This is a genomic window from Bradyrhizobium sp. HKCCYLS3070 (assembly GCF_051167575.1).
Taxonomy (GTDB): Bacteria; Pseudomonadota; Alphaproteobacteria; order Rhizobiales; family Xanthobacteraceae; genus Bradyrhizobium.
Genome location: NZ_JBNPTI010000009.1, coordinates 57,672 through 258,482, shown reverse-complemented (window position 1 = coordinate 258,482; position 200,811 = coordinate 57,672). Strand labels below are relative to the sequence as shown.

The 200,811-nt window shown below is 65.4% G+C and carries 147 protein-coding genes and 2 pseudogenes (1 of these 149 cut by a window edge); 48 read left to right on the top strand and 101 right to left on the bottom strand.

What is annotated here, in order from left to right; translation table 11 throughout:
• The 23 genes and pseudogenes from ACQR03_RS25120 to ACQR03_RS25010 form a co-directional block, all read right to left on the bottom strand.
• A pseudogene (locus ACQR03_RS25120) lies at window positions 1-468 on the bottom strand (transposase); the annotation flags it as partial.
• A 426-nt stretch (window positions 469-894) separates the two neighbouring features.
• Window positions 895-2,808, bottom strand: coding sequence for an HAD-IIIC family phosphatase (locus tag ACQR03_RS25115; RefSeq protein ID WP_315754926.1), 1,914 nt, complete (start codon window positions 2,806-2,808; stop codon window positions 895-897).
• Window positions 2,809-3,016: 208 nt separating this feature from the next.
• Window positions 3,017-4,573, bottom strand: a complete 1,557-nt coding sequence (locus tag ACQR03_RS25110) for a radical SAM protein (RefSeq protein WP_315754924.1) — start codon at window positions 4,571-4,573, stop codon at window positions 3,017-3,019.
• 110 nt (window positions 4,574-4,683) lie between these two features.
• Window positions 4,684-5,142 carry a MaoC/PaaZ C-terminal domain-containing protein gene (locus tag ACQR03_RS25105; protein ID WP_315754922.1) on the bottom strand — a complete coding sequence of 153 codons (459 nt, stop codon included), beginning with the start codon at window positions 5,140-5,142 and terminating at the stop codon, window positions 4,684-4,686.
• 304 nt (window positions 5,143-5,446) lie between these two features.
• Window positions 5,447-5,689 carry an acyl carrier protein gene (locus ACQR03_RS25100; RefSeq protein ID WP_315754920.1) on the bottom strand — a complete coding sequence of 81 codons (243 nt, stop codon included), beginning with the start codon at window positions 5,687-5,689 and terminating at the stop codon, window positions 5,447-5,449.
• 24 nt (window positions 5,690-5,713) lie between these two features.
• Window positions 5,714-6,916, bottom strand: coding sequence for a hypothetical protein (locus tag ACQR03_RS25095; RefSeq protein WP_315754918.1), 1,203 nt, complete (start codon window positions 6,914-6,916; stop codon window positions 5,714-5,716).
• A 54-nt stretch (window positions 6,917-6,970) separates the two neighbouring features.
• A complete protein-coding gene (locus tag ACQR03_RS25090) occupies window positions 6,971-8,533 on the bottom strand; it encodes an MBOAT family O-acyltransferase (RefSeq protein ID WP_315754916.1) in 1,563 nt (520 codons plus the stop codon).
• Window positions 8,534-8,873: 340 nt separating this feature from the next.
• Window positions 8,874-9,344 (bottom strand): hypothetical protein, encoded by a 471-nt coding sequence (locus ACQR03_RS25085; RefSeq protein WP_315754913.1) that lies wholly within the window; start codon window positions 9,342-9,344, stop codon window positions 8,874-8,876.
• Window positions 9,345-9,382: 38 nt separating this feature from the next.
• Entirely contained in the window at window positions 9,383-9,952 is a 570-nt protein-coding gene (gspM, locus tag ACQR03_RS25080; protein WP_315754911.1) for a type II secretion system protein GspM, read from the bottom strand.
• Complete coding sequence (locus ACQR03_RS25075; protein ID WP_315754909.1) at window positions 9,949-11,073, bottom strand: PilN domain-containing protein; 1,125 nt, start codon at window positions 11,071-11,073, stop codon at window positions 9,949-9,951. The genes gspM (ACQR03_RS25080) and ACQR03_RS25075 overlap by 4 nt, the downstream gene beginning before the upstream one ends.
• Window positions 11,074-11,108: 35 nt before the next feature.
• Window positions 11,109-12,884, bottom strand: a complete 1,776-nt coding sequence (locus ACQR03_RS25070) for a GspE/PulE family protein (RefSeq protein WP_315754907.1) — start codon at window positions 12,882-12,884, stop codon at window positions 11,109-11,111.
• A 10-nt stretch (window positions 12,885-12,894) separates the two neighbouring features.
• The gene (locus tag ACQR03_RS25065; protein WP_315754906.1) at window positions 12,895-13,698 is read right to left on the bottom strand and encodes a general secretion pathway protein GspK; all 804 of its coding nucleotides are present in this window, start codon (window positions 13,696-13,698) and stop codon (window positions 12,895-12,897) included.
• Between the two features lie 46 nt (window positions 13,699-13,744).
• Window positions 13,745-14,419 (bottom strand): prepilin-type N-terminal cleavage/methylation domain-containing protein, encoded by a 675-nt coding sequence (locus tag ACQR03_RS25060; RefSeq protein ID WP_315754904.1) that lies wholly within the window; start codon window positions 14,417-14,419, stop codon window positions 13,745-13,747.
• Between the two features lie 9 nt (window positions 14,420-14,428).
• Window positions 14,429-14,860, bottom strand: coding sequence for a type IV pilus modification PilV family protein (locus tag ACQR03_RS25055; RefSeq protein ID WP_315754902.1), 432 nt, complete (start codon window positions 14,858-14,860; stop codon window positions 14,429-14,431).
• Window positions 14,857-15,330, bottom strand: coding sequence for a type II secretion system major pseudopilin GspG (gspG, locus tag ACQR03_RS25050; protein ID WP_315754899.1), 474 nt, complete (start codon window positions 15,328-15,330; stop codon window positions 14,857-14,859). The genes ACQR03_RS25055 and gspG (ACQR03_RS25050) overlap by 4 nt, the downstream gene beginning before the upstream one ends.
• Before the next feature lie 46 nt (window positions 15,331-15,376).
• Window positions 15,377-15,847, bottom strand: a complete 471-nt coding sequence (locus ACQR03_RS25045; protein WP_316194030.1) for a GspH/FimT family pseudopilin — start codon at window positions 15,845-15,847, stop codon at window positions 15,377-15,379.
• Window positions 15,844-17,064: a type II secretion system F family protein gene (locus tag ACQR03_RS25040; protein ID WP_315754895.1), complete on the bottom strand. Its 1,221-nt coding sequence runs from the start codon at window positions 17,062-17,064 to the stop codon at window positions 15,844-15,846. The genes ACQR03_RS25045 and ACQR03_RS25040 overlap by 4 nt, the downstream gene beginning before the upstream one ends.
• Window positions 17,064-19,316, bottom strand: a complete 2,253-nt coding sequence (gene gspD / locus ACQR03_RS25035; RefSeq protein WP_434842002.1) for a type II secretion system secretin GspD — start codon at window positions 19,314-19,316, stop codon at window positions 17,064-17,066. The genes ACQR03_RS25040 and gspD (ACQR03_RS25035) overlap by 1 nt, the downstream gene beginning before the upstream one ends.
• A 396-nt stretch (window positions 19,317-19,712) precedes the next feature.
• On the bottom strand, window positions 19,713-20,102 hold the full coding sequence (locus ACQR03_RS25030) for a hypothetical protein (protein ID WP_434841970.1): 390 nt from the start codon (window positions 20,100-20,102) through the stop codon (window positions 19,713-19,715).
• A gap of 36 nt (window positions 20,103-20,138) precedes the next feature.
• Window positions 20,139-23,711 carry an RHS repeat-associated core domain-containing protein gene (locus ACQR03_RS25025; protein ID WP_434842003.1) on the bottom strand — a complete coding sequence of 1,191 codons (3,573 nt, stop codon included), beginning with the start codon at window positions 23,709-23,711 and terminating at the stop codon, window positions 20,139-20,141.
• A gap of 133 nt (window positions 23,712-23,844) precedes the next feature.
• Entirely contained in the window at window positions 23,845-26,580 is a 2,736-nt protein-coding gene (locus tag ACQR03_RS25020) for an FG-GAP-like repeat-containing protein (protein WP_434841971.1), read from the bottom strand.
• A 459-nt stretch (window positions 26,581-27,039) separates the two neighbouring features.
• Entirely contained in the window at window positions 27,040-27,903 is an 864-nt protein-coding gene (locus ACQR03_RS25015) for a hypothetical protein (RefSeq protein ID WP_434841972.1), read from the bottom strand.
• A 1,539-nt stretch (window positions 27,904-29,442) separates the two neighbouring features.
• Window positions 29,443-29,826 carry a winged helix-turn-helix transcriptional regulator gene (locus ACQR03_RS25010; RefSeq protein WP_315752600.1) on the bottom strand — a complete coding sequence of 128 codons (384 nt, stop codon included), beginning with the start codon at window positions 29,824-29,826 and terminating at the stop codon, window positions 29,443-29,445.
• Between the two features lie 69 nt (window positions 29,827-29,895).
• Here ACQR03_RS25010 and ACQR03_RS25005 point away from each other — a divergent pair, with 69 nt between their 5' ends.
• Window positions 29,896-30,255 (top strand): hypothetical protein, encoded by a 360-nt coding sequence (locus tag ACQR03_RS25005; RefSeq protein ID WP_315752599.1) that lies wholly within the window; start codon window positions 29,896-29,898, stop codon window positions 30,253-30,255.
• A gap of 431 nt (window positions 30,256-30,686) precedes the next feature.
• Here the strand turns inward: ACQR03_RS25005 and ACQR03_RS25000 are convergent, their stop codons facing one another.
• The 5 genes from ACQR03_RS25000 to ACQR03_RS24980 form a co-directional block, all read right to left on the bottom strand.
• Window positions 30,687-41,228: a LysM peptidoglycan-binding domain-containing protein gene (locus tag ACQR03_RS25000; protein ID WP_434841973.1), complete on the bottom strand. Its 10,542-nt coding sequence runs from the start codon at window positions 41,226-41,228 to the stop codon at window positions 30,687-30,689.
• Window positions 41,229-41,242: 14 nt separating this feature from the next.
• Window positions 41,243-42,658, bottom strand: a complete 1,416-nt coding sequence (locus ACQR03_RS24995) for a hypothetical protein (protein ID WP_316165040.1) — start codon at window positions 42,656-42,658, stop codon at window positions 41,243-41,245.
• Window positions 42,655-46,278, bottom strand: a complete 3,624-nt coding sequence (locus ACQR03_RS24990; protein ID WP_316194028.1) for a hypothetical protein — start codon at window positions 46,276-46,278, stop codon at window positions 42,655-42,657. The genes ACQR03_RS24995 and ACQR03_RS24990 overlap by 4 nt, the downstream gene beginning before the upstream one ends.
• Before the next feature lie 7 nt (window positions 46,279-46,285).
• Window positions 46,286-47,038 (bottom strand): hypothetical protein, encoded by a 753-nt coding sequence (locus ACQR03_RS24985; protein ID WP_315717680.1) that lies wholly within the window; start codon window positions 47,036-47,038, stop codon window positions 46,286-46,288.
• A gap of 222 nt (window positions 47,039-47,260) precedes the next feature.
• A complete protein-coding gene (locus ACQR03_RS24980) occupies window positions 47,261-47,656 on the bottom strand; it encodes a hypothetical protein (RefSeq protein ID WP_315717679.1) in 396 nt (131 codons plus the stop codon).
• 556 nt (window positions 47,657-48,212) lie between these two features.
• Between ACQR03_RS24980 and ACQR03_RS24975 the strand changes: the two genes are divergently transcribed.
• On the top strand, window positions 48,213-49,400 hold the full coding sequence (locus ACQR03_RS24975; RefSeq protein ID WP_315752595.1) for an acyltransferase family protein: 1,188 nt from the start codon (window positions 48,213-48,215) through the stop codon (window positions 49,398-49,400).
• 129 nt (window positions 49,401-49,529) lie between these two features.
• Complete coding sequence (locus ACQR03_RS24970; RefSeq protein ID WP_315717677.1) at window positions 49,530-49,742, top strand: hypothetical protein; 213 nt, start codon at window positions 49,530-49,532, stop codon at window positions 49,740-49,742.
• 75 nt (window positions 49,743-49,817) lie between these two features.
• Here the strand turns inward: ACQR03_RS24970 and ACQR03_RS24965 are convergent, their stop codons facing one another.
• Entirely contained in the window at window positions 49,818-50,057 is a 240-nt protein-coding gene (locus ACQR03_RS24965) for a hypothetical protein (RefSeq protein WP_409999270.1), read from the bottom strand.
• Between the two features lie 456 nt (window positions 50,058-50,513).
• Here ACQR03_RS24965 and ACQR03_RS24960 point away from each other — a divergent pair, with 456 nt between their 5' ends.
• The gene (locus tag ACQR03_RS24960; protein ID WP_315752594.1) at window positions 50,514-50,699 is read left to right on the top strand and encodes a hypothetical protein; all 186 of its coding nucleotides are present in this window, start codon (window positions 50,514-50,516) and stop codon (window positions 50,697-50,699) included.
• A 158-nt stretch (window positions 50,700-50,857) separates the two neighbouring features.
• A complete protein-coding gene (locus ACQR03_RS24955) occupies window positions 50,858-51,052 on the top strand; it encodes a hypothetical protein (protein ID WP_315827831.1) in 195 nt (64 codons plus the stop codon).
• 66 nt (window positions 51,053-51,118) lie between these two features.
• On the opposite strand, the gene ACQR03_RS24950 is transcribed toward ACQR03_RS24955, so the two are convergent.
• The 4 genes from ACQR03_RS24950 to ACQR03_RS24935 all read right to left on the bottom strand — a co-directional run bounded on the left by ACQR03_RS24950 (window position 51,119) and on the right by ACQR03_RS24935 (window position 53,541).
• Window positions 51,119-51,565, bottom strand: coding sequence for a host attachment protein (locus tag ACQR03_RS24950; RefSeq protein WP_315827830.1), 447 nt, complete (start codon window positions 51,563-51,565; stop codon window positions 51,119-51,121).
• 70 nt (window positions 51,566-51,635) lie between these two features.
• Complete coding sequence (locus ACQR03_RS24945; RefSeq protein WP_315752592.1) at window positions 51,636-52,049, bottom strand: DUF3775 domain-containing protein; 414 nt, start codon at window positions 52,047-52,049, stop codon at window positions 51,636-51,638.
• Between the two features lie 202 nt (window positions 52,050-52,251).
• Window positions 52,252-52,716, bottom strand: coding sequence for a hypothetical protein (locus tag ACQR03_RS24940; protein WP_315752591.1), 465 nt, complete (start codon window positions 52,714-52,716; stop codon window positions 52,252-52,254).
• Window positions 52,717-52,830: 114 nt separating this feature from the next.
• Window positions 52,831-53,541: a hypothetical protein gene (locus tag ACQR03_RS24935; RefSeq protein ID WP_316194027.1), complete on the bottom strand. Its 711-nt coding sequence runs from the start codon at window positions 53,539-53,541 to the stop codon at window positions 52,831-52,833.
• A gap of 223 nt (window positions 53,542-53,764) precedes the next feature.
• Between ACQR03_RS24935 and ACQR03_RS24930 the strand changes: the two genes are divergently transcribed.
• Window positions 53,765-54,148, top strand: coding sequence for a VOC family protein (locus ACQR03_RS24930; RefSeq protein ID WP_316165033.1), 384 nt, complete (start codon window positions 53,765-53,767; stop codon window positions 54,146-54,148).
• Window positions 54,149-54,164: 16 nt separating this feature from the next.
• On the opposite strand, the gene ACQR03_RS24925 is transcribed toward ACQR03_RS24930, so the two are convergent.
• The 9 genes from ACQR03_RS24925 to ACQR03_RS24885 all read right to left on the bottom strand — a co-directional run bounded on the left by ACQR03_RS24925 (window position 54,165) and on the right by ACQR03_RS24885 (window position 64,815).
• A complete protein-coding gene (locus tag ACQR03_RS24925; RefSeq protein WP_410051861.1) occupies window positions 54,165-54,620 on the bottom strand; it encodes a hypothetical protein in 456 nt (151 codons plus the stop codon).
• Between the two features lie 117 nt (window positions 54,621-54,737).
• Window positions 54,738-57,419, bottom strand: coding sequence for a PAS domain S-box protein (locus ACQR03_RS24920; RefSeq protein ID WP_316165437.1), 2,682 nt, complete (start codon window positions 57,417-57,419; stop codon window positions 54,738-54,740).
• A gap of 113 nt (window positions 57,420-57,532) precedes the next feature.
• Window positions 57,533-58,336 (bottom strand): NUDIX hydrolase, encoded by an 804-nt coding sequence (locus ACQR03_RS24915; RefSeq protein ID WP_316165031.1) that lies wholly within the window; start codon window positions 58,334-58,336, stop codon window positions 57,533-57,535.
• 2 nt (window positions 58,337-58,338) lie between these two features.
• Window positions 58,339-59,292, bottom strand: coding sequence for a dihydrodipicolinate synthase family protein (locus ACQR03_RS24910; RefSeq protein WP_315827824.1), 954 nt, complete (start codon window positions 59,290-59,292; stop codon window positions 58,339-58,341).
• A 75-nt stretch (window positions 59,293-59,367) separates the two neighbouring features.
• Complete coding sequence (locus ACQR03_RS24905; RefSeq protein ID WP_316165029.1) at window positions 59,368-60,246, bottom strand: SDR family oxidoreductase; 879 nt, start codon at window positions 60,244-60,246, stop codon at window positions 59,368-59,370.
• Window positions 60,247-60,332: 86 nt separating this feature from the next.
• Window positions 60,333-61,193, bottom strand: a complete 861-nt coding sequence (locus ACQR03_RS24900) for a MaoC family dehydratase (RefSeq protein ID WP_316165028.1) — start codon at window positions 61,191-61,193, stop codon at window positions 60,333-60,335.
• A 249-nt stretch (window positions 61,194-61,442) separates the two neighbouring features.
• Complete coding sequence (locus tag ACQR03_RS24895; RefSeq protein ID WP_316165026.1) at window positions 61,443-61,832, bottom strand: Zn-ribbon domain-containing OB-fold protein; 390 nt, start codon at window positions 61,830-61,832, stop codon at window positions 61,443-61,445.
• The gene (locus ACQR03_RS24890; protein ID WP_316165024.1) at window positions 61,832-62,980 is read right to left on the bottom strand and encodes a thiolase domain-containing protein; all 1,149 of its coding nucleotides are present in this window, start codon (window positions 62,978-62,980) and stop codon (window positions 61,832-61,834) included. The genes ACQR03_RS24895 and ACQR03_RS24890 overlap by 1 nt, the downstream gene beginning before the upstream one ends.
• A gap of 458 nt (window positions 62,981-63,438) precedes the next feature.
• Window positions 63,439-64,815, bottom strand: coding sequence for an IS30 family transposase (locus ACQR03_RS24885; protein ID WP_315715219.1), 1,377 nt, complete (start codon window positions 64,813-64,815; stop codon window positions 63,439-63,441).
• Window positions 64,816-65,476: 661 nt separating this feature from the next.
• Here ACQR03_RS24885 and ACQR03_RS24880 point away from each other — a divergent pair.
• Window positions 65,477-66,211, top strand: a complete 735-nt coding sequence (locus ACQR03_RS24880) for a metallophosphoesterase family protein (RefSeq protein ID WP_316165023.1) — start codon at window positions 65,477-65,479, stop codon at window positions 66,209-66,211.
• 62 nt (window positions 66,212-66,273) lie between these two features.
• On the opposite strand, the gene ACQR03_RS24875 is transcribed toward ACQR03_RS24880, so the two are convergent.
• Window positions 66,274-67,002, bottom strand: coding sequence for a sulfite exporter TauE/SafE family protein (locus tag ACQR03_RS24875; protein ID WP_315752581.1), 729 nt, complete (start codon window positions 67,000-67,002; stop codon window positions 66,274-66,276).
• A 38-nt stretch (window positions 67,003-67,040) separates the two neighbouring features.
• Window positions 67,041-67,223 carry a hypothetical protein gene (locus ACQR03_RS24870; RefSeq protein ID WP_316165022.1) on the bottom strand — a complete coding sequence of 61 codons (183 nt, stop codon included), beginning with the start codon at window positions 67,221-67,223 and terminating at the stop codon, window positions 67,041-67,043.
• A 119-nt stretch (window positions 67,224-67,342) separates the two neighbouring features.
• Here ACQR03_RS24870 and ACQR03_RS24865 point away from each other — a divergent pair.
• The 5 genes and pseudogenes from ACQR03_RS24865 to ACQR03_RS24845 form a co-directional block, all read left to right on the top strand.
• Window positions 67,343-67,456 (top strand): annotated as a pseudogene (locus tag ACQR03_RS24865) (LysR family transcriptional regulator); the annotation flags it as partial.
• 134 nt (window positions 67,457-67,590) lie between these two features.
• Entirely contained in the window at window positions 67,591-67,914 is a 324-nt protein-coding gene (locus ACQR03_RS24860; protein WP_315717658.1) for an ArsR/SmtB family transcription factor, read from the top strand.
• Window positions 67,911-68,321: an SRPBCC family protein gene (locus ACQR03_RS24855; protein WP_315717657.1), complete on the top strand. Its 411-nt coding sequence runs from the start codon at window positions 67,911-67,913 to the stop codon at window positions 68,319-68,321. The genes ACQR03_RS24860 and ACQR03_RS24855 overlap by 4 nt, the downstream gene beginning before the upstream one ends.
• 36 nt (window positions 68,322-68,357) lie before the next feature.
• Window positions 68,358-68,579, top strand: a complete 222-nt coding sequence (locus ACQR03_RS24850) for a hypothetical protein (protein ID WP_315717656.1) — start codon at window positions 68,358-68,360, stop codon at window positions 68,577-68,579.
• Between the two features lie 173 nt (window positions 68,580-68,752).
• A complete protein-coding gene (locus ACQR03_RS24845; protein ID WP_315739638.1) occupies window positions 68,753-69,388 on the top strand; it encodes a LysE family translocator in 636 nt (211 codons plus the stop codon).
• Window positions 69,389-69,587: 199 nt separating this feature from the next.
• On the opposite strand, the gene ACQR03_RS24840 is transcribed toward ACQR03_RS24845, so the two are convergent.
• The 4 genes from ACQR03_RS24840 to rpiA all read right to left on the bottom strand — a co-directional run bounded on the left by ACQR03_RS24840 (window position 69,588) and on the right by rpiA (window position 73,175).
• Window positions 69,588-70,346 (bottom strand): DUF4336 domain-containing protein, encoded by a 759-nt coding sequence (locus tag ACQR03_RS24840; RefSeq protein WP_434841974.1) that lies wholly within the window; start codon window positions 70,344-70,346, stop codon window positions 69,588-69,590.
• Between the two features lie 147 nt (window positions 70,347-70,493).
• Window positions 70,494-71,879, bottom strand: a complete 1,386-nt coding sequence (gene gorA, locus ACQR03_RS24835) for a glutathione-disulfide reductase (RefSeq protein ID WP_434841975.1) — start codon at window positions 71,877-71,879, stop codon at window positions 70,494-70,496.
• A gap of 33 nt (window positions 71,880-71,912) precedes the next feature.
• Window positions 71,913-72,434, bottom strand: a complete 522-nt coding sequence (locus tag ACQR03_RS24830) for a DUF2059 domain-containing protein (RefSeq protein WP_315717652.1) — start codon at window positions 72,432-72,434, stop codon at window positions 71,913-71,915.
• A gap of 48 nt (window positions 72,435-72,482) precedes the next feature.
• The gene (gene rpiA / locus ACQR03_RS24825) at window positions 72,483-73,175 is read right to left on the bottom strand and encodes a ribose-5-phosphate isomerase RpiA (RefSeq protein ID WP_315752604.1); all 693 of its coding nucleotides are present in this window, start codon (window positions 73,173-73,175) and stop codon (window positions 72,483-72,485) included.
• 173 nt (window positions 73,176-73,348) lie between these two features.
• Here rpiA and ACQR03_RS24820 point away from each other — a divergent pair, with 173 nt between their 5' ends.
• The 12 genes from ACQR03_RS24820 to ACQR03_RS24765 all read left to right on the top strand — a co-directional run bounded on the left by ACQR03_RS24820 (window position 73,349) and on the right by ACQR03_RS24765 (window position 85,836).
• Complete coding sequence (locus ACQR03_RS24820; protein ID WP_315717650.1) at window positions 73,349-74,035, top strand: HAD family hydrolase; 687 nt, start codon at window positions 73,349-73,351, stop codon at window positions 74,033-74,035.
• Window positions 74,036-74,301: 266 nt separating this feature from the next.
• A complete protein-coding gene (locus ACQR03_RS24815) occupies window positions 74,302-74,694 on the top strand; it encodes a hypothetical protein (RefSeq protein ID WP_315717649.1) in 393 nt (130 codons plus the stop codon).
• 185 nt (window positions 74,695-74,879) lie between these two features.
• The gene (gene moaA / locus ACQR03_RS24810; RefSeq protein WP_434841976.1) at window positions 74,880-75,911 is read left to right on the top strand and encodes a GTP 3',8-cyclase MoaA; all 1,032 of its coding nucleotides are present in this window, start codon (window positions 74,880-74,882) and stop codon (window positions 75,909-75,911) included.
• A 232-nt stretch (window positions 75,912-76,143) separates the two neighbouring features.
• Window positions 76,144-76,776: a DUF1326 domain-containing protein gene (locus ACQR03_RS24805; RefSeq protein ID WP_316184340.1), complete on the top strand. Its 633-nt coding sequence runs from the start codon at window positions 76,144-76,146 to the stop codon at window positions 76,774-76,776.
• 36 nt (window positions 76,777-76,812) lie between these two features.
• The gene (locus tag ACQR03_RS24800; RefSeq protein ID WP_434841977.1) at window positions 76,813-77,634 is read left to right on the top strand and encodes a DUF2182 domain-containing protein; all 822 of its coding nucleotides are present in this window, start codon (window positions 76,813-76,815) and stop codon (window positions 77,632-77,634) included.
• Window positions 77,635-77,771: 137 nt separating this feature from the next.
• Window positions 77,772-78,449 carry a spermidine synthase gene (locus tag ACQR03_RS24795; RefSeq protein ID WP_316193705.1) on the top strand — a complete coding sequence of 226 codons (678 nt, stop codon included), beginning with the start codon at window positions 77,772-77,774 and terminating at the stop codon, window positions 78,447-78,449.
• A 227-nt stretch (window positions 78,450-78,676) separates the two neighbouring features.
• Entirely contained in the window at window positions 78,677-79,063 is a 387-nt protein-coding gene (locus ACQR03_RS24790; RefSeq protein WP_316165007.1) for a nuclear transport factor 2 family protein, read from the top strand.
• A gap of 219 nt (window positions 79,064-79,282) precedes the next feature.
• Window positions 79,283-81,544 carry a DUF2235 domain-containing protein gene (locus ACQR03_RS24785; RefSeq protein WP_316195191.1) on the top strand — a complete coding sequence of 754 codons (2,262 nt, stop codon included), beginning with the start codon at window positions 79,283-79,285 and terminating at the stop codon, window positions 81,542-81,544.
• Window positions 81,545-81,836: 292 nt separating this feature from the next.
• Window positions 81,837-82,109 carry a hypothetical protein gene (locus ACQR03_RS24780; RefSeq protein WP_315717640.1) on the top strand — a complete coding sequence of 91 codons (273 nt, stop codon included), beginning with the start codon at window positions 81,837-81,839 and terminating at the stop codon, window positions 82,107-82,109.
• Window positions 82,110-82,346: 237 nt separating this feature from the next.
• Window positions 82,347-83,237 (top strand): cation diffusion facilitator family transporter, encoded by an 891-nt coding sequence (locus ACQR03_RS24775; protein WP_434841978.1) that lies wholly within the window; start codon window positions 82,347-82,349, stop codon window positions 83,235-83,237.
• A 317-nt stretch (window positions 83,238-83,554) separates the two neighbouring features.
• On the top strand, window positions 83,555-84,136 hold the full coding sequence (locus tag ACQR03_RS24770) for a TRAP transporter small permease subunit (RefSeq protein ID WP_315752570.1): 582 nt from the start codon (window positions 83,555-83,557) through the stop codon (window positions 84,134-84,136).
• A gap of 23 nt (window positions 84,137-84,159) precedes the next feature.
• Window positions 84,160-85,836 carry a TRAP transporter large permease gene (locus tag ACQR03_RS24765; RefSeq protein ID WP_315752569.1) on the top strand — a complete coding sequence of 559 codons (1,677 nt, stop codon included), beginning with the start codon at window positions 84,160-84,162 and terminating at the stop codon, window positions 85,834-85,836.
• A gap of 98 nt (window positions 85,837-85,934) precedes the next feature.
• Here ACQR03_RS24765 and ACQR03_RS24760 read toward each other — a convergent pair whose 3' ends face one another.
• The 4 genes from ACQR03_RS24760 to ACQR03_RS24745 all read right to left on the bottom strand — a co-directional run bounded on the left by ACQR03_RS24760 (window position 85,935) and on the right by ACQR03_RS24745 (window position 90,186).
• Complete coding sequence (locus ACQR03_RS24760) at window positions 85,935-87,023, bottom strand: TRAP transporter substrate-binding protein (RefSeq protein WP_315752568.1); 1,089 nt, start codon at window positions 87,021-87,023, stop codon at window positions 85,935-85,937.
• 178 nt (window positions 87,024-87,201) lie between these two features.
• Entirely contained in the window at window positions 87,202-88,296 is a 1,095-nt protein-coding gene (locus ACQR03_RS24755) for a TRAP transporter substrate-binding protein (RefSeq protein WP_316165001.1), read from the bottom strand.
• Window positions 88,297-88,476: 180 nt separating this feature from the next.
• Window positions 88,477-89,607, bottom strand: coding sequence for an Mrp/NBP35 family ATP-binding protein (locus ACQR03_RS24750; RefSeq protein ID WP_316164999.1), 1,131 nt, complete (start codon window positions 89,605-89,607; stop codon window positions 88,477-88,479).
• 132 nt (window positions 89,608-89,739) lie between these two features.
• Complete coding sequence (locus tag ACQR03_RS24745) at window positions 89,740-90,186, bottom strand: VOC family protein (protein WP_315827817.1); 447 nt, start codon at window positions 90,184-90,186, stop codon at window positions 89,740-89,742.
• A 261-nt stretch (window positions 90,187-90,447) separates the two neighbouring features.
• On the opposite strand from ACQR03_RS24745, the gene ACQR03_RS24740 reads away from it, so the two are divergent.
• From ACQR03_RS24740 to ACQR03_RS24715, 6 genes are all read left to right on the top strand, one after another.
• Window positions 90,448-91,317: an NAD(P)-dependent oxidoreductase gene (locus ACQR03_RS24740; RefSeq protein WP_315717630.1), complete on the top strand. Its 870-nt coding sequence runs from the start codon at window positions 90,448-90,450 to the stop codon at window positions 91,315-91,317.
• A gap of 362 nt (window positions 91,318-91,679) precedes the next feature.
• The gene (locus tag ACQR03_RS24735) at window positions 91,680-94,079 is read left to right on the top strand and encodes a TonB-dependent receptor domain-containing protein (RefSeq protein ID WP_434841979.1); all 2,400 of its coding nucleotides are present in this window, start codon (window positions 91,680-91,682) and stop codon (window positions 94,077-94,079) included.
• A 7-nt stretch (window positions 94,080-94,086) separates the two neighbouring features.
• On the top strand, window positions 94,087-95,517 hold the full coding sequence (locus tag ACQR03_RS24730; RefSeq protein ID WP_434841980.1) for a PepSY domain-containing protein: 1,431 nt from the start codon (window positions 94,087-94,089) through the stop codon (window positions 95,515-95,517).
• A 137-nt stretch (window positions 95,518-95,654) separates the two neighbouring features.
• Window positions 95,655-97,250: a sensor histidine kinase gene (locus tag ACQR03_RS24725; RefSeq protein ID WP_315717627.1), complete on the top strand. Its 1,596-nt coding sequence runs from the start codon at window positions 95,655-95,657 to the stop codon at window positions 97,248-97,250.
• Window positions 97,251-97,297: 47 nt separating this feature from the next.
• Window positions 97,298-97,495 (top strand): DUF1289 domain-containing protein, encoded by a 198-nt coding sequence (locus ACQR03_RS24720; RefSeq protein ID WP_316184352.1) that lies wholly within the window; start codon window positions 97,298-97,300, stop codon window positions 97,493-97,495.
• Window positions 97,496-97,523: 28 nt separating this feature from the next.
• Window positions 97,524-98,060 carry a TIGR02281 family clan AA aspartic protease gene (locus ACQR03_RS24715; RefSeq protein WP_315717625.1) on the top strand — a complete coding sequence of 179 codons (537 nt, stop codon included), beginning with the start codon at window positions 97,524-97,526 and terminating at the stop codon, window positions 98,058-98,060.
• Between the two features lie 78 nt (window positions 98,061-98,138).
• Here ACQR03_RS24715 and dusA read toward each other — a convergent pair whose 3' ends face one another.
• On the bottom strand, window positions 98,139-99,158 hold the full coding sequence (dusA, locus tag ACQR03_RS24710) for a tRNA dihydrouridine(20/20a) synthase DusA (protein ID WP_434841981.1): 1,020 nt from the start codon (window positions 99,156-99,158) through the stop codon (window positions 98,139-98,141).
• Between the two features lie 370 nt (window positions 99,159-99,528).
• On the opposite strand from dusA, the gene ACQR03_RS24705 reads away from it, so the two are divergent.
• Window positions 99,529-102,156 carry a spermidine synthase gene (locus ACQR03_RS24705; protein ID WP_434841982.1) on the top strand — a complete coding sequence of 876 codons (2,628 nt, stop codon included), beginning with the start codon at window positions 99,529-99,531 and terminating at the stop codon, window positions 102,154-102,156.
• A gap of 4 nt (window positions 102,157-102,160) precedes the next feature.
• Here ACQR03_RS24705 and ACQR03_RS24700 read toward each other — a convergent pair whose 3' ends face one another.
• The 3 genes from ACQR03_RS24700 to ACQR03_RS24690 all read right to left on the bottom strand — a co-directional run bounded on the left by ACQR03_RS24700 (window position 102,161) and on the right by ACQR03_RS24690 (window position 105,352).
• Window positions 102,161-102,784, bottom strand: a complete 624-nt coding sequence (locus ACQR03_RS24700; RefSeq protein WP_315752560.1) for a 2OG-Fe(II) oxygenase family protein — start codon at window positions 102,782-102,784, stop codon at window positions 102,161-102,163.
• 93 nt (window positions 102,785-102,877) lie between these two features.
• On the bottom strand, window positions 102,878-103,207 hold the full coding sequence (locus tag ACQR03_RS24695; RefSeq protein WP_315752603.1) for a hypothetical protein: 330 nt from the start codon (window positions 103,205-103,207) through the stop codon (window positions 102,878-102,880).
• 120 nt (window positions 103,208-103,327) lie between these two features.
• On the bottom strand, window positions 103,328-105,352 hold the full coding sequence (locus ACQR03_RS24690; protein WP_315752559.1) for a hypothetical protein: 2,025 nt from the start codon (window positions 105,350-105,352) through the stop codon (window positions 103,328-103,330).
• A 281-nt stretch (window positions 105,353-105,633) separates the two neighbouring features.
• Here ACQR03_RS24690 and ACQR03_RS24685 point away from each other — a divergent pair, with 281 nt between their 5' ends.
• From ACQR03_RS24685 to ACQR03_RS24665, 5 genes are read left to right on the top strand one after another with little or no spacing between them, the layout of a single operon-like run.
• The gene (locus ACQR03_RS24685; protein WP_315717486.1) at window positions 105,634-106,518 is read left to right on the top strand and encodes a peptidylprolyl isomerase; all 885 of its coding nucleotides are present in this window, start codon (window positions 105,634-105,636) and stop codon (window positions 106,516-106,518) included.
• Window positions 106,515-107,495 (top strand): HupE/UreJ family protein, encoded by a 981-nt coding sequence (locus ACQR03_RS24680; RefSeq protein ID WP_315752558.1) that lies wholly within the window; start codon window positions 106,515-106,517, stop codon window positions 107,493-107,495. Before ACQR03_RS24685 ends, ACQR03_RS24680 begins: the two co-directional genes overlap by 4 nt.
• 17 nt (window positions 107,496-107,512) lie before the next feature.
• The gene (locus tag ACQR03_RS24675; protein WP_315752557.1) at window positions 107,513-108,124 is read left to right on the top strand and encodes a HupE/UreJ family protein; all 612 of its coding nucleotides are present in this window, start codon (window positions 107,513-107,515) and stop codon (window positions 108,122-108,124) included.
• On the top strand, window positions 108,121-108,741 hold the full coding sequence (locus tag ACQR03_RS24670) for a HupE/UreJ family protein (protein WP_315752556.1): 621 nt from the start codon (window positions 108,121-108,123) through the stop codon (window positions 108,739-108,741). Before ACQR03_RS24675 ends, ACQR03_RS24670 begins: the two co-directional genes overlap by 4 nt.
• A 46-nt stretch (window positions 108,742-108,787) precedes the next feature.
• On the top strand, window positions 108,788-109,279 hold the full coding sequence (locus ACQR03_RS24665) for a prepilin peptidase (RefSeq protein ID WP_315717476.1): 492 nt from the start codon (window positions 108,788-108,790) through the stop codon (window positions 109,277-109,279).
• An 18-nt stretch (window positions 109,280-109,297) separates the two neighbouring features.
• Here ACQR03_RS24665 and ACQR03_RS24660 read toward each other — a convergent pair whose 3' ends face one another.
• From ACQR03_RS24660 to ACQR03_RS24615, 10 genes are read right to left on the bottom strand one after another with little or no spacing between them, the layout of a single operon-like run.
• Complete coding sequence (locus ACQR03_RS24660; RefSeq protein WP_315717475.1) at window positions 109,298-109,927, bottom strand: hypothetical protein; 630 nt, start codon at window positions 109,925-109,927, stop codon at window positions 109,298-109,300.
• Window positions 109,927-110,490 (bottom strand): type II secretion system protein GspM, encoded by a 564-nt coding sequence (gene gspM / locus ACQR03_RS24655; RefSeq protein ID WP_315827809.1) that lies wholly within the window; start codon window positions 110,488-110,490, stop codon window positions 109,927-109,929. Before gspM (ACQR03_RS24655) ends, ACQR03_RS24660 begins: the two co-directional genes overlap by 1 nt.
• Window positions 110,487-111,557: a PilN domain-containing protein gene (locus ACQR03_RS24650; protein WP_316193698.1), complete on the bottom strand. Its 1,071-nt coding sequence runs from the start codon at window positions 111,555-111,557 to the stop codon at window positions 110,487-110,489. Before ACQR03_RS24650 ends, gspM (ACQR03_RS24655) begins: the two co-directional genes overlap by 4 nt.
• The gene (locus tag ACQR03_RS24645) at window positions 111,554-112,498 is read right to left on the bottom strand and encodes a general secretion pathway protein GspK (protein ID WP_315717472.1); all 945 of its coding nucleotides are present in this window, start codon (window positions 112,496-112,498) and stop codon (window positions 111,554-111,556) included. The genes ACQR03_RS24650 and ACQR03_RS24645 overlap by 4 nt, the downstream gene beginning before the upstream one ends.
• Window positions 112,498-113,217 carry a PulJ/GspJ family protein gene (locus tag ACQR03_RS24640; protein WP_315717471.1) on the bottom strand — a complete coding sequence of 240 codons (720 nt, stop codon included), beginning with the start codon at window positions 113,215-113,217 and terminating at the stop codon, window positions 112,498-112,500. The genes ACQR03_RS24645 and ACQR03_RS24640 overlap by 1 nt, the downstream gene beginning before the upstream one ends.
• Window positions 113,217-113,615, bottom strand: a complete 399-nt coding sequence (locus tag ACQR03_RS24635; RefSeq protein WP_315717470.1) for a PulJ/GspJ family protein — start codon at window positions 113,613-113,615, stop codon at window positions 113,217-113,219. Before ACQR03_RS24635 ends, ACQR03_RS24640 begins: the two co-directional genes overlap by 1 nt.
• A complete protein-coding gene (locus ACQR03_RS24630; RefSeq protein WP_315827806.1) occupies window positions 113,608-114,072 on the bottom strand; it encodes a prepilin-type N-terminal cleavage/methylation domain-containing protein in 465 nt (154 codons plus the stop codon). Before ACQR03_RS24630 ends, ACQR03_RS24635 begins: the two co-directional genes overlap by 8 nt.
• Entirely contained in the window at window positions 114,065-114,547 is a 483-nt protein-coding gene (gene gspG, locus ACQR03_RS24625; protein ID WP_315717468.1) for a type II secretion system major pseudopilin GspG, read from the bottom strand. The genes ACQR03_RS24630 and gspG (ACQR03_RS24625) overlap by 8 nt, the downstream gene beginning before the upstream one ends.
• 20 nt (window positions 114,548-114,567) lie before the next feature.
• Window positions 114,568-115,779: a type II secretion system F family protein gene (locus ACQR03_RS24620; protein WP_315827804.1), complete on the bottom strand. Its 1,212-nt coding sequence runs from the start codon at window positions 115,777-115,779 to the stop codon at window positions 114,568-114,570.
• Between the two features lie 8 nt (window positions 115,780-115,787).
• Window positions 115,788-117,443 (bottom strand): GspE/PulE family protein, encoded by a 1,656-nt coding sequence (locus ACQR03_RS24615; protein WP_434841983.1) that lies wholly within the window; start codon window positions 117,441-117,443, stop codon window positions 115,788-115,790.
• Between the two features lie 256 nt (window positions 117,444-117,699).
• Here ACQR03_RS24615 and gspD (ACQR03_RS24610) point away from each other — a divergent pair, with 256 nt between their 5' ends.
• From gspD (ACQR03_RS24610) to ACQR03_RS24590, 5 genes are all read left to right on the top strand, one after another.
• The gene (gene gspD, locus ACQR03_RS24610) at window positions 117,700-120,003 is read left to right on the top strand and encodes a type II secretion system secretin GspD (RefSeq protein WP_434841984.1); all 2,304 of its coding nucleotides are present in this window, start codon (window positions 117,700-117,702) and stop codon (window positions 120,001-120,003) included.
• Window positions 119,975-120,523, top strand: a complete 549-nt coding sequence (locus ACQR03_RS24605; protein WP_315827801.1) for a tetratricopeptide repeat protein — start codon at window positions 119,975-119,977, stop codon at window positions 120,521-120,523. Before gspD (ACQR03_RS24610) ends, ACQR03_RS24605 begins: the two co-directional genes overlap by 29 nt.
• A gap of 246 nt (window positions 120,524-120,769) precedes the next feature.
• Entirely contained in the window at window positions 120,770-122,647 is a 1,878-nt protein-coding gene (locus tag ACQR03_RS24600) for an alkaline phosphatase family protein (protein WP_315827800.1), read from the top strand.
• Window positions 122,574-122,915, top strand: a complete 342-nt coding sequence (locus tag ACQR03_RS24595; RefSeq protein WP_315827896.1) for a hypothetical protein — start codon at window positions 122,574-122,576, stop codon at window positions 122,913-122,915. The genes ACQR03_RS24600 and ACQR03_RS24595 overlap by 74 nt, the downstream gene beginning before the upstream one ends.
• Window positions 122,878-123,996, top strand: a complete 1,119-nt coding sequence (locus tag ACQR03_RS24590) for a hypothetical protein (protein ID WP_434841985.1) — start codon at window positions 122,878-122,880, stop codon at window positions 123,994-123,996. The genes ACQR03_RS24595 and ACQR03_RS24590 overlap by 38 nt, the downstream gene beginning before the upstream one ends.
• Before the next feature lie 79 nt (window positions 123,997-124,075).
• Here ACQR03_RS24590 and ACQR03_RS24585 read toward each other — a convergent pair whose 3' ends face one another.
• Entirely contained in the window at window positions 124,076-124,945 is an 870-nt protein-coding gene (locus tag ACQR03_RS24585; RefSeq protein WP_315717461.1) for a ferritin family protein, read from the bottom strand.
• A gap of 209 nt (window positions 124,946-125,154) precedes the next feature.
• Between ACQR03_RS24585 and ACQR03_RS24580 the strand changes: the two genes are divergently transcribed.
• Genes ACQR03_RS24580 through ACQR03_RS24550 form a run of 7 tightly spaced genes read left to right on the top strand, consistent with a single transcriptional unit; the run spans window position 125,155 to window position 134,079 of the window.
• Complete coding sequence (locus tag ACQR03_RS24580; RefSeq protein WP_434841986.1) at window positions 125,155-127,455, top strand: 4Fe-4S binding protein; 2,301 nt, start codon at window positions 125,155-125,157, stop codon at window positions 127,453-127,455.
• 10 nt (window positions 127,456-127,465) lie between these two features.
• Window positions 127,466-129,391, top strand: coding sequence for a TAT-dependent nitrous-oxide reductase (gene nosZ, locus ACQR03_RS24575; protein ID WP_315717460.1), 1,926 nt, complete (start codon window positions 127,466-127,468; stop codon window positions 129,389-129,391).
• Window positions 129,392-129,394: 3 nt separating this feature from the next.
• The gene (locus ACQR03_RS24570) at window positions 129,395-130,786 is read left to right on the top strand and encodes a nitrous oxide reductase family maturation protein NosD (RefSeq protein WP_434841987.1); all 1,392 of its coding nucleotides are present in this window, start codon (window positions 129,395-129,397) and stop codon (window positions 130,784-130,786) included.
• Entirely contained in the window at window positions 130,783-131,703 is a 921-nt protein-coding gene (locus ACQR03_RS24565) for an ABC transporter ATP-binding protein (protein WP_315827796.1), read from the top strand. Before ACQR03_RS24570 ends, ACQR03_RS24565 begins: the two co-directional genes overlap by 4 nt.
• Window positions 131,700-132,530 carry an ABC transporter permease gene (locus ACQR03_RS24560; RefSeq protein WP_316170908.1) on the top strand — a complete coding sequence of 277 codons (831 nt, stop codon included), beginning with the start codon at window positions 131,700-131,702 and terminating at the stop codon, window positions 132,528-132,530. Before ACQR03_RS24565 ends, ACQR03_RS24560 begins: the two co-directional genes overlap by 4 nt.
• The gene (locus tag ACQR03_RS24555; protein WP_315717454.1) at window positions 132,527-133,084 is read left to right on the top strand and encodes a nitrous oxide reductase accessory protein NosL; all 558 of its coding nucleotides are present in this window, start codon (window positions 132,527-132,529) and stop codon (window positions 133,082-133,084) included. The genes ACQR03_RS24560 and ACQR03_RS24555 overlap by 4 nt, the downstream gene beginning before the upstream one ends.
• Entirely contained in the window at window positions 133,081-134,079 is a 999-nt protein-coding gene (locus tag ACQR03_RS24550; protein ID WP_316184408.1) for an FAD:protein FMN transferase, read from the top strand. Before ACQR03_RS24555 ends, ACQR03_RS24550 begins: the two co-directional genes overlap by 4 nt.
• 105 nt (window positions 134,080-134,184) lie before the next feature.
• On the opposite strand, the gene ACQR03_RS24545 is transcribed toward ACQR03_RS24550, so the two are convergent.
• The 34 genes from ACQR03_RS24545 to ACQR03_RS24380 all read right to left on the bottom strand — a co-directional run.
• A complete protein-coding gene (locus ACQR03_RS24545; RefSeq protein WP_315752539.1) occupies window positions 134,185-134,811 on the bottom strand; it encodes an FMN-dependent NADH-azoreductase in 627 nt (208 codons plus the stop codon).
• Window positions 134,812-134,814: 3 nt separating this feature from the next.
• Window positions 134,815-136,410 carry an isochorismatase family protein gene (locus ACQR03_RS24540; protein ID WP_434841988.1) on the bottom strand — a complete coding sequence of 532 codons (1,596 nt, stop codon included), beginning with the start codon at window positions 136,408-136,410 and terminating at the stop codon, window positions 134,815-134,817.
• 18 nt (window positions 136,411-136,428) lie between these two features.
• Window positions 136,429-137,277: an MBL fold metallo-hydrolase gene (locus ACQR03_RS24535; RefSeq protein ID WP_315717450.1), complete on the bottom strand. Its 849-nt coding sequence runs from the start codon at window positions 137,275-137,277 to the stop codon at window positions 136,429-136,431.
• Between the two features lie 39 nt (window positions 137,278-137,316).
• Window positions 137,317-138,204 (bottom strand): amidohydrolase family protein, encoded by an 888-nt coding sequence (locus ACQR03_RS24530; protein ID WP_315827794.1) that lies wholly within the window; start codon window positions 138,202-138,204, stop codon window positions 137,317-137,319.
• The gene (locus tag ACQR03_RS24525) at window positions 138,201-139,319 is read right to left on the bottom strand and encodes a VWA domain-containing protein (protein WP_315717448.1); all 1,119 of its coding nucleotides are present in this window, start codon (window positions 139,317-139,319) and stop codon (window positions 138,201-138,203) included. Before ACQR03_RS24525 ends, ACQR03_RS24530 begins: the two co-directional genes overlap by 4 nt.
• A complete protein-coding gene (locus tag ACQR03_RS24520; RefSeq protein ID WP_315717447.1) occupies window positions 139,316-140,197 on the bottom strand; it encodes an AAA family ATPase in 882 nt (293 codons plus the stop codon). The genes ACQR03_RS24525 and ACQR03_RS24520 overlap by 4 nt, the downstream gene beginning before the upstream one ends.
• A gap of 6 nt (window positions 140,198-140,203) precedes the next feature.
• Window positions 140,204-141,226, bottom strand: a complete 1,023-nt coding sequence (locus tag ACQR03_RS24515; protein WP_315717446.1) for a xanthine dehydrogenase family protein molybdopterin-binding subunit — start codon at window positions 141,224-141,226, stop codon at window positions 140,204-140,206.
• 1 nt (window position 141,227) lies between these two features.
• Window positions 141,228-142,802, bottom strand: coding sequence for a xanthine dehydrogenase family protein molybdopterin-binding subunit (locus ACQR03_RS24510; protein WP_316184413.1), 1,575 nt, complete (start codon window positions 142,800-142,802; stop codon window positions 141,228-141,230).
• A 12-nt stretch (window positions 142,803-142,814) separates the two neighbouring features.
• Complete coding sequence (locus ACQR03_RS24505; RefSeq protein WP_315717444.1) at window positions 142,815-143,294, bottom strand: (2Fe-2S)-binding protein; 480 nt, start codon at window positions 143,292-143,294, stop codon at window positions 142,815-142,817.
• A 3-nt stretch (window positions 143,295-143,297) separates the two neighbouring features.
• On the bottom strand, window positions 143,298-144,119 hold the full coding sequence (locus ACQR03_RS24500; protein WP_316226541.1) for an FAD binding domain-containing protein: 822 nt from the start codon (window positions 144,117-144,119) through the stop codon (window positions 143,298-143,300).
• Window positions 144,120-144,134: 15 nt separating this feature from the next.
• Window positions 144,135-144,578, bottom strand: a complete 444-nt coding sequence (locus ACQR03_RS24495; RefSeq protein ID WP_315827789.1) for an SRPBCC family protein — start codon at window positions 144,576-144,578, stop codon at window positions 144,135-144,137.
• 4 nt (window positions 144,579-144,582) lie between these two features.
• Window positions 144,583-145,020 carry an SRPBCC family protein gene (locus ACQR03_RS24490; RefSeq protein WP_315717441.1) on the bottom strand — a complete coding sequence of 146 codons (438 nt, stop codon included), beginning with the start codon at window positions 145,018-145,020 and terminating at the stop codon, window positions 144,583-144,585.
• A gap of 6 nt (window positions 145,021-145,026) precedes the next feature.
• A complete protein-coding gene (locus tag ACQR03_RS24485; RefSeq protein WP_316226543.1) occupies window positions 145,027-147,924 on the bottom strand; it encodes a flotillin family protein in 2,898 nt (965 codons plus the stop codon).
• Between the two features lie 76 nt (window positions 147,925-148,000).
• The gene (locus ACQR03_RS24480) at window positions 148,001-148,846 is read right to left on the bottom strand and encodes a phosphoenolpyruvate hydrolase family protein (RefSeq protein WP_316226544.1); all 846 of its coding nucleotides are present in this window, start codon (window positions 148,844-148,846) and stop codon (window positions 148,001-148,003) included.
• 5 nt (window positions 148,847-148,851) lie between these two features.
• Window positions 148,852-151,071 carry an ABC transporter permease gene (locus ACQR03_RS24475; protein ID WP_316193688.1) on the bottom strand — a complete coding sequence of 740 codons (2,220 nt, stop codon included), beginning with the start codon at window positions 151,069-151,071 and terminating at the stop codon, window positions 148,852-148,854.
• Complete coding sequence (locus ACQR03_RS24470) at window positions 151,064-151,846, bottom strand: ABC transporter ATP-binding protein (protein ID WP_315717437.1); 783 nt, start codon at window positions 151,844-151,846, stop codon at window positions 151,064-151,066. Before ACQR03_RS24470 ends, ACQR03_RS24475 begins: the two co-directional genes overlap by 8 nt.
• Window positions 151,839-152,927 (bottom strand): branched-chain amino acid ABC transporter permease, encoded by a 1,089-nt coding sequence (locus ACQR03_RS24465; RefSeq protein ID WP_316193687.1) that lies wholly within the window; start codon window positions 152,925-152,927, stop codon window positions 151,839-151,841. The genes ACQR03_RS24470 and ACQR03_RS24465 overlap by 8 nt, the downstream gene beginning before the upstream one ends.
• A gap of 1 nt (window position 152,928) precedes the next feature.
• Window positions 152,929-153,939, bottom strand: coding sequence for a branched-chain amino acid ABC transporter permease (locus tag ACQR03_RS24460; protein WP_315752526.1), 1,011 nt, complete (start codon window positions 153,937-153,939; stop codon window positions 152,929-152,931).
• Between the two features lie 199 nt (window positions 153,940-154,138).
• The gene (locus ACQR03_RS24455; protein ID WP_315752525.1) at window positions 154,139-154,963 is read right to left on the bottom strand and encodes an AraC family transcriptional regulator; all 825 of its coding nucleotides are present in this window, start codon (window positions 154,961-154,963) and stop codon (window positions 154,139-154,141) included.
• A 119-nt stretch (window positions 154,964-155,082) separates the two neighbouring features.
• Window positions 155,083-156,333, bottom strand: coding sequence for an ABC transporter substrate-binding protein (locus tag ACQR03_RS24450; RefSeq protein ID WP_315752524.1), 1,251 nt, complete (start codon window positions 156,331-156,333; stop codon window positions 155,083-155,085).
• Window positions 156,334-156,647: 314 nt separating this feature from the next.
• A complete protein-coding gene (locus tag ACQR03_RS24445) occupies window positions 156,648-157,001 on the bottom strand; it encodes a hypothetical protein (protein ID WP_315752523.1) in 354 nt (117 codons plus the stop codon).
• 197 nt (window positions 157,002-157,198) lie between these two features.
• Complete coding sequence (locus ACQR03_RS24440) at window positions 157,199-158,530, bottom strand: lysine N(6)-hydroxylase/L-ornithine N(5)-oxygenase family protein (protein WP_315752522.1); 1,332 nt, start codon at window positions 158,528-158,530, stop codon at window positions 157,199-157,201.
• Between the two features lie 18 nt (window positions 158,531-158,548).
• The gene (locus ACQR03_RS24435; protein ID WP_316193685.1) at window positions 158,549-159,547 is read right to left on the bottom strand and encodes a GNAT family N-acetyltransferase; all 999 of its coding nucleotides are present in this window, start codon (window positions 159,545-159,547) and stop codon (window positions 158,549-158,551) included.
• Between the two features lie 196 nt (window positions 159,548-159,743).
• Window positions 159,744-161,477, bottom strand: a complete 1,734-nt coding sequence (locus ACQR03_RS24430) for a cyclic peptide export ABC transporter (protein ID WP_316193684.1) — start codon at window positions 161,475-161,477, stop codon at window positions 159,744-159,746.
• A complete protein-coding gene (locus ACQR03_RS24425) occupies window positions 161,474-162,457 on the bottom strand; it encodes an alpha/beta hydrolase (RefSeq protein ID WP_316164880.1) in 984 nt (327 codons plus the stop codon). Before ACQR03_RS24425 ends, ACQR03_RS24430 begins: the two co-directional genes overlap by 4 nt.
• A 7-nt stretch (window positions 162,458-162,464) precedes the next feature.
• Window positions 162,465-178,871, bottom strand: coding sequence for a non-ribosomal peptide synthase/polyketide synthase (locus ACQR03_RS24420; RefSeq protein WP_434841989.1), 16,407 nt, complete (start codon window positions 178,869-178,871; stop codon window positions 162,465-162,467).
• Window positions 178,864-185,454, bottom strand: a complete 6,591-nt coding sequence (locus ACQR03_RS24415; protein ID WP_434841990.1) for an amino acid adenylation domain-containing protein — start codon at window positions 185,452-185,454, stop codon at window positions 178,864-178,866. Before ACQR03_RS24415 ends, ACQR03_RS24420 begins: the two co-directional genes overlap by 8 nt.
• Window positions 185,451-195,176 carry an amino acid adenylation domain-containing protein gene (locus tag ACQR03_RS24410; RefSeq protein WP_434841991.1) on the bottom strand — a complete coding sequence of 3,242 codons (9,726 nt, stop codon included), beginning with the start codon at window positions 195,174-195,176 and terminating at the stop codon, window positions 185,451-185,453. The genes ACQR03_RS24415 and ACQR03_RS24410 overlap by 4 nt, the downstream gene beginning before the upstream one ends.
• A 42-nt stretch (window positions 195,177-195,218) precedes the next feature.
• Window positions 195,219-196,103, bottom strand: a complete 885-nt coding sequence (locus tag ACQR03_RS24405; protein WP_434841992.1) for a TauD/TfdA family dioxygenase — start codon at window positions 196,101-196,103, stop codon at window positions 195,219-195,221.
• A gap of 165 nt (window positions 196,104-196,268) precedes the next feature.
• Window positions 196,269-196,997, bottom strand: coding sequence for a thioesterase II family protein (locus tag ACQR03_RS24400; protein ID WP_315752515.1), 729 nt, complete (start codon window positions 196,995-196,997; stop codon window positions 196,269-196,271).
• 20 nt (window positions 196,998-197,017) lie between these two features.
• Complete coding sequence (locus ACQR03_RS24395) at window positions 197,018-197,248, bottom strand: MbtH family protein (RefSeq protein WP_315752514.1); 231 nt, start codon at window positions 197,246-197,248, stop codon at window positions 197,018-197,020.
• Between the two features lie 332 nt (window positions 197,249-197,580).
• Window positions 197,581-199,860, bottom strand: a complete 2,280-nt coding sequence (locus ACQR03_RS24390; RefSeq protein ID WP_434841993.1) for a TonB-dependent receptor — start codon at window positions 199,858-199,860, stop codon at window positions 197,581-197,583.
• A 664-nt stretch (window positions 199,861-200,524) separates the two neighbouring features.
• Complete coding sequence (locus tag ACQR03_RS24385; protein ID WP_315717420.1) at window positions 200,525-200,794, bottom strand: hypothetical protein; 270 nt, start codon at window positions 200,792-200,794, stop codon at window positions 200,525-200,527.
• Window positions 200,791-200,811, bottom strand: partial view of a PepSY-associated TM helix domain-containing protein gene (locus tag ACQR03_RS24380; RefSeq protein ID WP_316175874.1) — the 3' end only. The gene runs 1,110 nt beyond the window's last position; only the last 21 of its 1,131 coding nucleotides appear in the window; the start codon falls outside the window, past its right edge; its stop codon occupies window positions 200,791-200,793. Before ACQR03_RS24380 ends, ACQR03_RS24385 begins: the two co-directional genes overlap by 4 nt.

Here is a 200,811-nt window from a genome sequence, read left to right as displayed (position 1 = left end):
GGACGTGCAGGCGACGATAGCCGAAGCGGCGACGCTCATGGGCGATCGCCCTCATGCGCTCCCGCAGCCCGGCATCACCGGCCCGGCTCGTCCGATATCTGACCGTCATGCGGCAACAGCCGATGGCTTTACACGCCCGCCGTTCGCTCATCCCGTGAACGCGCACGAGATGTGCGACAGCTCTCCGCTTCGCCGCAGGCGTCACCACTTCTTTCCCAGGAGATCCTTCAGGGCGGCATTGTCCAGCATGGCGTCCGCCAGCAGCCGCTTGAGCCGCGTGTTCTCGTCCTCCAGCGTCTTCAGACGCTTGGCCTCCGAGACGTCCATTCCGCCGAACTTGGCCTTCCACTTGTAAATGCTGGCGTCGCTCACGCCATGCTTGCGGCAGAGATCGGCGACCGGAACGCCAGCCTCGTGCTCCTTCAAAATCCCAATGATCTGCTCTTCCGTAAAGCGGCTGCGCTTCATGCTCTGGTCCTCGTTGGGCCAGAACGAACTTCAAACTGGATTAAGCCCCAGGGGCAAGGTCAGCCCAGCTGACCGACGGTTCAACCGTTCGGAAGACAGAGCCGTGCTCGCCCAGGCTCTTCGTAGCCTCGTCGAGCGCATCTTGCTCCGCCGAGCGGCAAGCGCGGCTCAATCGAGCCCGCTTCATGAAGAGCAGGGTACCGTGCCGGACAACGTAACGCCGGGGCAAAGGAAGCACGCCGCGAAACTCCCAGAGCCCTTCGGCGATAGTTGTCGCGGCGACGAGCAGCCACCTTAATTGCTGCTCTAAGCGGCCGCTGAGCGGCTCACTTAGCTAGCCGCGAATGAGCTTTCGTCGCCTAGAGTCAGAGACCTGTGCTTCCCTGGATACAATTGATCGTTCAGGCGTCTCGACCTCACAGCCCGCTATTGATCGAGCTTCTGCGCAAAATGCAATGCCTGCAAGCAACTATCGGGGTGCGCATCTGCGACCCGCTTGATCGTTGTCTCAAGATAAATTGGCGGATCGGCCGAACGAACCCAATCAGTCGCGCCCTCCACATCGCCAACCTTCTCGAAACCGAGTCGCTGGTAGAGTTGCGCCACGAGCTTGTTCTTCTTGCTCGGCACGTAACGCCCGCGGATCACCTCGCAGCCGCGCGCGAGGGCGACGCGTGCGATCTCGTTGGCAATAAACTCCTCCATCGCCCGGCCCAGCACGCGGCAGCTCATGACCCATGTATCAATGACGAGCGCAAGGCCGTCTTGCCGCATCAGCACCACCGAGATCAGGCCGTTGTCGCCGAAACGGTCGCGCAGGGTGAAATGACGGCAGGTCCAGTTGCTGTCGGCCTGAAACGCCCTCACCTCGGCTTCGCTGTAGCGCGTGCCGGTCAGATGGAATTGGTTGCTCTTGTTGATCAATTGCGTCGAGCGCGCGAGATACATTCCGTCGGCACAACCGACTTCGGCCTCCATCAGCAGGCTCTTCTGGAATTGGGCCTGGTCGGTGAACGATCCCTGAAGTTCGCGACGTTGCGCGTTGGCGCGATAATAGTCGGTGCGCACCGCGTCCTCCTGCGAATAGGCGACCGTCTCGAAATAGCGTTGCCGATGCACGAGCCCGACATATTCCGCAGGGTCGTCCGACAATTCGGGGACGGTGACCATCGGCAGATACTGGCGCACCAAGTCACGCTCCACCGGATTATCGTCCACGAACACCATCGAATCGAGGCCGATATTCAAGTTCTCGGCGATTGTGCGGATGTTGTCAGCCTTGTTGCTCCAATTGGCCATGAACTCCGCGACGTCGTCGAGTCTCAGGCGCATATCTGGATGCTGCTCGAACGGCTCTCTGGCATTGGCGACATCGTTCTTGCTACAGACGGCGAGGATAACACCGCGCTGCTTGAGGCTCTTGAAGTAGTTCTGAATTTGGCTGAACGCCTCGCCGGTCGCGCCGTTGCCAAGTTTGATCCCCCCCAGCCCGTCGTCACCGATCACCCCACCCCACAACGTATTATCGAGGTCTAGTACGACGCATTTCTTGGCCTGGCCCTTGATCGCCGCAACCAGCCGCGCAAAAGTAAAGCCGACCAGACCCATAGCATCAAACGTCATCGGCTGCTTGGAGTGATGCCAGTGCCGATATTCGAACCAACGCGCCTGGCCGTAGAGTGCCGACAGGTGATCATAATCGAAAATGACGACGCCCCCTGAGGCGCGGTCGGCGAGCCGGCTGTTGAACTTGCGAATGACCGAGCGCCGGCTCCACCCGACCGATCCCTCGAAATTGCCGAAGATATCGATGGCGGGCGTGTCAGCGTTGTTCTGGATGACAAGGGCCGGGCAATTCTTACGCACCTCCGCCCAGAGGCCCTCCACCATGTCTACCTCAGCGGCCACCGCGTCCTCGACGAGGTCGACGGCGCTACCGGGTGGCATGTCGATCCGCAAATCGCGACCGGTCGTGAAGATCCAGACGATCTCGGGCTCAAACGCGTACAGCTCGCCATCCTTGTCAAGGATGGTCGGAACGATGGTATCGAACGGAGCGATGTAGAACTGTGCGGCAAAGCCTTCGCTTGCCAGCCACAGGCGGACCATCTCCGAGACATGGTCGACCGTGGCGCTCGATAGAATCGCGATTCTGATCGGCTTCAGGCCGAGCGCGTCGCGATCCATCGTGTCGAACACCTTGAGATATTTGCGCAAGGTGACAAAGCTGTCATTTGGATCAATGGCGCTTCGCAAGGTCGCAAAGGCCTCGTGGATATCCCCACGCCGCGCCTGCGCACAGAAGCTGGCGAAACGGTCGTTCGATCGCGTGCTGTTCATTTCAGATCCGCTCATCGCAAACGTCTGGTCTCATGTCCCAGTTCGCCGCCATGTCGCGGTAGCGCTTCCGCGGCAAGCCCCGAAACTTGGCAATTCATTGGACCAGTAAGCCGGTTGATCCCAACGCCAAATCTGGCGCCGCTCCCTTAGATCCGGCGCTCCCGCAACGGATCCGCGACCAAGGCCGCTGCACCGTCCGATCGGGTCCTCACGGCCCGAAGACGCTGCTGACGAGTTCGGGGCGGTTGATCACCTGTACCCGTCCCGGCGACCGGTTCTCATGAAGCCGCTTCAGCGAGGCGATGACGTCGTAGTTGTCGCCAAAGTCGCCTGCCAATTGCCTCTTCATGATGGTGTTGATGCCTTCCTGCAATTGCCTGATCTCGCGGAAGTCGTAGCCCTGATCGTACAGATAGGCCATGTACCAGAGGCTGGTGTCGGGATCGACGAAGCAGGCGTTCTTGATCGATTGGAACATTTCGAGCTTGATGCGACCGGCGTCCTCAGAAGACATCGTGTTGTGCTTCCAATTGGCGCCCATTCCAGTCAGCCCGAACTCCTCTCGCCTGTTGTGAATATCGGTGTGCTCCATGTAATAGAATTCCTTCAGCGAGTAGAACTGGACGCCGCAATTCTCGATGAAGTCCATGTTGTCACGAATGGTCTCATCGGTCTCGCCGGGGAAGCCAAGTACGAAGGCGGATAGCGAGTTGATATCGTATTTGTTCAACAGCTCGATCCCACGCCGGAAATCGGCGCGCCGCGCCTTCTTGTTCATGTTTTCGAGCACGGTGTCATTGGCGGATTCAACGCCGAGATAGACCCCCTTGCATCCCGAGTCCTTCATCGCGCGTACGATCTCTTCGTCGACATACTGCACACGCAGGAACGAAAACCACTCGAAATCATACTCCTGGAATATCTTGAGCAGCGCCTTGAAACGGTGCGGCGGCACGTTGAAGGTGTCGTCGATGAAGATGATCCGGTCTATGCCGCCAATGCGCTTCACCGCGTCGAGATGCATCCTGACCTTGTCGCCCGCGAGTGTCTTCCAGCCACCAGCCGTCGTCGGATAGGAGCAGAAGGCGCAGGAGAATGGGCATCCCGACGCCGTCCTGATCTGGACGGTGCGGTTCAGGAACGGCGCGTCCAGCTGGTCCCACAAGGCCGGGCAGTCGTCGAGAAGTGGCGTGTTCCATTGCACCGGACCGGCAGAAAAGCTGCCGCGTTCTAAGGTGCAGAGGTTCTTGACCTCGTCAAATCCCCCGCCCTTGCCTCGGGCCAGGAGCAGATCCCTCAGGTCGAACTCCGAATTGAAGGCATGCAACATGTGCTTGATGCCGTACTTGCGCATCGGCTCCGCGAGATCGGCCGGCGAACCGTTGATGATGTAGGAATTCGCGAATGCGCCACCGACGATGATCTCCATGTCGGGATCGAGCTTCTTGAGGCGTTTGCAGATGCGCCCGATCTCCTTGAAGGTCAGAAAGAAGGTCGATGAGATACCGACGGGGATCTTGCCGCCGCTGCTCCGATAGGCCTCCTCGAACAGATCCCAGTCGCTGTCGATGTTGTTGATGATCTTGGTACGAATGCCGAACGACAGTAGGTAATTCGCAACATGCAGTCCGCTTGCGGATGGGAGGTTCCAGATATTCAGCGACTGCCGGCGGCCGGGATAGTCGGACTCGAAATAGTTCGGGCGTCCCGAGATCGCGTTGATGAAATCAAGATGGCCAACGAACTTGCCCTCGTGCCGAACCATTCGTGGGTAGACCAGTGACCGGAACAGATCCAGCCGATCGATTGGCAGAGCCGAATACGCGTCGTACTCAACGACGTTCGATTGGCAGATCAATATAAAATCCCAATCCGTCATGGTCGGCTCCTGGTAAATCCAACTTGGACCTTGCCCTTGGCAACGCTCATCTGAGTACGCTGGCGAATGACATCAACATTGGCAACGAAAACCTCGGCTGCGCTCGACCATTGCGCAACCGTCGCCTGAACACGGATCGTGTCACCGATATAGAGCGGCTCAATCCATCGAAGGTTGATCGATTGCAGGATGCAGTCGAGACCCGGCAGCCGAAGCCCGAACAGCCGTGAGACGAAACCGGCGATCAGCATGCCGTGGACGACACGCGCTTCGAAACCACGCTCCCTGGCCACACCATCGTCCATGTGGATCGGGGACACGTCGCCGGTAAGCGCGGCAAACTGGTCGACATGATGGCGTTCGACGAGCTGTTCGATCTCCGCCGTCAAGCCGACGAAGATATCCTCCGGTCTCAGGCACAGAACCGCGCTCGCGCCGCCGGCAAATTGAGCCATCCCCTGTCCTGTCCATCAGCAGTATCAAAGTGCTCGGCACGGCTTAGAATGGGGCCGAGCACACCCCTAACGTTTGCCAAATTACCTGCTTCCGACCAGCCGGTCGAGAAGAAACGAACGCCACTTACTCGCAGGGGTCGCGGACTGTGGCGCCATCGACACCCAGACAGCCGCCGATGACAACCCCCGCCCCCAATCGCGTTCAGCCAATGCACTCAAAAAGACATAGCCGCCCGGCCGCAATTCGAAACGCAAACCGTTCGATCCCGGCTTCTTCCAATGATAGACAGACTTGCGCCAGCAACTAGCGTGCCATCTTCCTCTCGAGCAACGACACCATCGCCGCGACATTCTCGAGATTGCCGATTTCCGAAGCGTTGAGGCGTTGGCCAAACTCTTCCTCGACCGCCAGCACCAGCGAGATGTGAGTCACGGAATCCCACTCATCGAGGTCGTCGGCCGTCATCTCGGGGAAGATCCTGATGGTCTCATCGCCGAAGGTCTCGATGAAAACCTTGTTCAAGCGCTCGTAGATCTCAGCCGTCATTTCTGCACTCCGCCCTAAAGGCAATTACTTCACGAAAGTCGATCTGTAGAGATGATAGTGATTGACATAGTCGCTGGCACGCTTGAGGTCACCCCGCAGACCGGTGATATCCAGCCGCGGCAGCGCGGCATTGAAAGCGGCATTGCCGCTCGCCTCGATCAGGGCGGCAACCATTCCGGCCTCTGATGGATGAGACGTGTCGACGAAATTTTCGGGATCCTTCGACATGGCCGCACGGCTCAGATCGACGTGGATGATTCCCATCTCGGTGAATCTTCTTTTCATTGTCTCGCTCTCGAAATCGCGCCAAGCGCCCGCGTAGGGTCGGTATTCTTCGTTGTGATCCAGGAAATCGACTGTCGGCGCAAAGATTGGAAACTGGATTCCGACCAGCAGGATCCCCTTGGCCTCGGCATCCGCGGCCATTCCCGCCAATTGAGCGAGTTGCTCCTCGTCGGCTTTGGGAGCGCCAGGAATGGCATTAACCAAGCCGTTTCTGAAATCAAGCATGACCTGCTTGGCGGCGTCATATTGCGCTAGCTGATAGATCAACGATCCATCCCAACGAAAGCCGGCGCCGGTTCGTGCAGCCGTGACTCCAACCATGGTCAGATCCTCCCGCGGATGCTTCGGATAGCGGCCCGCAAGACACTCCCATGCTGCTTCTAAACCGCGACCGCTGGAATCAATCGTCTGCCCAATCAAGGAGCCGATGCCTCCGATATGTTCCTCGACACCGTAGCGGAACGTCCCCGCCCGCTTACCCTCCATCCTCTGGTAGGAGTTTGAGAGCTGGAAGTAATCCATCGAGAAGATGACCACGCGGGGATACGAGACCTCGGTGATCCTGTTGAGGAAGTCGCGCAACTGCGATACCGTCCAGGCTGTCAGACAGGCGTTATAGAACTTGTAAGGCATGAACATCGCCGACCGCAGCTGACTGCAGCGCGAATTTCCGATAGCGATGATCTCAGGCTGTTCGTCGGCGATCCGCTGCAGCTTGAAGGAGGCCCAGTTGCGCGCGTCGGTCGGAAAAAACACCACGGGCATGTTGCCCTGCTGCAGGCGAGCAGCGGCCGCGGGTGGACGTCCCTCAAGTGTAGCCCACCCCAGATACTCCATCAGCGCGATCTGGATTAGCGCGCACACCACCACCCAAGCCACGAAACGACGGCCCCGGACCCCCGCCGTCCGCTCTTCCGAGTTGGGCGAAACGGACAATTGCATGGCTGATTCTGCTGAGCTCATCGGTTGGACGGACATGGCCAATGTTCACTCGGGTCAGAAATGGAAATAGAGCAGCGCGGCGCGATCATTGCTCAGATACGCCAGGGCCGACCAGACGAGTAGGCAGGACACCGAGACTGCCCAGACCGGAGAAAAAGACAATTTGAGCGCATCAGCCGAAGGAGCGATCTTGGGGTAGCCGCCGCCTTCGAGGACTGGATTGAAACGGGACAGGATTTGGTTGCTGTTCGGCAGCCCCCAGACGATCAAGAAGAGCAGGAGCAGAATCGCTAGGTCGGCGACCGTGAGTGGCATCGTGCCACCTGTGGAGAGAACAGGGTCCGCCAGCCGGGTTGGCCACGCGCCGGTCAGCAGCGTGGCGCCGGTCCACTCGGAGCGTCCCAGCAGCGTACCTAGCATTGCGAACGCCCCACCAGGATTGCTCGCGCGGAAGATCGCCCACCCCGCTGCAACCGACAAGAAGGTCAGTCCCAACGCCACCATAGGCCACCAACTGGTAGCAAGGGCCACCTTGCGATAGTACCCGCCAAAGCTCCGCCAAAGGTGATTCACTACCAGCAAGGCACCATGATACAAGCCAAACATGGCGAATGTCAGATGATTGCCATGCCAGATTCCCATCAGAAACATCACCAGCGTGGTGGGGTAGGCAATGCGCCAGACGAACTGCCTGGCTGCGCTCGCCTTGGCGCCGATCCGGCGCGCCATGTCGAGCGTGACTGTGTTGTAGACGTAGATCGTCAGGAAACGAGTCAAGGAAACATGCCAGCGCTGCCAGAAATCCACCATACTGCGCGCCTTGAAGGGCGAGTGGAAATTAGCCGGCAGTTCCACTCCGAGCAATCGTGCGACACCGATGGCCGCATCACTGTAGCCCGAGAAGTCGAAATAGACCTGAAATCCATAGGCAATCATGCCGACCCAGGCGGCGGCGGTTGGGATCGGCTGCTTGGCGAGCCACGGAATCATGACCTTATCCGCCACGAGCGCCACCGCCGGCGAGATCACGAGGTTCTTGAACATCCCGGCTCCGATCAGCGCCAAGCCGACGGACCAGTCAACGCTGGTCGTGCGGCCAAGCCGATCCTGGCTCGTCATCGCGTCATAGCGGATCAGTGGACCACAAAGAATTGCAGGGAAGAACAAGACATAGCTCAGTAAGTCCACCGGAGAGTGCGCGACCTTGCCGCCACCGTGGGCGTCGATGAGATACGACACCAGACGGAAGACGATGAAGGAAAGTCCGATCGGGAAGCCGAGCCCAAGCTCGACAGAATAGGTCGGGCCCAACCCGGCGACGAGCGTACCGAGATATTTGTAGGCGGCAAGCAGACCAAGATTGAGCGTCAGTCCAAAGACCAAGATTGTCGTCTTGCGATGATTTGGCGACAGAACGAACGCCCGCCCCAGTCCCCAATTGATAGCGACGAGACCGAGACAGACTGGCAGCCCTTGCGGGTCCAGTTCGTAGTAAATAACCGTTGATCCGAACGCAACGATCGCGCGGCGTGTCTCAAGGCTCCTTGTTAGCCTGAGTGCGATCGCAATCGCCGCGAGAGCTGCAAGAAAAAGGACAAAATAGTCCGAGTTGTGCATCGTGCGTTCATTCCCCCCTGAGGCGCACTTTACAGTGACTTATCCTCTAGCCGTCTTGAACGTCAGACACAACCATTCGATTGTGGGCCTTGGGAGGACTTAACTCGCTTGCGGGGGCCATAGTCGTGGTCGCTGCCGTTTGGCTTTTTGCGATGGATTTATGTCGTGGCACGAGTTGCCGACGCCTCCACTCTTTGCGTGAGTGGGCACATGTCCGCAGTTGGGCCTTTTGATCGCCATCGCTTCGCAAGAGAACGGGCGGCCCGATTGAGCAGGCTAATCTATCCTGTTCTGCAGGCGGCTACCTAACCGCCGTCGATCTCGGGGCCTCGATCGTTATTCAATTCCGCGGATAGAGCTGTAGCTCGATCACACGGCCGACCTGCTCGATCCGGACACCTGACGCATCAATGGTTTTCACCTTCCAGCCCTGGAACATCCCTTCTTCATCAACCCAGGAGCCGACTCCGCCACCAGCCTTGTTCAGCAGGTAGGCCTTACTCTCCCGAGTCGTTATCATAATACCACCAACAATGAGGCCGGGGTCCGCGGTCACTGCCTGCTGGGGAGCGACAGGGAGAGGCGGTGCGGGTGGAGGCGGAACGAAGGGCTCGCGCGACTTGGAGAAGACCGGGCGAGCGACGATCTCTGTGTAGGCATCCGCGCGCGGTCGTTCCGCATAGCCCGCCATCGAGCGCGGTAGCTCAGCGTTCCATGCTACGCGCTGCGAGCCCACCGTTTCTTCTCCCAATCCCAGTATCGCCAATTTCGCTCCGAGCACCAGATTGATCGTGCCCAGAACCGCCAGCACTCCGACCGGCGAAGTTACGCGCCATCTCGCCGGTAGCCTCATTGGATCGCACCATAGACATCGAGCTGCGCCTGAAGCATCGGCTCTTCGGCCGCACCCTGCCGCAGGGCGGGTCCACTCTTCAGCGTCGCGCTGAATATGAACAAGTAGGGCTTCGCGCTCTCGACGGCATGGACCACGTGCATCACCGATCGCAACGCCCCCGAAAGATCGACCCGCACTCCACTATACCTGATCCGATCCACCGTCCGGCTGGGCAAGGATTGGATGGCGCGGGACTGGGCACCCGAACTACCCAAGATCGTCTTCAACTTCGTCTGCAGATCGGCCGAGATCACGTTGTCATTGGCGCCCGTCAGAAACTCCCCGCCCTGAAACTGCAACTCCGTTTCGGCTGAGAGCGCCTCGACAGCCGATGCCTGCGCCGCGATCGCCCTCAGCCTTCCCAGCAAAAGCCGTTGATCCTCAATGCGGCCCTCGCGCTCGGCAAACATCTTATCGATCGGCACGACGATCACCCAAATCGCAAGGCTCAGCATGGCAAAATTTCCGAGGACGAACAGGCTGCGACGTGCGAGCTGAGCATCGAACTTAAAAGAGACCTTCATCGTGTCGCCTCCTTGATTGCGTCAGGCAGCCGAATCTTGACCTGAAGCGAAAAGCGCTCCCGGCCTTCGATTGGATCCATTGCGACCGGTGATGTCAGCGTGGCGTTGATGAAGAATTTCGACCTGTCGAGAATGCTGACGAGGCTAGGCGCGGCAGCGGAGAACCCCGTCAATGCGACCGTCGCGCTGCGGGAGCCGCCCCCCTCGATAAGCCGCAACTCGGTCAGCCAGGAGTGTTTTGGCAGAAGCCGTGTGGTTTCGTCCCAGACGTCGATCAGCCCCGGCGACTCGCTCCGCTGCAGGCGAAGCCGCACCAGCGCTGTTTGCCGCTCCCGCAATTGATCGACCACCGAACGGACGCGCTCTGCGTTCCGGCGCGCGATCGCGATATCGGTCTCTAACCGATCCAGCGCAGTCTGTTGCCGGTCATAGGTCATGCCCGCGAGGCCCGCCCCGAGTAGAATGGTCGTGCAACAGAGCGCCGCGATTGCGATCCGGTACGAATTGCGAACGTCAGCCTTGTGGGCCAGGCGGATCGAAGGTGCCCCTTCATCGTCGCCGAAGACGACGAACGTGATCTGCTCGAGCGGAAGCCCGAGCTCATCGGCGGCCTGCTGGACACGCCCTCGTCGGGTGACCCATTGCCGAACGGCAATGCGGCCGTCCGGAGATGCGCCCGCTACATGGTCGGAATAGATGTCCTGTACCTTGAAGGGAGTCCGGCGCAGCAGATCCTGCGGCACGATGGTATTGATCGAATCGCGGGCTTCGGCCGGGAGCACGAGGTCGCGGCGAAAGACGTCCTGTTCAGGCAATCGCAAGCCGAGATCGACGTCGCGCCGGTCAAAGCCGTAACGCTTCATGATGGCCTCCATCGCAGCCATCACCCCTTCTTCATCCGAGGTCTCCGAGACGTCGATCCCAGATCCCGGATCGATCAGCCGAAGCGTGACACCCGAAGCGCAGCCGTCGACCACGATCCTCGGTCTGCCGCCGGAGGTCAGCGAGGCCGCCATCCGTTGCGGCAGCAGATTGACGAATTCCCCGCACCACCAATTGACAGCCAACCGCGCCAGCTCGCGCGGACCAGCCGCACGGACCGTCGTTAGCAGCGTTCCCATGTCCCTGCCCTCCAGCATTGCCGCACTCGCTGTCCTCATCCCATACGGGTCGCGCGCAGGACGTCGTCGATCGTGGTTTCGCCGCGCCAGACCTTTCGAACGCCCATCTCGTACATGCTCTGCATCCCCCGCTCGCGGGCCGCGCGCTCGATCGCCGTATCCGCGGCCTTGGCCAGGATCAGACTTTGACATTCGTCATCGACAACCAGCATCTCTGCGATCGTCGAACGGCCGGAGAATCCGACTTGGCCGCAATCCGCACAGCCCTGCGGCTGGCGGATATCTGGTTCACCAAGCGCACGAACCTGCGTAACGGACCGTTCGAAGCTCTCGGCCCAATAGCTCACTTGCGGATGACCACAAGAACAGCACCGGCAGAGCTTGCGCACGAGACGTTGCGCGATCACGCCCTTCAGCGTCGACGCCAGCAGATAGTTCTCGACGCCGATATCGATAAGGCGCGTGATCGCGGATGCCGCGTTGTTGGTATGCAGCGTCGAAAGGACGAGATGCCCCGTCAGCGAGGCCTGAATGGCGATGCGTGCCGTTTCGAGATCGCGGATCTCGCCGATCATGATGATGTCCGGATCCTGCCGGAGCATCGATCGCAGCGCGTGCGGGAACGTCAGTCCGATGTCCGATTGGACCTGCACCTGGTTGATACCAGACATCTGGTACTCGATCGGATCCTCCACCGAGAAGATCTTACGCTCGCTGTTGTTCAGCGCTTTCAGCGCGGTATACAAAGTCGTCGTCTTGCCGCTGCCGGTCGGCCCCGTGACCAGGATGATGCCGTTGGGTTGTTGCAGGAGCGCATGGAGCGTGGCGATATGCTCGTCTGAGAATCCGAGCTCGGCAAAGTCCAGGCTCACGCGATTGCGGTCCAGCACGCGCAGCACCACGCTTTCGCCGAAGGCCGTCGGTATCGTCGAGACGCGGAAATCGATGTCGATGCCGCGAACCGCGATCTTGATGCGTCCGTCCTGAGGTAGCCGGCGCTCCGCAATGTCAAGTTTCGACATGATCTTTACGCGCGACGTGATCGCCGCGCGAAGATCCGCTGAGAGAACCTGCGCCGAGCGCAACACGCCGTCGATCCGATAGCGGACGAGCACCTGGTCGACGTTCGGCTCGATGTGGATGTCCGATGCGCGCGCCTCGACGGCGTTGGCAATGATCTGGTTCACCAAACGGATGATCGGCGCCTCGCTCGCCAGGTCACGCAGCCGCTGAACGTCTGCTTCATTGGCCTCGACACCGACGACCACATGCGTAGCGTCGTGGCTCGAACGGATCGGATAGAGCGCGCCGCAGACCTGGTCGAAATCAGCAGCCGTAAACAGGCGCATATCGACAGACAGTCCCGTCAGGAATGCGAGCGCCCTGACAGGATCGTGGTTGAACGGATCCGTCACGCCAAGTATTAGCCGGCCGTCTGTGCTCTGGAGCGGCAGCACCCGATTGTGCCACACGAACTCCGCTTCGACCAGCTCTGGCAAGACAGGCTCGATCGGAACCTCGTCTGGACGTACCAGACCAAGAGCCAGGAACTTCGCGAGCGCTGCAACCAAGCCCATCTCCGACACGAGACCGAGCTTGGTCAGCACCGTGTCGAGCCGGTCGCCGGTCGTCTGCGCCGCCCGAACCGCACGATCGAGGCTCATGCGGTCAACGACGTTTTCCGCTAGCAGAAAGGCGCCGAACCGTTGCAGTAGCTCGGCCCTGTCGATTTCATGCACGGAGTGCAGGTGCACAGCGCGCGGCGCGCGAGCACATTCAGCCGAAGCACCACTCTGGAGCGTCACGATCATCCTACATCCGTCATTTCGTTTTCCAGCTCAGCACCCAATACGGCTGCCGCGGGTTCTCCGTCAGGCGAACCGCGACATCGGCCGAGACCGTGCGCGAGGCGTAAGAGAATTCGGTCCTTATCGCGAAGGCGCGACCGCGCAATACGATCGCGGGATCATCTGCGAACAGCACGGATCTGGCTTCGGCGGTCTCGCGCGCAGCCACAGTCGCCTCGGCGCTCTCTGTGCTCATGTTGGGCAAAGCGCGCAGCACCTCGCGGGGCGCAAGCTGCGGATCGACAAATTGCCGCCCCGAATAGACCGTGAGCGCAGGCGCAATCCGCGCAAAGATCGCGGGCGTCATATCCATGACCAACAGCAGCTCATCGACGCTCTGGAACGGACCGTTGCGGGGATGATAAGCGGCGCTGCGCGAGGCATAGTCCCGGTCCTTGGCGCCGTTCAGGTGCTTCAGCGCGGTCGTCGTCCGCCAATCGACGATCTTGTCGGTCAGGCTACTCGCGACCTGTGCGTCCAGCCCTACGGATTGCAGTAGGTTGTTCAGCATGGCCTCGTCGGTCTGGTTGAGGTCGATCCTCCCCAGTTCGTCCTGAACCCTGATGCCGATCAGCGTCCCGTTGAAATCGAGCTTGTAAAGCCTGCCGTCGGCGCGCCAGCGGCGCTCTGCCTTTGGATCGAGCAGCCCGTCGATCGCCGCGTTGACGCCGGCTTCGACGAGCGCATTCAGACCGGCCTGCTCGATGCCGTTATGAGCCAGACTGTACGACACGCTGCTCGACCATGATAGCGACAGCGACACCGCCGTCAGCAGCATGAGTCCCCAGAGAACGGATATGACCGGCATGGCGCTATCCTCCCCGCTACCGCCCGCGACAGCGCATCGTGAGCGCGTCATAGACGCAACTCACATCTGCCTGCACGCGCGGCGCGATCACGAGCTCAGGCCAGGTTTGTCCGTCGCCGGGACGCATGAGGACCCGAAGACGGATAAGAGCCGGGATGTCGGTCTGCTCCTGCCAGCTGGTGCGCCAGCCCGCGTTGTCGGCCCCTGTCCCTCGTCCGGCATAGCTGAACTCCACCCGATCGATATTGGAGACCAGCAGCGTCCGCTCGGAGTCCTGCTTCAACGCCAGTTCGGGGCGTGATTGCAGGACGAGATCGACCCGGTCCGGCTTGCGGTCGGCGAAAAGCTTGAACCGGAAGTGGCCCGCGCCGCCGGCCACAGCCGGCGCGTCGCCGAGAAATTCGAGGCTCTCAGCCTGGCCGTCGAAATCGATCCGGCGCTGTGCGGCATCTTCTCCGAGCATCATCGGATAGAGATTCCCGATCAGCCGCCGCATAACATCCTGGGCCGCAAGTTCGCGCTGGAACGCTTCCGCTCGAGCGCTGCCGCTGCGCCAAGCCTGCAGGCCGAACTTGACGTTGTCGAACAGCAGAACGGCGAGCAGGCTGAACAGCGCGAGCGCGACCAGGACTTCGACCAGGGTGAAGCCTGCGTCACAATCATCCAGTCCTGCGGCTTCCGACGACGTCATCAGCATGGCTCACGGGGACTTGGTGGCTCTGGGTCCGAGACGCAGCGTCGAGAGCGCGAAAGAGCGCGGGTCCTGCCCTTCCAGCCAGCCGACCTGGACGGAGACCTGATACAGTTCGACTGTGCGCACGTCTCCGCCCTGCACCGGACGATAGGGCTGCATTTCGAGGCGCCACTGATAGCCATTCGCCTTCGTGCCGGCGAGCGCCTCGGTGCGCAGCGGAATCACGGGGCCGACCTGTGCCAACATGGATTGCGCCAGCGACACAGCCCCTGCCAGACGTTCGGCCATTCCCGTTCGCAAAAGCCCAGTCGAGAATAGGCTCATCACCAGGGTCAGGCCGAGCGACAGCATGGCGAGCGCTACGATGACCTCCACCAGAGTGAAGCCGGCCTCGCCGTCGTCAACCGCTGATGTCATCGCTGTCCCGATGGACGTCATGGCTGCCAGCTCGTCACATTGGCATTGGCGGAGGTCTCGTCCTCGCGGCCGTCGGGCCCGAGCGAGACGATGTCGTAGGCACCGTGCTGCCCTGGGAATTTGTAGACATAGGGCCGCCCCCACGGATCGTTCGGAACCAAGGTGCCACTGAGATAGGGCCCGTTCCAGGTGGCCGCGGTGGCCGGCTTCTGCACGAGCGCGCCGAGCCCTTCGGCCGAGGTCGGATAGCGGCCATTGTCGAGATGATAGAGATCGAGCGCCGACGACAGGCTGCGGATCTGGATCCGCGCCGTCTTGAGCTTGGAGTCGGAGAGATAGCTCAGCACCCGCGGTCCCACCAACCCCATGATGAGGCCAATGATCGTGATGACGACCAGCATTTCGACCAGGGTGAACCCCGCCTCGCTCTCGGCGCCCCTGCGCGAGCGGGCCTGGCGGAGACCGCGCCACGCCACAACACGCCGCCTCATGACGTCACTCATTGCCTGACATTTCAGCATCAATGCCTCCCTCCCCTCAACATGCGGCCGCCGTGCGCACCGTCCCCGTCAGCCACCCGACGCAGAGCCGCACCTCGCGTCCGCCAAGCTCCAGGCTGAGATCGCCGCCGGTCGACGAGCCGTCCGGAAAGAAGCGGAAGCCGCCCACCGCCGGCTCCGATTGCGTGGCGGCCGCATAGGTCAGCTTCGCCTGGATCTGCGGCGCAAACGAGCGCGACGAGACCACCTCGGAGCCGAACGTGCGGCGGTCGACATCCACGCTGAGCGTCATCACCCGGTTCTGCACGATCGCTGCGGCGCGCGTGGCGCGCAGTGCTGACGCAAGTTCGCCGGTCGCGGCGTCGAGGCTCACAGTGCCGGTACCGCGCGACAGCATCGGCACCGCGGCGACCGCAGCCAGCGCGAGGATGACCAGCACGGCCAGCATCTCGACCAGCGTGAAGCCCGCGCTCGTTCCGTCCTGCCACTCGCTCGTCAGCGCGCTCATCGGCCGGCCAGATCGTTGATGCTGAGGACGGCCGTCATGACGGGCGTGATCAGCGCGCCGATAATGAGCGCGATGCCGACCGTCATTGCCGGCGTCAACGCCGCCATGAAGCGATCGACATTCGTCTGGAGCTGCTTCTCTAGCATCTGCGCGACGCGCAGCAGCATGCGGTCGAGCTTGCCCGCCTCCTCGCCGACCGCGATCATCTGCAGCGCGACCGCAGGCAGCACGACCTCGGTGCGCAGCGCGCGGTGCAGCGCCGTGCCCTGCTGAACCTTCTCGATCGCCTGGTCCATGCCCGCGCGGAGATGGCGGTTGCCGACGACGTCGCTCGCCGATTTCGTGGCGGATATTAGCGGCACGCCGGCCATCAGCATCGTGCCGAGGGTGCGCGCAAAGCGTGCCGTGTCCTGCTGCAGCAGGAAGCCGCCGAGCAGCGGCAGCCGCAGCACGAGCCGGTCGAGGCGCCGGCGGCGGCCGGCATCGGCCATGGTGAATGCCACGACGGCGACGAGGAGCACAACGGCCGCAAGGCCGCCGACCACGATCTCGAGCCAGTGCTCGTTGAGCGCCAGCATCAGCTGGATGGTCAGCGGCACCGGCTTGCCGCTCTGGGTGAAGATCGGCGCCATCGACGGGATCACGCCGCCGATGATGATTGCCAGCGTGACGAGGCTCAGCACGATCAGCATCGACGGATAGATCAGCGCCGACTGGACGCGGGCACGGATCTCCGCCCGCCGCTCCAGCAGCTCGGCGAGTTCGGTCAGCACCTGCGCCAACCGGCCGCCGGACTCGCCGGCTCTGATGACCGCGACATAGTCGGCGGGAAACACACGCGGCTGCGCCTGCATTGCCTCCGACAGCGGCCGGCCGTTGAGGATTTCGGCGAGCAGCGCCTCGATCAGGCTGCGCAGCCGTTGCGCGGACGCCTGCGTCTGCACGATGCGCAAGGCATCGTCCATCGGGATGTCGGCCGCGCACAGCGTCGAGAATTCGCGGGTGAACGCCAGCAGATCGCCGCGGTCGGAGCCACCGCCGAGCGTGATCTCGCGATTCCACCATGTCGTGCCGCCGCTGTCAGCAACCGTCATCTGGAACGGCGACAATCCCTGCGCCCATAGCGCGGCATCCGCGGCCGCGGCTGACACAGCGTCGATCGTGCCCTCCGCAAAGGAGCCGTCGGTGCCGTAGGCGCGGTAGCGGAAGCGCGGCATCAGTCGAGGATCCTGCGTCCGGTGTCCTCGACGCGGCGCCGCGCCGGCGGACGGCGATGCGGGCCCTCGATCGCCATGAAGTGGCGGTACTCCTCGGTCACGCTGCGCGCCTCGTCGAGGCTGCGCATCACATGCGGCCGGATCAGGATGATCAGCTCGGTCTTGCCGATGACGTTGTCGCGGCTGCCGGCGAAATTGCCGATGAACGGGATGTCGCCGATGATCGGCAGCTGGCTCCGACCGCTGGTGCGGCCCTCCTGGATCAGCCCGCCCAGCACCAGCGCGTCGTTGTCGTTCACGACCACCGATGTCCTGATCTTGCGCTGCCGGATGGTCGGCGAATCGATGTTCGACGACGTGGTCGGCGCCACACTCGACACCTCCTGCTCGATGTCGAGCAGCACGCGGCCACTTTCATTGATGCGCGGGATGATCGACAGGATCACGCCGGTGTCCTTGTAGCTCACGGAATTGACGATCGGCGCGCCGGGCGTCAACGTGCCGGTCGCCGACTGCGTCGTGATCGGCACCTGGTCACCGATCTGCAGCACCGCCGGCCTGTTGTCCATCACGGTCAACGACGGCGAGGACACGATGTTGACGTTGGTGATCTGGTTCAGCGTGTCGATCGTGGCGGCGATGTTGGCCGCGGTCAGCGCGTAGGAAAAGCCGGGAAACACCGAGCTGACGGCGCCGGAGGCCGCTTCCGTCAGGGTGAATTTTGAGCTGTGCTTCCGCATGTACCATTGCACGCCGAAGCGCAGCTCGTCGTTGAGCGTGACCTCGGCGATCGTGGCCTCGATCAGCACCTGGTTCGGCATCTGGTCGAGCCGCTCGATCACCTGCAGCACGCGCTTGTAGTCGGCATCCGCTGCCTCAATCAGGATCGCGTTCTTGGCCTCGTCGGCGACGATGCGCAACCGCGGCCCATCGGCATCGCTATCACGGCCCGACGGCGCGGCCGCTGCCGCCGCCGGAGTGACGCTGGGCGCGGACGTGGCCGGCGCCGAGGTCCGCAATCCCCCCATCCCGCCGCTGGACGAGCCGAGGCCGCCGGTGAAGCCCGATGACGATGATCCGGAGAAGCCGCCGCTGGACGACGACGGCTGCGACTGCACCGTCGCCTCCTGATAGTTCGGCGCTACCGTGCGCCGCGCCGATGTCGTCTGCGTGTCCGTCGGAAACATCGACTGCAGCACGTCGACCAGCTCCTGCGCGCGCCGGTTCTGCACCGCGTAGGTGAAGAGCTGCTTCTCGCTGCCTTGGGCCTGCGCGTCGAGCTTGCGGATCCAACTCTCGGCGCGGCGCAGATACTGGACCTGCGGCGAGATCACCAGGATCGAGCGCAGCCGCTTGTTGGGCACGAACTGCACCATGCCGGCCATCGGCCCGTCGCGATCGGACGCGAATACGCTTCTGAGCTCGGTGGCGATGGCGTCCGGCGCCGAGGTCTTGACCGGAATCAGCGCGAACGACATGCCCTTCATGGTGTCGACGTCGAACAGCGCGATCGCATCCATCATCGCCGCGATCTCCTGGCGATTGCCGGACAGCGTGATCAGGTTGCGCGCATCGTCGACCCGCACCACCCCGCCGCGCGGCGCGATCGGCTCGACCACGCGCCGGATCTCGGACGCCGAAACATATTTCAGCTGCACCACCTGCAGCCCGTTGCCGACCATCTCGCCGCTGTCCGGCACGTCGTCGGTGCGATACGCGCCCGAGACCGCGGTCTGGTCCGCCGCAACGATGCGATAGATACCCCTGTTGTTGACGACCGCCGCATTGTTGGCCCGCAGCGCCGCCTGGAACAGGTCGATGACCGCCGCCCGCGCCACCGGCTTTGGCGTCTGGATCGTGATCCGCCCCTCGATTCCGGGATCGACCGTGTATTTGACCCCGAGAATGTCCCCCAGCACCGTCTTCGCCGCCTGCGGCGCCGGCACGTTGACGAGGTTGATGGTCACGCCGTCGGTTACGTCCTCCGAGTCTCGCGACACCGCTCCTGTCGGCGGCTCACCGACGAAGCGCCCGGTGCCCTCGACCATCGTCGTCAGCCCGCCTCTGTTGTCGTCAAGCAGCGGTGAGCCCGAGATCCTGCTCGCGCGCGGTGCCCCCGGCGGCGATCGCATCGCCGCCTGCGCTTGCGCAGCGGATCCAGCCTCCGCACCATTCGTGGTCCAGGCGAACGACGACGTGCCCTCCTCCACCGTCTGGCACGCCGACAGCGCCAGCGCGACGGGCAGCGCAATCAACTGAATTCTGCGAACTCCGCCGCGCAACGCCATCACCCCGACTTCGAGCAGCTCAGCCGCTCAACGACTAACAACTTCAGTCTAAGGGGTCTCGGTCGCGAGGGACAATGAATGCTGGATGTACTGCCGAGTCATACACACCCTTTGCTGCAACACTTTGCAACGACGTCAGACAGACACAACCATAAATTGCGCCGCATGAGCCCGGCTCGCCCCCCGGCTCCGCCATCACTTTCCTGCCACACGGGGCGCACGAACGATCGTCATCCCTCGTGAGACGCCTTAACCGCTTTAACTTTAAGCCAACTAACTAATTCTGTGGACTGTCACCGCAATCAGAATTCCTGAGAACAATAACCAGTCAGGTGAACTTTCATCACAACGTCTAACATCTTAAGGTGCCAGCACACGTCTTAACCGGAAGGTCCTTCCTTTTGGACCAGAACCAACTAGCACATCGTTCTGCACCTTAAGCCGCCATTCCCCAGCAAAGTCATAGTCGCTGGGAACCGATACTTTGAAAGCATCCCCGTCCTTCACAAGCTCAAGCAGAATCGGTCGATTAAAACGACCGCTGGCTTCTCTCCAGACAACCTTCTCGCCGTCTCCTGACGGAACAACAATAATCTGCAAGCCATTGAAGTCACCTTCCGACGCGGAATACGTCAGGTCTGCGTAGATGCTCAATCCGCCCAATTGAACCGAGCGACTTGCTGCCTGAGATAGGTCGGCTAGACTCAAAATGACGGCCACAGCTGAAGCAATTTTTAGCACATATGGCATAAACGCGCACCCCTACTTGCCTGCATCGCATCCTGATCATGGAGTTGTTCCCTCCATCTTCCACCTATTGTACAGCGACTGCTGTATAGCGATATAGCTCGTTCGATTTTGAAGGTTGCCCTGCCACGGATCAATAAAGAAATGAACGGGATCGGCCGGATTTTTGAACGAGCCGCCCCAGCTCAGGCCATTTTTCTTGGCGACCTGTAAAGCAGTTGTCTTATCTGCATCATCTAGCTGGTTCCAATTCACATCGAAAGCAAGCCCAGCCGAGTGCAGGCCGCAACATACTTTGGCGCCGCCATACTTGTTTCCAGTCAAACCCTCCTGTTCCTCAGCGGACCGGAACCCGTCAGACAGCTTGATGTCAACCCCCTGAGCGAGCAAGTCTCGGAAGAAGCCGGAGACCTTTTCTGCGATCATCGGGTCGAAAAGCGGATGCACATTGCGGCCCCTCTCTGGAAGTCCATCGACCCGAACAAGGTAGTTGAACAGGTAGCCGAAAGCTGAGGTAATAGCTCCATTTGCAAACTTCCCTCCCCCGGCTACAGAGGCAATCCCCCCTGCGGTCGCCTCCAAAACTGTTCCGCCCAAACGCTGGCCCAAATCGGTATCAGCGTGCGGAAATACTTTTGTCGTCAGTGGAGACAGCGCGGAGCCGACAGCTCCCGACAGCGCGCCTGACTTACAGTCGCCGCCGGACGCCACCGATGACCCACAGCCGACCAACGCATGTCCGGCGACGTTTTCGAAGTACTTGTCGGTGCCAAAATCGGGTTGATGTCCAGTCAGATTGCCGACTTCGAAGAACGCGGCAGCTGTGACGCCTGCTATGAGCCCAGCCTTTAGCACCTGGCCTAGATTGCCTCCGGACAGCCCAGTCGCAATCATGGCACCGCCAGCGGCAGAGGCGACGGCAAGCGACATGCCCGCGAAGCCGAGCCCAGGAAGCGCGAGGTTAAGCAGAATTGTCGCGCCTATCTGCAGGATCGACCTGGCGAGGGCGTTGGTCTGGAAGAAGTGCGTGACCGATTTCCAGGCACCGCTCACCGCCTTGCCGATCGCGTTCCAGAAGCAGCCGAGGAAGCAGTGGCCGGACGGATCCGTGAAGGTCAGCGGGTCGTTGCCGACATAGGAGTAGCGGTTCCAGCCCTGGGTGCTGAACGGACTCTCCGTCATGGTGTCGGGACTGGTGAAGCGCGCCAGCAGCGGATCGTAGACGCGGCCGTTCATGTGGACCAGGCCGGCGACCGACAGCTCCTCGTGGTCGGTGAAGCCCCGCGTCGTCTGGCTGGTGATGCTGCCGGTGGTGTCGTCGGTGCCGTTGATATTGCGGCGCTTGCCCCAGGCGTCGTAGCTGAGACGCTCGACCAGCAGGCCGTTCTGATCCGAGATTGCCGAGATCGAGCCGAGATGGTCGGTGTGGAAGTAGCGCGTGGTGAGCGTCGTGCCACTGCCCGACGTCTGCGCCACCCGCATGCCGACCCTGGCGTTGCCGACCAGAAGATAGTCGGTCCATTTCTGCGTCACGGTACCGGGGTTCTGCACCTCGGCCGCAACCCCGAACGCGGCGATATAGAGCGTCGTGCCCTCCGGGGTCACCTGCTTGAAGCGTTGGTGGTCGGTGTCGTCGACGAAGGAGATCGTCCGCGCGCCCTGCGTGATGCTCGCCGGCTTGTTGTAGGAGGTGTAGACGATGCTGCGGCCGAGGCCGGAGGTCTGGTTGCCGTTGGCGTCATAGGTGAACGTAGCGCTGATCGTGCCGGAGACGCCGGTCACGGCATGCGGCAGCGGCTGACCGGCCGCAGGATAGGTGTAGGTGCCGACATCCGACTTCGACAGGATGTTGCCGATCGGGCTGTACGAGAACGTCTTGACCAGCGGCGTCGTGTCGACATTGGTGGTCGAGGTCGTCAGCCGGCTGAGCGCGTCATAGGCGAAGGTCTCGCTGACACTTGTGTTGGCGTCGCTGCGCGAAGTCAGATTGCCGAGGCGGTCATAGCCGAAACTCTGGTTTTGCACGGCATTGTTGACGCCGGTGGCGATGCTGGTCAGGCGGCCCGTGAGCGGGTCGAAGCCTCTGATGGTGCTGAGGCCATTGCCGGCGGTCTGCTGGGTGATGTGCCCTTCGGCATCCATCGCATAGGCCGCCCAGTAGGACTGACTGCTGGCATCGTCCTGGAGCTGGTTGGCGAAGCCGAGGCTGTTGTAGCCATAGCGGGCGGTGAAGCCGGAGGGGTAGCTGACCTTGGTCAGCCGGCTGTTGGCGTCATAGGTCGCTCCCATCGCATAGGTCGCGCCATCGACCGTGGTCGCGACCTGCAACGGGCGGCCGAGGCTGTCATAGCTGACGCTGCGGACAAAGCCGTTGCCCGAGCCCGAAGTGATGCCGGTCGAGGCCAGCTTGCCGACGCCATTGGCGGCGGTGTCGTAGACCCAGACCGAGGTCATGTCCGGCTCGACCCGCTGCACCATGCGGCCGAGCTTGTCGTAGCCCAGGCTGACGACCTGCCCCTTGGCGTCGGTCTGCGTCGTCAGCTGCCCTAGCGTGTTGTAGCTGTAGCTCCAGTTACCGAGATCCGGATCGGCGCTGGCGATCTTGCGGCCGCGCAGGTCGTAGGTCGCAGTGACGACGTTGCCGACGGGATCGGTGGTCTGCACCATGTTGCCGACCGCGTCATAGGCGGCGGTCAGCGTCTTGCCCATCGCGTCGGTCACGGACACGATCTGGCTCTGGCTGTTCTTGGTCGTCGTCCGCGTCTGGCCCAGCGGGTTAGTCTCGACCGTGGTCAGGCCGTGATAGGCCATCTGCGACACGCTGCCGTCCGGCTGCGTGGTCGTTACTGCACGTCCCAACGTATCGTAAGTGAAGGTCGTGTAGCGCGGCGTGCCGCCGTTCAGGAAGTATGGCCGGCTGGTCTGCGTCACCCGCCCGAGCGCGTCATAGGATTTCGTCGCCTGGATGACGCTGCCATCAAAGCCCTGGGTCTGGCGCCCGATCTCGCGCTCGAGCGAATCATAGAACAGCGTCGCCGGAGGCGCGATTACCGTGGTGCCGTCGGCGGCATATGATGTCTCCTGGACCAGGTAGCTCGCGCCCGAGAGGCAGGTGGCTGGGCCGCCGTTGACGCCGCTGCAGAACTGATACAGCCAGCGCGTGATCGTGCCATCGGGCCGCACCTCCTGGATCTTTCGGCCGAACGAATCGTAGCTCCAGGTCGTGGTCAGCCCGTTCGGTCCGGTGTGGCTAGTCGGCTGGCCGAAGCGTGCGTCATATTGGAAGCTCTCGCTCTGCCCCAGCGCGTTGCTGTTGGAGGTCGCGAACTCTCCCCGCGCGTCATAGGTGCTTGAGCTCGAGCGGCTGATGATGTCGGCGCCACTCACGGTCACTGACTGCTTATGCCCGAACGCATCATAGACATAGTCGGTCTGCAGCCGCAGCGCCGGCGTATCCGGCTCCACCACCTCTTGGGTGAGAAGGCCTGAAGCGGCGTCGTAAGCGAACGACGAGGTTCGCGTGATGCTGCTCGAGGCCCAGGCTGGCCCCGCCAGCGCCAGAGCAATCACCGCCGCGACCTGCGGCAACACAGTTCTGATCGAGATCGTCATGGCGCCAAGCCCCCAAGTCGCCGAATGAAGCTGCTGAGACTGACCGGTCAGCCCCTGACCGGCGCAACGCAGGACACAGTTTCCCCGGTGGCGTGGGCCAACCCACGCCACGAACCTTCGTGATGCCGTGCCGCTATGGCGCGACGCTCGTGACGGAAGCTCTCGTGAGACGGCCGAGATACCAGAGCGACGGATCGTTGCTGTAGGTGTTGACCGTCGTCTTGCTGTAGCCGTCAGGTGTGGACACGGTGACCCGCGTCGCATTGCCGTAGGCGTCATACTGGTTCGCGGTGGTCACCGTCGGCAGCACCGAACCGTCGAGGTCCGACCCGCTCGCCACGTTCTGCGCTAGCGATACCCGATAGGGCGCGCTCGACGGACTGATCGTCGTCGTGCCGGTTGCGTTGGTGAACTGGTAGGTGTTGGTCGACTGCCCCAACGTCTGGCTGCCCAGCGTCCGCACCGTCGACGCGACCATGCCGATATAGGGAAAGTCCTGCCGGAAGGTCGTGACGTCCGATATCCCGGTCTGCAGATCATTGACCGTCATCTGGCGGAAACCCAACATCCCGCGCCCGGTGATGTCTGCCTTGGCTCCCGCATACGCATACGTCGAGCTGTACGTCCCGCCCACCCCGTTCGACACGTCGACACGCGAGACGACAAATGAGGCAGACTGCAGATCAACGTAAGGATAGGTGGCGGTGGTGTCCTTGGTGTAGACCGCACTGCTCGTGATCGGCTTGTACGTCACCGCCGTCGTCACGCCCAGACCGGTCGTGAAACCGACGATATAGTCGCCCGCTCCTCCGTTGGCCATGACCGAATACACATGCGTCGCGTCAAGCAGAGTAAATCCTGCTTTGCCATCGCCCTTGAAGTCACCGCCAAACAACCAGTAGCTGGCAGTCACTGGCGCGCCGAAGTTCCAATTGTTGGGCATCGGAAGCAAATGGTAGCTGAACGTCGCATCGCCGTTGCTTATGAATTGATAGATGAAGGGACTGTTGCCGCCAATGAACGCAAAGTCCGATTTTCCATCCGCATTGAAATCACCGGACAGAGGACTGAACAATGCAGCCGGTTGCGCTCCGAAATTCCATCCCACCGAGCTTGGGATTGGAATGGTGATATAGTTGAAAGTCCCATCACCTTTGCTCTGAAATTGATAGAGATAGGTGCCCTGCAGCATCACCCAGTCGGTCTTGCCATCACCATTGAAGTCGCCACTGATGGGCACGAAAGAGTTGTCAGGCGGACTGCCGAAGTTCCAGCCGTTCGAGATCTGCAGCGCGCTGTACGCGAACGTGCCATCTCCATTGCCGAAAAACTCGTACAGATAGGCGCCACCCATCATGATGAAATCGGCTTTCCTATCTCCGTTGAAGTCACCTGAGATCGGCGTATAGTTATCTGAGGGACGATTTCCAAAATTGGTGGGACCGATGTTGATCGTGTTGCCACTGAACGTGCCATCTCCGTTGCTGAGAAACTCGTACATGAACTGGCCGCTCATCAGCAGAAAATCTGACCTACCGTCGGAATTGAAGTCACCGGCGATCGTTGTATAGGTCGCCTGCGGCGGAGCACCGAAGTTCCAGCCGTTAGGACACGGCGTCGCCACACCCCGGAACGTTCCGTCCCCATTGCTCAGAAATGTGTACACGACGCCTCCGCTCAGCATCGCAAATTCGGACTTGCCGTCACCGTTGAAATCGCCAGAAATCAGGGCGTAGCTAGAGAACGGGTCGTTGCCGAAATTCCAGCCGTTCGGCGCACTCGAATTGACGAACGTGTAGGTCCCGTCCCCCTTGCTAAGGAAGGCGAAGAGATTCGGGCCATACAGCATCAGGAAGTCAGTCCTTCCGTCGCCATCGAAGTCACTATAGATCGGCGTAAACCCGATTGCGCCTTGCAAGACATGGCCTCGGCCGGCACCGCTGGTGGTCGAGGATGGCGAGCCAAAATTCGCACCATTCGGAACCGCCATCACCGCCGCCGAAAAAGAGTCTCCCCCTCCGCTGGCCCACTGGAACGTCGACGCCGGAAGGCACGATCCGTCACCCCCACAGGCGGCAATGGATGTCACCTCGGAGACGCCGCTCGTCGGACTCTGTTGATAGGAAAGACGATAATCAGCGACCAGCGTCGCCCCGGCGAAGGTCTTGATGTTTGTTAGCCGATCGGTCGTCTGGACCAGCGAACCAGCGTGATAGTGCTGAATGACGTCCGGCCGCTGGGCATACACAAACGCCACAGAGTTATAGGGCGCCACACCGGCGGAAGCATTGCCGGTATAGACAATCCAACTTGGGACGGACTGGCCAGTCGATGCATTGGTTACGTAGGTGACCGAGAAATAGTTACCCTTGGTGTCGCTGACCTTGTTTACTCCCCAAGCCCGCGCCATGGCTTTTCCGACGACCAACATCTGAGAATCGGCCGTGTGACCAAACTCCATGACTTGGCCCGCCTTGGTGCGCACCTCGAACCACGCAGGCCCGTTACCAGCCGTTCCGTGAGAAACAATTTTCGAGTAGACGTCGATCTCGGTGCGATACTCGGCTCCATCAGCGCCATATGACCCGCTCACCAGAATAAGCCGCTGGCCATCGAGGCAGAACCGATCGTTGCCGTCGAAATTCACAGTCCCGATGACGCCGTCCTGCACCATGGTTCGCGGACACCGACCAACGGAGGGCAGTCCACCGAGGGACCAACCAACCCCCATGACGCCGTTGGCGCCGGAGCTACTGTAATCGAGCGAGAGCGAGGGCACGACGCCAGCCGTTCCGGGAGGAACGGCAATCGGAATCGAATAGGCTGCCGCGCCACCCTGGTTGACCGAGAAGCTCCCAGGCAGCGACATCCCACCTGCACTACTTAAAGTTGAATTCAACGCACAAAAAATAACGGCAAGACCGACACTTGCAGCCCCTCTTATGCCGCGCCGTGCGAAGCCCCCTCGACAGGCCCGAGTCGAAATAGCCAACATCCCTGCCCCCGCAGCATGTGTAAAGCACTGGACACAGCAAAAGGTATTTGCGTCCGACGATCAATATGCTTCAAAACTTATCCACAACAGCAGAGCGATTAGTTATCAAAGCGCACTCTGAAATTGATTCTTCCATCACGCCGCTCAATGGAAGAATGACAGCGCGCCCCGACTCCTGTTCCGGTCAGATACTTTTGTGAGGAGCCATGATTGAAAGCGTACCGCATCAACCGCACTCTTCATACGGAGGGAAAGCGCGCGCAATAAGCCGGTAGCGCGCCGCTTCATTTGTCGATGAGCCAGGAGCTCCGCCCTCGATCAACGGCAGATCAACTACCTGATGCTACAGGACGCCGAACCCGCGGGAAGTCCGCCCGGCGGGGTCAGGCCGTTCATAACGAGCACCGCGTAGCTGTCGCAAAGGCCGCCGCGGCCGCCTCCCGGAACATTGAGGAATCCACCCGTGAAGTTTGCGTATCCGCCATGAAGCTCCATGAACTGCAAGGAGGGCGAGACGCCATTCATGTCGATAAATGTGCCCACTGAAAACTTGCTAAAGGAATTAGTAAAAACAAGTTCGCCGATCTGCCCACCGAGAGTTATTCCCGGATTGCTCGCGCCGACAGCTCCGTACTGTGCGATGTTGTATGCGCCGAGGGCATCAGCCATAAAGACGTATCTGAACGCGCCAACACGCACACTGTTGACATCGAGCACACTGAACTGAGCGGCGTAGAAAGCGGTATCCGTCCCTGGATTGATGGTGTCCACGGTGAGACACTGCAATACGCCAATGCCGAGGTCACGAGACTGAATCAACGTTCCACCAGGTGCCCCTGTGTAGCGCAAGACTACGTTCACTTCTGTGGCAGGCACGTTGGAGCAATCGCCCTGCAGAATGTACAACCAGCTTCCAACCGGCGAACCGAAGAAGTTCTGCGTGCTATCGATTGAGTAGTAACCATTACACAACTGTATCGTCGGTTGATTACCTGCCAGGTCAATATTGGCTGCGATGTATCGGATCGCTCCATACGGCGTCGCAAATTCGGTCCCACTACCGCACCCTCCCTGGCCGGTACGCCCCGTATCGGAGCCGTTTGTTGCCACGTACCAGGTAAATGAAGTTGCCGTGGTGCGGGCATCTGCCCTAACCGGAAGCAACCAAAGCGCAAGAAGACAAGCAAGAAGACGCATCTGAACTCTACCCCTGATAGAGATTACCGCTCGGGAGAGCGCCACCGGCCGCAGATGAAATGCAAGAGAAGCACAACAACTACTTAAAGTAGCAAATGAGGCCCAAAGAGAGCGCCTGGGTCGATCCTCCCAGCTCTTTTTATTGATCCGCGCGCGACATTGCCCCGGCCAGCCTGAGTCGAAATACGGATCATTCCTGTCCCCGCAGTCTCTGTACATTCCGAAGCATAAACAGACGTCATTCGTATCTGGCGATCAACGAACATTGCAATCTATTCACAACATAAAGATGACAAATCGGATAGCACAACTCCTGATTATGCGCTCCAAATCTGACTCCACATTTGCGAGCAGAGACCGTCCACATATTGCAGTAATGAATGATAGCGCCGCGGTTGCACTGGGGCCGATTTTGATCCGCACGAACCTTAACCGGCTTCGTGCGCTACGCGGACGATTGCAACATCAATGTGAGCCGTCGGAAAAAGGGCGAGTTCAGCTTGGCGGTCTAGGCGCGGACGGAAAGTCGAGCTTGAGGAGTCTCCGTGCTCACCGCCGGCCGGGCACCGCGTGAACTTGCCCAAGAAAGATCCCGCCGAACATGTCGCCTCAATATGCTCGCCACGAGGCCAGTCTGTTCGATCGAGGCGATCGAAGACCTGCCGACGAATGGCGCCGGTGCCGCACTGTCGTTTATCGCGATCCTTTCGATCGGCAACGGCGAAAGGTAGGATCGAAACCCGTCGCTGGCGAACGGCTATTCCATAGCGATCGTTACGGCGGGACCACCGAGCGCCACGACACACTATGACGGCGGCCGAACGGCCTGGCTCGGTCTGCACGTGATCGCGATCTCATGGATCGGCGTAGTGCTCTAGATTGGTGACGGGCTGTCTCGTTTAGGAGGGGGCCTTTGCATACCACCCCTCCCCTTTGGCAGCTAACTCCTCCGGGAACAGTCTGTTCTCGATTGGTCCAGCGGCCGCTCCTTGCAGCCGGTCGCCCAAAGCCTGTCGTCGCGCTCGCAAATGGGTGAGCCGGTGCCGGGAAAAGCCGGTGGCAGCCAATTGCGCCGGTTAGAATTTGCACTAGATGGCCGTTCTGCCGCGCAAAGCATGAGATCAGCAAGACTCATCGAACTCGCCGCAGCAGAGGTACCCCAGCTTAGGTGCGAGCTCGGCGGCTCGACCAGCGCTGACATCGTCGCGCAAGCGATTTGAACCGGGAAATAGTTGCGAGAGCAGACACCGTCCGGTTTCACCCTCGATATGTCCCTCGTACCTCAGAAATGAAAGAAATTGGCGATGTATGAGGATCTTAGCTTTGCAATTCGAATCTCTCCGCGCCAGTCTACGCCAGAGCACGACGTCATAGCCTGCGGCCACCTTTTTCGACGCTATCAGAACCAGCGCGTCGCCGCGATCCCGCCCGCTTCTTAAGGGGCCTCTTGTGATCGGCGAGTAATCCAACTGTGGCGCACGAAGTGGCAATCCCCACGGCATCGGCTCATGCCTGCAGGCATCGCGACGAAGGATGCGATCATCTAGCGGCGCCGAATTGCGCCATCGCGGCGAAAATGTCGCGAAGGCTTTCGCCGCGTGGGGTCAGCTCGTATTCGGTCGTCGGCGGATTGGTGGGAAACACGCGGCGAACCAGCAGGCCCTGGTGTTCGAGCGTGCGCAACCGCAGCGTCAACAGCCGCGGCGAAATCCCTTTGAGGCTTCGCTGCAATTCGCTGTAGCGCTTCTTGCCCGACAGCAGATCACGCAGGACGAGCATCGTCCACTTTCCATCCAGAATCTCGACCGTGCGCTGAACCGGGCATTCCGGACCACAGGGATCGTCTGGTGCGGCGACAATGAGATCTGCAGATTTCATGACTTCACTTTTGGTAACTACTTCACAAAAGATAGTGCGCCTCATAGGTCTTGTCACGACATCATCGTCGACAGGATATGCAGCATGTTTTCAGCTCTCTTACGGATCGTTGGCATGATCCAGATCGTTCTCGGGCTGGCCTATCTCTTCGTCCCGGCGGAATTTCTCCGGCTGATTGGACACAGCGCGCCGGCAGCCGATCTTCTCTATCCGCTCGGCATGCTGGCCGCTCGGTTCATCGCGTACGGCGTCGGCTTCTTGTGGGTCAGCCGCACGCCTAACGCGCACCGGCCCTGGATCGCGCTGATGGTGCTGATCCAGACGATTGATCTTGGCGTCGGCGCCTATTACACCGCGACGGGCGTCGTGCCCCTCTCTTTGTCCGGCTTTCCGATGTTCAACGCCATCTGGATCGCGATCGGCCTGAGCGCGATGCTTCTGCGGAAGGACAGGGAAGGCCAAGCGAGCACATGAGCCGCATTGGCGCTGCGCCATTCACGCGACTGCAAGGCGCGCACGTCGATCCTCAGATGCATGCGGCTGCCATCGATCTTCCGCCTACGGCAGCGCATCTCAAATGGCTCGACGTCGATTGCCCCGGGGCTCCACGTCGATCTTGCCATCGATCGAAAGGGCCGCCATCAAAGGGGAACCGAACCAGCCACCCATGAGGCGTCGCGCGAGATCGTAGTCTGTCACCGAATATACGGCGGGATTGCGCAGCCTGCTCCGATATCATAGCGCCACGGCGAAACAGTAGTGCCCATCTTCATTGACCGTGGCGCGCCAGAGCCATCAACCAACCCACCTCCTGCCCCTTGAGCCAGTACGTTCTGACGCTGCGGGCGGCATGTCGAGAGCATCTCCCACGACCGCCGCAGTTTCGATGCCGGGACCGGCGGCCTTCAGGCGGTCGTGACCTCGTGAGTGAGCCGGCCGACCTGGATCAACGGCTGCGTCGCATCGCCGACGCCACCGAAGACCTTCAGCTCGATCTCGACGCGGGCACGGCCCGACGTCGTTGGCTTCGTCGTCGCCCGCCACGTATCGATCATCTGCGCGAACGGGGCCACGAAGGGCGGCTTCACGCCCGGATCGACCGCTGACGGGGTCGGCGTCAGCAGGTTGATCGGCAGCCGTACGCGCGGGATCGACGGCTGGCCGGCCACGATCTCATAGCTGTACATGCCCTGCATCGCGACCTCGTCGCTGGTGCCGCCATTGCCGCCGGCATAGAGCCCCGCGAAGAACGTCGTCAGGCGCGCATCGAGGTCACCGGTCGCCCCCGACATCGCGTCGAGCGAGAACGCCGTGTAGTTCAGCTGCGGAACCACCGTGGACGCAAACCGCACCTCCGGCGTCTGGAACAGGAACGCCGGGTTGGTGCTGGTGGTCTTGAGATCTGCCAGCGGGAACAGCGCGAGATTGCGCTGCACGAACACCGACGCCCAGCCGCTCTGGTATAGCAGCACGTCGAGCGGAGCGATCGAAACGGTTCGGGCCGGCAACCCACGTGCCTCCTCTTCGCCAAGATAAACCGTCTTGCCGTCGACCTGACGCGCATAGACGTAGGCGATCTGCACGCCGACGGGCAGCTCTGCCGGAGGCACGGCCTGGGGCGTATAGAGCTCGGGTGCAATCGCGATCGCAGGCGCCGGAAGCGTGGTGGTGCCGTTCGAGATCGTGTTGGCCGCCGCATTCCAGCTCGCCGCCGTTCCATCGATGGTGATGTTGACGAGATTGGTGCGCGCGTGCCCGTCGCTGGTGCTGTCGAGCGTCGACAGAAACTTCACGATCACATGCGCGGGCGCCGTCGCGAGCTTGGCGGCTCCAACCGTCTCCCGCACATAGGCATCCGCGATCTGCCTGGTCTCCAGCGCAAAGGCGGCGGTCGCCTTGCGCGCGGCGGCCAGTTTTGCCGGATCCGGCTCAGCGCCATCGATGCCGACCAGATACTGGTTGAGGTCGCGCAGGATCGCCGGATAGTTGGTGACGAATTGAGCGAGCGCGGTGAACAGGTCGGGCTCGCCGCTCAACCTGGCCGAGCCGCGCAGCGTCGGCTCGGTCGGCCGGTTGAACTCCATCGTGCAGGACACTGCGTCGGCTGCCGCCTGCTGATAGAGGTAGTCGAACGAATAACCCCAGGCATTCAGCTTCGATGGATCGGTCGTGCCCTCGCCGGTGAGCTGCCGCGCCTGCTGCGCGGAGACCGTCGGCGGCGTCGGCAGATCGCGGTTGACCACGGGAATGTTGGTGACCTGCGTCCCCAGCGGATAGCTGAACGGCCCGTTGACGAAGGCGAGCCATCGCGAATCGACATAGCCGTCGATTCCGGGGACGGTACGCCGCTCGAATTCGAGATGAGTGAGCGAGAGCGTGAGCTCGAGCGGCACATAGGCCTGGTCGACGACGTTCTTGGTGGCGAACACGAAGGCCAGCCGCGGATCGTACCAGGTCTTGCTGGCGGGATCGTAGACTTCGCCGAGCGGGACGCGCGTCGGCGTCAGCGTGAAATTCTGATTGTCCGCGGCGCCCTTGATGCTGCCGCCCGGCTGACCGTAGAGGTTCGGCGGACCGGCCGGGTTGCTATCGCCTCCGCCGGTCACCTCGGTCACTCCGAAAACGACGGCCGCACCGGCCCGATAGGCTGCGCCAAGCTGATTGAGCAGCTGCTGGCGCAGCTTCTCGCTGGCGGCGAATCCGGTTGAAGGATCGCCCGCGCTGGTCGACAGCACCGGTAGCGTCTTCAGGCTGATCGTATCGGCCAGCGATTCCTTGGTCGACAGCACGCTTCCCAGCGAACCGTCCTTGAGCGGATCGGTCACCCCGTCGATCCGGTCGAGGATGAACGCGTGCGGCGCGTAGTCGGCCGACAGGAACTGATCGATGGCATCCAGCGCGCTCTGGAACCACTGGTTCAGATCGACACCGTCGAGATGCAGCGTGTCGGTGTCGCCGCTGTCATAGCGCGTGATCGTCGCATCGCCGCTGGCAAGCGCCTTGGCGATCGGCTTCGGCGCGAAATAGCTCGGTGACGTGCCCAGCTTGAAATGGATGCCCTGCCCGGCCGCCTTGCCGAAGCGGACGGCCCAGAGCTGCTGAGCGCCGTCGGCCGCATCCTCACCGTCGCGGGACAGGCCCTGCCCGACCTTGAGATACCAGTCGGCGGTGACGAAGACCGTTTCGACGATCTTGCTGAACTCCGTGTAGGATACATTGCCGTCGCCGTCGGCACGCGGCAGGATCGCCGCGGCCACGCCGGTGCCGCCCTGCAACGCCGCCACCGCCGGGTCGACCAGCAGCGGATTGCGGCTGAGTGTGAGCGTGACATCGAGCTCGAGGATGTTGCCGGCGGCGATCGCATTGACGTCGACCGGAAGCGACAAGGTCACAGCCGGGGCTGCGGGCGCCTGGCCGCGCGTCACGAGCTTCAGATACAGCACGCACGCGCGCACATAGCCGCGAATGATGTCCGCCTGCGCATCGCCAAGATCCACATCGGGCTTTGCCATCAGCGAATTCGACAGCCGCATCGCCACCGCGTTACCGGAGACACCCGGCACGGGGACGGCGACATCGGCGGAATAATCCTGATGCAGCTGATAGTAGATTCGGGTGTAGAGCGAGAGATCGTCGGCGGCCCGCGCCGCTCCGTCCGGTCCGGCATAGGCGGCGGCGTTGAGGGATAATGCGAGCTTGAACGCGGCACCGCCCGCCGCGTCATAGCTGTAGCTGGCATTGGTATTGATCCAGGACCCCAGCCCGATCAGCTCATCGCGGTACAGCATCGACACCGCAGCCCCGTTGAGCGCGCCGCGGTACCCTTGCGGCGGCGCCTCGAACGGTGTCACCGTGGTGTTGCCGAAGATATCGCGCCATTGCAGCGCGACCTGCGCCATGGTGCCGACGCCGAGATAGGGATTGGCCGCCTTCGGCGGCAGATCCGGATCAGACGGGTCCGGCGCGGCGTTGACCAGCGCGAACTGCGCCCCAATGCCGATGGACTGGCGATAGTCGAGATCGGCGATCGCGACCTGCGCCAGGCGGTCGCCGCGCGTCCGCGCCGAGCGCGCATGGCTCTCGAACGCGCTGGACTCATCGTCGTCATGGTCTTGGGGACCGAACGGCATGCCCAGCGGAGTAGCCTTGTAGAAGACGTTGCCCGCGAGTCCCGCGGCCAGCGAGGTGTAGAGCTGATACATCGTCTTCTTGGCAAAGTCCGGCGCCGCTGGATCGTCCGGCGGCAGGCCGAGATTGTCGCGCGTCAACGAGAACCCGATGTTCTGCGGTGGCAACTGGTCGCGCAGGGAGAACAGCTGCGGATCGAGATCGAGCACGGCATTGACCGGGAACAGCCCGGGCGCTGCGCTGGCGCCACGGGCGATCAGGTCGACATCCAACCCGTAATAGGAGGCCATGCTGGCAAAGCTCATCCCGGGCGCGGCCGAGGAACTGACCTGATAGGCCAGCGGCGGGATGTAGAACACGGCGGCCAGCGCAACAGCGACTTGTGGATTGAATGTGGCGATGTCCTGGCCGGTGATCGGATGGACTGCACCGGCTGAGAACAGTCTGGCGAGCTTGTCGAGCGTGGCCTGCGCGTCGATGGCCGCCCCGGTGCCGCGAACCAGATCCGCGTCGGTCAGTTGGCGCACCGCGCCCACGATCGGCACCAGCGCGCCCGCGGCGAGCGGCTTGGTCGCGTTGACCTCGGCGATCCGCCCGGGCCCGGGGCCGTAGATCGCCGCGAGCGCATCGAGCGATGCTCCCGCCGCAACCGGTGCCGTCTGGGCGGTCGAGGCGAGCGACACCGTCTGTACCAGATCGCTCTGCGGATCGACAGCGTCGGTCGTCACGAAGGCGTTGACGAAGTCGGGAAGCGTGGTGCCGAAGGACTCGCTGCCCTGCGCCGCGAACGTCACGACCATTGTCACGATGCCAGAGCCGGAGGAATCGAAGACGGCCGCCGGCAGGCCTTCCTCGCTTTCGACGTTCTCGTAGTAGAGATAGTAGCCGCCGCTGCGGACCGTGCTGAGCTCCCACATCAGGCGGATGAACTGCGCCGGCGAATTGGCAATGCCGCGCGGCGGAGCGTCCTCGGCGCTCAGCATCAGGCGCAGCGCCGCCGCAGGATTGGTCTCGGTCGACAGGTTGGTCTGGGTGATAAAGGCGAGGAAGTCGGCGTCCGCAGGCGTCACCAGCATCGGCGCGCCGGGTCCGGACTGGTTGTAGAGCAGGAAGACGGCGGAGGCGATGCCTTCGCCCAGCGCATCCATGGCGGTCAGGATGCGCTGCAGCCGCACCGCGTCCTCCGAGCTGGGTCCGACGAGCTCATAGACGAACGGCAGCGACGGCGCCGATGCCGGACCGCTCGGCAGATCGCCTGCGCCGGTGCCCTGAGCAGCCAGCGCCGTTGTGTCCGGCAGACGCTTGATCTCAATATCGAGCCGCGTGCACCAGGCCCAGCGCCCCAGGTCCGCATAGTCGGTGCGTCCGGTCGCGGGATTGCTGCGCCCGGTCTGCGGCTGGAACTTCGGCAGCAGCGCGAAGGTCGAGCGGAGATCCGGCATGACCGCGCGGATCGACTGCTCCCGCGTGGCGACCAGATTGGTCTGCGCCGGCGGCAGGCTCCATAGCGTCGGCTGCACCTGCGCGCCGGCATCGGCCGCCGCGGCCACGCCGCTGCGGTTCGTCAGAGCCAACAGGCTCGCGACGGATCCGCTCGACCAGCGCGCGTAGCCGCTGGCGGTAAACGGCCGCGGCTGACGCTCGGCGAGCGGCAGCGCCGCAAACGTCGGGCTCGGGACGAAATTGCCCGGCGCCCTGGCCCAGCTGACGACGACGTTCAGCGCGGCATAGGCCTGACTCAGATCGACGTCCATGCTGAGGTCGGTGGTGTCGTTCAGCAAGATGAAATCGAGCGGGACGCCGTGGCTCTGAGTCTCGCGTGCGAAGCCGACCTTGTAGCTCGTGGCAGAACTGGGCGTCGGGAATTGCTGGCCGGTGAGCTGATAGACGCCGTAGCCCGATTGCGTCCTCGGATAGAGGAACGCAGGCGACAGGGTCAGTCCATCCCGGACCGGCAGCCGCAACCCATAGACCAGGAAGCGCGAAACCATGCCGGCGGTCTGCCCGACCTGGCCCGTGGCCGCGATGGCCGACCACAACGCGCCGACCGACAGGGCCTGAAGACTGCCGACCGTGAGCAGGCCGCGCTCCGCCTGCACCGAGAACAGGCCGGCGACGCCGCGATTGGCGTCCGCCACTGCAACCGCAGTGGTCTGGAACAGGCTCGCGACCGTCGACAAGGTATCGGATGACGGGCCGGAGGTCCCTGCGGTCCTGTAGGCGATCGGCCAGATCGCGAGCGGCAAGGTCGGCTGCAGCAGGCCGGCGACGCCGTAGAGCACGCTCTGTGCAGCGAGCGCGTCGATCGAGATCGCGCCGAGCTGCAGCGCGATGTCGTCGAAGCTGTCGCCCTGCCGCGTCACACAGATCTGCTCCTGGCCGTGGCTGTTGGTGAGCAGCAGGACGACGCCGCCCTGCAGCATGTGACGGGCCCGGTTGGCCACGATCAGGCGGTCCGGCGTCGTGATCCAGCGCGGCGGCAACGCCGCATCGGAATAGCGGCCGGCGATGCCTTGCAGGGTGTCCCCGCTCTGCACCACATATTCGAGGCCGTCGATATGCAGCGACAGCCCGGCCCCCAAGGCATGGTCGACATTGGGCTGTACGATATCCGCAATCGTCAAGGCATTGCCGGCGATCCCGTTGAGCTCATCGAGAATGGCACCGATGCTGCTCGTCGGCGTCAGCGGATAGGCATAGCTCTGCAGCGCGTCGGCCGCGGCCTGGAGCAGTTGGCGCGCGATCAGCGTGAAGGTATCGACGAAAACCAGGGCCGCCATCGACTCCGCCGAGCTCGTATCGGTCTCCGCGGCAAGCCGGCGCGTTTCCTTGTTCTGGGCCTCGATGTTCGCGGCGACCTGCGCGAATATCTTGCTGACCGCGGTCGCGTAGCCGGGCGTGGCCGTGGTGTAGGTCTCGAACGCAATCGGCGCGGTCTCGCCACCGGACATGCCGGGGACCTGCAGCTTCAATCCGTCGAACACCGGAAACAGCACCGAACCGGCATCGAGCTTGGTCTTCAGCCCCGACGATTGCGCCGTCGCCGGATTGAAGATGTCGAGCGTGAAACCGTCGGCCAGGAACTGCAGCAGGCCCTTGATCGACAGGAACGGATCGGCCGTGTCGGCGAGACGCGCGACATAGGCCTCGAGCTGGGTGAGCGTCACCGACATGGCCAGCGTCTCGGCGAGCTCGGCCGCATCCCCGCTCTCGTTTCCCAGTGCGTCGATGATCCAGGGGAAGTAGACCTCGGCCAGCACGTCGAAGGACGTCTTGGTGGCGGACGGCGCGCTCGCCGCGGCATCCGGCGCGTCCATTGCGAGCAGGAGCACGAATGCCCCCTGGTTCGAGGCTGCGTCTGTGGCTGCCTCCGGAGCAAGCACGGTGTACTGCGCGCCCGCCATCAGCGACAGCTTCGGCTTGTTGCCATCTGCGGCGGCAAGGCCCATCCGGCGGGCGCTAGCGGGCCCGAGCCGCTTCGGTCGCGGCTTCAAGCTGCGCGCCAGCCGCATGGCCGCGTCCGGTCCGCGCGCGTGAGCCCGCTGCATCAGCAGCGCGTCGGCGCGTGCCCCCTGAACCTCCCATGGCGCCGTGCTGGTCTGTCCGATCACGAAGGTCGCAGAGACCTGGGCCGAGAACGACAGGCTGATGGAGATCGAGAACAGGCCGAGATTGATCTTGACCTTGAGGCTGATCGTCACGCTCGCGTTGGCGACCACCGGAATCTCGCGATAGCTCTCATAGGTGAGCTGGATCGACAGCACGATCTTGACATTGACCGAGGCTGAAATGATCGCGAAGTCGACGCTGCCATACAGCAGGCCGATGATGCCGACCGTTCCCGACAGCTTGAAATAATAGTCGCTCTGCAGCGCGCCGCTGCTGGCGCGCGATGCCAGCGTGCGCGCGGGGTCATATGGATGCCACGGCGCCACGACGCCTTCGACGATGCCGAAGACGGTGAGCGCAAAGCCCGCCTTCAGAGGCCCCTTCTCGAAATTGTAGCCCAGGCCGAGCTGCAGCCCTATGCCGAACTCGATGACGGGATCGAAAGTGCCGAGGTTGGTCTTCGGGATCTTGGTCGAGGTCGCGTTAGACAGTTTGCCGATGTAGAAGCCGCCCGCGCCCAGCACCGGCACGCCGTACACGATCACCGAGATCGAGAAGGAGCGGCGGAAATCGAGATTGTACGGGAAGCCGATGTCGATGAAGAAATCGCCGTTGGTGTAGACCTTGATCCCGAGCTGCGGCAGCGTGATCGACACCGCACCGAAATTGAGGTTGCGGATGATGTCCGGGAAGGTGAAGTCGATCTGGTAGACGCCGATGTCGTCGGTGATCTTCTTGTAGAGGATGTCGACGACGAGGTTGGCGAGCCCGCCCATCTTCTCGCCGGCGAGTGCCAGCCGCAGGCCGTAGAGATTCGGGTCATTGAACACCAGCATGGCATCGATCGACCAGGCGCCGGCCACCTTCATCAGGCCGAGATGCCCGGCAATGAGCCAGTTGTTGGACTGGTCGTAATAGGGCAGTCCGGGCGTCCCGCCGTCGTCCGCATTGGGATCGACCGGATTCATCTTGCCCGTCGTGCTGGGGACAGACTGCAGTGCGCAGATCACTTCCTTGGTACTGTTGAAGCTGGAATGGCCGGTGATGCCGATGCGCTGCCCAAGCACCAGCAGGAACAGCTTGAACCATTCCTCGCCCCGGCCGGGCACCGACGGCAGGTTCTGCACGTCCTGCCCCTTGGCGGGATCGAGCAGATTCTTGAATGCCGGATCATCGGCGACGAGCGGGCTCGAGCCCTCGATGGCGAGCGTCACCTTGCCGTCGGTGCCGCGACGGAAGGTCAGCGCGGTGATGCTGATGAAGCCGAGATTGATCGGGCTCGACAGCTCGTAGCTGGCCGACAGGCGCTGCGAGAAGCTCTCGCCGCTCTTGAGCGAGACGTTGACACGCAGCGCATCGAGCGAGATCTGGTTGAGCAGGTCCCATGGCGAATCCAGCGTGAAGTAAGGATTGCCGAGCGTACGCACCAGCGCCTGCACCAGCGAGCCGATGCTCCAGCCCTTGAGGCTGAACGTGACCAGCTCCTTGCCGCTCTCCCAATCCGCTCGAAAACCCTCCCACTCGACGAACAGAATGTTGTTGGAGCCCGCCTCCGTCGTCCTGAACTCATAGCCCATCGTGAGCTTGAGGTTGATCGCCGAGTAGATCCAGGTGCCTTGCGCGAAGCCGGAGAACTGCTGCTGGGCCGGCTTCTGGCCGTCATAGCTGACGCCGAGCCGCGCCGGATCGATGCCGACGGTCTGATCGCCGAAGGCGAACGTCCAGCTGAAGCCGACGGTGATGTCGTAGCTCGTCTTCAGCTCGCCCTGCTCGGCCGGAATGGTCGCGGTGATCGCGAATTCGGAGATGATGAGGTCGCCGGGCAGGAAGCTCGGGAAACCGTAGGCGCTGCCGGGCGAAAAGAACTGGTTGATCAGGTCCGAGACCTCGAGCGGTTCCTCCAGCGAGGCGGCGAGGTCCCACCGCTTCGGCGTTTCGAACCCGTCATAGGTCACGCTGACCTTGGTGTGCAACGGGCCGACATCGAGGAAGCCTCCGACGCTCGACTTCCATTGCGTCTGCGAGGCGGTTTGCAGCGCGCCCCCTCGCGAGGTCCGGAGCATCGGCAGCGGCGCCGCCCGCAGCAGCGTCGTCGCATTGCCCCCGTCTGGCGTCTGCGTCGGAGTCTGCGCCGCGATCGAGACCGTCCCCTCTCGCACGGCAAGGATCGGCTGGTTGTTGATCTTGAGCAGATTGAGCGTGAGGCTGAAGCCGGCGTCGAACTGAAAGCTCTGCGCGCCGTAGTCGACCGCGACCGCGATGTCGCCAAGTTCGAAATCGCCGACATTCTCGACGTCGAGCACGACGGCACCGCCGGACAGTGCCGTCAGGAAGTCGCTCAGCTTCGCGGTCCCGGCGAAGGATGCGAAGAACTGCTTCGCGGAGGTGAACTGGACGGTGAACACGCCGTCGCCCTCGCCGTCGGGCCCCTTGAAGACGCTCGGCGCCAGTACGAATTCGGTCGTGAAGTCGTAGGTCTGTTGCCGCTTGGTGCCGTCGAACGGATAGGCCATCGACCATTGCAGCGCGAAGCTCGTGATCTTGAAGTCGAGCACCCCGGTCGGCGGCAGGATTTGCCAGCTCGTATCCTTCGAGCTGCCGATCTCGATCGAGACCGCCGTGATCGTCGGCGAGCGGCCGAGCGTGCCGGCGATCGAGAAGCCGTTGAGACCGACAAAGGCGAGGAACTGCTGCAGCACATCGGGAGTCGCGGCGAGATAGCCGCCATTGCCGCCCATCACCTCGATCACCGTGGCCGGCGTCAGCGGCGCGCCGCCTTCGACGACGGCAAGTGCCACCGAATAGTTGGCATCGGCGCCGGGTGTGATCTCGACGTCGAGCTGATAGGAGCCGGTGCTGCCGACGTCGAACTGCGAGGAGATCGCGAGCGTCGGCGCCTGATCTCCGGCATCCGGATCGGCGGGATCGGCCAGCACCAGCACGCCGTCGACCTCATCGGCGCCATCGGGCGCGGGAATGGTCAGAGCGAGGCTCGGATCCCTGACCGTGAACTGCGACGCGAGCTTGAACGTGCCGTCCTGGATCGCGGCCCGCAGCTGCCCCGGCGGGAACAGCACGGTCTCGCCGTTGAAGATGTCCATGTTGAGCGCGCCGCTCAGCAGCAGATCGCCGGTCGGCGCGGTGAGGCCTGGAAACAGCAGCAGGAACGGCTTGGCGACATCCGGCAGAGCGACCTTGGCAACGAAATTCTGCACCGCGCCGCCGCTCACGGCACGCCCTGCGGAGTCACCATACGGGTAGGTGCCGGTCGCCGTCGAGAACACGAAGCTGACGTTCTTCAGGGTGCCGAACTGATTGAACGGGAAGCCGCCCATGAAGGCGAAGCTGCTGGTCCAGGTCCAGTTCGACGGCGTCGCCTCGGCCTGCACGATCAGTTGGTCGCCGTCCACGGTGAACACAAGCGTGGCCTTCGCGGCCAGCGGGGTCGCGGCGCCGATGAACGGGATCGTCGCCGACTGCACCGTGAACGCCGTCCCTTCGACGGGCCCGACATCGGATTTTGCCACCGTCACCTTGAAGTCGGCCGCGGCCTTGAGGAAGAAGGCCTGGCTCAGCCAGGCGTCGTAGTCGGCGGGGACCTTCACGGCGGGATCGGCGAGGCCCGCCGTCAGGAAGGCGGCATCGAGCGCGAAGGCGGTGTCGCCGGCGGCGGCTTCGACAGCGGCGCGGAGATTGTCGATAGCGCTCATCAGCCGGCGCTCCCTCAGATGTCGGCAGAGATGCCGAAGTGATCGCTGGTGTTGCGAACGCGTCCGTAGTTGCTCCAGCCGGTCAGATTTCCGGCACCGCCGATCCCCGGATAGTTCGCCGCCGTCGGTGCGCCCGGCCACCCCATCGGCGGCGCGGTGAACTGGTTGGCCAAAGCGATCGCACCGGGGGGAGGATTGTCCGGCGGCGCCATGACCCCGTTCATCGGCGTGCCGGTCACCGTGTTCATGATCGTGGTCTGATAGTTGTGCATGCCGTTGTGCGGCCAGACCAGGACGTTGTCGATCGAGTAGAACGGCGCGGCGACGAAGTTCGAGCCGACATAGCCGTAGCCGGGATAGAAGCTCTGTCCCGGCCCGCCGCCGTTGGACCAGAGGAACTTGGACGCCGCCGTCTTGTCCTTGCCGCGGATATGGGTGGAGAAATAACCCTTGTACTGGTCGAGATTGACAGGAACGCCCACCGCCGTCGGACTGACGAGCAGCGTGTAGGCACCGGGACCGCCGGTGAGCGGATTATAGAGGCCCGAGGCGGTACCATTGACGGCGAACAGGTTGACGTTGAAATCGCCGCCGATCACCCGCGTCTCGTTTACGCCCAGAGCGCCGACGACGTCGTTGATCGTCGACAGCGTGGTGATGTAGTTCGCCGCCGCCGGATTGTTCGGCGGGGAATGGATGCCGAAGATGGTGAGGTCTCGCTGCACGACGCCGAGATTATCGGCCTCGGTGAACGTCGCCATGAACGGCTCGCGCAGTCCGGCAAAGGCAACAGGAGCGCCGAGCGTGGTCGTGAAGGCGATCCGCGCCGCGACGACGTCCTCGTTGAGGCCGCCATTGTGCTGGGCACCCGCAGGGATCTGGCGCACCCCGCCCAGGCCCGGAGGCACCAGCATTCCATTGACGTTGACGGCACCGAGGGGCACCACCATGCCATTGTACGGCGTGGCGACGCCGCCGCCCGGCGGCACCGACACGCCGCCATGCCCGCCGGTCCAGATGTTGGGCCCGGTGAAGTAGCGGTTGAGGGTGCCAGCGGTGTTGGTGCGGCGATAGAGAATGCCAACCGTCTCTGAGCGCCCACCGACCCCGGTGTAGAGCGGCGGCACGGCGTTCCATCCGCCCGCCACCATCGTGGCGGGGTTGTTGAGCCCGAACTGCACCATGGCGAGCGCATTGATGCCGCCGGTCTGGCTCGCCAGAGCGTTGGGCGCATTGTCGCCCGAGCTCACCTCGATGATGACGATGATGTCCGGCTGCACGGCCGCCAGCACGGCATTGATCACCGCGCGGCGCTGGATCGCGCTCTGCATGTCGTTGAGACCGCCATGCCCGCGTTGCCGCTTGATCGAGGCCGAAAAGATCTTGTTGATCGAGAATTTCTCGATATTCCAGAACAGGATCCGCGTCATGATGACGGCTCCTGAAGCTCGGGCTTGCGTGCGGCGAATGCGAGCGACTGCTCGCAGCCCGGATTGTCGTCGGCGACATAGGCGGCGTACCAGCCGAGGCTGCCGGTGTTGTCGGGATCGCCGAACAGGAAGAACTGGATGTTGGCGGACGGCGGCAGCTTGGCGATGCCGAATATCTTGATGGCGATATCGTCGATCCGCAGGCAGTAGAACCACTTCGGACCGTCATCCGACAGCTTGCGTCCCGATGCGGTCGGCACCGGCTGGCGCAGGATCGAGATCGCCCCGACCGCAACCTTGATGACGCCCTGGATGCTGAACAGGCTGGCGCCGGGCGCCGCGCCCGGCAGGCTCATGCCGATGAAGACCGCATGCTGCGCATCCGATCCGGTGGTGACCGGCGACCATGCCGCGAGCAGCTGCGACTGGAAGCCGACGCCAGAGGCGAGCGCCCCCGGACCGCCGAGTGTGATGTCGTAGACGACGCCGAACCAGGGCCCCTCGAGTTCGGTGAGGTTGAGCTGCGACGTCACCGGCAGGAAGCCGAGATCGGACGGCTTCTGATCACCGGTCGCGTTGACGAAGCTCTTCAGTTGCAGCGCGAAGCCGCGGAACAGGCTGGTGTCGCGCATCGTCGAGCCGTTGAGATTCCAGGCCAGGTTGCCGGTCGCGACCCCAAACCTTTTGGCTCCGGGCGTCGCCTGCGGATAGGTCATGCCGATGACGAGGCCGGAGAAGGCGAGCCCGACCCCGAGCGCTTCCTCGGGCGTATCCGGCGGACTGCCGAACGACAGCAGGTCGAGCGTCTCTCCGATGGTGCTCTGAAGCGCCGTGAAATCGAGCTGCCCCCAGACGAGGAAGTTGCTCGCCACCGTGGCGCCCTGGTCCTGGGTGCCAATCGTGTTGAACTGCACCCGGTCGAAGGCCACGGCCGGCAGCACGTTCGACGGGCTGGTCAGCACGTTGGTCGTGTTCTGCTCGAAGACATAGGCGCCGCGGCCGCCCTGATCGACATAGCTGCCCTTGAGCACGATTCCCGTGAAAGGCTGCGGCTTGCCGCGCGAGTACAGCCGCGCCACCGGCGCGCCGAACAGCGCCGCGACCGAGAGCTGGACGTGGCTGTCGAACCGCGTCAGCCTGGCGTTCTCGAACAACGACTGCAGCTGCAGCACGGTAAAATCGAACTCGCCGCTCATCTGCACCGCCACCGGCACGTCAGGCGCAACGCCGTTGGAGATGTTCATCGCATAGCGCGGGTCTTCGTAGTCGATCAGGCCGAACAGGCTCGAATTGCCCTGCGGCATCGTGATCCGACCGCTCCGGCCGTCGACCGTGACGCGGCTGACGGTGAAGCCGAAATGATGGGCGTTGAAGCGGGTGAAGTCGATGCCGGCGGCAAGCCCCGCAATCTCGGGCGGCATGTCACGCTGGCCGAGGTCGGCCGCGAGCACGATGACGCCGGTCCAGTTCGGGTCTTGGGCGATGCGCGCGAAATTCTCGTAGAATGGGCCGGACGGTCCCTTCGAGCGTGCGATGGCGTCCGCGATGTAGTCCTGTAGCCATTGCGACAGGCCTGTGTAGGACAGCGCAGCGGTGACCGGCGGTGTGCCGGGCAACAAAGAGAACTGCTCCGCGGACGTCCACCGATTGGCATTCGTGACCCGCTCCAGCAACGAGCCAGAGCAGAACTTCATGATCATCACGTTGCGGTAGGCGGTGGCCGAGGCGCCGGCGCCGACCGCCGCGGTCATGGTCCAGCCCGCAATATTGACGGTGTTGGCGAACTGGGCGCCTGTGCCGAACGGCTCCGGATTGACGGCGACCAGAAAGAGCTGGTTGGTCTGCAAGGCGTCCTGCATCGCCTGGGAGGGAGCGGATAGCGCGAATGGCAGGGTGTTGCCGTCGCGGTCGATCGACTGCGCCATGCTGACCTTCAGATAGGCCCCCGTCGTCGGATCTCGCTCGATGATGAAGCCCTGCGGCGTCGTCCCATCGGTGCTCGGGCCGTCCGGCAGCGTGCCGCGCAACGCGTGAGCCCGCGCCGCCTGCACACGCGTCGACCACGTCTTGCTGCCATAGCTCGAGATCAGCGACTTGCGGGTCGCAGCCACGATCTGGCTTTCGAACTGGACGAGCGTCGCGCCATCGAGGCCGCTGCTCGCAGCAGCTCCATAAGGCGCCAACGGAAACGTCTTGTCGCTGCCCTGGGCGAGCGGCATGAATGGCGGTGCCGATTGCAGGATCTCCGCATTCGGAGCGCCGGCCGCGGCCGTACTATAGATCGCGCTGCCCTCGGGCTCGGCCAGATAGTCGACGGCCCCGCCCCCGGCGACGATGGTCACCCAGGAGGTCTGGTGGACGTCGGTCAGGCGCGGCGCAACGGCACCGCTCGCGGGACGGTTGAGATCCGCAGTCTCGAATGGGAACACCGGCGCGTAGCCGGGCTTCGAGGGAATGGCGTTGAGACGATCGTTCTGCGCTGCGGGCTGGCTGGCGTCGTACGCCTTGAAGCTGAGCGCCTCCGATCCGAATAGTCCACCCATCAGTTTCGCAAGCTGCCCCGCCGAACTGCCATCGGCGCCGAGCGCATAGTGGCCGGCCAGGCTGAGATAGGTCGTGCCAGTGTCGACCGCGGCCGTCTTCGCGGCGCTGGTCGCAAAGGCGAAGCCCCCTGCTCCGAGCGCCGGCGCCGTGTCCGTGCTGCTAGCCCCGACCGGCGTCAGTTGCACGACACGCCCGCCGGTCGTGCGGAATTCGCTCGTCAGCGCAGGCGCCCCCTTGATGGCGAACCCCGAACGCAGATACCCCTGCTCGAGCTGCTCTCGGCCGATCACGCGGTTGGCCGGATCGCCGAGGTCGAAGGCACCTGCGATCGAAAGCTGCGACGGCAACGCCGCCACCGTCATGGCTGCATATTGCGCAGCTTGCAGCGACGTCGTCGCGCTGTTGTTGATGACGTAGCGGATGCCCTGCTCCAAGCCCTGGCTGACGAACGCCTGCTTCGAATCGAGCAGCCCATCGAAGGTTACGCAACCGGTGTTGGCGCCGCCGAACGGCACATAGGCGTAGATGCGATTGTTGGAGGTCGGCGCAAGGCGAATGCCCAGCGGGTTGTCGCCCTTGCCCGAAAAGCCGATGAACGGAGGTGAGCTCAGCGCCGAGCCCGACAGGCGCAGCGCCCCACCCTCGATATCGATCCGGCTCTGATCGAGGATGTAGAATTTGGCGTTGCTGGCAAACCACAGGTTCAGGTTGCCCGAGACCTGGTAGACCGGCGGCAGATTGATGAAGGAGACGCCATAGCGCTCGAAGTCGCCGAACGCGACCGGGTTGGCAGACGCGAGCCAGACGACAGCACGATTGCGCGTCGCCTTGCTGATATAGGCCCGGACACGCTCGGCGAACCCGCCGGGATCCCGATCGAGATCGGCGGGCCGCTGTGTCGCAAACAGATAACTGCCACCGTACTTCTTCAGCGAGTCGTCGTAATTGATGAACGGTGGCAGAGACGAGCCCGTGCCGAGAAGGTAGCCGGCCCAGCCAACCGAGCCGGCAACCTTGGTCTCGTAAATCGCAGAGGAGTCGACCTGCTCGAACTGCGCTGACGCGGACGCGTCCATGCTCGTATCACCCGATCGGGAAGATGCCGAGCAAGGTGCCCGCCAGTGAATAGAGGGCACGATCGTCGATGATGTCGCCCTTGATGATGGTCACCGTATATTGGGCCGAGCCCAGCGCAGCATATTGCACCGTGATGCCCGCCTTCCACGTCGTCGCGCCGATCGTGATATCAGCGGCGAGGACCGCAGTGATCTGGGACTGCGAGACGATCGGCGTCCAGACCGGAATTCGTCCCTGGTACTGGAATGAGACGTAGGTCGTGTTGTTGGTGTCGCCGCTCGGCGTCGTCACCACGTTGCTGTTCGGGCTGGTCGGGGTGTTCACCGTCGGCAGCGCCGTGAAGGCCGCGCGCGGATATTCCTCGGTCCGTGCGGTCGCGGATGGCGCTGCCTTGACATCCAAACCGATCGGGAAGATGCCGAGCGTCACGCCCTGGAGCAAGTAGAGCCCACGATCGTCCACGATCTCGCCCGAGATGATGGTCACGGTGTACTGGGTCGATCCCAGCGCCGCATACTGGATCGTAATGCCCTTGCGCCAAGTCGTTGCGCCGATCGTGATGTCAGCCGCCAAAACGACTTGAGGTTGTGCCTGCGAGACCACCGGCGTCCAGACCGGAATGCGCCCCTGATACTCGAACACGAGCTGCGTCGTGTTGTTTTGATCGCCCGTCGGCGTCGCGACGACCTCGGTGTTGGGGCTTGTGGGAGTGGTAACGACGGCAGGAGCCGAAAAACGCACGCCTTCATGATGAGCCATGGCTATCTCCTTTTATAAAACACAGATCAAAACCCGCAGTACGCAACTGCCGGCGCGGCTGAAACGAATGGAAAATCGACTAAGCTACCAATGATTGAAATCTATCAGAGGTTGTGGCGTGTAACAGGGTTCGCGACGGTGGTCAATCGGGCCAGATCACAGTCTTCCCCCAACGCCCGGTCACATTCTGGTGTTTACATTTCGGGCGAAGCCGGGCGTCGCTCAGCGGCTGACTTGTTTCCGAAGCATCTGCATCGCTCGCTTCATCGCTGCGGACCGGATGAACGAGCCGAGCACGAATCCGGTAAAGCTGCTCTCCTTTCCGGAATCGACAATCTCCCCGCTCATCGTGACCGTGTAGTAGCGACCCATCGGGTGCATGGTCACCGTCAGCCCCTTGCGCAGGACAATGCCTGCAATTGCAATGTCCTCGGTCAGTTCGACCTCTACTTCGCCAATCGACACCAGCGCTCTCCAGCACGGGATCGTACCGTTGAAAAAGAAGGTCACCCAGGTGCTGTCATTCGTGTCGAACGTTGCAGCCACCTGCGCATTGCAATTCGTCGTCAGCTGGGTGTTGACGGTTTGATCGGTGAGCTGAGATGGCGCAGCGGGCAAGGCGGCTTCCGTCCTCGTTCAAGCGCTCAGCGTCATGCAAAATGACCAGCCGGAGGGTGACAAATAACTAGCCGCCGCCGGTTTGCGAGTCCATTTGCAATCCGGTCCCGGCCCCCGCCCGGACGGGGGCTCCGCACCCCACGCAGGTGCGACCATGGCCCTGGCCGTCACCTCCCGCGGATCGAGGAGTCCCGGCGGCTTTTCGCAACAGGCACGATCCGCTGCAGGAGCTGCTCTACCCGGATTTCTTCAAACTCTGTCGGCCTGTTGCCCGACCTTCCCGCCGATCGTCTGCCGCGCCGGGAAATCGCTCGACCGTTGGCCGCCGATGCCAAGGCTAATTTTTCTATATTTTTCAGTTCGTTGACAGCAACGTGCAACGCCGCCACGGCGGACGTCGGAGCGATCACGGTGCAGAGTCATCTCTGGCCTGAACGCCAGATCGTCGCTCGAGCGGGCGGCAATCCCCGTCTCCGGCCGGCGTCGGGTTGCCTCCAGGCCCTGCTGTTTCTACAACAGCCGGAGCGCCTCCCAAGCATCAGGACCATCCCTCAAAGTGAACGAGCAACGCTTCATCGGCTCGCTGACCGGCTTACGCTTCGTCGCGGCCGCAACGGTCGCCGTCGGCCATGGCGCCCCGTCGTTGGCGCAAGGCCTGCTGCCCGAGCTCATCGCACAAGTCAGCAGCATCGGAATGACAATGTTCTTCGTGCTGAGCGGATTCGTCCTGTGGCTCAACTATGCCGCACGCTTCCAGTCGCAACCGCTCGGAAGCGCTCTTCGCGAATTTGCCATCGCGCGCTTCGCCCGGCTCTACCCCATGTACGCCGTGATTACGCTCGCAGTCGTCGCATACGTCGTGATCGCGCGAGGTCTCTCGGCCCCGTCGCTCGGCTTCATCCTCACGATGACGCAAGCCTGGTTTCCCGTGCAGAACGGCACCATGCTGGTCGCAGTCGTGCCGTCGCTGCAGCACCTCTGGTCCATCAGCGTGGAGCTGTTCTTCTACCTGCTGTTTCCATTCGTCTGCCTGCTGTTTGCAGCCGTCGTCCGGCTGCCCACGATCATCTGGATCGCGCTGGCGAACATCGTGACGTTCGCGCTGACGATCGCGGCCGCCTTCACCTTCGGCGATGCGTTGCTACGGGCCGCCGCGCCGAGCCTTACGCAAAACGGGATGCAGTGGCTCACCTACTACTCTCCCTATCTTCACATCGCTCAGTTCCTGGCCGGCTGCCTTGCCGCCATGATCTACAGGAACCGCGCGGATGCCGGCGTCGGTGATCGGGAGCGACGCTGCGTGAGACTCCTGTTCTGGCTTTCGCTGGCGAGCCTCATCTGTGCGCCTGTGCTGCTGTTTCTGCAGCCTCGTCTGCCCGGCTGGTCGTTCGCGATCGAACTTGCCGTACGTCTCATCGAGATCTCGGGATTTTCGATCGTCTTCGTCGCAGCCAGTCGGTACGGTCATGCCGCTTGGCTGTCGTCCAGAGCCCTGATCATTGGTGGCGAATGCAGCTATTCGATCTATCTGCTGCATCCCTTTCTCATTCGGCTTGCGATGATCGGAAAGTCAGATGCTCCTGGCGCTCTTGAGCTCGCACTGCGGCTCGGTCTGTTCGTTGCGATTGCGACGGCGATGGCCTGGGTCACCTACATGCTCATCGAGGCGCCCTCGCGAACATGGTTACGGAGAGCCTTCGGCACGAGCGCACCGCGCGACGTGATCCATGCGAGCCCGGTCTGAGCGCGCCGGCTCATCGGCCGGCCCGTGCTTCGCGGTGCCTTTCTACCAGCGGTTTATTCGGACCATTTTGCACCAATTTAACATGATTGCCGCCAATCTCAGGCCTCCGGAACGGCAAGGGATGCAACGATGATTGTTGAGATCAAGGCGATGTGCGAAGCCAACGGGACCGTCCTTGCGACAACGAGCTACGACGATACCAACGAACGGGCGCGGGCGGTCGCGGTCATCGCCCTGCTCGAACAGGTGCTGGCGCATTCGGAGACCGCTGGGGATCAGCGCCTGTTCACTTTGGACGTCTCGCCCGTGTCGCCAACGGCAGCAGCTTCGTCTGCCTCCTGATACAAGGCACGGCAAGGCTCGCGGCAGCCGGCAGTCCGATCCACGCTCCCGCGCCGATGATCAGCCATCGTATGTTCACCTGCTGACACAGGCCTTCGCCTGTTTGCTCCATTTGAACGCGGTTCCGCACGGCGGCCTTGGCCGAGCGCCCGCAGGGCATTCGTTCCACACCGGCGCTCCTACCTCCCAGCCATTCACGACGCAGCCGCCATTCGGCGCGACGTGGCACCCAGGGCCGCACGACTCATTGGCGACCAACCGGCCCGCCCCTGCCGCAAGGCCGGTCAGCAGCACAACCCAAAACATCAGCCTCATCGCTTCGCTCCATTGGCTCTGAGGCGACGAGCCCCTGCGACCGCGCCCCAGCGGAAACCATGAAGGTGCCAAACCGTTCCTCCGACTGTCCCCGCCTGCTCGGGCTGAGATTTCGTCGGAGATCGTCGCCGCCAGCCTGTGACGAAACACCGCGCCGCCACCACACTCCAGCCCTACTACGCGCACGACTGCGCCATATCCGTGCACGGGAATGGGAAACCATGTAGCGAGAAGGTTTTCACCATGTTGGGCGATGATTGCGCAGCCTGGGCGAGCCGGAAGCGAAAAAGTCACCTCTCCACGCCAGTTGATCAAGGCGTTGGGGCGCGCGCGCTTAGAAACGTGACGAGCCAAACAACATCAGGAGCCGGCGGCACGAACTGCCGGCCAGCCTTGGATCGTCCGGATGCGTGCCGGACGGGCCGTGGCGAATGCAGGGAGCGATAGATCGACATCATGACACGAAAGCTTTCAGTCCGCGAAGTCATCGCCAGATCCTATCCCAGTTGGGACTATGCCATGGCGGACCGGTTGATCGCATGGCTCGATCATTGCGGTTACGAGATCGTGGAGAAGAAGCCGGAGCGCACCGCGGCTCTCGTGACCGATGACGCGCGGCCACACCTGATCGGCGCTCGATGAATGGAGCCCCTTCCGCCGGGGCGCTGTGAACGATCGGCGCTCCTCAAGTGGCAGCGCTCGGGCGGCGCAGGAACTGCGCATCCCGTTCTGGGGTTCAAGATGACAAGACCAACGCTCGACGTTTCATCGAGCACCATGAGATCAGGGAAGGATCACCAATGTCTCGCAAGCTCACACCACGCCAGGTCATCGCACGCTCCTACCCGACCTGGGATTACGCCATGGCCGATCGCCTGATCGCTTGGCTGGATGATTGCGGCTACGAGATCGTCGAAAAAGGAGCTGCGCACCTGGGCGCAAGCTTGGTGCCTGCTGCGCCGGAATCGACACCGTCGCATGAAAGCACACATTGATCCCGTCGCGGTCACCGAGACCGCGAACAGGGTCTCCGGACAGTCATTGGCATGAGAAAGCCCGACTCAGGCGAGCAGTTGTTTTTCGATTTCGTAGACCGGAAGCTTGACCAGATCCTTGTGGACCTCGCCATGCAGCGCCTTTCGTACCGCGTCGGAATAGTCGGCGCGGATGATCCCGAGCGCGCGCGGCGACGCCACCATCGTGACGGCTTTGGTTTCGCCTGAAATGACAGCATGATGCAGGCGATCAGCAAGCTGCTTGAGAAAGGCGCGCTCAGCCTGATCATGCCAATCCGTCTGATCCACTGAACTCCGAGCATTGCCGAATGACTGCTGCACCGAGCCGGGAGCGTCGGTGCCCTGAGCGCTCGTGCGGTCGTTCTCCTGCTCACGGACCTCTTTGGTGTGCAGGTTCGGAAACATGCTGTCACCGACGTTCTCGAGGATCAGCGCCTTGCGCCCGTCGCACACGACGATCCAATCACCGGTTCCGACCTTCATCTTGTCCATGAGATTACTCCATCATCCGAATTGCAGCGAAGAATGTGCTGGCGAGCCCATCGGGAGAAACTGCCCCCAGCTATATGCCTTCTTCGAAATCTTCCAAGGAAAGGCCGAACTCCGAGAGAGCCTCCTCCAGATAGTCGCCGAGCATCGGAGTTTCGATCAGGTACGTCGCGGTGCGATTGTTGTGCGCCTGAGCGGCCTGCGCACGAAGCTCATCCCAATTGTCCAGCGAGCCGTCGCCCCGGCCCAGCCACATCAGCGTGACCAGATCGATCTGTTCGTCGACATTGAGGCCCCTGATGAAGCTGACGAGCTCCGACCTGTCCGTGTTCAGGCCCCGCCCAGCGGTACCGGGCGCCGCGTCGTCATCTGCCAAATCTGCCAGCAATTCGGGTTCGGTCGCTTCCATTTCGTGCTTGTGGATCTTGGTCACGACGAAGGCGACCTTCTCCGGCGAGATTGAGAGGGTGGGCGTGGTAGTCGTCATTCAGCGTCTCCTGGGTCCCCGGGCAAACGCTCCCAGGTCCCATGCAGAGACGCTAGGCGTTCCGGAAGGAGCGCACTTTGCGCAAGATCAAGGCAGCGTGGCGGCGTGAAAAACGGCGCAACAGCCCGCGCGAGTTCAACCGCCCCGTGGCGCGATTGCAGCGGGACTGCTTGGATCGACCAGGGGCTGCGGGCGATCGATACTACCAGGTCCAATCGAAAGAGCCGACACGCGGCTGCTGCGCGACCAGGATCATCGGTCTGCCCGGATGAGCTCTTGCGGTCCTTCGCTTCTTCACCTCTGCAGCCGGCTTGCCTGTGTCGGCAATCCGCGTCGCGCGAGGCTTCTCGGCGGCCTTCACTGCCGCAACCTGCGGGTTGGCCTCGACGGCGCTCATCTGCGCGAAGGCGTCGCGGGGACTGCTCTTGGCGACTTCTGCTGCAGGCTGCTCCGCCTTCGCGAGCTTCACCGGAGCTGGCGTGGCGATCGAGGTGTCCATCACGATCCGCTCCGGCCACTTTCTCGTGGACTGAATGCGCACCGGGGGAAGATCCGACGCAGACGACAGGCTTGCAGGCAATGGCACGCTGGGAAGCACGGCATCCGCCAGGACGAGCAGCGCCAGCAGAGTTCCACCGACGAACATAAAGTAACGCAGAATGGGCATAATTTACCGCTCCGTCGGCACCTGCGCCGACATCCACCTAACGGAGGATCATGACAGTATGTTCCCGCGTCGAACGCTCGGGTTCAAAGACCGCGGGAGACTAGCGCGACATAATTAGATTTTCGTCGCTGCAACCAGCGCGCATTTGGCCGCGCTGACGTTAACGTTGACGAATCCGACATGGACCGCCACGAAGGTCTTCCGGCTGCGCGACCCGACTTGGCCGGGCACGATCCGTCGGCGGTCGGTGACGTGACCACCGTCCCGCCGGCTGAAGGCGCAGGTGATTTCGATGTCCTTGATTGCGAAACTGTTGGCATTCCGTAGCGTGAAGGTCACCAGCGCCTTCGATCCAAGACCGCCGCGCCGCCAGGACTGGGAACTGATCCGCAGGCCGGACAGAGCCGCCGGGTCGAGCGCAGGGGATGACGCAGGCGGCATCGTCGGCGACAGGCTGGCATTCGCGTCCATGACGTTCCGGCCGGAGCCGACCACGGGGGACGAATCGGGGTGCGGATTGGATGCATCCGCCAGACTGGGCACCACGGGCGAGAGCCGACGCGACGTCTCAGTCCCGTCTTCGTCTCCTTCGTAGCCGCTGCTCGGGGGGGCCGATCCGACCCGCGTGAGGCTGGGGTCGGCCACCTCCTCCTCTTCGACCGACATGATCAGCCACCCGACCGTGCTGAACATGACCAGCGCGAAGATCGCCAACCCCGACACGGCGGCTCCCAAAGGGATGGACGCTCCGTCGCTTCGGCGCATGGCCAGCGACGCCGCGGCATCGGGCTTGCGTCCCAGCAAACGAAAGAGACCCGCGCTCATGTCTGCACCATCGGCTGCCCGGCGGGGGCATCTGGAAGCTTCAATCGGCAAACATCGATAGGGTTGCATGCAAAGCCGACAATTGGAGGGCAGGCCCGGATACCGGTCGGTCGGCCGGGCTGGCGCGGCCGCTGACAGAGCGGTAGACATCCGCACAGTTGCCGACACCTCAAGAAACGCCGCCCCCGCCGCGGGCGGTTCACTCCTTCGAAAGATCTCGACGATGTTGAATGTCACGTGGGACCACATCCATCTCCGCAGCCCGGACCCGGAAGCCACCGCCAGCTGGCTTCACGACATTCTCGGCGGCGAGATCATCCGCAATCCCGGCCGCATCGACGTCAGGCTCGGCGGTGCCAGCGTGTTCATCGCCAAGGTCGAGCCGGGCGACGGCGTCAACGCGCCGCCTACGACGCCGCACCAGGGCCTCGATCATTTCGGCCTCACCGTGAAGGACATCGACGCCGCGGCCGCCGAGCTCAAGGCCAAAGGCGTCACCTTCACGACCGAGCCGACCACGATCCGCCCCGGTGTTCGCATCTGCTTCATCCGCGGGCCGCAGGGCATTTCCATCGAGCTCCTGGAGCGCGACAAGAAATACGTCTGACCGCCGTCCCGCACGGCTACGTCATGCTGCCCGGCATGAAGCAGCGAATCTGGAGGCCCTGATAGCCGCGCATCGGCCATACCATGGTGCGGCCGACACGGTTGGGCTCGGTGATGACCGCGTCGTCGGGAACATCGAGCCATTCCCCCTCGATACGGACGCGGTAGTGACCGCCCCTGCTCTCCCAGTCGACATCGCTGACGGCGCTGCCGTCGGCGTCAGAGCAGCATGGGCCCTTGCCGCTGCGCAGACCGTCGAACCATGCCTTGATCTCCGGCGACGAGTTCGCATACTGGCCGCGATCACGCGCCAGTGACGGTGGCGCGGCGAGTGCGATCAACAGCGCCGCACTGCTGACTTGGACAGGCGGCTTCCATCGCGCGACCGCCTGCCGCCTCGAACCCGTGTTGCTGATGTCGGCACGATCAGCGCGATGCGGCCCATGGCCGCGGGACCCGATCCATCTGCTCATTTCCATCTGGCTCCTGCACCACCCCAGGGTGCGCGGGATGGAAATGCATCAACCGGGCCAGATTTCGATTCGATCTCGGCTTCGTGAGAGTCAATCCGGGGGTTTACGCAGATCTCCCTACTCGGCCGCCTGCTCGAGAGGTGCGACCCGCGGCAGAATGATCTGGATGCGCGTGCCCGCGCCAGGCTCGGAGTCCAGATCGAGCCGGCCGCCGAGCCGGCTGGTCACGATGCTGTAGACGATGTGAAGGCCCAGGCCGGTGCCGCCCTGGTCGCGGCGCGTCGTGAAGAAAGGATCGAAGGCGCGGCGGCGGACGTCGAGCGACATGCCGCAGCCATTGTCGGAAAAGACGATCTCGACATTGTCGCGGCCGGACTCCCGCGCCCTGATTTCGATCACACCGCTCCTGCCGTCCGGAAACGCGTGCGCGACCGCATTGAGGAACAGATTGGTCAGGACCTGCCCGTAAGGCCCGGGGTAGCTGTTCATCACCAGATCGGGCTGGCAATCCACGTTCACCGTCAGGTTCTGTCTGCGCACACCCGGGCGCAGGCTCATCACCACCTGCTCGGTGAGATCGGCGAGATCGAAGGTGCGCTGATCGGAGTAGTTGCGGTCCGCTGCGACCTGCTTGAACGACTGGATCAGTTCGGCCGCGCGATTGAGGTTGGCGACGAGCTGCCCCGCGGCGCTGCGGCTCATCTCGATGAACTCGTTGAGGCTCGACCGCCGCAGCTCACCCCGCGTGACCGCCTCGCTGAAGCGCTCGGTCTTGCGCTCGAGCGCGGAAGCGACCGTCAGGCTGATGCCGACGGGGTTGTTGACCTCGTGGGCAACGCCGGCGACCATCCGCCCGAGCGCCGCGAGCTTCTCGGCTTCGATCAGCGAGGCCTGGGTGTCGCGCAGGTTCCGGAGCGCCGTCTCGGCGGCCTCCTTGGCCTTGCGCATCTCCAGTTCGCTCTTCTTGCGCTCGCCGATGTCGAGCGCCACCGTGACGATCTTGTCGACCTCGCCGTCGGCGTCGAGAAGCGGCAGCTTGTTGACCAGCCATTGCCGCATGACGTTGCATGAATCGAGGTATTCCTCCTCGTAGAACCCGAGGCCGGCCTTCGTCGCCAGCACGCGCTTGTCGTTCGAGTCCGTCTTGTTCGCGCCGTAGCGCGACATCAGCTCGCCCGTGGTGCGGCCGAGCGCATCCTCGGGCTCGACGTTGAAGATGCCGGCCATGTAGCGGTTCATCAGGACATAGCGCAGCTCGCGATCCTTGACGTTGATCACCGCCGGCACCGTGTCGATGACCTGCTGCAGCAATCGCCGGCCTTCAGCGATCGCGTCCTCGGCGCGCTTCTGATCCGTGATGTCGCGGACCACGCCTTCGTAGCGAACCACCTCGCCGTTCTCATCCCGCACCACCGTGCCGCTGTCGGAAAGCCAGCGGATCTCGCCGGTGCGCCGCCGCACCTGGTATTCGAACTCGCGCACCATGCCGTCGCGCCGCATCAGCCGCTGATAGCGTTCGCGCGCCAGGGGATGGACATAGATCGTATCCGCGATGTCGTTCACGCTCTGGATCAGCTCGCTCGCGGATTCGTAGCCCATGATGCGCGCGAGCGCCGGATTGGCATTGAGCACGAGACCACTCGGTGTGGTCACATAGATGCCGTCGATCGAAGCTTCGAACAGCTTGCGATAGCTCTCCTCGGCCAGCCGCTGCTCGGCCAGCGCGCGGACCGCCGCCTCACGCGCCGCGTCGGCATCCTGCAAAGTCTGCCGGAAGACTTCCGCCGCCCGCGCGATGTCGCCGATCTCGTTCTGAACGTCGGTCTGCGGGATCGACGCCGCCTTTTCGCCCGCCGCCAGCGCCCTGATCGAGCGCGCGATCGAGGCCAGCGGCCGCACGGTGCGCCGGACCACGAAGGACGCAGCGAAGATGCCGATCAGAACGCCCGCCGTGCCGAAGATGATGCTTTGCCATTTCGTCTCCGCCAAGGTGCGGGCGAAGTCGCGCGACAGCACCTTGCCCTGGCTTGCGCTCAGGGCGCGCAGCAACTCGGTGACCCGGCCGATCAGCCGCCCCTCGATGCCCAGCACCTCCTTGTCGAGGCGCGCGATCTCGTCCTCGGTGCCGGCAATGGCGATGATCGCCTCGGCATAGCGGTCGGCGGCCGCACGAAGCGCGCTGTCCTCGATCGGCATTGCGCGCATGCTGCGGGCGGCCTGCTCGGCGCCGGCCGGGTCGCGCGCCAGCAGCGCCGCGCCGACCTGATTCTGCACCTGGAACAAGGCCCGCGCCGTGGCGCGATCAGTCAGGCCGGCGATGGCGTCCTCGAAGCTCTCGCGCGCCGTCGGCAAACCCGACAGCAGCTCGGCACGCCGCGCGATCAGCGCGCTGATGCGGTCGATGCCTTCGCGGTAATTGGCGAGCCGCTGGGCAACGCCGTCGATGGTCGCCTGCTGCTCCGGTGCGAGCTGCAGGCGCGTCTTCTTCAGGAGCGCGCTGAGCTCGGTCGCCGCCTCCATGGCACGGTCGGAGCGCGAGCCGGGATCGGTGACGAAATCGCGCGCCGCGAGCCGCAGCTCGTTCATGCGCTGGTCGATCTCCTCGGCGAGATCGCCGACGCCCTGCAGCCGCTGCAACTCGGCAAAGGTCGAATCGATATGCCGAATGGCGATCACGCTCGCCATGCTGGTCGCGGTGATGACGGCAAGCAGCAGCAAAAAGCTGCCAAAGATCATCCGCCCGATCGTCATCGATCGGAGGCTGCTGCAGGCCGTGTCGAGGTCCGGTAATCTACTCATGGGATCCGATGGTCGGAACCGCACTATATACGAGCCGCCGGGCGGCCAAATGAACATATAGAGAACAATTTTCGTCCGCGCATCATCCGCCGGACGAAAAATAGCCTGTGCGGTTAACCGGCCGCACCGAACTCGAACACCTCCCCATCATAGCCCGCCTCGCGCGGAATGCGCAGCTGGCGACCGCCCTCGGCGGTCTTGGTCATGACCGGCATCACGGTGACGATGTCCATGTCCCGCGCCGCCGCCAGGGCGTCGGCCACCGCGGGCTGCTTGCCGAGCCGGATCAGGTTGCGCGTGGTCGGGAACGGCAGCTTGAACCGGCCGTCCTCGCCGCCGGCCAGCGCCTCGCGCGGCGAGACCCAGACGGAATCGGTCGATTCTCGGCCGTCATGGGCGCCGAGTTGGTCCGGCGGCGCCGCCGCCAGAAAGAACCAGGTGTCGAAGCGCTTCGGCATGCCCTCGGGCGTGATCCAATGGGCGTAGGGAACGAGCGCATCGAGCGCCAGCACCAGACCGTGAGCCTCCAGAACCTGGAGAAAGCTGATCTTGCCCTCGCACAGCGCCAGACGATGCGCCGCCTCGATGTCGCGAGCGGCAGCGGCCTCGATCAGCGCGTCCGATCGGCGCAGCCGCGCCAGCAGGATGCCGCTCTCCTCGAAGGTCTCGCGCACCCCGGCGATGCGGAAGCCGAGCGCCTCGGCTTCAAGACCCTCGTCGCCGGCATAGAGCTCCGGCCTGCCGGCGATCTCCTGATCGCCTCTGTCGACGCTACCGCCGGGAAACACCAGGGCGCCCGAGTTGAACTCGATCTGATGGTGACGCACCATCATGAACACCTCGATCTCGCGTGCGACTGCGCTGTCGCGCAGCAGCAGCACGGTCGAGGCGGGACGGACGGCGGCAGCGTCAGCCATGGTCACTCCGCGGCGGTGGCACGAGGTTGCAGATTGGCACGCGCGTCGTAACGCGCCACGCGCGACAAGAGATAGTCGACCTCGGCCCTGGCCGCGGCCGTGATCGCGGAGGCCGGCCTGCGCTGCGCGCTGGAGGCGATCGCGCCGCGCTTCTGCAGCACGTATTTGCGCACGGCCAGCCCTGCCCCCGGCTGCTGCTCGTAGCGCACCAGCGGCAGATGCGCGTCGAACAGGTCATGCGCGGCGTCGCGCTTGCCCGCCTGCGACAGCTTGACCACGTCGACCAGCATTTCAGGGAAGGCGTAGCCGGTCATGGCACCGTCGGCGCCGCGCTCCATCTCGAAGTCGAGGAACAGGCCGCCATTGCCGCACAGTATCGACAGCGGCCGCAGCGAGCCGTCCTTCTGGAACGCGCGCAGCGTCGAGATCTTCTCCAGGCCCGGCCAGTCCTCGTGCTTGAGCATCACGCAGGAGGGGCTGTCCATGACGATCTTGCGGATGACGGCCGGCGTGAACTGGACGCTCAGCGTCAGCGGATAGTCCTGCAGCACCCACGGAACGTCCTCGCCGATGGCCTCCTGGGCCTGCTTGAAATAGCTCGTGATCTGATCATCGGTGCGCAGGCTCGGCGGCGGCGCGATCATCACGCCGGCAGCGCCCGCATCCATCGAGGCGCGCGCCAGCGCGCGCATGGTGGCAAAACCCGGCGCGGAGACACCGACGATGATCTGCAGGTTCTTGGCCCGCTTGGCAAAGCGCACTGCAACCTGCTCGGATTCAGCGGCGTCCAGTTTCGGCGCCTCGCCCATGATGCCCAGCACGGTGATGCCGTCGCAGCCGGCCTCGGCATAGAAATCGACCAACCGGTCGATCGAGGCCTCGTCGATGCGACCGTCATCATGGAACGGCGTCGGCGCGATCGCGAAGGTGCCTTTGGCGGCGGCGGTGAGCTTCATCTCGTCTGGTCTCCAATCTCTCTGGCGTCATTCCGGACGCGCCAAGCGCAGGCCCAGAATGACGACCTGAATACATCAAAACCGCCGTGCGGACTTGGCTATATCGGCCTCCGAAAAGAATATCTCCTCTGCATGGGCGGCGATGTCCTCCGCTTTCCACGCCGACGACGGCGGTTTCCAGCCGTCCATTTCCATCATACGCAACTCGCGCACGCCGCGCGGACCCGACACGCCGAGCACCTTGCCGGTCTGATCCCCCGAGAGTCTGCTGACCATGTAGAGCACGGCTGGCGCGATGCCCTCGGGCGTCAGCGCCGCGCCCGGGTTTTCCTTGTAGCGCGGCAGGTCCGCGGTCATGCGGGTCAGTGCGCCCGGCGCCAAGGTCCACACCCGGATGTTGTACTTGCGTCCCTCGATCGCCAGCACGTTCGACAGGCCCCAGATACCGCCCTTCGCGGCGCCGTAATTGGACTGGCCGAAATTGCCGATCAGGCCCGAGGTCGAGGAGGTGTTGACGATGACGCCGCCGCCATTGTCGCGCATCCAGCGGAACACGGGAAGCGTGCAGCAGAACGTGCCCTTGAGGTGCACCTGGACCACCTTGTCCCAGTCGGCCTCGCTCGACTTGGCGAAGGTCTGGTCGCGCAGGATGCCGGCATTGTTGACCAGGATGTCGGCGCAACCGAAATGGCGGATGGCATCGTCGAACACCGACTGGCCGCCGGCCATGGTCGAGACGTCGGCGCCGTTGGCGACGGCGCGGCCGCCTTCAGCGGTGATGGCCGCCACCACCTGCTCGGCCATCGACAGGTCCGAGCCGGAGCCGTCGCGCGGGCCACCGAGGTCGTTCACGACCACCGCCGCGCCTTCGCGTGCGAATAGTTTTGCATAGGCCTCACCGAGACCGCCACCTGCGCCGGTGATCAGCGCCACCTTGCCGTCGAGCAGTCCCATGGGTGTCTCCTCCTGCGCCGTGTCTTTTGTTGCCCGTCATGGCCGGGCTTGACGGCAACTAACAGACGTGCCTCACATAGCAATAATCAACCCAGCACGGTCTTGCCGTTCTTGATCACGGTGACGTTGCGCGCGGTGACGCGCGCTTCGAATGAGATCACGTCGCCGTCCTTCCACAGATCGACCGTCACGGTCTCGCCGGGAAACACCGGCGAGGAGAATCGCGCGGCGTGCTGGCGGAAGGCTGACGCATCGTAGTCGGCGTAGGTCTGCAGCACGGCGCGGCAGGTCAGGCCGTAGGTGCACATGCCGTGCAGAATCGGCCGCGGGAAGCCCGCGCGGCGCGCGAATTCGGGATCCGAGTGCAGCGGATTGCGGTCGCCGCAGAGGCGGTAGATCAGCGCCTGGTCCGGCCGCGTCGGGATCTCGACGCTGCGGTCGGGTGCACGCGACGGCACCGGATGCGGGTCGGGGATGCCGCCCGAGGGACCGCCGAAGCCGCCATCACCGCGGGCGAAGCGCGAGGCCACCAGGGTCGCCAGCGGAGCGCCGCCCTCGTCGCGCAAGATCGTCTGATGGCGGATGACCGCGCCCTTGTCCTTGCCCTTGTCGGACACCGCGAGCACGGAGGAGTCGGCCGTGATCTTCGCCGCCACCGCCAGCGGCTTGTGAAAGGTGATGTCGCGCTCGCCGTCGACGACCAGCACGCGGTTCAGCTTCATGTCGCCGGGGCCCGCGCCCCAGGCGGCGACGGAGGCAAAGGTCGGCACCACCTTCAGTGGACGCGGCTCGGCCGTAGCCTCGTTGACGAAGGCAAGCTCCTTCTCATCCATCGGATCGGCCCCCATGCCGATGCCGTAGGCGTAGAGCATCACCTCGCGATCGGTGTAGGCGTAGTTCTGCGCGATCGCCTTCATCGCCATCAGCTCATCGTAGTTGATCGGCATGTTGCCTCCCCAAACCTCGTTCTTTGTAGGGTGGGAAAAGCGAAGCGTGCCCACCGCCTTTCTTGGTAGAACGGTGGGCACGGCGCTCTGCACCTTTGCCCACCCTACGCACTCGTCGTGGAGCACACCGCTCGTTCCGCATCCGTCATTGCGAGCGGAGCGAAGCAATCCAGAGCTGCGCAAGGACTCTGGATTGCTTCGTCGCTTCGCTCCTCGCAATGACGCGTGGATGCATCTTTGCTCCCTCTCCTAAACCGGCGTGAAGAACGGCAGCGGGGCGCCGTCGGTCGGCTTGAACACCACCTTCACCTTCTGGCCGATCTTCAACACGTCGAAATCGCAATCGACGAAATTGGTCTGCAGCGACGGGCCCTCCTTCAAGGTGACGTAGCCGATCGCGTAAGGGCCGGTCGGCGACTTCCGCATGATCGAGAACGTGTAGATTTCCCCCTCGCCCGCGCTCTGCTCCCACACCGTCTGGTCCGAGAAGCAGAACGGGCAGATCGAGCGCGGAAAATAATGCGCCTCGCCACAGGCCGTGCAGCGCTTGATCATGAACTTGCCCTCGGCCGCGGCATCCCAGAACGCCTTGGTCTCGGGATTGGTGATGGGGGCCGGCAGTTTCTTCGCTTCGGACATCAGACGCGCTCCAGAATGCAGGTCGAGGCGGCGTGGCGCACGCCGAGCAGGCCACCGGTGCCATGGGCGATGGCGAGATCGCAGTTTTGCACCTGCACCTTGGGATGGGCTTCGCCGCGCAGCTGGCGCACGGCCTCGATCACCTTGGTCATGCCGCCGCGGTTGACGGGATGGTTGCTGCAGAGGCCGCCGCCATCGGTGTTGAACGGCAGCTTGCCGACACCGGAGATGAGATTGCCGTCGGCGACGAACTTGCCGCCCTCACCCTTCTTGCAGAAGCCGAGATCCTCGAGCTGCATCAGCACGGTGATGGTGAAGCTGTCATAGATCGAGGCGTATTTGATGTCCTTGGGGGTCACACCCGCTTCCTCGAAGGCGCGCGGGCCGGACCACACACCGGCGGAATAAGTGAGATCGAGGTTCTTGCCGCCGCGCGGCCCCTTCATCGCCTCGCCATGGCCGATGAGACGCACCAGCGGCTTCTTCAGACTCCTGGCGATCTCCGGCGTGGTCACGATCAGCGCGCCGCCGCCGTCGGTGACGACGCAGCAATCCATGCGGTGCAGCGGATCGGAGATCATCGGCGAGTTGATCACGTCCTCGACCGTGACGACCTCCTTCAGCATCGCATGCGGATTGTACTGCGCGTGATGCGAGGCCGCGACCTTGATCCAGGCGAGCTGCTCCGACGTGGTGCCGTAATCGTGCATGTGGCGCATCGCGCACATGCCATAGGCGTTGTGGGTGGTGGCGCCATAGGCCATCTCGAAATCGGCCTCGGCGCCAGCGGCACGCGGCGGCATCGGCCCGGTGCGCGGCTTGCCGGCCAAGGTGATCAGCGCGATCGAGCATTTACCGGCGGCGATGGCCTCGGCGGCATGGCCAACATGGATGAGATAGGAGCAGCCGCCGGTCTCGGTGGAGTCGATGTGCCGGACCTTCAGCCCGAGATAGTCGACCATCGGCCACGCGCCGCCCGGCGCGTCGCCGGCGCAGAAATAGCCGTCGACATCCTTCGCGCTGAGACCCGCATCCTCGAGCGCGCCCTTGGCGACCTCGGCATGCAGCTGCGCGGTGGATTTGTCGGGTGCATGCCGGGTCGGATGCTCATAGATCCCGGCAATGTAGGCCTTGCCCTTGATGGTCAACTCCGTCTCCGCTTCCTGTCGTTTCGTCCCAGGTGGTTGGAGATTTTTTGGACCGTTGGATAGAGCTTGGCAAGCGTGGAAAATATTCCGCGGGGTGGAGATGGTCGCACCCAAGCGACATATTTCGATGCTGCACGCGACAGCGCCCACGCTGTCATCCTCCGGCTGACCGGACGTCCCGTCGTCCAGGGATCGCAATGATTGGATCGAGACGCCGCGGCGTACTGGATCGCCCGGTTCAAGCCGGGCGATGACAGCGGAGTGCGTGGTGGGATTCTCGCACAAGCCACACCATCGCAATCCCGCGACAGACACTGCCCGGGTCATGCTCATCTCGTTCACCCTCGTCAAGTCGGAGGGCGCAGGGAAGGCCAGGCGTCGGCTGACGCCTGCGGCCCGCCTGCGAAAAAAATGCAGGCGGCAGGTACCACAGGTGCAGCCGAGAACACCCGGCGGGCTCAAGCGGTGGTCGCAACACCAAGTGTTTTCATTCGTGACAGCAGCTCGTCAAGCGCTTCTGCTGGAGTTTTCCATCCTAGCGTCTTTCTCGGTCGGGAATTGAGCGCTGCGGCCACGGCGGCGATCTCGTCAGCATCGTAGACGCTCAGATCGGTACCTTTCGGGAAGTACTGCCGCAGCAGGCCATTCGTGTTCTCGTTCGTGCCACGTTGCCAGGGGCTTCTTGGATCGCAGAAGTAGATCTGAAGGTCTGTATCGATCTTGAGGTCACTGTGTTGAGCCATTTCGGTCCCCTGATCCCAGGTTAGCGAGCGGCGGAGTTCTTTGGGCAAGGTGACGATGGTGCGCGTGATCGCATCGCGTACCGCTTCAGCTCCGTGTCCGGAGAGCGCAGGCCCATCCTTCGTACGTGGGCCATCGTCAAACCCCGGCAGCCGTGGAAGGTGCAGGAGCATTGTAAACCGCGTGCTGCGTTCGACCAGCGTGCCGATTGCCGAGCTGGCGGAGCCGACGATCAGATCTCCTTCCCAATGTCCCGGCACAGCTCGATCCGCGACTTCGGCCGGACGCTCACTGATCATGATCTCTGGCGATATGAAGCCTTTGCTGCGCTTCCGCGTACGCGCTCGGGGCACGCGCAGCGCACGTCCCGTTCGCAAACAGGACGACAACTCGCGTTTCAGCGCTCCTCGGCCCTGAACAAAAAGCGCCTGGTAAATGGCTTCGTGGCTGATGCGCATCGCCTCGTCATCCGGGAAGTCGATCGGTAAGCGCCGGGCAATCTGCTCGGGACTCCACGCTTTCGTCCACCCCTGATCCTGGCTAGAGCCCGCACGACCGGCCTTCCGCCGAACGCCGCCTGGAGGTGCGACAAACCCTGCAAGCCGCTCTTCAACATAAGCGCGTAAGGCGGCGTTGCTTGCAAGCTTGCTCGGCTTAGGACGCCGGGCCGATCGATCTGCATGCCACTGGGCGGCCGTCGCCCGATAGGCCATCTTGCCGCCGTGCGTGGCCGCATTGCGATCGAGTTCACGGGAGATGGTCGAGGGAGATCGATTGAGACGCCGCGCTATCTCTCGTACAGAATGGCGCTGCGCATTCAGCAGCGCAATCTCTTCGCGCTCAGAAAAAGAGAGGTGCCGTCCGGAGAGCGGCTTCGCTGAAGGTCGGAACATTGCCGGTGCCACGCCGCCCGCTTTTCGAAATAATCGGGGGCCGACAGCATCCGATAATCCAGCAGCCAGCGCAGCATTCTCGCTGTTCAACCCAGCGGCAATCCCACGCCAAAATTTCTGCTGTTCCGCACGCCCCGCAACTGGTGGGCGCCCCAATGATCCCAGCTTGCCCCGCGTTGACCGTTTCTTTCGAATGCCCATCGCAACCTCCTCATCGAGTGTTGCGACGACCAATTGAATCCGCCCCCGGCCTTCCCTGCGCGATGGTCTTCACGCTTATACGCAGTCTGCCTGGTGCGCCGGGCTTGTTGGCCACCATTGCCCGCGCGGCGCGCAAGCGCCGTCGCGAACGTAGCACCAGCGTCGGGGTGCCAGCACGCTGCGACTTCGCGTCCGCGGCCTCGCCGTTCGTCCGCGCATCCAGGGACACGCTGCGGCAAAACCACGGCCATCGCTCCCCGCCCCGCGTGTCGTGACGATCGCGCGCTACGCCCCTCCGTACCGAGGCGGGATACGCACAATAGAGCATGATTTCTGATATTCGTAAAGAGAAATCTTTGGGCTGGAATAGTGCTTGCTGAACCGCTCCAACGAAGCAGCCGAGATATTCCAAACCGCTTTGCGGTCGCTACCGCACGACAACAAGGGCGGCGCCGGAGAATAGCGTTTCAGAGATCAGCGGCAACACGGCTCGAGCTGCACGCCTGCTGCCTACAGGTTGTTCGCCCCCGACGGCCCATGCTATCAACACCGTCAAGCGCCGATTTGACCATCAGCTTGCGGGCGCGTCTCAAAATGCAGCTAAAGCGAACGGGTCCCGCATGGAAAATCCCTGCCGGCCGTTCTCTGAACGGAGGCTCCCATGCGGTTTGCGGCCATTGCCGACATTCACGGAAATTCCGACGCGCTGGCCGCGGTCCTGAAGGACATTGCGGCGCTCGGCATCGATGAGGTCGTCAATCTCGGTGATCATCTCAGCGGCCCGCTCGAACCGGTTCGAACGGCGGAGATGCTGATGGCACGCGACTTTCCGTCGATCCGGGGCGATCAGGACCGGCACATGATCGATCTCTATCGTGCGGGAGACACGGGGCGCAGCGACGTCCGCGCCCTCGATCAGGTGCATGTCGGCTGGTTGGCGGCGCAGCCGGCGACGCTGATCTATCACGACGACGTCTTCCTGTGCCATGCCGCGCCGGACGACGACGCCGTGTTCTGGCTCGATGAGGTCACCGCCTATGGCACGCTGCGTCAGAGCCCCCTTGCGCGTATCGAAGCACGGGCCGCCGGCATCGATGCCTCGCTGATCCTGTGCGGACACAGCCACATTCCGCGCATTGTCCGGCTCAGCGATGGCCGGCTCGTCGTCAATCCCGGCAGCGTCGGGCTACCCGGCTATCGCGGCCGCCCTCCGCACGGCTACCACGTCGAGACCGGGACGCCCGATGCCTGCTATGCGATCGCGGAGCAACGGCTTGGACGGTGGTCGCTGACAATCCGCTATGTGCCGTACGATCCCGCGCGGATGGCGGCACTCGCACGACGCAAGGGCATGCACGACTGGGCGAATGCCATCGCGACCGGCTGGGTCGGGTGACGGCCGTCGCCGGCCCTCATCGCAGGGCGTGTCGGCGCCGGCGCGATTGAGCCGGCCGGGGGTCAGACAACAAGCAGCACACCGGACAGCAGCAGAATGCTCAGGATGAGCCTCCTGAACAAGGTGTCGTTGACCCTGCGGAAGGCGAAGATGCCGAGCGCCGTGCCGGCGAGCAGAGCCGGAATGCTCAGCGCGAGATCGACGATCACCCTCGACGACAGGTCCTGCCGGGCCAGCATCATCCCCAGCGAGGCGATCTGCATCACGGCAATGAAGGGCTGCACTAGGCCGCGCTGGTCGGTTTTCGGCAGGCCGTGCATCTCGCACCAGATGGTCGGCAGTGCTCCGGGCATCGCGGTCAGGCCACCGATCAGACCGCCGCCGAATCCGACGATCGCCGTGCGATGTCTGCTCATGCGTCGAACGCTGCCGAGGCCGGGCTTGAACAGCATGGTGGCGGCGTAGATCGCAATCGTCGCTCCGAACACCTGCTGAAACAGCCGGGCGTCCGCGTTGTGCAGCAGCCAGAGCGCCAAGGGCACGCCGAGCAGCCCGCCCAGGATCAGGACCAGGCTGTCCTTCCACCGGATGCTGTTGCGCAACGCCCACAGATTCGTCGCCTGCACGCCGACGCTGCACGCCATCATCAGCGGCACCGCCTCCAGCGGTTGCAGACCATGCAGCAGGATCGCGCCGGCCACGGCCGAGAAGGCAAATCCGGCCAATCCGGAAACGAAGGCGCCAGAGAACACGGCGGCGCTGAGCAACAAGAAAGAGGCGAGCCCGGGCATGAATATCTCCGGCTGATGAGGGTTGAAATGAGCGAGCTTCAATCGTGGGATGGGAGCGTCGAAACCGGCTGCGCCTGCGTGCCGTCCCGCATGGCAGCACCTCGCAGGATCGCACCGGCGACAACGTGCAGGAGCAGAAAGATGGCGAGGACGCTCGCCGCCAGCGCCGCCTGCGGCGTGATCGACAGCTTGCGCCGCGGCGGGGTCTCGTTGGCCTGCATCTCCGTCACCTCCAGCAACTGCTGTCAGGCTGGTAGCACCGCGACGTCCCCTGGCCGTCCCTTGTGCCGTGATCCCGGAGCTCGTCACGAAGGCGTGTTCGGCGGCGGAGTCTTGTTTGCTCGCCGTGCGGCTGCTGTCGCGCACGACGCGATCGGTCGCTCCCACCGAGGCCGGCGAGCGTCTGCTGCACCGGATCGGGCCGCGGTCCGAGAAGATCGAAAGCGAGCTCGTCGGGCAGACCACACCCGCCTTCGCGGTTCTGTGCGAGGCGCTACGCCATCGCGCCTGACCGGCGAAGGATTCCGCTTGACTAATCCATAACCAACCGGTTATGCGTCAATCCATAACCAATGAGTTATGGATCGAATGCCGCGCTCTCCCGACATGCTGTTCCGAACGCTTGCCGACCCGACGCGGCGCGCCATCTTCGAAGGCCTGTGCCGGCATGGCGAGCAGACCGTCGGGGCGCTGACGGCCAAGGCCGGCGTATCGCAGCCGGCGGTGTCGAAGCATCTCGGCCTGCTCAAGCAGGCGGGCCTGGTGCGGGAGCGTCACGAAGGCCGCCAGACGCATTACCGCGCGCAACCCAAGGCGCTGGCGCCGCTGCTCGACTGGACGAGCCGGATGGCTGCGTTCTGGGAGAGCCGGTTCGACCAGCTCGACACTCTGCTCAACAGGATGGATCAATGAGCTCACCCGCGCCAGAAACCCGCACCGTCGTCGTCGAGCGCGAATTCGCGCATCCGCCCGAAAAACTCTGGCGCGCGCTGACGCAGCCGCATCTGATCGCGGAGTGGCTGATGACCAACGACTTTGCGCCGTCGGTCGATCATCGCTTCAAGCTGAAGGCCGACTGGGGCGTCGTCGACTGCCAGGTCGTGACCATCGAGCCGCACAAGACGTTGTCCTACACCTGGGCGGCGGCCGGCCTCGACAGCGTCGTGACCTGGACGCTGACGCCGACCGCCTTGGGCACGCACCTGCGCATGGAGCAGACCGGCTTCGCAGCCGACCAGACCCGCGCCTATCAGGGCGCACGCTACGGCTGGCCGAAATTCTTCGATGCGCTCGAACAGAGCGTCGCGCGCCTCGGCTGAGGCGTGCGCATCACGACGTCATCAGGGGAGAAGCACTTGAACTGGAACAACACCGTCCGGCAGGTCCATCGCTGGGTATCGATCGCCTTCACGGTCGCCGTCATCATCAACATCGCCGCGATGACGCAGACGCAAGCCCCGCTGTGGGTCGGCCTGCTGGCGCTGATTCCGCTCATCGTGCTGCTCGGCACGGGGCTGTATCTGTTCGCGCTGCCCTACGTCGCGACGAAGTTGACCGCCTCGCGGGTGGAGCGCTGAACGGGCAATCGCGCCCAGCGGCGTTTTCCGGGAGGGAGTCAAGCCTCTTGGCGATCCGGCAGGTCGAGCGTGCGTCAGCGAAGACGATCGCTGGCCGCCTCCAAGGACCGTCTTGCGTTCGCGGCCGAACCGCGCCCTACTGGCGCGTCTTCCGCCAACGAGGCTATTCTGACGTGAACGCTCTTACGCTCTTCAGCTTCGCCATCGTCGCCTTCATCGGGATCGCGACCCCCGGTCCGACGGTGCTGCTGGCCCTCACCAACGGCTCGCGTGTCGGTGTACGCCGCGCCTGGGCCGGCATCGCCGGCGCGGTGGCTTCGGACTTCATCCTCATCGGCGCCGTCGCGGTCGGTCTGGGCGCGCTGCTGGCCGCTTCAGAATTCTGGTTCTCGGTCGTGAAGTGGATCGGCGTGGCCTACCTCGCCTATCTCGGGCTGATGCTGCTGCGGTCCAGCGGGTCGATCGACCTTGCGGCGTCCGCAGACGGCAAGGACGGGTCACGACAGCCGCACGCGCTGTTTCTGAAAAGCTTCCTCGTCGCGATCACCAATCCAAAGGGCTATCTGTTCTTCTCGGCATTCCTGCCGCAGTTCGTGGTGCCGTCCGCGCCGCAGCTGCCGCAATATCTCACGCTGGCCCTCACCTTCGCGATGCTCGATGTCCTGATCATGCTCGCCTACGCGAGCGCGGGCTCGCAAGCGATGCGTTTCCTCAAGCGCTCCGGTGCCCTCTGGCTCGATCGCATCTGCGGCGGCGCGCTGCTGAGCCTTGCCGGCGCCCTTGCGCTTTACCGGCGAGCCGGCCCCTGACCCGGCCGCGCGTCGCGGTCGTCCACCTACTCCGCCGCCTGCCGCACGTGGCGCTCGGTCACCGTGCGCATCGTCACCAGCCCCTCCGCGGCCGAGGGATGCCTGGCGCCAACCTCAATCGCACGAGCTTATACGTCCGTCGCGGGAAGAGAAAAGCACGGCATCACGAAGGCCGGTCTCGTGAAGCCCAGCCGGCGGTTCAAGGCCGCAGCAACCAGCAGAATGCCTCGCGCAGGATCTCGGTGCCGTCAGTCCGGTGCCAGGCGCCATGGGCGATCACGATCCGCTCGGGGTGCCACCCAAGCATGGTCTCCACGGCCGCCCGCAACTCGCGTCGGTGCCGCCAGGTAAATGTCAGCCGGAGTTCGCGCGGCAGGCCGCCATGCGGCGGACCGACGCCCCCGATCCAACTCAGGTAGCGCGCCAAGCCGGCGCCGATCTTGGCCGGCTCGAAATTCTCCATCAGGTCGGTCAGGATCAGCGTGCGCGAAGGGCGATGGAAGAACACGACCTCCGTCATATAGCTGCCGAGGACAGGCAAGGTCGCGATCTCATCATCCCAGGGATAGCCACCGCTGCGATCCAGCGGCCTGCCCTCGAATTCGATGCGGCCCTTCGCCTGCGCGCGAATGCCCGGCGCCAGATAGATTGCCGCGTCGGGAAAGGCCGCCTGCCAGTCGGGGATCCACCAATAGTGGATGCGATTCGGACCGACGATGTCGCGCACGCGGCCTTCCCGGTCGATCTCGGCCCGCAGCGCCGGCGTCAATGGCGTGGGCGAGTGGACGAACAGATCGCCGGAAGCGCAGCGCACCACGGTCATGCGGGTGGGAAACGGAAATTTCAGCCCGGGAATGCCGAAGCGGATCACGGGCCCGTCGACGATCCAGATGTTCTCGGCAACGGGCTTCAGGGTGTTGAGCGGCGGATAGGTCGCAAGGCAATCATCGTGGGACATGCTGGTCGCTCTCCAACCGCTGAACGGTTCCAACGGCAGCAAGTCCGATCGGCCACGGTGTGGACCGTCGTCAGACCGTGAGCACTGGCCCACCGCAGTCGCTACGGACGCCGGCCGCGCACGAGCGCCAAGAAGCAGATGGCGCCCCTACTCCGCCGCCTGCCGCACGTGGCGCTCGGTCACCGTGCGCATCGTCACCAGCTCCTCGGCGGCGGAGGGATGCAACGCGATGGTGGCGTCGAAATCGGCCTTGGTCGCCTTCATCTTGATGGCGATCGCCACGGCCTGGGTGATTTCGGCGGCCATGTCGCCAACGATGTGGCAGCCGAGCACGCGATCGCTGGCGCCATCGACGACGAGCTTGATCAGCACCCGGGTGTCGCGGCCGGACATCGTCGCCTTGATCGGGCGGAAATTCGTCTTGTAGATGTCGACGCGGTCGTAGAGCTCGCGCGCCTGCGTCTCGGTGAGACCGACGGTGCCCACTTCAGGCTGGCAGAACACGGCCGTCGGAATGTCCGCGTGGTCGACGCGCACGGTCTTGCCGCCGAACACGGTGTCGGCAAAAGCGTGGCCCTCGCGGATCGCGACCGGCGTCAGGTTGAAGCGATGGGTGACGTCGCCGATCGCGTAGATGCTCGGCACCGAGCTCTGCGAGAACGCGTCCACCGCGATGCCGCCGTTCCTTGGATTGATGGCGACCCCGGCCTTCTCCAGGCCGAGATTGGCCACCGCCGGATGGCGGCCGATCGCGAACATCACCTTGTCGGAGGCGATGCTGGAGCCGTTCGACAGATGCGTGGTGTAGTCCTGGCCGTGCCTGTCGACGCTGGTGACCGTGCAGCCGGTCAGGATGGTGATGCCTTCCTTCTCCATCTCGGAGCGGACATGTTTGCGGACGTCCTCGTCGAAACCGCGCAGGATGTTGTCGCCGCGATAGACGACGGTCACGTCGGAGCCGAAATTGGCGAAGATGCAGGCGAATTCGAGCGCGATGTAGCCGCCGCCCTGGATCACGATGCGGCGCGGCAGCTCGTCGAGATGAAACGCCTCGTTGGAGGAGATGACGTGCTCGATGCCGGGAATCGGCGTGCCGTGGTTGGGCGCGCCGCCGGTCGCGATGAGAATGTATTTGGCGCGGACGGTCTCGCCGGTCATCAGCCGCACGGTGTGGGCGTCCTCGAGCACCGCGCGGGTCTTGACGATCCTGGCGCCAGACTTCTCGACGTTGCTGGTGTAGGCCGCCTCGAGCCGGGCGATCTCCTTGTCCTTGTTCCTGATCAGCGTCGGCCAGTCGAAGGTCGCGGTCGGGATGGTCCAGCCGAAGCCGGCGGCATCGGCGATCTCCTGACGGACATGCGAGCCGATCACGAACAGCTTCTTAGGGACACAGCCGCGGATCACGCAGGTGCCCCCCATGCGATATTCCTCGGCGACCATCACGCGGGCGCCATAGCCGCTCGCGATGCGGGCGGCGCGCACGCCGCCCGAGCCGCCACCGATCACGAACAGGTCGACGTCGAATTCAGCCATCTCTCCCCCGACCTGGCCTTTCGGCCGCAAGCCTCAGATCGGCTTGTTGCGTTTGCGCATCTCGGCGCGGAACTGCGCGGTGACAGTGTCGGAAAATTCCGCCGCCCACAGGTTCATCGCCTGCATGCTCATCTGGATCGCCTTCGGCTCCGCCGCAAGCAGCTTCTGGCCGATGGCAGACTTGTAGAAGGCGACGAGGTTGGCGATCTCCTGGTCGGAGAACTCGTTGCAGTAGATCTGCGCCATCTTCTCGCCGATCTCCTTCTCCTTGCCGGCGTAGGTCTGCGCGACCACCACGGCGACCTCGTCGAGGTCCTTCTGGTAGTTGAGATTGGACTGCAGCAGCGCCTGCTTGGTCTGCTGCACGATGCCGGGGACGGCATTGGCGTACATCGCAGCCGCGTTCTTCATCCCCAGAATCTCGCGCGCGCCGGCCATGCAGGCGGGCGAGGCCGGCTTCAGCGCAGGTGCCTGGCCCTGCGCCGCAACCGGGCTTGCCGAGGCCAAGGCCAGCACGATTCCGGCGGCCGGCAAGATTCTGAACACGCTCTTCATTCCAAGTCTCCTGTGAGTTGCCGCCATGAGCGCAGCCTCGTGCCGCGCTCAGGGCCGCTGGATAACGCGAATTCCCTGTGCGCCTGCCAGGATCGCCGTGCTGCCGAGGCCGATGAACAGCCCATGCTCGACCACGCCCGGAATTGCGCTCAAAAGACCCGCCAGGCGCGGGGGATCCATGATCTCCCCAAGGCGGACGTCGATAATCCAGTGGCCGCCATCGGTGACGAAAACGTGGCCGTCTGCGGACTTGCGCAGGCTCATCGGCCCGGACACGCCGGCCGTGGCGAAGGCGTCACTCATCTCGCGCTGAGTCGCGGCGAGGCCGAACGGAACCACCTCGACCGGCAGCGGGTAGCGGCCGAGCTGCGCCACCCATTTACTGTCGTCGGCGATCACGATCATGCGATCCGAAGCGCTGGCGACGATCTTCTCGCGCAGCAGCGCGCCGCCGCCGCCCTTGATCAGGTCGAGCGCCGGATTGATCTCGTCTGCGCCGTCGATGGTGATGTCGAGCCGGTCGATCTCATCGAGCGTGGTCAGCGGCACGCCGCACGCTTGCGCCTGCGCCCTTGTCGCCTCCGAGGTCGGCACGCCCACGATCTTGAGGCCGGCGCGCACCTTTTCTCCGAGCAGATCGACGAAATGCTTGGCAGTCGATCCGGTGCCGAGACCGAGCTTCATGCCGCTCTCGACCTCCTCCAGCGCACGCGCCGCTGCCTGCCGCTTCAATGCATCCATGTCGACCAAGGAACCCGCCCTTCGCACCCAGGGCCCCCACGGGCGGGGGCCGAAAGCCGGCGCATATCTAGCGATGTTTTGACGCGGGGCCTAGCTCTCGCCGGCCACGAAATCGGACAAAATGCCATTGCGGGCCTCTTGCAAGGACATGAGCCGGCCGCTAGCGGATACCGATGCCCATCTCCAGCACCATCGTCTTCGATCTCGACGGCACCCTGGTCGACACGGCGCCGGATCTCATCAGCGCGCTCAATCACGTCCTGCAGCGCGAGGGTCTGCGGCCGGTGCCGCTGGCCTCGGCCCGCAAGATGATCGGCCACGGCGCCCGCAAGCTGATCGAGCGCGGTCTGGAGGCGGAGGGTCGCTTCGCCAGCACCGATGACATCGGCCGCCTCACCACCGATTTCATCGATTTCTACGCTGAGAACATCGCCATCGAATCGCGCCCCTTCGAGGGGCTGGAGGCGGCGCTCGACGAGCTTGCCGGCCGCGGCTGCCAGTTCGCGGTGTGCACCAACAAGCTGGAATGGCTGTCGAAGCGGCTGCTCGACCAGCTCGGCCTGTCCTCCCGCTTCGCCGCGATCTGCGGTGCCGACACGTTCGGGGTCGCCAAGCCGGATCCGGCGATCCTGCGCCAGACCATCGCGCAGGCCGGCGGCGAGGTCGGGGCCGCGATCATGGTCGGCGATGCCGGCACCGACGTCGGCGCCGCCCGCCGCGCCGGCGTGCCGGTGATCGGCTGCACCTTCGGCTATACCGACGTACCGATCGCGGAGCTCAATCCGGACCACCTGATCGACCACATGCGCGAGCTGCCAGCCGCCGTCGCGGCCCTCAGCCCATCGCTCAGGATCGCCTGAGCCAACTTGCGATTCCACTGTCGCATCGCACCCTAACCCACTGCCCTGTCGACCTGAATCCGCACCTTGCGGTGCGTTAACGTTCTGTTGAGAATAGGGTTGACCGCAGTTGCGCCGCTGTTCTGACGCTCCTATGGTCGCCCTGGGATTGCGGCCGATGGCCGCAGGGTTGTGGGGCGGACATCATGATGCGGCGTGTCATCGCAATTGCGGTTGCGGGAGCCGGCTTGGCCGGTTGCTCGTCCTTCTCCATGGACAGCTTCAAGATGGCAGCGCCCGAGGTTCCGGTGCAGCTCGACTCCGTGCCGCCGGGCGCCGACGCCAAGACCTCGCTCGGACCGGGCTGCAAGACGCCGTGCACCGTCTCGGTGCCGGCGCCCGATGCGGGCTTCAGCGTCACCTTCACGATGGACAAGTACCAGCCCGCGACCATCCCGGTGCAGGTGATCCGCAACTCCGGCGATTTCAACACCTCGCCGCCGGTGGTGATGGACCCGAGCCCGGTCGTCGCCGAGCTGCAGCCGATGCCCGGCGCGCCGCCGAAGGCCGTCAAGCGCATGCGGCCGAAGAAGCCGAAGCCGCAGAAGTCCGCCGCTGCGCCGGACGCACCGGCGGCCACCGGGTCCGCCTTCCCCGCCCCCGCGCCGGGACGCCAATAGCGGACCGTCGTCCCGCGCGTCCGCTTGCCAAGGCGAAGCTGCATTGCAGCATCGACAGATCCACGTCGATGATTGTGGGGCGCGGCGATCATGACTAGATTGTCGTGAGACCGACATCCGGCCGCGCTTGCGCGGCCGCCGCGTGGCATCGCCGCCACCTGGGCCGCCACCAGCCAAGGCTTTCCATGACCGCAGAGACGTTGAGTGACACCGCCCTGACGCGCCCAATGACCGACCCGTTCGGTCGCCGCATCAGCTATCTGCGCGTCTCGGTGACCGACCGCTGCGACTTGCGCTGCTTCTATTGCATGTCCGAGGACATGACCTTCCTGCCGAAGGCCGACCTGCTGACGCTCGAAGAGCTCGACCGGCTGTGCTCGGCGTTCATCCACAAGGGCGTCAAGAAGCTCAGGCTCACCGGCGGGGAGCCGCTGGTCCGGCGCAACGTGATGGGCCTGGTCCGCTCGCTGTCGCGACATCTGAAGAGCGGCGCGCTCAACGAGCTGACGATGACGACCAACGCGACGCAGCTCGCCAAATATGCCACCGAGCTCGCCGATTGCGGCGTCCGTCGCATCAACGTCTCGCTCGACACGCTCGACCCGGACAAGTTCCGCGCCATCACCCGCTGGGGCGATCTCGAGCGCGTGCTGGCCGGCATCGAGGCGGCGCGCGCCGCAGGTCTCGCCGTGAAGATCAACGCCGTCGCGCTGAAGAACATGAACGAGGACGAGATCCCCTCGCTGATCGACTGGGCGCACGGCAAGGGCATGGCGTTGACCTTGATCGAGGTGATGCCGATGGGCGAGATCGGCGAGGGCCGCATCGACCAGTATCTGCCGTTGTCGCTGCTGCGCGCGCGTCTGGCGCAGACCTACACCATGACCGACCTCGACGAGACCACCGGCGGCCCGGCCCGCTACGTCCGCGTCGCCGAGACCGGCGGCACGATCGGCTTCATCACGCCGATGACGCATAATTTCTGCGAGAGCTGCAATCGCGTCCGCGTCACCTGCACCGGCACCCTGCACACCTGCCTCGGCCACGAGGACGCCTCCGACCTGCGCAAGCCGCTGCGTGCCTCGGCCAGCGACGAGGATCTCAGCGCCGCGATCGACCGCGCTATCGGCCTCAAGCCGAAGGGCCACGACTTCATCATCGACCGCCGCCACAACCGTCCGAGCGTCAGCCGGCACATGAGCGTGACGGGCGGGTAGTCGGAGTCCATAACCATCGGGCCCTGCGATCAATCGCAATCGGAGCCGGCCTGTTGGCCGGCCATTCAGCCGACGATCACGCATACCGTATGAGCGGATCGGCCCGAGGCGCAGTCACGACGCGGAGACTGATCATTTATCGGCTTGCGGCACGTCCCCATGCGGCGTAGCTTTCAGCTGCAGATCGCGCATTCGAAAGCAATTTGTCGGTTCGGCCTAGCGGGAGACAGCGATGGCAGACCCAGTCGCATGGCACCTGTCCGGTGACTATTTCGAGAATTGCAGCTGCAGCCTGCTGTGTCCGTGCCTCATGTCGGCCGCCCCTCCCCTGACCGCGCAACCGACCGAGGGGTTCTGCAACGTACCATTGCTGTTCCACATCGAAACCGGCCGCTATGGCGATGTCGCGCTCGATGGCCTCAACGCGGCGGTGATGCTGCATGCGCCCGGCGTGATGGCGGATGGAGACTGGTCGATCGCCGCCTATGTCGATCAGCGCGCCGACGATCCGCAGACGGAGGCGATGGCCGCGATCTTCACCGGAGCTGCCGGCGGCCCGATGGCTGCGTTCACGCCGCTGATCAGCACCAATCTCGGCGTGCGCAAAGTCGCCATCACCTTCCGGATCGACGGCAAGACGCGGTCCGCCGACATCGCCGACATTCTGCACATGTCCGTCGATCCGCTGCCGACCATGCACCCGAGCGGAGAGATGTGGGTAAACATCGGCCATCCCGTCAGCCCGGACAGGATGGCGCTCGCCGTCGGCGCGGCGGGCAACACCTACAACGATCACGGCATGCGTTGGGACAATTCCGGCAAGAACGGCCTGTACGCGTCGATCAGTTGGTCCAACCAGGCCTAATTCGACGTGGCGCAAGGCCGGCAACCCGCCTTGCAGATGACCGGCAGCGCCCTGGAAGCCGTGCTGCGGCGCGATCGCTGGATCGTCGGCGGCGCGATCGCGATCATGGTCGCCCTGTCGTGGGCCTATGTTCTCTGGCTTGCCAACGACATGGACATGGGCGGCATGGACATGACCGGCTTCCGCATGATCCCGGCCGGCATCGGAATCATGTTGCCGGCCGGCGAGCCGTGGCGCGCGATCGAGTTCGCCTATGTGTTCCTGATGTGGGCGGTGATGATGGTCGGGATGATGGCGCCTTCGGCCGCGCCCATGATCCTGATGTACGCCCGCGTGGGTCGGCAGGGCCGAGCGCAGGGCCAGCCGTTCGCTGCGACCGGCTGGTTTGCGGCCGGCTATCTGCTCGCCTGGAGCGGCTTTTCGCTCGTGGCGACCGGCCTGCAATGGGGTGTGGAGCGGACTGCGCTGCTGGGTTCGCGGATGGCGATCGACAACCATCTGCTCGGCGCCATCGTGCTGATCGCGGCAGGCATCTATCAGTGGACGCCGCTGAAGAGCGCCTGCCTTGCCCAATGCCAGTCGCCGCTTCTGTTCCTGATGCGTCACGGCGGCTTTCGCGGCGACCTGCAGGGCTGCGTGCTGCTGGGGCTTCGACACGGCGGCTATTGCGTGGGCTGCTGCTGGGCTCTGATGGCGCTGCTGTTCGTCGGCGGGGTGATGAGCGTGATGTGGATTGCCATTCTGACCCTGCTCGTGCTGTTTGAGAAACTGACTCCGGTCGGACGATGGGTCGCGCGCGCGGCCGGCATTGCTTGCAGTGCCGCGGGCGCCTGGATGCTGGTGTCCCTACCGCAATGACGCGCAACGACGCGATGCAGGTCGTCGCGAGAGTGGCGGCTACCCCTTGGCATGGGATGCGGGCAACATGGTAAGCAGGCTCCAGCGTGGCGACTCCGTCGCGTGGAATGCCGCAACCGAACTGACGCGAGACGCCCGTGATTCCCTGGAAGCTGATCGACACCGCAGACGTGCCCGGCGGCGGTGAACCGCTGCGGCTGATGCAGCGCGGCAAGGAGTTTTCGATCAAGCTCGGTTCGAACGAGCTGATGAACAGCCGGCTGCACGGATCCGAGGAGGCGCTGGCGACCCTGAGCTGCGCCCGCATCAAGGCCGAGCCGGCTCCGAGGCTGCTGATCGGCGGCCTCGGCATGGGCTTCACCTTGCGGGCGGCACTGACGGTGCTGGGTCCGCAGGCCCGTGTCACCGTCGCCGAGCTGGTGCCGGCGGTGATCGCCTGGGCGCGCGGGCCGATGGCCGAATTGTCCGGCGCAAGCCTTTCCGATCCGCGCGTCGACATCCACGAGGGCGACGTCGTGAAGCTGATCGCCGCAGGGCGCGGCACCTATGATGCGATCCTGCTCGATGTCGACAACGGTCCGCAGGGACTGACGCGGCAATCCAACGACGCGCTGTATGACCCCTCGGGTTTGCGCACCGCCTTCACCGCCCTGCGCCCCGGCGGCGTTCTGGCGGTGTGGTCGTCCCACCCCGACGATCGCTTTGCCCCGCGCCTGCGCAAGGCCGGCTTCGCCGCCGAGGAGATCAACATCCGCGCCACCGGCCGCGGCGGCGGCTCCCGTCACGTGATCTGGATCGCGACGCGGCCGGCGTGATTGCGCCTCGTCGCGCGCGGAGCTCTCTGTCCTGAGAACTTTCTCCACCGGCTGTACTACCAGCGCTGATATTCTCCACGCCCGTTTGGATCAGCGTAGTGACGCGTCGGACCTCGTCCTATGATGCGTCGGCGGCGACGAGGGATGCTCCATTCTCCGGCTTGTAGACCGTAGTGGCCAGGGGCACGCTATGCAATGAGGGCGCGCCCCTGAATGGGAGAATTGCCATGGATGACAGAGCGAAGCGCGCTGCCTTGCAGCACCATTGGGATGCATCGGACGTGAATGATTTCGAAGCCGAGCACGACATCTATCGCGACGATGCCGTGCTGGATTATCCGCAATCGGGCGAACGCATCCAGGGCCGGCGCAACATTCAGGAGAGCCGCTTCGTGCAGCCCAGCAGGAAGCGCTTCGCAGTGCGCCGAATCATCGGGAGCGGCGATCTGTGGGTGACCGAACTGGTCCTGACCTATGATGGCGTGCCGTCTTACGTGGTGAGCGTCATGGAATTCCGGGACGGCGGAGTAGCGCACGAGACCCAATATTTCGGCGATCGCTTCGACCCAGCGCCCTCGCGCGCGCATCTCGTCGAGCGCATCAACTCGGCCTGAAGGGCGACGAACGGCCACGGCAACCGCATTTCGGTGACGGCGGCATTTCGGTAGCAGGACAGTGCATTTCTCGTCCTCGAGTCGCCGCGTCGCTGCAGCGGCGCCCTCCGCATCCTCCGGCCACGCCGCCGAAAGCCTCACACCATCTCAGGTTGATTTCTCTCTCCTTCAGTTTACCCTTCCGCTCCTCGGCTCTCAATGTCGAGCGGGGTCCTTTGCATGGCGAGTCCCAAGATCATCATCCTGTCCGACGGGACCGGCAACGCCGCCTCGAGCGTGTGGCGAACCAACGTCTGGCGCATGTTCCAGGCGCTCGACCTGCAGGGCAACGCCCAGGCGGCCAAGTATGACGACGGCGTCGGCACATCGTCGTTCGTTCCGCTCGCCCTGCTCGGCGGCGCGTTCGGCTTCGGCCTCAAGCGCAACATCCTGGATGCCTATAAGTTCGTCTGCCGCAACTACGACCACGCGAACGGCTCGAAGATCTATCTGTTCGGCTTCAGCCGCGGCGCGTTCACCGTGCGGGTGCTCGCCGCGCTGATGCTCGATCAGGGGCTGATCGTTGCCGACACCGAGGCTGAGCTGCACGACGGCGCCGTGAAGGCCTATCGCGCCTATCGCGCCAAGGGGTACCATTCGATCTGGCGGATCGAAGTGCCGCTCCGCTGGATTCGCGATCATGTGCTGGTGCCGGTGATCGACCGCATCATGGGCCGTAAATCTCTCGACCTCATCGAGCGAAAAAGCCTCCCGGCGATCGAGTTCATCGGGCTGTGGGACACCGTCGCAGCCTATGGGCTACCGATCGACGAGATGACGCGGGGCATCTCCAACTGGGTGTGGCCGCTCGAGCTTCCCAATCGCGTGCTCAGTCCGCGGGTGACATGCGCGCGCCACGCGCTCGCGCTCGACGACGAGAGGACGACCTTCCACCCGGTGCTCTGGACCGAGGCGGGCGAGACCAAGCCGCAGGATGCCAGGACGATCGATGACGAGAGGCTGGTGCAGGTCTGGTTCGTCGGCATGCACGCCAATGTCGGCGGCGGCTATCCGGACGATTCCGTCTCCTACGTCCCCCTGACCTGGCTCGTCGGCGAGGCCGTCAAACGGGGCTTGATCTTCAAGACCGAGCCCGAGGCCGATCCGGATGCGATCAAGTCGATCGTCACATCGCAGGACAAGGACGGACGCCTCTACAACTCGCGCTCCGGGCTCGGGTCCTATTATCGATACGGCCCGCGCAAGGTGTCGGAGCTCTGCAACGACCCGGCGGCGGGCGTCCAGGTGTCGATGCCGAAGATTCACGAAAGCGTCTTCGACCGCATCGACAGCGGCTGCAATGCCTATGCGCCCATCGGGCTGCCCGACAACTACATGATCGTCCACTACGACGGCACGCTGACGCCGCTCGGGCCGACCACGTTCGAAACGCCGGCCGGCGCGGCCGCCCGGTTCGCGGCCCAGGAGAAGCTGTGGAATCTGGTGTGGTTCAGGCGCCTCGCCTATTTCGCAACCCTGGCGGCCTCGCTGCACCTCGCGGCCTTCTGGCTGTTCCACGACCTCGATCGCACGCACGAATACGACTCGCGCATCAGGATGGTCTCCGAAGCAGTCAGGCTGATCGAATCGTTCCTGCCGACATCGCTGCACTGGTGGACGGACTGGTACGCCGCCAACCCCGAATGGTTCGCCGGCGGGATCATCATCCTTGTCATGCTGACCGCGCTCGGGACATTCCTCAGCGACCGCATCGGCGACCGGATGCGCGTGATCTGGCGCGAACGGGCATCGCCCCCGATGCCGTCCGGCCCGCTGCATCGGGCCATCTACGCGCTCCGGACCAATCGCGCCTATCAGTTTGCCATCAGGAACGGCAAGCGGCATGTCGGCCCGTTCTTGCTCGCTATCGGCACCGTCTGGCTCGCAGCCACGCTGATCAGCCATTTCCTGTTCAACGCCGCGGATTCGATGGGCGCCTTTTGCCATGGCACCCCTGCCCGCGAGCTCGTCGCAGTCGACAAAGGCATTCCGCAGGATGCCAGGGATTTCTCGACCGATGCGGTTTGCGCTCCCACCGGGTTGAGCGTCCGTCCCGGCTTCTCCTACGAGATCGTCGTCACCATGACCGACCCGTGGGAGGATGCCGGGCGTCCGGTCACCCCCGCGGGCTATCGCACCTCGACGGTCCGGGGCTACGCCCGCTGGACGTTCCGCGCAGGCATCCTGCTGCGCCGCGTTCTCTTCCGTCCCTGGTATCGGCTGATCGCCAGGGTCGGCGAGACCGGCGTCGACGAATATTTCCTCGACCCCGTTCCCGCCCCCAACACGACACCTCAAGCCTACAAAGCGCGCTTCAAGGCCGAGCGCGGCGGTGAGCTGTTCCTCTATGTCAATGACGCGGTGATCGGGCTGCCCTGGGTGTACGATGCATTCTATCCGAACAACACCGGCAAGGCGAAGGTGACCGTCAGGCTGCTCTGAACCGCCGACGCCACCAGGCGGAGACGAGGTCATGATCGGCGGTTCGCCTGCCAACCGCGGCGCGACCGCTTGGGGCCGTGGCAAGCGCGCCACCGCGCGCGTGTGGCTGCGCCCTGACGAGATCTCGCGTCCATCGCTGCCGACACTGCACCGCGTCAATACAGGCTCCGCTTGAACCGCCGGAACTGCGACCAGCCGGCCGAGTTGCAAACACGGAGCATCGAACGACGAGGCAGAAAACTCCTCATCAATCCCGCTCCCCTTTTGGCTGTTCTTGAAAAGAGAGGCGACGATGAAAGCACCCCTTCTTCTTGCCGGCGCAGTGATCATCGGATCGGTCGCGCCAGTGCTCGCTGACGAATACTACATCGTGCAGGGACCGAGCCATCGCTGCACCATCACCACCACGCGCCCCGCCGACCGCGAGGTCGTCACGCAAATCGGACCGATGGCGTTCACCAGCCGCGTGGAAGCCGAGGACCGCATCCGCCAGACCAAGGTCTGTGAGGACGAAGGCACGGTCGGCAGCTCGACCAGCACCACCACGGTCATCAAAGAGAAGTAGTCGGCGGCGTCATTGCGATCGGCGTTTGCCGCGACACGGTCGCGCCCATGTCCGTGGGCGCGACTTTCTGTTGTCCACAGATCAGTTTTCGATCGGGGCCGCGCCGCCGATAGACGCAGTCGCGGCGGCCACAGAAAACCGGGGTTATCAGTCCCTTCCCGACACCGAACCGCGTCCACCCTGGTTGCGTTCCGCCGCAGCGTTGGGTACCCCAGCGCGGGATCGGATCAGGACATCATGGCCTCGCAATCGCTCAAGCTCGCCATCGGCAGCCTCGTGGTCGGAACGATCGTGCTCGACCTGAAGTATCTCGCCTATTGGATCACCGGCTCGGTCGCGCTCTACTCCGATGCCGTCGAGAGCATCGTCAACGTCGTCACCGCCGTGGTCGCGCTCGTCGCGGTGCGCATCGCCGCCAAGCCCGCGGATGCCAACCATCCGTTCGGTCACCACAAGGTCGAGTATTTCAGCGCGGTGATCGAGGGCGTCATGATCGTCGTGGCGGCGCTGCTCATCATCCATGAGGCCTACGGGAATTTCTTCGATCCGCGGGCGTTTTCCGCACCCGTCGAGGGGCTCGCGGTGAATGCGCTGGCGAGCGCGATCAATGCGGTCTGGTGCTGGCTGTTGATCACGCGGGGCAAGCGGTTGCGGTCGCCGGCGCTGGTGGCAGACGGCCGGCACCTGCTGACGGACGTCGTGTCCTCGGGCGGCGTCGTGGTCGGCCTCGGCCTCGCGGTGATGTTGCAGCTGCCGATCCTCGATCCGGCACTGGCCGTGCTGGTCGCCGTGAACATCCTGTGGTCGGGATGGCAGGTGCTGAAGGAATCCACCAGCGGGCTGATGGATGAAGCGGTCCCGGACGCCACGCTGGCGCGCATTCGCCTGATCATCAGTCAGCATGCCGGCGGCGCGCTGGAGGCGCATGATGTCCGGACCCGCCATGCCGGCAAGCTGACCTTCATCGAGTTCCACCTCGTGGTGCCTGGCGAGATGTCGGTCAACCAGGCGCACGAAATCTGCGACCGGATCGAGGCAGCCTTGCGCGAGGACGACGAGCACAGCTGGATCACCATCCACGTCGAACCCGAAAACAAGGCCAAGCATTCCGGCGTGGTGGTGCTGTAAGACCGCTGCGCACCGGACGTGGTCCGTCGGCCGCACCCGAGAGTCCCCCGCCCTCACGCTCGGCCCGTTGACCTTCATTCGCCGGCCGGCGATCGCCAGGCCCCGGCGACCTGCGACAGCTGTGGCGCGGCGTCGCCACTGCTGCAACATGTTGCGGCAACGCTCATTTTTGCCCATTTTTCCGATTGACGGCAACACGAGGCGCTGAAATGGTGCCCCCGTTTTTGAGCCTGCCGGGCCGGATAGGCCGTTGCGCCATGTGCTGCGCAGCCAGAACGGGCCATGGGACGTCGCAAGACATTTGGGGGAGGATTGCGTTGCAAGCGTTGCTGAAATTGAGCCGTGGGATCGATGCGTTCACGACCTGGACCGGCAAGCGGCTGGCGTGGCTGATCCTGCTCGCCGTCATCATCTCGACGATCAACGCCATCGTCCGCAAGACGCTCGACACCTCGTCGAATTCCTGGCTCGAGCTGCAATGGGTGCTGTTCTCAGCCGTCTTCCTGCTGTGCTCCCCCTGGACCCTGCTCGACAACGAGCACATCCGCATCGACATCGTCAACGCCATGATGCCCAAATGGCTGCGTGACACCATCGACGTCGTCGGTCACGTGCTCTTCCTCATCCCGCTCTGCATCGTGATGATCATCACCAGCGTGCCCTTCTTCCTGCGCTCCATCGAGATCAACGAGCAATCGAGCAACGCTGGCGGCCTGCCGCAATGGCCGGCGAAGTCCCTCATCATGCTCGGCTTCGCCTTCCTGCTGGCGCAGGGCGTGTCCGAGCTGATCAAGCGCATCGCGGTCATGCGCGGGCTGATCCCGGATCCCCACGCTTCGAAGCCCCACGGCATCGAGGCCGAGGTCGAGCACCTCGTCGAAGCGATCGAGAAGAAGTAAGCGGCGGGCTGGGGGATCATCCAATGGAAGCGTTTCTGATCGCCAATATGGCGCCGATCATGTTCGGGTCGCTGGTCGTGATGCTGCTGCTCGGCTATCCGGCAGCGTTCTCGCTCGGCGCCGTCGGCCTGTTCTACGCCCTCGTCGGCATCGGGCTCGGCGAATTCCGGCCGGACTTCCTGCAGGCGCTACCGGAACGCGTCTACGGCGTGATGAACAACGACACGCTGCTGGCGATTCCGTTCTTCACCTTCATGGGCCTGGTGCTGGAACGATCCGGCATGGCCGAGGATCTGCTCGACACCATCGGACAGCTGTTCGGCACCATCCGCGGCGGCCTCGCTTATGCGGTCGTGTTCGTCGGCGCGCTGCTCGCGGCCACCACCGGCGTGGTCGCCGCCTCGGTGATCTCGATGGGCCTGATCTCTCTGCCGATCATGCTGCGCTACGGCTACGACCGCCGGCTTGCCTCGGGCATCATCGCCGCCTCCGGCACGCTTGCGCAGATCATCCCGCCGTCGCTGGTCCTGATCGTCATGGCCGACCAGCTCGGCAAGTCCGTCGGCGACATGTACGAAGGCGCCTTCATCCCTGGCCTCGTGCTGTCGGCGATCTATGCAGCCTATGCCTTCCTCACCAGCATGATCTTCCCGAAATCGGCCCCCGGCCTGCCGGCCGATGCGATCGGCTTTCGGGAGGACTCAGGCGACCGCGGCCTGAAATCGCTGGGCGTGCTGTTTCTGGCGAGCTGTGTGTTCGGCTGGTTCATGATGCGCGGCTCGGAATATCACGGCGCCGACTTCGTCGTGCTGAGCATGTTCTACGGCATCGTGTTCGCCTTCGCCGTCGCCGTCGTGAACTGGGTGCTGGAGCGCACCACCGGATACCGCTTCCTGTCCCGCATGGCGCAGCAGACCACCTTCGTGATGGTGCCGCCGCTGTTCCTGATCTTCCTGGTGCTCGGTACGATCTTCATCGGGCTCGCGACGCCGACGGAAGGCGGCGCGATGGGCGCCGCCGGCGCGATCATCCTTGGTGCGATCAAGCGGCGACTGAGCTTCGACCTGGTCCGGCAGGCCGTGGAGTCCACCGCCAAGCTGTCGGCCTTCGTGGTCTTCATCCTGGTCGGCGCGCGCGTGTTCTCGCTGACCTTCTACGGCGTCAACGGCCATGTCTGGGTCGAGCACCTGCTGACTTCGCTGCCCGGCGGTCAGGTCGGCTTCCTGATCTTCGTCAACGCCTTCGTGTTCGTGCTGGCGTTCTTCCTCGACTTCTTCGAGCTCGCCTTCATCATCATCCCGCTGCTCGGACCCGCGGCCGAAAAGCTCGGCATCGACCTGATCTGGTTCGGCGTCATCCTCGGCGTCAACATGCAGACCTCGTTCATGCATCCGCCGTTCGGCTTTGCCTTGTTCTATTTGCGATCAGTGGCACCGAAGGAGTCCTATCTCGACCGTGTCACCGGCAAGAGGATGGAGCCGGTGACCACGGGACAGATCTACTGGGGCGCGGTGCCGTTCGTGGTGATCCAGTTGATCATGGTGATGCTGGTGATCCTGTTCCCCTCGATGGTCATGCACTACAAGGGCTCGCTCTCCACCGTTGATCCGAACTCGATCAAGATCGAGATCCCGCAGATCGACGCGCCGCCGCTCGATTTCGGCCCGCCTCAGATCGATGTCGGACCGCCGAAGCAGTGATGGCCGCGACGCGCGATCGCTCCGCCCACGAAAAACCCCGGCGCAACGCGCCGGGGTTTTGTTTTGTCGCTGGCTCCTGACGCGATACGGCGCCGGTCTCAGCTCAGCGGATTGCGCGCCATGAAGGCGTCGTAGCCGATCTCGGCGACCTGGAACCAGGAGTAGCCATTGCCGGCGAAGGCCGACAGCGACTCATAGGTCTTCTTGAAGTCGGGGTTGGTGGCCGCGACCTCGTTGTGCAGCTCGCGGGCAGCCTTCAGGCAGGCCTGCATGATCTCCGGCGAGAACGCATGCAGCTTGGCACCGGCGGCGAGCAGCCGGCGCAGCGCCGCCGGATTGCTCTGGTCGTACTTCGCCATCATCCAGTTGTTGGCATAATGGCCGGCATGCTCGAGGATCTTCTGATAGTTCTTGGGCAGCGCATTCCAACGATCCTGGTTGACGAAGGAAAGCAGTATCGGTCCGCCCTCCCACCAGCCCGGATAGTAGTAGTGGGGCGCGACCTTGACGAAGCCGAGCTTCTCGTCGTCGTAGGGTCCGACCCACTCGGCCGCATCGATCGTGCCCTTCTCCAACGCCGGATAGATGTCGCCGCCGGCGATCTGCTGCGGCACCGCGCCGAGCTTCTGCAGCACGCGGCCGGCAAAGCCCCCGACGCGGAATTTCAGCCCCTTGAGATCGTTGACGCCGGTGAGCTCCTTGCGGAACCAGCCGCCCATCTGGCAACCGGTGTTGCCGGCAAGCAGCGAGACGACATTGTACTTCGCGTAGAACTCGTTGAGGATCTCACGTCCTCCGCCGAGCATGTACCAGGCCTGGTTGATGCGCATGTTCGGCCCGAACGGGACCGACGAGCCGAAGGTGAACGTCGGGTCCTTGCCGAAATAGTAGTACGACGCAGTGTGGCCGATTTCGACGGTGCCGTTCTGCACGGCGTCGAGGACCTGCAGGCCGGGCACGATTTCGCCGGCGGCGAAGGGCTGGATCTGGAATTTGTTGTCGGTGGCCTCACCGACCACCTTGGCCATGATCTCGGCGCCGCCATACAAGGTGTCGAGCGATTTCGGCCAGCTCGTCGGCATGCGCCATTTCAGCTCCGGCATCGATTGTGCGATGGCCGGCGCTGCGATCGCGGCCGCGCCAGCGGCGCCAAGCCCGGTCACCTTGATGAAGTCTCTCCGCTTCATAGTTCTTCCCTCCCTGGGGGTCATTGTGTTCGTTTCCTGAGCAGCCTTCTTTGTGAGGCTTCAGTTCCAGTGTGGATCAAAGTGCGTCGGAGTGCCATTGCGAAACGTTGTCGCAACGCAAAAGCCCGGCCTCTCGCGAGGCCGGGCTGACGTCGATCCGCCGATCTGAAGTTTGCGATCAGCCGCGGGTACGCGAGCGGATCATGAAGCTGTCGTAGGTATACTCGGCAACCTGCCACCACAGATATTCATCCGAGCGGTAGGCCTGCATCGCGTCGATGACCTTCTTGAAGTCGGCGTTCTTGGCCGAGATCTCGCCCCACAACTCGTTGGTCGCCTTGAGGCAGGCCTCGAGCACCTCGTTGGTGAACGGCCGCAGCTGCGTGCCGCCGGCGACCAGGCGCTTCAGCGCCGCCGGGTTCACCTGGTCGTAGCGCGCGGCCATCCAGGTGTTGGCATTGACCGTCGCGTTGGCGAGGATCGACTGATAGTGCTTCGGCAGCTCGTTCCACTTGTCGAGATTGGCGAAGGCGTGGACGGTCGGACCGCCCTCCCAGAAGCCCGGGTAGTAGTAGTACTTCGCCACCTTCTGGAAGCCGAGCTTCTCGTCGTCATACGGACCGACCCACTCGGCGGCGTCGATGGTGCCCTTCTCGAGCGACGGGTAGATGTCGCCGCCCGCGAGCTGCTGCGGCACGACGCCGAGCTTCTGCAGCACCTGGCCGGCGATGCCACCGATGCGGAACTTCAAGCCCGAAAGGTCGGCGACGGTCTTGATCTCCTTGCGGAACCAGCCGCCCATCTGGGTGCCGGTGTTGCCGCAGGGGAAGCCAATGACGTTGGCGGCCTTCTTGAAGAACTCGTTGGCGAGCTCGTTGCCGCCGCCCTGATATAGCCAGGAGTTCTGCTGCCGGGCGTTCAGGCCGAACGGCACCGAGGCGAAGATCGCGAAGGTCGGGTCCTTGCCGACGTAATAATACGACACCGTATGGCACATCTCGACGGTGTTCTTGGAGGTCGCGTCGAGCGCCTGCAGGCCCGGCACCAGCTCACCAGCCTGGAAGACCTGGATCTGGAACTTGTTGTCGGTCATCTCGGCAACCTGCTTCGCCATATATTCGGCGCCGCCATAGATCGTGTCGAGCGACTTCGGGAAGCTGGAGGTCAACCGCCATTTGATCTCGGGCATCGACTGCGCGATCGCAGGCGAGGCCACCGCTGCCGACGCGGCGGCACCGGCGGCCGAGACCTTCAGAAAATCACGACGCTTCATATTAAGGCATCTCCTTGTTGGGGGCGTTTTCCCGTTGAAAAATCATTTATCCGCCGATGCGATTGGCCGCACACGGTCGAAGGCGATCCGGGCCGGGCTTTAGCACGGAACCGGTTAAGCGAAAACGCGACGTTGGAATGACAAACGGTCCAATAGTCGCACACGCTTCGCTGCAGTGCATCAAGCAGCGGCGATCGCGTCCTTGAGCTGATCCCGCACCGACGCGGCGATGGCCCGGTAGATCGCGGCATGCGGACCCTTCGGCTCGCTCTCGACCACCGGGTTGCCGGCGTCCGACGTCGAGCGGATGTCCATGTGCAGCGGGATTTCACCAAGGAACGGCACGCCGAGCCGCTCGGCCTCGTGGCGCGCGCCGCCATGGCCGAAGATGTCGGACCGGGTGCCGCATTCCGGGCACTGGAAGTAGCTCATGTTCTCGATGATGCCGAGCACGGGCACGTTGACCTTGCGGAACATCGCAAGCCCGCGGCGGGCGTCGATCAGCGACAGGTCCTGCGGCGTCGACACGATCACGGCGCCCTTCAGCGGCACGTTCTGCGCCAGGGTCAGCTGGGCGTCGCCGGTGCCCGGCGGCATGTCGACGACGAGCACGTCGAGCGTTCCCCACGCGACGTCGCGCAGCATCTGGTTGATCGCCGACATCACCATCGGGCCGCGCCAGATCATCGGGCTGTCCTCGTCGACGAGAAAGCCGATGGACATGATCGACAGGCCGAACCGCGACAGCGGAATCATCTTCTTGTCGTCGGTGAGCTTGGGCTTTTCCTGCAGCCCGGTCAGCCGCGGCACCGACGGGCCGTAGATGTCGGCGTCGAGCAGCCCGACCTTGAGGCCGAGATCGCGCAAGCCCAGCGCGAGATTGATCGCGGTGGTCGACTTGCCGACACCGCCCTTGCCCGAGGCCACCGCGATGACGGCCGCGATACCCGGGATCGCGGCCTGCCGGGACATCGGCGAGTCCGCCGGATGCTGGTGCTGATGCGGACGATGCGCCGCGACCGGCTGCACGCCGCCCTGTCGCGGCGGCGGGGCGGCAGCGCCCGCCTTGCGCTCCGCGGTCAGCGCGATCATCGCCATGGTCACGCCGGGTATGGCGCGCACGGCGGCTTCGGCTTTCGCGCGGGTGTCTTCCCAGGCGCGGGCCTCGCTGGCCTCGACATTGATCGAGAAGAACACCTTGCCGTCATTGGCCGTGATCGGCGACAGCACGCCGGCGTCCGGCAGCGCCACGCCACGTGGCGAGCGGACCCGCTTGAGTGCCTCGATAACCTGCTGCTGCGTCACGCTCACGGCGCGTCTCCTGAAGAAGTTCAGAACGCGCCACATCGTCGCGCCCTATCCCGTTGGCCGGACATGATCTTCCGTCGTCTGCGACGGTACCGCTCCGGCCCTGCGTTGCGCTGCTTCATAAGGCCGACCGGCTCAAAACGCCACCATGGTTCCGATGTCGGAGGCGGTCTCGACCGGCGCATCCTCGGCCCGCTCCTTCGCTGCCTCGTAATTGAGCTCGATCATCACGCCGTTGGGGTCGCGCACGAAGATCTGCCACAGCTCCCCGCCCGGCACCTGCCGCGCCTCGAACGGCATGCCCTTGGCGGCGAGCCGCGCCTTCATGCCGGCGAAGCCGCGGCTGACGAAGGCGACGTGGTGGACGACGCCGGAGTCCGGCTTCTGTGCCTCTGAGGTCGGCGAGATGTCGACCAGGTGCACCACCGGGCGGCCCTCGCTGTACATCCAGGCGCCAGGAAAGGCGAAGTTCGGCCGGGCGCCGTTCTCCAGCCCGAGCACGTCTTCATAGAAGCGGACCGTCTCGGCGAGGTTGCGGGTCCGGATGTTGAAATGATCGAGCACGCCGACGCTGACGCCCATGCGAGACACTCCCCTGGCTGGTTCGTTGGTTGACTGGATTTCGTTGCGCGATGACGGCTTTGCAAGCCGTCATGATGATGCCTCTTTAGCACGCGGCGCCGCTTTCGCATCCGTCACGAAGCCGTTGCCCCCGCCTCTCAAGCCGTTATGGTGCGGCGTCCAGCACCGCCGCGACCCGCGCCGGATGCTGATGTGTTCCTTTCAAGAACAGCCCGGCCCTCTCAAGGCTGTCGGCAGAACCCCAAGGTCAAGGTAGCTCATATGGCTAAAGTCGCTTTCATCGGTCTCGGCGTCATGGGTTTCCCCATGGCAGGACATCTCGTGAAGAAGGGCGGTCACGAGGTCACGGTCTACAACCGTACCGCGGCCAAGGCGAAGGAATGGGCCGACAAGTTCGGCGGCAAGGCAGCCCCCACGCCGAAGCAGGCCGCGGAAGGCCAGGACTTCGTGATGTGCTGCGTCGGCAACGACAACGACCTGCGCGCGGTCACGATCGGCCCGGACGGCGCATTTGCCGGCATGGCGAAGGGCGCGACGTTCGTCGACCACACCACCGCCTCGGCTGAAGTGGCACGTGAGCTCGACGCCGCAGCCACCAAGGCCGGCTTCAAATTCATCGACGCGCCAGTGTCCGGCGGCCAGGCCGGCGCCGAGAACGGCGTGCTGACGGTGATGTGCGGCGGCACCGCCGACGCCTATGCCGGCGCCGAGCCGGTGATCGCGGCCTATGCCCGGATGTGCAAGCTGCTGGGACCGGCCGGCAGCGGCCAGCTGACCAAGATGGTCAACCAGATCTGCATCGCCGGCCTCGTGCAGGGCCTGTCCGAGGGTATCCATTTCGCGAAGAAGTCCGGCCTCGACGTTCCCGCTGTCATCGAGACCATCTCCAAGGGCGCCGCCCAGTCCTGGCAGATGGAGAACCGCTACAAGACCATGAACGACGGCAAATACGACTTTGGTTTTGCGGTGGAATGGATGCGCAAGGACCTGTCGATCTGCCTCAGCGAAGCGCGCCGCAACGGCGCCCATCTGCCGGTGACCGCGCTGGTCGACCAGTTCTATTCCGAGGTCGAGAAGCTCGGCGGCAAGCGCTGGGACACGTCGAGCCTGCTGGCCCGGCTGGAGAAGTGATCCCGCCGCTCTCCGACTGATCGATCTGCCGCTGCGCGTGTGCTGCGGCGGCAGATTTCCGATCCGGGACCTTGGCAGGCCCCGGCTCATCTGCCTTCCCCCATGTATTGCCGCAGACACGCGGCGGGATACGTCCGCCGCGGACGGGCGCCATTGCGCCATCTGCGACTCGCTGATACCCCTTGCAATCGCTAATCGTTCGCATGTGTTGCCCGATCGAGACACCCACTCAGAGAAAGATGGATATGTAATGTTATAACATTACATATCCGTTGGGCTGGGCTAACTCTCGTCGTGGTGATCATGAACGTTGGCTGGGGGCGCAGATGGCCGGGAAGCCGGCTGCTGCGATGGGGAGCGGAATGAGCGTGCGCGACGTCTGGGGTTCGATATCGCTTGCGGGGCTGCTGGTGGCAGGCTGGTCGGCGGTGCCGGCGGCTTATGCCCAACAGACCTCCCCTCCGGACGGGAGGCAGGCCGCCGCAGACACCCTGCTGCCGGACGTGACGGTCGATTCGCCGCGGCAGCGCCCGGCGGCCGGCCGCGCGCCCTCCTCGACCCAAGCCGCCCGTCGGACCACACCTCCGGCGTCCCGGCGCATGGCCGCGCCCACGCCCGCAGCAGCGCCGACGCGGCCTTCGTCCAACACGGCGGCCACCACGCCGCTCAACAGCAATGCGACGCCCGCGAGCGGGAGCCGGCTCGGCCTCACCGTAGGCGAGCTGCCGGCATCGATCGAGATGGTCGGCGCCGAGACGCTGCGTGAGCAGGGCTACCACACGACCGTCGACGCGGTGAAAGGCGCCACCGGCGTCAGCGCGGGTGATGCCCCGAACGATGTCGGCTTCGCGATGCGCGGCTTCCAGGGCAACCAGGTCAACGTGCTCTACAACGGCATCAACATCGGCCCGACCGGCTTCACCGCGCTGACGATGGAGACGTTCAACCTCGACCGCATCGAGTTTCTCAAGGGCCCCTCCTCGCTGATCTCGGGCCAGGGCGCGGTCGGCGGCACCGTCAATTTCGTGACCAAGGCCCCGCACACCGGCCCGATCGAGAGCGAAGCCTTCGTCGGCTTCGACCAGCGCGGCACGTTCCGCAGTGGCTTCGGCTCGGGCGGCAGCACGACCGTCAAGGGCCTGGACTATCGCTTCGACATCAGCCGGACCAGGGAGGTCGGCTTCATCGACGACACCGAGTTCAAGAATATCCATGTCTCAGGCCAGCTCGACTACCGGCTGTCCGACAGCTTCAAGACCTTCTTTGCCGCCGAGTTCAAGGACTACAAGGCCAAGCCCTACGAAGGCACGCCGCTGGTGCCGGTCACCTTCAGCGGCGCCAACGCGACCAGCGGCATCGTCTCAGGCACCAAGGTGTCGGCCTACAACGGCACCGATCTCGGCGCCGTCACGATCGACGGCCGCACGCTGTCGACCAACTACAACGTGGTCGACGGCCACAAGACGATCAAGGAATCGTGGGTCCGCAGCGGGTTCGAATGGGACCTGAGCAACGACGTCAGGCTGCGGAGCCAAGTCTACAACTACAACGCCAGCCGCGACTGGTACAACAACGAGGTCTCGGCGTTCAACGCGACCACCAACACCGTCGATCGCGAGCGGTTCTTCGTCCACCACAACCACAACATCGTCGGCAACATCACCGACGTTACGTGGAACGGCAGCATCTTCGGCCTGGCGAACCGGCTGGTTGGCTCGGTCGAGAGCTCCCACACCGACTTCACGCGGCCGGGTGCCGCGAACTTCTTTCACGACACCGTGCCGCTGGTCGGGTTCGACCGAGGCGTGTTTGGCAGCCTGACGACGCAACTGCAGACAGCCACCATCGACAGCGTCGCGCTCAACCTCGAGGACCGGCTGAAGCTGACCGACACGTTCGCCCTGGTCGGCGGCCTGCGCTACAACCCGCTCTCGCTCGACCGCAACTCGATCGACAAGAACGGCGTCGTGAAGAGCGGCTTCCCCTATTCCAAGAGCTGGCAGCCGGTCACCGGCCGCATCGGCTACACCTGGGAAGTGCTCCCGGGCACCACCTTCTACAGCCAATATGCGACCGCCACCGACATCTCCGCTGACAGCATCTTCCTGCTGAGTCCGACCCAGAACCTCACGCTCTCGGACACCCGCAGCTATGAGACCGGCGTCAAGCAGCTCGCGTGGAACGGCCGCGCGGAGTGGACCTTCTCGGCCTTCGACATCGAACGCAACAACGTCTACAGCGCCCAGGCCGGCCAGCAGCTCAACCTGGCCGGCAAGGTGAAATCTCAGGGCATCGAAGTCGCAGCCGCCGTGCGGCCGACGCCGGAGAGCAGGCTCTGGGGCAACGTCACCTATGTCCGCGCCCGCTATGCCGATTATGATCTCGCCGGCGGCGGCTCGTTCTCGGGCAACACGCCGCCCAACATTCCCGCCGTCATCGTCAATGGCGGCGGCTCCTACCGCTTCCTCAATCCCGGCTGGTGGCCGGTCGAGCTTGGTTTCTCCGTGCGCCACGTAGGCGATCGCTGGAGCACCGATGCCAACACGGTGAAACTGCTCGCCTACACCACCGCCGATCTGTTCGCGTTCGTCGACCTGCCGAGGGTGCCGCTGTTCGCCACCGCGACCAGCACGCGGCTCGCCTTCCGCGTCCGCAACGTTGCCGACAAACGTTATGCGGCCTGGAGCGATCCGTTCTATCCCGACCAGATCTTCCTCGGCGCGCCCCGCACCTACGAGGTCGAAGCCTCGTTCAAGTTCTGATGGCCGCATGATCCGGGCGCTGATCCTCACGCACCGCTGGCTGAGCATCCCGCTGGGTCCGCTGTTCGTGCTGTGGTTCGCGACCGGGATCGTGATGCACTACGTGCCGTTCCCGGCGCAGACCGAGAGCGAGCGCTTCGCCGCGCTGCCCGTGCTCGACACCGCCCTGTCGCTGCACGGTCCCGCGGAGGCCCTCGTCGCAGGTGGCATCGATCATCCCGACCGCATCCGGCTGATGCAGCGCGTGGATGGTCCGGTCTATGTCATCTCGGCCGCCGGCCGCAGCGCGGCCATTCGTGCAGACACGCTGGCCGCGGCCGATGTGAGCGCCCCCGACCTCGTGCTGTCGATCGCGCGCACGGCAGCCCGGCGGCGCGGGCTCGAGGCCGATGGCGCCACCATCGCCTCACTGGAGCACTACGACCAATGGACGGTGCCGAACCGTTTCGACGTGCATCGTCCGCTGCACCGGATCGTGCTCAACGATCCCAATGGCACCGAACTCTACGTGTCCTCGATCACCGGCGAGGTCGTGCTCGACACGACACGGTCCGAACGCGCCTGGAACTACGTCGGCAGCGTCGTCCATTGGATCTATCCGACCGTCCTGCGCAAGGACTGGGCGGCCTGGAACGCCGTCGTGTGGTGGCTGTCGCTCGCGGCGGTCATCGCCGCCGTGAGCGGCGCGCTGCTCGGCCCGATGCGGCTGAGATATCGGAAGGCGCGGCTGTGCTCGCGCTACCACGGCTGGCACCTCTGGCATCATTGGGCCGGCCTGATCTGCATGCAGTTCGTGCTGACCTGGATGGTCAGCGGCTGGCTGTCGATGGACCATGGCAGGCTGTTTGCGACCGGCCATCTGACGCCGTCCGAGCAAGCCATTCTCGTCGGCGCACCGGATTGGACCGGCCTGGCGACGGCGGCGCTCGTGGCGGTGCATGGCGAGGTCCGCGAGATCGAGTGGTTCGCCTTCGGCGGCCGCCTCTATCAGCGCATCCGGCGCGCGCCGAGCCAGCAGCAGATTTCGGTGCTGGACGGCGCATCAGCACGCATCGTCGGCCGTTTCCTGCAGCCGGCCGACGTCAATACCGCGGTGTCGCGCCTGCGCGGCGATTGCGCGCGCTCGACCGAAGTCGAGCCGGGCGACGACTATCCGTTCGTCTCCGATGTGCCGGGCGCACCGGTCCATCGCGTGATCTGCGGCGACACCTGGTATCATGTCGACGCCGCCTCCGGCGCGGTGCTCGAGAAGCTCGATCCGTCCCGACGCGCCTATCGGTGGCTCTATCAGGCGCTGCACACGCTCGACTTTCCGGCCCTGCTCGCCCATGCGGCGCTGCGCACGGTTCTCATCGTCGGCCTCTGCGCGATCGGCCTCGTCTTCAGCATCACGGGCGTGGTGATCGGCTGGCGCCGCCTGCGAATGCAGCTCCGCTGAGCCTCGCCACAATCGTTAATTTAACGCGCGGTTAACGCAAATTTTTCGTTGTCTATAATCCGTCTTAAGGATTTGGGCCCAGTTATAGACAATGCAGAAAGCAGCCCGTACCTCGCGGGCAGGATTTGTGTTGTTTGATGAGTAAACCCGCTGAAAAGCCTGAGGTCGTCGAGCTTCCGGCAGATCCGCCGGCGCTTGCACCAGCAAGCCAGCGCCGGGCCGCGCAGCAGCGGGTGCGCGAGGCGCGCGACCGGTTAACGTCGACGTCGGGAACACGTCCGGCCTTCGATCGCGAGCTGCTGCGCCAATACGCACAGACCCGCATCTCCGCCTCCTACATCGTCGTGCTACTGGTGGTCGCAACCGGCCTGATGCTCAGCGTCTGGCTGCATACGATCGCGGCTGGCGCATGGACGCTCGGCGTGCTCTGCATTCATGCCGCGATCGTGCGCAACTGCTCGAACTTCCTCGCCGACCAGCCGTCGCTGGCGGCGACGCGGCGCTGGCGCACGCGCTTCGTGCTGCTCGACCTGCTCTACGGCGTTTGCTGGATGGCGATCCTGATCCATCCGGCGCTCGCGGCGGTGTCGGGCACGCTGATGATGTTCCTGATGCTGCTGGTGATCGCGGTCTCGAGCATGCTCGCCGCCAACCTGCCCGTCGCCGCCGTCGCCGTCACCGCACCGATGACGGTCGCCATCACCCTCAGCCTCGCGCTGTCGGGCACGTTCGACAACTACCTGCTCGCCGGGTTCGCCGTCGCCGCCGAAGGCTACTTCGTGCTGCTCGCCCATCAGCTGCATGCGACGACGCTGGCCACGCTCGAAGCGCGCGCCGAGAAGGACGCCTTGATCGGCGAACTCGAGCAGGCCAAGGCGATCTCCGACGAGGCACGCTACCGCGCGGAGGCCGCCAACGTCGCCAAGTCGCGCTTCCTTGCGCAGATGAGCCATGAGCTGCGGACGCCGCTGAACGCCATCCTCGGCTTTTCCGAGGTGATGAAGAGCGAGATCTTCGGCGTCCATGCGGTGCCGGTCTACAAGGAATATTCGGCCGACATCCACAATTCGGGCGTCCACCTGCTCAACCTCATCAACGAGATCCTCGATCTCTCGCGCATCGAGGCCGGCCGCTACGAGCTGAACGAGGAAGCCGTGGCGCTGGTGCACGTGATCGCCGACTGCCACCATCTGCTGAAGCTGCGCGCAACGAGCCGCGGCATCACCATTCACGAGGTGTTCGAGCAGAAGATGCCGCGGCTGTGGGCCGACGAGCGCGCGATCCGCCAGGTCGTGCTCAACCTGCTCTCCAACGCCATCAAGTTCACGCCGCAGGGTGGCGACATCTGGCTGAAGGCTGGCTGGACGGCCTCGGGCGGACAATATCTCAGCGTCAAGGACACCGGCTCGGGCATCCCCGAGAACGAGATTCCGATCGTGCTCGCGTCGTTCGGCCAGGGCTCCAACTCGATCAAGTCGGCCGAACAGGGCGCGGGATTAGGCTTGCCCATCGCCAAGAATCTGATCGAGATGCATGGTGGCACGTTCACGCTGAAATCGAAGGTCCGCATCGGCACCGAGGTGATCGTCACCTTCCCGCCGGAGCGGGTGATGTCGGCGCTCGCTCCGCTGTCGGACGAGGCACCGCCATTGCAGCCGGAGCATGCGATCGCCCCCGCTCAGGAGAAGCGCCGGGTGCGCAAGCCGATCATGAATGCCGGAACGGGACTGTGAGATGATTGCACTTGCACGACAGTGTCAGAACCTTTCAAACTCGCGCCATGAGCCAGGATACGCCCTGCATCGCCGTCTGCATGATCGACCCCAAGACGAAACTCTGCTTCGGCTGCGGACGCACGCTGCCGGAGATCGCCCGCTGGGGCCGCATGTCGACCGACGAGCGGCTGGCGCTGATGGACGGGCTGCCGTCCCGCATGCACGACGCCGGTCTGCCCGCGCTGGCGCGTCGGCGCGGCTGAGCGCCTCCGTGCCGACGGGAGGCGCGGCATGAACAAGGTCGTGCTCGTTTTCGTCACCATGGTGCTCACCGCGGGCGCCGTGATCGTCTACAAGGATCCCGAGCAGGCGGCGCTCGCGAGCGACACAGTGTCGGAGGTTCTGCGCAGCCGCGCGCTCAGGGCCAAGGCGAGTCCTCCGACCAACGCGGTCGAGATCGAGCGCACCAGAGGCGGCGAGTTCGCGTTGCGCGCCAAGATCAACGGCGTCACCGCGCCGATGGTGGTCGACACCGGCGCCACATCGGTGGTTCTGACCTACGAGACCGCCAAGGCCGCAGGCCTGCCGCTCGAACTGCTCGCCTACGACGTCGACGTCGAGACCGCTGGCGGCCACACCAAGGCGGCGCGATTGACCTTGGACCGGCTCGCGATCGGCAAACTGGTGGAACGCTCGGTTCCGGCGCTGGTGGTGCCGCACGGCCAGATGAAGACCAACCTGCTCGGCATGAGCTTCCTCGACCGGCTGGAGCGCTGGGAAGTGCGCTCCGACCGGCTGATGCTGCACGGCTTTCCCGATCGCAGCTGAGGGGCTGAGCCTCGTGGCAGCCTGCAATCCGGTCGCGCGACAGGCCGTGGTCGAACTGCCGCCGCTGGCCTGAGCCGCTCAGGCCAGCGCAGCAACCGCAGGGCGCTCCTCGACCATCGCGACCGCCTCGCGCAGCACCTCGATGCCGGCGCCCGGCTTGACGCCGCGCTCGGCGAGATGGCGGCGGAACGCGCGTGCGCCGGGCACCGCGTGATAGGCGCCGACGAGATGCCGCGTGATCGCGTGCAGCCGCGTGCCCTGCCCGAGCTGGCGCGCGATGTACGGCTCGAACGCCGCCAATACGCCCTTCATGGTTCGATGCGGCGCGACCTCGCCGAACAGGACGGGATCGACATCGAGCAGCCGCCATGGCTCCTGATAGGCCGCTCGCCCGAGCATCACGCCATCGACATGCGCGAGATGACCTTGCGCAGCTTCGATGCTGCCGATGCCACCATTGATGATGACGGGCACGTGCGGCAGCCTCGCCTTCAGCCGGTACACCCTGTCGTAGTCGAGCGGCGGGACGTCACGGTTCTCCTTCGGCGACAAGCCGTCCAGCCACGCCTTGCGCGCGTGCACGATCAGCGCGTCTGCGCCGCTGTCGACGACCGCGTCCGCCAGCATATCGAGTGCGATTTCCGGATCCTGATCGTCGATGCCGATGCGGCACTTCACCGTGACGGGAATGCGAACGGCGTGCTTCATCGCGGCGACGCAGGCGGCGACGAGCGCAGGCTCGGCCATCAAACAGGCCCCGAAGCGGCCGTCCTTCACCCGGTCCGACGGGCAGCCGACATTGAGATTGATCTCATCGTAGCCGAACTCCTCGCCGATCTTGGCTGACGTCGCGAGATCGCCGGGATCGGAGCCGCCGAGCTGCAGCGCCACCGGATGCTCGCTTCGATCGAAGCCGAGCAGCCGCTGGCGGTCGCCATGTATCACGGCACCGGTCGTGACCATCTCGGTATAGAGCAGCGCCCGGCGCGACAGCAGCCGATGGAACACCCGGCAATGCCGGTCGGTCCAATCCATCATCGGCGCGACGGAGAAGCGCCAAGCCGTTGATTCCACTGTTTTATTCGAGACATCAGCCATTGGAAGTGTACCAGAGCCACCCGATCACCGCGCATTTACACCGGTTTCCACCGATTTCGACCCGTTTTTCGTGCGCAGCACAACAATGCCGGATCGGAGAGGATCGATGGTTTACCGAATTCAACCACAACGTTCCGCAGATCGCGGCTGCGTCTGGTCATCGCTCCCTGACGGGCCTCATGCGATACAACCATCTGCGCCGAACGGCTGCTCCCGCCTTCTGTCAAACCACCGTCACGAAACACGAACACAAGGAAACGATCTCGACCTTGGCGGCCCATGCAGCCGAGCTTGATCCCGCGCCCGGAGCAGTATCCCGCACGGCGCGCTGCATCCGAAGACCGATCACGGGAATTGCAGGTACCAAATCTTGACCGAGGCACGCCACGCAGACCCGCGCGACAATGATCTGGTCGCGGAGAAGCAAGGCGTCCGGTCTTCCGGCGTCGATCTCGTCGCCCGCCAGAGCATGGCTCAGCTGAGAACGCTGAAGCTGCTGATTGCAGCATCCGGCCTCGCCGGGCTGGGCTATGAGATCGTCTGGACGCGCCAGCTCGCCCTCGCCCTGGGCACGGAGATGATGGCCGTGCTCGGCGCCATCGCAGGATTTTTTGCCGGGCTGGCGGTGGGCGCCTTCGTCCTCGATGGCCGGATCCGCCGCGCCGCCAATCCGCACCGGGTGTATGCCGTCCTCGAAACGGTCATCGGCGTGTGGGGGCTGTGTGCGGTCTGGCTGCTTCCCGCGTGCGCGCGCGCCCTCGCGCCGCTGCTCGGCACGGCGCCTTCCCCCGTCTTGTTGTGGAGCGCGAGCTTCCTGCTGCCGACGCTGGTGCTGTTGCCGGCGACGGTGGCGATGGGCGGGACGCTGACCGCGCTGGAACGCATGATGTCCGCGGCGCATGGCACGCGGCCGGTCAGCGCCGGCGTCTATGGCGCGAACACCGCCGGCGCCGTCGCCGGCACGCTGCTGTCCACCTTCGTGCTGATCCCCGCGCTCGGATTGTCGGCGACGCTGCTTTGCCTGGCAGCCGTCAACGCAGCCTGCGCGCTCGCAGCGCTTCGCCTCGACCGAGCCCCAAAGGTCGACGCTCGCGCGCGCGACGATCGCAGGCGTGCTGTCGCCGGCCTCCGCCTGACAGGAACCCTGTTCGTCACCGGCCTGCTCGGCATCGTGTTCGAAGTGCTGGTCGTGCGCCTGGCCGCGCAGATGATGCAGGACACGGTCTATAGCTTCGCCTGTCTGTTGGCCGCCTACCTGCTGGGCACTGCGATGGGCGGCATGATCTGGCAGCGCGTGGGGCACACGGTTGCGCGCGGCAGAACCGCGTTGATCAGCGGCACCGCGCTCGTCTGCCTCGGCACGGCGCTCGTGACGCCCTTGCTGGGCGGCCTCGCCGACAGCGCTGCGAGCCTCGGCGTCGTCGGCGAGCTCGGCATTGCGCTGGCGCTGTTCCTGTTGCCTGCGATGGCGATGGGCGCCTTGTTCGGCCAGCTCATGCAGGATGTCCGCGACGTCAGAGGATCGGTCGGCTGGGCCGTCGGCATCAACAGCCTCGGCGCAGCCATTGCGCCGCTGGTCGCGGCACAGCTGCTGATTCCCGCTTTCGGCACTTGGAGAGCATTGGTCCTCGTTGCCGTCGGATATCTTCTGCTGCTGCAGCCCCAACGCGCTGCGCTGCGCTGGGCGGCGGCGCTCGCTCTGCTTGCACTCGCGCTGTTGTGGCTTCCCGCCCCCCTGCTCATTAAGGTCCCGCCGGGCGGCAAGCTTCTGGCCGTGCGCGAGGGACCGATGGCGACCGCGAGCGTCGTCGACGACGCCTCAGGAGCACGCTATCTCGAGGTGAACGGCCACTTCCGCATGGGCGGCACCAGTTCGGTGCGATCCGATTTCCGCCAGGCCATGCTGCCGTTGCTCTTGCACCCAGCGCCGCGCAAGGCCCTCTTCCTCGGTGTCGGCACCGGCGCGACCGTGCTCGGCGCCGCGCAGATGCCGGATCTCGACGTGCGCGCGGTCGAACTCTCTTCCGAAGTCGTCGCGCTGCTGCCCTGGTTCGACAACCCCGGGGCCGAGAAGGAAAGGCCGCCGATCTCCGTTGCCGATGCCCGGCGCTTCGTCATCGCCGATGACGGACGCTACGACGTGATCGTGGCCGACCTGTTCCACCCGGCGCTCGATGGCAGCGGCGCGCTGTACACGGTCGAACATTTCGCGGCCGTCAAGCGGCGACTGGCGGCCGAGGGCGTGTTCTGCCAGTGGCTGCCGCTCTATCAGCTCGATGCGCCGTCGCTGCGTGCGATCGTCAGGAGCTTTCTCGCAGTCTTTCCACAAGGGTCCGCCTGGCTGAACCATTACAGCGTGCGCACGCCGATGCTGGCTCTGATCGGATCAGGCGCCCCGAGCCCGATCGCCCCCGAACTCGTCGCCGCACGGTTCTCCGACCGGAAGCTTCACCCGATCATTCAACCTCTCGGCTTCGATCAGCCGATCGACCTTCTGGGCCAGTATGTCGCCGGCGCGAAAGCACTCGCGAGCTTCGCCGGTCCGGGACCGCGCAACACCGACGATTTCCCATTCGTCACGTTCGACGCGCGCAGCAACGTCCACGCTCTCTCGGCGGCCCCATGGCAATTGCTGCTGACGGTCCTGAGCCAGACAAAGACCGACGCGGCCGATTTGCTGGAAGACTCGAAACGCGGAATGTGGGAGCAACGACTCGGCGCCTATTGGCGGGCTCGCAACCAATTCATCCAGGTCGGCGCGGCGCTGACCGGCGAACCGCGCGGGCCAGCGCTCATCGCAGCCGCCGCGCCCGGTCTCCTCGATTCCATTCGCGCCAGCGCCGAGTTCGAGCCGGCCTATGCGCCGCTGATGAGCATGGCAAAAGCGCTGCTTGCATCGGATCGCGCGGCTGCTGAACGCCTGCTTCGGGCAATCGACTCCGCCGCGCCGTCGCGACGCGAAGCGCGCGACCTGCTGTCGCGCGAGTTCGAACGATAGAGCGTCAGGACGCGAAGCTGACGCGGTAGCCCCAGCAATCCAGATGATCAGGAATCGCGTTGAAAGCGATCGTGATACGTTGGTCGCCCTGATTGCGCGGCACCTCGTGGTAGAGATAGCTTGGGAACAGCACGAGATCGCCGGGCTCCGCCTCCGGCAGCACGTATTTGCCGGCATTGAACGGGCCGACCGCGGCGCTGCGCGTATGATGGCGGAACGAGAAGTCGCTGCCGCCGGGCGGCCGCACGAACACGGTGCGGCTGCCGGGGTGAGACGGCGTCAGATAGAAGATGCCGGAGATGAAGCTGTTGGCGTGGGCGTGCAGGGTCTGGTTGCCGCCGGTCTCCAGCATGTTCGTCCACATCTCCTTGACCGTCCAGCGCAGCTTCTCGCCGAACAGCAGCTCGCCGAAATCGATCAGCTTGGGCACGGCGAGCTCGGCGATGGTCTGAAACAGATTATTGGCGCGGGGATCGGCGACCTCGGTGTGGAACAGTTGTCCGGATCGCAGGTTGTTCTCGATCTTCGAATTGCGGATGGCTGCCACCGCCGCGTCCTTGAGCTCGGCGCTCAAGAGCCCAGGCGAACGCAACAACGGTATCGGAAAAAGAGCTTCGATCTGGTCCATGTCTCAAGGCCTTGCACGCGCCGCAACGGGACCGACAATTTGCCGACTTGCATGACAGCCGGATGACGAGAGTGGAGAAGCGGTGCGCGCCCGTCAGCGCGTCGGCATTTCGTCGGCACTGAGAATGTTGAGCCGCTCGCCGGGCCTCAGGCTGTGAGGCCGGTCGCGCACTTCCAGCACGGCCCTCTCGGCCTTCTCGACACAATCATCGAACTCGCCATTGCCGGCCTCGACCAGCGCCTGCTGAATGTCCCGCTCGGCGAAATAGCGCGACACGTCGTCCGTCGGCAGGGTCGCCGCCTGTGCGCGGGCCTCCGCCACTGCGGCGTCGCAGACCTCCTGCGTCGGCTCCTCGTCATGCGCCGATGCGACTGCGATCGTGAGGACTAGAACGGCGAGACTCACGGCGGACAAACGCGACATCACCTCGACGAACCCCAGGGAAAGGCAGGTTTCAAAGACGAAGCGCCGGTTCGCAAACTGGCGCTCGGAGTGAGCAGGATCCGACGGGACGATATGTCCCGCCGGATTGGTGCCGATCAATCAGTCGCGGTTGAACGCCCAGCGACCCCAGTGGCCCCAGTGACCCCAGTGGTCCCAATCGTGCCAGTGGTGATGCTCGTGAGCCAGCTTGCGGGCCAGCTCCTGATTCTTTTCGACCAGCAGCTTGGGCGTGCTGTAGGTTCGGACGAAGATCGGGTTCGCGTAGAACCAGACGTTCGACCAGGCCTGCACGTCGTTGGTCACCTTCTTAAGGCCGCCGACCGTGCCGAGGTGCGAGGGACATGCCGGATCTGTGCAACTGACGGTGGCGTTGTTGGCATCGAGCAGCGGATTGCCGGCGCTGTCGGACACGTTCGGAGTCGCCGGCGGGATGTTGGTGCCGCGGGCGCGGATGTAGAACGGTGTCTGGCCGGCGATGAAGGTGGTCGTGAAGCTGAGGCGGGTCGAACCGTCGCGCAGCTTGTGGCTCCGCATCTTGGTCGCCTGGATCTGCTTCGCGATCTTGGCCGACGGGTTGTAGACGATGGCCGCACCATCGACACCCTTGGCATTGGCCACCGCATAGCCAGGGGCGCCCGGCGCGATCGGACCGGTGATGTCGCCGGTAATCAGATCGACGTGGTCGAGATAGGGCTTGTTCAACGGCTGCTTGATGCCGACCGGCAGCAGCAGCGGGTTGTTGAAGCCGTACGGGCTGTTGTTGGAGGCCGGAACGGTCATCTCCATCTCGAGCGTGACCTTCTCGCCCGGGCGCACGACGAGCGTCTCGCCCATCGTCTTCCAGTCGTCGTCCCACTCACCCTTCGCACGGAACTCCATGTCGGAGCCGATGATGTCGGCGTTGACCGAGTAGGAATTACCCGAGCGCATGCCGTCGATGATCGACTGCTGGGAGAAGCGCCGCTCGTTCGGCACGTACAGCCTGGTGTACTCGCCGGGGATGAAGTCCGCCGTCGTGCCGGGATCGCGCGCGCCATAGACGCCGCGGCTGTGCCAGTCCGAACTCTGGAACAGGAAGAAGTTGCGGCCTTCGCCGAGCAGACCGTCCCACAGCCCGCCGACCTTGGCGGTGTAGACGCCCTGCATGCCGTAGGTGCCGCCGCCGACTGCGCCCGAGCCATAGGAGCCCGAGCCGCCGTTCACGCCGCCCTCGGCCATGTGACCCGGGGCTTCGATGCCGAACGCGACCGTCGGGCCGGCGTTGTTGAAGTCACGGAAGTGCTCGATGTTGTAGCCGGCCGAGCCGTTCGGATTGAACGGTCCCTGCCGCTCGGTATGGGTCGGCACAGCATAGGATTGCAGCGGGTGGTTCGCCTGCAGCCAGGCGATGCCGGCGACGGCCTTCTGGTGACCGGCCGTGCCGGAATTGTTGACATTGTCCTTGCCGGCCCAGACCGGGTTGTTGCTGGCATCGACCGGACCGATGGCGTCGGTGTCGGCGCGGTCGAAGCGATATTCGAACTCGGCCATCTTGTCGGCATTGCCGTAACCGCGCGGGTTCTGGCCGGCGATCACGGCGACGTCGCCATGCTCGTGACCGGGCAGGATCCACTCCAGGCCCTCGACCAGCACCTTGTTGTAGGTCGCGGTGCGATTGACGATGGTTGGGTACTCGATCTCTTTGATCGACTGCCAGCGCCACATCTTGGCGCCGGTATCGGTGCCGTTCGGCGTGCCCTTCAGGCTGGTGATCGTAATGCCGTCGATGGTCTTCCCGAGCGTCTGGCTCCAATACGTCGTCGTATTGTCGCCCGGGATGTTGGCGCTCGCATCGCTGAAGCGGCAATCGCGGTTGCCCGAACCGCCGTGGTTGCCGAGCGTGAACCAGTCGAGATCGAAATTGTTGCCGCCAGCCGCCGCGGTGCCCTTGCCGACCGAGCGGTCGATCGCATAGCCGGCAGCAACCGAACCGTCGGTGCAGGTGTTGTGGTTGTGCATGTCGCCCGCGACATACGGATTGTTCTTGGTCGTTTCCCCCCAACGCTCCCCAGCGTCGGCGCTCTGTGACAGGGCCAGCGAGACCGAGGCCGCTGTCAGCAGGATTGTCTTGGTAGATGGAACCATTATCGTCGCCCCTAAAGAATTCGATCGATCTCCAAACCGAGATGACAACGCGACCGATGCGCCGTCGTCATTCGCGGCGCGACCAAACCAAAACTCGGAGACAGTTTGTTGAAGGATTTATTTTTGCTGGCGTCTTCCCCACGAACATCGCGGTCGGCCGTCGTTGCGAAATTTTTGTGACACTGACGTTTGCCCGGTGACAACGGCAAGTGTGCCGTTGCATATACGCGCCGCGCAACGAGCGCGGTCCGAGTTGTAAAGAACGTATGTCAGCCCCTGCCATGTCGAATGCGGCGCAGACCTTCGAGAGCGCCTCTGCACGCTCCAATCAGCAAGATGGCAACAGCTCTTCCCCTGCGCGATCATCATCCGTGACCGCCCTGCGCGGGCTCAGCAGGGAGCCACTCCTGCACTTCCTCGTTCTCGGTGGCCTGATCTTCGCGGCCGATGCCATCATCCACCCGCCGGCGAAGGACGAGAAGGTCATCACCGTGACCAAGGCCCTGCGCCAGTCCTTCATCGACACGTTCGACGAGGACAAGCAGCGGACCCCGAGCGAGGCCGAGCTGCAGAAGATGGTCGAGGCCTGGGTCGCCAGCGAAATCCTCTATCGGGAAGGCAAGACGCTCGGCGTCGACCGCGGCGACGAGATGATCCGCGACCGTGTCGCGTTCAAGCTGCAATATCTGATCTTCGATCAGGTGCGCGTGCCACAGCCGAGCGAGGAGCAGTTGCGCGCCTGGTTCGCCGACAATCATGCCCGGTTCGACGAGCCCGAGCGTGTCAGCTTCTTCATGACGCCACCCAGCGACGAGGCGACGGCGCGGCGCTATCTGGACGACATTCGCGAGCAGCGCGAATCCGAGGAGCTGCGCGATCAGACGCGCGCGATTCTCGACCGACCGGTGCCGAGCCTGGCCGCCGGCTTCGGCGACGGCTTCAGCGACGGCCTGCTCAAGGCGCCCCTCCAGGAATGGACCCTGCTGCAGTCGAAGGACGGGTGGCACGTGGTTCGTCTCGACGCCCGGAAGCCGGGCGCTCCGGCGAAGCTCGAGGACATCCGCGCCGAGGCGGCCAAGATCTGGCACACCGAAGAGACACGGAAACGGGCCTGGGAGGCGGTGAGCCGGCTCAAGGCCAACTACACGATCAGGTACGAGCCGTGACCGGCGCGCGCGCCCTGATCGCCATCGTGCTCGCGCTCGCAGCGCTGCTGCCCGGGCGGCCGGCGGCTGCGCATCAGGCGACGATCGCCGTGCTCGAGTTTCGCGAGATGCGCCCCGGCGCGTATATCGGGCGATGGACGACCTTGCCGAAGGATGGCGTCAACCGCATCGATCTCAAGATGCCCCCGCATTGCTACCTGCGCCTGCCGGAGCTCAATTGCGGCGACAAGGGCCTCGTCGGGCAGATGACGATCGCCAATCTCGGCGAGGACATGTCGGCCGCCATCATCCGCGTGACGTCGCTCGCTGGAGAGACGCGCAGCTACACGATCTCTGCGGCCAATCCGGTCGTGACCGTGCTGGGCACCGATGCGCCGACGCTCGACACCTGGCTCGAGCTCGCCAAGACATACGTCAATCTCGGCATTGACCACATCCTGCTCGGCGCCGATCATCTGCTGTTCGTGCTCGGGCTGATCTGGATCGTCCAGGGCGGCTGGCGCCTGCTCAAGACGATCACGGCTTTCACGATCGGCCATAGCGCCTCGCTGGCCGCAACGGCGTTCGGATGGATCGGCGTCGCCGAAGGGCCGCTCAACGCCTGCATCGCGCTCAGCATCGTGTTTGTCGGCGTCGAGATCGTCAAACAGCAGCGCGGCGAGACCGGGCTGACCGCCCGCTACCCATGGGCTGTCGCTTTCAGCTTCGGTCTGGTGCACGGCATCGGCTTCGCCAGTGCGCTCGCAGGCCTCGGGCTCGAACGACGGATCCTGCCTGCGGCATTGCTCTTCTTCAATGTCGGCGTCGAGATCGGACAGGTCCTGTTCGTGCTGCTGGTGCTGGCGCTGATCTGGGCACATCGCCGCCTCGGCGCGGCGCTGCCGCGCTGGGGCGCCGAGCTGCCGGCCTATGCAATCGGCTCGGTATCGATGTTCTGGTTCCTGGGCCGCCTGGTGCGGGTTCTGGCGGCCGCATGATGACGAATGGGACGAACATGATCGCGCGCAAACTCCTGCACGCCGTGTTGGGTGCGGCGCTGCTCTCGCTGCTGACAGCGAATCCGAGCCTTGCCCACGAGCAGACGGGCGTCGGCGGCGGGCTGGCCAGCGGCCTGCTGCATCCCTTGACGGGGCTGGATCATCTGGTCGCGATGGTTGCAGTCGGCATATGGGGCGCGCAGCTCGGCGGCGCGGCGATCTGGATCCTGCCGGTCGTCTTCCCGCTGGTGATGGCGTTCGGGGCCATCCTAGGAATCCTCAAGGTCGGATTGCCCGTCCCGGAGCTCATCATCGCGCTGTCGGCGCTGGTGCTCGGGCTCGCGGTCGCGATCCGCATCCGTGTCCCGTTTGCAGTTGCGGCCATCATCGTTGCGATCTTCGCCATCTTTCACGGCCACGCGCACGGCGTCGAGCTTCCGACGGCGGCAAATCCCCTGGCCTATGGCTGCGGCTTCGTGGTCGCGACCGGTCTTCTCCACGCCTGCGGCATCACCATCGGCGCGCTCGCGCGCTGGCCCGGCGGCGAGCGCATCATCCAAGGCGTCGGAGCAGCCATCGCCGCGCTCGGCGGCTACTTCCTGGTCGCGAGCCTCGGAGTCGCGGCATGAGCACGTACCGCCGGACCGCCCTGCTCGCATCGGCGCTGCTGCTGACGCAAGCGCAGCTCGCCGATGCCCATATCGTGTCGGCCCGGCTCGGCGACTTCTACGCCGGCGCCCTGCACCCGCTGCTCGCGCTGCAGGACGTCGTGGTCTGGGTCGCCCTCGGGTTGCTGGCCGGCTCGCTCGGTACGGCGAGCGGACGCTGGCTCGTCGTGGTGTTCCCGCTCGGCTTGTGCACGGGGCTTGCACTCGCCGCCGGCTCTGGCGCAACGGCGGTGTCTCCACTCGGCGATGCCGCGACCATTCTGATTCTCGGGCTGCTGCTGGCGGCGGCCTTGCGCATTCCCGTGGTCCTGCTGAGCGTGATTGCATTCGTGCTCGGCGTGATGCGCGGCGCCGCCAATGCCGGCGAGCTCGTGCCGCAGACCGACCGCCTCCTCTACGCCGCCGGTCTCGCCAGTGCGGGCTACGTCACCATCACCCTCGTGATGGCGCTGGCGGTCACCTTCAGGCGTCCCGAGACCGAGCCGGTATCGAGCTGGCGCGGGATCGCGGTGCGCGCAGTCGGTGGCTGGGTCGCCGCAATCGGCCTGATGATGGCGGGACTATCGCTCGCAGCCTGAGCTGGCCTATGCTCGGGCGATCCGACCCCGCGAATTCCAGGGCTGCGTGACCGACGCCATCAACATCGTTACGATCGTCGTGCTGCTCCTGACCTGCGCCGGACTGATCTGGACAGATCTGCGCAGCGGGCTGCTGCCGGACTGGATGAATGCACTGGTCGCCGCCAGCGGCTTCGCAAGACTGGCGACGCTTGTCGATCTCCCCGAGGCACTGTGGAATTGCGCCGCAGCCCTCGCCCTCGGCTCGGCGCTGCTGCTGCTGCGGCTGCTCTACGCAATGGCCCGCGGCCGCCAAGGACTGGGCCTCGGCGACGTCAAGTTTCTGATGGCTGCGACGCTTTGGGCCGGCCTGCCAAATATGCCGATCCTGCTGCTCATCGCCGCGACGACGGCACTCGCCGCAGCGCTCGTCCTCTTCATCATGGGCCGCCGGCTGACAGGCCAAACGGCGCTGCCGTTCGGCCCGTTCCTCGTCCTCGGCCTGCTTGCCGTACTCGCTCTGCAGGCCACCGGGAGCGAATTGCTCGTGACCTTCTGAATGCGGTAAGCCGTGACCTCAACGCGCCCGCCGCGCCATCCGCTCGCGTCCGCCCGGCGGCGCAGGCGGGGTCATCGGTCCCGCCTGCACGTCGCCGCTGCCGGCTGTGCCGAGCTGCGGCATTTGCAGCGTGACGGTCTCCGGCGCCTTCAGCAGCGAGGCCTCACGCGGTCGCAGCGACTGCAGCACCCATCCCTCATGCGAGGCGCCGACCCGCAAGCGCAGCGACGCCTGCGACGAGGCATCGACGAAGATGCCGAAGCTCTCCTCGTCGCCGATCACCGTGCCGACGAGCTGCAGGTTTGGTCGTTCCGGCTCTTGCTGCGGCGGAGGCGGCGGCGCTCGCATGACCATGACGGGTGCGGCAACCGGTGGCGGCCGGCGCGAGGCCGAGAAGATCGGACGGTCGCGCGTCGCCGAGAGAGCACTGATCGGAACATCCCACAGCGGGTTGGCACTCCTGCGCCCCGGGACTTGCGCGCTGGGCGCCTCGGAAACGGCCGGCGGGTCGGAGGCGCCGGGCGCGGCCTGCGCGGGCGCAGCGGGCTCGAGACCATCCGCCGTCTCACCCCAGGCACGGCCGAGCGAAGCTGCAAGCACGCATACGGTCGCAACGGTGACGAGACCTGAACCGACGAACGATCGCATCACATTTTTCCCTGCCATTGGCCCGACACGGTGACCAGCACCGTCAGCCGCCCCACACCGCCGGCCGCGGCCGCCAGCGGTTGCTGCACGTGCAGCTGATCGACGAAGAGAAACGGCAATCCCGCTTCGAGATCATAGAGCAACTGCTGCAGCGCCGGCTGTTCGAGCTCGCAGCTGGCGACGACGCTGATCAGGTTCTCGTTGCCGCGCGCCGCCGGTAGCTCGACCTGGGTCGACAGCACGCTGCCGCCGGCCTTGCTGATCGCCTCCGTGAGGCGCTGCACCAGCGCCGCGCCCGCGATGGTGACCGTTCGTCCCTCGACGAACACCGATCCGCCCGGAGCCGTCACGCTGTCCGAGGAGGAACTGCTGTCCGGCCGTTTGCGTCCCGAAAACTGCGCCAGTTGCGCGTTGGTGTCATTGAGTTGGTCGCGCTTGGCGACGAGATCGGCGACCGCTGCAGCACCAAGCCAGAGCAGTGCGACGATGGTCGCCGCATAGAGGATCGCAGAAGCGGCCGGCGAGTTCACGAAGATCCGGCGCAGCGATGTCGACCAGTTCATGCCCGGTCCCCGAAATAGGCGTTGATGCGCGCCTCGATATGGAAACGCTCGCCCGCTTCCCCGGCGGTGCGCGTCGTCGGCGCATAGAAGGTGGCGCGGCTGAACTGCGGCGACTGCTCGATCAGCCGGATCAGCGCGGGGGCGTCCTGGGTCAGGCCGGAGATCTGCAGCCGATCGTTCTCGACATGCATCTCGACGACATACGTCCCGTCGGGCAGAATCTTCGACAGCGTGTCGAGCACGATGACGCTGGCGGGACTGGTCTGCTTGCGCTTGGCGAGCAGCCCGTCGGCGGCGGTGGCGCCCATCGCGGGCCGCAGCGCCGCGCGCAGCCGCGTGACCTGCGCCTGCGCATCTTCGAGCTCGCCATCGAGATATCCGCCGATCAATGTCGTCGCGATCAGCAGCACGGCCGTGGTCGCAGCAACCGACAGCCAGCCGAGCTTGAGCACGCGCCCGAGATCGCGCCCGCCGGCAAGCGACGAGCGCAGCGACGTCTTGAAGATCTGGATCTGGCCGCCATCGGCTGAGTCGACATCGGCGGTGATGACGAGCCTGGCGGCGCCGACCTGATCGGCCAAGGCAAGCAAGGGCTGGACCAGAGCGCGCGGCGTCGCCGCGAGCGTCAGCGCGATCCGATCCCCGACTGCGCGCGGGGCGCTGCAACCGTAGAGGACCTGATCGAGATTCCACGGCGTCAACCTGCCGATCTGCGTCCGGATCATGCCGTCGAGAAACGGCTCGGCCTGCTTCGGAAAGTCGAGCGGGCGGACCAGGACGCTCTCGGCGGCCAGATGGATTTCCAGCGCGGCGCCGCGCAACGTTCGCAGCCACTCCGGCGAGAGCCCGGCCTGCGCAGCGCCGGCCGCCGGATTCACCCTTGCCGGCGCCGGCATCGGCTTCGCCTTCGGTCGCGCCTGAATCGTCAAGACGACGCTTTCTGTTCGGTCATGGCGGACCAGGACCTGCGGACGTCTGAGCTGCCGATCGGCCACGGCTTCGATCGCTGTCGCGACGCTGGCCGTCCATGCCGTCAGTCCGCGCTCGATCGCTTCGGTCAGCTTCATGGCATCCTCCGCGCCTGAAGCGCTCCCCTCGGTTGCGGCCCCTCGTCCTGGCGCGCCAGCAGCCGATAAGGCTCCTCGCCTTCGCCGGGAACGATCACCGCCGTCGCCGCATGACGAAGCCCGCCCGCCGGACTGACGACGATGCGCAGCCGATAGGCCTTGCTCTTGCCCTTGGCGGCATCCTTCGCAACAGGACCGAGCGTCTGGGCCAGCGTATCGGCATCCTGTGACAGCGACGCCCTTGCGTTGAGGAAATCCTTCAAGATCAGCGGCGTCATTCCCGGCAACGCTGCAACGACCTCCGGCGCAGCGATCGTCGGATCGATTCCGGGAGAGCCGTTGAAGACGGTCACCAGCGGAAGGACCCGATCGACGAGCGATGCGGGAATGCCGAGGACGAGCGACAGCTCGCCGACATGTGCGAACGGCGCCAGGCGCGGGACACGCTTGAGACCGGCCGCCGCATAGCGCGCCTCCTCCGCCTGGGCCCTGGCTGCATCGGACGGCTTGGAGCGCCACGCGACCACCCGCTCGGCATGATCCTTGGCAGCATCCCGGTCGACGCCCAGCGTGACGAAGAGGTTTTCGAGCATGTCCTTCGAGGCCGTGTTGAGATCGATCCGCGCCGCTTCGTTGACGAACGAGACTGCGATGTCGTTGCCTGCAAGGGCCAGGCGGAAACCGCCCTGCCGCGGCCGCTCCTCATCCTTGGACAGCAGCAGACGATAGGCCGACAGTTCGATGGCCGCCGAGATCAGCGCATCGGCCTCGACCGCCTCGTCTTCGAGCCGCAGCAACCGCGCCGAGCTGCCCAGCTGCTGCGAGACGACCACGACGAGGGCCGCCAGCGCCGCGAGCATCCACAGCGCAGCGATCAGGATGAAGCCATCCTGCGCGCCGCGCCGGTCGGCAGAGCCATTGCTGAAGAAGCGAACGGGCATCAGTCGACCGGCTCGCTCTTGTTCGGTTGGGCCGGCTCGGCCACGGCTGGCTGGTTCGCGGTGCCGCCCGCTCCCGTATCGGCAAAACCGCCCCCCGGCGCATCGACCTGAATACGGACTGCGCTGACCAGTACGGCCGCGCCGCCACGGCTGTCGTCGTAGATCGTCATGCGGACGGCGGACGGCAGCTTGGTCGCATCGCGCCATTCCGTCGTCCAGGCCATCGTCCTGTCGGCATAGGCGAACGACATCCGGAACGGCGCCGACAGCAGCACCACGGGATCGACGAATTTGAAATGCTCGGTCACGGGCTGGCCGACCGACACGGGCTCGAACGCGGCACGCGATCGCCGCAGAGCGCGCTCGCCCCTGCCCCCTTCCTCGCCGATGCGCACGATATCGAGGCCATGTCCCGCATTCGGACCAAACTCGGCGCGCACGAACATCGCCGAGACCTCGTCGCCCACGAACAGCGGTCCCTTCTGCTCGCGATTGGCCGAAACAAACTGCACGGCAGCGAAATCATCGCCGACCCGCCGCAGCGCGGCGGCCACCATCTCGGCGCGCTGCACGCGATCCAGTCCGCGCTTCCATGCCGGCAGCCATTGCGACGTCACCGCAGCCAGCGCCGACAACACGATTCCGGCAATCGCGAGCGCGCCCAGCGCCTCGATCAGCGCAAAGCCCTGCTGTTTCGGTCGATCGGGTGGGACGCGCATCAGCGCGCTCCTCGCGCGAGGCGAACCGTCTGCACATCGGCGACGGCGCCCGAGCCGGTCTTCACACGCAAGGTCACTGCCTCCGGAATCCACCCGGTCTGCCCGGCCGGCTCATTCCAATCACCACCGAGCGGCCTGACTTGCAGCACCACCGCCCCAGAGCCGGAGCGCTGATCGATCCTGCCCGGCTGCAGCCGGCTGCGATCAGCCAGCACCGTTGCCAATGCCAGCCTCATGTCGGTGACCAGGGTGACATGCTGTTCGAGCTTGCGAACACTGGCCGCGTTGCGCGACACCACGGCGCCGATGGCGATGATCGACACGCTGACGATGGCAAGCGCGACGAGCACCTCGATCAGCGTGAAGCCTGCGTCACTCCGGTCGCCTATATCAACCATTGGCAAGCGCGCGCGAGACAATGTCGATCCTCCCCGTCAGCCAGTTCACCCTGATCTCCAGGCTCAGATCGGCGCGCGACAAGGTAATCGCGCCGCCGCAGGACAGGCCATCAGGAAAGAAGCTGATCGTCGCCAGCACCGGCCGATGCTGGCAGCTGCGCGGCAACGTCGCCAGGAACGCGACGTCGTCGGGCAGCTTCAACGCAGCCGCGCCGCTACCGGAGCGGATCAAGCGGCGCGACGTGTCGATCTCAGTGTCGACGCGCGTACCTGTCCGCATCGACGAGGCACGATCGGACTTCAGGAGTACCGCAGCTTGCAGCGCATAGGCCTGCAGCCGAGGCCGCGACGTCTGTCGCGGCAGATAAGGCAGCGCGACGGACGCCAGCAGCGCGACGATCGCGAGCACGCAGACCATCTCGAGCAGCGTGAAGCCGCGCTGGCCGTCGTCACTCACTGCGCGCGCTCGTCTGCGTCGGCGTTCCCAGGACGATGTCCGCCGCCGTTCCGCTGCCGCCCTCCTGGCCATCGGCACCGTAGGACAGGATGTCATACGGGCCGTGGTCGCCCGGCGCGCGGTAGACATAGGCCGTATTCCACGGATCCTTCGGCACGGCACCGCCCTTGAGATACGGGCCGTTCCAGGCGCTCAGTCCGGCCGGCCGTTGCGCCAGCGCACCGAGACCTTCCGAGGTCGAGGGGTAGCGGCCGGCATCGAGATAGAACAGATCGAGCGCCGCCGAGAAGCTCTGCAGTTGGATCCGCGCCGCCTTGGTCTTGGATTCACTGAGATAGTTCAGAACGCGCGGACCGATCAGCCCCATGATCAGTCCGATGATCGTGATCACGACCAGCATCTCGACCAGCGTGAAGCCGCGCTCCTGCTCGCGCCCGGCCCTCGTGGCCGGCTCGATCTGCGTATCTGATCTCATATCGTTCTCCTTGATGGCGGTCAGCCGACCAGTTGCGTCACCGAAAGCAGGGCCGTCATGATCGAGACGATCAGGCCCCCGACGACCACGCTGATCAGCAGAATGGCGGCGGGACCGACGATGCCGACGACACGGTCGAGTCCCCGCTGCAGCTTGGCTTCGTAGAATTCGGCGATCCGAGTCGACAGCGTCGGCAACTGGCCGGTCTCCTCGCCGAGCCGCAGCATGCGCAGCGCCATCGGCGGCAGCATGTTGTCGGCCGACAGCGCCTGGGACAGCTTGCCGCCGTGACGGACGCGATCCGCCGCCGCCGACCATGGCGCGCGCGACGACGTCACCGCCATCACGTCAACGAGGATGCGCAGGGCGGCGCTCAGATTGACGCCGCAGCCGAGCAGCAGGCCGAGATTGCGGCAGAACAGGCTGGTCCGATAGAACAGCAGGAGGCTGCCGATGCCGGGCGTCACCGCCAGCACACTGGTCAGGCCGGCGCGAACCGCGGGCTGACGCAACAGCCACCAGCCTGCCGCAAGCAGCGCCGCACAGCCGAGCGTGATCGCAACTGCATTGGCGCGCAGCAGATCCGACATCGTCATGAAGAAGCCGAGCGCGGTATCGGCACGGCCGCCGAAGTCGCGCAGCACGGCGGAGAAGTTCGGCAGCACGGCCACGAGAAAGAACAGCATCACGCCGATCGCCGCGAGGAAGACGAAGGCGGGATATTGCATCGCGTCGGTCAGTTTGCGTCGCGTCGCCTCGGAACGCTCGCGTTCGCCGGCCAGCGCAGTCAGCACGTGGTCGAGCGTTCCCGACGCTTCGCCGACGCGCATCAGCGCGACATACATCGGCGAGAACAGCTGCGGCTGGGCAGCCGCCGCGTCGGCGAAGCTTTCGCCGGCCATGATCGCCGCGCGCAGCCGCGCCACCACGGGACGGAGGCGGCCGATGTCGGAGTCGCCGGACAGCAGGTCGAGCGCGTCGTCGAGCCGCGCGCCGGCCTTGAGCAGCAGGGCCAGGTCGCGCGTGAAAGTGGTCACTTCAGCCGCGGACGGAGCGCCGAACGAGAACCCGGACGCAGCCCCCGTCCGCTCCTTCTTTTCCTCCACGGTTTCGATCGGCAGCAGTTGCAGATACGAGATGCGCCGTTCGACCTCGCTGCGCGACGGCGCGACGAGAGATCCCACGACGATTTCACCGGACTGCGTCAACGCGCGATAGCGATAGCTCGGCACGATCCACCTCACCGCGCCACGAGGACACGAAGCAGCTCGGAGGCCGACGTGACACCCGCACGGCACTTGGCGACACCGTCATCGAGCATAGTCGTCATGCCTTCCCGGATCGCCAGCCGATCGATCGCGAGGCCGTCGGCACGATCCGCGATCAGCTCGCGCAGACCGCTGCTCAGCTCGAGCAGTTCGAACACACCAACCCGGCCTCGATAGCCGCTCTGGCCGCATCGCTCGCATCCCCTAGGGTGCCAGGTGATGTCGCCGGGGACGAGGCCAAGATGACCGAGGCGTGGGTCCTGGCGACAGGTGTCCTCATCGAGCGGCTTCGGCGTCTTGCAGTGATCGCAGAGCTGGCGCACCAACCGCTGCGCGATCACCGCGCGCAGGGTCGACCGCAACAAGAAGCCTTCGACGCCGAGGTCGAGCAGGCGCGGCACCGCCGCCGCGGCGGTTTCCGTGTGCAGCGTCGTCAGCACCAGATGGCCGGTCAGCGCAGCATGGACGGCGACATGCGCCGTCTCGCTGTCTCTGATTTCGCCGACCATGATGACGTCGGGATCCTGACGCACGAAGGAGCGCAGCGCGCTCGCAAATGTCAGCCCGATCGCCGGCTTGATCTGAGACTGATTGATGCCGGGGATCTCATATTCCACCGGATCCTCGACAGTGAGGATCTTGCGCTCCGGCGTGTTGAGCATGGACAGGATCGTCGCCAGGGTCGTGGTCTTGCCGCTGCCGGTGGGCCCCGTGATCACGATCATGCCGTGCGGCAGCGTGATCAGGCGCCGGAGTGCAGCGTCGTCGCGGGTCGCGAGGCCGAGGCGGCTCGCAACCAGCTGGGAGCGATCCTTCGGCAGGATGCGCAGCACCGCCGATTCCCCGTGCTGGGTCGGCATGACCGCGACGCGGACGTCGATTTCGGCCCGGCCGGCGCGAATGCGCGCCGCGCCGTCCTGCGGCAGGCGCCGCTCGGCGATGTTCAGACCGGCGACGATCTTGATGCGCGAGATCACTGCCTGCGGCAGCACGCCGGCCGGCGCCGCGATCGGACGCAACAGGCCGTCGACACGCAGCCTGACCACGAGGCCGGTCGAGAACGGCTCGATGTGGATGTCGCTGGCGCGCATCTCTACCGCCTTCTCGATCAGATCGTTCACCGCGCGGACGACCGGCGCGCCGCTGGCGAGATCGCGCAGACTTTCGATGTCGTCGTCACGGATCTCCTGCGCCGGCGAGATCTCGGCGTCGTCGGAATCGCCAAGCCGCTGGTCGAGGACGACGGCGATATCCTCGTGCGAGGCGACCTTGAAGAGAGTCTGCGGGCCGAGTACCAGTTCGGCGGCCCGGCGCACGGCCTGATCGGTCGGATCGGCCATCGCGAACACGGCGGCGCCGTCAGAATCTTTGTATGGATAGCCGAGCACCTCGCGGAGGAAGCGGTCGGAGAACTCGCTCACCGCGGGCAGTGCCGCCATCAGTTCGCGCAGCGCGACGCGCTGCAGTCCCGTGAAGCCGGCGACCTCCTCCGCGAAAACGTCGGCGGTCAGGCCGAACCTGTCCCAGAGCGCGATCTGCGTTTCGCCCGCAGCTCCGCCTTCGCCCGCCGCCTGGGGATGGCGCTCGCGAAGATAGGCATGAAATTGGGTCGACAGTGTACCGCTCATGGCGTGATCCGGGTGGCGCCCGTGCCGGCCCCAACGTCTCGGCACGCCGCTACTGGTGACCCTCGTTATTGATCGCGAACATGACGGCTGTACGAATGCCGGAGGCGCCGACATTTCCGACACACATGCGGCGCAAAGGTCGGGCGGCAGCCGCCAATTATACATAAGTGTCATATTGGACCGCTATGCAGGCTGCGCGGTCTAAACGAGGCGCTGCTGCGTTTCGGCCGGTCAACACGAGTAGATCGGTAAGTCCATGTTTCGTATCGGCAATCGAAGCCAGTCCGCTGCGGTTGTCAGACCTGCCTCGCTGCTGGCGATTGCGGTGCTGCTCGCCTCCTGCAACATGGCAACGCTTAATTCCCAGGCCAGCGCGCCGGCCGATGTCGACGTCATCGACAAGGTGCGCTCGCTCGATATCCTGCCGCGCGACAGTGGACCGGTCGCATCGATCCAGGGACGCCCCGAGGTCGAGCGCGCGAGCGCGCGGACATATCAGGGGACCACGGTTCAGGAGGTCGCCGAGGTCAGGCCGCTTCCGGCGGCCGATGGCAAGGGCTATGACCTCAATTTCGAGAACACGCCGATCGCAGTGGTCGCGAAGGTCGTGATCGGCGACATCCTCGGCGCGGGCTACTCGATCGATCCCCGCGTGCAGGGCAGCGTCAGCCTGGTGTCGGCGCGGCCGGTGCCGAAATCCGACATCCTGTTTGTGCTGGAGAGCGCGCTGCGCCTGTCCGGCGTGGTGCTGGTCCGCGAAGGCGGCGGCTACAAGCTGACCCCGCTCGGCGACGCCATCGGCGCCGGACGCGTCGACGGCGAGGCCGGCCGCGCCGAGCCCGGCTACGGCGTCTCCGTCGTGCCGCTGCAATATGTCGGTGCGCAGACGATCCTCAAGCTTATGGACAGCTTCGCGACTCGCGCCGGCAGCGTGCGCGCCGACACTACCCGGAACTTGCTTCTGATCCAGGGCACAGGAGCCGAGCGACGCTCCGCGATCGAAACGGTGATGAGCTTCGACGTCGACTGGATGCGCGGCCAGTCCGTCGGCATCTTCCCGGTCAGCAATTCGGCGCCAGAGCCTTTGATGGCGGAGCTGGAGAAGATCATGGACTCCGGTGAGAACGGATTGAGCCAGAATCTCGTCAAGCTGCAGGTCGTCAATCGCCTGAACGCGATCATGGTCGTGACGCGCAAGCCAGCGCTGCTGCAGAGCGCGGCAACCTGGATCCGCCGGCTCGATCAGGCCGACTCCGGGCGCACCAGCGTCCACGTCTACCGGGTCCGCTACGGCGACGCGCGCCAGCTCGCCAAGGTGCTCACCGACATGTTCGGCGGCGCCGGCTCGTCCTCCACCGACGGCGCCGACGGCCAGACCGCGCCGGGGTCCGACGGCACCACGACGTCCGTCGCGGACCGGCTGTCCTTCAACACCAATGCAGCCGGCTCATCGAGTTCGAGCGCCAATCCGACGAGCAGGTCCCAGGGCGGTGGTCTCCCGAGCATGTCATCTTCGAGCACGTCGTCCTCCAGCAGTACGCCGTCCTCGACCGGGCTGGAGCCACGCAGCAGTGGTGCTGGCGGAGGCCAGGCCATCATGCCGAATGTCCGGATCACCCCGGACACGGTGAACAACTCGCTGCTCATCTATGCCGACCGCGAGAACTACCGCATCATCTCCAGCACGCTGCAGCAGCTCGACCAGCCGGTGCTGCAGGTCGGGATCGACGCCACGATTGCCGAAGTGACGCTCACCAACGAGCTGTCCTACGGCGTGCAGGCCTATCTTTCGAGCAAGGTGCTCGGCCTCGGGACCGACAAAGGATCGATCACCAATACGCAAGCCACGTCGGTCGCCACAGCGACGACATCCGCGGCGACGACGGCCTTGATCAACCGCGCTCTGCCCGGCTTCAACTTCCTGATCGGACACGACGCCTCGCCCAACATGATCCTCGACGCACTCCATACCGTCACCAGCGTCAAGGTGCTCTCCAATCCCTCGCTGGTCGTGATCAACAACCAGACCGCCACCCTGCAGGTCGGCGACGTCGTGCCGGTATCGACCGGCAGCGCGACCGTACTGTCGTCGAGCAATACTGTCGTCAACACCATCGACTATCGCAACACCGGCATCATCCTGCGCGTCGTGCCGCGCATCGCCGCCAACGGCAATGTGCGGCTCGAGGTCGAGCAGGAGATCAGCAACGTCGCGGCCCAGACCGCCGCGAGTCTCACGCCGACGGTGTCGCAGCGCAAGGTCAAGAGCGCCATCTCGGTCGCCAACGGCCAGACCGTGCTGCTGGCGGGCCTGATCAGCGAGCAGCAGACCGGCAATCGCAACGGCATTCCGGCCTTCGACGAGATTCCGGTTCTTGGCGACGCGTTCTCGCATCAGGGCAAGAAGGGTACGCGCACCGAGCTCATCATCTTCATCCGGCCGCAGATCATCCGCGACGGCAGCGATGCGCATCAGGTGGCAGAAGAACTCCGTTCCAAGCTCCGCGGATCAGTCGGAGCGAGCATCACGGATGATTTGCGTGTCCGCACCACCCGTTGACCCCAGCCAAGTGATCCGGCCGACGATGGGGCGCCTCACCATCGCCTGCACCGCAGCCATCCTGCTGCTCGGAGCACTCGCCTCGCCCGTTCGCGCCGATTCGGTCAGCACCGCACGCATCGCCTATGCGCGCGGCGACTTCGTCCGCGCCGTGCGCATGCTGACCCCGCCTGCCCTGCGCGGCGATCCACGCGCTCAGGCGATGCTCGGCTTCATGTATGAAAACGGCTTTGGAACCCCGCAGGCCTACGAGGTCGCGAGCGATCTCTATTGTCAGGCCGCCGCAGCCGGCAATCCGTTCGGCCAAGCGATGCTCGGCCTGATGTACGACAAGGGTCATGGCGTTCCACAGGACGTCGTGCTCGCCTACAAATGGCTGAACCTTGCTGCCGGACATGCCAAGTCGACCCAGCGCAGCTACTTCCTGCGGCTTCGCAACGCCGTCGCATCCAAAATGTCGGCCAGCCAGATCGCGCAAGGCCAAGCCCTCGCGCTGAGCTGGGTGCCCGGCCAGCTCTGACCAGTATCACCGGTCCATAGCCCGGCGAGCGCTGGCTCCCGACAGCAATGGAGTCAAGCTCCTGGCGGCACACGCGCTGCCAAGCTGGTGCTGTGACGTGCGTGTCCAGTATCCGCGCTGCTCGGCGCATTTCACAAAACCGAAGCAAGACCGACACCACGTTGCAATTTGTTGCCGCGATAGATCGTCGCAGGCAAGCGGCCATCAGCATGCGCGCGCCACCACCCTCCTCCGTCCGGAGATCTCATGACCAGAACAGTCACACGGTCCAAGGCGCTCGCCCTTGCGACCACCGCCGTCTTCACCGCGACCAGCGTCGCGCCGGCCTTCGCCGAACCGGCGACGAGTACGCCGATCGAGCACGTCATCATCATCGTCGGCGAGAACCACACCTTCGACAATCTGTTCGGCACCTACAAGCCGAAGGCGGGTCAGACGATCGACAATCTGCTCAGCAAGGGCATCGTCAACGAAGACGGCACGCCGGGCCGGCATTTCAAGAAGGCGGAGCAGCGGATCGGCCGCGACGAGGTTCGCTACACTGCCGAGACCGCGTCCACCGGCGCCTATGCGACACTGCCGCAGCCCTACACCACCTACGGGATCGGCCTGCCGCAGAACGTCCTCGACACCCGCTTCCCGGCCAATCTTCCCAACGGCCCGTACCAGATTTCGAAATACGTCTCCTATGCGGCCTACACCGGAGATCCAGTGCACCGCTTCTTCCAGATGTGGCAGGACATCGACGGCGGCAAGCACGACAAATTCGTGTGGGTCGAGCAGACCATCGGCACCGGCTCGAACGGTCAGCCCTATCCGGCCGGCGGGTTCAACCCGATGGAAGGCGCCATCTCGATGGGCTTCTACAATATGAACCCGTTCACCGACGCCGCCGGCAAGGCCCAGCCCGGTGACGCAGCGTTCTTCAAGCAGCTCGCCGACGAGTATGCGATCAGCGACAACTATCATCAGGCGATCATGGGCGGCACCGGAGCCAACTTCCAGGCGCTCGTGACCGGCCACGCCGCGTTCTTCACCAATCCCGAGACGCTGAACGGCGCCCCCGCCGTGCCCTACGCCAACCAGATCGAGAATCCGGATCCGGTTCCCGGCACCAACAACTACTACAAGCAGGACGGTTACAGCGGCGGCTCCTACGTCAATTGCTCGGACCCCAGCGCGCCCGGCGTCGCCGCCGTCAACGAGCAGCTTTTCAAGAACGGCGTCTATAGCAACAACTGCGCGCCGAACCACTATTATCTCGTCAACAACTACAGCATGTTCTGGAACCAGACCAGCGCCAAGCCGAATGCCCTCGGCTCGGACAAATTCGTGCTGCCGCCGCAGAGCGCGCCGACCATCGCCGACGTGATGACCGCAAAAGGCGTGTCCTGGAAATACTACAGCGCCGACCGCGGTGACGATGCCACCACCTTCGCCAAGAGCGTCGACGGCGTGCCGCTGCTGTTCCACTCCTATTGCGGCATCTGCGACCCGCTCACCGGCTTCAACAACATCATGAAGAACCCCGCCGAGGAAGCCAAGCTGCAGAACTACGGCGCCTTCGTGAAGGACGTGCAGAACAACACGCTGCCCGCAGTGTCATTCGTGCGTCCGTTCGAGGCGCTCGCCGGGCATCCCGCCGATTCGACCACCGACCTCTACGAAAAATTCCTCGAGGCCCTGATCAATCGCGTCAAGGCCAACCCGCAGCTCTGGGCCAAGACCGCGATCTTCATCACGACGGACGAGGGCGGTGGCTACTATGACTCCGGCTATGTCCAGCCGGTGGACTTCCTCGGCGACGGCACCCGCATTCCCTTCATCCTGGTCTCGCCGCTGGCCAAGAAGGGTCATGTCGACCACACCTATTACGATCACGTCTCGCTGCTGAAATTCATCGAGCGCAACTGGCGGCTGCCCACGATCTCCGCCGTCAGCCGCGACCGACTCCCCAATCCGATCCATGACCGGGACGACAACCGCTATGTGCCGAAGAACCGTCCTGCGATCGGCGACCTGATGAATCTGTTCGCCTTCGGCGATAACGATGGCGATCACGATCACGACGGCGGCTGGCATCATCACGACCACGGTGAGCACGGATACGGCGACGACCGCTGATCGACCGGGAGTCTGCCGCTGTCAAGAACAGCCCGCCGCACACGTTGCGGCGGGCCATCTGCGCATTGTGCGCGGCGACGACATTGATGGTGCACCGAATTGCAACATCGTGACGCCGTCAGCGGATTGTCAGCCGATCGTCACGCCCCCGTTATCGAGCCTCCGCATCGTCCCGCCGCCGCTTGAACGAAGCGGCGCGGTGCAACCGAGGTCTTGGGGGATCTTGCAGAATGTCACTTCGATCATCTTTCAAATCTGCCTTTCATGAATTGCTCGCATTGTCCGTCACGGTGTCTTTGCTGGCGTTTTCCGCTGCCGCGCCGAGCCTTGCGCACGACCATGGCTTCGACGACGATGACGACAGCTACGCCATCGGCCTGTGGGGCGACCTGCCCTACTCCACGCTGCAGGCCACCGTCGGCGTCCCCAACCTGATCGCCGACATGAACGCCCATCGACTGAAATTTACGGCGCACGATGGCGACCTGAAGCAGGGCTCCAATTCCGCCTGCGACGCCGGCCTCTACGCCCAGGCGCTCGCTTTCTTCAACAGCCTCGAGGCGCCCGCGATGTTCACCCCGGGCGACAATGACTGGGTCGATTGCGATCGCCCCTCGAATGGCGGCTTCAACTCGCGCGACCGGCTCGATTACGAGCGCAAGGTGTTCTTCTCGACGCCGTTTTCGCTCGGCCAGCGCAAGCTGCGCCAGGAGGTGCAGACCGATCCGCTGTGTCTGAGCGCCAACGGCACCAGGGTCGGCTGCGTCGAGAATCGCCGCTGGACCGTTGGCCGGGTCACCTACGCGACCCTCAACATCCAGGGATCCTGCAACAATCTCTGCGACACAAATCCCGATCCGGACGAATACAACGCGCGCAACGCGGCCGTGATTCTGTGGATGCAACAGACCTTCGCGGAAGCCAAGAGGCGCAACTCCGCCGCCGTGATGTTCATCACCCAGGGCAACCCGGGCTGGGACCAGGCCGATCCGACGCGCGCGCCGCTGCGCGATCCCAGGACGCTCGCCGAAACCGACGGGCAGCCCGATGGCTTCGTCAGCTTTCTGACCGCCTTACGCACCGAAGTCGAGGCGTTCCGCAAGCCGGTCGCCTACGTCCACGGCGATTCCCATTACTTCCGGATCGACCAGCCCTTCCTCAACAGTGCCGGCCAGCGGCTTGAGAACTTCGTTCGCGTCGAAACGTTCGGCGACAATCAGGGCAACGGCAACAACGACGTGCGCTGGCTCAAGGTGACCGTCGATCCGCGCAGTCGCGACGTGTTCTCCTTCCAGCCCGTCACGGTGCCAGCGAACCGCACCGCCGTGCCGGCGCCGACCCGCAACTGAGCCTCATGATGATCGGGTCATCCAGCTTGGCTGGGCGACCCTTGTCTTTCGCCTCTTTCGCGGAGTTCTGGAGTCGGACTCAACCGAGCGACCGCAGCCAGGCCAGCCGGGCGATCGCCTGCGACGCCAGCCGCTGCATCAGATCGAGCCGGTCCGGTTCGGTCGCTCGCTCCGCATGCTCCAGATACGCGTCCGCGAGCGCCTCCGCCAGCACGGCCGCATCGGCTTGCGCGAGCCCAGCCGGCAGGCGCAACAGGTCCGCAACCTCCGATGCCATTGCCGCGGCTTCCTGCGCAAGCTCGCGCACGCGATCCGCCGGGCGGCCAGCGGCGCGCACAGCCATCGCGTCGAGCAACTCGGCGAGTCGACGCTCCAGCCGGCCGGCGTCGATCGTGCCGGCGTCCGACGCCACCGACGCCGCGCGCCTGGCGTCGGTCTCAAGATGATAGGCACGGCGCCGCTCCTTGCGCAGCGTCGCGACATGACCGAGTTCCTCTCGCGCCATCGCCTCGGACGCCCTCTTGACCTCGGGATCATCGGCAAATGCCGCAAGATAGGACCAGAACGCAAAGGCCCGCTCCTCGTTGCGCACCGCCATCGACAGCGCGCGGTACGGCGTCATCAGCCGCGAGTCCTGGATTTCGCGTGCCACGCCGGGCTCAAAGGTCTCCGGTGGTTGCCAGCGCACCAGCGACGCATCGGGGGCACGCCCCGTTCGCGCTTGCGACCATTGCGCGACACTGTCGACATGCTCGCGCTCGGCCGCGGCCAGCCTCGCGAAGACAGCGGCCAGATCGAGCCGGCCTTGACGCTGCATCTCTCCGGACAGCTCGTCGTAGCGATCGGCCGCCTCCTGCTCCATCGCATTGGCGAGCGCGAACAGCTCGTCGATCGAATGCAGGTTCCCGGCCGGTTCCGACTTGAGCGAGAGCGTGCGTGTCAACAACATATGATGGTCCGCCTGATTGTCCTGGCTTGTTTGATCCAGCGCAACGTCCGTCGGATTGCGACCCACTAGACAACCGGCACGATAAGGAGTCAATTTAGCCTGGCTCTATTTGCTCAGGGATTGTCAATGGCGACGATCCTTCCTTCCCCGAAACAGTCCTGACTGGAATACGGCCCCTTCGCGGGCCGTCCGTTCCGCTTGAGGTGATCATGGTTGCGAGTGATGTCGCCACCCATCGGTGGCGCATGCCTGCTATCCTGGTAGCAATCCTCATCGGGCTCTGCGCGATCGCGGCCCCGCGCGCAGCACATGCGGCCGGCGATCTCGCAACCTACCTCTCGAAGATCACGCCGGGTGAGCTGTTCCCGGATGCGGATCGTTTCGGCGTGCCGCAAGGCGAGCCGCCGATCATGCCGGTGTATCGCGGCGATCAGCTCAAGGGTTACGTCTATCTCAACTCCGATTTCGCCAATTCCGTCGGCTATTCGGGCAAGCCGATCCACATCCTCGTCGGCATCGATCCCAAGGGCGTCATCACCGGGCTGAAGCTGGTCGATCACAAAGAGCCGATCGTGCTGATCGGCATTCCCCAGCCACGCATCGTTGCCGCACTCAACGGCCTGCTCGGCAAGGACATGATGCCGATTGCGCAAGGCGCGGAACATGCGCCGCAGGCCGACATCGTCTCAGGTGCCACGGTCACCGTGCTGGTGATGCACGACAGCATCGTGCGCGCCGCCACGCGCCTGATCCGCAGCGGCCGCATCGGCGCCGGCTCAGCGGCGAGCGCCGCCACAGCGCAGCCGAGCGAGACCAAGACGGTCGATCCCGACAAGAGCGAGATCCGCGACTGGAGCAGCCTGCTCGGCGACGGCTCGGTGCGGCGCCTGCATCTCAGCATCGGCGACGTCAACGACGCTTTCGCCAAGTCGGGCAATGAGGCGGCCGCGCAAAATCCGGAGCCCGGCGATGCCGGCGACACCTTCATCGATCTCTATGTGGCCATGGCCAGCGTGCCCACGATCGGCCGCAGCCTGCTCGGCGACGAGGGCTATCAGCGACTCAAGCAGCGATTGCAGCCCGGACAGCAGGCGATCGTCGTCGCCGGCGACGGCGTCTACTCGTTCAAGGGCTCCGCTTATGTCCGAGGCGGCATCTTCGACCGTATCGAGGTGCTGCAGGAGGGCGGAAGCACACGGTTCCGCGACAAGAACCACATGCGACTCGGTGCGCTGACCGCCGCCGGCGCCCCTGCCCTGCGCGAGATCGGACTGTTCATCACGCCGCCCGAATTCACGCTCGACCCGACCGAGCCATGGCAGCTCCAGCTCCTGGTGCAACGAAGCACAGGCAGCCACGACAAGGCGTTCCTGACATTCGATGTCGACTACACGGTGCCCGACGCCTACTTGAAGCAGCAGACGCGCCCCGCTGTGTCGGCAGCGAAGGCGACGTCCGCGCGTCCCGCCCCGACCACGGCGCAACCGGTCGCCGACGACACCGAGGAGCCGTTATGGATGCGCATCTGGCGCTCGCAGACGATCTCCATCGGCATCACCGCGCTGGCGCTGGCCGCGCTCACAGGGATCTTCTTCTTCCAGAACGTTCTGGTGCGCCGTCCCCGGCTCTACACCTGGGTGCGCCGCGCCTATCTGCTGTTCGTGCTGGTCTGGCTCGGCTGGTACGCCAACGCCCAGCTTTCGGTCGTCAACGTCGTCACCTTCGTCAACGCGCTGCTGACCGGCTTCCATTGGGAGTTCTTCCTCGCGGCGCCCTTGATCTTCATCCTGTGGGCGGCAACGGCGGCTGGACTGCTGTTCTGGGGCCGCGGGCCGTTCTGCGGCTGGCTCTGTCCGTTCGGCGCGCTGCAGGAGCTGACCAACACAGTGGCAAAATGGCTCAAGGTGCCGCAGATCACGGTGCCCTGGGGGCTGCATGAGCGGCTGTGGCCGATCAAATACATCATCTTCCTCGGCCTGTTCGGCCTGTCGCTCTATTCGGTCGCGCTCGCCGAGCAGGTCGCGGAGGTCGAGCCGTTCAAGACCGCGATCATCCTGAAATTCTCGCGCAGCTGGCCGTTCGTGCTGTATGCCGCGGCGCTGCTCGGCATCGGCCTGTTCATCGAACGCTTCTTCTGCCGCTATCTCTGCCCGCTGGGCGCCGCGCTGGCGATTCCCGGACGCATCCGCACCTTCGAATGGCTGCGTCGCTGGAAGGAGTGCGGCTCGCCCTGCCAGCGCTGTGCCAAGGAATGTCCGGTGCAGTCGATCCATCCCGAAGGACACATCAATGTCAATGAATGCATCTACTGCATGCATTGCCAGGAGCTCTACTACGACGATCAGCGCTGTCCGCACATGATCCAGGTCCGGCTCAAGCGCGAGAAGTTCGAGGCGATGTCATCGCCGTCGATGCGCGCCGCCAAATCCGGTCCGAAGACCGTGATCACCCATGCCGGTCGGCCGACGACGGCGCCGGCTCAATCCAACGATCTCACTCATCCATCATAAGGAGACGACGATGGCGCACGACGACGACCAGACGAAACTCAGCCGCCGACAAATCGTCGGCACCGCCGCGCTCGGCGCGGCCGGCGTGGCCGGCAGCATCGGCCTCGGCAAGAGCGTCGAGACCACGCCGGCCGCCGCACAGTCGCGACCGGCGCAAGGCGCCGGCAAGGCGGAGGTCGCGCCCGGCCAGCTCGACGAGTACTATGTCTTCTTCTCCAGCGGCCAGACCGGCGAGTTGCGGATCGTGGGCATGCCCTCGATGCGCGAGCTCATGCGCATTCCGGTCTTCAACCGGTGCAGCGCCACCGGCTGGGGCCAAACCAACGAGAGCCGCAAGATCATGACCGAGGGGCTGCTGCCCGAGACGCGCGAACGGCTCAAGGACCGGCTCGGCATCTGGATGAACGGCGACTGCCACCATCCGCACATGTCGTTCACCAACGGCACATATGACGGCCGCTACATCTTCATCAACGACAAGGCCAACACCCGCCTCGCCCGCATTCGCACCGACGTGATGAAATGCGACAAGATCATCGAGCTGCCGAACCAGTACACCATCCACGGCATGCGTCCGCAGAAGTTCCCGCGCACCGGTTACGTTTTCTGCAACGGCGAATATGAGGTGCCGCTGCCGAACGACGGCAAGGTGCTCGACGACAAGTCGAAATACTGGTCGATGTTCTCGGCCGTCGACGGCGACACCATGAAGGTCGCCTGGCAGGTGATCGTCGACGGCAATCTCGACAACACCGACTGCGACTACCAGGGCAAATATGCGTTCTCGACCTGCTACAACTCGGAGAAGGGCGTCACCTTGGCCGAGATGACGGCAAGCGAACAGGACTGGGTCACGATCTTCAACATCAAGCGCATCGAGGAGGCCGTCAAGAAGGGCGACTTCAAGGAGATGAACGGCGTTCCCGTGATCGACGGCCGCAAAGGATCGCCTTACACGCGCTACGTGCCGGTCTCCAACAGTCCGCATGGCCTCAACACGGCCCCCGATGGCATCCACGTCGTCGCCAATGGCAAGCTGGCGCCGACGGTCACGGTGATCGACGTCCGCCTGATCGACAACCTGTTCGACGACAAGATCAAGCCGCGCGACGTCGTCGTGGCCGAGCCGGAGCTCGGCCTCGGGCCGCTGCACACCGCCTTCGACGGCCGGGGCAACGCCTACACTACGCTGTTCCTTGACAGCCAGGTCTGCAAATGGAGCCTCGATCTCGCCAAGCGCGCCTTCAAGGGCGAGAAGGTCAACCCCATCATCCAGAAGCTCGACGTCCACTATCAGCCGGGCCACAACCACGCCTCGATGGGCGAGACCAAGGAAGCCGACGGCAAATGGCTGCTGTCGCTGAACAAGTTCTCCAAGGATCGCTTCCTGAATGTCGGCCCGCTCAAGCCGGAGAACGACCAGCTGATCGACATCTCCGGCGACAAGATGGAGCTGGTGCATGACGGCCCGAGCTTCGCTGAGCCGCATGACGCCGTGATCGTGCACCGCTCCAAGCTCGAGGGCCGCGTGACCTCGATCTGGAAACGCGACGACCCGTTCTTCGCCGACGCCCGCAAGCAGGCCGCAGCCGACGGCGTCACGCTGGAGAGCGACGCCAAGGTGATCCGCGATGGCAACAAGGTGCGCGTCTACATGTGGTCCAGCGCGCCCGCCTACGCGCTCGAAAAGTTCGAGGTCAAGCAGGGCGACGAGGTGACGGTCTATGTCACCAACATCGACGACGTCGAGGATCTGGTGCACGGCTTCTGCATCGTCAACTACGGCGTCAACATGGAGATCGATCCGCAGCAGACCTCGTCGGTGACGTTCATCGCCGACAAGCCCGGCGTGTACTGGTATTTCTGCACATGGTTCTGCCACGCCATGCACATGGAAATGCGCGGACGCATGCTGGTCTCGCCGCGGAACGCGTGAGCGATGCGGCGCATGCGCCATATCAAGACTCTGGGGCTGGCGGCGCTCGTCGTCGCCGGCCTGCCCTTCCGCGCCCAGGCGGCGACTCTGCAGGTCGGAACTGACACCACCGACCTGCAGGCCCTGCTCGACCGCGCCGCCGACGGCGACGAGATCGCGCTCGCCACCGGCACCTATCGCGGACCGCTACGGATCAGCCACCGCTTGACGCTGGCTGGGGCTCCGGGCGCCGTGATCAGCGGTGGTGGCGAGGGCAGCGTCATCACCGTGGCGGCGCCGGGCACCGTCATTCGCGGCCTCGCCATCGACGGATCCGGCCGCGCGCTGGAGAAGATGGATTCCGGCATCTTCGTCGAGCAGGCCGCGCACGACGCAGTGATCGAGAACAACCGCATCGAGGGCAATCTGTTCGGCGTCTATCTGCACGGATCAGCCAACGCCATGGTCCGTCACAACAGCATCATCGGCCTGCGCGCGACGCGCGGCGGCGTCACCGGCAACGGCGTCTCGGTCTGGAACGCGCCGGGCGCCAAGGTGATCGACAACCAATTCCGGTACGGCCGCGATGGCGTGTTCGCCATCACCAGCCGCAACAACGTCTTCAGCGGCAATCGCTTCAGCGACCTGCGCTTCGCGGTCCACTTCATGTACACCAACGACAGCGAAATCTCCGGAAACGTCTCGACCCGCAACATCATCGGCTATGCGATGATGTTCTCCAAGGCGCTCGTCGTGAGGGATAACGTCTCGGATCACGACCGCGACCGCGGCTTGCTGTTCAACGCGGCCAACGGCTCGCAGATCGCCGGCAACAGCGTGATCGGCGGGTTGCAGCCGGCGGAGCGCTGGGCCACCGCGGAGAACCGCGGCACCGACGAAGGCGTGCCGCAGGCCGATGCGAGCACGGCCACGCCGACCGCCGGCGCCCGTCCCGGTCCCGAGAAATGCGTGTTCATCTACAACACCAACAACAACCATATCACCGACAACTGGTTCGAAGGGTGCGAGATCGGCGTTCACTTTACCGCCGGCTCCGAGGGCAACGACATCAGGGGCAATGCCTTCGTCAACAATGCTAGCCAGATCAAGTATGTCGGCACCCGCCATCTCGACTGGTCGAAAGACGGCCGCGGCAATTATTGGAGCGACAACCCGGGCTTCGACCTCAACGGCGACGGCATTGCCGACACCGCCTATCGGCCGAATGATCTGATCGACCGCGTATTGTGGACCGCGCCGGCCGCCAAGGTCCTGATCAACAGCCCGGCCGTGCAGGTGATCCGCTGGGCGCAGGCGCAGTTCCCGGCGATCCTGCCCGGCGGCGTGGTCGACAGCCATCCGCTGATGTCGCCACCGCCGGCGCGCCGCACTGCCGCTAGGAGCAGCGCCCGATGAGCGCGACCGTCCATATCGCCGACGTGATCAAGCACTACGGCAAGGTCGAAGCCGTCAAGGGCGTGTCGTTCGATCTCGCGGCCGGGGAGATGGTGGCCCTGATCGGCCACAACGGCGCCGGCAAGACCACGCTGATGAAGATGATGCTCGGCCTGATCCGACCGACCAAGGGCGCGATCGCGCTGCTCGGCGAAAACCCGGCCGCGGGCGAGTTCTCCTCGCGGCGTCGGCTCGGCTATCTGCCGGAGAACGTCGCCTTCGATGCCGCGCTCACCGGCCGCGAGACGCAGAGCTTCTACGCCCGCCTCAAGCGCGAGCCTGTGAAGGGCGCGCTGGCGCTGCTCGATGTCGTCGGGCTGGGCGACGCTGCCGGACGCCGCGTCAATACCTACTCGAAGGGCATGCGCCAGCGCCTCGGCTTGGCACAGGCGCTGATCGGCCGGCCACGCGTGCTGCTGCTGGACGAGCCGACCACCGGTCTCGATCCCGAGCTGCGCCAGACGTTCTACGAGGTGATCCAGAAGCTCGCCGCCGAGGGCACGACGGTGCTGCTGTCATCGCATGCGCTGACCGAGCTGGAGGAGCGGGCCGGCCGTGTCATCATCATGAACAAGGGACTCAAGGTCGCCGACGGCACGCTCGACGAGTTGCGCCGCCTCGCGCGACTGCCGACCCGGATCCGGGTCAAGGTCGCTGAGCTGCCGCCATCCGGCCGGCCCTCCTGGCTGCCGGAGGCGACCTCCTATCGTCGGGTCAATGGCCACATCGTCGAGATCGACGCAGCGCCGGACGAGAAGATCGCTCTGCTGCGCCGTGCGACGGCCGACGGCACCGCCGTGCAGGATCTCGAGCTCATTCCACCCAGTCTCGACGAGCTCTACGCGCATTTCCTGCGCCACGCGGAGCGTTCGCAATGAATGCCGTGATCACCATCGCCGCGAAGGAAATCCAGCAGGCGATCCGCAACCGCTGGGTGCTGGCGTCGACCCTGCTGCTGGCAGGGCTCGCGCTGTCGCTGACCTTTCTCGGCAGCGCACCGACCGGCACCGTGGGCGCGCGCGCGCTCGACGTCGTCATCGTCAGCCTGTCGAGCCTGACGATCTTCCTGATCCCGCTGATCGCGCTTCTGATCTCGCACGACGCCATCGTCGGAGACATGGAGCGCGGCACCATGCTGCTGCTGCTCAGCTATCCCGTGGCGCGCTGGCAGGTGCTGCTCGGCAAGTTCCTCGGTCATCTCGCGGTGCTCGCCTTCGCGACCTGCCTCGGCTATGGCGCCGCTGCCGTAGCGCTGCTGATCGCCGGCAGTCACTTCGACAGTGACGGGCTCGCGGCCTTCGCCGCGATGATCGGCTCCTCCGTTCTGCTTGGCGCGGTGTTCGTCGCGATCGGCTATCTCGTCAGCGCAGTGGTGCGCGACCGCGGCACCGCAGCGGGGGTCAGCATCGGTCTGTGGCTCGTGCTCGTCCTGATCTACGACATGGCGCTGCTCGGCCTTCTCGTGATCGATCAGGGCCGCAACGTTTCCAGCGGCGTGCTCAGCGCGCTGCTGCTGCTCAACCCGACCGACGCCTACCGGCTGTTCAACCTGACCGGCTTCGCCAATGTCAGCCTGTTCTCCGGCATGGCCGGGCTCGCCGGCAGCAGCACGCTGTCGGTGCAGGTGTTGCTCACAGCGCTGGTGCTTTGGACGTTGGTGCCGCTCGCCGGCGCCGCGCTGGCCTTCTCCCGGAGGGAGCTATGAAACGCCTCGCTTTCGCCGGCTTGCTCATCGCCGCCTTTGCGCTTGCCGCCTGCAACGACAGGCAGGCGGCCGCGCCGCCGCCGCCGATCAAGCTGACGGCGGAGGCGATCGGGCATTATTGCGGCATGAATCTGCTCGAGCATTCTGGCCCCAAGGGACAGATCTTCGCCGCCAGCCTGATCGAACCGGTGTGGTTCTCCTCCGCGCGTGACGCCATCGCCTTCACGATGCTGCCCGACGAGCCCAAGGACATCCAGGCGATCTACGTCTCCGACATGGGCAAAGCCGCGAGCTGGGACAATCCGGGCGCCGACAATTGGGTCGAGGCGCGCAAGGCGGTGTTCGTGATCGGCAGCCGGGTCAGGAGCGGCATGGGCAGCGACGAGGCGGTGCCGTTCTCGGATCGGACCGCGGCCGAGCGGTTCGCTGCCGAGCACGGCGGCCGCATCGTCGGCTTCACCGAGGTGCCCCGCGACTACGTGCTGAGCTCGGCCGACGACAACGCCGGTCTGGCCGAGCCGGGTTCGAAGCAAACCACGGGAGTCCAGCGATGACACTTCACCTCTCGCGCCGGCGCTTCATCCGCATCAGCGCCGCATTAGCGGGCCTCGCGGTTGCTCCTTCCTGGGCGCAGGCGGCCGACAGCACAAGCGGGTCGGTCGAATGGCGCGGCACGCTGCTCGGCGCCGTCGCCACGATCAAGCTTCATCACCGCGACCGGCAGGAAGCCGAACGGCTGATCACGGTGTCGATCGGCGAAGCCCGGCGGCTCGAGCGCCTGTTCAGCCTGTATCTGGAGCAATCGGCGCTGGTGACGCTGAACCGCACCGGCGTGCTGGTGGACCCCGCGCCCGAGCTGGTCGACATCCTCACACGCTCGCAGCGCTACGCCGCGATGACCGACGGCCGCTTCGACCCGACGGTGCAACCGCTGTGGACGCTCTATGCCGATCATTTTTCGCGCCCGCATGCCAATCCCGACGGGCCGCCGCAAGCGGCCGTGCAAGAGGCGCTGGCGCGGGTCGGCCATCAGCGGCTGAGCGTCAGCCGCGATCGCATCGTCATGCCGCGCGGCATGGCGCTCACCCTCAATGGCATCGCGCAGGGCTATGTCACGGACCGGATCGTCGAGCTCCTGCGCAGCGAGGGCGTGCAGCACAGCCTGGTCGACATGGGCGAAGCCCGCGCCATCGGCGCACGGCCAGATGCACGGCCCTGGGAGATCGCAATCGCCGATCCGGACATTCCCGACCGGACCGCTGCACTGCTTCCGATCATCGATCGCGCCGTATCGACATCGGGCGCCTATGGCTTCCGCTTCGATCCGCGAGGCCGCTTCAATCATCTGTTCGATCCGCACGACGGCGGCTGTGCGCAGCGCTATCGCAGCGTGACCACGGTCGCCGGCAATGCAACGGCGGCAGACGCGCTCTCGACCGCCTTCAGCCTGATGTCGGAGCCTGAGATTCGTGCCCTGCTGCCCCGCACCGAGGTCGAACGTGTTCACCTGATCGACGCGACCGGAGCGACAGTCGAGCTTGTCGCTTGAATTCGCGGCCGAATCAGTCGAGAGCGCGGCTAGAGGACGACGGTCGCCGGTCGAAGGCCGCACCGCTTGCTGCTAGGACCTGATGCGCGCCGCGCGGCTGCCTCGTCAAAATCGCGCGGCCATCTCGACGAGCCGCCTGTGCGCCCGCTCACGCGCCACGCCGGTGTGCGCCGCCGGCCCGCTGGTCGGCCCGATCGCCACGAAGTGCAGGTCGCGAAGGCCCATGAAGCGCAGCGCCTCGCGCAAATAGGGCGTCGCGAGGTCGGTACGCCCCCGGCTGATGCCGGTGGTGAAGTCGCCGCCGCTGGCGAGGATCACCAGCGTCGGACGATCCTTCAGAAGCGGCAGGTAGCCACGCGACGGATCGAAGCGAAAGGTGAGGCCCGGCTGATTGATGATGTCGAGCCAGTGCTTGAGTTTGTAGGGAATGCCGAAATTCCACATCGGCGTCGAGATCACGACGCGCTCGGCCAGATCGAGCCGCACCGCCATGCGCTCGGCCACAGCGAACGCCCGGCGCTGGCCGTCGGTGAAGGCGCGGCCGCCCATGCGGGCATATTTCGCCTGCAGGATCTCGCCGTCGAACTCGGGCAGACTCTCGCGCCACAGATTCATCTCGTCGACGTCCCAACCCGGCCGCGCCTGCCTGAAGCGGTCCAGGAAGGCGCGCGCGCCGGCGCTGGATTCCGAATCTGCCCGCGGCGAGGCGACGAGATGCAGCAGCTTTGGCATGCCTCACCCCAGCGCCCTGATCACCGCGTCGGCCGTGATCACGACAGCAACATTCTGCATGGCGAAGTTGATCGACGCATTGTGCCAGTCCGCGTTCATGGTCGAGCAGCAATCCTCCGGCACCACGATGAAATAGCCCTTGTCGGCCCCGGTGCGCGCGGTGTGCTCCACCGACATGTTCGTCCAGGCGCCGGTATTGATGAGGACATCGCGCCCGGTGGCCTTGAGAATCGTCTCGAGCCGCGTGCCTTCCCACGCGCTCATGCGCATCTTCTCGACCACGAAGTCGCCGCTGCGCGGCTCCAGGCCGGCGACAGGCGCCGCGCCCCAGCTGCCGCGCACCATCGCCTTGCTGTCGACCAGCCCCTCGAACAGCGGTGCGTTCAAGGTCACGCCGGGCGCGCCCGGCTCGACCACGAACCAGACATGAATGATGACGACGCCGCGCGCACGCGCGACCTCGGCGAGCCGCCGGACATTGTCGACCACGCGCTGCTGCTTGGCATGACCGGGCGCGCCGGAATCCGCGAAGGCGCCACCGTCCATGATGACGTCATTCTGCAGATCCTGGATGATCATCGCGCAGCGGCGCGGATCGAGCTGCATGTCGCCAGATGCCAGCTGCGGCGCCGATGGCGCGGACGTCGCGCTGGACATCGCCAGACCTGCCGTTGACGCCCCTCGACTTCGCGCGCTCATATACGGCTCGTGGCGCGGACCGACCTTGGTCGCGATCGCATAGACCGAATGGGTCGCGGTGAGATAGAGCGTGCGAAACTCGGGACCGCCCCAGGCGAGATTGGCGACGAGCTCCGGCACGCGCACCTTGCCGAGCAGTTCGCCCGTAGGCGCATAGACCCAGACGCCGCCGGGTGCGGTGACCCAGACATTGCCGCGCTGGTCGCATTTCATGCCGTCGGGCACGCCTGGCTCGAGCTCGGAGCGGATGCCGCTGGCAAAGACGCGCCCGTTCGCCAGCGCACCATCGCCGCCGACGTCGAACACGCGGATCACCGCCTGCACCGTATCGTTGACGTAAAGCAGCTTCTCGTCCGGGGAAAAGCACAGCCCGTTGGGCTGGTCGAACAGATGGCGGTCAACCAGCAGCCGCGGCGGACCGCCGCCCGGCGGCACCCGGTACACGCCCTGGAAGCCGAGCTGGCGCGGCCGCTCCACGCCATAGACCGGCATGCGGCCATACCACGGGTCGGAGAAGTAGATCGCCCCGCTGGAGTGGACGCACACGTCGTTGGGGCTGTTCAGCTCCTGGTTCTCGAAATGCGATGCCAGGATCTCGCGGCGGCCGTCGGGACGCTCGCGCACCAGCGACGACGTCGCGTGTTCGCAGACGATCAGATTGAGCTCGGCATCATAGGTCATGCCGTTGCACTTGTTCGACGGCCGCCGCATCTCCACCACGCCGCGCTTCGCGTCCCAGCGGCGGCGGACATCAGCCGGCATGTCGGAGAACAGCAGGAACTGCTCGACGGGATGCCAGATCGGCCCCTCGGTGAACTCGAAGCCGGTCGCGACCTGCGCCACCGGCGCATACGGATCGATCAGAGTTTCGAACTCAGTGCGCAACGTCACGTGGGTCATGGGGGCACCTTGTGCTGCTCACGCCGGAAACCAGTGCCGCTGCGGCAGCGACTGCACCAGCGGCCCCGGCACTTGGTCGTGCAGCCGTCCCACCACCACACCGCCTTCGATCTTGGCGGGACGATCGTGCACCGGCAGCAGATAGCGCGAACTCGACAGCAGCTTCTTGATCGCTGCCTTCTCGGCGCGTTTTGTCGTGCCGTGATTGCCGGTGGTGCGCGGCTCGCCATCCTGAATCTCGTTGAACGGCGTCACGATCTGGTCGTTGAAGTCGTAGATGACGTCGCCGCAGATGGTAGCGATGCCATCGGCAGTGTGGACGTGGATGTTCATCGAGCCTTCGGTATGGGCATTCGCAGCGTCGCAATAGACGCCCGGCATCAGCTCGACCGGGCCGGTGAGCTCGAGGTCGAGGAAACGCAGCGCACTCTTGGTGTGCAGCCGGTCGATCAGATGCTTGATGTCGGGCGCCGGATATTGCGGATGCATCAGCCCGGAAACCGAGTATTCGAGCTCGCGGCGGTTGAGCACGACCGTCGTGTTCATCGGGAACAGATCGTCCTTCCCGGCGTGATCGATGTGCAGATGGGTGTGGCAGACGTAGCGGACATCGCCCATGCGCACGCCGTGCCGCGCCAATTGGTTCTCGATCATGTTCTCATGGTACTGCAGCCCGCGCATGCCCAGCGTCTCCATGATCTGGTTGGAGCGGTAGCCGGTATCGACCACGACCGGATACGGCCCGCCCAGGATCAGGAAGCCGAGCGTCAGCACCCGGCGGGTGCGGCCGCAATCACGGCCGAGCACAAGGAAGCTCGATTCCAATTCGATGTCACCATAGTCGAGAACCTTGATTTCCAGCGCCATGAGCGTTCCCTGTTGCTTTTGTTGTCGTTGCAGGCGGTATCATCCCAGCCGATAGACGCGCTGCGCCGTCCCTCCCATGACCTGCGCGCGCGCATGCTCGTCGAGGTCCCGGATGGCAGCCTCATAGGCCCCCACCAGTACGCGGTAGTCGGTCCAGAGCTTCTCGATCGGAAAGTTCGAGCCGAACAGGCAGCGCTCGGGGCCGAACATTCCGACCGTCTCCCGCACCACGTCGGCGACATGCGCCGGATCGTTGCGGCGAATGAAGGTGCCGAGGCCCGAGAGCTTGCTGACGACATTGCTGCAGCTCGCCAGCCGCTGCATGCCGGCTCGCCATCGATCGCGACCGCGCGTGGACAGATCCTCCAGCATGCCGGCATGCTGGAGGATGAAGGTCACGGACGGACAGCTCTCGGCGAGCGCTGCGGCGCCCGCCATCTGCGGCCCGAAGACCTGCAGGTCGAAGGACCAGCCGTAGTCGGCGAGCCGCGCGATGTTGGCGCGGATATGGGTATCTCTGCAAAGGTCTGGGGACGAAGCGAAACGATAGAGCGGGTTCTCATGCCAGTGCAGCTGCATCCGGACCCCGCGCAGCAGGGGATAGCGCGCCAGCCGGTTGAACTGCGGCCGCGCATCTTCGACGCTCAGATCGGCATAGGCGACGATCGCGTGCGGAAAGCCGTGCTGCTCAGAAGTTCGCTGCACCCAGGCGGCTTCGTCCTCGAAGCCGTCCTTGGCCCAGTTGGTCTGGACGTAGACCGATTGCGTGACGCCGCTGCCGGCGATGTCGTCGAGATACTCCTCGATCGTGTAGTCGCGCCTGATCGGCTCATAGGGGCCGAAAATCCGCGGCTGCATCGGCCCGACCAGCCAGGGCAGATCGGCCTGACGCCAGATGTGGTGATGCGCATCGACATAACCGGTCATGCCGCCCTCCTCTGTGCCAGCGACAGAACATGCGCGACGATGGTCTCGTCCGACCCGCCGGCTGCGATGTCGTCGACGAATGGCGCGATCGCCTGCAACGCCTCGGTCTGCGGCTTGAAGCCGGGCCCCGTCGCGAGCGGCGTCAGCCAGCTCAGGCGCCAGGCGCGCAGCGACAGCCTCCACACGGCGTCACGGAGCACATGATGGTCACCACGCTCGAGCCCATCCGAGATGACCAGCACGACGGCGCCCCGCGCGTAGGTCGAGAACCGCGGCACCGCGAGGAAGGCCTGCAGCGCCTCGCCGATGCGCGTGCCACCGTCCCAGTCGCTGACGAGATGCGAGGCAGCGAGCAGCGCCTGTTCGCGCCGCTTCAGCCGCAAGGGCCGCGTCACGCGTGTCAGCCGTGTGCCAAGCGTGAACACCTCGGCCTGGGGTACGGCCTGCACCAGCACGTGGGCGAGCCGCATGTTATCCTCGGTCCGCGCCTTCATCGAGCCGGAGACGTCGATCAGCAGCAGCAATCGTCGCAATCGAGGTCGCCGCTTCAGCCGCCGCAGCGACAGCACCTCACCGTCGCGCCTTATGCTCTCGCGCAGGGTCCGGCGCAGGTCCACGAAGCTGCCGCGCCGCGCGCGCATGCGCCGGTGGCCACGCCGTTTCGGCAGTTTTGCACGCGCCTGACGCGCGAGGCGCTGCAGGGCATGGCCGCCCGTCGTCGCAGCCAAGCGGCGGGCGACCAGCGCTTCAACGCGCGTCGCAGCCAGACCTGACTCGTTCTGCTCCTCGGCGAGATCGGGACCGACAGCGCCGTCCCCTTCCTCCTGGAGACGCACGACATCGTCCTGCCTGTCGCTCTCGCTGAAGGCCGTTGCCTCGGCGACACCAAAATGGACGTCGAACAGCAGATTGTAGGTCGCGAGCCGCTCCGGAGGCGGCGCGAGGGTCGCCGTCCCGGCACGACGGATATCCTCGATGCTGACAGGCCCCAGCAGTTCGATCGCAGCGAGGAAGGCGGTGGTCTGCTCCGGCGCAATTGCGAAGCCGTTTCGCCGCAACAGCGCAGCGAATGTCACGAAGATCTCGGTCGCCTGCGGCAGGCGGGGCTCGCTCATGTCATCGCCTCCGCGAGCAGCGCGTCGAGCCGCGGCGCGATGAAGGACAGATCCTCCTCATCCTTCAGCGCGACGCCAATCGCGCGCTTGAACGCATCGGGCCAGCGCGCGCCGGTCTGGTTGAGCAGCGTCGCCGCCTCCGCCCAATCGACCGCCTCGGCAATCCCGGGCGCCTTGCTCAGCGGCTCGCGCCGCAGCTTCGCCACTGCAGCCACCACGGCCCGCGCGGTCGCTTCGGCAACACTGGAGGCCCGCATCATCACGATGCGCGCCTCGCGCTCCGCATCGGGATAGTCGATCCAATGATAGACACAGCGTCGGCGCAGCGCTTCGTGCAGGTCACGGGTCCGATTCGAGGTCAGCACCACGATCGGCCGCTCCGCGGCGCGCACCGTGCCGCGCTCGGGGATCGATATCTGGAAATCGGAGAGAAATTCGAGCAGGAACGCCTCGAACTCCTGGTCGGCCCGATCGATCTCGTCGATCAGCAGCACGGTCGCATCGGGCGCGCGCAGGCAGGCCAGCATCGGCCGCTCGATCAGAAAGCTCTCGCCATAGATGTCGATGCTCTCCTCGCCGGCTTGGCGGATCGCGAGCATCTGGCGCGGATAGTTCCACTCGTAGAGCGCCGCAGCAGCGTCGATACCTTCGTAGCATTGCAGGCGGATCAGCTTGCGGCCGAGCACCGCGGCGATTGCCTTCGCCGCCTCGGTTTTTCCGACGCCGGGCGCGCCTTCCAAGAGCAATGGCTTGCCCAGCGCGAGCGCGAGATAGGCCGCGGTGGAGAGCCCGTCATCGGCGAGATAGTACGCCGCGCGCAGTGCCTTTTCCAGCGCCTGCGGCGAGTCGATGCCGACGATGTTGCTGCGGACCACCATGCTGCGTCACCGCCGCGTCTGCGGCCGGGCGCCGCCCTGGGCCTTGATCGCGCGCAGCACTTTCTCTGGCGTGATCGGCAGTTCGTCGAGGCGCACGCCGACGGCGTTGAAAATCGCATTCGCGATGGCAGGAAGCACGGGATTGGCGCACATCTCGCCAGGGCCCTTGCCGCCGAACGGTCCGTCGGGCGCCGGCCGCTCCAGCACGGCGATGTCGTGCGGACAGATGTCGCCAGGTCCCGGCATCAGGTATTCCACGAAGTCGCGCGGTCCTTGCTTCGGGTCCGGGTAGTACGGCTCCGTCGTCTCGTAGAGCGCGTGGCTCATGCCCATCCAGGCGCCGCCGACCAGTTGCTGCTCGACGAGGCGGGGATTGAGCGCGCGTCCCAGCTCATAGGCGCTGTCCATCCTGACCACGCCGACCTCGCCGGTCTCGTCATCGACCTCGACCTCGGCGACGAGACAGGCATGCGCGTAGCAGGTCGCCGGGGACATTTCGCCAGTCTCGGGATCCACCTCCGACAGCGGCACCAGGAAGATGCCACGGCCGGAGATGGTCTTGCCCTGGCGGAACTGCGCGGCGATGGCGACGTCCTTCACCGAGATCGAGCGATGCGGCGCGCCCTTGACGTGGATGTTGCCGCGACCATCCGTTTCGAGATCGCTGGCGTTGACCTCGAGCTCCTCGGCCGCGGCCTCCATCATGACGCCACGCGCCTCCTTGGCCGCCGCCATCACGGCATTGCCGACGCGATGGGTGCCGCGCGAAGCGAACGAGCCCATGCAATGCGGGCCGGTGTCGGAATCGGCGGTGTCGACATAGACGTCCTCGACCGGCACGCCGAGCGTCTCGGCACAGATCTGCCGCGTCACCGACTTCATGCCCTGCCCGAGATCGATCGACGACAGCGCCACCGTGAACTTGCCGCTGGGGTTGGAATGCACCAGCGCCTGGCTCGGATCGCCGCCGAGATTCATGCCGATGGGATAGTTGATCGCCGCCATGCCGCGGCCGCGGTGCCTCGTCATGTCAGCGCCTCCTCGTGCCGAACACCGACGAGAACCGCGTCGCGCCGTGCCCCGGCGAAGGCGCCGGGCTCGTTGGCGGAGGTGGTGGCGGCTCGGGCTGTGGCGGCGCCGAGAGACCACGATCGTAGCTGGTGCGTTGCTGCGCCGGCGCAGGCCGCGCGCTCACCGGCTCTCGTGGCGTGGAGGGAACAGCCGCCCGCGCCCCGCCGCCATCCTTGCGCGAGGACATGCGCCGGAACTCCTCGCGGATCGGCCATTTGGCCTTCTCGGCCGCGACCTGGACGCATTCGATCAGCGCGGTGTTCTTGGCCTCGCGGCGATGCGCCTTCATGTCGCCGTCGCGATAGGCATTGAGGATACGAAACTCCATCGGGTCCATGCCGATCAGATGCGCGAGCTTGTCCATCTGGCATTCGAGCGCGAAGTCCATGCCGGTGATGCCGAAGCCGCGCATCGCGGTGGCCGGCGTGCGGTTGGTGAAGATGCAGTAGATGTCGCCATGGACGTTCGGGATCGTGTAGGGCCCCGGCAGGTGCGCGGCGCATTTGACCACCGCGTAGCTCGACAGCCGCGTATAAGCACCAGAGTCGAAATAGCCGCGGATCTGGCGCGCCACGATGCGGCCGTCACGCATGACTCCGTCCTTGATGTAGATGCGCTCGGCACCGCGGGGCGGCCCGAACTGCATCTCCTCCTCTCGTCCGAGCACGTAGCGCACCGGGCGCCCCGTCAACATCGCAGCGAGAATGGCGAGCGGCTCGGTCAGCGTGTCGACCTTGCCGCCGAAGCCGCCGCCGACCGTGCCGCCGATGAAGTGGAATGTGTTCGACGGCAGATCGAGGATCTTGGCGCAGGTGTCGAGCGAGAAGAACAGCGCCTGGGTCGAGGTATAGACCACGTAGCGGCCGTTGGTGTCGGGCGCGGCGATCGAGCCGTTGGTTTCGACCGGCGCGTGCTCGATCGGCGACATCTGGTAGCGCTGTTCCAAGACATGATCGGCGCCGGCAAAGCCGCGCTCGACGTCGCCAAAGCGCAACTTCTGGTGGTCGTAGCGGTCGTGATAGGTGAACGTATTCTTCGGATAGGTCTCGTTGACAACAGGCGCGCCCGGCTTCAGCGCCTCCTCGACGTCGAACACCGCCGGCAACGTCTCGTAGTCCACGCGCACCTTGGCGGCCGCCTCGTACGCCGCGCGCGGCGTATCCGCGACCACGGCAACGATCGGCTCCCCCTTGTAGCGGACCTTGTCGACGGCAAGCGTCGGCTCATCGTCCTTGCCAAAATTGATCAGGCTGAGCAGCGTATTGAGATTGCGCGGCACGTCGCTGCCGCGGATGATCCGCCGCACGCCCTCGCTCCGTTCGGCCTCGCTGGTCTCGATGCGGCGCAGCCGCGCATGCGGCTGCGTGGATCTGACGACCTTCAGATGCAGCATGCCCTGCAGCTTGTGATCGTTGAAATAGGTCGAGGTCCCCGTGACATGGCCGAGCATGTCCTGGCGTTGGGTGCCCTTGCCGACCTCGTTGAGATTGTCGTCGCGCTCGTCGGCGAAGATGTCCTTGCGCAGTTCCAGCATGGCGATCTCTCCTCACGCACTCGCGCGCAGCGACGCGGCCGCCGCCAGCACCGCATTGATGATCGGCTCGTAGCCGGTACACCGGCAGATGTTGCCCGAAATCGCCTCCACCACCTGCTCGCGGCTTGGCTGCGGGATCTTGTCGAGCAGCGCCTTCGCCGCCATCAGCATGCCCGGCGTGCAGTAGCCGCATTGCGCGGCAAAACCCTCGGCGAAGGCGCGCTGCAGCGGATGCAAATTCGGACCGCTCTTGATGCCGTCGAGGGTCTCGACCGCGCGGCCCTCGACGGCTTCGGCGAGCGTCAGACAAGACAGGTGCGCGTCGCCATCGATGAGGACCGTGCAGGCGCCGCAGCCGCCCTGGCCGCAACCGAATTTCGGCGTGAGGTCGCCGATCATCTCGCGCAGCACGACCAGCAGATTGGTGCCGCCGTCAACGAACAGCGCGACATCGCGACCATTGTGCCGGAACTGAAGTGGGGTCTTGGCCATGCTCTAGCTCTCCTGTCCCGACAACAGCCGCCGCAGATGCACGCCGACCACTTCGCGGCGATACCACGCGCTGGCCAGCGAATTGTCGGTGGGTGCCGTTCCCTCGGCCGCAGCAGCAGCGGCGGCACTGATCGCGCCGCCGTCGAACGGCCGCCCTTCGAGCGCGCGCTCGGCCGCCTTGGCGCGGATGGCGGTCGGGGCCATCGATCCCAGCGCGATCCGCGCGCCGGTCACGCGGCCGCCACTCTGTGGAAGATGCGCCGCAAGCGTGATCACCGATCCGCCCTTCGGCTTGATGCGGGCGATCTTGCGATAGCGGAACGCATCCGCCGACGCAGGCCGGATGCACGACACGCCGACCACCAGCGCACCGGCCTGGCGGTCGCGCGATTGCAGGAACTCCTCGATCGGCATGTCCCTGACGCCGAAGCCGCCCTGCAGCGAGACGATGCCGTCGAGCGCCAGCAGCGCCACCGTGAAGTCGCCGAACGGCGCCGGCGCGAACAGATTGCCACCGACGGTCCCCATGTTGCGCACCGCCGGGCCGCCGATCGAGCGCGCCGCCGGATGCAGGAAGGCGAGATCGCGTTCGGCCACCACGCGGGCGAAGGTGACGCCGGCGCCGATCCTGATGCGTGCGCCTGCCGCATCGATGCCCTGCAAGGTCCGGTCGGTGGCGCGGATGACCGTCGCAATCGAGACGTCGCCCTCGTTGAGATCGCGCATGACCAGCGTGCCGCCGCCCAGGTAGCGCGCCGCGCGGTCCGACGACAGCGCAGACGCTGCTTCGCTCGCGGCCTGAAACGTCTTCACCGTGACCGGCATCGATTCACCTCGTCCTCATGCCGCCTGCTTCAAATGCGATCGGATCGCCTCGAAGCCAGCCTGGTAGATGTCTTCTGCGACCATGCGCGTCAGCGCCTCGGCCAGCTCGGGCCGCGTCGTGAAGCGGCTCTCCCAGTGCCAGAAGGTGCGGTCGCCATCGGTGACCGGCAGCAGCCGGACATGGGCGACGTAGTTGAACATCGGGATCGGCGTATCGAGCAGGCAGTAGCTGAAGCTCTGCTCGAGATCGGACAGCGCCAGCAACTGCTCGCGCAGCTCGGAGCCGTCCTTCAGACGAAAGCGCCTGACACAACCGATCTTGTCGGACGTCTGCGAACGCTCGATCGCAGAGGTCGCCACCGCCGGGTGCCAGCGATCATGACCGTTGAAGTCGCGCAGCACCTCCCACACGGCCTCGGTCGGCGCATCGATGATGGTGCTCTTGACCACGTGCGGCACGGCGTCAGCCCCCGAACGCGCGCTTGAGCGCATCGAAGCCGCCCTGGAACACGCCGCCGCCGATCGAAGCCACCAGATCAGCCTCGCGCTCCGGCGCGCAGTCGAACTCGGCGGTCCACTCCAGAAACGTCTTGTCGCCGTCCGTGACCGGTGTCAGCCTGAGGGTCGCGACGTAGTTCGATACGCCCATCGGCGATTCCAGGATCGAGTAGGTGCAGAACATGTCGTAGTCCGACAGGCCGAGCAGCTTCTCGCGAATGCGGTCGCCGTTGCGAAGCCGGAAATCCCTGACGCAGCCGATCTTGTCGGCGGGCTCGCCGCCCTCGATCCGGCTTTCGGCGATCGCCGGATGCCAGTTCGGCAGGCCGTTGAAGTCGCGGACGCGCGCCCACACCCGATCGTTGCGGGCACTCACGACGGTGGAGACGTAAACCCTCGCCATCTCGCATCAACCCTTCTTGCGCGGACCGCGATCGGTCGGCGGCTCGGACGGGCTGCCCTCGCCCGATCCGGCGCCGCCGCCTGTCTCCTTGCGCGCCGAGGTTTCTTTCCGGATGCCCTGCATGTCCCTGGCCTCGCGGATCAGGCCCGGCATCTTGGCAAGGCTGCCGCCCTCGACGCCGATATCGGAGAGGATCGAGTCGATCAGCGGCGCCTGGACGCGGTAGCGCAGCGCGGAATCGATCACCTCGTCGGTCGCACTGCGGCCGCCATTGCCGTTGCCGCCATTTCCGTTCAAGCCGTCGACCTGCAGGATGCGGATGCCCTCGATCTTCTCCATCGGCTTGACGCTCTCGCGCACGATGCCCTCGATGCGGTCGAGCAGCTTGCGCCGGAACAGCGAGTAGCGTGCCTGGTCGGTCAGGACGTTCTCGGCCTCGTTGAGCAGCTTCTGCGCCTCCGCTTCGACCGCGGCACGAACCCGCTCGGCCTCTGCGGCGATCCGCGTCTCCTCGGCCTGCTTCTCGGCCAGCAGCACCTCGACCGTCTTACGGCGGCGGGCAATCTCGCTCTCGCGCGCGGTGACGACTTTCTCCGCCGCTTCCGTTGCGCGCGAGCGCGCCTCTTCGGCCGCGACCTTGGCCGCGGATTCCTCCAACGATTTTTGATACAGCGCGATGGCCTTCTCCATCAGCGCCGTCTCGACGTCCTTCTCGCGGTTCACTTCGAGCTTACGCAGCTCGCGCTCGCGGCCGATGCGGGCCTCGTCGAGACCACGATCCGAGGCGATGCGGGCGCGTTCGACCTCCTCACGGGCCGCGATCTCGGCCTCCTGCAGCGACTGGACGCGCGCGACCTCGAGCTGCTCGATCGCCCGACGACGCTCCAACCGGACGGCCTCCAGCGCCTGCTCGCGCGAGACATCGGCGGTCTCGACCTGCTTGCGCGCGACGATCTCGGCTTCCTTGACCTGACGATCCGCATCGATGCGCTCGGCGCGCTTGGCGGCGAGCTCGATGACACGGGTTTCGTCGGCGAGCTCGATCGCCTTCTTGTGGTCGATGTTGAGCACCTCGCGCGTCCGCGACGAGGCAATGCGCTCGGCCTCCAGCGCCAGCTCGACCTCGATGCGGCGCCGCTCGACCGCCTCCCGACGCTTCAGATCGGCGGCCTCGACGGCCTCAGTGCGCTCGATCTCCAGGCTGCGCGTCTCCTTCTCCGACTGGATCCGCTTGGCTGTTACAGCCAGCTCCTGGGCGATGCGGGCCGCTTCGATCGCCTCGCGCGAGGCGATATCGGCCTCCTCGATGGTCCGGATCCGCGCGATCTCCAGCGCACGCACCCGCTCCTCCTGCGCGATGCGGCTGGCCTCCGTCGCCTCGCGCGCGGCGATGCCGGCGATCTCGATGCCCTGGTTGCGCTCGATCTCCAGCCTGCGCGTGGCGTGCTCGGCGGCGATCCGTTCCGCCGACAATGCCTGCTCGCGCGCGATCCGGGCGGCCTCGACCGCTTTCTGCGCCTCGATCTCAGCCTCCTGGATGTTGCGCACTTGGGCAATCTCGGTGGCGCGGGTGCGCTCGTCGGAGCTGATGCGCTCCAGATTGACGATCATGGTCTGCGCGATGCGCGCCTTCTCGGTCGCCTCGCGCGCGGCGATCTCCGCCTGCTCGATCGCGCGGGTGCGTTCGATCTCGCGGCGGCGTGTCTCCTCGTCATTGGCGATGCGCGCATCGGAGACGACGCGGTCCTGCTGAATCCTGGCCTTCTCCACCGCCTCGCGCGCGGCGATCTCGGCTTGCTCGATGGTGCGGGTCCGCTCGATATCGCGTTGGCGCACCTCGCGCTCAGATTCGATGCGCGCGGCGTCGATCGCGCGCTGGTTGGCGATCCGCGCCTTCTCGATGTCCTCGCGCGCCAGCAGCTCCCTCTCTTCGACGGCACGCGTCCGCTCGATCTCGCGCTGCCGCGTGTCGCGCTCGGCCGCGATTCGGGCCTCGGCAATCGTCAGTTCGTTCGCGATCCGCGCCTTCTCGATCGCCTCGCGCGCCATGATCTGTGCCTGCTCGGCCTCGGTCTCGCGCAGCGCCCGCTCCCGCGCCACCTCCGTCCGCTGCAGGGCGCGGCGCATCTCGATGTCGCGCTCCTGCTCCAGCCGCGCCGTCTCGCTCTCGCGCTCGATATCGAGCGCCTCGCGCTCGGCTTCGAGGTTGCGGGTCCGAATCTTGATCATCGAGTCCTGCTCGATATCGTTGCGCAGCTTGCGCTTGCTCTCGATGTCCTCCATCAGCCGCGTGAGGCCCTCGGCATCGAACCGGTTCGACGGATTGAAGAATTCGAGATCTGTCTGGTCTAAATCGGTGATCGCCACCGATTCCAGCTCCAGGCCGTTCTGGGCCAGCGCCTCGGCCGCGGCCGCCTTGAGACGGGACACGTAGTCGCCGCGCTGCTCGTGCATCTGCTCCATGGTCATTTCAGCGGCAACCGAGCGCATGGCCGAGATGAACTTGCCGGACAGCAGCGCATGCAGCCGCTCCGGCTCGAGCGTGCGACGGCCGAGCGTCGCCGCCGCGATCGACACCGCCTCGCGCGTCGGCTGGACACGAACGTAGAAGTCGGCCTCGACGTCGACCCGCATGCGGTCGCGCGTGATGACGGCGTCCTGCCGCGCGCGCGTGATACCCATCGGCAGCACGTTCATGTTCACCGGCGTATAGTCGTGAATGAAGGGCAGCACGAAGGCGCCGCCATTGATCACGACGCGCTCCCCGAGGAAGCCGGTGCGGACGAAGGACACCTCCTTCGAGGAGCGGTGATACAGCCAGTTGACGATGTAGACCGCGACCACGATGACGATGATCGCAATGATCAGCCAAAGAATCAGCTCACCGATCAAAGCCCCGGACATCTCATTCCTCCCTCAGTCTCTCGTCCGGCGAATGCGGCGCCTCGGCGCCGCTGCTGCCGGATCTCATGTTGTCGCCTCAGACGCGGCGCGGCCGCGCGCTGATCGCCTTGAAATGTCGCACCTGTTCCGTCAACGCGCGCTCCACCGGCAGCCGCTCCATCGAGGAGGCGCCGTAGAAGCCATGGCAGTTCTTGGTGTGCTTCATGATGAAGTCGGCGTCGGACGGCTCCGCGATCGGGCCGCCATGCGCCAGAACCAGAATCTCGGGGTTGACGCTGAGCGCAGCCGAGGCCCAGCTGTCGATCAGGCCGGGGCAGTCTTCGAGCTTGGGCGCGGTCTGCGCGCCGATCGAGCCGCCAGTTGTCAGACCGAGATGGCAGACGATGATGTCCGCGCCCGCGATCGCCATGCCCGCGGCCTGGGCTTCATTGAAGACGTAAGGCGTCGTCAGCAGGTCCTTGTCATGCGCGCGCCCGATCATGTCGATCTCCAGCGCGTAGGAAATGCCCGTCTCCTCGAGATTGGCGCGGAAAGTGCCGTCGATCAGGCCGACGGTCGGGAAGTTCTGCACACCGGAGAAGCCGAGTGCCTTCAGCTCATCGAGGAACCCATCCATGTCGCGGAACGGGTCGGTGCCGTTGACGCCCGCGAGCACCGGGGTCGACTTCACCACCGGCAGCACCTCGCTCGCCATCTCGACCACGATGGCATTGGCGTCGCCATAGGCCATCAGTCCGGCGAGCGAGCCGCGGCCGGCCATGCGATAACGGCCGGAATTGTAGATCACGATCAGGTCGATGCCGCCGGCCTCCTCGCATTTGGCCGACAGGCCGGTGCCGGCGCCGCCGCCGATGATCGGCACGCCACGGCGCACCATGTCGCGAAACTTCTTCAGCAGCGGTGCGCGCTCATATCTCGGCATGACCATCACCTCGCCTGTCTGCGCCGCGCCGGCAGCCGCCCGAGCATCGGCCGGATGGCGCCGACGACCACTGCTGCGAACTCATTGTCGTTGATGTGATGCGGCACGCGGATCAGGCGCCGGCTCGAGGTCTGCCGTACGGTCTGCTCGAGACTGCGGAACAGCGCCTCATCCGCCTCGCGATCGAAGAACGGCTGCCCGGGCGCATCGAGCGCGGAGACGCCCTTTTCCGGCAGGAGAAACCGGACCGATCCATCCATGCGATTGAGCCGCTCGCCGATCCAGCGCCCCATCTGCGCGTTCTCCGCGGCCGTCGTCCGCATCAGCGTGACCTGCGGATTGTGCACGTGGAATTTGCGGCCGCGGTAGCGCTCGGGAATGGTCTCGGGCGCGCCGAAATTCACCATGTCGAGCGCGCCGACCGAGCCGACATAGGGCACGCGGCTGCGGATGATCGCGCCGAAGCGATCCTCGGTTGCCGGAAACACACCGCCCATCAGCAGGTCGCAGACCTCGGTCGTGGTGAGATCGATCACGCCGGCGAGCATGCCGGAATCGACCAGCTTCTCCATCGAACGGCCGCCGACGCCGGTGGCGTGGAAGACGAGGCACTCGTAGTCATCGCGCAGCTCGGCCGTGAGCTTCTGCACCGCCGGCGTGGTCACGCCGAACATGGTGATGCCGATCGCGGGACGTTGCGGTCGGGTGCTGTCAGCGACAGCGGACTGCCGCTCGCGGGCCATCACCATGCCGGCTAGCGCATGCGCGCCATTGCTCAGCACCGCGCGCGAAATCGAATTGAGACCCTGAACGTCGGTGACCGAGTACATCATCGCGATGTCGGCCGGCCCGACATAGGCGCCGACGTCACCGGATGCGACAGAGGAGATGATCAGCTTGGGCACACCGACGGGGAGCTCGCGCATGCCCGGCGCGACCAGCGACGTTCCGCCGGAGCCGCCCGCCGAGATGATACCTGCGACATTGTCCTGCCGGCGCAGCCAGCGCCCGAACGCATCCGCCATCGCGGTGACGGATGCGCCGCGATCGGCACCGAACACGGCGGGACCGCCGCGCGGATGATTGAGTGCGATCTCCTGGGCCGAGACGTCGCAGCTCGTATGGCGTCCGCTGGTGGAGACGTCGACCAGCCGGGTGCGCAGCCCGTGGCTCGCGACGAGATCGCGGATGAAGCGCAGTTCGTCACCCTTGGTGTCGAGCGTGCCGGCGACGATCACCGCGGGCGGACCTGACGTGATCGGCGCGGCGCGCTCACGGCCCTGGCGCGCGGCCTCGTCAAGTCGGCTGACGCTGGTGGAGAGCGTGCGCGCCTTGGCCTCGATCTGCGCGATCGGCACCGGCTGCGACCAGCGCGTCGGCAGCACGGGATTAGAGACGTAAACCTTTACGGGCGCAGCTTTCGGCGTCGTTGATGCCGCCGCACGTGCGGCGGGCCTCTCCTGAACTTCGCCCGTCCCGAGATCGGTCTCGTCGCCGGCATGCTGGCCGACACCGAGCAGGCGCTGCTGCAGTTCGCGGTCGGCGGCGAGCCGGGCCGAGTCGATGATACGGTTGATGCGGCCATTGACCATGATCGCGACGCGGGACGAGATCGCGGTCGCAACGCCGATGTTCTGCTCGATCACGAGCACCGCCATGTCGCCGTCCTGGCTGAGCCGGATCAGCATCTCCTCGACCTGGGCGACGATGACCGGCGCCAAGCCCTCTGTCGGCTCATCCATGATCAGGAGCTGCGGATTGGTCAGCAGCGCGCGCGAGATCGCCAGCATCTGCTGCTCGCCGCCCGACAACTGGCCGCCGCCATTGTTGCGGCGCTCGGCGAGCCGCGGAAATGTTTCGTAGACGCGCTCGACGGTCCAGGCGCCGCGGCGCAGGCCGGCGGCGAGTCGCAGATGCTCGTCGACGCTGAGCGAGCGCCACAGACGCCGCCCCTGCGGCACATAGCCGACGCCGAGCCGCGCGATGCGCGCCGGATTGAGCCCGGTGATATCATTGCCGCGCAGACGCACCGTGCCGGCGGACGGCCGCAGCAGGCCCATGATGGCCTTGCACAGCGTCGTCTTGCCCATGCCGTTGCGGCCGACCAGCGAGAAGACGCCGCTGTCGAGCCGGAGATCGACGCCCTGCAGCGCATGCGAATGGCCGTAGTACACGTCGAGGCCGCGGACCTCGAGCGCAGGCGCGGAGCGGCGGACGTCATTCATGGCCGCCTCCGAGATAGAGCTCCTGCACCTCCGGATCGGATTCGATCTCCTGCGGTGCGCCTTCCTTGAAGATGCGGCCGTTGTGCATCATCGTCACGCTCTCGACGACGCGCAGCGCCACGTCCATGTCGTGCTCGATGATGATGTAACCGATGTGCGGCGGCAGCGACGTCAGGATCTCGACCAGCTCGCGCCGCTCGGTCGGCGACAGACCCGCCGCCGGCTCGTCGAACAGGATGAATCGGGGCGCGCCGGCCAGCGCCAGCGCGATCTCGAGCTGCCGCTGCTGGCCATGGGCGAGCTCCGAAACCAGTTGATCACGCACGGACGTCAGATGCACGGCCTCGATCAGGCGCTCGGCCGCCTGCATCAGGGCGTCATTGGCGCTGGGACGCAGCATCGAGAAGCGCGCTCGCGAGACGCCACGGCATGCCAGATAGACATTGTCGCGCACCGACAGGCCGAGGAACAGCGCCGAGATCTGGTAGGTGCGGCGCAGCCCGCGGCGGATCCGCTCGTAGGGCGGAAAGGCGGTGATGTCCTCGCCGAAGAAGCGGATCGTGCCTGAGGTCGGCAGGAAGTCGCCGGTCACGCAGTTGAACAGGGTGGTCTTGCCGGCGCCGTTCGAGCCGAGCACCGCGCGCCGCTCGCCGGGCCGCACCGTGATCGTGATGTCGGTCAGCGCGGCGAGCGCACCGAACATCCGCGTGACACCGCGCAATTCGAGGGCTGCAGTCGAGCCGAGCGCCGAGAGCCGGTCAGCGACCCTATCCATGGCCGTGACCTCCGGGGCGCGACCTCGGCTCCGATGCCCCGCTGCGACGGCGCCACCGCTCATAGAGCCCGATGACGCCGTCGGAGGACCAGAACACGATAGCGAGAAAGCCGAGCCCGATCAGCAGCCGGAACCGGTTGCCGTCGAGCCCGACCTTCACCAGGAAGTCGAGCGCGAAGGTGCGCAGGATGACGAAGATGAAGGCGCCGATATAGGGCCCAACCGGCCGGGTAATGCCGCCGACGACGGCGACGATGAGAATGTCGATGCAGCGCTCGACCGCGACAGATCCGGGCGAGATCTGCCGATAGTTCCAGACCTGCAGCACGCCACCCATGCCGGCGATCAGGGCCGCGAACGCATAGGCGGCGATGCGATGTGCATTGACGTTGAAGCCGAGCGCGGCCATGCGTCTGGGATTGTCGCGCACACCCTGCAGCGCCAGGCCGAACGGCGCGCGCGACAGATAGAGCACAGCGAAATAGCCCAGTGCGGCCACCGCCAGCGTCAGGTAATAGAACGCGACGTCCATGCGCCAATCGACGCCGAGAAAATGCGGCGTGGCGATCGTGTTGATGCCGGTGTGGCCGTTGAATATCGCCCAGTTCTGATTGGTGAAATAATAGAACGCCGCGCCGATCGCGAGCGTGATCATGATGGTGTAGATGCCCTCGGTGCGTACCGCCAGCGCGCCGCCCAGCGTGCCGAACAGCACCGCGAGCACCAGGGCCATCGGCGTCGCCAACCACCACGGCCATCCGAGGCTGATATTGGCGTTGCCGCTGACGCCGAACACGGCGACCATGTAGCCGGCAAAGCCCGCGATCGTCAGCTGCATCAGGCTGACCATGCCGCCATAGCCGGCGAGGAACATCAGGCTCAACGCGATGGTGCCGAGGATCAGGGTCGTGCCGAAGATCTCGATCAGGAAGAAGCCGTTGGCGATCAGCGGCATGATCAGCAGCAGCGCGGAGACCGCCCAGGCCCAGGGCTGCTCGGTGGCCGACCATGCGGCCGGCTGCCGTGCGGCGCCGCCTGCCAGCATGCTCTCCCGCGCACGTGCCTCCTGGATCAGCGACATCTCATCGCCTCGCCAGGAGGCCCTGGGGCCGCAGCGCGAGCACCAGCACCATGATCAGGAAGGTCACGACGATCGCATAGGTCGGGATGTAGACCGAGCCGAGCTGCTCGGCGAGCCCAATGATCAGCGCGCCGAGCGCGGCTCCCGGGATCGATCCCATGCCGCCGACGATGACGACGACCAGCGAGGCCAGCAAAAAGCGCGTGTCCTCGCCGGGTGAGATCGACTGGAAGGTTCCGCCGACCACGCCGGCAATGCCGGCCAGCCCCGCGCCCAGTGCGAACACCAGCACGAAGACGAGCTGAATCTGCACACCGGTCGCCGCCAGGATCTCGCGATCATCCACGCCGGCGCGCACGATCATGCCGACGCGGGTGCGGTTGAGCGCGAGCCACATCGCGACGCCGATCACGACGGAGCCGCAGAAGATCACCAGCCGCACCAGCGGATACTGCAGGAACACAGCCTCGCCCGACGATTTCATCGCCGTCATCAGCGGCAGCTGTACCGGCCCGATCAGCCAGGCTGGCGTCTGGATCTGATAGAAGTCGCCGCCGAACGCCCACAGCATCAGATCGGCGAACACGATCGAGAGGCCGATCGTCACCATGGTCTGGCGCAGGTCCTGGCCCTCCATGCGACGAAAGACGAGCAGCTGCAGGAGAACGCCGATGGCCGCGACGAGGATGAAGGCGGCGACGAAGGCGAGGATCCATGACCCGGTCGCGGCGGACACGCCGTAGCCCACATAGCCGCCGAGCAGATAGAGCGAGCCGTGCGCAAGGTTGACGTTTCGCATCAAGCCGAAGATCAACGTGAACCCGCTCGCGACCAGGAAATACAGTCCGCCCAGCGTGATGCCATTGAACACCGCACTCAGGAACACCTTCTTGCGGCCGATCGCCTCCTCGAGCCCCGGCGGCCAGACGGCGAAGATCAGCCACGCCAGCAGCGCCAAGGCGAGAAGAACAATGAGGGACCAGATCGGGTGACGCTCGATGAAGCGGCTCATCAGCCCGCCCTCACGACAAGAGGGACGGATCCGTCGTCACAGCGGAAAGGTGCATTCAGCCGAAGATCGCCGGGTCTGCCGGCCATCGCTCGTCCTCCCTCGTCGGATCCTTTTGCGGATCACGTTGCCCAGAGTGTAGCGGCAGACGAGAGTGCGCACTTGATCGACAGTCTCTTTTCGCGCGACGCGCAGCAGCACGTCAGGCGCGCAGCACCTTTGCAGCGCGGCGATAGTCGGTCGGCGCCATGCCGACATTGCCGGCGAAGAAGCGCGTGAAGCCGCTCTGGGAGGTGAATCCGAGATCGAAGCCGATGTCGGCAATCGGTGCTTCCGTTGCCACGACGGCATCGAGCGCCCGCTCCATCAGCAGCGTATTCAGATAGAGATTGGGCGTCACTCCGGTCTGGCTGCGGAACAGCCGATAGAAATGCGGCCGCGATAGTCCGGATTCGCGGGCGATGTGATCGAGCTCGATCTCGGCGCACGGACTGTCCGACATCAGCTTGATGCACTTGCGAACACGAAAATCCGTCACTTCCGCGCATGGCCGCTCGGGCATCTGCTCCGAAACGCGCCAGCTTTCCTCGTAGCAACTGTCGATCAGCTGCCGCAGCTCGCCGTCGAGGCAACCGAGCGATGGCGCGCCACATACCAACGCTGCGGCGCGGCGAATGCAGCGGTCGAGCGCGGCGGTCCGCCGGAAGCAGGTACGACCAAACCGCAGGCCCTGCTCGCGCGCGGCCGACGGCATGAACCACTCCGCATTGACGTAGAGCACGAAGAAGATGGCGCCGTTGCCGACATCGTTCGGCAGGAAGTTGTGCGGTTCCCACGGATTGACCGCGACGATCCAGTTCTCGCCGATCTGATAATGCTGATCGCAGACGTCAATATCGGCCGGCGTGCCGCCAACGTGAAAGATCAGATGTCCCTCTCGATGGGCATGCACATTGAATGGCCGATTGAGCTGATAAACCGTCGCACGGCCGAAGCGAGCATGAAAGACGGCGAGCGCCCTACTCATCACTTCCTCACCGAAATGGTTCTTATTGTTCGTCAGCGTCGATCATTGCTTGGCAGAACGCAAGGGACGCGACGACGCGGCCCGAGCCCGCTCGAGCCGCGTCGCCCTCTGCAGAAAGGTCAGTACTTCTTACATTCAGGCACGGTGCGGCTCGGCAGGCCGATCTTGGCGAAGGTGGCGGCATCATATCCCAGCGTCTGGTTGACGTCGGGAATCACCTTCACCACCTTGCTGAACAGCGCGCCCTTGCCGTCGTCGACGACCTCGGTGACGAAGTTGGTGCCGATGGCCTGGCGGTTGGCGTCGAGCTTGATCTTGCCGTTGGGGGCATCGATCTCGATCTTCGCCAGCGCCGCCTTGAGCTTGGCCTGGTTGTTCGACAGATCGCCATTGACCTCGCGCAGCGCCAGGATCAACGCCATGGTCGAGCCATAGTAGTTGGTGGCAAGCAGCGACGGGCTCGGGAAGCGCTTCTCCGGCGGGAACGAGTCCTGATAGGCCTTCACGAACTTCTGCCAGCGCGGATCCTCCCAGGTATCGGCCTGACCCGACGCCGCAATCGTACCGATCAGGGCGTTCTTGGCATTTCCCTTGGACGACAGGATGGTCTGGTCGATCATGATCGAGCCGCCCATCAGGTGCGCCTTGCCGCCGGCCTGCTGATACTGGTTGAGGAAGTTGACGGCATCGGCGCCGCCGAGACCGAGATAGATCGCATCGACATCATCGGGCAGCGCCGCAATCACCGACGCGAAATCCTTGGTGCCGAGCGGGACCCATTGCCGGCTGGTGATCTTGCCGCCCAGGCCGCAGAACTCCAGCGCCAGGCCGAACACCTGGGTGTAGATGAAGGAATAGTCTTCGCCGACGGTCGCGATCTTGCGATAGCCCTTGGTCTCGTAGGCATATTTGCCGAGGCCGACCTGCCATTGGGCGCCGTCCATGTTGAAGCGGAAGAAGTTCGGCGCGGGATCGACATAGGTCGTCTCCTGCGCACCGGACGCCGCGTTCACGAAGGTCAGCTCAGGGTGCGTCTTGGCGAAGTTCTTGACGGCGATGCCCTCGTCGCCCGACAGCGGCGACAGCAGGATCTGTACCTTGTCCTGCTCGATCAGCTTGCGCACGGCACGGACGGCCGAGTCCGGCGTGGCGTCGGTCGACGCGACGACGAATTCCAGCTCCTTGTCGCCGACCTTCTTGCCGAGCACGTTCAACGCGGTGACATGTCCGCGCATCCCGTCCTCACCGAGCACGGTATAGGTGCCCTCCAGCGTCGCCGTGACGCCGACCTTGATCTTTTCCTGCGCGAATGCCGTGCCGGACAGCAAAAGCGCCGTGAACACGGCGATACCTACACTTCGCATGTGCATCGAACTCCTCCCTTGTCGCCCATTGCCGGGGCACACGAGCGTGTGCCGGCCACTGTTTTTCTGGCCATGTTGGCAGCGGACCTTCCCGGCGCCTCGCGTCATCTCTGACGAGCGACGGTCAGTCCCCATCGACCGCGGAGGCTACCGGATGAGCCGAGCGCGCGTGCAACCCGCCTGGCCTCGACCTTGACGACGAGTCTCATTTTCCATGATGCGACGCGATAAGGGCGTGATGCATTCCGCGTGCGTCGCGGTCCCGTCAGGCCCCGGTAGGCGTGGTCGGCGACCTCGCCCCGCTGCAGAGCCCGAGCAACTCAACTGCCTCGGCCCGGCTCCCTCGGATTCGTCTTGGCGTTCAGTCGTCGCGATCGTACCGTCACCCGGGAGCGACGGATGCGCCGCTTCCGGAATTCCAACCCGCACATGACGATATCGATGCTTTCATTCGGGCGCCGAACGCGGCGCCCGTGGAACGCGAGCCATTTCTCGACCTGCCGCACGACCACGCGGCCGAGGTCCAGCCGCCGCACCAGCTCTTCACGCGTATGCAGCGAGGCGATGTCGACGATGTAGTCGAGCCGCTCCGACATGGTCCGGCCGACGAGCCGCGCGTATTCACTCGATACCAGCAAGGTTACGACCCGCTCAGGCAGATGCGGCTCACCCATTTCCAATCCTGCACTCCACCGTGCCCGCCGGCCGACCCGAAAGGTCGGCAATCCGGCAAATGCAGGCACGGCGCCCCCCGATCACAATTCGACCGAGACACGCCAGGGACGGCCCGGTCGCCGCGACGATACCCTTTCGCCTCATTCCACGACGCCGCGCGCGGCGCGCTCATCGTCGCTCTGCACTCGACTTTCCATCACGAGTACACGCGCTCCGCCCGGTCGTGAGACGCCGCTGCATCCTGCTCTCTCGCCGTTGTCGACACGAGCGACTTCGTGATCTCTTGAGCCCGCATCGGCAGCACCGAGAGCAGCGTGTCGCTCAGGCCGTGCGAGGTTTCGGCACAGCCTTGGACATAGACTTGTGGACAAAACGCCGGGCTCGTCTGCAGACGATAGTCGCGATCGAGCGACGCCGACTCGATGTAGCGGCTGATCGGATCGAGACACGCCGGGACCGGAGATCGCTCGTAGCCGGTGGCGAGCACGACGGCATCGTACACTGCCCGGCGGCGGACCTCCTCGTCCTTGTTGACGAACTCGAGCTCTATCCCCTCCGGGACGGCATGAGCTGCGACGATCTCGCTACGCGGATGGAGCGTCAGCTTCCGAGCCCCGGCGACACGCTGTTGGTACGTCATCCGGTAGAGCTGATCGAGCAGGTCGGGGTCGACCACCGCATAATTGGTATTGCGGAAGCTGCGGACGATTTTCTCGCGCTGGCTGTCGGACCGCGAATGGAAATAATCGGTGTAGTCCGGGTTGAAGATCTCGTTCACGAACGGGCTGCTATCGGCCGGCTTGAGGGCGTGCCCGCGGAAGACCAGATCGATGTGGGCGTCGGGAACCCGTTCGCTGAGATCGAGCGTGACTTCAGCCGCACTTTGCCCGCCGCCGACGACCGCCACCCGCGGCGACCGGCCGTTCGATCCTGTCGCGAGCGACGAGCCGAGATAGCCGCTGGTGTGCACGACCCGCGGATCCATCGCGACCGCTCGAAATACCGACGGGATATGCGGCACGCCGCCGACGGCGGCCACGAGGTGCCGCGTGACGCGTGACCGTTCTTTCCCGTCAACCATGCGCGTGAGCACGCGAAGCGCGGTGACGGACTGGCCGGCGTGCACGGGCTCGACAGCCTCGACCGTCTCTCCATACGCAACCATGCCGCTGAACTGACCGGCGGCCCAACGGAGGTAGTCGTTGAACTCGATCCGGCTCGGATAGAACGTCTTGCAGTTGGTGAAGTCGAGCAGCCGCCCGGATTTGTGCAGGTAGTTGACGAAGGTGAACGGACTGGTCGGATCGCGAAGCGATACGAGGTCCTTGAGGAAGGATATCTGCATGTTGCTGCCGGGCAGCAGCATGCCGCCATGCCACTTGAAGTCCTGCTGCTTCTCCAGGAAAAGGGACCGGCATTTCAAGCGCTGCTGTCTCGCGCAATCGTCGAGCGCGATCGCCAGTGCGAGGTTCGATGGCCCGAAGCCAATGCCGACGACATCATAGTCAGGGGCAGGATGATACGACATGGTGATGCTCCGTCCGCGCTAGGCTTCTGTGGGTGCTTCATTGGTCGCCGGCTGCCACAGCCGGTCGCCGAAGAAGCGCTCGCGCAGCAACATGACCAGGGTTGCCCGCTTGTGTGGGAAATCGAAGTTCTTGAGCCGGGCAAACCCAGCCAGATCCAGGTTGCGCAGCTGCTGCGAATGCGCCGCCGCCGGCTCGCCGACGATACGCTCGGTGCGGCAATCGTCGAGGAACATGTAGTGCATGAGCGAGGGAAGCCAGGCCGTGATGAAGCGGCGGCCCCGGAAGCCGTCCTCGCCAACGATCACGTGCCAGCCGCGATCATAGTCCGCCGCATCGTAGAACGGCGCGATGCGATTTTCCTTCGCCCAATAGAGCTCGAAATAGCCGAACGGCTGATCACCGAAGGAGCCGATCAGCGGCACCATGTGCGGGTCCGACATGATCCGCGACAGATACTGTCGGTGCTTGTCGATGTTCCCCGCTTCGTTCCAGAACGAGTCCACCCGCGGATCGTTGAGCCAGCGGTGGACCAGCGGGAGATCGTGAGCGATGTCGACGACGCGAAAACTGACGACGTCGGACAGCCAGGGGATGAAGCGGGCGTAGACGGTGCCGACCGGCTTGGGCGGCCGCCGCGGATGGCGCCTGCCGTCGGTCATCGCGTAGGACAGTGGAAACGCCGGGCTTGCGGCGTCCGTCAGCCAGTTATCGCGAAGCTGCATCACCATGTCCGGATACAACGCCAGCCTGCCGTCGGTCACGACCGCAACGCCGTGTTTCGCCAAGGCCGATGCTGCTGCCGGGTTGTCGTCAAGCGTGATGACGAGCCTCTCGAGCGACGGCGCCCAGCCGAAGACCGCTTCGGCCATTGCCACCACTCCGCGCGACACCCGGCGCCAATCATCGATCCCGTCGTGCACGATCAGACGCGTCAGTTCGCCATCCGGCCGAAGCGACAGCAATGGCGCGCCGTCCGCGATCACCCGGAGCCCGTCATCGTCGCGAACGACCGACATTGTCGCATCGGTTGCGACAGGGAATGTCCGGACACTACCCCTAACGCTCGCAGTCGCGCTCATGCGAACTCCTTCCCTCTCATTGATCTGCACGGGCGCCATCTCTGTCCACTCCCGCTCAGGATGTAGATCGGCCGGCATGAAGAAGACAACAAAGTCTGTAGCGCTGCCTTTAGATTAACTACAGAGATGCCGCTCACGGATTCGATGCTCCAAGCGACGGAGCGGGCTCCTGCATAACGGTCGTGAGCGTGCGTTGCCTTTGTGCCGGCTCGCGGCGTTCAGCGGCGTCGCTGGCGTCAATCCGACCGTCGCGCAGGCGCACGATCCGATCGGCGCAGTGGAAGTAGCGATCGTCGTGTGAGATCACGATGATCGTCTTGCCCAGACGTTTGAGGTCGGCGAGCAGCTCGGTGTAGAAGATTTGACGGAACGCCGGGTCCTGGTCGGCCGCCCATTCGTCGAACACCAGCACCGGCCGTCCCTCGATCCAGGCATTGATCAGGGCGAGCCGCTTGCGCTGGCCCGTCGACAGGTCGGTGGTGGAGAATGCGCCGCCATCGATCGAAACCTTGTGGGCGAGCTCGAGACGGTCGAGATAGCGCTGCGCGAGCTCCGGCCGCTGACTGCTCTGCTGCGCCAAGGTGTCGAACAGGAAATAGTCCGAGAATATTGTGGTGAAGAGCTGCCGATAATCGTCGCGGGTCTCGTTGACGACCGGGCTGCCGTCGCGCAGCAGCACGCCGCGGTCGGGCACATAGAGTCCAAGCAGCAGCTTGATCAGCGTCGTCTTGCCGCTGCCGTTTTCACCGACGATGAAGACGATCTCGCCGCGGCGAATGCGAAGGTCGATCGGTCCGATGGTGAAGGGGCGTTCGGACGACGACGCCGGGAAGGCGTAGGAGACGCCGCGCAGTTCGATCGATTCGATCTGGTCGGCGGTTCGATCCTGCGGATCATCGAGCAGTTCCGCCTCTGCGGCGGTGAAACGGTCCGACAGCTCGGCGATCCGGCGCATCGCGACCTGCGCGCGGCCGAGCGACGGCAGCATGCCAATCAACTGGTCGATCGGTCCGCGCATGAACAGCAGCACCAGAACGAAGCCGCTGGACACCGAGGCCGGGCTGTCGGGCCACAGCAGTGGACGCAGCACCAGAGCGGTCCCGATCACCAGGAACAGGAGAACCGTCCCGAGCGCACGCGCCGTCACGAGCAGATTGATGGCCTTGATCTGCACGTTGCCGATCCGGTCGACCGTCCGCCCGATCAGATCGACATGGACGTGGCGCCGGCGCGGGCGATGCAGGCGCAACTCCTTGGCGCCTTCGGAGATCGCGCGGTAATGCTTCTGCAGGTCGTCTTCGTATTGGCGCGCGAGAGTGAAGCCCATCATTCCGCGCTTGCGGGCGAGATAATGGACGAACGACCCGAGCGCGATCAAGGCTGCCGTGACCAGGAACAGCGGCCACGATAGCACCGCCAAGTAGATCAGGCAGCCGGCGACGATGACGCCCGACACCAGGAAGGCCGGAAAGAAGAACGCGAAATCGCTGATGGCGTCGACATCCTTGGTCAGGACCGGGATGAGGCGGTGCGACCGATAGGATTCGAGCTGGTCGATCGGCGCCATCAGGATCTTGGCGGCCAGCGACTTGCGCAACGAGGCCACGATCCGCTGGCCGACGACATTCGCGCTGATGTCAGAGCCGACCGACCCGATCACGATCAGAATGCAGAGACCCGCGAACGAGGCGACGAGGCCACCGACGTCGCCTGCCCCTGCGTAGAGGCCGCGGTTCGCCACGGCGAGCAGGCCCGCAACGCTGGCGCCGCCGAGGAGACCGAGCAGAATGGCTGCGGCGAGCAGCAGCCAATAGGGCCGCAGCAGGCTTCCGACGCTGGCAACGCCTGGATTGGATGGCGTCATCATGGATTGCCGGCTCCCATTCGCGTGGCGAAGACAGCGGCGAGCTTGGCGCCGATGTCGGCGCGGGCGTGCAAAGCGTCCGGAACCACGTTGCCCATGCGCAGGAACTCGTGGATCATGCCGGGATAGACCTTCAGATCCACGGCGGCGCCGGCCGCGCGCAAGCGTGCGGCATAGGCCCTTCCCTCGTCCGCCAGCGGATCGAACTCGGGGAGCACGATCAGCGCGGGCGCGACGCGCGTGAGATCGGACGCGGCCAGCGGCGCAAATCGCCAGTCGTGGCGATCGGCGTCATGGCGGAGATAGTGGTCGAAGAACCAGTCCACGGTCTCGCGCTCAAGCAGATAACCCGAACCGTATTTCTCGTAGGAGTCCGAGACCTGCTGCGGGCTGAGCCCGGGATAGGCGAGGACCTGAAGGACAGGCTGCGGTAAGGCCCGGTCGTCGCGCGCGGCGATCGCCAGCGCCGCGGCCAGCGTGCCCCCCGCACTGTCGCCGCCGATCGCGACCCGCCGCGGGTCGAGGCCAAGTGCAGGCCCCTCGCGCCCGATCCAGGCGAGGGCATCGACGCAGTCCTCGAATGCCGTCGGAAACCGGTGCTCCGGCGCCAGCCGGTAGGCGATCGACAGCACTGCCGCGCCGCTGTCATCGGCAAGGCCCCGGCACAACGGCTGGTGCGAGTCGAGGCTGCCGACGACGAAGCCGCCGCCATGCATGTAGAGCAGCACGGGCATCGGATCGGCGACGTCCAACGGCCGCGCTGCATAGAGGCGCCCGGCGATCTCCGTCGCGTCGCGCATCGGCAGCGCAAGCTGCCTCTCGAAGGCGAGCGGCGGCGGATCGACATCCAGCAGCGGCGAGGAGGCGTCGAAATCGGCACGCGCCTGCGCTGGCGTCAGTTGCGGAAACGGAATGCGCGCGCCCGATTCCGTTCCGAGCTGGATCATCTCGAGCAGTGCCGCGATATCAGGATGAAGGCCCATGGTCACCTCATTCAGCCGGTTCCGGCTGCAGAGCCGGTGATGTCTGCGCCGCCTGGTCCGGCTCCAGCCACACGCCGAGCGCCGCCAGGAAGGATTCGTTGCCAAGGATCGAGAAGTGGTCGTCGCCGACCACGCCCAAATCTGCCGCCTGCGGCAGTCCCGCCGCGAGCCGATCGCGCTGTCGAAGCCGGCCGGAGGTCCACCAGCAGCCGGGCGCTGCAACGAGATCGGCCGGCCATTCGGCCGCCCGAGCCAGTTGCGCGAGGTGGCGCCCGACCCTGAAGGCCGAGACGATGTCGTCGACGCCGAGAAGACCGTCGCGCGGCTGCAGCGGCGCCGTGCCGATTGCATCGACGACCAGGCGCCGGATCACCTCGTCCGTCACCGGCGCATCGCAGGAACGAATCGCCGTCACCTGCGACGCAATGGCTGAAGGCTGCACGCCCGGCGCCGCGACCGGCAGCAGCGTCAGCAAGTCGTCGGTCCAATGCCGCCCGGGCGACGGCTGCTCGTCACCATGCGGAACGAAGCTGTCGATCAGCGCCAGGCGCTCGACCCGCTCGCCGCGCCGCTCAAGTTCGGCAGCAACCAGGCACGCGACCAGTCCGCCAAGCGACCAGCCAATCAGATGATAGGGTCCCTTGCTTTGCTTCCGCGCGATCTCATCGACATAGTCCACGGCCATTGCCGCCAGCGACTCGTCGGTGAAGGACGGTTCGATCAGCATCCGGCACTGCAGTCCGATCAGTTGCCTCCGTCCCTCCAGGCGCCGCGCCAGCGGCGCGTAGTCGAACACCGTGCCGAAGCCGCCGTGAAGACAGAACACCGGCGGCGTGCCATCGATCGGCGAACTCAAGGGCAGCAGCGCCGACGGCCGCATGGATGATGCTGCGGGCGTGCCGAGCAAGGCGCGAATGGTCGGCTTCTGGAGAAGATCCCGCAGCTTGATCTCGCCATCGAGGATCGGGGCACGGCGAAGGCGCGCGATCACATTGAGGCTCAGGATCGAGTTGCCGCCGAGCTCGAAGAAGTTGTCGGTGACGCCGACTTGCGCAACACCGAGGATCTCCGCCCACAGCTTCGCCATCGCGACCTCGGCGGGACTTTCCGGGGCGATGAACGCGCGCCCGGCTGCGATATCAGGCGCGGGCAACGCCTTGCGATCGACCTTGCCGCTCGACAGCGTCGGCAGACGCTCGAGCACGATGATGCGGGATGGAATCATGTAGGCCGGCAAAGTCCGGCGCAGCGCGGCAGTCAGCGTTGCAGACAGCCGCTCGGCCGCAGCCGCGGCGGCGTCGCCTGGCGCCCGTGGCGCCACATAGGCCACGAGCTGATTTCCTCCCGCACCCACCACGGCGAGCACGGCAGCCTGCGCGACCGCTAGGTCGCTCAGCAGAGCCGATTGGATTTCGCCAAGCTCGATCCGGAAGCCGCTGACCTTGACCTGATCGTCGCTGCGTCCGAGATATTCGATCGTGCCGCTCGCATCCCATCGCGCAAGGTCGCCGGTGCGGTAGAGGCGTGCGCCCTCGTCCGCCGAAAATGGATCCGGCACGAAGCGTTCCGCCGTCATGCCTGGCTTGGCGTGGTACCCGCGCGCGAGCCCGAACCCGCCGATGTAGAGCTCGCCGGCTGCGCCTGCCGGAACGAGATTCAGCGAGCCATCGAGGATGTAGGCGGTGCGGCGGCCGACGGGAATGCCGATCGGCGCATAGGCCTTGTCGCACGCCGTGTTGCCGTCGACCTTCCACACGAGCGGTGTCACGACGGTCTCGGTCGGACCATAGCCGTTGATCAGGATCTGCGGCTTCAGCGTCCGCCTGACCTTGTCGAAGCCGGCCTTGGGCATCGCCTCGCCGCCGAACGAATACAGCCTCACGGGCGGCGGATTGCCGGCCTGCTCCACCCACTCTGCGACCTGCTGCAGATAGGCCGGCGGCAGGCCGATATGCGTGATCCGCTGCGCATGAAGCTCAGCGACGGTCTGTTCGGGCGTCCACAGCTCCGCATCGCGCATGACCAGCCGAGCGCCCTGCGACAGCACCGTGAGCCACCGCTCATGCGCGCCGTCGAAGGCCAGCGACAGGAAATGCAGCTCGCTTGCGTGCTCGTCGAGCTCGTAGAGCGCAGCGGTCGCTCGGCAATGCATCGCCAGCGGTCCATGCGCGACGGCGACGCCTTTCGGCCGCCCGGTCGAGCCGGACGTGTAGATCACGTAAGCGAGACTCTCCGGATGCAGGCGTGGATCCGGCACATGGTTCGGACCGCTGGCGGAATCGAACGAGGCCAGATCGATCGCCTGGACGCCTTCGATAACGGAGATGTCACGCGCGCCGGACAGCAGCATCCTCATCCCGGAGTCGCGCATCACATGAGCGATGCGGTCCGGCGGCAGCTCGGGATCGAGCGGGACATAGGCTCCGCCGGCCTTCAGCACGGCAAGCAGCGCGGCCATCGTCGCTTCGTTGCGCTCGACGACGACGCCGACGCGCTGGTCGGGCCCGAGCCCGGCCTCGACGAGGTGGAGCGCGATCCGGTTGGCGCGACGATCGAGCTCACCGTAGGACAGGTTCCGGCCGCCGATCGTCAGGGCGACACGTTCCGGATCGCGCTGTGCATGATCGCGGATCATCTCGTGGACGAATGGACGCATCGCGGCAGACGCCGCCCGGCCATTGCAGGCATCTGCGCGCTGCACATCCTGAGCGGTGGACGCATCGATCGCGCCAAGCCTGGCTTCCGGACCTCGTAGCATGGCCGCGAGCAGATGTTCGAATTGCGCCCTCACCTGCTCCGCCTGTTCCGGCGTGAAGTGGCTCGGCATATATGTGAATTCGACCTGCAGCGTATCCTCGACCATGACGGACAGGTCCATCGGATAGTTCGTGACGTCGACGTTGCGCAGCTCGCCGAATTGAAGCGAGCCGTCACCCTGCAGCAGGCCTCGGTCGACGGGATAGTTCTCGAACACGATGATGCTGTCGAACATTGTCTCGCCGGCACGTCCGGCCCAGCTCTGGATGTCGTAGAGCGGCGTTTGCTCGAAGTTGCGCATCGCCGCGTTGCGGTCCTGCATGGCGCGCAGCCAGTCACCGATCGTTGCGGCCGGCGAAGGCGTCTCGATCACGGGCAGCGTATTGATGAACAGGCCGATCATCTGCTCGGCCCCGTCGAGACCAGCCGGACGGCCGGCGACGGTGACCCCAAATGTAACGGTCTGCTGGCCGGTGTAGCGTTGCAGCAGCAGCGCCCAGACGCCCTGGATGAGCGTGTTCAGGGTGATGCGCTCGTGCCGGGCGAACGCCTTCAATGCCGCGGTCGCATCCTTGTCGAGCCGGGTGTAGCAGCGCCGGTGTCCGTGCGCGTCGTAGCGTCGCGCGCCGAAGGCATCGGCCAGTTGCGTCGGCTGGTCGAAGGCCGTGAGTTGTCCTCGCCAGAAGCGCTCGGCGGCCTGCGCGTCCTGGGCCAGCAGCCAGGCAACATAATCGCGATAGTGCGCCGATTGAGAGACGAGCGCACGCCCGGCATAGCGCTGCAGGATTTCACCGATGAAGCGGGCCGAGCTCCAGCCATCCATCAGGATATGATGGTAGGTCCAGATCAGGCGATGACGATCGTGGTCGAGCTGCAACAAGCGGACACGCTGCAGTGGCGGCACCGCGAGATCGAACTCGGCGCCGCGCTCCGCGGCCAGCGCCGACGACAGCCGCGCCTCATCGACGGCCTGCCCACGCCAGTCTTCCGTTGCGAACGGCACACTCGCCGCGCGATGGACGGCCTGCAGCGGTGCGCCGGACAGCTCGCGCCACAGAAATCCAGTACGCAGCATCGGATGACAGGCAGAGACCTCCTGCCACGCGGTGCGCAGCCGCTCGACGTCCAGCCAGCGGATCTCGACGCTGACTTGGTTGACATAGACGCCACTTCCGGCATCGCGCAGGCTATGGAACAGCATGCCCTGCTGCATCGGCGAGAGCGGGTAGACGTCCTCGATGCGGTCCCAGTCGACACCAAGCTGCGCGAGCTCCTCGCTCGTCAGCCCCGACAATGCGCCGCGCGCGCGAGTGATTGCGGGCTGGTCGTTCCGCGCCGCCACGCAGGCCGGCGCGAGCAGCTCGATCGTCTGCAGCCGGAACACGTCTCTCGGCTCCAGCTCGAGACCAGCCCGGCGTGCGCGACTGACCATCTGCAGCGAGATGATCGAGTCGCCGCCGAGCTCGAAGAAATTGTCGGTGACGCCGACGTCCGGCTGGTGCAGCAGCTCGGCCCAGATCGCAGCGAGTGCGGCCTCGGTCGGATTGCGTGGCACGACGCGCTGTCCCTGCCCAAGCCGCGTATCGGGCAACGGCAACGCCTTGCGATCGATCTTGCCGTTCGGTGTCAGCGGCAGCCGCGGCAGCACCATCACGCGCGACGGCACCATGTAGTCCGGCAACGCTGACGCGAGAGTCGCGCGCAGCTCGGCTCCGTCGAGCGCATCGTCGCCGCTGACATAGCCGACGAGCTGCCGGCCGCCGCCGAGCTCTTGCGCCACCACGACGCTGTCGCGCACGCCGGGCTGCGTGCGCAGCCGCGCCTCGATCTCGCCGAGCTCGATGCGGCGGCCGCGGATCTTCACCTGATGGTCGGCACGGCCGACATAGTCGAGCAAACCGTCGGCGCGCCACCGCGCCAGATCGCCGGTGCGGTACAGCCGCGCACCGGGATCGCCGAATGGATCGGGAATGAAGCGCTCGGCGCTGAGCGCCGCTCGGCGCCAATAGCCGCGGGCCAGGCCCTCGCCGCCGATGAAGAGCTCGCCTGTCACGCCGACGGGGGCGGGGTTGAGATCGCCGTCGAGCACATGCAGCGTGGTGCTGCCGATCGGGCCGCCGAGGACCGGTGCGGGATCGCGTGCGTCGAGCCGATGGCGCGCCGACCACACCGTGGTTTCGGTCGGCCCGAACAGGTTCCAGGCCTCGCCTCCGAGCGCGAGCAGCCGAAGCGCCAGGTCGGGCGCCAGCGCCTCGCCGCCGCTCAGCAAGCGGCAGCCTTGAGGCAGCCAGCCGCGCGCACCATCGTCATGATCGAGCAGCATGCGCCAGCTCGACGGCGTGGCCTGGATCAGGGTCACGCCATGATGGGCGACGATCGCCTTCAACCTCGCCGGATCATGGGCCGAGGCGCGATCCGCCAGCACGATCCGGGCGCCATGAATGAGCGGCAGCCAGAGCTCGAGCACCGCGATGTCGAATGACAGCGAGGTCAAAGCGAGCACGCGGTCATCGCGCGCGATGCCCGGTTGCTCAGCCATCGTCGCCAGGAAATTCGTCACGGCGCCATGGCGCACCATCACGCCCTTGGGAAGGCCGGTCGAACCGGAGGTGTAGATGACGTAAGCCAGGTTGTCTGGATGGATGGCGACGTCGAGATTGCCGACGTCGACCGAATCTTCTCCAGCCGCCTCGTCCAGCAGCCAGGCCTGGGCGTGGCCGTCCGCCAGCACTGGCGCGAGCTGGTCGTGGAGCGTCGCCTGCGTCAGCAGCAGCTTCGCGCCGCTGTCGGACAGCATGTGCGCGAGACGCTCGGCCGGATAGTCCGGATCGAGCGGCAGATAGGCTCCGCCCGCCTTGAGCACCGCGAGCAGCGCCACCATCATCGTGACACTGCGCTCCAGCGCCAGTCCCACCACCACATCGGGACCGACGCCGTGCTCCCTGAGCCTATGGCCCAGCCGGTTCGCGCGCGCATTCAGCGCGCCGTAACTGATCGTCTCCTCATTGTGCACGAGCGCAATCGCATCGGGCGCGCGCCCTGCCTGGGCCTCGAACTGAGCGACGACATCCGGCGCTATCACGGCCCCGGCCGTTGCGTTGACCCGCGCCAGCAGCGCGATGTCCGCGGGATCATCAGCCGCAAGGCAGCCGACCGCCTGCTCGGCATCGCCAGTGATGGCCGCGAGCAGTTGCATGAACGCCCTCTGCAGCCGCCGAATCTGGGCTTCGTCGAAATGTTGCTGCCGGAAATTGAATACCAGCCGCAACTCTGCTTCGAGACCGACGCTTACGAACAGCGGGTAGTTGCTCGTTTCGAGGATCCTCGTCCGGCTGACGCTCACGCGGCCGTCTCGGGTCTTCAAGGCCTCGTCCACCGGATAGTTCTCGAACACCAGGATGCTGTCGAACAGCGGACGCCCTGCCTGGCCCGCGATCCGCTGAATCTCGGCCAGCGGCATCCAGCCATGATCCCGCAAGGCGAGATTGCGATCCTGCAGGTCGCGCAGCCACGCACCAACCCGCCGCTGCGGATCCTCGGCATCGACCACGGGCAAGGTGTTGATGAACAGGCCGACCATCTCCTCGGCGCCAGCGAGCCCAGCGGGCCGGTCCGACACCGTCACGCCGAAGCAGACCGTATCCTGGCCGGTGAACCGACGGAGCAATTGCGCCCATGCCGCCTGCACCACCGTATTCAGCGTGACCCGTTCGCGGGTCGCGAAGCGTTGCAGCCGCTCGCTGAGATCGGCGTCCACCGCCATGGTGAGCGAGCCATGGCCGACGCGAGCGTCGACCGCAGGCCGCGACAGCAGGCTCGGCTCGTCGAGCCCGGCCAACGCCGCTCGCCAGAACTCGGCCGCAGCACCGTGGTCCTGCGCCTGCAGCCATGCGATGTAGTCGCGGTAGCGCGGCGGCTGTCCTTGCAGCGCCCCCTGCCCCTCGTACTGCACCACCTCGGCGATGAATCGGGCCGAGCTCCAGCCGTCCATCAGAATGTGATGATGAGTCCAGATCAGCCAATGCCGGTCGTCGGCGATCCGGATCAGCCTCACGCGCTGCAGCGGCGGCCGCGAGAGATCGAAGCCGTCGGCGCGCTCGCGGTCTGCAGCCGCCATGAGCGCAGCATCCAAAGCGGCCGGAGCGAGCTGCGCCGCACGTTCCCGCCAATCCTCCGCGACGAAGGGAACGTCGGCATTGCGATGCACGACCTGCTGCGGTGGTCCCGGCAATTCACGCCACAGGAAACCGGTGCGAAGCACGGTATGGCGTTTGCTGACCGCCTGCCACGCGGCTTGCAGCTTGCCGGCGTCGAGACCGCGGATCTCGGCGGCGACCTGGTTGACGTAGACCCCCGTGCCGTCGTCGTGCAACGCGTGAAACAGCATGCCCTGCTGCATCGGCGACAACGGATAGATGTCCTCGACCTCGCGCCAATCCAGCGCCAGCGCATCGAGCTCGGCCTGGCTCAGCTTCGACAACGGCACATCGGACGGCGTCACGCCATGGACGCCGCTCGTGCAGTGATCGACCAGCTCACGCAGCGCCGGCTCAAAGCAGTTCGCCAAGCTCGCAATCGTTTCGCGGCGTTGACGCTTCCCGCTGAAGCCGAACGACAGCTCCAGACGACCGTCGAGCACCCTCGCGTTGATCGCGATATGGTGGCGCAACGGGCTCGACGCGGCGCGCGACGGGCCGGCGCTCTCTGGCGCGATCGAGAACAGCGCCGTCTCGTCCGCGCTGCCATCGACCTGTCCGAGATAGTTGAACCCGATGCGCGGCTGCACGCCCGTCGTCAGCGCCGCGCGATGGGCATCAGACCCCAGGTAGCGCAGGACGCCGTAGCCAAGTCCCCGGCTGGGGACGGACCGCAGCATCTCCTTGGTCGCCTTGATCAGCACCGCAGGCGGCTGCGATCCAGCCGCCAGTCGTACCGGAAACGCGGTCGTGAACCAGCCGATGGTTCGCGACAGGTCGAGCCCGCCACCGAGATCCTCGCGGCCGTGACCCTCGAGTTCGATTGCCATGATCTCCCGGCCCGACCACAGCCACAGCGCACGCGCGAGCGCCGACAGCAGCAGATCATTGACCTGGGTTCTGTACGCCCCGTGCGCCGTGCCCAGCAGACGCGCGGTCAGCTCGGCGTCGATCGCGAGCGGTACGTCGTCGGCGTCTGCAATCGTATCCCGATCCGCATGATCGAAATCGCACGGCACGTCCTCCGTCTGCCGGAGACCGGACCAATGATCCCACTCTGCAGCCGGCACATCCGAGGCCGCGTACGCGCGCAGCGCTGCGCCCCATTGGGCATAGGCGTGCGTCTTGGGCGGCAGCGTCGCCTCTTGCCTACGCATGAGCTGCTCATAGGCAGCCGCGAGATCCTCCAGCAGCACACGCCACGACACGCCGTCGGTCACGAGGTGATGAATCACGATCAGGAAGCGCTGCCCGCCCTCCGGCAGATCGATGCCGACCATCCGCACCAGACGTCCCTCCGCGAGCGAAAGGCTCGCCTGGACCGCAGCGGCGAGCGCGGTGACCGCCTCGCCATCGGCCAGCTCGCACGACCGAAACAGGTCGGAGACCGCCGGCGCCGGCCCGTGCTCGGCGCGCCAGATGCCGTCGATGCGTTCGAAGCGCAGTCTCAGCGCATCGTGATGAGTGACGACGGCCACTGCCGCGCGCCGCAGCACGTCCCAGTCGAGCCGCTGCTGCGGCCGCAGCAGCAAGGCCTGGTTCCAGTGATCGGGCGCCTCCAGCTCCTGCTCGAAGAAACGGAGCTGAATCGGCAGCAACGGGAGTGGCCCGGAGACGAGACTCTGCTCCGCCGTCGTCTCCAACCGGACGACCTGCCGCGCGTCGCGCGCCAGGGCTTCCAGCGTCTGATGCTTGAAGACGTCTCGTGGCTCGATCAGAAGGCCGGCCCGCCGCGCACGACTGACCATCTGCAGCGAGATGATGGAATCGCCGCCGAGCTCGAAGAAATTGTCGGTCATGCCGACATCGGGCTGACGCAGCAGCTCGGCCCAGATGGTTGCCAACGCAGCCTCGGCCGGCGTCCGCGGCGCAATCCGCATCGCTGCAGCGGGCGCCTCCGGCGCCGGCAGCGCGTTGCGATCGACCTTGCCATTCACCATCAGCGGCAGGCGGTCGAGGACCACGATCCGCGCCGGCACCATGTAGTCCGGCAACGTCGCGGACAGCGCGTCGCGCAGCACCTCGCCATCGAGTGCGCCGTCACCGCAGACATAGCCGACCAGTTGCCGGCCAGCCCCGAACTCCCTCGCGATGACGACGGCCGCAGTGACCGATGGCTGCTGCAGCAGCCGCGCCTCGATCTCGCCGAGCTCGATGCGGAAGCCGCGAACCTTTACCTGGTGATCGGCCCGGCCGGCATAGTCGATGGCGCCGTCGCTGCGCCAGCGCGCCAGATCGCCGCTTCGATAGAGCCGCGCGCCGGGAGGTCCGAACGGATCGGGAATGAAGCGCTCGGCCGTCAGCGCCGCGCGCCCGAGATAGCCGCGCGCCAGCCCGTCTCCGCCGATATGAAGCTCGCCCGTCGTGCCCTCGGCGACCGGATTGAGGTCGGTGTCGAGAATGCGCAGGATCGTGCCTGGAATCGGAAAGCCGATCGGCACGCGCTTCCCGCTCGCCGCGCGGCAGTTCCAGAAGCTGGCATTGATCAGCGCTTCGGTCGGCCCATAGCGGTTGTCGAACCGGATTGCTGGGAACACCGCGTAGACTTGGTCCTTCAGCAGGACCGGCAGGGCCTCGCCACCGGAGAACAGGCGCTTCAACGTCACGCATCGCTGAGCCTCCGGCTCAGCCACGAATTGCGCGAGCATCTGCGGCACGAAATGCAGCGTGGTCACACCATGCGCAGTGACCGCATCGACCAGCCGCTTCGGCTCGCGATGGGCCCCCGGCGCCGCGATCGCAAGCCGCGCACCGACCGTCAACGGCCACAGGATTTCCCACACCGCGACGTCGAAGCTGAACGGCGTCTTCTGCAACAGCGTTTCGCCGGGATCGAGCCCGTACTCCCGCTGCATCCAGGCGAGCCGCGCTGCCAGCGCGCCACGCGTGCAGGCCACGCCCTTCGGCACGCCGGTCGAGCCGGACGTGTAGATCACATAAGCGAGGCTCTCGGCGTGGGTCGGACTCTGGAGATCCAAGCTGCCGGTGTCCGTGTCCTGCGAGGCGCGTCTGTCGTCGACGGCGATCAACTCGGCGCCCGCTCCTGCCATGATCTCCATCAGCCGATCACGCAACTGCGGCTGCGTCAGCACCAGCCGCGCGCCGCTGTCGCCCAGCATCGCCGCGAGCCGCTGGTGGGGATAATCCGGATCGAGCGGCAGGTAGCCGGCCCCGGCCTTCAGAACGGCCAACACGGCCACGACCAGGTCGGGGCTGCGCTCGAACGCCAAGCCGACCGGGGCATCCAGAGCGACGCCGGCCTGCCTGATCTGTCGCGCCAGTCGGTTCGCCCGCGCATTCAGTTCGGCGTAGCTGATCCTCTCCTGATCGGAGATCACGGCCATGGCCGCAGGCGACCGTGCGACCTGCTGTTCGATCTGCGTCACGACGTCGACGAAGCCGTCTTTCACCGTCGGCGCGGCGGGTCCCGAGCTCCAGCCGAGCACCCGGTGCAAAGCGGCGGCATCCAAGCCATGCAGCTCCGCGACGGGGCGGCTGCTGTCGTCGGCGATGCGCCCGAGCAGGCAGGCGAACGCCGCCTGTATCCGCTCGATCTGCGCTGGGTCGAACCGGCTGCGATCGTAACGGAAGCCGAGCCGGATGCCGGCGCCGGTCACGAACACCGCGACCGTCAGCGCATAGTTGGTGATCGAGATCTGCTCGGCGCGGCTGGCGCGCGGCCCCCCGCCGGCCTGATCGCGCAGCGCCGCGTCGACCGGATAGTTCTCGAACACGAAGATGGTGTCGAACAGCGGCCGGCCGGCGCGGCCGGCAAGGCGCTGGATCTCGTGCAGCGGCATCCAGCCATGCTCGCGCAGGTCGACGTTGCGATCCTGCAAGCTGCGCAGCCACGCGCCGACCGGCGTTTGAGGTCTCCCGCCCTCGAGCGCGGGCACGGTGTTGATGAACAGGCCGACCGCCTCTTCCACGCCCGCGATCTCGGGCGGCCGGCCGGAGATCGTGGCGCCGAAGCAGACGACTTCCTGGCCGGTCAAGCGTCGCAGCAACTGGCCCCACGCCCCCTGCAGAAGCGTGTTCAACGTCACCCGCTCGCGCCGTGCCACGACCTGCAGCCGCTCGGTCTTAACCGCATCGATCACGAGATCGATCGAGGCATGGCCGTCGGCAGGTGCGGCCGGCCCGCCCAGCGCATCGGCCAGCAGGCTCGGCTCGCCGAGCGTCGAGAGCGAGCGCGACCAGAACATGCTCGACGCCTCGCGATCCTGTCGCTGCAGCCAGGCAATGTAATCGCGATAGCGGCCGCGCGGTGCGCCCAGCGAGGCGCCGCCGACATGCTGCATGATCTCGCCGATGAGCCTTGCTGCGCTCCAGCCGTCGAGCAGGATGTGATGATGGGTCCAGATCAGGCGGAAAACGCCGCCGCCGAGATCGATGAGACGGACCCGCTGCAGCGGCAGCCGAGACAGGTCGAAACCGGCGCGCCATTCGGCTGCCGCCACCTCGGCCAGCGCCGCGTCACGCGCGGCCTGATCCATCGAGTCCACACGGTCGCGCCAATCCTCCTCGACGAAGGGGACAGGAACTTGCCGATGGACGATCTGCTGCGGTGCGCCCGACAATTCTTTCCACACGAACGCGGTCCGCAGCACCGCGTGTCTCGCGGTCACCGCCTGCCACGCCGCGCGTAAACGCGCCGCATCGGCGCCGCTGACGTCGACGGCGATCTGACTGACATAGTTGCCGCTGTCGCCGTCGCGCAGCGCGTGGAACAGCATGCCCTGCTGCATCGGCGACAGCGGATAGATGTCCTCGATATCGCGCCAATCGCGCGAGGCTCCGAGCAGGTCGAGCTCCGGCTGGCTGAGGCCCGACAGCGGAACGTCCGACGGCGTGAGGCCATGTACGCCGCTCGTGCAATGCGCGACGAGTTCGCGCAGCGCCGCAGAATAGCACGCGGCCAGCCGCTCGATCGTCGCGCGGCGATAGCGTCGGCGGCCGAAGCTGAATGTCAGCCTCAGCTGGCCGTCGAGCACCTGGCCGTTGATGCTGAGCCAGCGCCCGAGCGGCGCGCTGGCGCTGCGTGACGGCCCCGCGCCTTCCGGCGCGAGCGCGAAGGCAGGGTCGGGGCCGGCGCCGAACTGGCCGAGATAGTTGAACACGATCCGCGGCTCGGCTCCGCCCGCCAGGGCGGCGCGCTGCTCAGGGCTGCCGCAGTAGCGCAGCACGCCATAGCCGAGCCCACGCGCCGGGATGGCCCGTAATTCCTCCTTGATCGACTTGATGAGCGTGGCATCGTCGCTCGCGCCACCGGAGAGGCGAAGCGGAAATGCCGTCGTGAACCAGCCGACCGTGCGCGACAGGTCGAGGCCTTCGAACAGATCCTCACGGCCATGGCCTTCGAGCTCGACCAGGCATTCATCGAGTCCGCACCAGCGGTTGACGGCGCGGGCCAGCGCCGCCAACAGCAGATCATTGACCTGGGTCCTGTAGGCAGCGGGTGCCTGCTTGAGCAGCTGCCCGGTCATGTCGGCATCGAACGACACGACGACGTCTTCGCCATCGGCGACACGATCGGTCTCACCTTGATCGTCGTCGCATGGCAGGCCGCCGGCGGCACTGCGCTGTCTCCAATAGTCGAGCTGATCGGCCAGCTCCTCGCTCGCCGCGTAGTCTTCAAGCCTCCGGCTCCACGACGCCATGGACTGGCTCTTGGGGGGCAACGCAATCGCAACCGCGCCCTGCGCCGCCTGTCGATGCGCCGACATGATGTCTTCGAGCAGCACACGCCAGGATACGCCGTCGACGACGAGGTGATGCACGACGATGAGAAGCCTCTGGCTGCCGTCCGCGACGTCCATGCCGACGAAGCGCAGCAACGGCCCCTGCAGGGACAGGCTTGCCTGCGCGGCGGCGGCAACCGAGGTGATCTCCGCCGCATCCTGAACAGCGCGGATCCAGAGCAGATCGGCGCTCGCCGGCATCGCGCCATATCTCGCCTGCCACGCGCCGTCGCTCTGGAGGAATTGCAGTCGCAGGGACTCGTGATGCGCCACCACGGCCTCGACCGCCGGCGCCAACACCCGCCAGTCGAGCCGTGCCGACGGCACCAGCATCAACGCCTGATTCCAGTGATGCCGTTCGCCGGCGTCCTCGGCAAAGAAGCGGCGCTGGATCGGCAACAGCGGCACCGGATCGCCATCGCGCGCGAGCGGCTCGGCGGAGACGACCGCCGCCCGATCGCGGCGCGCGACCCGCGCCAGCCCTTGCAGCGTCTGATGCCGGAACAGGTCGCGCGGCTCGATGGCAAGCCCGCGCTGGCGCGCACGTCCGACCACCTGCAATGAAATGATGGAATCGCCGCCGAGCTCGAAGAAGTTGTCGGTCAGCCCGACCCGCGAATGGCCGAGCAATTCAGCCCAGATCGCCGCCAGCTCCAGTTCAGCCGGGGATTGCGGTGCGACGTAGTCGGCCTCAGCAGACAACTGCTCGGGCGCCGGCAAGGCGTCGCGATCGACCTTGCCATGCGCCGTGAGCGGCATCCGCGACATCAGTACGATGCGCGCCGGAACCATGTAGTCCGGCAGTTCCTCGGACAACGCCGCGCGCAGCCCGGTCTCGTCGAGGCCATCCTCGCCGCAGGCGTAGCCGATGAGCTGCTGGCGTCCGCCGATCTCGCGTGCCACCACCACCGCCGACTGAACACCCGCCTGCCGCGTCAGCCGCGCCTCGACCTCGCCCGGCTCGATGCGGAAGCCGCGGATCTTGAGCTGGTGGTCGGACCGGCCGACATAGTCGATGACGCCATCGGCGCGCCAGCGCGCCAGATCGCCGGTGCGATACAGCCGCGTGCCCGGTGCGCCGAACGGATCGGGGATGAAGCGCTCCGCCGTCAACGCCGGCCGATTCCAATAGCCGGCCGCGAGCCCCTCGCCGCCGATATGAAGCTCGCCGGTGACGCCGACCGGAACGATGTTGAGATCGCCGTCGAGAACATAGGCCGAGCGCCGGCCGACCGGGCGGCCGATCGGCGCATAGGCGCAGTCGATCTCGGCATCGACGTCGACCTTCCAGACCAGCGGCGTGACCACTGTCTCCGTCGGACCATAGCCGTTGATCAGCTTGCGCGGCCGCAGCGCCTGCCTGACCTTGTCGAAGCCCGATTTGGGCATGGCCTCGCCGCCGAACGAATACAACGACACGGGCGGCGGATCGCCGCGCCACGCCGCGAAGTCGGCGAGTTGCTGCAGATAGGCCGGCGGAAAGCCGGCATTGGTCACGCGCTCCGCGCCCATCACGTCAAGCGTCTTCTCCGCCGACCAGAGATCGGCGTCACGCATCACCAAGGTCGCGCCGCAGCTCAGCGCGGTCCACAACCGCTCATGCGCGCCGTCGAAGGTGAAGGAGAGGAAGTGCAGCTCGCGCGACTGCCGGTCCATCTCGTAGAGACCGGCGGTGGCGTCGCAATGCATCGCGAACGGTCCATGCGCGACCGCGACGCCCTTCGGCACGCCGGTGGAGCCGGACGTATAGATCACGTAGGCGAGGCTCGAGGGATGGACATCGACCGCCGGGTCGCTCTCCGTCGTCTCGGCCGCCATCGCGCCGGGATCGACGACCGCGATGCCCGGCATCGGCGGCCATTGCGATCGTCCCGCCGCATCGACCAGCACGACGCGCGCGCCGGCATCCCGAACGGTGGCGGCGAGCCGCGCCGGCGGATGATCGGGATCGAGCGGCAGATAGGCCGCGCCGGCCTTCAGGACGGCAACAAGACTTGCGACGAGATCGGGCGAGCGCTGCATCGAGAGCCCGACGAGCTCGCCGGGTCGCACGCCGAGCGCCAACAGATGCTGCGCGATGGCATTGGCGCGGCGATCGAGCGCCTGATAGCTGATCGTCTCGGCCCCGAACACCAGGGCTGTCGCGCCCGGCCTCTCCTTTGCGTGCCGCGCGAGCATCCGGTGCACCGGCTGGAACCCCGCGAGTGCGGGCGCGCAGGCATTCCACTGCCTGACGTCGTCGCGCTGCCGGTCCGACAACAGCTCCAGCGCCGCGATCCGCTGCGTGGGATCCGCGACCGTTGCCCGCAGGATCGTCAGCCAATGCCCCGCGAGCCGTGCGATGGTCGACCGGTCGAACAGCGCGGCGGCAAAGGAGAACAGCGCCGAGACGTCTCCCGACGGCGCTTCCTCGCTGTCGAGAGCGAGGTCGAATTTCACCGTCTCGATCTCGGCCGCGATCGTCTCGATCTGCAATTCGGACCCAGCCGGCGCATGTGCCGGCTCGCGCCGATGCTGATGGTTGTAGAGCACCTGGAACAGGGGCGTCTGGCTCTGGCTGCGCTGCGGCTGCAGCACGTCCAGCAGCCGCTCGAACGGAAGATCCTGGTGATCCCTGGCCTCGAGCGAGGCCTCGCGCAGGGCGTGAATGACGTCGGCGATCGTGCTCCGGCTGTCGATGCGCGTGCGCAGCACCTGGGTGTTGACCAGCAGCCCGATCAGCCGCCGCGTTTCCGACCGGTCGCGATTGGCGAGCGGAACGCCGACGCAGATGTCGCCCTGCCCACCGTAGCGATAGAGCACCAGCTTGAGCGCCGCGAGCAGCACGACGAACAGCGTCGTGTGATGCTGTCGGGCGAGCCCGCGCAGACGATCGGAAAGCTCGGCGCCGAGCGACAGGCGTATGGCATCGCCGGATTGGTCGGTCTGGGCCGATCGGGGGCGATCGAGCGGCAGTTGCAGCATGGCCGTGTCGTGCAGCCGGTCGGTCCAGTACCGGAGCTGCCGCTCCTCCTCCACGGCGCCGAGCCACAGTCGCTGCCAGGCGGCGAAATCGGCGTAGTCGATCTCGAGCGCCGGCAGTGAGGCGGTTTCGCCGCGGACGGCAGCGCGATAGAGCTGCCAGAACTCCTCGGTAAGGACCTGCATCGACCAGCCATCGGCGACGATGTGGTGCAGCGTGACCGAGAGGATATGCTCGTGCTCGCCAAGACCGAGCAGCGCCGCGCGCAGCAGCGGTCCGGATTCGAGATCGAACGGCAGTGCCGCTTCCTCACGCAGCAGCCGGCGCGCCTGCTGCTCGCGATCGTCGCCCGCAATCTCGATACGGCGAAGCGCGACCGGCGCCGGCTGGCCTACGATCTGCTCCGGCTCGCCGCCGTCCTGCCGGAACGTGGTGCGGAGCGCGGCATGGCGCATGACGAGTCCGTCGAGCGCCTTCTGAAGCGCAGCGGCATCGAGACGGCCCCGCAGGCGGATCGCGACCGGCATGTTGTAGGCGGAGCCGCCCGGATCCATCCGCCACAGGAACCAGAGGCGGGCCTGCGCGAACGACAACGGCGCGCGCTGCAGATGCTGGCGCGCGATCGGCAAAATCGACAGATCGATGCCCTTGGCCGCCAACTGCGTGAGGAAGGCCCGCTGCTTCGGCGCATCGAGACGCGCCAACCGGCGCGCGATCTCGCTGAGCTGCTGGGTCTGAAGTCCCGACTGATCATTCATTGGCGAACTCGACTTCCTCAAGCAGATCGAACATGGCGGCGATGTCGTCGCTGCGCCTGCTCGTCGGCGGGTCCGCGGCGAGCGCGGACGCCATGGCCTCGACCGTGGTCAGCTCGAACAACCGTTTCAGCGGCAGCTCCCGCGCAAGATCGCGCTTGATGCGGCCGACGAGCTGGACGGCCACCAGCGAGTCGCCGCCGAGCTCGAAGAAGTTGTCGGTGACGCCGACCTCCGGCCTGTGCAGCAGCTCGGCCCAGATCGTCGCGAGCGCCGCCTCGGTCGGATTGCGCGGGCCGACTCTGTGCGCCCCCGGCGGCTTCGCGTCCGGCCGCGGCAGCGCCTTGCGGTCGATCTTGCCGTTCGGGGTCAGCGGCAGCTCCGGCAGCACGATCACGCGCGACGGCACCATGTAGTCCGGCAGCGCCGTTGCGAGCGCGGCGCGGAGGTCACTGCCATCGAGCGAGGCCTCGCCGCTGACATAACCGACCAACTGACGGCCGCCGCCGAGCTCCTGCGCGACGACGACGCTGTCGCGCACGCCCGGCAGCTCCCGCAGCCGCACCTCGATCTCGCCGAGCTCGATCCGATGTCCGCGGATCTTCACCTGATGATCGGCGCGGCCGACATAGTCGAGCACGCCGTCGGCTCGCCAGCGCGCGAGGTCGCCGGTCCGGTACAGCCGCGCACCGTCGCTGCCGAACGGATCCGGAATGAAGCGCTCGGCACTCAGCGCCGCGCGTTTCCAATAGCCGCGCGCGAGTCCGTCACCGCCGACGAAGAGCTCGCCAGTGACGCCCATCGGCGCAAGGTTGAGATCGCCGTCGAGCACGTACAACCGGGTGCTGCCGATCGGGCTGCCGAGCAACGGCACCGGATTCGTCGCATCGAGGCGGTGACGCGCCGACCATACCGTGGTCTCGGTCGGCCCATACAGGTTCCAGACCTCGCTGCTCAGCGCGCTGAGCCGCCGCGCCAGATCCGAGGCCAGCGCCTCCCCGCCGCTCAGCAGGCGGCAGGCTTTCGGCAGCCATGGAGCGGTTTCGCTGGTATTGGCCGCATCGTGATCGAGCAGCATGCGCCAGCTCGACGGCGTCGCCTGGATCATGGTCACGCCGTGCCGTGCGACCAGCGCCTTGAGCGCCGCCGGATCATGGGCCGCGGCGCGGTCGGCGAGCACGATCCGGGCGCCATGGGCCAGCGGCAGCCACAGCTCCAGCACGGCGATGTCGAAGGACAACGAGGTCAGCGCCAGCACGCGGTCGTCGGCCGCGATGCCCGGCTGTTCGGCCATCGTCGCCAGGAAGTTCGTCACCGCGGCGTGGCGCACCATCACGCCCTTGGGGAGCCCGGTCGAGCCGGAAGTGTAGATGACGTAGGCGAGGCTCTCCGCATGCCCATCGACGGAAAGATCATCGGTCTGGCCGAGGCCATCGCCGGCCGCCACGTCGAGCAGCCAGGCCTCGGCATCGCTCCGGGCCAGCACCGGCGCGAACCGGTCATGCAGCGTGGCCTGTGTCAGCAGCAGTTTGGCGCCGCTGTCGTTCAGCATGTGCGCGAGACGCTCGGACGGATAGTCCGGATCGAGCGGCAGATAGGCCGCGCCCGCCTTGAGCACCGCGAGCAGCGCCACCATCATCGTGACGCCGCGCTCCAGCGCCAGCCCGACCACCACATCCGGCCCGACGCCGCGATCCCGGAGCCGCCGCGCCAGCCGGTTCGCCCGCGCATTGAGCGCGCCGTAGCTGATCATCTCCTGCCCATGCACCAGTGCGACCGCATCGGGAGCTCGCGCCGCATGGGCCTCGAACTGCCGGTGCACGCAGAGCGTATTTGCATCGTTGGTCGCCGTCGCGTTCCAGGCCTGCAGCAGCCGCGCGCGATCTTCGTCCGGAATGACGTCGATCCTGCGCACCGGCGTATGCGGCGCCGCTTCCAGCGCCAGCGCCAGCTGCTCGAGCGAGTGCTGCATCATCGCGCCGACCCGCTCGGGCGCGACCGGCGCCACGGCCTGGACCGTCAGGTGAAGCCCATGGCCGTCGTCGTCTACCGCCAGCATCAGCGGATAGTTGGTGCGCTCCTCGCCACCGAGCCATTCGACGCCTTGCAGGGACTCTGCATCTGTCCGCGCATCCTGCCTCCGGCCGTGCCGATAGTTCAGGATCGCGGAGAACAGCGGCGTCGGCGGCGCGACGCCGCTGCAGCGCTGGGCCATTGCCAGCGAGGCATGCTCATGCGCCATCAGCTCCGCCAGCCGCCCATGCGCTGCGCGAACGCTGTCCTCAACCGACGTGCCGTCGAGATCGAGCCGCAACGGCAGCGTGTTGATGAACAGGCCCAGGCTGCGGCCGGTATCGTGGCCGGCCTGCATGCGGCCGAGCAGCACGGTGCCGAACACGACCTGCTCACGTCCGCTGCTGCGCGCCAGCACCTGGCCCCAGGCGACATGACAGAGGCTGGCGAGGCTCGCGCCAAGGCGCCGCGCCTGCGCGCGCAGCCGCGCGTCGAGCGTAGCCGGCACGGGCAGCTTTGCCTCGCGCGCGCCGTCGCCGTTGCTGCGCACCTCCATCAATCCGAATGGTGCCGTCGGCGCATCGATGTCGGCGAGCATGCTGCGGAAGAAGCGCTGCTGCGCATCCTGCCCGCCGGCCTTGCGGGTCTCGGCCACGAGGTTACGGAACGGAATCGGTGGAGGGAGAGCGCTGCGGCGGCCCGCCAGGATCAGTTGCACTTCCTCGTGCAGCGCCTGCAGAGTGGTATGGTCGCCGACCATGTGATGCAGCAGGACCAGCAGCAGCAGGCGATCATTTCGTGGGTCGCGGGCGACAACGAGACGCAGCAATGGCGCCTGGGTCAGGTCGAGCCGGCAGGACCTCGGATCGAAGCGGCGCGCCAGCTCGACCTGGGCCGGCTCGTTGCCTTCGAGCTCAACTTCGGTGACGCCTAGCGGTGCCTGGCGCCAGACCACCTGCGCCGGCACCGACAGCCCATCCCAGAGGAACGACGTCCGCAGGACGTCATGCCGGTCGATCACGTCCTGAACGGCCGCAAGATAGCGATCCAGCAGATCACGGCCCGCAAATGCCATCTGCGCGACCAGCACGTAGGGGTCGCCCTCCGTCGCGAGCAGATGATGGAACAGGATTCCCTCCTGCAACGGCGACAGCGCGTAGATGTCCTGGACGTTGGCGACGCCGCCCGGCACACGGCCCACCACGCGGTCGATCTCGTCCTGGCTCAGCGCGATCAGCGGCAGCATGTCCGGCGTGATGACCGGGCTCTGCGCCGTGATCGGGTTGTCAGGAATTGCGGTCTCCTCGCTTTGCCGCAGGCTGGCCGCGAGATCGCGCAGCACCGGCTTGGCGAACACCATCTGCGCATCGATCGTCAGCGCACGGCGCTTCAGCCGGTCCAGCATGCGGACGACGAGCAGCGAATGGCCGCCGAGCTCGAAGAAATGATCGTTGCGACCGACGCGCTCGATGCCCAGCAGCTCGCGCCAGATAGCAGCGAGGGCCTGCTCGATTTCGCCGTGGGGCGGATCATAGGCGCCACGGCCGAACGCCTCGTCGTCCGGCGCCGGCAGTGCCTGCCGGTCGACCTTGCCGTTGGGTGTCAGCGGAAACGCATCGAGGCGAACGATCGCCGAGGGAACCATGTAGTCCGGAAGACACGCCTGCAAATGCGTGCGCAGGCGCGCAGCCCATGCGCTGGGATCACCTGCATCGTCCGCCGGCACCACATAGGCGACGAGCGTGAGATCGCCCTGCGCATCGCGCCGCGCCAGCACCGCCGAGTCCCGCACTCCGGCCTGCGCATTCAGCCGATGCTCGATCTCGCCGAGCTCGATGCGGAAGCCGCGGATCTTCACCTGATGGTCGTTGCGGCCCAGGAATTCGATGTTGCCGTCGGCGAGATGGCGGCCGAGGTCACCGGTTCGATACATCCGCGCGTCGGACGACAGCCCGAACGGATCCACGGCAAAACGCTGCGCCGACAAATCGGGACGGTTGAGATAGCCGCGGGCAACCCCTGCCCCGCCGATCCAGATCTCGCCGACGGCACCGCGCGGCACCGGCATGCCCTGGGCGTCGAGCAGATAGATCCGCGCGTTGGCGATCGGGCGACCGATTGGGACGACACCGCCGGCGAAGCCGGGCGGACGGCGCCATGCGGTGGCGCAGACGGTTGTTTCCGTCGGGCCGTAGGCGTTGAAGACTGCGATGTCCGACGGCAGGGCCTCGAACAGCTCCGGCTTTGGCAACTCGCCAGCGAGAACGAGCACGTCGAGCCCGGAGAGCCGCGCGAGGTCCGAGCGGCCCTGCAGCATCGCCGGCGGCAACGTGGCATGGGTGATGCGATGTTCGGCGAGATAGTTCACCAGCTCCGCCGCATCGCGGTGCTCGCGGCTTCCGAGCAGATGCAGTTCGGCGCCGGCGCAAAGCGCCATGACGATGTCCCACACGCTCGCATCGAAGCTGAAGGAGGCGAATTGCGCGATCCGGCTGTGCGGACCGGTGTCGAACAGCCCGATCTGGGCCTGCGCGAGATTGACCAGGCCGTGGTGCTCGATCATCACGCCCTTCGGCTGTCCGGTCGAGCCCGACGTGTAGATGACATAGGCGAGGTTGCGCGGCGTCAGGCCACGGGCAACAACATCCGGTGCGCCCTCCGGCAGCCCGCTCCAGGCCGGCGCATCGCTCTCCACATCCACGACCGGACATGCCACGCTGCCGAGCGTACTGGCGCTCGCGCCGTCACAGAGCAGCAGCGTCGGCCGGGCATCGGCCACGGTCTCGCGCAGCCGCTGCGGCGGATAGGTGGGATCCAGCGGCAGATAGGCCGCTCCCGCTTTGAGGACCGCGAGCACGCTGACGATCGCATCGATGCCGCGCTGCTGGCAGATCGCGATCAGCCGGTCCGGACCAGCGCCCAGCGCGACGAGATGATGCGCGAGGCGATTGGCGCGCAGCTCGAGCTCGCGATAGGTCAGGTTGACCTCGTCATGGACCAGCGCCACCGCCGACGGCCGGCGGCGCGCCTGCTCGGCAACGAGATCCTGAATGCAGCAGTCAGGCGGCGTGAACGAGCGCGTGCGATTCCAGTCATCCAGCAGCAGCGCACGTTCCTCGGCTGGCAGCAGCTCGATGCGATCGACCGGCTGGCTGGTGTCGGCGACCATGGCGCGCAGCACCGCCAGCAGATAGGTGCGATAGCGCTGCACGGTCTCGGCGTCGAACAGCGCCGTCGCGTAGTTGATCTTGCCGGAGATGCGTCCACCGCTCTCACTGAGATCGAGCTCGAGATCGAACTTGATCTTGTGCTGCTCGGTCGCAAGGCGCTCGACCGCCAGGCCGGGCAGCGCCAATGAGCCGATATCATTGCTCTGCCATGCGAACACCACCTGGAACACGGGCGTGTATTCCGGATGCCGCGGGGGCTGGAGCGCCTCGACAAGATGCTCGAACGGCAGGTCCTGATGATCCTGCGCCGCAAGGACGGCCGTCTTCACCCGCTCGATCAACTCGGCCACAGCTAGACCGCCCGAGAGGTCGAGCCGCAGCGCCAGCATGTTGACGAAGAAGCCGGCCAGGCCTTCGAGCTCCGAACGCATCCGATTGGCGGTCGGCGTGCCGATGACGAGATCCTGCTGGCCGGCCAACCGCGACAGCACGAGGGCCCAGGCGGCCAGCACGATGACGAACGGGGTGGCGCCGAGCGCGATGCTCAATTGCCTGATATCGGCCGAAAGACCGTCGTCGATCTCGACAGGCACCGCGGCGCCGGCGTTGGATCGCGGTGCAGATCGCGCCCGGTCCGTCGGCAGTGCCAGCAAGGACGGCGCGTCGCGCAGCACGGCGGTCCAATGATCGAGCTGCCGCTGCAGCCGATCTGCCGTCAGCGAATGGCGCTGCCATGCTGCATAGTCCGGATACTGAATCGCCAGCGGCGGCAACGGATCATTGCCGCCTGCAACGAAGGCGGCATACAGCGCCGAGAGCTCGCGGACGATGACGCCCATCGACCATCCGTCGGAGATGATGTGATGCTGGCTGAGCAGAAGGACATGATCATCATCGCCCAGGTCGATCAAATGGCTGCGGATCAATGGACCCCGCGCAAGATCGAACGGCGCGCGCGTACACTCATTCAGCAGATCGGCCAGCCGCGTTTCGCGGTCCGGCCGCCCGCGAAGATCGTGCACCTCCAGCGGCAGGCTGGTGTCCGGCGGCAACAGCGCGACCCGCGGCTCGCCCTGCTCGGCGACGAAGACCGTCCGCAGCGCCTCGTGGCGGGAGAACAGCCGGTCGAGGCTGCGGCGCCATGCGCCGATGTCGAGCCGGCCGCGCAGCCGCAGCGCCACATCAATGTGATAGTTGGTACTTCCATTCTCGAGCTGGGCCAGCAGCCAGAGCTGCTGCTGCGCGAAGGAGAGCGGCAGCGAGCCCCCGCGATCGGCGATCGGGATCGTGTTTGTATCGCGTCTGGGGACATTGCGGCCGCGCTGTCGCGCGCGCGATGCCAACCGGCGCAGCGCCTCCGGATCGAGGTTGTGCAGAAGAGGCTGTCCTGATTGTCCGCTCATGATAGCTCCGCTGTCATCAGGTCCTCAAGTTCACCTTCGGCGAACTGCTGCTCGATCAGTCTGATGGAGAGGACGCGCGCGAACTCCGCCAATTCCGGATGAGCGAACAGCTCGGACAATCGCATCGATGTGCCGAACTCCTGCGCGACACGGCTGAGCAGCCGTACCGCCAGCAGAGAGTGGCCGCCGAGATTGAAGAAGTGATCGCCCCGCCCGACGCGGTCGAGGCCGAGCAGCTCCGCCCAGATGCCGGCCAGCGTGATCTCGATCTCGCCGACCGGAGCTTGATAGTGGGCCCCCGCTTCGCCTTGTGAGGCCAGCGGCAGCGCCTTGCGGTCGACCTTGCCGTTCGGCGTCAGCGGCAGCCGCGGCAGCACGATGACGCGCAACGGCACCATGTAGTCCGGCAGCGCCGTCGCGAGCGCCGCGCGCAGCTCGCCGCCATCGAGCGCGCACTCACTGCCGACATAGCCGATCAGGTTGCTACCGCCACCGACATCCTGCGCGACCACGACGCTGTCGCGGACGCCGGGCAGCGCGCGCAGCCGCGCCTCGATCTCGCCGAGCTCGATGCGATGCCCCCGTATCTTGACCTGGTGATCGGCGCGGCCGACATAGTCGAGCGCGCCATCGGCACGCCAGCGCGCCAGGTCGCCGGTCCGGTACAGCCGTGCACCGGGGCCGCCGAACGGATCCGGAATGAACCGTTCCGCGCTGAGCCCGGGCCGCTTCCAATAGCCGCGCGCCAGTCCCTCGCCGCCGATGAACAGTTCGCCGGCCACGCCGGGCGGCGCCAGATTGAGATTGGCGTCGAGCACGTAGAGCGTGGTATTGCCGATCGGACCGCCGAGCACCGGCATGGGATCATTGGCATCGAGCCGGTGGCGCGCAGACCACACCGTGGTCTCGGTCGGCCCATACATGTTCCAGGCCTCGCCGCTCAGCGCGACGAGCCGCCGTGCCAGATCGGGAGCCAGCGCCTCGCCGCCGCTGAGCACGCGACAGCGACGAGGCAGCGCGGCGGCCTCGTCATGATCGAGCAGCATGCGCCAGCTCGACGGTGTCGCCTGGATCAAGGTCACGCCGTGCCTGGCCACGATCGCCTTCAGCGCCGTCGGATCGTGCGCGGAGGCGCGGTCGGCCAGCACGATCCGGCCTCCCCGGGTCAGCGGCAGCCACAGCTCCAGCACCGCGATGTCGAACGACAGCGAGGTCAATGCCAGCACGCGGTCGTCCGATGCGATCCCCGGCTGCTCGGCCATCGTCGCCAGGAAATTCGTCACTGCGCCGTGACGCACCATCACGCCCTTGGGCAGGCCGGTCGAGCCCGAGGTATAGATGACGTAGGCGAGGCTCTCCGGATGAATGGCGAGGTCGAGGTTGCCGGCGTCGCCTCCATCGTCGATGCGATCGAGCAGCCAGGCTTCGGCTCCGCTGTCGGCCAGCGCGGGCGTGAACCGATCTTGCAGCTCGGCTTGCGTGAGCAGCAGTCTTGCGCCGCTGTCGCCGAGCATGTGGGCAAGACGCTCGGCCGGATAGTCCGGATCGAGCGGCAGGTAGGCGGCGCCGGCCTTCAGCACGGCGAGCAGCGCCACAATCATCTCGGCATCGCGCTCCAGCGCCAGTCCAACCACGACATCGGCGCCGATCCCGCGCGCGCGCAGTCGCCGCGCCAGCCGGTTTGCCCGCGCGTTCAGTTCGCCGTAGCTGATCCGGCGGTCGCCGCAGACGATCGCAACCGCGTCCGGGACGGCCTTCGCCCGCGCCTCGATCTGCGCCACGAGGCCAGGCGCCGCGCCGATCGACGACGGTCGGGGTGACGTCTCGCCGATCGCAGCTCCGCTCCAGCGCAGGACGCACGCCAGCGCCTCTCCGTCGACCGTGCGAAGGCTGCCGGTCGGACGGGTGGCATCCGCCGAAATCTGCGTCAGCCAGTCTCGCAACGACGCGCTCACCCGGCGAACCGCATGGTCGTCCAGTTGCGCGCGATCGTAGTTGAAGTCGAGGCGCAGGCCCTCGGGTCCATCGAACACGATGACCGCGATCGGATAGTTGGTCGGCGTCACGTGTTCGACCCGCCCGATCTGCGGCCCGGCACCGTCGCGCGCGGTGAGCGACTGATCGATCGGATAGTTCTCGAATACCATCAGGCTGTCGAACAGCGGCTGCCCGGCCCTGCCGGCCAGACGCTGGATCTCGTGCAGCGGCAGCCACTCATAGTCGCGCGCCGCGACGCTCTGCGCCTGAAGGGCGCGCAGCCAGTCGCCGGTCGCGGTCTGCGGATGCGCGCGATCGATCAGCGGCAGCGTGTTGATGAAGAGGCCGACCATGTTCTCGGCGCCGGCAAGCTCGGCCGGACGGCCCGAGACCGTGACGCCAAAGCAGACCGCGCTTTGCCCGGTATATTGCCGCAGCAATTGGGCCCAGGTACCCTGCAGCAGCGTATTCATCGTGATGCGCTGCTGCGTCGCGAACCGCCGCAGGCGAGCCGCGAGATCACCGTCCACGCGCAGCGTCAGCCGGCGATGGCCGCTCGCAGCGTCGATCGCGCGGCTCGCACGCAAGGCGTCGGCGAGCGGCGTGGGCTCGAAATCGCGCAGCGTCTCGCGCCAGAAATCAGCGGCTGCCGCCTGGTCGCGCGTCTGCAGCCAGGCGATGTAGTCGCGGTAGCCGCCTTGCGCCGCCGACGGCGCGGCGCCGCCGATCTGCTGCAGCACATCGGCGAGCAGCCGCGCCGAGCTCCAGCCATCGATCACGATGTGATGATGCGTCCAGATCAGCCACAGCCTGTCTTCGCCGAGCCGGATCAGCCGCAGCCGCTGCAGCGGCGGACGGGTAATGTCGAAGCCGAGTTCGCGCTCGCGCCGTGCCGCCTCCGCAAGCGCCGCATCGATCTCCGCCGCCGCAGCCCCATCAGCGATACGACTGCGCCAATCCTCGTCGACGACGGGCACGTCGAGCTGCCGGTAGACGATCTGCTGGGCTGCTCCGGACAATTGCTGCCAGGCGAACCCGGTCCGCAGCACCGCATGCCGCGCACTCGCCGTCTGCCATGCCGCACGCAACCGCGCCGGCGTCACGCCCCGAAGCTCGACCGAGAGCTGGTTGACATAGACGTCATCAGCGCCATCGCGCAGCGCATGGAACAGCAAGCCCTGCTGCATCGGCGACAGCGGGTAGATGTCCTCGACGGAGCGACAGTCAACGGTCGCGCAGAGCCGGTCGAGCGCCGCCTGATCGAGCCCCGCGAGCGGAACGTCGGACGGCGTGAGACCGCCGGCGCCGCGGAGGCAATGATCGACGAGACCATGCAGCGCCGCGCGATAGAGCTCGGCGAGCCGTTCCACGGTCGCGCGCCGATACCGCCGGCTTCCATAGCGGAAGCCGAGCCGCAGCCGCCCGTCACGCACCTCGCCGTTGATGCTGAGCCAGGCCCGCAACGGCGTGTCGGCGGCCCGCATCGATCCCGGATTCTCCGCCGCGATCCGGTACGGCGCGGCCGCACCGAGCTGGCCGTCGAAGCGGCCGAGATAGTTGAAGACGATACGCGGGTTCGGCGTCGCCGCCAGCGCGTCGCGATGCTCTTTCGCGCCGAGATAACGCAGGACGCCATAGCCGAGCCCGCGATCGGGCATGGCGCGCAGCGTCTCCTTGACGCGGGTGATGAGCGCGCGGTCGGTCTCGCTGCCGCCGTCGAGACGCACCGGGAACGCGCTCGTGAACCAGCCCACCGTCCGCGTGAGATCGACGTCCGCGAAGACATCCTCGCGGCCGTGGCCCTCCAGCTCGATCACGACGCCTTCGATCCCGCTCCAGCTCCAGAGCGCGCGTGCCAGCGCGGCCAGCAGCAGGTCGTTGACCTGCGTGCGATAGGCCGCAGGCGCGGCATCGAGCAGCCGTTCAGTCAGCTCCGCCTCGAGGTTCAGCACGACCTCCTCGGCGTCGGCCTCGACGTCGGTGCCACCATGAGCATCGTCACAGGGCAACTCACTGCCGCGGGAGGGCGCGAGCCAGAACGGCAGTCCGCCTGCGAGCCGATCGGAGGCCGCATGCGCGCGCAGTCGCTGCGCCCAGGAAGACGGCGCGGAGCTCGTGGGCGGCAGGCTGACGGCGGCCGCCTGCCCCGCCACCTGTTCGTAGGCCGACGCGATGTCCTCGAGCAGGATCCGCCATGACACGCCATCGACGGCGAGATGATGGATGGCGACCAGCAGCCGCTGGCTGCCGTCGCGCATGTCGAATCCGACGGCGCGCAGCAGAGATCCCGATGCCAATGACAGGCTCGCCTGCGCCGCCGACGCGATCGCGCTGACGTCGGCCGGCTCGACTGCCGTGCGGAGCCAAAGCAGCTCAGGCGCAGCAGGCAGGTCGGCCGGCACCGCCTGCCATTCACCCGCGATCCGCCGATACGTCATGCGAAGCGCATCGTGATGCCTCACGACGGCAGCGAGCGCCCGCTGCAGCACGCTCCAGTCGATCCGGTCCCGCGGGATCAGCAGCACCGCCTGGTTGAAGTGATCGCGGTTGGAGATTTCCTCGGCAAAGAAGCGCAATTGGATCGGCAGCAGCTCCGCAGCGCAGGCGTTCATTGCGTTGCGTGCTGCTGCCGGCGGCGTCATGGCCGGCGCGGAGGTGGTCGCAACCACGCCGGCCAGCGCCGCTATCGTCTGCTGCGCGAACATCTGCTTCGGCGTCAGCATGACGCCGCGCTTGCGCAGCCGTGCAGTGATCTGCAGGCTGAGGATGGAGTCGCCGCCGAGCTCGAAGAAATTGTCATTGCGGCCGATCCGCTCGCGGCCCAGCACGTCCTGCCAGACGGCGGCGATGGCCTGCTCCACCGCGCCGACCGGGGCGACATACGACAGCACGGCGTCCTCGTCCGGCTGCGGCAGCGCCGCGCGGTCGAGCTTGCCATTGGCGGTCAGCGGCAGCCGCTCGAGCACGACGATGCGCGACGGCACCATGTAGTCCGGCAGCATCGCCGAGAGTTGCTGCCGCAGCGCCTCCGGCTGCAACACGACGCCGGCCGCGGCGACGCAATAAGCCACGAGCTCCTGGCGTTCCTGCTCGGCGTCGACGGCGCGGGCCACGACGGCGGCATCGGCGACGCCGTTCAACGAGGAGACGGCGCGGCTGATCTCGGCGGGTTCGACGCGGTAGCCGCGCAGCTTCACCTGATCATCGCGCCGGCCCAGGAACACGATCCGGCCCGCTCGATCACAGCGCACCAAATCGCCGGTCCGGTAGAGGCGTTCGCCTGCAGGTCCGAACGGATCGGGAATGAAGCGCTCGGCCGTCTGTCCAGGCGCACCGCGATAGCCGCGCGCCAGCCCGGCGCCGCCCACATAGAGTTCACCGGCGACTCCGGCCGGGACGATATTCAACGCATCGTCGAGAACGTAGGCGCGCAGGTTCGCAAGCGGCAATCCGACCGGCAGCACGCCTTTGGCTTCGGCGTCCGTCCACTCATGGGTCGTCACGCCGACCGTCGTCTCGGTCGGGCCGTAGTGATTGACGATCCGGCAGTGCGGCCGCAGCCGGCGGACCTCTTCGATCAAGCCGGGATCGCAGGCCTCGCCGCCAAGGATCAGCACGTCGCGCGGCAGAACGTCGGCCGAGCGCCGCGCCCGCAACAGGCCGCGCAGATGGCTCGGCACGATCTTGAGGACGCCGACCTCGCCGTCGCGCATCGCTTGCGCAAACGCATCCGCATCGAAGGCGGCATCGGCCGGCAGCAGATTCAAGGTCACGCCGCTCGCAAGCGCGCCAAACAGCACGGTATGGCCGAGATCGGCGGCGACCGTCGAGACCATCGCCATGCCGGCGCCGGCGCGCGGCTGCAGCCGGGACAACAGCGCCTGAACGTAGTTGGCGAGCGCGCCGTGCGACACGGCGACGCCCTTGGGCGCACCGGTCGAGCCCGACGTGTAGATGATGTAGGCGGTCTGCGCCGGATGCGGCCGCGGGGCATCGAACGCGCCGGAGGACGCATCGCCGCGCAGTTCACCGTCGAGCGTATGACACTCCAGCGCCCTCGCCGCAGCCAAGTGCTCGCCGGTTGCGACCAGCGTGCCGATGCCGCCGCCACGAAGGATGCGATCGACGCGCGCCACCGGCCATGCCGGATCGAGCGGCACTGCGGAGCCGCCCGCCTTGAGGACGCCGAGCAGCGCCGCGACGAAGGCCGGCGACCGCTCGATCCACAGCGCCACCGGCGCCTCGCGCGTGATGCCGGCCGCGACGAGCACACCCGCGATGTGGTCCGACCAGCGCACGAGCTCGGCTGCGCTGACGGTGTCCCGTCCCTGGCGCAGCGCGATCCGATCATCGCGGCGCGCGAGCGCAACACCGATCAGATCGAGGATGTCGGTCGCGGGGAAGCTCGTCGCCTCCGCCACGACGGTCTGCTCGACGCCGCGCGCGATCGCGAAGTCGCGCAGCGGCCGGTCGGTGGCGGCCGCGATCTGCCGCAGGAAATCGACGAGCTGGTTCCCGATCCGCTCGACCGTCGTCACGTCGAACAGATCGGTTGCGAAATTCAGGCTCGCATTCATGCCCGTCGGGCCGTCGACGATGTCGAGCGCGAGATCGAAATGCGAGCCGGCGAGATCGACGATGCGCGGCTGGGCGTGCAGGCCGTCGCCGAGCGCAAGTCCGGCAGGCGCGGCCATGTAGTTGAACTTGACCTGGAACAGCGGATTGTGGCCGCCGGAGCGAGTCGGCTTCAGCGCGTCGACGAGACGGTCGAACGGCAGATCCTGATGCGCCAGCCCGGAAATGACCTCCTCCTTCGCCCGCGCCAGCAGCTCGGCGAAGCTCATGCCGTCGGTCACGTCGGCGCGCAGCACCAGCGTATTGACGAAGCAGCCGATCAGCGACGCCAGCTCGGCCTGGCGGCGCCCGGCGACGGGCACACCGACGCGCAGGTCGGAGCGGCCGGAGTAGCGGAACAGCAGCAGCTGATAGGCGGCGAGCAGCAGCATGAACATGCTGACGCGATGCTCCCTGGCGAGCGCGCGGAGCCTCAGCACCAGATCTGGCGCGATCTCCACGTGGATGGTGTCGCCGCGATAGCTCTGTACGGGCGGCCGCGGCCGGTCGAACGGCAATGCAAGCGGCGTATCCGCATCACCGAGCCGCTCGCGCCAGTAGGAGAGCTGCTGCGCGGCCTCGGGGCCGGAGAGCCAATCCCGCTGCCATGCGGCGTAGTCGGCATATTGGATCGCGGACGGCGGCGGCAGCGCCCCTGCCCCGCGCCGGAGCCCGTCATAAAGCGCGGCGATCTCGGCCAGCAGCACGTCGAGCGAGAGCCCGTCGGCGACGATGTGATGCGCCGACAGCAGCAGTTCGTGGCGGTCGTCCGCGAGCTGCATCAGCACGGCGCGCAGCAGCGGGCCATTGACGAGATCGAACGGCCGCGCCAGCTCCTCGCGTGTTCGCGCCGCGACGCGCGACGCGCGCTCCGCCGCCGGGCTGCGCCGCAGATCCTCGACCGCGACGGGAATGTCCGGCGACGCATGGATGACCTGCACGACGCGGCCATCCGGGGCAGAGAAGGTGGTGCGCAGCGTCTCGTGGCGGGCGACGATTTCGGTCAGCGCCTGCACCAGCCGTGCTTGATCGAGCGGGCCGTCGAAATGAACCGTGCAAGCGATGGTGTAGGCCGTGCCGGCCGGATCCATGCTCCAGAGAAACCACAGCCGCTCCTGCGCGGGTGACAGTAGCTCGCGCAGCCCCGCCGGTGCGGGCTGCAGCGGCGGGAGCATTGTCGCGTCCGCGCCGGCCGCATCGATGAGCGCTGCGAGCGCGACGAGCGTCGGCGCATCGAAGAAACCGCGCAGCGCGAGCTCGACCCCGAACTGCTCGCGCACCATCGCCGCGATCTGAGCGGCCGCGACCGAATTGCCGCCGAGCATGAAAAAGTCGTCGTTGCGGTCGACGGTCGCGCGCCGCAGCACATCCCGCCAGATCAGCGCAAGACGGCGTTCGGTCGCCGTCGCAAGCTCCGGTGACGGCGAGGGGTCCGTCGCCTCGCGTCGCCGTTCGAACACCATGAAGCTGTCGAGCGTGCCCTGCGCCCACCTGGCGCGGCAGGCGGACCGCTGCAGCTTGCCGCTGGTGGTCAGCGGCATGCCTTGCGGGTTCAGCAGCACGACCACCGCCGGATATTCCTGCGTCTGCCGCATGACCGAATCGCCGATCGCCTTGATCAGCACGTCGGCCGGCGTTCGCCGCAGTACCGCCCTGCCGAACTCGACGGCGACGCCGATGCCTTCGACGCCATCGATCTCGACCGGGAAGGCCGCGACACGTCCCTTCCGCACCGAGGCCACCTCGGTCTCGACGGCCTGCTCCAGATCGAACGGATAGATGTTCTGGCCGCGGACGATCAGCAGATCCTTGAGCCTGCCGGTGACGACGAGATCGCCGTCGCGGACGAAGCCGAGGTCGCCCGTCCGCAGCCAGCGCGCGCCATCGCGAAGGACGAATGTCTGCTGCGTCGCCTCGGGATTGTTCCAATAGCCCTGCGCGACGCTCGGACCTGCGACCCAGATTTCGCCGACCTCATTCGTCCCGGCGTCGGCGGACGCATCGACCCTCATGATGCGCACGGCATGGCCGTCCGCCACGGCGCCGCACGCCATCAGGTCCGTGCCCTCGCCGGCCTCCGCAACGCGGCCACCCGCGAGCGCCGCGGGATCGAGCGTGTGACAAACCGCCCGGCTCGCGCGGTCGCCCGCCGTCACCAGCAAGGTCGCCTCGGCCAGGCCGTAGCACGGCGTCAGCGCGCGAGGATCGAGGCCCGCCGGCCGGAAGCGCGCGGCAAATCGATCCAGCGTCGCGCGGCGCACGAACTCCGAGCCGGAGAACGCGAACCGCCATCGGCTGAGGTCCAGGCGCGCGATCGCTTCGTCCGAGATCCGGTCCGCACAGAGCGCGAACGCGAAGTCCGGCCCGCCGCTGCAGGTGCCGCCGTGGCGGTGGATGGCGTCGAGCCAGCGTCGCGGCTGCTCGAGGAAATTGCGCGGCGACATCAGCACCGCCGTGAAGCCCGTGAACAGCGGATTCAGCAATCCGCCCATCAATCCCATGTCGTGATAGAGCGGCAGCCAGCTGACGAAGACGTCGTCCCTGGTCCCGCCGAGCGCCGCTTCGATTGCGATCTCATTGGCGACCAGGTTCCGGTGAGTGACGCAGACTCCCTTCGGCTGCGACGTCGAACCCGACGTATATTGGAGGAAGGCGATCGCATCGCCGTGCAAGTCCGTCTCGCGCCAGGATGCGGCGGCATCGACCGGCACCTCGTCGACGGCAACAACATGAGCATCGGTCTCGCCGACCGAAGCGACGACGGCGTCGCGAAGCCGCGCCTGGGTGAGAATGAGTCGTGGCGCCGCATCGCGCAGGATGCCATCGAGGCGGCTGGCGTAGCGCTCCTTGCCGGTCTCCGGCGGATAGGCCGGCACGGCAATGACCCCGGCATAGAGGCAGGCGTAGAATGCGACGGCATAATCCGGACCGTTCGGCAGCAGAATCACGGCGCGCTCGCCGGCACGCGCGCGCTCCTGCAGATGCGCCGCAAGCGCGCGGATGCGCCGGTCCAACGCAGCGAATGTCAGTTCGTCGACGACATCGTCGCCTTCGATGAAGCGCAGTGCCGGATGGCCGGCGCGCGAGGCGGCGTGTTCACGGAGTCGTTCGACGAGGGTCTGTGTCGGCATCTTGCGAAGGTCCGATAGCGGCTGCTGGTCGATTGCGCGGATTCAATTGACGCGATGGGCTTGCGCCATCGCGACGATCACCCTGCGCGGCCCCTTGAATGGCTCGCGCGCGTGCGCCGTCAGCATGTTGTCGAGCATCACGACGTCGCCGGTCTGCCAGGGAAAGACGATCTTGTGCCGGTCGAGCACGGCTCTGACCGTGGCCAGCGTCTCGTCCTCGATCGGCGCGCCGTCGCCGTAGAACGCATTGCGCGGCAGCTCGAGCGGATCGCTGACGATGTCGAGAAGACTTTCCCGAACCTCGGGCGCGAGGCTGGAGACGTGGAACAGATGCGCCTGATTGAACCACACCATGTCCCCGGTCACGGGATGCACCGCCGTCCCCTGGCAGACCTGCCGCGTCCGCAGCTCGTCGCCATCCTTCCATTCGCAGGCGATTGCATGGGAGGCGCAATAGGCCTCGACCTCGGCCTTCGACTCCGTGCCGAACACCTGTCGCCAGTCGACATCGAGTCCGCTGCCGTAGTTGCGGACATACATGACGCCCCGCTCGGCGAAGCGGTTACGGATCGCGGCCGGCATGTCGCGATGGATCGACCGGCTGTCGGCGACCGGCGTCTCACCGCCCTGCTGTGCCGCCTGCTCGCAATAGAACCAGATCTTCATCGGCCAGTCGCGCGTATAGGCCTGCTCGTTGTGCAGCGGGATGCTCTGGTGCGGCGGATATTCGGTCGAGGTGTAGACGCCGGCGCTGACCTGCGATCGGGGCGTCGAGCCGAATTCATAGGACAGCAGCGGATGGCCGAAGCTCGCGGCGAAGCTCCTGAACGCCTCGGCGCCGTCGAGATGGAAGCCACGGAAGAGAATTCCGCCGCACGCATAGAGCTGGCGCTCGATAATGTCGCGGACCTCGCTGACGGCCTCCATCAGCGGCTGCTGCGTGCGGCTGGCCCGCAGAAGGAACGGTAGCGATTCTTGTTCTATTTTAGATTGTATTGCGAACATGACTTCTCCCCGTCTCCCGTCGATTTCAGCATCGAAGTTTCTTCACCGGCCGGCTTTTCCGGCTGGGTCGTGCTTTCGGCACGCCGCTCAAGGCCCCGCGCGAGCAACGGCGAGTCCCGGCCATGCCCGACGTGCCAGCAATGCGGCAACGAGCTTCAGCAGATCCGCCTGTCGGCTATGGATGAAGAAGTGGTCGCCCGGCAGCATGTCGCGACCGAACGCGCCGGAGGTCTCGGCCCGCCACGCCTCCAGTGCCTCGGCACGCGTCTCGTCGAGATCTCCGCCGAACACGTGCAGCGGACACGGCAAGGGCCGGCGCCGCCGATAGACGTAGTTTCCGCACATCAGGAAATCGGCTCGCAGGATCGGCAGCGTGCCGCGCATGATCTCCATGCTCTGCAACGCCTCCGGCGGCGTGCCGTTCAGCCTGAGAAGCTCCTCGCGCAATGCGTCGTCACCGAGCGGCTCGCGCCAGCGGCTGCCGTCGCGCACGGCCGGCGCCTCCGTTCCGGACACAAGCAGCATCTGCGGCTTTGGCGCGCCGAGCGCGAGCAGCCTGTGCGCCAGCTCGAAGGCGAGCAAGCCGCCGAGGCTGTGTCCGAACAGGACGTAAGGCTCCGCCAACGGCGTCCCGATCAGTTCGGACGCGAGCTGATCGGCCAATGCTGCCGCGTCCGTTTGCAGCGGCTCGTCCATCCGCGCGCCCCGTCCGGGCAGCTCCAGCGGCACGATTTCGATCCAGGACGGAAGAGCTCTCCTCCAGCGCGCATAGACCATGGCGCTGCCGCCGGCATAGGGCAAACAGATCAGCCGCATGGCAGCCAGCCTCCTTCGCTTCAGGATTCGGCAGAGGCCTGGGCGTTCTCCTGCATGAATTTCCGCAGCGAGAGCGGCCGCATGTCGGTCCACACCTGTTCGATATGGTCCAGACACTCCTTCTTGCTCCCGGTCACGCCGACGGCCGTCCACCCGTTCGGGATGTCCTTGAACGTCGGCCAGATCGAATATTGTTCTTCGTGATTTACGACGACGGTGAAGGTGACGTCCTCTCTGTCGAAGACCATCATGCCCGGCTACTCCTACTAACAAACGACGTTGATGAACTACGAGTAATGCAGTTGATAATGACAGTCAAAAGGATACCGCCGATCGAAGTTTTTAATCTCTCCAAGGTGACACATAGGTGACGATTCAACATCAGGATGCATCGGCTCCAACGAGATGATTTGCTGACCCGATCGCGTTGTCACCGCGGAGATGATCACGCCTCAACGCGATCGATGAGCTACGCAAATTTTTATCAGATTGTAATTGAACGCCGTCCGCATCGCTCAGACTAACAAGGCCGCCGCACAATGGCCGTGCGGCGGCCTCATCATCGCCAACGCGTATCGACGTCCTAGAAATTGAACGTCGTGGAAACGAGATAGGTGCGCGGCGCCCCCAGGGTGATCACACCGCTATAGGCCGACGCCCAATACGCCTTGTCGAATACATTCTCGACGCTCGCCCGCAGCACGATCGGCTTGCCGTTCCAGGGCGAGGTGAAGGTGTAGCGGGCGCCCAGGTCGACGCGTGTCCAATCCGGCAGCGAGAGTTTGTTGGCCGCGTCGACATATTGTGCACCGGTGTAGACGACCCGCCCCGTGAGCGTCAGATCCCGCACAAACGGTGTATCCCACTCGGCGCCGAGATTCACGGTGAGCTCGGGCACGCCGATCGCCCGCTTGCCGTCCGTCAGGCCGCCCGAAGTCTTCTCCTGCACGCCGTGAATATACGCCACGCCCCCCAACAGCCGCAGCGTCGGCGTGACCTCACCGAATACGTTGAACTCGGCGCCCGTATTTCGCTGCCGGCCATTCAGCTCTTGAGTCAGCACTCCCCCTGAACTCGTGGTAATCACGCTCGCGCGTGAGATATCGAATGCGCTGACCGTGGTCGTGATTCGGCCGAAGTCGACCTTGATGCCGGTCTCGACCTGCTTGGTCTGCCCTGGCGGGAAGACCGTGCCGCTGTTGGCATAGCCGGCGGCAACGACGGTCGGGGTCTGCAGGCCCTCGATGTAATTGGCATACAGCGACACAAACTCGACGGGCTTGACCACGAGCGCATAGGCTGGCGTCCACACCGAGGTGTCCTCGAACGGGCGGCTCGATGCTGGAGTAACGAGATTCGTGACTTCCGTTCCCGCCGTTTGTCTGCGCACACCGACGGTCAGTTGAACCCGCTTGTTCAGCAGCGACATCGTGTCGGAGACGCCGATGCTCCAGAGATTTGCGCCGACGGTCTGATTGGCCTGGAGCGTCGTAAAGCTTGGCAACGCGATGTTGGTCGGCTCGCTGTAAAGGCTCCAGTTGGGCATCTTGCCGGAGACCACCTGCTGGGTATAGGTGCGGTCGGTGATGGAGTAGCCGACATTGACGGCATGGTTGATCGGGCCGGTATCGGCGGTCATGCGCAGGCCAGCCTCCCCGGCGTACGTCTTGTACGTCTCGCTTCCCGTTCCAGGAGTCCCGGACAACAAGCCAGCGTTACTCGAGAGCACCGGCGACGGATAACGGTAGTTGATGTTGCTGTCGTGATAGCCGAATCCGGCATAGGCGGTGATACGATCGTTGAGATCGACTTCGCCTTTCACCGTCGAGAAGAAATCGGTCGGCGCATAATACGCCCACGGCACCTGGAAATTGGTGCCGGACGACGGTGGCGACGGAATGCTGGTGACAGCAGTACCCACGCCGAAGAATCGCAGCGGCGGATTCAGCTTGTCCGCCTGATAGCCGACATCGGCATCGATTCGGACATTCTCGCCATGATAGTCGACGGCGAGGTGGGCATTGCCGAACTCGTCGGTCTGCCGGTTCCACGGGGTATCGCCGTTCGAATACTTGCTGTTCAGCCGTACGCCCCACTCCTTGTGCTCGCCATAGCGGCGGCCGACGTCGATCTGCTCGCCGAATTGCGTCTTGGACGCATAGGTCGCCGTTAGCTGCGTGATGTCGGTGTCGAGCGCGTGCTTGGTGACGAGATTGACGCTACCGCCGACCGCGCCGCCGCTTGAGGCGCCAGTGCCGCCGACCGTCATGCCGTTGAGCAGAGCCGCCGGCCCCTTCAGCAATTCGACCCGCTCGATGAAATTGGCGCCCGTCGAATAATATGGCGCGATGCCGGCGAGGCCATTCAGGGCGTAGTCGCCGCTGTCGTAGTAGAAGCCGCGGATGAACAGGCTGTCGGCGCCGCCGCCGGCGGCTTGGATCGTGCGCACCGAGGGATCATTGATCAGCACGTCGCGGATCGTGCGCGCCTGCTGGTTCTGGATCAGCTGCGAGGTGAAGCTCGTCTGGTTGAAGGGCGTGTTCATGACGCCGCGGTTGCCCAGCAGCCCGAGGCCGCCGCCGCTCGCGACCTGGCCGCCGGCATAGGGCGACGGCGGCGCGCCGACCGTTCCTGTCGACGGCGTCACATAGGCCACCGGGGCGGTCGGCGGCAGGTTGCGCGGAGCGACGCGGCGCTGCTGAGCGGTCCGCGTCGCGGTCGTCTGCGGTCTCGAGGCGGTCTGCCGGACTTTCGGCTTCGGCGCGTCGACGGTCACATCGGGGAGCTTGGTCTGCGCAAACGCCGATTGAACGCCTCCGACATTCAGCGTGAGCGCCAATGAGCTCACAAGTCCCAACGACATCGTCAATCCAATGTCTTTATCCCAAATGCGACAGACCATCCTGACACCCCGATCATTCCAAGTTCCAACTCGGCTCGTCGGTGGTCCTAACACACAGGTATTTGAGGATGGCGTCGCGCGACGTAGAACTCGTCTAACGAGCGACAGCTTCGCCGAAGCGATCGACTCAACAGATTGTCGCTACTACGAGATTCTTTTCCCTCCGCTTCTTTGAAGCCTTCAAAAGAAACGCATGTCGCGGGGACGATCGATGCGATCGCGTCGGCTGATTCAACTCACGACACCGATCGTCTCGAACTCATCGAAACAATTTCGATCAATCATACGATGACAACTAATCACATTGCCACTTTTGAATCAATCTTTGCTTTCAAATGCGCCACATCTCCGCCGCGCCACGCGCAGATCGGAGAAGGCATCGAGACATTTGTATCTGCTTGTTTCCAGGCCGGAGCGACACCGCTCGCGTCGGCGCTCGCTGCGCGAGATCGATCACGCGCAGCCGACGCAGCGTGCTGCCATCGCGATGACGCGTCGCGCGAGAGAAGACACGTAAGACAAGAGATGCGTGGGATCGTTGGCTGGCCGAGCGCGTAGTCCAGCAGCGCGGATCGAGATCAATGATGCGGGCTATCTTCCGCCGACCGGCGGCGGACGTCAGCGCTCAGAGCGGCCTATCCTGCGTCCCGGCCCGAGCGCCTTGCGCTTCGGCCTTCGCGCCGCGGCTCCGTCTCGTGCCGTAGGCGAGCGACAGCAGAATCGGAATCGACAGTCCGAGCCAGCACAGCGCGTCCCAGAGCCCGTCGCCGAACAGTCCGAAGGCGAGCCCGGCTGCGGCAACCAGACCGATCAGCAGCGGCGCACGAAACACCTGCCAGGTCGAGAGTTGCGCGGCGCGGGCAGATGGCGTCGCCGATGCGGCCGAGGAGCTCATGGCGACACCACCGCAGG

Coding starts and splice junctions, on each gene's coding strand:
- ACQR03_RS25115 (WP_315754926.1), bottom strand. CDS start 2,808: ATGAACAGCACGCGATCGAACGACCGTTTCGCCAGCTTCTGTGCGCAG.
- ACQR03_RS25110 (WP_315754924.1), bottom strand. CDS start 4,573: ATGGTTCGGCACGAGGGCAAGTTCGTTGGCCATCTTGATTTCATCAAC.
- ACQR03_RS25105 (WP_315754922.1), bottom strand. CDS start 5,142: ATGGCTCAATTTGCCGGCGGCGCGAGCGCGGTTCTGTGCCTGAGACCG.
- ACQR03_RS25100 (WP_315754920.1), bottom strand. CDS start 5,689: ATGACGGCTGAGATCTACGAGCGCTTGAACAAGGTTTTCATCGAGACC.
- ACQR03_RS25095 (WP_315754918.1), bottom strand. CDS start 6,916: ATGCAATTGTCCGTTTCGCCCAACTCGGAAGAGCGGACGGCGGGGGTC.
- ACQR03_RS25090 (WP_315754916.1), bottom strand. CDS start 8,533: ATGCACAACTCGGACTATTTTGTCCTTTTTCTTGCAGCTCTCGCGGCG.
- gspM (WP_315754911.1), bottom strand. CDS start 9,952: ATGAAGGTCTCTTTTAAGTTCGATGCTCAGCTCGCACGTCGCAGCCTG.
- ACQR03_RS25075 (WP_315754909.1), bottom strand. CDS start 11,073: ATGGGAACGCTGCTAACGACGGTCCGTGCGGCTGGTCCGCGCGAGCTG.
- ACQR03_RS25070 (WP_315754907.1), bottom strand. CDS start 12,884: ATGATCGTGACGCTCCAGAGTGGTGCTTCGGCTGAATGTGCTCGCGCG.
- ACQR03_RS25065 (WP_315754906.1), bottom strand. CDS start 13,698: ATGCTGCTGACGGCGGTGTCGCTGTCGCTATCATGGTCGAGCAGCGTG.
- ACQR03_RS25060 (WP_315754904.1), bottom strand. CDS start 14,419: ATGACGTCGTCGGAAGCCGCAGGACTGGATGATTGTGACGCAGGCTTC.
- ACQR03_RS25055 (WP_315754902.1), bottom strand. CDS start 14,860: ATGACGTCCATCGGGACAGCGATGACATCAGCGGTTGACGACGGCGAG.
- gspG (WP_315754899.1), bottom strand. CDS start 15,330: ATGAGGCGGCGTGTTGTGGCGTGGCGCGGTCTCCGCCAGGCCCGCTCG.
- ACQR03_RS25045 (WP_316194030.1), bottom strand. CDS start 15,847: ATGAGCGCGCTGACGAGCGAGTGGCAGGACGGAACGAGCGCGGGCTTC.
- ACQR03_RS25040 (WP_315754895.1), bottom strand. CDS start 17,064: ATGCCGCGCTTCCGCTACCGCGCCTACGGCACCGACGGCTCCTTTGCG.
- ACQR03_RS25030 (WP_434841970.1), bottom strand. CDS start 20,102: ATGCCATATGTGCTAAAAATTGCTTCAGCTGTGGCCGTCATTTTGAGT.
- ACQR03_RS25025 (WP_434842003.1), bottom strand. CDS start 23,711: ATGACGATCTCGATCAGAACTGTGTTGCCGCAGGTCGCGGCGGTGATT.
- ACQR03_RS25020 (WP_434841971.1), bottom strand. CDS start 26,580: ATGTCGCTGCCTGGGAGCTTCTCGGTCAACCAGGGTGGCGCGGCAGCC.
- ACQR03_RS25015 (WP_434841972.1), bottom strand. CDS start 27,903: ATGCGTCTTCTTGCTTGTCTTCTTGCGCTTTGGTTGCTTCCGGTTAGG.
- ACQR03_RS25010 (WP_315752600.1), bottom strand. CDS start 29,826: ATGAGGCGCACTATCTTTTGTGAAGTAGTTACCAAAAGTGAAGTCATG.
- ACQR03_RS25005 (WP_315752599.1), top strand. CDS start 29,896: ATGATCCAGATCGTTCTCGGGCTGGCCTATCTCTTCGTCCCGGCGGAA.
- ACQR03_RS25000 (WP_434841973.1), bottom strand. CDS start 41,228: ATGAGCGCTATCGACAATCTCCGCGCCGCTGTCGAAGCCGCCGCCGGC.
- ACQR03_RS24995 (WP_316165040.1), bottom strand. CDS start 42,658: ATGACGCGGATCCTGTTCTGGAATATCGAGAAATTCTCGATCAACAAG.
- ACQR03_RS24990 (WP_316194028.1), bottom strand. CDS start 46,278: ATGGACGCGTCCGCGTCAGCGCAGTTCGAGCAGGTCGACTCCTCTGCG.
- ACQR03_RS24985 (WP_315717680.1), bottom strand. CDS start 47,038: ATGGCTCATCATGAAGGCGTGCGTTTTTCGGCTCCTGCCGTCGTTACC.
- ACQR03_RS24970 (WP_315717677.1), top strand. CDS start 49,530: ATGATTGTTGAGATCAAGGCGATGTGCGAAGCCAACGGGACCGTCCTT.
- ACQR03_RS24965 (WP_409999270.1), bottom strand. CDS start 50,057: ATGAGGCTGATGTTTTGGGTTGTGCTGCTGACCGGCCTTGCGGCAGGG.
- ACQR03_RS24960 (WP_315752594.1), top strand. CDS start 50,514: ATGACACGAAAGCTTTCAGTCCGCGAAGTCATCGCCAGATCCTATCCC.
- ACQR03_RS24955 (WP_315827831.1), top strand. CDS start 50,858: ATGTCTCGCAAGCTCACACCACGCCAGGTCATCGCACGCTCCTACCCG.
- ACQR03_RS24950 (WP_315827830.1), bottom strand. CDS start 51,565: ATGGACAAGATGAAGGTCGGAACCGGTGATTGGATCGTCGTGTGCGAC.
- ACQR03_RS24945 (WP_315752592.1), bottom strand. CDS start 52,049: ATGACGACTACCACGCCCACCCTCTCAATCTCGCCGGAGAAGGTCGCC.
- ACQR03_RS24940 (WP_315752591.1), bottom strand. CDS start 52,716: ATGCCCATTCTGCGTTACTTTATGTTCGTCGGTGGAACTCTGCTGGCG.
- ACQR03_RS24935 (WP_316194027.1), bottom strand. CDS start 53,541: ATGAGCGCGGGTCTCTTTCGTTTGCTGGGACGCAAGCCCGATGCCGCG.
- ACQR03_RS24930 (WP_316165033.1), top strand. CDS start 53,765: ATGTTGAATGTCACGTGGGACCACATCCATCTCCGCAGCCCGGACCCG.
- ACQR03_RS24925 (WP_410051861.1), bottom strand. CDS start 54,620: ATGAGCAGATGGATCGGGTCCCGCGGCCATGGGCCGCATCGCGCTGAT.
- ACQR03_RS24920 (WP_316165437.1), bottom strand. CDS start 57,419: ATGAGTAGATTACCGGACCTCGACACGGCCTGCAGCAGCCTCCGATCG.
- ACQR03_RS24915 (WP_316165031.1), bottom strand. CDS start 58,336: ATGGCTGACGCTGCCGCCGTCCGTCCCGCCTCGACCGTGCTGCTGCTG.
- ACQR03_RS24910 (WP_315827824.1), bottom strand. CDS start 59,292: ATGAAGCTCACCGCCGCCGCCAAAGGCACCTTCGCGATCGCGCCGACG.
- ACQR03_RS24905 (WP_316165029.1), bottom strand. CDS start 60,246: ATGGGACTGCTCGACGGCAAGGTGGCGCTGATCACCGGCGCAGGTGGC.
- ACQR03_RS24900 (WP_316165028.1), bottom strand. CDS start 61,193: ATGCCGATCAACTACGATGAGCTGATGGCGATGAAGGCGATCGCGCAG.
- ACQR03_RS24895 (WP_316165026.1), bottom strand. CDS start 61,832: ATGTCCGAAGCGAAGAAACTGCCGGCCCCCATCACCAATCCCGAGACC.
- ACQR03_RS24885 (WP_315715219.1), bottom strand. CDS start 64,815: ATGGGCATTCGAAAGAAACGGTCAACGCGGGGCAAGCTGGGATCATTG.
- ACQR03_RS24880 (WP_316165023.1), top strand. CDS start 65,477: ATGCGGTTTGCGGCCATTGCCGACATTCACGGAAATTCCGACGCGCTG.
- ACQR03_RS24875 (WP_315752581.1), bottom strand. CDS start 67,002: ATGCCCGGGCTCGCCTCTTTCTTGTTGCTCAGCGCCGCCGTGTTCTCT.
- ACQR03_RS24870 (WP_316165022.1), bottom strand. CDS start 67,223: ATGCAGGCCAACGAGACCCCGCCGCGGCGCAAGCTGTCGATCACGCCG.
- ACQR03_RS24860 (WP_315717658.1), top strand. CDS start 67,591: ATGCCGCGCTCTCCCGACATGCTGTTCCGAACGCTTGCCGACCCGACG.
- ACQR03_RS24855 (WP_315717657.1), top strand. CDS start 67,911: ATGAGCTCACCCGCGCCAGAAACCCGCACCGTCGTCGTCGAGCGCGAA.
- ACQR03_RS24840 (WP_434841974.1), bottom strand. CDS start 70,346: ATGTCCCACGATGATTGCCTTGCGACCTATCCGCCGCTCAACACCCTG.
- gorA (WP_434841975.1), bottom strand. CDS start 71,879: ATGGCTGAATTCGACGTCGACCTGTTCGTGATCGGTGGCGGCTCGGGC.
- ACQR03_RS24830 (WP_315717652.1), bottom strand. CDS start 72,434: ATGAAGAGCGTGTTCAGAATCTTGCCGGCCGCCGGAATCGTGCTGGCC.
- rpiA (WP_315752604.1), bottom strand. CDS start 73,175: ATGGATGCATTGAAGCGGCAGGCAGCGGCGCGTGCGCTGGAGGAGGTC.
- ACQR03_RS24820 (WP_315717650.1), top strand. CDS start 73,349: ATGCCCATCTCCAGCACCATCGTCTTCGATCTCGACGGCACCCTGGTC.
- ACQR03_RS24815 (WP_315717649.1), top strand. CDS start 74,302: ATGGCAGCGCCCGAGGTTCCGGTGCAGCTCGACTCCGTGCCGCCGGGC.
- moaA (WP_434841976.1), top strand. CDS start 74,880: ATGACCGCAGAGACGTTGAGTGACACCGCCCTGACGCGCCCAATGACC.
- ACQR03_RS24805 (WP_316184340.1), top strand. CDS start 76,144: ATGGCAGACCCAGTCGCATGGCACCTGTCCGGTGACTATTTCGAGAAT.
- ACQR03_RS24800 (WP_434841977.1), top strand. CDS start 76,813: ATGACCGGCAGCGCCCTGGAAGCCGTGCTGCGGCGCGATCGCTGGATC.
- ACQR03_RS24790 (WP_316165007.1), top strand. CDS start 78,677: ATGGATGACAGAGCGAAGCGCGCTGCCTTGCAGCACCATTGGGATGCA.
- ACQR03_RS24785 (WP_316195191.1), top strand. CDS start 79,283: ATGGCGAGTCCCAAGATCATCATCCTGTCCGACGGGACCGGCAACGCC.
- ACQR03_RS24780 (WP_315717640.1), top strand. CDS start 81,837: ATGAAAGCACCCCTTCTTCTTGCCGGCGCAGTGATCATCGGATCGGTC.
- ACQR03_RS24775 (WP_434841978.1), top strand. CDS start 82,347: ATGGCCTCGCAATCGCTCAAGCTCGCCATCGGCAGCCTCGTGGTCGGA.
- ACQR03_RS24765 (WP_315752569.1), top strand. CDS start 84,160: ATGGAAGCGTTTCTGATCGCCAATATGGCGCCGATCATGTTCGGGTCG.
- ACQR03_RS24760 (WP_315752568.1), bottom strand. CDS start 87,023: ATGAAGCGGAGAGACTTCATCAAGGTGACCGGGCTTGGCGCCGCTGGC.
- ACQR03_RS24755 (WP_316165001.1), bottom strand. CDS start 88,296: ATGAAGCGTCGTGATTTTCTGAAGGTCTCGGCCGCCGGTGCCGCCGCG.
- ACQR03_RS24745 (WP_315827817.1), bottom strand. CDS start 90,186: ATGGGCGTCAGCGTCGGCGTGCTCGATCATTTCAACATCCGGACCCGC.
- ACQR03_RS24740 (WP_315717630.1), top strand. CDS start 90,448: ATGGCTAAAGTCGCTTTCATCGGTCTCGGCGTCATGGGTTTCCCCATG.
- ACQR03_RS24735 (WP_434841979.1), top strand. CDS start 91,680: ATGAGCGTGCGCGACGTCTGGGGTTCGATATCGCTTGCGGGGCTGCTG.
- ACQR03_RS24730 (WP_434841980.1), top strand. CDS start 94,087: ATGATCCGGGCGCTGATCCTCACGCACCGCTGGCTGAGCATCCCGCTG.
- ACQR03_RS24725 (WP_315717627.1), top strand. CDS start 95,655: ATGAGTAAACCCGCTGAAAAGCCTGAGGTCGTCGAGCTTCCGGCAGAT.
- ACQR03_RS24720 (WP_316184352.1), top strand. CDS start 97,298: ATGAGCCAGGATACGCCCTGCATCGCCGTCTGCATGATCGACCCCAAG.
- ACQR03_RS24715 (WP_315717625.1), top strand. CDS start 97,524: ATGAACAAGGTCGTGCTCGTTTTCGTCACCATGGTGCTCACCGCGGGC.
- dusA (WP_434841981.1), bottom strand. CDS start 99,158: ATGGCTGATGTCTCGAATAAAACAGTGGAATCAACGGCTTGGCGCTTC.
- ACQR03_RS24700 (WP_315752560.1), bottom strand. CDS start 102,784: ATGGACCAGATCGAAGCTCTTTTTCCGATACCGTTGTTGCGTTCGCCT.
- ACQR03_RS24695 (WP_315752603.1), bottom strand. CDS start 103,207: ATGTCGCGTTTGTCCGCCGTGAGTCTCGCCGTTCTAGTCCTCACGATC.
- ACQR03_RS24690 (WP_315752559.1), bottom strand. CDS start 105,352: ATGGTTCCATCTACCAAGACAATCCTGCTGACAGCGGCCTCGGTCTCG.
- ACQR03_RS24685 (WP_315717486.1), top strand. CDS start 105,634: ATGTCGAATGCGGCGCAGACCTTCGAGAGCGCCTCTGCACGCTCCAAT.
- ACQR03_RS24675 (WP_315752557.1), top strand. CDS start 107,513: ATGATCGCGCGCAAACTCCTGCACGCCGTGTTGGGTGCGGCGCTGCTC.
- ACQR03_RS24670 (WP_315752556.1), top strand. CDS start 108,121: ATGAGCACGTACCGCCGGACCGCCCTGCTCGCATCGGCGCTGCTGCTG.
- ACQR03_RS24660 (WP_315717475.1), bottom strand. CDS start 109,927: ATGCGATCGTTCGTCGGTTCAGGTCTCGTCACCGTTGCGACCGTATGC.
- gspM (WP_315827809.1), bottom strand. CDS start 110,490: ATGAACTGGTCGACATCGCTGCGCCGGATCTTCGTGAACTCGCCGGCC.
- ACQR03_RS24650 (WP_316193698.1), bottom strand. CDS start 111,557: ATGAAGCTGACCGAAGCGATCGAGCGCGGACTGACGGCATGGACGGCC.
- ACQR03_RS24645 (WP_315717472.1), bottom strand. CDS start 112,498: ATGCCCGTTCGCTTCTTCAGCAATGGCTCTGCCGACCGGCGCGGCGCG.
- ACQR03_RS24640 (WP_315717471.1), bottom strand. CDS start 113,217: ATGCGCGTCCCACCCGATCGACCGAAACAGCAGGGCTTTGCGCTGATC.
- ACQR03_RS24635 (WP_315717470.1), bottom strand. CDS start 113,615: ATGGTTGATATAGGCGACCGGAGTGACGCAGGCTTCACGCTGATCGAG.
- gspG (WP_315717468.1), bottom strand. CDS start 114,547: ATGAGATCAGATACGCAGATCGAGCCGGCCACGAGGGCCGGGCGCGAG.
- ACQR03_RS24615 (WP_434841983.1), bottom strand. CDS start 117,443: ATGAGCGGTACACTGTCGACCCAATTTCATGCCTATCTTCGCGAGCGC.
- gspD (WP_434841984.1), top strand. CDS start 117,700: ATGTTTCGTATCGGCAATCGAAGCCAGTCCGCTGCGGTTGTCAGACCT.
- ACQR03_RS24605 (WP_315827801.1), top strand. CDS start 119,975: ATGATTTGCGTGTCCGCACCACCCGTTGACCCCAGCCAAGTGATCCGG.
- ACQR03_RS24600 (WP_315827800.1), top strand. CDS start 120,770: ATGACCAGAACAGTCACACGGTCCAAGGCGCTCGCCCTTGCGACCACC.
- ACQR03_RS24595 (WP_315827896.1), top strand. CDS start 122,574: ATGGCGATCACGATCACGACGGCGGCTGGCATCATCACGACCACGGTG.
- ACQR03_RS24590 (WP_434841985.1), top strand. CDS start 122,878: ATGTCACTTCGATCATCTTTCAAATCTGCCTTTCATGAATTGCTCGCA.
- ACQR03_RS24585 (WP_315717461.1), bottom strand. CDS start 124,945: ATGTTGTTGACACGCACGCTCTCGCTCAAGTCGGAACCGGCCGGGAAC.
- ACQR03_RS24580 (WP_434841986.1), top strand. CDS start 125,155: ATGGTTGCGAGTGATGTCGCCACCCATCGGTGGCGCATGCCTGCTATC.
- nosZ (WP_315717460.1), top strand. CDS start 127,466: ATGGCGCACGACGACGACCAGACGAAACTCAGCCGCCGACAAATCGTC.
- ACQR03_RS24570 (WP_434841987.1), top strand. CDS start 129,395: ATGCGGCGCATGCGCCATATCAAGACTCTGGGGCTGGCGGCGCTCGTC.
- ACQR03_RS24565 (WP_315827796.1), top strand. CDS start 130,783: ATGAGCGCGACCGTCCATATCGCCGACGTGATCAAGCACTACGGCAAG.
- ACQR03_RS24560 (WP_316170908.1), top strand. CDS start 131,700: ATGAATGCCGTGATCACCATCGCCGCGAAGGAAATCCAGCAGGCGATC.
- ACQR03_RS24555 (WP_315717454.1), top strand. CDS start 132,527: ATGAAACGCCTCGCTTTCGCCGGCTTGCTCATCGCCGCCTTTGCGCTT.
- ACQR03_RS24550 (WP_316184408.1), top strand. CDS start 133,081: ATGACACTTCACCTCTCGCGCCGGCGCTTCATCCGCATCAGCGCCGCA.
- ACQR03_RS24545 (WP_315752539.1), bottom strand. CDS start 134,811: ATGCCAAAGCTGCTGCATCTCGTCGCCTCGCCGCGGGCAGATTCGGAA.
- ACQR03_RS24540 (WP_434841988.1), bottom strand. CDS start 136,410: ATGACCCACGTGACGTTGCGCACTGAGTTCGAAACTCTGATCGATCCG.
- ACQR03_RS24535 (WP_315717450.1), bottom strand. CDS start 137,277: ATGGCGCTGGAAATCAAGGTTCTCGACTATGGTGACATCGAATTGGAA.
- ACQR03_RS24530 (WP_315827794.1), bottom strand. CDS start 138,204: ATGACCGGTTATGTCGATGCGCATCACCACATCTGGCGTCAGGCCGAT.
- ACQR03_RS24525 (WP_315717448.1), bottom strand. CDS start 139,319: ATGAGCGAGCCCCGCCTGCCGCAGGCGACCGAGATCTTCGTGACATTC.
- ACQR03_RS24520 (WP_315717447.1), bottom strand. CDS start 140,197: ATGGTGGTCCGCAGCAACATCGTCGGCATCGACTCGCCGCAGGCGCTG.
- ACQR03_RS24515 (WP_315717446.1), bottom strand. CDS start 141,226: ATGACGAGGCACCGCGGCCGCGGCATGGCGGCGATCAACTATCCCATC.
- ACQR03_RS24510 (WP_316184413.1), bottom strand. CDS start 142,802: ATGCTGGAACTGCGCAAGGACATCTTCGCCGACGAGCGCGACGACAAT.
- ACQR03_RS24505 (WP_315717444.1), bottom strand. CDS start 143,294: ATGGCCAAGACCCCACTTCAGTTCCGGCACAATGGTCGCGATGTCGCG.
- ACQR03_RS24500 (WP_316226541.1), bottom strand. CDS start 144,119: ATGCCGGTCACGGTGAAGACGTTTCAGGCCGCGAGCGAAGCAGCGTCT.
- ACQR03_RS24490 (WP_315717441.1), bottom strand. CDS start 145,020: ATGGCGAGGGTTTACGTCTCCACCGTCGTGAGTGCCCGCAACGATCGG.
- ACQR03_RS24485 (WP_316226543.1), bottom strand. CDS start 147,924: ATGTCCGGGGCTTTGATCGGTGAGCTGATTCTTTGGCTGATCATTGCG.
- ACQR03_RS24480 (WP_316226544.1), bottom strand. CDS start 148,846: ATGCCGAGATATGAGCGCGCACCGCTGCTGAAGAAGTTTCGCGACATG.
- ACQR03_RS24475 (WP_316193688.1), bottom strand. CDS start 151,071: ATGAATGACGTCCGCCGCTCCGCGCCTGCGCTCGAGGTCCGCGGCCTC.
- ACQR03_RS24470 (WP_315717437.1), bottom strand. CDS start 151,846: ATGGATAGGGTCGCTGACCGGCTCTCGGCGCTCGGCTCGACTGCAGCC.
- ACQR03_RS24465 (WP_316193687.1), bottom strand. CDS start 152,927: ATGTCGCTGATCCAGGAGGCACGTGCGCGGGAGAGCATGCTGGCAGGC.
- ACQR03_RS24460 (WP_315752526.1), bottom strand. CDS start 153,939: ATGAGCCGCTTCATCGAGCGTCACCCGATCTGGTCCCTCATTGTTCTT.
- ACQR03_RS24455 (WP_315752525.1), bottom strand. CDS start 154,963: ATGAGTAGGGCGCTCGCCGTCTTTCATGCTCGCTTCGGCCGTGCGACG.
- ACQR03_RS24450 (WP_315752524.1), bottom strand. CDS start 156,333: ATGCACATGCGAAGTGTAGGTATCGCCGTGTTCACGGCGCTTTTGCTG.
- ACQR03_RS24445 (WP_315752523.1), bottom strand. CDS start 157,001: ATGGGTGAGCCGCATCTGCCTGAGCGGGTCGTAACCTTGCTGGTATCG.
- ACQR03_RS24440 (WP_315752522.1), bottom strand. CDS start 158,530: ATGTCGTATCATCCTGCCCCTGACTATGATGTCGTCGGCATTGGCTTC.
- ACQR03_RS24435 (WP_316193685.1), bottom strand. CDS start 159,547: ATGTCGGTCGTTCGCGACGATGACGGGCTCCGGGTGATCGCGGACGGC.
- ACQR03_RS24430 (WP_316193684.1), bottom strand. CDS start 161,477: ATGATGACGCCATCCAATCCAGGCGTTGCCAGCGTCGGAAGCCTGCTG.
- ACQR03_RS24425 (WP_316164880.1), bottom strand. CDS start 162,457: ATGGGCCTTCATCCTGATATCGCGGCACTGCTCGAGATGATCCAGCTC.
- ACQR03_RS24420 (WP_434841989.1), bottom strand. CDS start 178,871: ATGAATGATCAGTCGGGACTTCAGACCCAGCAGCTCAGCGAGATCGCG.
- ACQR03_RS24415 (WP_434841990.1), bottom strand. CDS start 185,454: ATGAGCGGACAATCAGGACAGCCTCTTCTGCACAACCTCGATCCGGAG.
- ACQR03_RS24410 (WP_434841991.1), bottom strand. CDS start 195,176: ATGCCGACACAGACCCTCGTCGAACGACTCCGTGAACACGCCGCCTCG.
- ACQR03_RS24405 (WP_434841992.1), bottom strand. CDS start 196,103: ATGGAGGCCGTCAGCGAGGTCCGCGACATTATCGAGCGCCAGCTCTAT.
- ACQR03_RS24400 (WP_315752515.1), bottom strand. CDS start 196,997: ATGCGGCTGATCTGTTTGCCCTATGCCGGCGGCAGCGCCATGGTCTAT.
- ACQR03_RS24395 (WP_315752514.1), bottom strand. CDS start 197,248: ATGATGGTCTTCGACAGAGAGGACGTCACCTTCACCGTCGTCGTAAAT.
- ACQR03_RS24390 (WP_434841993.1), bottom strand. CDS start 199,860: ATGTCGTTGGGACTTGTGAGCTCATTGGCGCTCACGCTGAATGTCGGA.
- ACQR03_RS24385 (WP_315717420.1), bottom strand. CDS start 200,794: ATGAGCTCCTCGGCCGCATCGGCGACGCCATCTGCCCGCGCCGCGCAA.